This is a genomic window from Geodermatophilus sp. URMC 61, assembly GCF_052931555.1.
The window spans coordinates 3426640-3654472 of the sequence record NZ_JBRFHZ010000002.1 but is presented as its reverse complement, the minus strand read 5'-3'; the positions used below and the strand labels follow the sequence as shown (position 1 = coordinate 3654472).

General features: G+C 73.8%; 227 protein-coding genes, 4 tRNA genes and 1 pseudogene (2 of these 232 running past the window's edge). 173 read left to right on the top strand and 59 right to left on the bottom strand.

All coding sequences use genetic code 11. From position 1 onward, the window contains the following. The 15 genes from ACU610_RS17045 to ACU610_RS16975 form a co-directional block, all read left to right on the top strand. Positions 1-190 carry the 3' portion of a glutaredoxin family protein gene (locus tag ACU610_RS17045; RefSeq protein ID WP_446768881.1) on the top strand. The gene continues 59 nt to the left of window position 1, outside the view, so the window shows 190 of its 249 coding nt (coding positions 60-249); its start codon lies beyond the left edge, outside the window; it ends in the stop codon at positions 188-190. A 452-nt stretch (positions 191-642) separates the two neighbouring features. Then, positions 643-1326 carry a redox-sensing transcriptional repressor Rex gene (locus ACU610_RS17040; protein WP_446768880.1) on the top strand — a complete coding sequence of 228 codons (684 nt, stop codon included), beginning with the start codon at positions 643-645 and terminating at the stop codon, positions 1324-1326. 73 nt (positions 1327-1399) lie between these two features. After that, entirely contained in the window at positions 1400-2761 is a 1362-nt protein-coding gene (locus tag ACU610_RS17035) for a glutamyl-tRNA reductase (protein ID WP_446768879.1), read from the top strand. After that, on the top strand, positions 2758-3696 hold the full coding sequence (hemC, locus tag ACU610_RS17030) for a hydroxymethylbilane synthase (RefSeq protein ID WP_446768878.1): 939 nt from the start codon (positions 2758-2760) through the stop codon (positions 3694-3696). The genes ACU610_RS17035 and hemC overlap by 4 nt, the downstream gene beginning before the upstream one ends. Positions 3697-3805: 109 nt before the next feature. Continuing rightward, a complete protein-coding gene (locus ACU610_RS17025) occupies positions 3806-5347 on the top strand; it encodes a uroporphyrinogen-III synthase (protein ID WP_446768877.1) in 1542 nt (513 codons plus the stop codon). 73 nt (positions 5348-5420) lie between these two features. Next, positions 5421-6413: a porphobilinogen synthase gene (gene hemB / locus ACU610_RS17020; RefSeq protein WP_446768876.1), complete on the top strand. Its 993-nt coding sequence runs from the start codon at positions 5421-5423 to the stop codon at positions 6411-6413. Beyond that, positions 6413-6928, top strand: a complete 516-nt coding sequence (locus ACU610_RS17015; protein WP_446768875.1) for a hypothetical protein — start codon at positions 6413-6415, stop codon at positions 6926-6928. The genes hemB and ACU610_RS17015 overlap by 1 nt, the downstream gene beginning before the upstream one ends. Then, positions 6925-8310: a glutamate-1-semialdehyde 2,1-aminomutase gene (hemL, locus tag ACU610_RS17010; RefSeq protein WP_446768874.1), complete on the top strand. Its 1386-nt coding sequence runs from the start codon at positions 6925-6927 to the stop codon at positions 8308-8310. The genes ACU610_RS17015 and hemL overlap by 4 nt, the downstream gene beginning before the upstream one ends. After that, positions 8310-8960, top strand: coding sequence for a histidine phosphatase family protein (locus ACU610_RS17005; protein WP_446768873.1), 651 nt, complete (start codon positions 8310-8312; stop codon positions 8958-8960). The genes hemL and ACU610_RS17005 overlap by 1 nt, the downstream gene beginning before the upstream one ends. Positions 8961-9016: 56 nt before the next feature. Continuing rightward, on the top strand, positions 9017-9589 hold the full coding sequence (locus ACU610_RS17000) for a TlpA family protein disulfide reductase (RefSeq protein ID WP_446768872.1): 573 nt from the start codon (positions 9017-9019) through the stop codon (positions 9587-9589). Then, on the top strand, positions 9589-10410 hold the full coding sequence (locus tag ACU610_RS16995; RefSeq protein ID WP_446768871.1) for a cytochrome c biogenesis CcdA family protein: 822 nt from the start codon (positions 9589-9591) through the stop codon (positions 10408-10410). Before ACU610_RS17000 ends, ACU610_RS16995 begins: the two co-directional genes overlap by 1 nt. Positions 10411-10546: 136 nt before the next feature. After that, positions 10547-12196, top strand: coding sequence for a cytochrome c biogenesis protein ResB (gene resB / locus ACU610_RS16990; protein WP_446768870.1), 1650 nt, complete (start codon positions 10547-10549; stop codon positions 12194-12196). After that, positions 12186-13121 carry a c-type cytochrome biogenesis protein CcsB gene (ccsB, locus tag ACU610_RS16985; protein ID WP_446768869.1) on the top strand — a complete coding sequence of 312 codons (936 nt, stop codon included), beginning with the start codon at positions 12186-12188 and terminating at the stop codon, positions 13119-13121. Before resB ends, ccsB begins: the two co-directional genes overlap by 11 nt. A gap of 191 nt (positions 13122-13312) precedes the next feature. Beyond that, complete coding sequence (locus tag ACU610_RS16980) at positions 13313-13468, top strand: hypothetical protein (RefSeq protein ID WP_446768868.1); 156 nt, start codon at positions 13313-13315, stop codon at positions 13466-13468. Between the two features lie 325 nt (positions 13469-13793). After that, on the top strand, positions 13794-14030 hold the full coding sequence (locus tag ACU610_RS16975; RefSeq protein WP_446768867.1) for a hypothetical protein: 237 nt from the start codon (positions 13794-13796) through the stop codon (positions 14028-14030). A gap of 128 nt (positions 14031-14158) precedes the next feature. On the opposite strand, the gene ACU610_RS16970 is transcribed toward ACU610_RS16975, so the two are convergent. After that, a complete protein-coding gene (locus ACU610_RS16970) occupies positions 14159-14356 on the bottom strand; it encodes a hypothetical protein (protein ID WP_446768866.1) in 198 nt (65 codons plus the stop codon). A 128-nt stretch (positions 14357-14484) separates the two neighbouring features. Here ACU610_RS16970 and ACU610_RS16965 point away from each other — a divergent pair, with 128 nt between their 5' ends. Then, on the top strand, positions 14485-14910 hold the full coding sequence (locus tag ACU610_RS16965; RefSeq protein ID WP_446768865.1) for an Lrp/AsnC family transcriptional regulator: 426 nt from the start codon (positions 14485-14487) through the stop codon (positions 14908-14910). Continuing rightward, the gene (locus ACU610_RS16960; protein WP_446768864.1) at positions 14894-15208 is read left to right on the top strand and encodes a DUF4229 domain-containing protein; all 315 of its coding nucleotides are present in this window, start codon (positions 14894-14896) and stop codon (positions 15206-15208) included. The genes ACU610_RS16965 and ACU610_RS16960 overlap by 17 nt, the downstream gene beginning before the upstream one ends. Positions 15209-15313: 105 nt before the next feature. Here the strand turns inward: ACU610_RS16960 and ACU610_RS16955 are convergent, their stop codons facing one another. Further along, a complete protein-coding gene (locus tag ACU610_RS16955; protein ID WP_446768863.1) occupies positions 15314-16186 on the bottom strand; it encodes a 1,4-dihydroxy-2-naphthoate polyprenyltransferase in 873 nt (290 codons plus the stop codon). Positions 16187-16189: 3 nt separating this feature from the next. Next, positions 16190-17323, bottom strand: a complete 1134-nt coding sequence (gene menE, locus ACU610_RS16950; RefSeq protein WP_446768862.1) for an o-succinylbenzoate--CoA ligase — start codon at positions 17321-17323, stop codon at positions 16190-16192. 164 nt (positions 17324-17487) lie between these two features. On the opposite strand from menE, the gene ACU610_RS16945 reads away from it, so the two are divergent. The 4 genes from ACU610_RS16945 (at position 17488) to ACU610_RS16930 (ending at position 21210) form a co-directional block, all read left to right on the top strand. Further along, positions 17488-18456 carry an o-succinylbenzoate synthase gene (locus ACU610_RS16945; RefSeq protein WP_446768861.1) on the top strand — a complete coding sequence of 323 codons (969 nt, stop codon included), beginning with the start codon at positions 17488-17490 and terminating at the stop codon, positions 18454-18456. Next, positions 18453-20162, top strand: coding sequence for a 2-succinyl-5-enolpyruvyl-6-hydroxy-3-cyclohexene-1-carboxylic-acid synthase (gene menD, locus ACU610_RS16940; protein WP_446768860.1), 1710 nt, complete (start codon positions 18453-18455; stop codon positions 20160-20162). The genes ACU610_RS16945 and menD overlap by 4 nt, the downstream gene beginning before the upstream one ends. A gap of 33 nt (positions 20163-20195) precedes the next feature. Further along, complete coding sequence (locus ACU610_RS16935) at positions 20196-20396, top strand: hypothetical protein (protein ID WP_446768859.1); 201 nt, start codon at positions 20196-20198, stop codon at positions 20394-20396. 469 nt (positions 20397-20865) lie between these two features. Beyond that, entirely contained in the window at positions 20866-21210 is a 345-nt protein-coding gene (locus ACU610_RS16930) for an iron chaperone (RefSeq protein WP_446768858.1), read from the top strand. 52 nt (positions 21211-21262) lie between these two features. Here ACU610_RS16930 and ACU610_RS16925 read toward each other — a convergent pair whose 3' ends face one another. Then, on the bottom strand, positions 21263-22537 hold the full coding sequence (locus ACU610_RS16925) for an isochorismate synthase (RefSeq protein ID WP_446768857.1): 1275 nt from the start codon (positions 22535-22537) through the stop codon (positions 21263-21265). Positions 22538-22572: 35 nt separating this feature from the next. On the opposite strand from ACU610_RS16925, the gene ACU610_RS16920 reads away from it, so the two are divergent. The 19 genes from ACU610_RS16920 to ACU610_RS16830 all read left to right on the top strand — a co-directional run bounded on the left by ACU610_RS16920 (position 22573) and on the right by ACU610_RS16830 (position 45100). Beyond that, a complete protein-coding gene (locus tag ACU610_RS16920) occupies positions 22573-23298 on the top strand; it encodes a demethylmenaquinone methyltransferase (protein ID WP_446768856.1) in 726 nt (241 codons plus the stop codon). 161 nt (positions 23299-23459) lie between these two features. Continuing rightward, positions 23460-24719 carry a geranylgeranyl reductase family protein gene (locus ACU610_RS16915; RefSeq protein ID WP_446768855.1) on the top strand — a complete coding sequence of 420 codons (1260 nt, stop codon included), beginning with the start codon at positions 23460-23462 and terminating at the stop codon, positions 24717-24719. 46 nt (positions 24720-24765) lie between these two features. Further along, positions 24766-25128: an NADH-quinone oxidoreductase subunit A gene (locus ACU610_RS16910; protein ID WP_446768854.1), complete on the top strand. Its 363-nt coding sequence runs from the start codon at positions 24766-24768 to the stop codon at positions 25126-25128. A 10-nt stretch (positions 25129-25138) separates the two neighbouring features. Then, entirely contained in the window at positions 25139-25819 is a 681-nt protein-coding gene (locus ACU610_RS16905) for a NuoB/complex I 20 kDa subunit family protein (protein WP_446768853.1), read from the top strand. Next, complete coding sequence (locus ACU610_RS16900; protein WP_446768852.1) at positions 25816-26553, top strand: NADH-quinone oxidoreductase subunit C; 738 nt, start codon at positions 25816-25818, stop codon at positions 26551-26553. The genes ACU610_RS16905 and ACU610_RS16900 overlap by 4 nt, the downstream gene beginning before the upstream one ends. 10 nt (positions 26554-26563) lie before the next feature. Continuing rightward, on the top strand, positions 26564-27895 hold the full coding sequence (locus ACU610_RS16895) for an NADH-quinone oxidoreductase subunit D (protein ID WP_446768851.1): 1332 nt from the start codon (positions 26564-26566) through the stop codon (positions 27893-27895). A gap of 79 nt (positions 27896-27974) precedes the next feature. Then, entirely contained in the window at positions 27975-29018 is a 1044-nt protein-coding gene (gene nuoE, locus ACU610_RS16890; RefSeq protein WP_446768850.1) for an NADH-quinone oxidoreductase subunit NuoE, read from the top strand. A gap of 1 nt (position 29019) precedes the next feature. Further along, entirely contained in the window at positions 29020-30348 is a 1329-nt protein-coding gene (gene nuoF, locus ACU610_RS16885) for an NADH-quinone oxidoreductase subunit NuoF (protein ID WP_446768849.1), read from the top strand. 73 nt (positions 30349-30421) lie between these two features. After that, positions 30422-32896, top strand: coding sequence for an NADH-quinone oxidoreductase subunit G (locus tag ACU610_RS16880; RefSeq protein WP_446768848.1), 2475 nt, complete (start codon positions 30422-30424; stop codon positions 32894-32896). Then, positions 32893-34371, top strand: a complete 1479-nt coding sequence (gene nuoH, locus ACU610_RS16875; RefSeq protein WP_446768847.1) for an NADH-quinone oxidoreductase subunit NuoH — start codon at positions 32893-32895, stop codon at positions 34369-34371. Before ACU610_RS16880 ends, nuoH begins: the two co-directional genes overlap by 4 nt. Next, positions 34364-35071: an NADH-quinone oxidoreductase subunit NuoI gene (nuoI, locus tag ACU610_RS16870; protein WP_446768846.1), complete on the top strand. Its 708-nt coding sequence runs from the start codon at positions 34364-34366 to the stop codon at positions 35069-35071. Before nuoH ends, nuoI begins: the two co-directional genes overlap by 8 nt. Continuing rightward, the gene (locus tag ACU610_RS16865) at positions 35068-35892 is read left to right on the top strand and encodes an NADH-quinone oxidoreductase subunit J (protein ID WP_446768845.1); all 825 of its coding nucleotides are present in this window, start codon (positions 35068-35070) and stop codon (positions 35890-35892) included. The genes nuoI and ACU610_RS16865 overlap by 4 nt, the downstream gene beginning before the upstream one ends. Positions 35893-36043: 151 nt before the next feature. Next, entirely contained in the window at positions 36044-36343 is a 300-nt protein-coding gene (gene nuoK, locus ACU610_RS16860) for an NADH-quinone oxidoreductase subunit NuoK (RefSeq protein WP_100500616.1), read from the top strand. 13 nt (positions 36344-36356) lie between these two features. After that, positions 36357-38252 carry an NADH-quinone oxidoreductase subunit L gene (nuoL, locus tag ACU610_RS16855; RefSeq protein ID WP_446768844.1) on the top strand — a complete coding sequence of 632 codons (1896 nt, stop codon included), beginning with the start codon at positions 36357-36359 and terminating at the stop codon, positions 38250-38252. A 31-nt stretch (positions 38253-38283) separates the two neighbouring features. Beyond that, positions 38284-39921, top strand: coding sequence for an NADH-quinone oxidoreductase subunit M (locus tag ACU610_RS16850; RefSeq protein ID WP_446768843.1), 1638 nt, complete (start codon positions 38284-38286; stop codon positions 39919-39921). Beyond that, the gene (nuoN, locus tag ACU610_RS16845; protein WP_446768842.1) at positions 39921-41468 is read left to right on the top strand and encodes an NADH-quinone oxidoreductase subunit NuoN; all 1548 of its coding nucleotides are present in this window, start codon (positions 39921-39923) and stop codon (positions 41466-41468) included. Before ACU610_RS16850 ends, nuoN begins: the two co-directional genes overlap by 1 nt. Continuing rightward, complete coding sequence (locus tag ACU610_RS16840) at positions 41468-42526, top strand: polyprenyl synthetase family protein (protein ID WP_446768841.1); 1059 nt, start codon at positions 41468-41470, stop codon at positions 42524-42526. The genes nuoN and ACU610_RS16840 overlap by 1 nt, the downstream gene beginning before the upstream one ends. A 101-nt stretch (positions 42527-42627) precedes the next feature. Then, the gene (locus ACU610_RS16835) at positions 42628-43833 is read left to right on the top strand and encodes a PQQ-dependent sugar dehydrogenase (RefSeq protein ID WP_446768840.1); all 1206 of its coding nucleotides are present in this window, start codon (positions 42628-42630) and stop codon (positions 43831-43833) included. A gap of 79 nt (positions 43834-43912) precedes the next feature. Then, positions 43913-45100, top strand: coding sequence for a PQQ-dependent sugar dehydrogenase (locus ACU610_RS16830; protein ID WP_446768839.1), 1188 nt, complete (start codon positions 43913-43915; stop codon positions 45098-45100). Here ACU610_RS16830 and ACU610_RS16825 read toward each other — a convergent pair. Beyond that, positions 45087-45764, bottom strand: a complete 678-nt coding sequence (locus tag ACU610_RS16825; protein WP_446768838.1) for a pyridoxamine 5'-phosphate oxidase family protein — start codon at positions 45762-45764, stop codon at positions 45087-45089. The genes ACU610_RS16830 and ACU610_RS16825 overlap by 14 nt on opposite strands. 86 nt (positions 45765-45850) lie before the next feature. On the opposite strand from ACU610_RS16825, the gene pdxR reads away from it, so the two are divergent. Together pdxR and ACU610_RS16815 are read left to right on the top strand one after the other, a co-directional pair. Further along, positions 45851-47254, top strand: a complete 1404-nt coding sequence (gene pdxR / locus ACU610_RS16820) for a MocR-like pyridoxine biosynthesis transcription factor PdxR (protein WP_446768837.1) — start codon at positions 45851-45853, stop codon at positions 47252-47254. Between the two features lie 160 nt (positions 47255-47414). Next, entirely contained in the window at positions 47415-48056 is a 642-nt protein-coding gene (locus tag ACU610_RS16815) for a hypothetical protein (RefSeq protein ID WP_446768836.1), read from the top strand. Between the two features lie 136 nt (positions 48057-48192). On the opposite strand, the gene ACU610_RS16810 is transcribed toward ACU610_RS16815, so the two are convergent. Beyond that, positions 48193-49284 (bottom strand): 2-oxoacid:ferredoxin oxidoreductase subunit beta, encoded by a 1092-nt coding sequence (locus ACU610_RS16810; protein ID WP_446768835.1) that lies wholly within the window; start codon positions 49282-49284, stop codon positions 48193-48195. Next, positions 49281-51209: a 2-oxoacid:acceptor oxidoreductase subunit alpha gene (locus tag ACU610_RS16805; RefSeq protein ID WP_446768834.1), complete on the bottom strand. Its 1929-nt coding sequence runs from the start codon at positions 51207-51209 to the stop codon at positions 49281-49283. Before ACU610_RS16805 ends, ACU610_RS16810 begins: the two co-directional genes overlap by 4 nt. A gap of 203 nt (positions 51210-51412) precedes the next feature. Here ACU610_RS16805 and htpX point away from each other — a divergent pair, with 203 nt between their 5' ends. The 5 genes from htpX to ACU610_RS16780 all read left to right on the top strand — a co-directional run bounded on the left by htpX (position 51413) and on the right by ACU610_RS16780 (position 55969). Further along, a complete protein-coding gene (gene htpX, locus ACU610_RS16800) occupies positions 51413-52291 on the top strand; it encodes a zinc metalloprotease HtpX (RefSeq protein WP_446768833.1) in 879 nt (292 codons plus the stop codon). A gap of 284 nt (positions 52292-52575) precedes the next feature. Next, positions 52576-53364, top strand: coding sequence for an MBL fold metallo-hydrolase (locus tag ACU610_RS16795; protein WP_446768832.1), 789 nt, complete (start codon positions 52576-52578; stop codon positions 53362-53364). Positions 53365-53767: 403 nt separating this feature from the next. Further along, positions 53768-54067: a hypothetical protein gene (locus ACU610_RS16790; protein ID WP_446768831.1), complete on the top strand. Its 300-nt coding sequence runs from the start codon at positions 53768-53770 to the stop codon at positions 54065-54067. Positions 54068-54358: 291 nt separating this feature from the next. Next, on the top strand, positions 54359-55246 hold the full coding sequence (locus ACU610_RS16785; RefSeq protein WP_446768830.1) for a PIG-L family deacetylase: 888 nt from the start codon (positions 54359-54361) through the stop codon (positions 55244-55246). Between the two features lie 198 nt (positions 55247-55444). Beyond that, on the top strand, positions 55445-55969 hold the full coding sequence (locus ACU610_RS16780) for a hypothetical protein (RefSeq protein ID WP_446768829.1): 525 nt from the start codon (positions 55445-55447) through the stop codon (positions 55967-55969). A 231-nt stretch (positions 55970-56200) separates the two neighbouring features. Here ACU610_RS16780 and ACU610_RS16775 read toward each other — a convergent pair whose 3' ends face one another. Then, on the bottom strand, positions 56201-56692 hold the full coding sequence (locus tag ACU610_RS16775; protein ID WP_446768828.1) for a YajQ family cyclic di-GMP-binding protein: 492 nt from the start codon (positions 56690-56692) through the stop codon (positions 56201-56203). A 111-nt stretch (positions 56693-56803) separates the two neighbouring features. Here ACU610_RS16775 and ACU610_RS16770 point away from each other — a divergent pair. Next, positions 56804-56885, top strand: a tRNA-Tyr gene (locus ACU610_RS16770). A gap of 71 nt (positions 56886-56956) precedes the next feature. Here the strand turns inward: ACU610_RS16770 and ACU610_RS16765 are convergent. After that, positions 56957-57388 (bottom strand): pilus assembly protein TadG-related protein, encoded by a 432-nt coding sequence (locus ACU610_RS16765; RefSeq protein ID WP_446768827.1) that lies wholly within the window; start codon positions 57386-57388, stop codon positions 56957-56959. A gap of 729 nt (positions 57389-58117) precedes the next feature. Here ACU610_RS16765 and ACU610_RS16760 point away from each other — a divergent pair. From ACU610_RS16760 to ACU610_RS16730, 7 genes are all read left to right on the top strand, one after another. Further along, on the top strand, positions 58118-60622 hold the full coding sequence (locus ACU610_RS16760; RefSeq protein ID WP_446768826.1) for a putative bifunctional diguanylate cyclase/phosphodiesterase: 2505 nt from the start codon (positions 58118-58120) through the stop codon (positions 60620-60622). Positions 60623-60690: 68 nt separating this feature from the next. Beyond that, positions 60691-60763, top strand: a tRNA-Thr gene (locus ACU610_RS16755). 60 nt (positions 60764-60823) lie between these two features. Continuing rightward, a tRNA-Met gene (locus tag ACU610_RS16750) sits at positions 60824-60897 on the top strand. Between the two features lie 112 nt (positions 60898-61009). Further along, positions 61010-61174 (top strand): 50S ribosomal protein L33, encoded by a 165-nt coding sequence (rpmG, locus tag ACU610_RS16745; protein ID WP_012950506.1) that lies wholly within the window; start codon positions 61010-61012, stop codon positions 61172-61174. 65 nt (positions 61175-61239) lie between these two features. Beyond that, complete coding sequence (locus tag ACU610_RS16740; protein WP_446768825.1) at positions 61240-61686, top strand: FAS1-like dehydratase domain-containing protein; 447 nt, start codon at positions 61240-61242, stop codon at positions 61684-61686. A gap of 52 nt (positions 61687-61738) precedes the next feature. Continuing rightward, a complete protein-coding gene (locus tag ACU610_RS16735; protein WP_446768824.1) occupies positions 61739-62167 on the top strand; it encodes a MaoC family dehydratase in 429 nt (142 codons plus the stop codon). 506 nt (positions 62168-62673) lie between these two features. Beyond that, positions 62674-63081: a hypothetical protein gene (locus ACU610_RS16730; protein WP_446768823.1), complete on the top strand. Its 408-nt coding sequence runs from the start codon at positions 62674-62676 to the stop codon at positions 63079-63081. Positions 63082-63264: 183 nt separating this feature from the next. Here the strand turns inward: ACU610_RS16730 and ACU610_RS16725 are convergent, their stop codons facing one another. Beyond that, entirely contained in the window at positions 63265-64521 is a 1257-nt protein-coding gene (locus ACU610_RS16725) for a pyridoxal phosphate-dependent aminotransferase (RefSeq protein ID WP_446768822.1), read from the bottom strand. Between the two features lie 284 nt (positions 64522-64805). On the opposite strand from ACU610_RS16725, the gene ACU610_RS16720 reads away from it, so the two are divergent. From ACU610_RS16720 to ACU610_RS16680, 9 genes are all read left to right on the top strand, one after another. Further along, positions 64806-64878, top strand: a tRNA-Trp gene (locus ACU610_RS16720). Between the two features lie 109 nt (positions 64879-64987). After that, positions 64988-65536, top strand: a complete 549-nt coding sequence (secE, locus tag ACU610_RS16715) for a preprotein translocase subunit SecE (RefSeq protein WP_446768821.1) — start codon at positions 64988-64990, stop codon at positions 65534-65536. A gap of 39 nt (positions 65537-65575) precedes the next feature. Beyond that, positions 65576-66478: a transcription termination/antitermination protein NusG gene (gene nusG / locus ACU610_RS16710; protein WP_446768820.1), complete on the top strand. Its 903-nt coding sequence runs from the start codon at positions 65576-65578 to the stop codon at positions 66476-66478. An 88-nt stretch (positions 66479-66566) separates the two neighbouring features. Then, complete coding sequence (gene rplK / locus ACU610_RS16705; protein WP_446768819.1) at positions 66567-66995, top strand: 50S ribosomal protein L11; 429 nt, start codon at positions 66567-66569, stop codon at positions 66993-66995. 230 nt (positions 66996-67225) lie between these two features. Beyond that, complete coding sequence (gene rplA, locus ACU610_RS16700; protein ID WP_446768818.1) at positions 67226-67945, top strand: 50S ribosomal protein L1; 720 nt, start codon at positions 67226-67228, stop codon at positions 67943-67945. Positions 67946-68410: 465 nt separating this feature from the next. Then, on the top strand, positions 68411-69001 hold the full coding sequence (gene rplJ, locus ACU610_RS16695; protein WP_446768817.1) for a 50S ribosomal protein L10: 591 nt from the start codon (positions 68411-68413) through the stop codon (positions 68999-69001). A 17-nt stretch (positions 69002-69018) separates the two neighbouring features. Next, a complete protein-coding gene (rplL, locus tag ACU610_RS16690; protein ID WP_446768816.1) occupies positions 69019-69414 on the top strand; it encodes a 50S ribosomal protein L7/L12 in 396 nt (131 codons plus the stop codon). Between the two features lie 625 nt (positions 69415-70039). Next, a complete protein-coding gene (gene rpoB / locus ACU610_RS16685; RefSeq protein WP_446768815.1) occupies positions 70040-73549 on the top strand; it encodes a DNA-directed RNA polymerase subunit beta in 3510 nt (1169 codons plus the stop codon). Between the two features lie 97 nt (positions 73550-73646). Continuing rightward, entirely contained in the window at positions 73647-77552 is a 3906-nt protein-coding gene (locus tag ACU610_RS16680; RefSeq protein WP_446768814.1) for a DNA-directed RNA polymerase subunit beta', read from the top strand. Positions 77553-77768: 216 nt separating this feature from the next. On the opposite strand, the gene ACU610_RS16675 is transcribed toward ACU610_RS16680, so the two are convergent. The 3 genes from ACU610_RS16675 to ACU610_RS16665 form a co-directional block, all read right to left on the bottom strand. Next, positions 77769-78812: an LLM class F420-dependent oxidoreductase gene (locus ACU610_RS16675; RefSeq protein WP_446768813.1), complete on the bottom strand. Its 1044-nt coding sequence runs from the start codon at positions 78810-78812 to the stop codon at positions 77769-77771. A gap of 80 nt (positions 78813-78892) precedes the next feature. After that, positions 78893-79108 carry a hypothetical protein gene (locus tag ACU610_RS16670; RefSeq protein WP_446768812.1) on the bottom strand — a complete coding sequence of 72 codons (216 nt, stop codon included), beginning with the start codon at positions 79106-79108 and terminating at the stop codon, positions 78893-78895. A 125-nt stretch (positions 79109-79233) separates the two neighbouring features. Then, positions 79234-80205: a hypothetical protein gene (locus tag ACU610_RS16665; protein WP_446768811.1), complete on the bottom strand. Its 972-nt coding sequence runs from the start codon at positions 80203-80205 to the stop codon at positions 79234-79236. A gap of 542 nt (positions 80206-80747) precedes the next feature. Here ACU610_RS16665 and rpsL point away from each other — a divergent pair. From rpsL to truA, 37 genes are all read left to right on the top strand, one after another. Next, positions 80748-81122, top strand: a complete 375-nt coding sequence (gene rpsL, locus ACU610_RS16660; RefSeq protein WP_012950487.1) for a 30S ribosomal protein S12 — start codon at positions 80748-80750, stop codon at positions 81120-81122. Between the two features lies 1 nt (position 81123). Further along, positions 81124-81594, top strand: coding sequence for a 30S ribosomal protein S7 (gene rpsG / locus ACU610_RS16655; protein ID WP_091213426.1), 471 nt, complete (start codon positions 81124-81126; stop codon positions 81592-81594). 99 nt (positions 81595-81693) lie between these two features. Continuing rightward, positions 81694-83793 carry an elongation factor G gene (fusA, locus tag ACU610_RS16650; RefSeq protein ID WP_446768810.1) on the top strand — a complete coding sequence of 700 codons (2100 nt, stop codon included), beginning with the start codon at positions 81694-81696 and terminating at the stop codon, positions 83791-83793. A 173-nt stretch (positions 83794-83966) separates the two neighbouring features. Further along, positions 83967-85160, top strand: coding sequence for an elongation factor Tu (gene tuf, locus ACU610_RS16645; protein WP_446768809.1), 1194 nt, complete (start codon positions 83967-83969; stop codon positions 85158-85160). A gap of 167 nt (positions 85161-85327) precedes the next feature. Next, a complete protein-coding gene (gene rpsJ / locus ACU610_RS16640; protein ID WP_014742859.1) occupies positions 85328-85633 on the top strand; it encodes a 30S ribosomal protein S10 in 306 nt (101 codons plus the stop codon). 15 nt (positions 85634-85648) lie between these two features. Next, positions 85649-86314: a 50S ribosomal protein L3 gene (gene rplC / locus ACU610_RS16635; protein ID WP_446768808.1), complete on the top strand. Its 666-nt coding sequence runs from the start codon at positions 85649-85651 to the stop codon at positions 86312-86314. Continuing rightward, positions 86311-87159, top strand: a complete 849-nt coding sequence (gene rplD, locus ACU610_RS16630) for a 50S ribosomal protein L4 (protein ID WP_446768807.1) — start codon at positions 86311-86313, stop codon at positions 87157-87159. The genes rplC and rplD overlap by 4 nt, the downstream gene beginning before the upstream one ends. Beyond that, entirely contained in the window at positions 87156-87458 is a 303-nt protein-coding gene (gene rplW, locus ACU610_RS16625; RefSeq protein WP_446768806.1) for a 50S ribosomal protein L23, read from the top strand. The genes rplD and rplW overlap by 4 nt, the downstream gene beginning before the upstream one ends. A gap of 44 nt (positions 87459-87502) precedes the next feature. Continuing rightward, positions 87503-88336 carry a 50S ribosomal protein L2 gene (rplB, locus tag ACU610_RS16620; protein ID WP_091156717.1) on the top strand — a complete coding sequence of 278 codons (834 nt, stop codon included), beginning with the start codon at positions 87503-87505 and terminating at the stop codon, positions 88334-88336. 23 nt (positions 88337-88359) lie between these two features. Next, on the top strand, positions 88360-88641 hold the full coding sequence (gene rpsS, locus ACU610_RS16615) for a 30S ribosomal protein S19 (protein ID WP_012950478.1): 282 nt from the start codon (positions 88360-88362) through the stop codon (positions 88639-88641). A 20-nt stretch (positions 88642-88661) separates the two neighbouring features. Further along, positions 88662-89126: a 50S ribosomal protein L22 gene (gene rplV, locus ACU610_RS16610; RefSeq protein WP_446768805.1), complete on the top strand. Its 465-nt coding sequence runs from the start codon at positions 88662-88664 to the stop codon at positions 89124-89126. After that, complete coding sequence (gene rpsC / locus ACU610_RS16605) at positions 89126-90040, top strand: 30S ribosomal protein S3 (protein WP_446768804.1); 915 nt, start codon at positions 89126-89128, stop codon at positions 90038-90040. Before rplV ends, rpsC begins: the two co-directional genes overlap by 1 nt. Positions 90041-90043: 3 nt before the next feature. Further along, complete coding sequence (gene rplP, locus ACU610_RS16600; RefSeq protein ID WP_446768803.1) at positions 90044-90460, top strand: 50S ribosomal protein L16; 417 nt, start codon at positions 90044-90046, stop codon at positions 90458-90460. Beyond that, on the top strand, positions 90460-90693 hold the full coding sequence (rpmC, locus tag ACU610_RS16595) for a 50S ribosomal protein L29 (RefSeq protein ID WP_091213403.1): 234 nt from the start codon (positions 90460-90462) through the stop codon (positions 90691-90693). Before rplP ends, rpmC begins: the two co-directional genes overlap by 1 nt. Beyond that, complete coding sequence (gene rpsQ, locus ACU610_RS16590; protein WP_446768802.1) at positions 90690-90989, top strand: 30S ribosomal protein S17; 300 nt, start codon at positions 90690-90692, stop codon at positions 90987-90989. The genes rpmC and rpsQ overlap by 4 nt, the downstream gene beginning before the upstream one ends. Positions 90990-91212: 223 nt before the next feature. Beyond that, the gene (gene rplN, locus ACU610_RS16585; protein ID WP_012950472.1) at positions 91213-91581 is read left to right on the top strand and encodes a 50S ribosomal protein L14; all 369 of its coding nucleotides are present in this window, start codon (positions 91213-91215) and stop codon (positions 91579-91581) included. 2 nt (positions 91582-91583) lie between these two features. Further along, entirely contained in the window at positions 91584-91937 is a 354-nt protein-coding gene (rplX, locus tag ACU610_RS16580; protein WP_425284244.1) for a 50S ribosomal protein L24, read from the top strand. Positions 91938-91941: 4 nt separating this feature from the next. Further along, on the top strand, positions 91942-92526 hold the full coding sequence (gene rplE / locus ACU610_RS16575) for a 50S ribosomal protein L5 (protein WP_446768801.1): 585 nt from the start codon (positions 91942-91944) through the stop codon (positions 92524-92526). 21 nt (positions 92527-92547) lie between these two features. Next, positions 92548-92733, top strand: a complete 186-nt coding sequence (locus ACU610_RS16570; protein WP_012950469.1) for a type Z 30S ribosomal protein S14 — start codon at positions 92548-92550, stop codon at positions 92731-92733. Positions 92734-92899: 166 nt separating this feature from the next. Then, the gene (gene rpsH, locus ACU610_RS16565) at positions 92900-93304 is read left to right on the top strand and encodes a 30S ribosomal protein S8 (RefSeq protein ID WP_446768800.1); all 405 of its coding nucleotides are present in this window, start codon (positions 92900-92902) and stop codon (positions 93302-93304) included. Between the two features lie 13 nt (positions 93305-93317). Continuing rightward, positions 93318-93857, top strand: a complete 540-nt coding sequence (rplF, locus tag ACU610_RS16560) for a 50S ribosomal protein L6 (RefSeq protein ID WP_446768799.1) — start codon at positions 93318-93320, stop codon at positions 93855-93857. After that, entirely contained in the window at positions 93857-94267 is a 411-nt protein-coding gene (gene rplR, locus ACU610_RS16555; RefSeq protein ID WP_091213395.1) for a 50S ribosomal protein L18, read from the top strand. Before rplF ends, rplR begins: the two co-directional genes overlap by 1 nt. A gap of 40 nt (positions 94268-94307) precedes the next feature. Next, positions 94308-94922 carry a 30S ribosomal protein S5 gene (rpsE, locus tag ACU610_RS16550; protein ID WP_012950465.1) on the top strand — a complete coding sequence of 205 codons (615 nt, stop codon included), beginning with the start codon at positions 94308-94310 and terminating at the stop codon, positions 94920-94922. A gap of 1 nt (position 94923) precedes the next feature. Further along, on the top strand, positions 94924-95106 hold the full coding sequence (rpmD, locus tag ACU610_RS16545; protein WP_012950464.1) for a 50S ribosomal protein L30: 183 nt from the start codon (positions 94924-94926) through the stop codon (positions 95104-95106). Positions 95107-95119: 13 nt separating this feature from the next. Continuing rightward, a complete protein-coding gene (rplO, locus tag ACU610_RS16540; protein WP_446768798.1) occupies positions 95120-95563 on the top strand; it encodes a 50S ribosomal protein L15 in 444 nt (147 codons plus the stop codon). 175 nt (positions 95564-95738) lie between these two features. Next, the gene (gene secY / locus ACU610_RS16535) at positions 95739-97049 is read left to right on the top strand and encodes a preprotein translocase subunit SecY (RefSeq protein ID WP_446768797.1); all 1311 of its coding nucleotides are present in this window, start codon (positions 95739-95741) and stop codon (positions 97047-97049) included. An 8-nt stretch (positions 97050-97057) separates the two neighbouring features. Then, the gene (locus tag ACU610_RS16530; RefSeq protein WP_446768796.1) at positions 97058-97663 is read left to right on the top strand and encodes an adenylate kinase; all 606 of its coding nucleotides are present in this window, start codon (positions 97058-97060) and stop codon (positions 97661-97663) included. A gap of 15 nt (positions 97664-97678) precedes the next feature. Further along, positions 97679-98539, top strand: a complete 861-nt coding sequence (gene map, locus ACU610_RS16525; RefSeq protein WP_446768795.1) for a type I methionyl aminopeptidase — start codon at positions 97679-97681, stop codon at positions 98537-98539. A gap of 301 nt (positions 98540-98840) precedes the next feature. Further along, a complete protein-coding gene (gene infA / locus ACU610_RS16520) occupies positions 98841-99062 on the top strand; it encodes a translation initiation factor IF-1 (protein WP_012950459.1) in 222 nt (73 codons plus the stop codon). Positions 99063-99132: 70 nt separating this feature from the next. Further along, the gene (rpmJ, locus tag ACU610_RS16515) at positions 99133-99246 is read left to right on the top strand and encodes a 50S ribosomal protein L36 (protein ID WP_012950458.1); all 114 of its coding nucleotides are present in this window, start codon (positions 99133-99135) and stop codon (positions 99244-99246) included. Between the two features lie 14 nt (positions 99247-99260). Beyond that, positions 99261-99641, top strand: coding sequence for a 30S ribosomal protein S13 (gene rpsM, locus ACU610_RS16510; protein ID WP_072919093.1), 381 nt, complete (start codon positions 99261-99263; stop codon positions 99639-99641). Positions 99642-99737: 96 nt separating this feature from the next. After that, entirely contained in the window at positions 99738-100145 is a 408-nt protein-coding gene (gene rpsK / locus ACU610_RS16505; RefSeq protein ID WP_014377968.1) for a 30S ribosomal protein S11, read from the top strand. 35 nt (positions 100146-100180) lie between these two features. After that, complete coding sequence (rpsD, locus tag ACU610_RS16500) at positions 100181-100807, top strand: 30S ribosomal protein S4 (protein ID WP_446768794.1); 627 nt, start codon at positions 100181-100183, stop codon at positions 100805-100807. 158 nt (positions 100808-100965) lie between these two features. Continuing rightward, entirely contained in the window at positions 100966-102042 is a 1077-nt protein-coding gene (locus ACU610_RS16495; RefSeq protein ID WP_446768793.1) for a DNA-directed RNA polymerase subunit alpha, read from the top strand. Between the two features lie 156 nt (positions 102043-102198). After that, complete coding sequence (gene rplQ / locus ACU610_RS16490) at positions 102199-102882, top strand: 50S ribosomal protein L17 (RefSeq protein ID WP_446768792.1); 684 nt, start codon at positions 102199-102201, stop codon at positions 102880-102882. Continuing rightward, positions 102879-103256: a hypothetical protein gene (locus tag ACU610_RS16485; RefSeq protein ID WP_446768791.1), complete on the top strand. Its 378-nt coding sequence runs from the start codon at positions 102879-102881 to the stop codon at positions 103254-103256. Before rplQ ends, ACU610_RS16485 begins: the two co-directional genes overlap by 4 nt. 7 nt (positions 103257-103263) lie before the next feature. Further along, positions 103264-104112 carry a tRNA pseudouridine(38-40) synthase TruA gene (truA, locus tag ACU610_RS16480; protein WP_446770729.1) on the top strand — a complete coding sequence of 283 codons (849 nt, stop codon included), beginning with the start codon at positions 103264-103266 and terminating at the stop codon, positions 104110-104112. A 23-nt stretch (positions 104113-104135) separates the two neighbouring features. Here truA and ACU610_RS16475 read toward each other — a convergent pair whose 3' ends face one another. Beyond that, positions 104136-104798 (bottom strand): NAD(P)-binding oxidoreductase, encoded by a 663-nt coding sequence (locus ACU610_RS16475; RefSeq protein WP_446768790.1) that lies wholly within the window; start codon positions 104796-104798, stop codon positions 104136-104138. Positions 104799-104807: 9 nt separating this feature from the next. Then, a complete protein-coding gene (gene mobA, locus ACU610_RS16470; RefSeq protein WP_446768789.1) occupies positions 104808-105413 on the bottom strand; it encodes a molybdenum cofactor guanylyltransferase in 606 nt (201 codons plus the stop codon). A 42-nt stretch (positions 105414-105455) separates the two neighbouring features. Between mobA and fdhD the strand changes: the two genes are divergently transcribed. Further along, positions 105456-106301 (top strand): formate dehydrogenase accessory sulfurtransferase FdhD, encoded by an 846-nt coding sequence (gene fdhD, locus ACU610_RS16465; protein ID WP_446768788.1) that lies wholly within the window; start codon positions 105456-105458, stop codon positions 106299-106301. A gap of 253 nt (positions 106302-106554) precedes the next feature. Here the strand turns inward: fdhD and ACU610_RS16460 are convergent, their stop codons facing one another. The 3 genes from ACU610_RS16460 to moeA all read right to left on the bottom strand — a co-directional run bounded on the left by ACU610_RS16460 (position 106555) and on the right by moeA (position 108780). Further along, positions 106555-107046: a MogA/MoaB family molybdenum cofactor biosynthesis protein gene (locus ACU610_RS16460; protein WP_446768787.1), complete on the bottom strand. Its 492-nt coding sequence runs from the start codon at positions 107044-107046 to the stop codon at positions 106555-106557. 73 nt (positions 107047-107119) lie between these two features. After that, positions 107120-107590 (bottom strand): cyclic pyranopterin monophosphate synthase MoaC, encoded by a 471-nt coding sequence (gene moaC / locus ACU610_RS16455; RefSeq protein ID WP_446768786.1) that lies wholly within the window; start codon positions 107588-107590, stop codon positions 107120-107122. After that, the gene (gene moeA, locus ACU610_RS16450) at positions 107587-108780 is read right to left on the bottom strand and encodes a molybdopterin molybdotransferase MoeA (protein WP_446768785.1); all 1194 of its coding nucleotides are present in this window, start codon (positions 108778-108780) and stop codon (positions 107587-107589) included. Before moeA ends, moaC begins: the two co-directional genes overlap by 4 nt. A gap of 274 nt (positions 108781-109054) precedes the next feature. Between moeA and ACU610_RS16445 the strand changes: the two genes are divergently transcribed. From ACU610_RS16445 to ACU610_RS16385, 13 genes and pseudogenes are all read left to right on the top strand, one after another. Further along, entirely contained in the window at positions 109055-109546 is a 492-nt protein-coding gene (locus tag ACU610_RS16445) for a beta-class carbonic anhydrase (protein ID WP_446768784.1), read from the top strand. 190 nt (positions 109547-109736) lie between these two features. After that, positions 109737-110180 carry a 50S ribosomal protein L13 gene (gene rplM, locus ACU610_RS16440; protein ID WP_446768783.1) on the top strand — a complete coding sequence of 148 codons (444 nt, stop codon included), beginning with the start codon at positions 109737-109739 and terminating at the stop codon, positions 110178-110180. After that, positions 110177-110596 carry a 30S ribosomal protein S9 gene (gene rpsI, locus ACU610_RS16435; protein WP_446768782.1) on the top strand — a complete coding sequence of 140 codons (420 nt, stop codon included), beginning with the start codon at positions 110177-110179 and terminating at the stop codon, positions 110594-110596. The genes rplM and rpsI overlap by 4 nt, the downstream gene beginning before the upstream one ends. 11 nt (positions 110597-110607) lie before the next feature. Beyond that, positions 110608-111951 (top strand): phosphoglucosamine mutase, encoded by a 1344-nt coding sequence (gene glmM / locus ACU610_RS16430; protein ID WP_446768781.1) that lies wholly within the window; start codon positions 110608-110610, stop codon positions 111949-111951. Positions 111952-112167: 216 nt separating this feature from the next. After that, entirely contained in the window at positions 112168-114030 is a 1863-nt protein-coding gene (gene glmS / locus ACU610_RS16425; protein ID WP_446768780.1) for a glutamine--fructose-6-phosphate transaminase (isomerizing), read from the top strand. Between the two features lie 223 nt (positions 114031-114253). Beyond that, on the top strand, positions 114254-114646 hold the full coding sequence (locus ACU610_RS16420; protein ID WP_446768779.1) for a holo-ACP synthase: 393 nt from the start codon (positions 114254-114256) through the stop codon (positions 114644-114646). Next, the gene (locus ACU610_RS16415; protein ID WP_446768778.1) at positions 114643-116208 is read left to right on the top strand and encodes an NAD(P)H-hydrate dehydratase; all 1566 of its coding nucleotides are present in this window, start codon (positions 114643-114645) and stop codon (positions 116206-116208) included. Before ACU610_RS16420 ends, ACU610_RS16415 begins: the two co-directional genes overlap by 4 nt. Then, the gene (gene alr / locus ACU610_RS16410; protein ID WP_446768777.1) at positions 116205-117341 is read left to right on the top strand and encodes an alanine racemase; all 1137 of its coding nucleotides are present in this window, start codon (positions 116205-116207) and stop codon (positions 117339-117341) included. Before ACU610_RS16415 ends, alr begins: the two co-directional genes overlap by 4 nt. Then, the gene (locus ACU610_RS16405) at positions 117341-118546 is read left to right on the top strand and encodes an alpha/beta fold hydrolase (RefSeq protein WP_446768776.1); all 1206 of its coding nucleotides are present in this window, start codon (positions 117341-117343) and stop codon (positions 118544-118546) included. The genes alr and ACU610_RS16405 overlap by 1 nt, the downstream gene beginning before the upstream one ends. Then, entirely contained in the window at positions 118543-119166 is a 624-nt protein-coding gene (locus tag ACU610_RS16400) for a uracil-DNA glycosylase (RefSeq protein WP_446768775.1), read from the top strand. Before ACU610_RS16405 ends, ACU610_RS16400 begins: the two co-directional genes overlap by 4 nt. After that, the gene (gene tsaE / locus ACU610_RS16395) at positions 119163-119618 is read left to right on the top strand and encodes a tRNA (adenosine(37)-N6)-threonylcarbamoyltransferase complex ATPase subunit type 1 TsaE (RefSeq protein ID WP_446768774.1); all 456 of its coding nucleotides are present in this window, start codon (positions 119163-119165) and stop codon (positions 119616-119618) included. The genes ACU610_RS16400 and tsaE overlap by 4 nt, the downstream gene beginning before the upstream one ends. Beyond that, a complete protein-coding gene (locus tag ACU610_RS16390) occupies positions 119615-120136 on the top strand; it encodes a GNAT family N-acetyltransferase (protein WP_446768773.1) in 522 nt (173 codons plus the stop codon). The genes tsaE and ACU610_RS16390 overlap by 4 nt, the downstream gene beginning before the upstream one ends. 205 nt (positions 120137-120341) lie before the next feature. Next, positions 120342-120569: pseudogene (locus tag ACU610_RS16385) on the top strand (NUDIX domain-containing protein); the annotation flags it as partial. Between the two features lie 147 nt (positions 120570-120716). Here the strand turns inward: ACU610_RS16385 and ACU610_RS16380 are convergent. Together ACU610_RS16380 and ACU610_RS16375 are read right to left on the bottom strand one after the other, a co-directional pair. Further along, positions 120717-121133 (bottom strand): TA system VapC family ribonuclease toxin, encoded by a 417-nt coding sequence (locus tag ACU610_RS16380; protein WP_446768772.1) that lies wholly within the window; start codon positions 121131-121133, stop codon positions 120717-120719. Positions 121134-121139: 6 nt separating this feature from the next. After that, positions 121140-121361, bottom strand: coding sequence for an antitoxin (locus ACU610_RS16375; protein ID WP_446768771.1), 222 nt, complete (start codon positions 121359-121361; stop codon positions 121140-121142). A 77-nt stretch (positions 121362-121438) separates the two neighbouring features. Between ACU610_RS16375 and tsaB the strand changes: the two genes are divergently transcribed. The 3 genes from tsaB to tsaD all read left to right on the top strand — a co-directional run bounded on the left by tsaB (position 121439) and on the right by tsaD (position 123654). Then, positions 121439-122092 carry a tRNA (adenosine(37)-N6)-threonylcarbamoyltransferase complex dimerization subunit type 1 TsaB gene (gene tsaB / locus ACU610_RS16370; protein WP_446768770.1) on the top strand — a complete coding sequence of 218 codons (654 nt, stop codon included), beginning with the start codon at positions 121439-121441 and terminating at the stop codon, positions 122090-122092. Continuing rightward, positions 122089-122535 carry a ribosomal protein S18-alanine N-acetyltransferase gene (gene rimI / locus ACU610_RS16365; protein ID WP_446768769.1) on the top strand — a complete coding sequence of 149 codons (447 nt, stop codon included), beginning with the start codon at positions 122089-122091 and terminating at the stop codon, positions 122533-122535. Before tsaB ends, rimI begins: the two co-directional genes overlap by 4 nt. Positions 122536-122616: 81 nt before the next feature. Then, positions 122617-123654, top strand: coding sequence for a tRNA (adenosine(37)-N6)-threonylcarbamoyltransferase complex transferase subunit TsaD (gene tsaD / locus ACU610_RS16360; protein ID WP_446768768.1), 1038 nt, complete (start codon positions 122617-122619; stop codon positions 123652-123654). Between the two features lie 63 nt (positions 123655-123717). Here the strand turns inward: tsaD and ACU610_RS16355 are convergent, their stop codons facing one another. Together ACU610_RS16355 and ACU610_RS16350 are read right to left on the bottom strand one after the other, a co-directional pair. Next, complete coding sequence (locus ACU610_RS16355; protein WP_446768767.1) at positions 123718-124092, bottom strand: DUF1761 domain-containing protein; 375 nt, start codon at positions 124090-124092, stop codon at positions 123718-123720. Positions 124093-124147: 55 nt separating this feature from the next. Next, entirely contained in the window at positions 124148-125365 is a 1218-nt protein-coding gene (locus ACU610_RS16350) for a class I SAM-dependent methyltransferase (protein ID WP_446768766.1), read from the bottom strand. A gap of 191 nt (positions 125366-125556) precedes the next feature. Here ACU610_RS16350 and groES point away from each other — a divergent pair, with 191 nt between their 5' ends. The 3 genes from groES (at position 125557) to ACU610_RS16335 (ending at position 128312) form a co-directional block, all read left to right on the top strand. Next, positions 125557-125865, top strand: a complete 309-nt coding sequence (gene groES, locus ACU610_RS16345) for a co-chaperone GroES (protein WP_012950428.1) — start codon at positions 125557-125559, stop codon at positions 125863-125865. Positions 125866-126055: 190 nt separating this feature from the next. Continuing rightward, positions 126056-127693, top strand: coding sequence for a chaperonin GroEL (groL, locus tag ACU610_RS16340; protein WP_446768765.1), 1638 nt, complete (start codon positions 126056-126058; stop codon positions 127691-127693). Between the two features lie 115 nt (positions 127694-127808). Further along, the gene (locus tag ACU610_RS16335; protein WP_446768764.1) at positions 127809-128312 is read left to right on the top strand and encodes a hypothetical protein; all 504 of its coding nucleotides are present in this window, start codon (positions 127809-127811) and stop codon (positions 128310-128312) included. Between the two features lie 175 nt (positions 128313-128487). Here ACU610_RS16335 and ACU610_RS16330 read toward each other — a convergent pair whose 3' ends face one another. Then, the gene (locus tag ACU610_RS16330) at positions 128488-128787 is read right to left on the bottom strand and encodes a WhiB family transcriptional regulator (protein ID WP_446768763.1); all 300 of its coding nucleotides are present in this window, start codon (positions 128785-128787) and stop codon (positions 128488-128490) included. 341 nt (positions 128788-129128) lie between these two features. Between ACU610_RS16330 and ACU610_RS16325 the strand changes: the two genes are divergently transcribed. Then, positions 129129-129890 (top strand): response regulator transcription factor, encoded by a 762-nt coding sequence (locus ACU610_RS16325; RefSeq protein WP_446768762.1) that lies wholly within the window; start codon positions 129129-129131, stop codon positions 129888-129890. 268 nt (positions 129891-130158) lie between these two features. On the opposite strand, the gene ACU610_RS16320 is transcribed toward ACU610_RS16325, so the two are convergent. Next, a complete protein-coding gene (locus ACU610_RS16320; protein ID WP_446768761.1) occupies positions 130159-131142 on the bottom strand; it encodes a trypsin-like serine peptidase in 984 nt (327 codons plus the stop codon). A gap of 221 nt (positions 131143-131363) precedes the next feature. On the opposite strand from ACU610_RS16320, the gene ACU610_RS16315 reads away from it, so the two are divergent. After that, the gene (locus ACU610_RS16315; RefSeq protein WP_446768760.1) at positions 131364-131498 is read left to right on the top strand and encodes a hypothetical protein; all 135 of its coding nucleotides are present in this window, start codon (positions 131364-131366) and stop codon (positions 131496-131498) included. Between the two features lie 411 nt (positions 131499-131909). On the opposite strand, the gene ACU610_RS16310 is transcribed toward ACU610_RS16315, so the two are convergent. Then, complete coding sequence (locus ACU610_RS16310) at positions 131910-132314, bottom strand: DUF5319 family protein (RefSeq protein WP_446768759.1); 405 nt, start codon at positions 132312-132314, stop codon at positions 131910-131912. Positions 132315-132436: 122 nt separating this feature from the next. On the opposite strand from ACU610_RS16310, the gene guaB reads away from it, so the two are divergent. The 4 genes from guaB to ACU610_RS16290 all read left to right on the top strand — a co-directional run bounded on the left by guaB (position 132437) and on the right by ACU610_RS16290 (position 137334). Continuing rightward, positions 132437-133942, top strand: a complete 1506-nt coding sequence (guaB, locus tag ACU610_RS16305) for an IMP dehydrogenase (protein WP_446768758.1) — start codon at positions 132437-132439, stop codon at positions 133940-133942. Between the two features lie 73 nt (positions 133943-134015). After that, the gene (locus tag ACU610_RS16300) at positions 134016-135167 is read left to right on the top strand and encodes a GuaB3 family IMP dehydrogenase-related protein (protein WP_446768757.1); all 1152 of its coding nucleotides are present in this window, start codon (positions 134016-134018) and stop codon (positions 135165-135167) included. Beyond that, complete coding sequence (guaA, locus tag ACU610_RS16295; protein ID WP_446768756.1) at positions 135167-136729, top strand: glutamine-hydrolyzing GMP synthase; 1563 nt, start codon at positions 135167-135169, stop codon at positions 136727-136729. The genes ACU610_RS16300 and guaA overlap by 1 nt, the downstream gene beginning before the upstream one ends. A gap of 155 nt (positions 136730-136884) precedes the next feature. Then, the gene (locus ACU610_RS16290; protein ID WP_446768755.1) at positions 136885-137334 is read left to right on the top strand and encodes a type II toxin-antitoxin system VapC family toxin; all 450 of its coding nucleotides are present in this window, start codon (positions 136885-136887) and stop codon (positions 137332-137334) included. Positions 137335-137397: 63 nt separating this feature from the next. On the opposite strand, the gene ACU610_RS16285 is transcribed toward ACU610_RS16290, so the two are convergent. Together ACU610_RS16285 and ACU610_RS16280 are read right to left on the bottom strand one after the other, a co-directional pair. Further along, the gene (locus tag ACU610_RS16285) at positions 137398-137697 is read right to left on the bottom strand and encodes a hypothetical protein (RefSeq protein ID WP_446768754.1); all 300 of its coding nucleotides are present in this window, start codon (positions 137695-137697) and stop codon (positions 137398-137400) included. After that, the gene (locus ACU610_RS16280; RefSeq protein ID WP_446768753.1) at positions 137690-138607 is read right to left on the bottom strand and encodes a PspC domain-containing protein; all 918 of its coding nucleotides are present in this window, start codon (positions 138605-138607) and stop codon (positions 137690-137692) included. The genes ACU610_RS16285 and ACU610_RS16280 overlap by 8 nt, the downstream gene beginning before the upstream one ends. Before the next feature lie 124 nt (positions 138608-138731). On the opposite strand from ACU610_RS16280, the gene ACU610_RS16275 reads away from it, so the two are divergent. Together ACU610_RS16275 and ACU610_RS16270 are read left to right on the top strand one after the other, a co-directional pair. Then, a complete protein-coding gene (locus tag ACU610_RS16275) occupies positions 138732-139916 on the top strand; it encodes an ATP-binding protein (protein WP_446768752.1) in 1185 nt (394 codons plus the stop codon). After that, positions 139913-140599, top strand: a complete 687-nt coding sequence (locus tag ACU610_RS16270; protein ID WP_446768751.1) for a response regulator — start codon at positions 139913-139915, stop codon at positions 140597-140599. The genes ACU610_RS16275 and ACU610_RS16270 overlap by 4 nt, the downstream gene beginning before the upstream one ends. 75 nt (positions 140600-140674) lie before the next feature. Here the strand turns inward: ACU610_RS16270 and ACU610_RS16265 are convergent, their stop codons facing one another. From ACU610_RS16265 to ACU610_RS16250, 4 genes are all read right to left on the bottom strand, one after another. After that, complete coding sequence (locus ACU610_RS16265; protein ID WP_446768750.1) at positions 140675-142063, bottom strand: acetamidase/formamidase family protein; 1389 nt, start codon at positions 142061-142063, stop codon at positions 140675-140677. 108 nt (positions 142064-142171) lie between these two features. After that, positions 142172-142906 carry a PIG-L deacetylase family protein gene (locus ACU610_RS16260; protein ID WP_446768749.1) on the bottom strand — a complete coding sequence of 245 codons (735 nt, stop codon included), beginning with the start codon at positions 142904-142906 and terminating at the stop codon, positions 142172-142174. Between the two features lie 132 nt (positions 142907-143038). After that, complete coding sequence (sigJ, locus tag ACU610_RS16255; protein WP_446768748.1) at positions 143039-143953, bottom strand: RNA polymerase sigma factor SigJ; 915 nt, start codon at positions 143951-143953, stop codon at positions 143039-143041. Next, on the bottom strand, positions 143950-144504 hold the full coding sequence (locus ACU610_RS16250) for a carboxymuconolactone decarboxylase family protein (RefSeq protein ID WP_446768747.1): 555 nt from the start codon (positions 144502-144504) through the stop codon (positions 143950-143952). The genes sigJ and ACU610_RS16250 overlap by 4 nt, the downstream gene beginning before the upstream one ends. A 181-nt stretch (positions 144505-144685) precedes the next feature. On the opposite strand from ACU610_RS16250, the gene ACU610_RS16245 reads away from it, so the two are divergent. Continuing rightward, on the top strand, positions 144686-145093 hold the full coding sequence (locus ACU610_RS16245; RefSeq protein ID WP_446768746.1) for a YybH family protein: 408 nt from the start codon (positions 144686-144688) through the stop codon (positions 145091-145093). A 6-nt stretch (positions 145094-145099) separates the two neighbouring features. On the opposite strand, the gene ACU610_RS16240 is transcribed toward ACU610_RS16245, so the two are convergent. After that, entirely contained in the window at positions 145100-145372 is a 273-nt protein-coding gene (locus ACU610_RS16240) for a chorismate mutase (RefSeq protein ID WP_446768745.1), read from the bottom strand. Between the two features lie 270 nt (positions 145373-145642). Between ACU610_RS16240 and pcrA the strand changes: the two genes are divergently transcribed. Further along, positions 145643-147940: a DNA helicase PcrA gene (pcrA, locus tag ACU610_RS16235; protein WP_446768744.1), complete on the top strand. Its 2298-nt coding sequence runs from the start codon at positions 145643-145645 to the stop codon at positions 147938-147940. 239 nt (positions 147941-148179) lie between these two features. Here pcrA and ACU610_RS16230 read toward each other — a convergent pair whose 3' ends face one another. Both ACU610_RS16230 and ACU610_RS16225 read right to left on the bottom strand, forming a co-directional pair. Continuing rightward, a complete protein-coding gene (locus ACU610_RS16230; protein WP_446768743.1) occupies positions 148180-149001 on the bottom strand; it encodes a M23 family metallopeptidase in 822 nt (273 codons plus the stop codon). Between the two features lie 483 nt (positions 149002-149484). After that, the gene (locus ACU610_RS16225; RefSeq protein ID WP_446768742.1) at positions 149485-150381 is read right to left on the bottom strand and encodes an esterase/lipase family protein; all 897 of its coding nucleotides are present in this window, start codon (positions 150379-150381) and stop codon (positions 149485-149487) included. A 156-nt stretch (positions 150382-150537) separates the two neighbouring features. Between ACU610_RS16225 and ACU610_RS16220 the strand changes: the two genes are divergently transcribed. The 9 genes from ACU610_RS16220 (at position 150538) to ACU610_RS16180 (ending at position 160041) form a co-directional block, all read left to right on the top strand. Further along, positions 150538-151581, top strand: a complete 1044-nt coding sequence (locus tag ACU610_RS16220; protein ID WP_446768741.1) for a hypothetical protein — start codon at positions 150538-150540, stop codon at positions 151579-151581. Continuing rightward, on the top strand, positions 151578-151973 hold the full coding sequence (locus ACU610_RS16215) for a cobalamin B12-binding domain-containing protein (RefSeq protein ID WP_446768740.1): 396 nt from the start codon (positions 151578-151580) through the stop codon (positions 151971-151973). Before ACU610_RS16220 ends, ACU610_RS16215 begins: the two co-directional genes overlap by 4 nt. A 243-nt stretch (positions 151974-152216) precedes the next feature. After that, the gene (gene sucC, locus ACU610_RS16210; protein WP_446768739.1) at positions 152217-153353 is read left to right on the top strand and encodes an ADP-forming succinate--CoA ligase subunit beta; all 1137 of its coding nucleotides are present in this window, start codon (positions 152217-152219) and stop codon (positions 153351-153353) included. Between the two features lie 102 nt (positions 153354-153455). Beyond that, positions 153456-154334, top strand: a complete 879-nt coding sequence (sucD, locus tag ACU610_RS16205) for a succinate--CoA ligase subunit alpha (RefSeq protein WP_446768738.1) — start codon at positions 153456-153458, stop codon at positions 154332-154334. Positions 154335-154599: 265 nt separating this feature from the next. After that, positions 154600-155691: a hypothetical protein gene (locus ACU610_RS16200; RefSeq protein WP_446768737.1), complete on the top strand. Its 1092-nt coding sequence runs from the start codon at positions 154600-154602 to the stop codon at positions 155689-155691. A 77-nt stretch (positions 155692-155768) separates the two neighbouring features. Continuing rightward, entirely contained in the window at positions 155769-156965 is a 1197-nt protein-coding gene (locus ACU610_RS16195) for a cell division protein PerM (RefSeq protein WP_446768736.1), read from the top strand. A gap of 219 nt (positions 156966-157184) precedes the next feature. Continuing rightward, the gene (purN, locus tag ACU610_RS16190) at positions 157185-157802 is read left to right on the top strand and encodes a phosphoribosylglycinamide formyltransferase (RefSeq protein WP_446768735.1); all 618 of its coding nucleotides are present in this window, start codon (positions 157185-157187) and stop codon (positions 157800-157802) included. Further along, entirely contained in the window at positions 157799-159349 is a 1551-nt protein-coding gene (gene purH / locus ACU610_RS16185) for a bifunctional phosphoribosylaminoimidazolecarboxamide formyltransferase/IMP cyclohydrolase (protein ID WP_446768734.1), read from the top strand. Before purN ends, purH begins: the two co-directional genes overlap by 4 nt. Before the next feature lie 11 nt (positions 159350-159360). Further along, a complete protein-coding gene (locus ACU610_RS16180; protein WP_446768733.1) occupies positions 159361-160041 on the top strand; it encodes a pentapeptide repeat-containing protein in 681 nt (226 codons plus the stop codon). Positions 160042-160275: 234 nt separating this feature from the next. Here ACU610_RS16180 and ACU610_RS16175 read toward each other — a convergent pair whose 3' ends face one another. Beyond that, on the bottom strand, positions 160276-160911 hold the full coding sequence (locus ACU610_RS16175; protein WP_446768732.1) for a hypothetical protein: 636 nt from the start codon (positions 160909-160911) through the stop codon (positions 160276-160278). 98 nt (positions 160912-161009) lie between these two features. Between ACU610_RS16175 and ACU610_RS16170 the strand changes: the two genes are divergently transcribed. From ACU610_RS16170 to ACU610_RS16155, 4 genes are all read left to right on the top strand, one after another. Further along, complete coding sequence (locus tag ACU610_RS16170; protein WP_446768731.1) at positions 161010-161879, top strand: bifunctional methylenetetrahydrofolate dehydrogenase/methenyltetrahydrofolate cyclohydrolase; 870 nt, start codon at positions 161010-161012, stop codon at positions 161877-161879. Continuing rightward, positions 161879-162178, top strand: a complete 300-nt coding sequence (locus ACU610_RS16165; RefSeq protein ID WP_446768730.1) for a DUF3017 domain-containing protein — start codon at positions 161879-161881, stop codon at positions 162176-162178. Before ACU610_RS16170 ends, ACU610_RS16165 begins: the two co-directional genes overlap by 1 nt. 157 nt (positions 162179-162335) lie before the next feature. Beyond that, on the top strand, positions 162336-163289 hold the full coding sequence (gene mdh, locus ACU610_RS16160) for a malate dehydrogenase (protein WP_446768729.1): 954 nt from the start codon (positions 162336-162338) through the stop codon (positions 163287-163289). Between the two features lie 38 nt (positions 163290-163327). Next, positions 163328-164542 carry an NADP-dependent isocitrate dehydrogenase gene (locus ACU610_RS16155; RefSeq protein WP_446768728.1) on the top strand — a complete coding sequence of 405 codons (1215 nt, stop codon included), beginning with the start codon at positions 163328-163330 and terminating at the stop codon, positions 164540-164542. A gap of 171 nt (positions 164543-164713) precedes the next feature. Here ACU610_RS16155 and ACU610_RS16150 read toward each other — a convergent pair whose 3' ends face one another. Both ACU610_RS16150 and ACU610_RS16145 read right to left on the bottom strand, forming a co-directional pair. Beyond that, positions 164714-167104 carry an ATP-binding cassette domain-containing protein gene (locus ACU610_RS16150; protein ID WP_446768727.1) on the bottom strand — a complete coding sequence of 797 codons (2391 nt, stop codon included), beginning with the start codon at positions 167102-167104 and terminating at the stop codon, positions 164714-164716. 214 nt (positions 167105-167318) lie between these two features. After that, complete coding sequence (locus ACU610_RS16145; protein WP_446768726.1) at positions 167319-168221, bottom strand: CAP domain-containing protein; 903 nt, start codon at positions 168219-168221, stop codon at positions 167319-167321. Between the two features lie 197 nt (positions 168222-168418). On the opposite strand from ACU610_RS16145, the gene ACU610_RS16140 reads away from it, so the two are divergent. Further along, positions 168419-169753, top strand: coding sequence for a hemolysin family protein (locus tag ACU610_RS16140; RefSeq protein ID WP_446768725.1), 1335 nt, complete (start codon positions 168419-168421; stop codon positions 169751-169753). Between the two features lie 74 nt (positions 169754-169827). Here ACU610_RS16140 and galE read toward each other — a convergent pair whose 3' ends face one another. Beyond that, positions 169828-170784, bottom strand: coding sequence for a UDP-glucose 4-epimerase GalE (gene galE, locus ACU610_RS16135; protein ID WP_446768724.1), 957 nt, complete (start codon positions 170782-170784; stop codon positions 169828-169830). 69 nt (positions 170785-170853) lie between these two features. On the opposite strand from galE, the gene hisC reads away from it, so the two are divergent. The 4 genes from hisC (at position 170854) to ACU610_RS16115 (ending at position 174804) form a co-directional block, all read left to right on the top strand. Then, on the top strand, positions 170854-171966 hold the full coding sequence (gene hisC, locus ACU610_RS16130) for a histidinol-phosphate transaminase (RefSeq protein WP_446768723.1): 1113 nt from the start codon (positions 170854-170856) through the stop codon (positions 171964-171966). Between the two features lie 63 nt (positions 171967-172029). Then, positions 172030-173052 carry a tryptophan--tRNA ligase gene (trpS, locus tag ACU610_RS16125; protein ID WP_446768722.1) on the top strand — a complete coding sequence of 341 codons (1023 nt, stop codon included), beginning with the start codon at positions 172030-172032 and terminating at the stop codon, positions 173050-173052. Next, on the top strand, positions 173049-173615 hold the full coding sequence (locus tag ACU610_RS16120) for a 2'-5' RNA ligase family protein (RefSeq protein WP_446768721.1): 567 nt from the start codon (positions 173049-173051) through the stop codon (positions 173613-173615). Before trpS ends, ACU610_RS16120 begins: the two co-directional genes overlap by 4 nt. 157 nt (positions 173616-173772) lie before the next feature. After that, positions 173773-174804, top strand: coding sequence for a YihY/virulence factor BrkB family protein (locus tag ACU610_RS16115; RefSeq protein WP_446768720.1), 1032 nt, complete (start codon positions 173773-173775; stop codon positions 174802-174804). On the opposite strand, the gene ACU610_RS16110 is transcribed toward ACU610_RS16115, so the two are convergent. Continuing rightward, positions 174686-176002: a D-alanyl-D-alanine carboxypeptidase family protein gene (locus ACU610_RS16110; protein ID WP_446768719.1), complete on the bottom strand. Its 1317-nt coding sequence runs from the start codon at positions 176000-176002 to the stop codon at positions 174686-174688. The genes ACU610_RS16115 and ACU610_RS16110 overlap by 119 nt on opposite strands. Positions 176003-176249: 247 nt before the next feature. Here ACU610_RS16110 and ACU610_RS16105 point away from each other — a divergent pair, with 247 nt between their 5' ends. From ACU610_RS16105 to ACU610_RS16070, 8 genes are all read left to right on the top strand, one after another. Next, complete coding sequence (locus ACU610_RS16105) at positions 176250-177317, top strand: BMP family lipoprotein (protein WP_446768718.1); 1068 nt, start codon at positions 176250-176252, stop codon at positions 177315-177317. Positions 177318-177552: 235 nt separating this feature from the next. Continuing rightward, positions 177553-179121, top strand: coding sequence for an ABC transporter ATP-binding protein (locus tag ACU610_RS16100; protein WP_446768717.1), 1569 nt, complete (start codon positions 177553-177555; stop codon positions 179119-179121). A 73-nt stretch (positions 179122-179194) separates the two neighbouring features. Continuing rightward, positions 179195-180406 carry an ABC transporter permease gene (locus ACU610_RS16095; RefSeq protein ID WP_446768716.1) on the top strand — a complete coding sequence of 404 codons (1212 nt, stop codon included), beginning with the start codon at positions 179195-179197 and terminating at the stop codon, positions 180404-180406. Positions 180407-180461: 55 nt separating this feature from the next. Beyond that, positions 180462-181739 carry an ABC transporter permease gene (locus tag ACU610_RS16090; protein WP_446768715.1) on the top strand — a complete coding sequence of 426 codons (1278 nt, stop codon included), beginning with the start codon at positions 180462-180464 and terminating at the stop codon, positions 181737-181739. Beyond that, a complete protein-coding gene (locus ACU610_RS16085) occupies positions 181739-182164 on the top strand; it encodes a cytidine deaminase (protein ID WP_446768714.1) in 426 nt (141 codons plus the stop codon). The genes ACU610_RS16090 and ACU610_RS16085 overlap by 1 nt, the downstream gene beginning before the upstream one ends. Further along, on the top strand, positions 182161-183441 hold the full coding sequence (locus ACU610_RS16080) for a thymidine phosphorylase (RefSeq protein ID WP_446768713.1): 1281 nt from the start codon (positions 182161-182163) through the stop codon (positions 183439-183441). The genes ACU610_RS16085 and ACU610_RS16080 overlap by 4 nt, the downstream gene beginning before the upstream one ends. A gap of 140 nt (positions 183442-183581) precedes the next feature. After that, entirely contained in the window at positions 183582-184544 is a 963-nt protein-coding gene (locus ACU610_RS16075) for an ABC transporter ATP-binding protein (RefSeq protein WP_446768712.1), read from the top strand. Continuing rightward, positions 184541-185362 carry an ABC transporter permease gene (locus ACU610_RS16070; RefSeq protein ID WP_446768711.1) on the top strand — a complete coding sequence of 274 codons (822 nt, stop codon included), beginning with the start codon at positions 184541-184543 and terminating at the stop codon, positions 185360-185362. The genes ACU610_RS16075 and ACU610_RS16070 overlap by 4 nt, the downstream gene beginning before the upstream one ends. Here ACU610_RS16070 and ACU610_RS16065 read toward each other — a convergent pair. After that, positions 185359-185895, bottom strand: coding sequence for a CAP domain-containing protein (locus tag ACU610_RS16065; RefSeq protein WP_446768710.1), 537 nt, complete (start codon positions 185893-185895; stop codon positions 185359-185361). The two genes, ACU610_RS16070 and ACU610_RS16065, sit on opposite strands and share 4 nt — an antisense overlap. 260 nt (positions 185896-186155) lie before the next feature. Between ACU610_RS16065 and ACU610_RS16060 the strand changes: the two genes are divergently transcribed. The 3 genes from ACU610_RS16060 (at position 186156) to ACU610_RS16050 (ending at position 189653) form a co-directional block, all read left to right on the top strand. Beyond that, a complete protein-coding gene (locus ACU610_RS16060; protein ID WP_446768709.1) occupies positions 186156-187232 on the top strand; it encodes an adenosine deaminase in 1077 nt (358 codons plus the stop codon). 212 nt (positions 187233-187444) lie between these two features. After that, positions 187445-188956 carry a DEAD/DEAH box helicase gene (locus ACU610_RS16055; RefSeq protein ID WP_446768708.1) on the top strand — a complete coding sequence of 504 codons (1512 nt, stop codon included), beginning with the start codon at positions 187445-187447 and terminating at the stop codon, positions 188954-188956. Between the two features lie 253 nt (positions 188957-189209). Further along, positions 189210-189653 (top strand): MarR family winged helix-turn-helix transcriptional regulator, encoded by a 444-nt coding sequence (locus ACU610_RS16050; RefSeq protein ID WP_446768707.1) that lies wholly within the window; start codon positions 189210-189212, stop codon positions 189651-189653. A 36-nt stretch (positions 189654-189689) separates the two neighbouring features. Here the strand turns inward: ACU610_RS16050 and ACU610_RS16045 are convergent, their stop codons facing one another. From ACU610_RS16045 to ACU610_RS16020, 6 genes are all read right to left on the bottom strand, one after another. Continuing rightward, on the bottom strand, positions 189690-190316 hold the full coding sequence (locus ACU610_RS16045) for an FMN-dependent NADH-azoreductase (protein ID WP_446768706.1): 627 nt from the start codon (positions 190314-190316) through the stop codon (positions 189690-189692). Positions 190317-190524: 208 nt separating this feature from the next. Next, on the bottom strand, positions 190525-191952 hold the full coding sequence (locus ACU610_RS16040; protein ID WP_446768705.1) for a hypothetical protein: 1428 nt from the start codon (positions 191950-191952) through the stop codon (positions 190525-190527). A gap of 44 nt (positions 191953-191996) precedes the next feature. Further along, positions 191997-192866 carry an aldehyde dehydrogenase family protein gene (locus ACU610_RS16035; RefSeq protein ID WP_446768704.1) on the bottom strand — a complete coding sequence of 290 codons (870 nt, stop codon included), beginning with the start codon at positions 192864-192866 and terminating at the stop codon, positions 191997-191999. Then, positions 192863-194308 (bottom strand): aldehyde dehydrogenase family protein, encoded by a 1446-nt coding sequence (locus ACU610_RS16030; RefSeq protein WP_446768703.1) that lies wholly within the window; start codon positions 194306-194308, stop codon positions 192863-192865. The genes ACU610_RS16035 and ACU610_RS16030 overlap by 4 nt, the downstream gene beginning before the upstream one ends. A 2-nt stretch (positions 194309-194310) precedes the next feature. Then, a complete protein-coding gene (gene deoC / locus ACU610_RS16025; RefSeq protein WP_446768702.1) occupies positions 194311-195321 on the bottom strand; it encodes a deoxyribose-phosphate aldolase in 1011 nt (336 codons plus the stop codon). Next, positions 195318-196073: a class I SAM-dependent methyltransferase gene (locus ACU610_RS16020; protein ID WP_446768701.1), complete on the bottom strand. Its 756-nt coding sequence runs from the start codon at positions 196071-196073 to the stop codon at positions 195318-195320. The genes deoC and ACU610_RS16020 overlap by 4 nt, the downstream gene beginning before the upstream one ends. Positions 196074-196242: 169 nt before the next feature. On the opposite strand from ACU610_RS16020, the gene upp reads away from it, so the two are divergent. Both upp and ACU610_RS16010 read left to right on the top strand, forming a co-directional pair. Then, positions 196243-196866: a uracil phosphoribosyltransferase gene (gene upp / locus ACU610_RS16015; RefSeq protein WP_446768700.1), complete on the top strand. Its 624-nt coding sequence runs from the start codon at positions 196243-196245 to the stop codon at positions 196864-196866. 2 nt (positions 196867-196868) lie between these two features. Further along, positions 196869-197759 (top strand): Gfo/Idh/MocA family protein, encoded by an 891-nt coding sequence (locus ACU610_RS16010; protein WP_446768699.1) that lies wholly within the window; start codon positions 196869-196871, stop codon positions 197757-197759. Positions 197760-197933: 174 nt separating this feature from the next. On the opposite strand, the gene ACU610_RS16005 is transcribed toward ACU610_RS16010, so the two are convergent. The 7 genes from ACU610_RS16005 to ACU610_RS15975 all read right to left on the bottom strand — a co-directional run bounded on the left by ACU610_RS16005 (position 197934) and on the right by ACU610_RS15975 (position 205775). Continuing rightward, positions 197934-198425, bottom strand: a complete 492-nt coding sequence (locus tag ACU610_RS16005; protein ID WP_446768698.1) for a hypothetical protein — start codon at positions 198423-198425, stop codon at positions 197934-197936. 416 nt (positions 198426-198841) lie between these two features. Next, positions 198842-199429: a DUF6318 family protein gene (locus ACU610_RS16000; protein ID WP_446768697.1), complete on the bottom strand. Its 588-nt coding sequence runs from the start codon at positions 199427-199429 to the stop codon at positions 198842-198844. 158 nt (positions 199430-199587) lie between these two features. Continuing rightward, positions 199588-200289 carry a haloacid dehalogenase type II gene (locus ACU610_RS15995; protein WP_446768696.1) on the bottom strand — a complete coding sequence of 234 codons (702 nt, stop codon included), beginning with the start codon at positions 200287-200289 and terminating at the stop codon, positions 199588-199590. Then, entirely contained in the window at positions 200286-202349 is a 2064-nt protein-coding gene (locus ACU610_RS15990) for an acyltransferase family protein (RefSeq protein WP_446768695.1), read from the bottom strand. Before ACU610_RS15990 ends, ACU610_RS15995 begins: the two co-directional genes overlap by 4 nt. A gap of 55 nt (positions 202350-202404) precedes the next feature. Continuing rightward, positions 202405-204030, bottom strand: a complete 1626-nt coding sequence (locus ACU610_RS15985) for a phospho-sugar mutase (RefSeq protein ID WP_446768694.1) — start codon at positions 204028-204030, stop codon at positions 202405-202407. A gap of 73 nt (positions 204031-204103) precedes the next feature. Further along, positions 204104-204928: an NAD-dependent epimerase/dehydratase family protein gene (locus tag ACU610_RS15980; RefSeq protein ID WP_446768693.1), complete on the bottom strand. Its 825-nt coding sequence runs from the start codon at positions 204926-204928 to the stop codon at positions 204104-204106. 37 nt (positions 204929-204965) lie between these two features. Beyond that, positions 204966-205775: a purine-nucleoside phosphorylase gene (locus ACU610_RS15975; RefSeq protein WP_446768692.1), complete on the bottom strand. Its 810-nt coding sequence runs from the start codon at positions 205773-205775 to the stop codon at positions 204966-204968. Positions 205776-205905: 130 nt separating this feature from the next. On the opposite strand from ACU610_RS15975, the gene ACU610_RS15970 reads away from it, so the two are divergent. The 7 genes from ACU610_RS15970 to ACU610_RS15940 all read left to right on the top strand — a co-directional run bounded on the left by ACU610_RS15970 (position 205906) and on the right by ACU610_RS15940 (position 216368). After that, positions 205906-207426: a hypothetical protein gene (locus ACU610_RS15970; RefSeq protein ID WP_446768691.1), complete on the top strand. Its 1521-nt coding sequence runs from the start codon at positions 205906-205908 to the stop codon at positions 207424-207426. Between the two features lie 10 nt (positions 207427-207436). Next, positions 207437-208642, top strand: coding sequence for a glutamate--cysteine ligase (locus ACU610_RS15965; RefSeq protein ID WP_446768690.1), 1206 nt, complete (start codon positions 207437-207439; stop codon positions 208640-208642). Beyond that, on the top strand, positions 208639-209886 hold the full coding sequence (locus ACU610_RS15960; RefSeq protein WP_446768689.1) for an amidohydrolase: 1248 nt from the start codon (positions 208639-208641) through the stop codon (positions 209884-209886). The genes ACU610_RS15965 and ACU610_RS15960 overlap by 4 nt, the downstream gene beginning before the upstream one ends. Before the next feature lie 117 nt (positions 209887-210003). Next, the gene (locus ACU610_RS15955; RefSeq protein ID WP_446768688.1) at positions 210004-211875 is read left to right on the top strand and encodes a methylmalonyl-CoA mutase family protein; all 1872 of its coding nucleotides are present in this window, start codon (positions 210004-210006) and stop codon (positions 211873-211875) included. Beyond that, positions 211872-214082 carry a methylmalonyl-CoA mutase gene (gene scpA, locus ACU610_RS15950; RefSeq protein ID WP_446768687.1) on the top strand — a complete coding sequence of 737 codons (2211 nt, stop codon included), beginning with the start codon at positions 211872-211874 and terminating at the stop codon, positions 214080-214082. Before ACU610_RS15955 ends, scpA begins: the two co-directional genes overlap by 4 nt. A gap of 151 nt (positions 214083-214233) precedes the next feature. Continuing rightward, positions 214234-215223 carry a methylmalonyl Co-A mutase-associated GTPase MeaB gene (meaB, locus tag ACU610_RS15945; protein ID WP_446768686.1) on the top strand — a complete coding sequence of 330 codons (990 nt, stop codon included), beginning with the start codon at positions 214234-214236 and terminating at the stop codon, positions 215221-215223. A gap of 89 nt (positions 215224-215312) precedes the next feature. Next, positions 215313-216368, top strand: a complete 1056-nt coding sequence (locus tag ACU610_RS15940; RefSeq protein ID WP_446768685.1) for an alpha/beta fold hydrolase — start codon at positions 215313-215315, stop codon at positions 216366-216368. Between the two features lie 22 nt (positions 216369-216390). On the opposite strand, the gene ACU610_RS15935 is transcribed toward ACU610_RS15940, so the two are convergent. Then, entirely contained in the window at positions 216391-216864 is a 474-nt protein-coding gene (locus ACU610_RS15935) for a gamma-glutamylcyclotransferase family protein (protein ID WP_446768684.1), read from the bottom strand. Between the two features lie 116 nt (positions 216865-216980). Here ACU610_RS15935 and ACU610_RS15930 point away from each other — a divergent pair, with 116 nt between their 5' ends. After that, positions 216981-218384 carry an NAD(P)H-quinone dehydrogenase gene (locus ACU610_RS15930; protein ID WP_446768683.1) on the top strand — a complete coding sequence of 468 codons (1404 nt, stop codon included), beginning with the start codon at positions 216981-216983 and terminating at the stop codon, positions 218382-218384. 296 nt (positions 218385-218680) lie between these two features. Further along, positions 218681-220435 carry a reprolysin-like metallopeptidase gene (locus tag ACU610_RS15925; protein WP_446768682.1) on the top strand — a complete coding sequence of 585 codons (1755 nt, stop codon included), beginning with the start codon at positions 218681-218683 and terminating at the stop codon, positions 220433-220435. 281 nt (positions 220436-220716) lie between these two features. Here ACU610_RS15925 and ACU610_RS15920 read toward each other — a convergent pair whose 3' ends face one another. The 5 genes from ACU610_RS15920 to ACU610_RS15900 form a co-directional block, all read right to left on the bottom strand. Then, a complete protein-coding gene (locus tag ACU610_RS15920) occupies positions 220717-222480 on the bottom strand; it encodes an acetyl/propionyl/methylcrotonyl-CoA carboxylase subunit alpha (protein WP_446768681.1) in 1764 nt (587 codons plus the stop codon). A gap of 86 nt (positions 222481-222566) precedes the next feature. Continuing rightward, complete coding sequence (locus ACU610_RS15915; RefSeq protein ID WP_446768680.1) at positions 222567-223928, bottom strand: hypothetical protein; 1362 nt, start codon at positions 223926-223928, stop codon at positions 222567-222569. Between the two features lie 98 nt (positions 223929-224026). Then, positions 224027-224635 (bottom strand): Maf family protein, encoded by a 609-nt coding sequence (locus ACU610_RS15910; protein ID WP_446768679.1) that lies wholly within the window; start codon positions 224633-224635, stop codon positions 224027-224029. A gap of 73 nt (positions 224636-224708) precedes the next feature. Further along, positions 224709-225035 carry an acyl-CoA carboxylase subunit epsilon gene (locus ACU610_RS15905; RefSeq protein ID WP_446768678.1) on the bottom strand — a complete coding sequence of 109 codons (327 nt, stop codon included), beginning with the start codon at positions 225033-225035 and terminating at the stop codon, positions 224709-224711. Further along, positions 225032-226657: an acyl-CoA carboxylase subunit beta gene (locus tag ACU610_RS15900; protein ID WP_446768677.1), complete on the bottom strand. Its 1626-nt coding sequence runs from the start codon at positions 226655-226657 to the stop codon at positions 225032-225034. The genes ACU610_RS15905 and ACU610_RS15900 overlap by 4 nt, the downstream gene beginning before the upstream one ends. A gap of 168 nt (positions 226658-226825) precedes the next feature. Here ACU610_RS15900 and ACU610_RS15895 point away from each other — a divergent pair, with 168 nt between their 5' ends. After that, entirely contained in the window at positions 226826-227665 is an 840-nt protein-coding gene (locus ACU610_RS15895) for a biotin--[acetyl-CoA-carboxylase] ligase (protein WP_446768676.1), read from the top strand. A 31-nt stretch (positions 227666-227696) separates the two neighbouring features. Next, positions 227697-227833, top strand: partial view of a PH domain-containing protein gene (locus ACU610_RS15890; protein ID WP_446768675.1) — the start only. It continues 454 nt past the right edge of the window; only the first 137 of its 591 coding nucleotides appear in the window; its start codon is at positions 227697-227699; the stop codon falls past the right edge of the window.

Below are 227833 nucleotides of genomic sequence, written 5' to 3'. Positions count from 1 at the left end.
GGTGGCCGCGGAGACCCTCGAGCGGCTCGCGGCCGAGGCCGGGCTGCCGCTCGCGCAGGTCGACGTGGACGCCGACCCGGAGCTGCAGGCCGAGTACGGCGACCGGGTGCCGGTCGTGCTGCTCGACGGGCGGGAGCACTCCTACTTCACCGTGGACGTGCCCCGGCTGCGGCGCGACCTCGGCCTGTGAGAGGACCGGCCAGCGGCACCGCCGGCAGGTCCCCGTGCGCCGGGGACCTGCGGTCGCCGGACGGCGTCGGATCCACCCCTGGAGCGCGGCTCGCACCCCCGCGCCGTTCCTGACGCTCCCGCGCTGCTGCAACGGCGCAGCAGCGGGTGGAACAGCGCGCGAGTGCATGGGCCGGCGGAGGGTGGTCAGGACCCGACCCTCCAGGGCGGCCGACCGGGGGCGGCACGGCTCCCCCCGGCGGGTCGATCGAGGAGACGCCGGGTATGGTCTCCACCACAGCGGGGCGCATCTGCGCTGGGGAGCGGCCTCCTGGCCCCCAGCGACTTTGTTCCTGCGTTCACAAGCGGTTACCGTGGCGTTCGCCGGGCGGCGGACCGCCCGGGTCCCCGATGTCGTTCGACCGCATCCGGCACCCGCCGGAACCCCGGGCGCGACTGTCTGTGGAGTGCCGCGTGTCCTCAACCCGGCCCCGGATCCCGGAGGCCACCGTCGCCCGTCTGGCCGTGTACCTGCGCGTGCTGACCGGGCTGGCCGACGGCGGGCGCAGCAACGTCTCCTCGGGTGAGCTCGCCTCCGCGGCGGGCGTGAACCCGGCCGGGCTGCGCAAGGACCTCTCGCACCTGGGCCCCTGCGGGGTCCGCGGGGTCGGCTACGAGGTGGGCACGCTGCGCGACCGCATCGCCCGGGTCCTCGGCGTCGAGCGGTCCCGCCCCTGCGTGCTGGTGGGGATCGGCAACCTGGGCACCGCCCTGGCCGACTACGCCGGCTTCGGCAGCCGCGGCTTCCGCTTCGTCGGGCTCTTCGACGCCGCTCCGGAGCGCGTCGGCCGGCGGATCGGCGGCCAGCCGGTGCGCCCGGTGGACGAGCTGGACGAGGTGGTGGCCGCCACGGCGGCCACGATCGGGGTCATCGCGACACCGGCCGACGTCGCCCAGTCGGTCTGCGACCGGCTGACCGCGGCCGGGGTGAGGAGCATCTTGAACTTCGCGCCGGTGGCGCTGAACGCGCCCGCTGGGGTCGACGTCCGCCAGGTCGACCTCTCCGTCGAACTGCAGGTGCTCGCGTTCCTCGGCCAGCAGCGCGGTACCACGGCGACTGCGGCACTGGAGGCCCCGAGCGTGGAGGTGACCGCGTGAGCGAGCTCGCGAGCTCACCCATGAGCACGGCAGCCCGGCGAACGCGTCCGACGAGCACCGGCGAGGAGGACTCGTGAGCCTCCTGGCCGTGGGGGTGAGCCACCAGACCGCCCCCGTCGCCCTCCTCGAGCAGTTCGCCATGGGAGCCGACGACACCGTCAAGGCGCTGCACGAGCTGGTCGGCAGCGACCACGTCAGCGAGGCGATCGTGCTGGCGACCTGCAACCGCGTCGAGGTCTTCGCCGAGGTGGACCGCTTCCACGGCGGCGTCGCCGACGTCAGCCGGGTGCTGTCCCGCCAGGCCGGCGCCACGGTGGAGGAGCTCTCCCCGTACGTCACCGTCCACTACGAGGACCAGGCCGTCGCGCACCTGTTCACCGTCGCCGCCGGCCTGGACTCCATGGTCGTCGGGGAGACACAGGTCCTCGGCCAGCTGCGCAACGCCTACGCGCTCGCCCGCGAGCAGGGCACCGTCGGCCGGGCGATGCACCCGGTGGCGCAGCACGCGCTGCGGGTCGGCAAGCGGGTCCACTCCGAGACCGGGATCGACAAGGCCGGCGCCTCGCTGGTGTCGGTCTCCCTCGACCGCGCCGAGGAGCGGATCGGCTCGCTCGCCGGCCGGCCGGTGCTCGTCGTCGGGGCCGGCTCCATGGGCGCCCTGTCCGCCGCCACGCTGGCCCGCCGCGGCGCCGCCGTGACCGTGAGCAGCCGCACGCCCGAGCACGCCGAGCGGCTGGCGACCTCCGTCGAGGGCCGGGCCGCCGACCTCGCCGACCTGCCCGCGGAGATCGCCGCCGCCGACGTGCTGGTCACCTGCACCGGCGCGCGCGGCATCGTCATCGGCACCGAGGTGGTGGCCCGGGCGATGGCCACCCGGCCGGACCGGCCGGTGGTCGTCATCGACCTGGCCCTGCCGCGGGACGTCGACCCGGGCGTGGCCGCTCTGCCGGGCGTGCACGTGGTGGACCTCGCGCTGCTGCAGGGGGAGCGGGGTGCCGACGGGCACGCGTCCGCGAGCCCGGTGGCGGCCGACGACGTCGCCGCGGCGCACGCGCTCATCGAGGCCGAGACCGCGCTGCTGCGGGCCGAGCGGCAGGCCGCCGCGGTCGCGCCCACCGTCTCCGCGCTGCGCAGCCAGGCCGCCGAGGTGGTCGACGCCGAACTGCTGCGGCTCTCGGCCCGGCTGCCCGACCTGGACGCCCGCGCCCGCGCCGAGGTGGCCCGCACCGTCCGCCGCGTCGTCGACAAGCTGCTGCACGAGCCGACCGTGCGGGTCAAGGAGCTGGCCAGTGCCCCCGGCGGCGTCGACTACGCCGACGCCCTGCGGGCGCTGTTCGGCCTGGGCATCGACGCCGAGGTGGTCTCCGAGCGGACCAACCTGGCCGAGGCGGTCACGGTCGACCCCGACGACCTGCGTCCCGGCGGTGCGTCGTGACGGCGACCACCACGGGCACCCTCCGGCTGGGCACCCGCGCCAGCCAGCTGGCGACCACCCAGTCCCAGGCGGTCGCCGACGCGATCACCGCGGCCAGCGGCGTCCCGGTCGAGCTGGTGCACATCAGCACCGAGGGCGACCGTTCCTCGGCGGCGATCGCGCAGCTCGGCGGCACCGGCGTCTTCGTGACGGCGATCCGGCAGGCGCTGCTCGAGGGCACCGTCGACGTCGCCGTCCACAGCTACAAGGACCTGCCCACGCTGCCCGAGCCGGGGCTGACCATCGCCGCCGTCCCGCCCCGGGAGGACCCGCGCGACGCGCTGGTCGCCCGCGACGGCCTGACCCTCGGCGAGCTGCCGCCCGGCGCGAAGGTGGGCACCGGCGCCCCGCGGCGGGTCGCCCAGCTGCGCGCCCTGGGCCTCGGACTCGAGGTGGTGCCGATCCGGGGCAACGTCGACACGCGCGTGGCGCGGGTCGTGCCGGGCGACCTGGACGCCGTCGTGCTGGCCCGCGCCGGGCTCACCCGGCTGGGGCGGCTCTCGGCGGTCACCGAGACCCTCGACCCGCTGCAGGTCCTCCCCGCGCCGGCGCAGGGCGCGCTGGCCGTGGAGTGCCGCAGCGACGACGAGCGGACCGGACAGCTGCTCGCCGCCCTCGACGACGCCGGCACCCGCGCCTGCGTCGTCGCCGAGCGGACGACGCTGGCGGCGTTGGAGGCCGGCTGCAGCGCTCCGGTCGCCGCGTACGCCGAGCTGGCCGAGGGGGAGGACGGCCCCGAGCTGTTCCTCCGCGCCTCGGTCACCGCGCTCGACGGCAGCGACGGCGTCCGCGGCTCGGTCACCGGGCCGCCCATCGAGGCCGAGCGACTCGGCCGCGAGCTCGCCGCGGAGCTCCTCGACCGGGGCGCCGCCGAGCTGATGGCGGCCTCCCGGTGAGCCGCACCCCCCGGGCCGGGCAGCAGGACCCGGCCTCCCGTACCCCCGCACACGAGCCCTCCGGGGCCATGCCACCAGAGCCCTACCGGGCAGAACCTAGGAGCAGGACATGACGCGCAAGAACGGCGCGGCGGCCGGCAGGGTCGTCTTCGTCGGCGCCGGCCCGGGCGACCCCGGGATGCTGACCGCCCGGGCCACCGCGGCACTCGCCGAGGCCCACACCGTCCTCGTCGACCCCGACGTCGCGCCGGCGGTCACCGAGGCCGTGCGCGCCGACCGGCCCGAGCTCGAGCTGACCCCCGCGACCGGCGAGCCGGCCGAGGTGGCCAAGGCCGCCGTGGCCGCCGCCAAGTCCGGCGGCACCGTCGTCCGGCTGGTCGCCGGCGACCCGTTCACCTGCGACGACGTGGTCAAGGAGGTGCTGGCCGTGGGCCGCACCTCGGTCGGCTTCGACGTCGTCCCGGGTGTCGCCTCCGCCACCGCCGTGCCGGCCTTCGCCGGTGTCGCGCTCGGCGGCACCTCGCTGTCGGCCGACCTGCGCGGCGGCGAGGCCGACCTGGCGGCGCTCGCCGCCGCGGCGAAGAGCCTGGACGCCCCGCTGGTGCTGCAGGGCAACGCCGAGGACCTCCCCGACGCCGCCGCCCGGCTGGTCGAGGGCGGACTGTCCGGCTCCACCGCGGTCGTCGTCACCACCGGGGGCTCGGGCACCGCGCAGAAGAGCGTCGTGGCCAAGCTCGCCGCCGTCGCCGAGAAGAACGCCGGGCTGGACAGCGTGACCGGCCCGGTCGTGGCCACCGTCGGGTCGGCCGTCGACAAGCGCGCCCGGCTGTCGTGGTGGGAGAGCCGGCCGCTGTTCGGCTGGCGGGTCCTCGTGCCGCGCACCAAGGACCAGGCCGGCGACATGAGTGACCGGCTGCGGGCCTACGGCGCCGTCCCGGTCGAGGTGCCGACCATCGCCGTCGAGCCGCCGCGCAGCCCCGCGCAGATGGACCGCGCCATCAAGGGCCTGGTCACCGGCCGCTACGGCTGGATCGTCTTCACCTCGGTCAACGCGGTGAAGGCCGTCCGGGAGAAGTTCGTCGAGTTGGGCCTCGACGCGCGGGCGTTCGCCGGTGTCAAGGTCGCCTGCGTCGGCGAGTCCACCGCCGACGCGGTGCGCGCCTTCGGGATCATGCCGGAGCTGCTGCCCACCGGGCAGCAGTCCAGCGAGGGCCTGCTGGCCGACTTCCCGGAGTACGACGACGTGCTCGACCCGATCAACCGGGTGCTGCTGCCGCGCGCCGACATCGCCACCGAGACCCTCGCCGCGGGCCTGCAGGAGCGCGGCTGGGAGATCGACGACGTCACCGCCTACCGCACCGTCCGGGCCGCCCCGCCGCCCGCTCCGGTGCGCGAGGCGATCAAGGGCGGCGGCTTCGACGCGGTGTGCTTCACCTCGTCGAGCACCGTGCGCAACCTGGTCGGCATCGCCGGCAAGCCGCACGCCAAGACGGTCGTCGCGGCGATCGGCCCGCAGACCGCGGCCACGGCGCAGGAGTTCGGCCTGCGGGTCGACGTCCAGCCCGAGACCGCTGCGGTCGGCCCGCTGGTCGACGCCCTGGCCGAGCACGCCCTGTCCCTCCGCCAGGCGGAGGGCGGCGAGGACAGGTGAGCGAGCTCGCGAACTCACCGATGAGCACAGCAGCCCTGCTCGCGTCGACGACGAGCGCCGGCGAGGGGGAGTCGTGAGCGCGGGAGGCGCGACTCCCGGGTTCGCGCGCGGGCGTCGGCTGCGGTCGACGCCCGCGCTGCGGCGGCTCACCGCGCAGACGCGGCTGGCCCCGGCCGATCTCGTGCTGCCGGTCTTCGTCAAGCAGGGCATCGACGAGCCGCAGCCGATCAGCTCCATGCCCGGCGTCGTGCAGCACACGACCGACTCGCTGCGTAAGGCCGCGCACGAGGCGGCCGAGGCCGGCATCGGCGGGCTGATCCTCTTCGGCATCCCGTCGGAGAAGGACGCCGTCGGCTCCCAGGCCGACGCCGCCGACGGCATCGTCAACGTCGCCCTGCAGCAGCTGCGCGCCGACCTCGGCGACGAGCTGGTGCTCATGGCCGACCTGTGCCTGTGCGAGTACACCGACCACGGGCACTGCGGGCTGGTCACCCCGGCCGGCGTGGTCGACAACGACCCGACGCTGGACCGCTACGCCGCGGTCGCGATCGCCCAGGCCCAGGCCGGGGCCCACGTGATCGCCCCCAGCGGGATGATGGACGGCCAGGTCGCAGCGATCCGCCGGGCGCTGGACGGCGAGGCGTTCCAGGAGACGCCGATCCTGGCCTACGCCGCGAAGTACGCCTCGGGCTTCTACGGCCCGTTCCGCGAGGCCGCCGAGGGCGCGCCGCAGTTCGGCGACCGCTCGACGTACCAGATGGACCCGCCCAACGCCGACGAGGCGCTGCGCGAGGTGGCGCAGGACCTCGCCGAGGGCGCCGACGCGGTCATGGTCAAGCCCGCGCTGCCCTACCTCGACATCGTGGCCCGGGTGGCCGACGCCGTCGACGTCCCGGTCAGCGCCTACCAGGTCAGCGGCGAGTACGCGATGCTGGAGGCGGCCGCGGCCAACGGCTGGGTGGACCGGCAGCGGGCCGTCCTGGAGACGCTCACCGCGATCCGCCGCGCCGGGGCCGGCACCGTGCTGACCTACTGGGCGGTGGAAGCGGCCCGCTGGCTGCGCTGATGGGGCGGGCGGGGGACGACTACGACGAGCCCGGGGGCTCCTGGCGGCCGTTCTGGCTGGTCGCCGGGGTCCTCGGGCTCCTCGCCGTCCTGGACCTGGTGCTGCCCGGCCCGGGCGGGCCGCCGCTGCTCGGGGTCCTGGCTGCCGTCGCCGTCCTCGGCGTCGTGGCGGCCGGCGTGGTCTCCGCCCGCCGCGCCTGGACGGTGCGGGTCGACGCCGCCGGTGACGCCCCGGCACTGTCGGTCGGCCCGGAACGGATGCCGCTCGCCGACGTCGACGCCACGCACCTGCGCGCGGTCGGCGCCGGGACGGCGGGGGTGGACGCCGGTGCGCCGGTGCTCGGCGGCGGCTGGTCACTGCCCCGCGGCCGGTCGGGCCTGCCGCTGCGGACGAACGACGGCCGTACCGTGCTGGTGCCCACCCGCGACCCCGCCGCGCTCGCCGCAGCGCTGCTGGCCGCCGTCCCGGACACCGGCGACGGCGTCCCCGGTGGGAGAGGGACACTGGGGACGTGACCTCGCTGGACAGCCCCCCGTACGCCTACGAGGCCCCGACGTCGGCCGACCTGTTCGCCCGCGCGCAGCGGGTCACCCCAGGCGGCGTGAACTCGCCCGTGCGCGCCTTCGGCGCCGTCGGTGGCACCCCGCGCTTCATGGCGCAGGGCCAGGGCGCGTACCTCACCGACGCCGACGGCCGCCGCTACGTCGACCTCGTCGCCTCGTGGGGGCCGCTGATCCTCGGCCACGCCCACCCGGCCGTCGTGGAGGCGGTCACCGCCGCCGCGCGCCGCGGCCTGACCTTCGGCACCCCCACCGAGGGCGAGGTGGAACTGGCCGAGGAGATCGTCCGCCGGGTGCCGCCGGTGGAGGAGGTGCGGCTGGTCAACTCCGGCACCGAGGCCGTGCTCTCGGCGGTGCGCCTGGCGCGCGGCGTCACGGGCCGCCGGGTCGTCGTGAAGTTCGCCGGCTGCTACCACGGCCACGTCGACGCGCTGCTGGCCTCGGCCGGCTCCGGCGTGGCCACCCTCGGCCTGCCCGACACCCCTGGCGTCACCAGCGGCGCCGCCGCCGACACCGTCGTCCTGCCCTACAACGACGCGGCCGCGGTCGAGGCCGTCTTCGCCGAGCGGGGCAGCGAGATCGCCGCGGTCATCACCGAGGCCGCGGTCGGCAACATGGGCGTCGTCCCGCCGTTGCACGGCTTCAACCAGGCGCTGCGCCGCATCACCGCCGCGCACGGCGCGCTGCTGATCGTCGACGAGGTCATGACCGGGTTCCGGGTGTCCCGCTCGGGCTGGTACGGCCTGGACCCGGTGGACGCCGACCTGATGACCTTCGGCAAGGTCATGGGCGGCGGGCTGCCGGCCGCGGCCTTCGGCGGGCGCGCCGACCTCATGCAGCACCTGGCCCCGGCCGGGCCGGTCTACCAAGCGGGCACGCTGTCGGGGAACCCGGTCGCGGTGGCGGCCGGCCTGACCACGCTGCGGCACTGCACCCACGAGGTCTACGCCCGCTGCGACCAGGTCGCCGTCACCCTGCGCGGGGCGACCAGCGCCGCGCTGTTCGCCGCCGGCGTCCCGCACCGGATCCAGCAGGCCGGGTCGATGTTCTCGGTGTTCTTCGTCCCCGACGAGCGCACCGTGCGCAACTACGACGACGCCCGCTCGCAGGACGCCGCCCGCTACACCGCCTTCTTCCACGCGATGCTCGCCCGCGGCGTCTACCTGCCGCCCTCGGCGTTCGAGTCGTGGTTCGTGAGTGCCGCGCTCGACGACGAGGCCGTCGAGCGGGTCCTCGAGGCCCTCCCGGCCGCCGCCCGCGCCGCCGCGGCCGTCGACCCGTCGTCCGCCCCGCCGGCCGAGGAGCCGGCCGACGCCTCCACCGGGATGAGCACCTGATGGCCGAGAAGACCGTCGTCCACCTGCTGCGGCACGGCGAGGTCGACAACCCGCAGAAGGTGCTCTACGGCCGGCTCCCGGGCTACCGGCTCTCGGAGACCGGCGAGGCGATGGCCCTGGCCGCCGCCGAGTGGCTGGCGGACAGCGTCGCCTCCCACCCGCCGATCACGCACGTCCTCAGCAGCCCGCTGGAGCGCGCCCGGCAGACCGCCGCGCCGATCGCCGGCAAGCTCGACCTGCCCGTGGAGATCGACGACCGGCTGCTCGAGGCCGGCAACGCCTTCGAGGGCCTGCGGGTCGGCGTGGGGGACGGTGCGCTGCGCTCGCCCCAGCACTGGTGGAAGCTGCGCAACCCGTTCCGCCCGTCGTGGGGCGAGCCCTACGTGGAGATCGCCGCGCGGATGCTCGCCGCCGTCGAGGCCGCGCGGGACGCCGCCCGCGGCGCCGCGGCGGTGTGCGTCAGCCACCAGCTGCCGATCTGGACGCTGCGGCTGCACCTGGAGGGACGCCGCTACGCGCACGACCCGCGCCGCCGGCAGTGCGGCCTGGCCAGCGTGACCTCGCTGACCTACGACGGCGACCGCTTCGTGGGGCTGTCGTACGCCGAGCCCGCCGGGGCCACCCCCTCCGACGCGGTTCCCGGCGCATGAGGTACTCCCCACGAGGACGCTCCGCCGGCGCGCCACGTCCCCGCGGGGGCCACGGTGTGCGCGGGCTGCTCGGCGCCCTGGTCGGGGCGCTGCTCCTGACCGGCTGCTCCACCGGCACCGACGCGGTCGACGTCAACAACGGCGGGGAGTTCCGCTTCGTCCAGGGGACGCCGGCCGGCGAGGTCATCCCGCCCGGGGAGCGCGCCGCCGCCCCGGGCTTCTCCGGCACCCTGCTCGACGGCCGGGAGTTCGACTCCAGCGAGCTCGACGGCGGCGTCGCGGTGATCAACTTCTGGGGTTCCTGGTGCGCCCCCTGCCGGGTGGAGTCGCCGGAGTTCCAGGAGGTCTACGCCGAGGTGCGGGACCAGGGTGTGCAGTTCCTCGGCGTCAACGTCAAGGACACCGACCAGCTCGCCCGCGCCTTCGAGGAGAGCTTCGGCATCGAGTTCCCCTCGCTGGACGACCCGCGCGGCGAGGTGGCCCTGGCGTTCCGCGACTACCCGGCCAACGCCATCCCGTCCACCATCGTGCTCGACGCGCAGGGCCGGGTGGCCGCGGTCTACACCGGCGCGGTCCAGCAGGACGACCTGCGCGCGGTGCTCGACCTGCTGATGGCCGAGGAGGGCTGATGGGGGAGACGTTCAGCGGTCTGGTGACCGACGGCCCGCTGCTCGTGGCCGCCGCGGTCGCCGCCCTGGTCGGGCTGGTCAGCTTCGCCTCGCCCTGCGTGCTCCCGCTGGTACCCGGCTACCTCTCCTACGTCACCGGCCTGGTCGGGGCCGGTGCCCGTTCCGCACCGGCCGCGGCTGCGCAGAGCGGCGGTGCGACCGCGGTGGCCGTCCGGACCGACGACGAGCGCTCGCCCCGCGGCCGGATGGTGCTCGGCGCGGCGCTGTTCGTGCTCGGTTTCACCGCCGTCTTCGTCACCGTCAGCACCGCGTTCGGCGGCCTGGGCCGGCTGCTGCTGCAGTACAACGACGAGATCACCCGCGTGCTGGGTGTGGTCACCGTCCTGGTCGGGCTGGGCTTCCTCGGGTGGCTGCCGCTGCTGCAGCGCACCAAGCGGGTGGCGTTCCGGCCGGCGACCGGGCTGGCCGGGGCCCCGCTGCTGGGCGTCGTCTTCGGGCTGGGCTGGACGCCGTGCCTGGGCCCGACGCTCGCCGCGGTGCAGAACCTCGCCTTCCAGCAGGCCACCGCCGGCCGCGGCGCCTTCCTCGGGCTGGCCTACTGCCTGGGCCTGGGCCTGCCCTTCGTGCTGGTCGCGCTCGGTGCCCGCTGGGCGATGGGCGCCACGTCGTTCCTGCGCCGGCACGCGCGGGCGGTCACCCGGTTCGGTGGCGTCGTCCTCGTGGTCGTCGGCCTGTTGCTGGTGACCGGCGCCTGGACCGAGATGATGCGCTGGCTGCAGGGCTGGCTGGCCGCCAACGGCCTCGCGGAGAGCGTCCTGTGACCGAGCTCGCGAGGTCACAGCATGGGTGCAGCACCGCCGGGCACGACGCGGACGAGCGCCAGCGGGGAAGCGGAGTGACCGAGCTCGCGAGGTCACCGATGGGCACGGCTGCGACGAGCGCCAGCGAGGAGCTGACGTGACCACCACGGCCCCGCCGCGGCCGGCCGCGGTGCCGCCGCCTCCTGCCCGCCCCTCCCTCGGCGCCCGCGCCCGGGGCCTGTGGCTGCGCTGGTGGCGTCGGCTGACCGCCATGCGGACGGCGATCATCCTGCTGTTCCTGCTGGCGCTGGCGGCGATCCCCGGGTCGCTGCTGCCGCAGCGCTCGCTGAACCAGAACGCCGTCCGGCAGTACTTCGCCGACCACCCGACGCTGGCGCCGGTGCTCGACCGGCTCTACGCCTTCGACGTCTTCGGCTCGCCGTGGTTCGCCGCGGTGTACCTGCTGCTGTTCGTCTCGCTCATCGGCTGCGTCGTCCCCCGGCTGGGCGAGCACGTCCGCGCCCTGCGGGCCACTCCGTCGCCGGCACCGCGCCGGCTGCAGCGGCTGCCCGACTCCGCGGAGCTGGCCACCCCGCTGCCCGGCCCGGCCGCCCTCGACGTGGTCGAGGAGGAGCTGCGGGTGCGCCGCTTCCGCGTCGTCCGCCGGTCCGGCCAGCAGGGGGACGAGCTGTCCGCGGAGAAGGGGCTGTGGAAGGAGACCGGCAACCTCCTGTTCCACCTGTCGCTGGTGGCGCTGCTGCTCGGCCTGGCCGGCGGCAAGCTGTGGGGCTACGAGGGCAGCATCCTGGTCACCGAGGGCCAGGGCTTCTGCAACTCCTTCCAGCAGTACGACACGTACTCCTCCGGGGCGCTGGTCGACGGCGCGGACCTCACCCCGCTCTGCGTCGACCTCGAGGACTTCCGTGCCGACTACGAGGAGGACCTGACCGCGGCCTCCTACACCGCCGACATCCGCTACGGCGGACCCGGCGAGGAGGGGCGGCCGACGACGATCGGCGTCAACGACCCGCTGCGGGTCGACGGCGACCGCGTGTACGTGACCGGGCACGGGTACGCGCCGCGGTTCACCGTGACCCTCCCGGACGGGACGGCGTTCACCGACGTCTCGGCGCCGTTCCTGCCCTCTGACCAGACGACGATGTCGAGCGAGGGAGCGCTCAAGCTGCCCGACCTCGGCGCCGGCGCCCCGGACCAGCTGGCGCTCGAGGGTTTCTTCGCGCCGACCGGGCTCATGCAGGGCGGCGTCCTGACCTCGATCGACCCGCGGCCGCTCAACCCCGAGGTGGCGGTCCTGGCCTACCAGGGCTACCTCGGCCTGGACTCCGGCCTGCCGCAGTCGGTCTACTCCCTCGACCGGAGCCAGATCGAGCGCGGCCGGCTCGCCGAGGTGGGCCGGGCCAACCTGGCGGTCGGCGAGACGCTGACCCTGCCCGACGGGACGGCGATCACCTTCACCGGCGTCGACCAGTTCGCCGCGCTGCAGTTCTCGCACGACCCCGGGCAGGTCTGGGTACTCGGCGCGGCGATCGCCCTGCTGGTCGGCCTGCTCGCGCTGCTCCTGCTGCGCCGCGAGCGCTTCTTCGCCCGCGCCGGCCCCGCCCCCGACGGCGGCGGTACCGTGCTCTCGGTCGGTTCGCTGACGCGCGGCGGCGGCGAGAGTGCCACGTCCTTCGCCGAGCTGACCGGGCGGCTGCGGGCCGCGCTCGACGAGCGCGCCCCGACCCCCTCCGCCCCGCCGTCCGGCGGGGCCGCACCGGAACCGGAGGTCCTCCCGCGTGACCGTTGACCAGTCGCTGGCCGACCTGTCGGACACCCTGTTCTCGATCGCCGTCGCGCTCTACTCGGTCGCGGTCGTGGCGTTCTCGGCACAGCTGGCGTTCGGCCGCCGCCCGGCCCGGCAGCTGGTCCCCGCCGGGACCGGGGCACCGGCCGAGGCGCCCGCCGCACCGGCGCGCACCGACCGCTGGGGTCTGGCCGGGCTCGCGGTCACCGCCGTCGGCGCCGTCGTGCACGCCGGCGTGCTGGTCACCCGGGGGATGGCCGCCGACCGGCTGCCCTGGGGCAACATGTACGAGTTCGCCACCGCCGTCGTCCTCGTCGGCGTGGTGGTCTACCTGCTGCTGGCCCTCCGCGTGCCGGCCGTCCGCGACATCGGCGCCTTCGTCCTCGCGCCGGTCGTCCTCGCGCTGGTCGCCACCGGGCTGTTCCTCTACACCGAGACCGGGCCGCTGGTCGCCGCGCTGCGCTCGAGCTGGCTGGCCGTGCACGTCTCCACGGCCATCCTCGGCTTCGGCATATTCTTCGTCAGCGGGATCGCCAGCGTGCTGTACCTGCTGCGGCTGCGGACCGACGCCCGCGGCGCCGAGGCGGAGGGATCGTTCCTCTCCCGGCTGCCGAACGCGGTCACGCTGGACCGCGTCGCCCACCGCACCGCCGTCTTCGGCTTCCCCATCTGGACCTTCGCCGTCATCGCCGGCGCCATCTGGGCCGAGAGCGCCTGGGGCCGCTACTGGGGCTGGGACCCCAAGGAGACCTGGGCGTTCATCGCCTGGGTCGTCTACGCCGGCTACCTGCACGCGCGGACGACGGCCGGCTGGCGGGGGCGGCCCGCGGCGTGGGTCAACGTCGTCGGCCTGGTCGTGATGGTCTTCAACCTGCTGTACGTCAACATGGTGTCGACCGGCCTGCACAGCTACGGCGGGCTCGACTGACGAAGGACCACCCTCCCCCACGCCTCGTGGAAGGACCCCGTCCCCCTCACGCCTCGCAGGCTCGGCGCGAGCCTCGGGACGGGGCCGGCGGGACCCTGGAGGGTGGCCTTTCAGCCCGTCACCACGCTCGGGGCAGGACCTGGGACGGGCCGCTGGACCGCTCGCGACCTCAGGCTGAGCCCCTGGACGGGGTGGATCGTCCTCCGAGCGGAGCGCCACGGGCGCAGCTCCCGCGCCCCCAGGCACTCCGCCGGGGGTCCCCCAAGCCCTGGTTCATCGACCGGATGGTGCTGCTGTCCGGGACGATGGCCGAGCGGGACCCGCGGTACCCGTCCTGGGAGTACTGACCGGCTTGCCCGCGGGGCGGTGTATGGCCGGTTTCCCATGACGGAGAGCCAGCGCCCCCGTCGCCGCACCTGAGGGGTGAGCGGTGCCCCAGCGCACCGAGCACGAACGAGCTCGGCCGGCCCCGCCGGCATGCGCATCTCTCGAGGCGGCCCACGGGCCGTGGGCTCTGGGAGGAGGCCGTCCCGCGCGCCCCACAGGCGACAGCGGTCACCCGGCCGGGCGGCGTGTCCGTGACACGCCGGGCGCAGCCGTGCTTCCATGCCCGCATGTCGCGTCGGAGGGGGACGCCCTGTGGGTAGGCACTCGGCTCTGGAGGGCGCCGCCGTGCACCCCGTCGTCGCTGCCGCGCTCGCGCAGCGTCCGGCGGACGCACCGGCCGGTCGGCACGGCGACCTGCGCGCCGAGGGCACCGAGAGCGGCCTCGGCTGGCCGGGTGACCCGACGACGCACGAGGGCCTGGGCTGGCCCGGCGGCATCTCGGACCAGGCCCGACCAGACGCGCCGTTCACCGAGGTCGCGCCGAAGCGCCGGAGCTGGCGGCGCTTCTTCCGCGCCGCCTGAGGACCCCGTCCCCCCCCTCCTCGGAGGAGGACCCCCGCCGCTCCGCAGGTTCGCGGCGGGACCCTGCAGGGGCCGGCGGGATCCGGGACCGGACCGCCCGACACGCGAGGCGCCCGGAGACTCCGGTGTTATGCCGGCGAGCCGTCGTCGCGCCGCGTGCGGCGCTCCAGCTCGCGCAGGAACTCGGGGTCGTCGTCGGGCGCGATCGGGCGGACGGCGCGCTGCGGTCGAGGCGCGCGCACCCGGCCGGGACCGCCCTTCTCCGCCGCCCGCAGCACCAGCACCACGACGACGACCGCCACCACCAGCACCACCACGAAGGCCATGGCGGCTCACCCCCCTCGCCGATCCAGCCCGAGTCTCCTCCACAGTACGTGCGCGGGCGATACTCGAACGCACACCCCGTGCGGCCCCGGCAGGGAGGAGAACCGCCATCGACGCCGTCGACCAGCAGTTGATCGACCTGCTGCGCGCCAACGGGCGGGCGAGCTACGCCGAACTGGCCCGGCGGGTCGGCCTCTCCTCACCGGCGGTGCACGAGCGGGTCGGCAAGCTGGAGGCCGCCGGCGTCATCACCGGCTACCGGGCGGTGGTCGACCCGGCGGCGGTGGGGCTGGGCGTCACCGCGCTGGTGAGCGTGATCGAGAGCGACGCGGTCGACGACACCGGCGTCGAGGCGGGCCTGGCCGCGCTGCCCGAGGTGGAGGACTGCTGGCGGGTCGCCGGCAGCGAGGGCTACGTGCTGAAGGTCCGAGTGACCGACATCCCGGCACTCGAGGCCACCATCAGTGCGTTGAACCGGATCAGAGGCGTCGCCCGCACGCGGACGACGGTCGTGTTGAGCACCAAGTGGGAGGGCCGCCATGGCGGAGAGGGCTGAGCCGGCGGTGCCGGGCGCGCCGACGGGGGGTCCGGCGGCGCCGCCGAGGATCGCGCCCTGGCTGGTCGTCTACACGGTGGGCCGGCTGGCCATCGCCGCTGCGCTCGTCCTGCTGCTGTGGGTGCTGGGCCTGGACTTCTGGTCCGGCGCGCTGTTCGGGTTGCTGCTGTCGATGCCGGTCTCGTACCTGCTGCTGCGACCCTCGCGCGACCGGCTCACCGAGGGCCTGGCCGCGCGCAGCGTCGCCCGCCAGCAGGCCAAGGCCGCGCGGGAGGCCCGCCTCACCGGCGACGGCTGAGGCCCCGCTGCCCCCACCACGCGCAGGCTCGTGCCAGGCCCCCTGTGGGCGTGCCCTGAGCCTGCGAAGGGCTCGGGGAGGGGTCCTTCTGCCTGCAGCGGGGCCTCAGCCGCTGAGCGCGAGCCCCGCGCCCAGCAGCACGCCGGTGGCCAGCGTGAGCAGGCCGGTGCCCTGCAGCGCGGCGATCAACGCCGGTCCGCGCCCGCCGGAGAGGACGGTGCGCACCGGCGGCACCGCCAGCGGGACGGCGAGCAGCGCGAGCAGCGCCCAGGGGCGGACCACCCCGATCGCGACGACGACGGCGAACGCCACCGCGGGCAGCAGCGCGAACGCGACCCGGGTGCCGCGGTCGCCCATCAGCACGGCCAGCGTGCGCTTGCCGACGGCGGCGTCGCCCTCGATGTCGCGCAGGTTGTTCACGACCAGCAGCGCCACCGACAGCAGGCCGATCGGCACCGCGGCGGCAACGGCCAGCCCGTCGACCGAGCCGGTCTGGGCGAACGTCGTCCCCACGACGGCGACCAGGCCGAAGAAGACGAAGACGAAGACCTCGCCCAGCGCCCGGTAGCCGTAGGGCAGCGGGCCGCCGGTGTAGGTCCAGGCGGCCGCGATGCAGACCGCGCCGACCGCGACCAGCCACCAGCTCGACAGCGCCGCCAGCGCCAGCCCGGCGACGCCGGCGACGGCGAAGGAGGCCAGCGCCGCGCCCAGCACCTGCCGCGGGGTCGCCGCGCCGGAGCCGACCAGCCGCACCGGCCCCACCCGGACCGCGTCGGTGCCGCGGGTGCCGTCGGAGTAGTCGTTGGCGTAGTTGACCGCGACCTGCAGCGCGAGGGCGACCACCAGGGCCAGCAGCGCCGGCACGAGCCGGAAGCCGTCGAGCGCCGCGGCGGCCCCGGTCCCCACGAGCACCGGGGCGAGGGCTGCGGGCAGCGTGCGGGGGCGGGCACCGGCCAGCCACTGCGCGGGGGTGGCCACGGTCTAGCGCCTCCCGTGGAGGACCGCCGCGGCCACCCCGCGGCGGTCCGGCTTGCCGGTGTGCAGGGTCGGGACGGCGTCGATGCGGTGCAGCTCGCGCGGCGCGGCGGGCCCGCCCAGCCGCTCGGCCACCCACGGGCGCAGCGCCGCCAGGTCCGGTGTCACGCCGCGCGCGGGGACGACGGCGGCGACCACCCGCTGACCCCACTCGTCGTCCGGCCGGCCGAAGACGACGGCGTCGACGACGTCCGGGTGCTGGCGCAGCACGGCCTCCACCGCCTGCGGCGCGACGTTGACCCCGCCGGTGACGACGACGTCGTCCAGCCGGCCGTGCACGGTCAGCCGGCCCCGGTCGTCCAGCGTGCCGGCGTCGCGGGTGCGGAACCAGCCGCCGGCGAAGGCGGTGGCGGTGCCCTCGGGGTCGAGCCGGTAGCCGAGCGCGAGGGTCGGGCCGGCGAGCTCGATCCCGTCGTCGGTCACCCGCACGCGGACGCCGTCCAGCGGCTCGCCGTCGTACACGCAGCCGCCCGCGGTCTCGGTCATCCCGTACGTGGTCACCACGGCGACGCCCGCCTCCCGGGCCCGGGTCAGCAGGGCCGGGTCCGTGGCCGCACCGCCGACCAGGACCGCGTCGAACGCCCGCAGCGCGGCGGACTCCGCGTCGAGGTACCGGCGCAGCTGGGTGGGCACCAGCGCCGTGTAGCGCCGCCCGGCAGGCATGCGGGCGACGGCGGCGGCCAGGGGCTCCCCGGGGCCGAGCACGGTCGGGTCCGTGCCGCCGAGGACCGAGCGGCAGAGCACCTGGAGGCCGGCGACGGCCGAGACCGGGAGCGCGAGCAGCCAGGCATCAGGGCCGCCGAGCCGACGCAGCGTGGCCTCGGCCGAGGCACGCACCGCACCGGCCGACAGCAGCACCCCGCGGCCGCCGCCGGTCGAGCCGGAGGTGACGACGACGAGGTCCACGCCGTCCTCCAGCGGCTGCTCGGGCCGCAACACCGCCCGGGCGGCCTCGACGGCGGCCGGCGGACCCGCGGGCAGCACCGCGATCGGCGCCGTGCCGTCCAGGGCGGCACGCACCTGCGGGAGGAGCGCGAGGGGATCGGCCGGCGCGGCCACGGGGGTCAGGTGCCGGGGCACGAGGTCCGAGGCTACTGCCGGCCCCGTCCAGGGCACCGACCCGAGCCTGCGAGGGGTGGGCGGGACGGGGTCCTCCTAGGCTGGTCACGTGACCGAGCTCCCGAGGTCACGCACGGGCAGAGCATCGACGACACGTGGTCGACGAGCGCCGGCGAGGAGGCCACGTGACCGAGCCCGCGAGGTCGTGCACGGGGAAGAGCATCGACACCGACGGCGCGCGGGTCTGGTCGGTGCCGATGCGGACCCGGTTCCGCGGCCTCGACGTCCGCGACGGCGTGCTGGTGCAGGGCCCCGCCGGCTGGGGCGAGTTCTCCCCGTTCTGGGACTACGACGTCCTGGAGAGCCGCCGCTGGTGGGCCGCGGCGGTCGAGGCGGCCCGCGACGGCTGGCCGGCACCGGTGCGCGACGCGGTGCCGGTGAACGTGACCGTGCCGGCCGTCGGCCCCGAGCGGGCGCACGCGATCGTGACCGCCTCGGGCTGCCGGACGGCGAAGGTGAAGGTCGCCGAGCCCGGCCAGGCGCCCGCCGACGACGTCGCCCGCGTCGAGGCGGTGCGCGACGCCCTCGGCCCGGACGGCGCGATCCGGGTCGACGCGAACGCCGCCTGGGACGTCGACACCGCCGCCGCGCGGATCCGCGAGCTGGACCGGGTGGGCCTGGAGTACGTCGAGCAGCCGTGCGCGTCGCTCGAGGAGCTGGCCGCGCTGCGCCGACGGGTCGACGTGCGGCTCGCCGCCGACGAGGTCGTCCGCCGCTCGGCCGACCCGCTGCGCGTGGACCTGCGCGGGGTGTGCGACGTCGTCGTCCTCAAGGTGCAGCCGCTCGGCGGGGTCCGGGCGGCGCTCGAGGTGGCCGGGGCGCACGGTCTGCCGTGCGTGGTCTCCTCGGCGCTGGAGTCTTCGGTCGGCATCGCCGCCGGGGTGGCGCTGGCCGCCGCGCTGCCCGAGCTGCCGTTCGCCTGCGGGCTGGCCACCGTGGCGCTGCTCGACGGCGACGTCACCAGCGACCCGCTGCTGCCGGTGGACGGCGCGCTGCCGGTGCGGCCCGTGACGCCCGACCGGCTCGCCGAGGTGGTCGCGGACCCGGAGGTCGAGGCCCGCTGGCGGGCCCGGCTGGAGGCGGTGCGCGGGTGAACCCCTCCACCGCCCTCGCCCGGGTGCTGGTCGACGAGCTGGTCCGCGGCGGGGTCACCGACGCCGTGGTGGCGCCCGGTTCCCGCTCGGCGCCGGTCGCGCTCGCCCTCGCCGACGCCGAGCGCGACGGGCGACTCACCCTGCACGTGCGCATCGACGAGCGGACCGCCGCCTTCCTCGCCCTCGGCCTGGCCAAGGCGTCCGGGCGGCCGGTGCCGGTGCTGACCACCTCGGGGACGGCGACCGCGCACCTGCACGCCGCCGTCCTCGAGGCCGACGCCGCCGGGGTGCCGCTGCTCGCGCTGACCGCGGACCGGCCGCCGGAGCTGCGCGACACCGGCGCCAACCAGACCATCGCCCAACCCGGGCTCTACGGGGTCGCCGTGCGGGCGGCGGTCGACGTCGGCGTGCCCGAGGCCGGCCGGGAGGAGGCGCAGAACCGGTACTGGCGCTCGCTGGTGGCCAAGGCGCTGCTGACCGCCCGGGGTGCGCTGTCCGGCGACCCGGGGCCGGTGCACCTCAACCTGCCGTTCCGCGAGCCGCTGCTGCCCGAGGACGCCGACGTGCGGACCGCCGGCCCGTGGTCGGGCCGGCCGGACGGGGCCCCGTGGACCGACGGTTCGGTCGCGGCCGTCGCGCGGCCCCTCGACACCGGGCCCGCCCGCAGCCTGGTGGTCGTCGGTGACGCGCCGCCCGCGCTGGGCCGGGCGGCCGCCGAGCTGGCCGGGGCGCAGGGCTGGCCGGTGGTCGCGGAGCCGTCCAGCGGTGCGTGGGCCTCCTCCGTACGCGGCGGGGCGCTGCTGCTCGGGGTGCCCGACTGGCTGGCCGAGCACCGGCCCGAGCGGGTGCTGGTCGTGGGGCGGCCGACGCTGTCCCGGCCGGTGTCGGCGCTGCTGGCCGACCCCGCTGTCCGGGTGGAGACCGTGTCGGCCGCACCGCGCTGGCCCGACGCCGGCCGCTCGACGACCTGGGTGGGTGAGCTGCCGGCCCCTCGGACGGCCCCGGGCGGTACCGCGCCGACGGCCGACCCGGCGTGGCGGGCGGCGTGGTGCGCGGCCGCGGCCCGGGTGGGGACGGCGGTCGACGGCGTGCTCGACGCGTTGCCCGCGTTGACCGCCGGGCTGCTCGCCCGCGACCTCGTGGGCTGCCTGCCCGACGGCGCGCTGCTGGTCCTCGGCTCGTCGACCCCGGTGCGCGACGTCGACCGGCTGGCCGTCCCGCGGGCGGGGCTCACCGTCCTGGCCAACCGCGGGGTCGCCGGCATCGACGGGACGGTCTCCACCGCGGTGGGCGCGGCCCTCGTGCACTCCCGCGAGGGCGGCCGACGGGGGTTCGCGCTGCTCGGCGACCTCACCCTCCTGCACGACCTCCAGGGCCTGCTGATGGGTGAGGGGGAGCTGCGGCCGGACCTCACCCTCGTCGTCCCGGACAACGACGGCGGCGGCATCTTCGCCCAGCTGGAGCCCGGGCAGCCGCGGTACGAGGCCGGCTACCGGCGGGTGTTCGGCACGCCGCACGGCCGCGACCTGGTCGCCGTGGCCGAGGCGCTGGGCTGGCCGGCGGAGCGGGTGTCGACGTCGACCGGGCTGCGGGACGCCCTCGCCGCAGGTGGGCCGCGGGTGGTCGTCGTCGGCACCGACCAGCGCGCCGAGGCCCAGGTGGCCGCGGCGCTGCGGTCGGCCGCCACCGAGGCGCTCGGCTCCTGACGGCGCCGCGGCAGCGATGAGGAGCAGCGCCCGGTGAGGGCAGCCCTGGTGCGGCGGGCAACCTCGGTGAGGTCAGGGGACAGGTCGCCAAGGGCATCCTCGTGGAGCGGGTACACGCTCACCGCCCACCAGGCCGTCCAGGTGCTCGCCCGGGTGTCGCAGCAGACGAACCGCAAGCTCGTGGGCATCGCCGAGGAGCTCAACCGGACCGGGGTGGTGCCGCAAGCGGATTGACTCCGTGATCCTCCGGGCAGTCGGGGGCCACGGTCCGCGGGGTGGCCGGCCGCCCCGCAGGCCCAGGTCCGGCAGTCGACGAACCGGCTGCCGGGCCGCCCCCACCGCCCGTCGCCCGTACGCCGGGTGCGAGCGGTGCGGCCGGCGTACCGGGCGGCGTCGGTGTCCGGACGGCGGGTCGGCCGGGAGCTCCGTGACAGAGCCGGGGAGGAGCGGGCGCGAGGGCGGTCGGACGTGCCGGAGGTCACGCGCCGGGTTCCTCTGGGTCGCTCCTCCGGCGGCCGGGTCGGAGCGCTGACCTGCGGGTCCGCGGGAGAGCAGCGTCACGCTGGATCGCGCGGAGCCCTTGCTGCAACTCGTTCGTCATCTCGCCGCGCGCGGGTTAGCGTCGCAGCATGACGTCGGGACGGGAGTGGACCTGCGGCTGGTCGTGGTGCGCCTGGGGCTCCCACTCGGAAACCCACGGATGGTGAGGCCGGCGCCGGTCGACGAGTACCTGGCCGGCCTGCCGGGCGGCGTCCGCGAGCGGGTCCAGCAGGTGCGGCAGCTGGTGACGTCGGCCGTGCCGGGCGCCGCGGAGACCCTCCGGTACGGGACGCCGACGTTCACCGTCGATGGCCGGTCACTGGTCCACGTCACGGTCTGGACGCGGCACGTGGCGCTCCACCCGCTGCCGCGACAGCTGGCCGACCCGGAGCTGGAGGCAGCCGTGGCCCCGTACCGCGGCGCCGGGGACGCGATGCACCTGCCGCACCGTGACCCGGTGCCCCGCGAGCTGGTGCGTCGCGTGGTCGAGGAGCTCGCCCGCCGCTGACCCCGTGGCAGCAGCGAGCCACCCGGTGTCGGGGAGCTCCGTGCCCGGAGGGTCAGCTCTCCAGCGCGGCCTGGAAGGCGGCGAACTTCGCCTGGGTCTCGGCCAGCTCGGCGGCCGGGTCCGAGCCGGCGACGATGCCGCAGCCGGCGAACAGCCGCGCCGTGGCCGGGTCGTCGTCGGCCAGCTGGGCGCACCGCAGCGCCAGGCCGAACTCGCCGTCCCCGCGGGCGTCGACCCAGCCGACCGGGCCCGCGTAGCGGCCGCGGTCCATGCCCTCCAGCTCGCCGATCAGCGCGGCGGCGGCGGCGGTCGGGGTGCCGCAGACGGCGGCGGTCGGGTGCACCGCACCGACGAGCTCCAGCAGCCCGGCGCGGCCGCGGGCGCCACCGCGGCGCTGGGCGCCGGTGACGTCGGTGGCCAGGTGGCGCACGTTGGCCAGCGTCAGCAGCTCCGGCTCCTCCGGCGCGGACAGCGTCGTGCAGTACGGCTCCAGCGCCCGGACCAGCGAGTCGACGGCGAGGGCGTGCTCGGCGCGGTCCTTGGCCGAGGCGAGCAGGCCCGCCGCCAGCCGCTCGTCGTCGGCGCCGGCACCGCGCGGCGCCGTCCCCGCCAGCACACGGGAGGACAGCTCGCGGCCGGTCCGGCGCAGCAGCAGCTCCGGCGTGGCGCCGAGCAGGCCGTCGACGGCGAAGGTCCAGCAGTCGGGGAAGCGGGCGGCCAACCGGGCGAGCAGCGCGCGCGGGTCCAGCGGCGCGTCGGCGGTGACCAGCAGGTCGCGCGCCAGCACCACCTTGGCCAGCTGCCCGGCGCCGATCCGCGCCACGGCCGCGGCCACCGTCGCGCACCACGAGGCCGGGTCGAGCGCGCCGTCGGCGTAGCGCAGCCGGCCGAGTGGCCCCGGTTCGGTCGCGGGCGCGGTGGTCAGCACGTCGGCGGGGTCGACGTCCCCGGTCGTGGTCACCCAGGCGACGCCGTCGCGCCGGCCGACGACGACCTCGGGGACGACGAACACCGACGTCCCGGCGGCCGGGTCGAAGGCGATGCTGGCGAACACGACCGGCCCCGAGCCGGGGACCCCGGCCCGGTCGTCCACGTCGAGCCCCGCGCTGAGGGCCTCCCACCACTCGGCCGCCTCGGCCAGGGCCCGCGGGCCCGTGACCTCCAGCCGGGCCGCCTCGCCCCAGCCGACCAGGCCCTCGCCGCGGCGCACCCAGGACACCGCGCCGGCGGCCGGCAGCAGGTCGAGCAGGGCCGGGGGATCGGGCAGCGGGGTCGTGGTGACGACGGGCGTGACCGCATCCGAGGTGGTCACGGCTGCCACTGTCACGGCCCCAGGGTAGGCAGCCGGTAGCGTCGCCCGTCGTGGCAGACCGGCGAGACAGCGCGCACACCCCGGGGCTGCGGGCCGGTCTGGACAAGCGGCCGGCCGACGTCGCCGCCATGTTCGACCGGGTCGCAGAGCGCTACGACCTCACGAACACGGTGCTCTCCGGCGGCCTGGACGCCTCCTGGCGGCGGGCCACCCGCGAGGCGCTGGGCGCCCGCCCGGGGCAGACCGTGCTCGACGTCGCCGCCGGGACGGCGGTGTCGACGGTCGAGCTGGCGGCCGGCGGCGTGCGCGCGATCGCCTGCGACTTCTCCCAGGGCATGCTCCGCGCGGGCGCGGCACGGCAGGTGCCCAAGGTGGCCGGTGACGCCATGGCGCTGCCGCTGGCCGACGGGAGCGTCGACGGCGTCGTCATCTCCTTCGGCCTGCGCAACGTCGCCGATCCCGATGCCGCGCTGCGCGAGTTCGCCCGGGTCACCCGCCCCGGGGGGACGCTGGTGGTCTGCGAGTTCTCCAGCCCCACCTGGGCGCCGTTCCGCACCGTCTACACCGAGTACCTGATGCGCGCGCTGCCGAGGATCGCCCGCGCGGTGAGCAGCAACCCCGAGGCGTACGTCTACCTGGCCGAGTCGATCCGGGCCTGGCCCGACCAGCCGGCGCTCGCCGCCCGGCTGCAGGCCGCCGGCTGGGCCGACGTCGCCTGGCGCGACCTCACCGGCGGCATCGTGGCGCTGCACCGCGGCCGCAGACCGCACGCCTGAGCACGCCTCGTCCCTGGGGCGGACGGGACGAGACGGAACTGTGACGCACCAATCCCTGGTGCCCACTTGTCACCGACGTCACACCCCGGCCTAGAGTGGTGACCGGGCGACTTTGTGAACCAATTCACAAGCGCGCCGGGAACCGAGTGGAGGGGGTCGAGGTGGACGACGGCGACCGGCGGGCCGACGTGGTCGTCGTCGGCGCCGGTCCGGCGGGTTCCTCGACGGCGTGGCACCTCGCCCGCGCCGGTCTCGACGTCGTCGTCCTGGAGAAGGCCCGGCTGCCCCGCGAGAAGGTCTGCGGCGACGGGCTGACCCCGCGCGCCGTCAAGGCGCTCGACGACATGGGCGTCGACACCACCGGCTGGGTCCGGCACCGGGGGCTGCGGGTCACCGGCGGCGGCCAGGTGGTCGAGGTCGACTGGCCGACCCTGCAGCACTGGCCCTCCCACGGCCTCATCCGCAGCCGCCGCGACCTCGACGCGGGCCTCGCCGCGCACGCGGTTGCGGCCGGCGCCCGGCTCGTGCAGGAGGTCACGGTCACCGGCCCGCTCCTCGACGACGCCGGCCGGGTGGCGGGGGTGCTCGCCGAGGAGGGCCCCGACCGGACGCCGGCCACCTGGCGCGCGCCGCTGGTGGTCTCCGCCGAGGGCCTCTCCGGCCGGCTGGCCAAGGCGCTGGGCCTGCTCCGGCGGGAGGACCGGCCGCTCGGCGTCGCCGTCCGCCGGTACGTGGCCTCCCCGCGCACGCACGACGACTACCTCGACATCTCCTTCGACCTCTCGCCCGGCGGCCCGAGCGCGGACTCGATGCCCGGGTACGGCTGGGCCTTCGGCATGGGCGACGGCACCAGCAACGTCGGCTTCGGCCTGCTCGACACCCGCCGCGGCACCGGCGCCGAGCCCCGGGCGGTGCTGCGCGGGTGGCTGACCACCCTGCCGCCGGAGTGGCAGCTCGGCGAGGAGCACGCGGTCACCCCGCTGCGCGGCGCCGGCCTGCCGATGGCCCTGCACCGCGGGCCGGCCTACACCCGCGGGCTGCTCCTGGCCGGCGACACCGCCGGCACGGTCAACCCGTTCAACGGCGAGGGCATCAGCTACGCGCTGGAGACCGGGCGCATGGCCGCGGAGGCCGCCGTCGAGGGCCTGGCCGCACCGGAGGGCCTGGCCCGGGAGGCGGTGCTGCGCCGGTACCCCGACCGGCTGCGCGAGGAGTACGGGCGGCACCACCGGCTGGGCACCGGCTTCCTCGCGCTGTTGGCCCGCCCGGACCTGGTCCGGTTCGCCACCGCGCACGGGCTCAAGCGGCCGCCGCTGGTGGCCCGGGCGCTGCGGCTGATGGGCAACCTCTCCGACGGCCGGGACGGCGACCGGTTCGACCGCGCCGTCGCCGTCCTGACCCGCCTGGCCCCGGCGGTCTGACGTGACCGCCCCCGACCCGACCCGCGACGACGAGAGGTAGGCGCTGGTGCTCTCGCAGTACGTCCCGATGGTCGGCCTGTTCGCCCTGGCCGCGGCCTTCGCGCTGTTCTCCGTGACCGTCGCCCCATTCATGGGCCCCCGCCGGCACAACCGGGCGAAGCTGGCCGCCTACGAGTGCGGCATCGAACCGGTGGACCAGCCGCTGACCGGCGGCCGTTTCCCGGTCAAGTACTACCTGACGGCGATGATGTTCATCGTCTTCGACATCGAGATCGTCTTCCTCTACCCGTGGGCCGTCGCCAACGACGCGCTGGGCGTCTTCGGGCTGGTCGAGATGGTCGTCTTCATCGGCACCGTGTTCATCGCCTACGTCTACGTGTGGCGACGCGGCGGCCTGGACTGGGACTGAGAGGCCTCCCATGGGACTCGAGGAGAAGCTGCCGAGCGGCGTCCTGCTGACCTCGGTGGAGAAGCTGGTCAACTGGACCCGGAAGTCCTCGTTGTGGCCGGCCACCTTCGGGCTGGCCTGCTGCGCGATCGAGATGATGGCCACCGGGGCCGGCCGCTACGACCTGGCGCGCTTCGGCATGGAGGTCTTCCGGGCCTCGCCGCGGCAGGCCGACCTCATGATCGTCGCCGGCCGCGTCAGCCAGAAGATGGCGCCGGTCCTGCGCCAGATCTACGACCAGATGCCCGAGCCGCGCTGGGTGTTGGCGATGGGCGTGTGCGCCAGCTCCGGCGGGATGTTCAACAACTACGCGATCGTGCAGGGCGTCGACCACGTCGTCCCCGTGGACATGTACCTGCCCGGCTGTCCGCCGCGGCCGGAGATGCTCACCGACGCCATCCTCAAGCTGCACCACAAGATCATGAACGAGCCGCTGGGACCCAAGCGGGCGCGCGAGCTCGAGCGGGCGCGGGAGGAGGGCCGGGCGAAGGAGCTCTACGTCGAGATGCCGTCGTCGGTGCGCGTGGACCCGGAGAAGCGCGCGGCCTACGAGCGGGCCGCCGCCGAGCGGCGCACCGGCCAGTTCGCCATCGAGCAGCGTGGCGGCAACGCCGTCCTGCTGCCCGAGCCGTACGTGCGGAGTGACCGGTGACCGGCCCGGGGGACCGCAGCGGCACGGACGCCGGCCAGGGTGCGGCGGCGCCCTCGGGCGGGTTCCGCAAGGGCGCGTTCGGGGTCAGCGGCAGCGGTGACACCTCCGGCTTCGGCGGCCTGGTCCGCGTCGAGCCCGGCGGCGCGGTCGCGCTGCACTCCACCGACCGGCCCTACGGCGGGTACTTCGACGAGGTCACCGACGCGTTGATCGAGGCGGTCGGGCAGGCCACGTACGACGCCGCGGTGCAGCGGGTGCTGGTCGACCGCGGCGAGATCACCTACTTCGTCGCCCGGGAGCACCTGCTGACCCTGGTGCAGGCCCTGCGGGACGACGAGGCGCTGCGCTTCGAGCTGTGCAGCAGCGTCTCCGGCGTCGACTACCTCGACAGCGGCGGCCCCGCGACCGCGCCCGGCCGGCCCCGGTTCCACGTCGTCCACCACCTGACCTCGATGACCTACCGCCGGCGGATCCGGCTGGAGGTCGCGGTTCCCGCCGAGGACCCGCACGTCCCGTCGGTGGTCTCCGTCTACCCGACGGCGGACTGGCACGAGCGGGAGACCTGGGACATGTTCGGCGTCGTCTTCGACGGCCACCCGGCGCTGACCCGGATCCTCATGCCCGACGACTGGGACGGTCACCCGCAGCGCAAGGACTACCCCCTCGGCGGCGTCCCCGTGGAGTACCACGACGCCACGATCCCCCCGCCCGACACGCGGCGGGCCTACCGGTGAGGCGCACGCGATGAGCACCTCCTACAACCCCGCCGACCCCTACGCCGGCTCGCGGGAGACCACCGAGGGCCGGGTCTACACGGTCACCGGCGGTGACTGGGACCAGACGCTGGGCACCGAGGCGTACGGCGAGGAACGCCTCGTCGTGAACATGGGGCCGCAGCACCCGTCGACGCACGGGGTGCTCCGCCTGGTGCTCGACCTCGAGGGCGAGACGGTGACCAAGGCGCGGGTGGTCATCGGCTACCTGCACACCGGGATCGAGAAGAACACCGAGTACCGCAACTGGGTCCAGGGCACGACCTTCGTGACGCGGATGGACTACCTGTCCCCGCTGTTCAACGAGTCCGGCTACTCCATGGCGGTCGAGAAGCTGCTCGGCGTCGAGGCGCCCCCGCGCGCCCGGACCATCCGCGTCCTGGTCATGGAGCTCAACCGGATCGCCTCGCACCTGGTCGCGCTGGCCACCTTCGGCATGGAGATGGGCGCGCTCACCGGGATGACGAACGGCTTCCGCGAGCGCGAGATGGTCCTCGACCTGCTCGAGGAGATCACCGGCCTGCGGATGAACCACGCCTACGTCCGCCCCGGCGGGGTGGCGCAGGACCTCCCGCCCGGCGCCGTCGAGCACATCCGCGAGTTCCTCGAGGTCATGCCGGCCCGGGTGGCCGACTTCCACAAGCTGCTCACCGGCCAGCCCATCTGGCAGGCCCGGCTCAAGGACGCCGGCTACCTCGACGTCACCGGCTGCGTGGCGCTGGGCGTCACCGGGCCGGTGCTGCGCGCCGCCGGGCTGCCGTGGGACCTGCGCAAGGTCGAGCCCTACCTGGGCTACGAGACCTACGACTTCGAGGTGCCGACCGCCGACACCTGCGACGCCTGGGGGCGATACCTGGTGCGCATGGCGGAGATCAACGAGTCGCTGAAGATCGTCGAGCAGGCGCTGGACCGGCTGGAGCCGGGGCCGGTCATGGTCGAGGACAAGAAGATCGCCTGGCCCGCGCAGCTGTCGCTCGGGCCCGACGGCCTGGGCAACTCGCTCGAGCACGTGAAGCACATCATGGGCCAGTCGATGGAGGCCCTGATCCACCACTTCAAGCTGGTCACCGAGGGCTTCCGGGTGCCGGCCGGCCAGGTCTACGTGCCCGTCGAGTCCCCGCGCGGCGAGCTCGGCTACCACGTGGTCAGCGACGGCGGCACCAGACCGTGGCGCGTGCACGTGCGCGACCCCAGCTTCGTCAACCTGCAGGCGACGGCGGCGATGAGCGAGGGCGGCATGATCGCCGACGTCATCGCGGCCATCGCCTCCCTCGACCCGGTCATGGGAGGAGTCGACAGGTGAGTCAGCACCGCAGGGAGCGCCAGCGACCGAGGAGCGGAGCGAACCCGGAGCCCTCCCCGTGTGATCGGGGAGTGGACCGATGAGCGCACTCCCGGGATCGGCGGAGGGGACGGCGGTCACCGGGCTGGACTCCAGCCCGGTGGAGCCACCCGCCGCGGACCTGCCGCCGCTGACCGAGCAGGTGCGGCTCGAGGTGCGGGAGATCATCGCCCGCTACCCGCAGCCACGCTCGGCGCTGCTGCCGATGCTGCACCTGGTCCAGAGCCACCAGGGCTACGTCTCGCCCGAGGGCGTGGCGCTGTGCGCCGAGGAACTGGGCCTGACCAAGGCCGAGGTCGGCGCGGTCGCGACCTTCTACACGATGTACAAGCGCCGTCCCACCGGCCGGCACCTGGTGAGCGTCTGCACCAACACGCTGTGCAGCGTGCTGGGCGGGCAACGGATCTTCGACGCCCTGAGCGCCGACCTCGGCGTCCACCACGACGAGACCGCGGCCGACGGCTCGGTCACCCTCGAGCACGCGGAGTGCCTGGCCGCCTGCGACTACGCGCCGGTGGTCACCGTCGACTACGAGTTCTACGACCAGCAGGACGTCGAGAGCGCTCGCGCGCTGGTCGCCGCGCTGCGCCGTGGGGAGAAGCCGCACCCCACCCGTGGCGCTCCGCTGACCGACTTCCGGGGGGTCTCCCGCCAGCTCGCCGGTTTCGACCAGTACGGCGGCGAGGACGCCCGTGCGGCGGCGGTCGACGCCGAGGGCGCGATCGGCCCGACGCTGGCCGGGCTGCGGCTGGCCGCCGAGCGCGGCGAGTCCGCCCCGCCGATGCCTGGCCCGGAGGAGCCGGCAGCCGACACGGGCGAGCCGGCCGAGACGGTCGCGCCGTCCGGGCGCACCGGCGAGACCCCGGAGGCCGAGGCCGCCGACGCCCGCGTCGCGGCGGCCGACACCCCCGCGGAGCGGGCCGGCGCCGCGCAGGCCCACCCGGACCGGGGCGCCGAGTACGGCCAGCCGCGCGGGCGGCAGCGGGCCGGCACCGAGACCCCGCCCGCGGCCGAGCCGGCCACCGGCACGACTCCTCCCGTGTCGCCCCCCCATCCACCCGGCGCCACAGACGGGAAGGCCTGACATGCCCCTCGCACCCGTGCTGACCTCCCGCTGGGCCGAGCCGCAGTCCTGGCGGCTGGCCACCTACGAGCGGCTCGACGGCTACACCGCGCTGCGCACCGCGCTGTCCATGACCCCCGACGAGCTGGTCGGCCTGGTCAAGGACTCGGGGCTGCGCGGCCGCGGCGGCGCCGGCTTCCCCACCGGCATGAAGTGGAGCTTCATCCCCCAGCCCAAGCCGGGGGAGACGCCCACCGGGCCGGCCGCGATGCCCAAGTACCTCGTGGTCAACGCCGACGAGGGGGAGCCGGGTACCTGCAAGGACCTGCCGCTGATGATGGCCGACCCGCACTCCCTGGTGGAGGGCGTGGTCATCGCCTCCTACGCGATCCGCTCGCACCTGGCGGTCATCTACGTCCGCGGCGAGGCGGTGCACGCCCACCGGCGGCTGGTCAACGCCGTCCGCGAGGCCTACGAGGCCGGCTACCTGGGCCGCGACATCCTGGGCTCGGGCTACGACCTGGAGCTCGTCGTGCACGCGGGCGCCGGCGCCTACATCTGCGGCGAGGAGACCGCGCTGCTCGACTCGCTGGAGGGCTACCGCGGGCAGCCGCGCCTCAAGCCGCCGTTCCCCGCCGTCGCCGGCCTCTACGGCGCCCCGACGGTGATCAACAACGTCGAGACGCTGGCCAGCGTGCCGTTCGTCGTCCGCGGCGGCTCGGACTGGTTCAAGGAGTTCGGCCCGGAGAAGTCGCCCGGGCCGAAGATCTACTCGCTGTCGGGCCGCGTCGTCCGCCCCGGCCAGTACGAGGCCCCCATGGGGACGACGATGCGCGAGCTGCTGGAGATGGCCGGCGGCGTCCGCCCCGGGCACCAGCTCAAGTTCTGGACGCCGGGGGGTTCCTCGACGCCGTACTTCACCTCCGAGCACCTCGACGTCCCGCTGGACTTCGACTCGGTGGCCGCCGCGGGCTCGATGCTCGGCACCACCGCGCTCATGGTCTTCGACGAGACCGACTCGATCGTCGAGGCGACCCTGCGGTTCACCGAGTTCTACGCGCACGAGAGCTGCGGCAAGTGCACCCCGTGCCGCGAGGGGACGTACTGGCTGGTCCAGATCCTGCAGCGACTGGTCGACGGCCGGGGGACGGCGGCCGACCTGGACCTGCTCACCGACACCTGCGACAACATCCTCGGCCGCTCGTTCTGCGCGCTCGGGGACGGCGCGACCAGCTGCATCGCCAGCTCGCTGAAGTACTTCCGCGACGACTACGTCGCCCTGCTGCCCCCGGAGGAACAGGCCCGCCTGGGCCGCAGCCTCCGGCTCGAGCCCATCGGAGTCGCCTCGTGACCGGGATCGCGAGGTCACGCAGAGACACAGCACGCCTCGGCACTGGACCGACGAGCGCCGGCGAGGAGGACCAGTGACGCTCACCAACCCGACCCCTGCGCCCGCGGTCCCGCCCGGTGCGCCGGGCCCGCACACCCCGCCGGACGCCGTCCACTGCACCATCGACGGCTTCGACGTCGCCGTGCCCAAGGGGACGCTGATCATCCGGGCCGCCGAGATGATCGGCGTGCAGATCCCGCGGTTCTGCGACCACCCGCTGCTCGAGCCGGTCGGCGCCTGCCGCCAGTGCCTGGTCGAGGTGGAGGGTCAGCGCAAGCCGGTGGCCTCCTGCACCATGCCGGTGACCGAGGGGATGGTGGTGAAGACCCAGCTCACCAGCCCGGTCGCCGACAAGGCGCAGCAGGGCACGATGGAGCTGCTGCTGATCAACCACCCGCTGGACTGCCCGGTCTGCGACAAGGGCGGCGAGTGCCCGCTGCAGAACCAGGCGATGAGCAACGGCCGCACCGAGAGCCGGTTCGTCGACGTCAAGCGCACCTACCCCAAGCCGGTGCCCATCAGCAGCGAGGTGCTGCTCGACCGCGAGCGCTGCGTGCTCTGCGCGCGGTGCACCCGGTTCTCCCAGCAGGTCGCCGGGGACCCGTTCATCGAGCTGTTCGAGCGCGGCGCCCTGGAGCAGGTCGCCATCTACGAGGACGAGCCGTTCTCCTCCTACTTCTCGGGCAACACCACGCAGATCTGCCCGGTCGGCGCGCTGACCAGCGCCCAGTACCGGTTCCGCGCCCGGCCGTTCGACCTGCGCAGCGAGCCCAGCGTCTGCGAGCACTGCGCCTCGGGCTGCGCGCAGCGCACCGACTACCGCCGCGGCAAGGTCATGCGGCGGCTGGCGGGGGAGGACCCGGCGGTCAACGAGGAGTGGAACTGCGACAAGGGCCGCTGGGCCTTCCGCTACGCCACCGCCAACGACCGGCTCACCACCCCGCTGGTCCGGCGGGACGGCGTGCTGGAGCCGGCGTCCTGGCCGGAGGCGTGGGCAGCGGCGGCCGAGGGCCTGCGCGCCGCGCGCGACGCCGGCGGCGTGGGGGTGCTGCCCGGCGGCCGGCTGACCGTCGAGGACGCGTACGCCTACGCCAAGTTCGCCCGGGTGGCGCTGGGCACCAACGACGTCGACGCCCGCGCCCGCGCCCACTCGGCGGAGGAACTGGCGTTCCTCGTGGCGCACGTCGCGGGCACCGGCCCGTACGGCGGCACGACGGGGGCATCGGTCACCTACGACGACCTGGCCGGCGCCCCCGCGGTGCTGCTCGCCGGTCTGGAGCCGGAGGAGGAGTCGCCGATCCTCTTCCTGCGGCTGCGCCGGGCGGTGCGCAAGAACCGGCTGGCCGTCTACGACCTCGCCCCGTTCGCGACCACCGCCGCGGAGAAGCTGCAGGCCACCGTGCTGACCACCCGTCCCGGCACGGAGGCCCGCTCGCTGGCCGCCCTCGCCGAGGGCACCTGGGGCGGCCCGGCGGTCGAGGCGCTGCGGCAGCCCGGCGCGATCGTCCTCGCCGGCGAGCGCCTGGCCGAGTCCCCGGGCGCGTTCTCCGCCGTGGTCGCGCTCGCCCGCGCCACGGGCGCGCGGGTGGCCTGGGTGCCGCGGCGGGCCGGGGAGCGCGGCGCCGTCGAGGCCGGCGCGCTGCCGGCGCTGCTGCCCGGCGGTCGCCCGGTCACCGACCCCGGAGCCCGGGCGCAGGTGGCCGCCGCGTGGGGCGTCGCCGAGCTGCCGGCCACGCCCGGCCGCGACACGAACGGCATCCTCACCGCCGTCACCCACGGGCAGCTCACGGGTCTGCTCGTGGGCGGCGTCGACCCGGCCGACCTGCCGGACCCGCGGCTGGCCGAGGCGGCGCTGGCCGACGCCCGGTTCGTCGTGAGCCTGGAGATGCTGCCGAGCGCGGTCACCGAGCACGCCGACGTCGTCCTGCCGGTGGCCGCCGCCCCGGAGAAGGCCGGCGCCTACCTGGACTGGGAGGGCCGGCTGCGCCCGTTCGACGCCACGCTGCACGGCACCGGCCGGCTGCCCGACGGCCGCGTGCTGCAGGGGCTGGCCGACGAGATGGACGTGGACCTGGGGCTGCCCGCCCCCGAGGTCGCCCGCGCCGAGCTCGCCGCTCTGGGGGTCGTCGCCGAGCGCCCGCTGGTCACCGGCCTGGACGTCGTCCCGCCCGGCGACCCGGAGCTCGCCGAGGACCAGGCGGTGCTCGCCTCCTGGCGGCAGCTGTTGGACGTCGGGACGCTGCAGCGCGACGAGCCCGAGCTCGCCGGCACCGCCCGCCCACCGGTCGCCCGCCTGGGCAAGGACGCCGCCCGCCGGCTGGGCCTGGCCGACGGCGACCGGGTCACCGTCTGCGGCGCGATGGGGGAGGTCAGCCTGCCGGTGGTGGTCACCGAGATGCCCGACCAGGTGGTCTGGCTGCCGATGCGCTCACCGGGCAGCGAGCTGCGCACCCACCTGGGCACCCCGCTCGGCGGCGTCGTCCGCCTGATCGCCGGAGGTGCCGCATGAGCCCGCTCGCTGCCGCCGCCGACCAGCCGACCCTCGCGGACTTCGGCACCGACGTCTGGTGGATCGTCCTCATCAAGATCGTCGGCGTCTTCGTCGTCCTGGTGCTGCTGACGCTGTTCGCCATCGTCTTCGAGCGCAAGGTCGTCGCGCGGATGCAGCAGCGGATCGGCCCCAACCGGGTCGGCCCGCGCGGCTACCTGCAGAGCCTCGCTGACGGACTGAAGCTGGCGTTCAAGGAAGACATCATGCCGGCGCTCGCGGACAAGCCGGTCTACTTCCTGGCCCCGGTCATCGCCACCATCCCGGCGTTCCTGGCCTTCTCGGTGATTCCGCTGGGCCCGGTGGTCAGCATCTTCGGCCGGCAGACCCCGCTGCAGCTCACCGACGCCCCCATCGGCGTCCTCGTCGTGCTGGCCTGCTCGGCGATGGGCGTCTACGGCATCGTGCTGGCCGGCTGGGCGTCCGGCTCGACCTACCCGCTGCTGGGCGGGCTGCGCAGCGCCGCGCAGATGGTCAGCTACGAGATCGCGATGGGGCTGTCGATCGTCGCGGTGTTCCTCTACGCCGGCTCGATGTCGACCTCGGAGATCGTCGCCGCGCAGGCCGACGGCAACCCGGTCTCCTTCTTCGGCCTGACGTTCACCGGCCCGGGCTGGTTCGCCGTGCTGCTGCCGGTCTCCTTCGTCATCTACGTCATCGCCGTGGTCGGCGAGACCAACCGGGCGCCGTTCGACCTGCCCGAGGCCGAGAGCGAGCTGGTCGGCGGCTTCCACACCGAGTACTCGTCGCTGAAGTTCGCGCTGTTCTTCCTCGCCGAGTACATCAACATGGTCACCGTCTCGGCGCTGGCCGCGACGCTGTTCCTCGGCGGTTGGCGGGCGCCGTGGCCGATCTCGATCTGGGACGGCGCCAACTCCGGCTGGTGGCCGCTGCTGTGGTTCTTCCTCAAGGTCGTCGCCGCGCTGTTCGTCTTCATCTGGCTGCGCGGCACGCTGCCCCGGCTGCGCTACGACCAGTTCATGCGCTTCGGCTGGAAGGTGCTGGTCCCGACCGCGCTGGTCTGGATCCTCGCCGTCGCGACCATGCGCACCATCGCCCGCGAGGCCGACCTCTCCACCGGCCAGGTGGCGCTGTTCGTCGGCGTCCCGATGGCGCTGCTGGTCATCGCCGTGCTGCTCGTCGCCAGCCGGGCCAGCAACCGGGCCACCCGCATCGCGGCGACCAAGGCCGCGGCCGGCTCGATCCACCCGACCGAGGCCGAGCCGGAGGTGCTGCCCCCCGCCGGGCCGCGCCGCCGGCCGGCCGACCGCACCGCTCCCAGCCGCGCCGAGGGCGGCTTCCCGATCCCGCCGATGGACCTCGCCGTCCCGCCGTCGCCGCGGCTGCGCAGCCGCGAGACGGTCGCGCCCGACGGCGCCGTGGTGGGCACCGGACGGCGCAGCGGCGCCGGCACCCAGGAGGATGTCGATGACTGAGCCCCGCGACGTGGACCGCCGCTCGCCGGACCCCCACGAGCCCGGGCACGACATGGTGGCGCAGACCAAGCGCGAACTGGCCCACCGCGGCCGGGACGCCGGACCGGTCAAGCGGGCCAGCTGGCTGCCCGGGCCCGGGCAGGGCTTCGGGGTCACCTTCGCGCAGATCTTCCGCAAGGTGACCACCGAGGAGTACCCCGAGGTGCCCAAGGTGACCAAGCCGCGCTACCACGGGCGGCACGTGCTCAACCGGCACCCCGACGGCCTGGAGAAGTGCGTCGGCTGCGAGCTGTGCGCGTGGGCGTGCCCGGCCGACGCCATCTACGTCGAGGGCGGCGACAACACCGAGGACGAGCGCTACTCGCCGGGTGAGCGGTACGGCCGCGTCTACCAGATCAACTACCTGCGCTGCATCTTCTGCGGCCTGTGCATCGAGGCCTGCCCGACCCGCTCGCTGACGATGAGCAACGACTTCGAGCTGGCCGACGACAACCGGGCCGACCTGATCTACACCAAGGAGCAGCTCATGGCCCCGCTGCTGCCCGGCATGGAGGCCCCACCGCACCCCATGCGGCTGGGCCACGACGAGAAGGACTACTACGTCCGGGAGGCCGCCGGAGCGGCACCGCCGGCCGACCCCGCCGCCGGGGCTCGGGAGGACCAGCCGGTCCCGGCCGAGCACACGGGGGCCCGGTCGTGAACCCCGACGTCGTCATCGGCACCGGCGAGGCCGTCGTCTTCTGGGTGCTCGGCCCGATCGCGCTGATCGGCGCGCTGGGCATGGTGCTCTCGCGCAACGCCGTCCACTCGGCGCTGTGGCTGGTCAACACGATGCTGGCGCTGGGCGTCTTCTACGTCGTCCAGGAGGCGCCGTTCCTCGGCGCGGTGCAGATCATCGTCTACACCGGCGCGATCATGATCCTCTTCCTGTTCGTGCTCATGCTGGTCGGCCGCGACTCCTCGGACTCGGTCGTGGAGACGCTGCGCGGTCAGCGGGTGGCCGCGATCCTGCTCGGCCTCGGCTTCGCCGGGCTGGTCGGCGCCGGCGTCGCCCGGACCACCCAGGACCTCCCCGTCACCGGCCTGGCGGGCGTGCAGGGCGGGGAGACCAGCAACATCGAGGCGATCGCCGCGCTGCTCTTCACCCGCTACCTGCTGGCCTTCGAGGTGACCAGCGCGCTGCTGATCACCGCCGCCGTCGGCGCGATGGTGCTGGCCCACATCGAGCGTGACGCCAGCACCCGACGCTCCCAGAAGGAGCTGTCGCGGGCCCGCTTCCTCACCGACCGGCCGCAGACGCTGCCCGGACCCGGTGTCTTCGCCCGCGGCAACTCGGTCGCCGCACCCGCGCTGCTGCCCGACGGCCGGCTCGCCGAGGACAGCTTCGCCACCGGGATCGAGCCCCAGGAGGTCGAGCAGATGCCGCGTCCCACCGGCCGGGCCGAGCTCGGCACGCCCGACGCGGCGCTGGGCACCCTCGATCCCGCGCCCAGCGACATCCCGGGGGGGCGGGACAGGTGAGGGAGCTCGCGACCTCACCGAACGAGTCCAGCAGCGCCGCGAACGCGGTCGACGAGCGCCGGCGAGGAGGCCTCGTGAGCGAGCGTGCGAGCGGACCCGTGAGCAGAGCAGCCCGGCGCGCGATGACGACGGGCGCCGGCGAGGAGGAGTTGTGAGCCTCACGCACTACCTGGTGCTCGCCGCGATCCTGTTCACCATCGGCGCGGTCGGCGTCCTCGTGCGGCGCAACGCGATCGTCGTGTTCATGTGCGTCGAGCTGATGCTCAACTCGGTGAACCTGACGCTGGTCACCTTCGCCCGCGCCAACGGCACCGTCGACGGCCAGGTCATGGCGTTCTTCGTCATGGTCGTCGCGGCCGCCGAGGTCGTCGTCGGCCTCGCGATCATCATGTCGATCTACCGGACCCGCCGGTCGGCGTCGGTCGACGACGCCAACCTGCTCAAGTACTGACGGGAGCCGGCAGATGGAGACCGTGCCCGCCGACGGGCTGATCGCCGCGTCCTGGCTGCTCATCGCGCTGCCGCTGGCCGGCGCCGCCGTCCTGCTGCTCGGGGGACGGCGCACCGACCGGTGGGGCCACCTGCTGGGCAGCGGCACCGTGATCGCGGCCTTCGTGATCGGCCTGCTCTGCACGCTGCAGCTGGACGGCCGGCGGCTCGACGTCGACCTGTTCACCTTCGTGTCCACCGGGTCGCTGGACGTGCAGGCCGGACTGCTGTTCGACCCGCTGGCGGCGGTGTTCGTGCTGCTGATCACCGGCGTGGGCGCGCTGATCCACGTCTACTCGATCGGCTACATGGCGCACGACCCGCGCCGCCGACTGTTCTTCGCCCAGCTCAACCTCTTCGTCGCGGCGATGCTGCTGCTGGTCCTCGGCGACAACTTCGTGGCCCTCTACGTCGGCTGGGAGGGTGTGGGCCTGACGTCCTACCTGCTCATCGCCTTCTGGTACGAGCGCCCGGCGGCAGCGACCGCCGCGAAGAAGGCGTTCATCATGAACCGGGTCGGTGACGTCGGGCTGGCGCTGGCGATCTTCTTGATGTTCGCCCAGCTGGGCACCGTCTCCTACGACGGCGTCTTCGGTGCGGTCGGCACCCTGGCCGGGGGCACGGTGACCGCGATCGGCCTGCTGCTCCTGCTCGGCGCCTGCGGCAAGTCCGGCCAGTTCCCGCTGCAGGCGTGGCTGCCCGACGCCATGGAGGGTCCGACCCCGGTGTCGGCCCTGATCCACGCGGCCACCATGGTCACCGCCGGCGTCTACCTGATCGCCCGATGCGCGCCGATCTACGACGAGACGCCCACCGCGCGGGCCGTCGTCCTCGCGGTCGGGGCGATCACCCTGGTGATCGGGGCCATCGCCGGGTGCGCGCAGGACGACATCAAGAAGGTGCTGGCCTACTCCACGGTCAGCCAGATCGGCTACATGTTCCTGGCCGTCGGCCTCGGCCCGGTCGGCTACGTCGCGGGGCTGGCGCACCTGCTCACCCACGGCTTCTTCAAGGCCGGCCTGTTCCTCGGCGCCGGCTCGGTGATGCACGCGATGGACGACTCCGTCGACATGCGCCGCTACGGCGGGCTCGCGTCGCGGATGAAGGTCACCTTCGTGACGTTCGGCCTGGGCTACCTTGCGCTGATCGGCTTCCCGTTCCTGTCCGGCTTCTACACCAAGGACGCGATCATCGAGGCCGCGTTCGACCGCGGCGACGGCTGGGGCTACCTCCTCGGCGCGGTCGCGATCCTCGCCGCCGGGCTCACCGCCTTCTACATGACCCGGCTGATGCTCATGACCTTCGCCGGCCGGCCCCGGTGGCAGCCCGGCGTCCACCCGCACGAGTCGCCGACGGTGATGACCGCGCCGATGGTGCTGCTCGCGGTCGGCTCGGTGCTCGCCGGCTTCCTGCTGGTCGTCGCCTTCCCGCTGGAGTCGTGGCTGACACCGGTGTTCGGCGAGCCCGAGGAGGCCGAGCACGTCGTCGCACCGCTCCTGGTCAGCGTGCTGGTCACCGTCGTCATGGCGCTCGGCGTGCTCACCGCCTGGCTGTTCGTCGGCCGCCGCGAGGTGCCGGTGACCGCGCCGGTGCGGGTGTCGCCGGTGACCCGCGCGGCCCGCCGCGCCCTGTACGCCGACGCGGTGAACGAGTCGCTGTTCATGCGACCCGGGCAGTGGCTGACCCGGGCGCTGGTGTTCTTCGACAACCGCGGCGTGGACGGCGCGGTCAACGGCCTGGCCGCGACGCTGGGTGGCTCGTCGTCGCGGCTGGGCCGCACCCAGACCGGCTTCGTCCGCTCCTACGCGCTGTCGATGCTCGGCGGCGCGGTGGTCGTCGCGGGCGCACTGCTGGCGGTGACGGCGGGATGAGCAGGTACCGGACCTCTGGAGGGCCCACGCTGTGAGTGACTTCCCGTACCTGCTCGCCATGATCGCCGTCCCGGCGGTCGGGGCCGCCGCCGTCGCCGCCCTGCCGAAGGGGCGCGAGGGGACCGCTCGGCAGCTCACGCTGGGCGTCAGCCTGGTCGTGCTGCTGCTCGCCGTGCTGGCGACGATCGCGTTCGACGCCGGCGGGGAGCGGTTCCAGCTGACGACGTCGGTCTCCTGGATCCCCGACTTCGGCGTCGACTTCGCCCTCGGTGTCGACGGCATCGCGCTGGTGATGCTGCTGCTCATCGGCGTGCTGGTGCCGGTGGTCGTGGTCGCCTCGTGGCGGGACGAGCCGACCGGACGGCGCTCGATGCGGGCCTTCTGGGCCTGGCTGCTGCTGCTCGAGTCGATGATGGTCGGCGTCTTCGCCGCGACCGACGTCTTCCTCTTCTACGTCTTCTTCGAGGCGATGCTCGTCCCGATGTACTTCCTGATCGGCAGCTTCGGCGGGCCGCGACGGCAGTACGCGGCGGTCAAGTTCTTCCTCTACAGCCTGGTCGGCGGGCTGGTCATGCTGGCCGCCGTCATCGGGCTGTACGTGGTCAGCGCCAACGAGCTGGGCGAGGGGACCTTCGCCTTCGACGCGCTGCGGCAGATCGAGATCGACCCGGGCGTGCAGAAGCTGCTGTTCCTCGGGTTCTTCGTGGCCTTCGCGATCAAGGCGCCGCTGGTGCCGTTCCACACCTGGCTGCCCGACTCCGGTGCCGAGGCGCCGATCGGCGGGGCGGTGCTGCTGGTCGGCGTCCTGGACAAGGTCGGCACCTTCGGGTTCATCCGCTACTGCCTGCCGCTGTTCCCCGACGCCTCGCGTGATCTCGCGCCGTACGTCCTGGTGCTGGCCGTGGCGGGCATCCTCTACGCCGCGCTGCTGGCGATGGGGCAGAGCGACATGAAGCGCCTGGTGTCCTACACCTCGATCGCGCACTTCGGCTTCATCGCGCTGGGGGTCTTCGCCTTTACCACCGAGGCGACCACCGGCGCGGTGCTCTACATGGTCAACCACGGCATCGCGACCGGCCTGCTGTTCCTCGTCGTCGGCATGCTCATCGCCCGCGGCGGCTCCCGGCTGGTCGGGGACTACGGCGGCGTGGCCGCCCAGGCACCCCTCCTGGCCGGCGTCTTCCTCGTCGCGGGGCTGGCCTCGCTCGCGCTGCCGGGCACCAACAGCTTCGTCAGCGAGTTCCTCGTGCTCATCGGCTCCTTCCCGACCCGGCCGGTGTTCACCGTGCTGGCCACGGTCGGCATCGTGCTGGCCGCGCTGTACGTGCTGCTGCTCTACCAACGCACCATGCACGGCCCGCCGCGCGGCGTGCTGCTCGAGCCGGCGCCGGAGACCCCCGCGCCCGCCACCCGGGGAGGCGGCGGGGCCACCGCGGCCACCGCCACCCTGGAGGCCCCGGCGGCCGCGCCGGCCCGGCTGCGGGTGCGCGACCTCTCCCGGCGGGAGCTGGCCGTCGCCGCACCGATGGTGGCGATCGTCATCGCGCTGGGGTTCTACCCGCAGCCGCTGATCGACCTGATCGAGCCGGCGGCCGCCGCCACCATGAGTGACGTCGGGGCCGACCCGGCCGGCGTCTCGCCCGAGGCTCCCGTCGAGGGGACGGACTGATGATCGAGGCCCCGGACCTCTCCCTGGCCGCGCTGGCGCCCCTGCTGTTCGTCTTCGGCGCCGCGTGCGTCGGCGTCCTCGTCGAGGCCTTCGCGCCGCGGGACGTGCGCCACCCGGTGCAGGTCGCCGTCGCCCTGGTCGGCACCCTCGGCGGGCTGGTGACCAGCCTGCTGCTGGCGGGGGAGCGGCAGGTCACCGCGGGTGGCGCGCTGGCCGTCGACGGCGCCGCGGTCTTCCTGCAGGCCACCATCGCCGGGCTCGGGGCACTGTCGCTGCTGCTGTTCGCCGAGCGCTCGCTGGACCCGGCCCGCTCGGCGTTCGTCGCCGCCGCCGCGGTCCCGGCGGGCAGCCCGCGCGACCGCGAGCTGATGACCGCGCCGCTGGTGCAGACCGAGGTCTACCCGCTGACCACCTTCGCCATCGGCGGCATGATGCTGTTCGTCGCGGCCAACGACCTGCTCGTCATGTTCGTGGCGCTCGAGGTGCTCAGCCTGCCGCTGTACCTCATCAGCGGGCTGGCCCGGCGCCGGCGCCTGCTGTCGCAGGAGGCGGCGGTCAAGTACTTCCTGCTGGGCGCCTTCGCCTCCGCCTTCTTCCTCTACGGCCTGGCGCTGGTCTACGGCGCCACCGGCAGCATCCGGCTGTCGGCCATCCGCGAGGCGTCCGCCTCCGAGGCCGGGAGCGGCGTCCTGCTGGTGCTCGGCCTGGCCCTGCTGGTGGTCGGGCTGATGTTCAAGGCCAGCGTTGCGCCGTTCCACGCCTGGACGCCGGACGTCTACCAGGGCGCCCCGACGCCGGTCACCGCGTTCATGGCCGCCTGCACCAAGGTCGCGGCCTTCGGGGCGATCCTGCGGCTGCTCTACGTCGCCTTCGGCACCAACGAGTGGACGTGGCGGCCGCTGGTCTACGGCATCGCGATCGTCTCGATGGTGGTCGGTGCCGTCCTGGGCCTCACCCAGACCGACCTGAAGCGCATGCTCGCCTACTCCTCCATCGCGCACGCCGGCTTCCTGCTCACCGGCGTCCTCGGGTACGGCAGCGGCGGCGACGGCACCGGCTCGGGGCTCGGCGCGACGATGTTCTACCTGCTGGCCTACGGGCTGACCACGATCGGCGCCTTCGCGGTGCTCACGCTGGTGCGTGACGGCGAGGGCGAGGCCACGCACCTGTCCAGGTGGGCCGGCCTGGCCCGCCGCTCGCCGCTCACCGCGGCCGTCATGGCGCTGTTCCTCCTGGCGCTGGCGGGCATCCCGCTCACCAGCGGCTTCACGGGCAAGTTCGCCGTCTTCCGGGCCGCGATCGACGACGGCGCGTGGCCGCTGGTGGTCGTGGCCCTGCTGGCCAGCGCCGTGGCGGCCTTCTTCTACCTGCGGGTCATCGTGCTCATGTACTTCTCGGAGCCGGCTGTCGACGGCCCGACGGTCGGTGTCCCCGGCCTGCCGACGACGCTGGTGCTCGCCGTGACGGTCACCGCGACGGTGGTGCTCGGGGTCGTCCCCGGGGCGGTGCTCGATGTGGCGGAGCGGGCGGCTATCTTCGTCGGTTGATGACCGGAGCCAGCGCCGCCGTCGGCGGGGAGACCACGACCGACTCCTGGCAGCGGATCTCGACCCCCGCCTCGACGATCGGCCCGTGGCTGCCCGAGGGCGCCCTCGGCGCCCGGCTCGCCGAGGGCCTGGGCCGGGTCGAGGAGGCGCTGCGGACCGCCGTCGGCAGCGAGCACGCGTTCGTCCGGGAGGCGGCCGGGCACCTCGTCGCCGCCGGCGGCAAGCGGTTCCGCCCGCTGCTCGCACTGCTCGCCGCCGAGCTCGGGAACCCGCACGCCACGGGTGTCACCGAGGCGGCGGTGGTCTGCGAGCTCACCCACCTGGCCACGCTCTACCACGACGACGTGATGGACGAGGCCGCGGTGCGTCGTGGGGCGCCCAGCGCCAACAGCCGGTGGTCGAACAGCATCGCGATCCTCACCGGCGACCTCCTCTTCGCCCGCGCCTCCGACCTGCTCGCCGACCTCGGCCCCGAGGCGGTGCGCATCCAGGCGCGGACCTTCGAGCGGCTGGTCACCGGGCAGATCCGGGAGACCGTCGGGGCCCAGCCCGGCGACGACCCCGTCGCCCACTACCTGGAGGTGCTGGCCGACAAGACCGGCTCCCTGGTGGCCACGTCGGCGCGCTTCGGCGCCTCCTTCGCGGGGGTGGACGCCGAGCTGGTCGCCGCGCTGACCGCCTTCGGCGAGGAGGTCGGCGTCGCGTTCCAGCTCTCCGACGACCTGCTCGACATCGTCAGCCAGGACGGCGCGTCCGGGAAGTCACCCGGCACGGACCTGCGGGAGGGCATCGCCACGCTGCCCGCCCTCTTCGCCCTCGCCGGCGACGACCCGGCCGAGCGGCGGCTGCGCGAGCTGGTCTCCGGGCCGATCACCGACGACGCCGAGCACGCCGAGGCGCTGGAGCTGCTGCGCTCGTCGGCGGCCCTGCAGCGGGCCACCGAGGTGCTGCGCGAGTACGCCGACCGGGCGCAGGCGCGGCTGTCCGGCGTCCCCGAGGGGCCGGTCCGCGAGGCCCTCTCGGCGTTGTGCGACTACGTGGTCACCCGCACCAGCTGAGAGAGGATCCCGTGCCCCCCACCGCGCGCAGGCTCGCCGGCCCCGTCCTGGGTCCCGCCCTGAGCCTGCGGAGGGTGGGGAGGGCGGGGTCCCTCTGCTGCATGGGGGCCGTCCTGCTGCTCTCCGCGTGCTCCGCGACGGCCGACGAGGAGCCCGGAGCCGCGGCAGCCGCCGAGGAGAGCACGCCGACCGCGACGACGTCCCCGCCGGCGCCGGCGATGTCCGCGCCGGCGACGCCGGAGCCGGCCCCCGCCCTCGACGTGGCCGTCGTCGCCGAGGGGCTGGACCACCCCTGGGACGTCGCCCAGGCCTCCGACGGCACCCTGCTGCTCGACGAGCGCGCCGGTGGCCTGACCGCGGTGCTGCCCGACGGGACGGTGCGCGAGCTGGCGGCCGACTTCGACGACCTGTTCGCCACCGGGGAGACCGGGCTGATGGGCCTGGTCCTCGACCCGGCGTTCGAGGGGAACCGGCGTTTCTACACCTGTCAGGGCATCGAGGAGGGCGGCGGCGCGGAGATCCAGGTGACCGCCTGGACCGTCGATCCGGGCTGGACGACGGCGACTCGCGTCGCCGACCCGTTGCTCGGCGACATCCCCGTCAACGAGCGCATCGGCCGCCACGGTGGCTGCCAACTGCGGTTGGACCCCACCGGGGCGCTGCTCGTGAGCACCGGCGACACCGCGGACCCCGACACCCCCCAGGACCTGGGGAGCCTGGCCGGCAAGGTGTTGCGCATCGACCCGGCCACCGGTGAGCCGGCTGCGGACAACCCGTTCGTCGGGCAGCCGGGAGCCGAGCCCCGGGTGTGGACGTACGGGCACCGGAACGTGCAGGGGCTGGCGGTGCGCCCCGGCTCCGGTCAGGTCTACGCCGCCGAGCACGGCCCCGACCGGGACGACGAGGTGACCCTGCTGCGGCCGGGCGGCAACGGCGGCTTCGCACCCCAGGGTCCCGGCTACGGCGAGTACGTGCCGATGACCGACCCCGCGCTGCCCGACGTCATGCCGCCCAGCTGGGCCTCGGGGGACTCGCGACTCGCCCCCTCCGGCGCGACGTTCGTCCAGGGTGCGCAGTGGCAGGCGTACGAGGGGCTGCTGCTGGCCGGCCTCCTCAGGGGGCAGGGCGTGCTCGCCCTCCGGCTGGCCGACGACGGCACCCTGCTGGAGCAGTTCCGGGTGCCCGAGCTGGAGGGCACGTACGGCCGCATCCGCACGGTGCAGCAGGGTGGGGACGGCGCCCTCTACGTCACGACCGACAACGGCGACGGAGAGGACCAGTTGCTGCGGGTCACGCCACGCGTCTGAGCCGGTGTCCGCCCGACCGAGCGAGTACGTGGTGACGCGAACCAGCTGACTCGGCCGACCGACGGTGCATGCTGTGACCGTGCGCCGCCGTGCACTGATCGGCCTGCTCGCCGTCCTGCCGTTGATGACCTGTTCGGTCGCGCTGCCGGCGGCCGCTGTGGGTCCGGTGACGGTCCCCGGTCCGCACGCGCCGGTGCAGCGAGCCGCACCGGCGCTGGACGTCGAGGTGGTCGTCGACGGCCTGGACCACCCCTGGGACGTCGCCCAGGCCCCGGACGGCACGCTGTTGCTCGACGAGCGGGCCGGTGGCCTGACCGCGGTGCTGCCCGACGGCACCGTTCGGGAGGTCGAGGCCGACTCCGCCGACCTCTTCGTCCTCGCCGAGACCGGGCTGATGGGCCTGGTGCTCGACCCGGCGTTCGAGGGAAACCGGCGCTTCTACACCTGTCAGGGTGCACGCGACGGCGGCGCGGCCGACATCGAGGTGATCGCCTGGACCGTGGATGACCAGTGGCGCACGGCCAGCCGGGTCGCCGATCCGCTGCTCGGCGGCATCCCGGTCAACGAGAGCATCGGCTGGCACAGCGGCTGCCGGCTGCGCTTCGACCCGACCGGCGCCCTGCTGGTCGGTACCGGCGACACCGTGGTGGGCACCACCCCGCAGGACCTGGGTTCCCTCGCGGGCAAGGTGCTGCGGATCGATGCGGCGACCGGGGCGCCGGCTCCCGGCAACCCGTTCACCGGCCGCTCCGGTGCCGACGCCCACCTGTGGACCTACGGGCACCGCAACGTCCAGGGGCTGGCCGTGCGGCCCGGCTCCGAGCAGGTCTACGCCACCGAGCACGGCTCGTTCCGCGACGACGAGGTCACCCTGCTGCGCCCCGGCGGCAACGGTGGCTGGAACCCGGTTGGCAGCGGCGGTTACGACGAGAGCGTGCCGATGACCGACCCGTCGCTGCCCGACGTGATGCTGCCCAGCTGGGCCTCGGGCGACCCCACGATCGCCACCAGCGGATCGACCTTCCTCGTGGGGTCGCACTGGCGCGACTACGAGGGACTGCTCCTCCTCGGCGTCCTCAAGGGCCGGGGCGTGCTCGCCCTCCGGCTGGCCGACGACGGCACCCTGCTCGAGCAGTTCCGGCTGCCCGAGCTGGAGGGCACGTACGGCCGCATCCGCACGGTGCAGCAGGGCGCGGACGGCGCCCTCTACGTCACCACCGACAACGGTGGGGACGCCGACCAGCTGCTGCGGGTCACCCCGCGGTAGCCGTTCCCACCGCCCGGTGCCGGACCCGGGCCGGGACGGGCGTGTCCGCCGGCAACAGCGGGCACGGCTCGGGCTCGCCCACCACGGTGCGCAGCGGGAGGACGCCCGCCCACACCGGCGCGGACAGGTCCCGCTCGTCGTCCCCCGGCGGGCCGGTGCGCACCTTGACGCTGGCCTCGGTCAGGTCCAGGGCGAGCAGCGCGGTGGCGGCGAGCTCCTTGCGGTCGGGCCGTCGGGTGGCGGTCCAGGAGCCCGGGGCCAGGTGCTCGGTGAGGACCTCCAGGCCGAGCAGGTGCTCCTCCGGGTCGGTCACCCGCCGGGCCATGCCGTGGACGACGGCACAGCGGTAGTTGAGGGAGTGGTGGAAGGCCGAGCGGGCGTAGACGACGCCGTCCACGTGGGTGACCGTGAAGCAGACCGGCACGCCCGCGGCCGCTGCCCGCAGGGACGCCGCGCCGGTGGAGCCGTGCAGGTACAGGGTGTCGCCCCGCCGTCCGTAGCCGGTGGGCAGCACGACCGGCGAGCCGTGCAGCACGACGCCGAGGTGCCCCACCAGGCCTGCGTCCAGCACCGCGTACAGCTCCGTGCGGTCGGTCCGCGCCCGCTTCGCTCCTCGGCGGATCGTGCTGCGGGGCGTGGGGGAGAGCGGCGGTGCGGGGTCCATGGCTCCACCGTGCCCGCTCGCGTGGCCTCCTCCCAGGTCCAATACGCTGCCATTCCGGAAGGCCACTGTGCCAGAGGGGGTGCGGCGTGGTCGACGTGCCGCCGGTGGTCCTCGACCGGGCGTCCGGGACGCCGCTGTCGGTCCAGCTGGCCGACGCGCTGCGGACGGCGACGGTGGAGGGCACGCTCCGCCCGGGCGACCGGCTGCCCTCCACGCGTGAGCTCGCCGTCGCCCTCCGGGTCAGCCGCACCGTCACCGCCGCCGCCTACGACCAGCTGCTGGCCGAGGGGTGGGCGGCCGGGCGCCGCGGCGTGGGCACCTTCGTCGTCGGTACGGCGACCGCGGCGCCGGCACGCTCCCCGGTGCCGCCGCCGGCTCCGCGGAGCACGCCGCCGCCGATCGACCTGCGGGCCGGCGCGCCCTGCCTGGAGGTCCTGGACCGCTCGGCCTGGCGGCGGGCGTGGCGCGCGGCCGGGGACGTCCGGCCCGACGTCGGCCCCGAGCCGGCCGCGGACCCGGGCTTCCAGGAGGCCGTGACCGAGCACCTGCTCCGGCACCGCGGCCTCGCCGCTGTGCCCGACGACGTGCTGGCCACGGCGGGCACCTCGGCTGCGGTCGCCGAGCTGGCCCGGCTGCTGCCTGCCGGTAGCCGGGTGGGCGTCGAGGACCCCGGCTACCAGCGCGTGGTCGGCGCGCTCCGGGACGCCGGCGTGACGGTGGTGCCGCTCCCGGTGGACCGCGACGGCCTGGTGGTCGAGGCGGTGCCCTCCGGCCTCGCGGCGGTGTACTGCACGCCCGCGCACCAGTACCCGCTGGGCCGCCGGCTCTCCGCGGCCCGCAGGCAGACCCTCGTCGCCCGCGCCCGCGCCGAGGGCTGGTGGGTGCTGGAGGACGACTACGACGGCGAGCTGCGCTACGACGTCGCGCCGCTGCCGCTGCTGGGCGCGCTCGGGCCGGACGTCACGGTGCACCTCGGCACGAGCAGCAAGATCGTCAGCCCGACGCTGGGGGTGGGCTGGCTGGTCGCCCCGCCGGAGCTGCGCGCCGCGCTCGTCGCACGCCGGACGGCGACCGGCACCCGGCCCGCGCGGGCGGGGCAGCGGGTGTTCGCCGCCCTGGCCGCGAGCGGGGACCTCGCCCGGCACCTGCGCCGGCTCCGGCGCGAGCTCGCGGCCCGGCGCGTGCAGGTGGTGGCGGCGGTGGCCGCCGGCGGGGTACGGGCCGAGGGTGACCCGGCCGGCGCGCACGTCCTCGTGCCGCTGCCCGACCCGGGGGTCGAGGAGGCGGTCGTCGTCGCGGCGGCCGAGCGGGGCGTCGCGGTGGACGGACTCGGGCGCCACCGGACGGGGCCCGGCCCGCACGCGGCCGGACTGGTCCTGGGCTTCGCCGCACCGGCTCGCGCCGATCTCGTGCGGGCCCTGCCGGTGGTGACAGGGGCGCTGCGCGACGCGCGGGCCCGACCGCGTCAGGAGGGGCGCACCGGGCTGTAGGTGGGACGGCCCCCCGGAGTCACGCCTCGCCCGGGATCCGGGATCGATGCGCCTGATTCACCGTGACCTGGTTGTGATCTACCGCCCGTCCCGGAAAGGGTCTCGGCCGTCATTGCACTCGAGGCCGCACGGATGCGGCCCCTGAGAAGGGACGACCCCCATGAACCGTCGACGTCTGCTGCTCGCCCTGCCCGCCGCCACGGCGCTGGTCCTCGCCGGAGGCTCCCCGGCCCTGGCCGGCGGCGACGGGCACTCCGACGACGACACCTGGGCCAAGGTGATCGAGATCGACGACGAGGCCGAGCTCGAAGACGACGGGGACGTGCTCGAGGTCACCTTCGAGTACAAGTGCGAGGAGGAGGACAAGGACTCCGTCACGGCCGACGTGGAGGCCAAGAACGAGGACGAGGACCTCAGCTACTCGAAGGACGAGGAGGACCTCGACTGCGACGGCGACAAGCACGAGATCACCGTCGACCTCGACAGGGACGAGGACTCCGAGAAGGCCGAGGAGGGCGACAAGGTCGACGTGACGGTCACGATCAACGAGAACGGCGACGAGCTCGACTCGAAGACCAGGGAGGACGTCGAGGTCGTCGACGAGGACAACGGCAACGGCAACGGCCACAACGGCAAGGACGACAACGGCAAGGACGACAACGGCAAGGACGACAACGGCAAGGACGACAACGGCAAGGACGACAACGGCAAGGACGACAACGGCAAGGACGACAACGGCAAGGACGACAACGGCAAGGACGACAACGGCGACCACGACGAGCACCACCACGGCGGGCACTGACCCGCGGGACGGCGTGCCGTCCTGATCAGCGGAACGCCGAGGGGCGCCCGGGGACGACGGTCCCCGGACGCCCCTCGTGGCCCCCTGCAGGGTCCCGCCGCGAGCCTGCGAGTGGCGGGGGGCAGGGGGTCCTTTGTCAGGCCGAGACGGTCCAGGTGTCGCCGCCGGCGAGCAGCACGCCCAGGTCCGCCGGCGAGGAGGTGCGGGCCTCCTCGACCTGGTCGGCCATCATCCGGTCGTAGGTCGGCTTCCGCACCGATCGGAAGACGCCCATCGGCGTGTAGCGGAGGTCCTGGCTGGACAGCCGGGACAACGCGAAGGCGTAGGACGGGTCCTCCCGGGTGACGTCGTGCACGACGATGTCGTCGGCGTCCACCTGGTTGGTCTCGGCGATCCGCAGGCCGCCGAACTCGTCGCGGACCACGCACGACCCGCCGTCCTTGCCGAACACCAGCGGCTTGCCGTGCTCCAGCGGGATCGACCACTGCACGCCGGTGGTCGGGTCCTTGAGCAGGTCGAACGCACCGTCGTTGAAGATGTTGCAGTTCTGGTAGATCTCGACCAGCGCGGTCCCCTGGTGCTCCGCGGCCTGCCTCAGCACGTCGGTGAGGCCCTTGCGGTCGGAGTCCATGGCCCGGCCGACGAAGGTGGCCTCCGCGCCCAGCGCCAGCGACACCGGGTTGAACGGGTGGTCCAGCGAGCCCATCGGGGTGGACTTGGTGACCTTGCCGACCTCGCTGGTGGGCGAGTACTGGCCCTTGGTGAGGCCGTAGATCCGGTTGTTGAACAGCAGGATCTTCAGGTTCACGTTCCGGCGCAGCGTGTGGATCAGGTGGTTGCCGCCGATGGACAGCGCATCGCCGTCCCCGGTCACGACCCACACCGACAGGTCCGGGCGGGACGCAGCCAGGCCGGTCGCGATCGCCGGCGCCCGGCCGTGGATCGAGTGCATCCCGTAGGTGTTCATGTAGTACGGGAAGCGCGAGGAGCAGCCGATGCCCGAGACGATGACCATGTCCTCGCGCGCGATGCCGAGGCTGGGCAGGAAGCTCTGGACCGCGTTGAGGATGACGTAGTCACCGCACCCGGGGCACCAGCGCACCTCCTGGTCGGTCTTGAGGTCCTTGGCCTTGAGGTCGGTGCGCTTCTCGCCCTGGGTCTCCAGGGAGCGGGCGATGGCGTCGGCGATCGGACCGTCGGCCGGCATGCCGAGGTCGATGGTGGTCACTGGGTGCCTCCGGTGGAGTCGATGACGTCCTGCACGACCGCGGCGAGCTCGGCGGCCCGGAAGGGCAGCCCGCGCACCTGCGTGTGGCTCTGGACGTCGACGAGGTACTTGGCGCGCAGCAGGAGCGACAGCTGCCCGAGGTTCATCTCCGGGCAGACGACCCGGTCGTAGCGGCGCAGCACCTCGCCGAGGTCGGCCGGGAAGGGGTTGAGGTGGCGCAGGTGGATCTGCGCGACCGAGCGTCCGGAGCTCCGGATCCGCCGGCACGCGGCGCCGATGGGCCCGTAGGTCGAGCCCCAGCCGATGACTGCGACGCGGGCGTTCCCGTCCGGGTCCTCGACGTCGGTGGGCGGGATGCTCGCTGCGATGCCGTCCACCTTGGCCTGGCGCAGCCGGGTCATCAGGTCGTGGTTGGCCGGGTCGTAGGAGATGTTGCCGGTCTTGTCGGCCTTCTCCAGACCGCCGATGCGGTGCTGCATGCCGGCCGTCCCCGGGATGGCCCACGGGCGGGCCAGGGTCTCCGGGTCGCGCAGGTAGGGGAGGAACTCCGGCGTCCCGTCGGCGGTGGTGCCGTTGGGCTCGGTGGCGAACTCCACCGAGAGGTCCGGCAGCTCCTCGACGTCCGGGATCTGCCACGGCTCGGCGCCGTTGGCCAGGTAGCCGTCGGACAGCAGCATGACCGGGGTGCGGTAGGTCAGCGCGATCCGCGCGGCCTCCAACGCGGCGTCGAAGCAGTCGGCGGGGGAGCGCGGTGCGACGACCGGCAGGGGGGCCTCGCCGTTGCGGCCGAACATCGCCTGCAGCAGGTCCGACTGCTCGGTCTTGGTCGGCAGACCCGTCGAGGGGCCGCCGCGCTGCACGTCGACGACGAGCAGCGGCAGCTCGGTCATCACCGCGAGCCCCAGCGCCTCGGACTTCAGCGAGATCCCCGGCCCGGACGTCGTCGTGACGCCGAGCGCGCCGCCGAAGGACGCGCCGATCGCCGAGGCGATGCCGGCGATCTCGTCCTCGGCTTGGAAGGTGCGGACGCCGAAGGCCTTGTGCCGGGACAGCTCGTGGAGGATGTCCGACGCCGGGGTGATCGGGTAGGCGCCGAGGAACACCGGCAGGCCGGAGCGCTGCCCGGCGGCGACGATGCCCAGGGCCAAAGCCTGGTTGCCGGAGATGTTCCGGTAGCGGCCCGGCGCCATCGGGGCGGGCTTGATCTCGTAGGAGACCGCGAAGGCCTCCGTCGTCTCGCCGTAGTTGTAGCCGGCCCGGAAGGCGGCGATGTTGGCCGCGGCGATCTCCGGCTTGCGGCGGAACTGGCGCTCGAGGAAGCGGACGGTGCCCTCGGTGGGCCGGTGGTACATCCAGCTCAGCAGGCCGAGGGTGAACATGTTCTTCGAGCGCTCGGCCTCCTTCTTGCCGAGGCCGGAGTCGGCGAGCGCGTCGAGGGTCATGCTGGTCAGCGGCACGCTGACCAGCTGCCACCCCTTCAGGGAGTCGTCCTCGAGCGGGTTGGTGGCGTAGCCGACCTTGGCCAGGTTCCGCGGGGTGAACTCGTCGGAGTCGACGATCAGCAACCCGCCGCCGGGCAGGTCGGAGAGGTTGGCCTTGAGCGCGGCCGGGTTCATGGCGACCAGCACGTCCGGGGCGTCGCCCGGCGTCATGATGTCGTGGTCGGCGAAGTGCAGCTGGAAGGAGCTGACCCCCGGCAGGGTCCCCGTCGGCGCGCGGATCTCGGCGGGGAAGTTGGGCAGCGTCGACAGGTCGTTGCCGAAGGACGCCGTCTCGCTGGTGAAGCGGTTGCCGGTGAGCTGCATGCCGTCGCCGGAGTCACCGGCGAGTCGGATGACGACGCGGTCGAGCTCGACGACGTCCTTGACGAAGGGCGCCGAGCCCCCCGCAGTGCTGGCGACGACGGACGGGTCTGTCGTGGTCATCAGTGGTGCACCTCCACCGGCCGAGGTTACGTGTCTGCCACACCCAGCGGACCTGTGACGCGGGTGACAGTCGGGACGGCCGGGGACCCCGGCACCTGACAGGCCCAACCCACGCGGGAGTGGGCCCATTCCGTGACCGCGGTCGCACCTCGGAGGGGCGAGCGGCCGGGGAACGGCCTCCCCGGGCGCCGCGTTGGTGGGACGTGCAGCGCTGGAGCAACGGACTCAAGACCGCGGTGCTCCTGGGGCTGATGGGTGGACTCATCCTCGCCGCCGGTGCCCTCGTCGGTGGGCGGGGCGGACTGCTCGTCGCCCTGGTGATCGCCCTGGCGGTCAACGGCTACGCCTACTTCAACTCCGACAAGCTCGCCCTGCGGGCCATGCGGGCGTTCCCGGTGACCGAGACCCAGGCGCCGCAGCTCTACGCCATGGTGCGCGACCTGGCCACCGAGGCCCGGCAGCCGATGCCGCGGCTCTACGTCAGCCCCACCGACCAGCCCAACGCCTTCGCGACCGGTCGCAACCCGCGCAACGCGGCCGTCTGCGTCACCCAGGGGATCCTCGAACTCCTCGACCGCCGGGAGCTGCGCGGCGTCCTCGCCCACGAGCTCTCGCACGTCTACAACCGCGACATCCTGATCAGCTCGGTGGCCGGCGCCATGGCCACGGTGATCACCTACCTGGCGCACATGGCGATGTTCGCCTCGCTGTTCGGCGGGCGGTCGGAGGACGACCGCGGGGGCGGCAACGCCCTCGGCAGCCTGCTGCTGGTGTTCCTGGGTCCGCTGGCCGCGGGCCTGGTGCAGATGGCGGTCAGCCGCAGCCGCGAGTACCAGGCCGACGCCTCCGGCGCGATGCTCTCGCAGGACCCGCTGGCGCTGGCCTCCGCACTGCGCAAGATCGCTTCCGGCGCGGCCGCCCGGCCGCTGCCCCAGGAGGACCGACTGGTGACCCAGAGCCACCTGATGATCGCCAACCCGTTCCGCGGCCAGGGCCTGGCGTCGATGTTCGCCACCCACCCGCCGATGCCCGAGCGCATCGCCCGCCTGGAGCAGATGGCCCGGGAGATCGGCCCCTCCTGACACCGGGGAGGGCTACCGTCCTGTCATGTGCGACGGCGGGAACGCCGGCGGCGTCGCCGCGGCGGTGCCGCGACCCGCGGAGGGCCCGGCGGTCGACCCCATCCGCCTCGAGCCGGTGGACGAGGTGGTCGTCACCACTCTCGTGGACAACAGCTTCGACGCATGGCTGGCCGCCGCGGAGGGGGTCGCGGGCCTCGGGCGCCCTGGGGGACGTCGCGGCGCCCCAGTTCGAGGACGGGCGCACTACCGCGGGCCTGCGGGCCGAGCACGGGTTCTCGGCGCTGGTGACGGTGCGCCGGGGCCCCACCAGGACCACGCTCCTGTTCGACACCGGCGTGTCGCCCGACGGGATGACCGACAACGCCGACCGGCTGGGGATCGACCTCGGGGACGTCCAGGGCGTCGTCCTCAGCCACGGCCACTTCGACCACGCCGGCGGTCTGGCCGGACTGGCCCGGCGGCGCCGCGGAGCCCTGCCCATGACGGCGCACCCGCTCGTCTGGACCCGGCGTCGGGTGGTCGTGCCCGACACCGATGCGTGGTACCTCCCGACGCTGAGCCGACGGGCGCTGGACGCCGAGGGGTTCTCGGTCGTCGAGCGGAGGGAGCCGTCCCTCCTGGTCGACGGATGCGTGCTCGTCACCGGGGAGATCGACCGGGCCACCGAGTACGAGCGCGGCATGCCCCCGCCGCACCAGGCCTGGGACGGCGCGGCCTGGCGGCACGACCCCCTCGTCCTCGACGACCAGGCTCTGGTGGTGCACGTCCGGGGCCGTGGACTGCTCGTGCTGACCGGCTGTGGCCACGCCGGTGCGGTGAACACCGTGCGGCACGCCCTGCGGCTGACCGGCGTCGACCGGCTCGCCGCGCTGATCGGTGGGCTGCACCTGAGCGGCCCGGCCTTCGAGCCGATCATCCCGCCGACGGTCGCTGCCCTCGTCGAGCTGGCCCCCGAGATGCTGGTCCCGGGCCACTGCTCGGGGTGGCGAGCCCAGCACGCGCTCGCGGCCGCGCTGCCGGACGCCTGGGTGTCGAGCAGCTCCGGGTCCCGCTACACGCTGACCGCCGCCTGACCGGCAGCCGCGCGCGGGCGCGGTCCCGGCGTCCCAGCGCGGCCGCCGGTCGACGGTCGGCGTCACGGGCGGCGTGCCGCTCCCCGGCCCGTCGGTCCGCTCACGCGGGGACCGGCATGGCGGGAGCCGGCGGCTGCCGACGACGAGCTGCGCGGCCCTCTGCCGGAGCTCCCCGGGGTGCTTGCTCCGTCGGCCTGATCGGGCACTCCTCCCCGGCTCCCGCCGGATCTGGCGCTCCGCCGACCGGTGTCACGTCGATCGGCGAGGTATCAATGGCAGCCACCCGGCCCTCATGGAGGTGTGGCGGGACTGGCGGCGCCGCTCGTGCGTCCGATCGGCCCACTGCGGGACGCAGCGACGTGTCAGGTCGACGTCGCCATGGACCCGAGTCGGGAGGTGTGGTGTGACCATCATCGCCGAGGGTGTTGCCGCAGAGCAGTCACAGACCGAGTCGGGGGTCGTGCGGCGCTCGATCCAGGTCGAGGAGCCCGCGACCGAGCACTCGGTCATCACCGCAGTGATCTACCTGCTCGGCGCCTGCGCGCTGATCGGGCTGCTCGGCGTCATCGGACTCATCGCCACGAAGGCAGACCCCAGCAACCTGGCGGCGCTGACCGCACTCGTCGGGTCTGCCATCGGTGGGCTGGCGACCACCCGGACCAGTGCGCCCGCGGGCAGCCGGAAGAGTGCGCAGGGCGACTGAAGCGCCGCTCCTCGGCCGGATCGTGGGCCTCGGGCAGCGCAGCGGGTCGTTCGAGGTGGCGGTCGGGTGGGCTGCAGCGCCGATGGCCGCCCACGGACCTGTCGACGATCCGATGCGTCCACGGCCTGCACGCCACCTCCTCGTCCCTCGCCTCGGAGGAGTCGGGGTCATGAAGCCCAGGTGCAGCAGGATCACCGCTCCAGCGGTGGCCGCGCCGGCGCCTTGTCACTCGGCTGCTGCGCTTGCGGCACCAGGGAGCGACGTCGACGGTGCGCGACGCCGGTCCTCACGGTGCTCGGCGCGCTGCTCGCCGTGCTGGTCCCCGTGACCCCCACGGCCGCTGCCACGTGCACGAGCAGTGAGATGTTCGTCGTCGCGCACGAGGACGACGACCTCCTGTTCATCAGCCCGGACCTGCTGCACGCGGCGACGTCCGGGATCTGCGTCACGACGGTGTACGTGACCGCCGGGGACAGGGGTGCCGGCCAGACCTACTGGAGAGGCCGGGAGCAGGGCGAGAACGCCGCCTACGCACAGATGGCCGGCGTCGCCGACACGTGGTCGCAGAGCACCACGAGCGCCAACGGGCACGCGATCACCACGTTCACGCTCACCGGCAACCCGAACGTCCGCCAGGTCTTCCTGCGCCTGCCCGACGGCAACACCGACGGGTCCGGCTTCGGGACCTACGGCAGCCAGAGCCTGCAGAAGCTGTGGAGCGGGTCGATCAGGACCATGCAGCCGGTCGACGAGAGCCCCGGCTACACGCGGCAGGGGCTCATCGACACCCTCGCCGCGCTGATGACGACCCTCCAGCCGTCCGTCGTCCACGCGTTGGACTACGTCGGCGCGCTGGGCGACGGCGACCACAGCGACCATCACGTCAGCGCGTACTTCGCCCGGCAGGCGCACCTCTCGTACACGACGGCCCACACGTTCACCGGCTACGAGGGCTACGGCACCTCGGGGAAGCCCCCGAACGTCTTCGGTGCCGACCTCAGCGCCAAGAAGGCCGCCTTCTACACCTACGGGCGGTACGACTCCGCGGTCTGCGCCTCCGACCAGGACTGCGTGGGTACCGGCTACGCCGCCTGGCTGCCGCGGCAGTACACGGTGGGGTCTGACACCGGGGAGGCAGCCGCGCTCCCGTCGCCGGTACCGGCACGGACCAGGTGGTGACCCGGGCCGGACGGTGCAGATCGACGGGCGGCCGGCTCCGATCCCGAGGGCGCCCGCTGACCTCCCGCTGGATCCAGGCCGAGGCGGCCAGCGACCGCAGGGGCGAGGATCCCCGAGCGCAGCGTCTCCCCCCTCTTCCTCCGTCCGTTGCAGCCCCGCGGCCGGCCCGCGCCGTCGAGCGCGCCCAGGGTGCGCACGATGCTGAGGATCCGGCTCATCGCCGCGGCGGCCTGGACGTCGTGGCCGACGACGCCGCCTCTGACCAGCACCGTGGCGCCGGTCGGCTGCACGAGGACGTCGTCGGCCATCACGATCCCCGCCGCCGAGGAGGTCGGGCGAGCGCTCGACGTCGCTCCGACCTGCTTCCGGCCGTCCATCGCAGCGTGCGCCTCCGCCGGGCTGCGGTCGGGGGAGGCAGCCGGGTTGCGCCTGGAGGACGTCGACTTCCTGCGCCGGACGGTCTCCGCCCGCCACCAGCTGCAGGGTGGGACCAACCCGACCACCGAGCTCGGGGCGACCCAGTTCGGGTCCGAGCGGGTCGTCTACGCCCCCGCCGAGCTGATCGCCGTCCTCGCCGAGCGCGTGCGGCGCACAGGTCTGCTGCGGGGCCACCGGCCGTTCTCCACCGCCGCGCTACCGCTGGACCGGAACTCCGCAGCCCACCAGTGGCGGCAGGTCCGCACGGTCGCCGTGCGGCTCGACGGGTACCCGTGCACGACCTGAGGCACGTCCACGCCAGCGGACTCATCGCGTCCGGCTGCGACGTGGTGACCGTGCAGCGGGCGCTCCTCGGCGACGATCACGCTCGGCGTCTGCTCGCTCCTGTGGCCCACGGCCGAGGAGCGCACGCGCGCCGCAGCCGGCGACCTGATGGCCGCCGCGCTGGGCGCAGGTGCGGACTCCCTGCGGACCGAGACGCTGTGACGACGACCTGACCTGCACCAACAGGTCAGGTCAGCGATAGTTGTCGAACTGCAGGGCGACGTCGAGGTCCTTGCTGCGCAGCAGCTGCTGGACCGCCTGCAGGTCGTCGCGCTTCTTGCCGCTGACCCGCAGCTGGTCGCCCTGGATCTGGGCCTGGATGCCCTTGGGCCCCTCGTCACGGATGATCTTGGCGATCTTCTTGGCCGTGTCGGACTCGATGCCCTGCTTGATGCGGGCCCCGATCTTGTACGACTTCCCGGAGGACTGCGGCTCGCCGGCGTCGAGCGACTTCAGCGAGATGTTCCGCTTGACCAGCTTCTCCTTGAAGACCTCGAGGGCCGCCGAGACCCGCTCCTCGGTGTCGGCCTGCAGCGTGACGCCCTCCTCGCCGGCCCAGGCGATCGTCGCGTTGGTCCCGCGGAAGTCGAAGCGCTGCGAGAGTTCCTTGGCGGCCTGGTTGAGGGCGTTGTCGACCTCCTGGCGGTCGACCTTGCTCACCACGTCGAACGACGAGTCGGCCATGTGTCGCTTGCTCCTTCCGTCCGTCTGCCGGCCACCCGCCACGGGCGGCCCCGCGGGGCCGCTGCCGAGGTCGGTCTCCGGCGTCTTGTACGCTCTCCCGCGTACCACCACGGCGGGTTGCCCGAGTGGCCAATGGGAGCGGACTGTAAATCCGTCGGCTTAGCCTACGAAGGTTCGAATCCTTCACCCGCCACACCCGGTACACGCGGCCCCCGACCCTCCGCAGAGGTCGGGGGCCGCTGCCGTTGGTGGAGAGGGCGCGTCTCAGGGGATGGTCGGGGCGCGGGCGCCGGCGACGGCGGTGCGCTCGAGCGGCTGCCCGCCCAGGAAGAGCCAGCCGAACGCGATCTCGACGTAGCGCGTGCACCGCACGGTGACCTCGACCCCGTCGGTCTCGGTGGACCAGGAGTGCAGCGCCGTCCCGCCGTCGGCCAGCTGGTCGGCCACGGCCGCCTGCGTGCTCGCCCGGGTCAGCGGCAGCGTCGTCCCCACGCCGGTGGCGTAGAGGGCCGCCTCGTCGGTGGCGTTGGCCGCCGCCAGGGCAGCGCCGTCGCAGACCGACTGCACCTGCTGCTGCTCGAGGAACGCGTCGGACGCCGCGATGGCGCCGAAGGCCATGAGGGCGGCGACCAGCCAGCACACCAGGACCAGCGGCAGCGTCGAGCCGCGCTCGGCGTCGTCCCCGTCCCGTCGCACGCGGCGCAGCGTAGGTGGGCCACCCCCCCTGTCCACGAGCTGTGGACAGCGCTGTGGAGGGCTGTGGACCCGATCGGGGGAACCGTGGTCAACCGCATCCGGGGCCTGTGGACCCACCTCGACACGCCGGCAGAGCTCGGTCCCACGCGCCCTTCCTGTCCACCGTCGTCACAGGAGGACGCCCGTGTACCCCCGCCGGGGTACAGACCGTCACAAGGCATAACTCTACGTGACGGCATGACGCCTATTCGTGTCGGGATGATCAACGGTGCTTGCTTCGAACGGGTGACGGGCAGCAATCTCTCAGGCGCGGTCCGTACCCAAACGCTCTGCCCCCGCGCCTGGACGACTGCCCTGAAACGAACAGCAGTCCTTCATGCCTGAGGAGGCGTCATGAGCAACGCTGTGTCTTCCCCCGCCAGCCGCGGTCACAAGTGGAGCCGGGGTCACAAGTGGAGCCGCGGTCACAAGTGGAGCCGGCAGGTGGCCTGACCGCCTGACCCGTCCGCTGCCCGACGCGACGGTCACGTCGTCCCACCTGGCGACCGTCGTGGCGGCGGCGGGGGGACGTGGGGCCTGCGTCGCCTCTCCCTCACCCGTCGGAGGGGGAGGAGTCCTGAGAGCGCCCGGCGGCGTGGTGTCCCGCTGTTAGCCTCGGCCCCGCTCATCTCCCCCCGGCGAATACAGGTGCCAGTGGCTCAACAGGACGCCCCACTGCAGCGCTGGCCAGTGGCCTCGCTGGGACCTGCCGTCATCGGCTGGCTCAGCCTGGTCATCGCTCTGCCGGCGGCGCTGTGGGTCGGGTCGACCGGGTTCTGGTCCGTCAACCCGGTGGTCGTGGTCGTCGTCCTGGCCGGCCTCGTCGTGGCCGAGTGCTACAACCTCCACGTCGAGTTCCGCCGACAGGGTGTGTCCATCTCGGCGACAGAGGTCGTCTTCGTCGTGGCCCTCGTCGAGGTGGGACCGACGTGGACCGCGCTCGCGCGGGCCCTGGCAGTGGGCGTCGTCTGTGTCGCCCAGCGGTTCAGTCCCGCCAAGGTCATCGCCAACACGGCAGTGGCGGTGGTCGAGGTCGCTGTCGCCCTCGCCGTGCTGCAGCTGCTACCGGTCGGAGTCGTGTCCGAGCCCGTCACGTGGCTGTCCTACCTCGTCGCCATCGTCCTCGCGACGCTCGTGGGCGGCGTGCTCATCCGTCTGGCGATCATCGCCACGCAGGGGTACCCCGGCCGGGCGCTGTGGACGAGCCTGCTGCTCGCCACCGCCACGGTCACGCCCATGGCGGTCCTCGTCGGGCTGTCGCTGTTGCTCCTGACGGATGTGACGCCCTGGTCCCTCCTGCTCGTCGCGCCGCTGCTCGTTGGACTGGTCCTCCTGTACCGGAGGTTCGCCGCGGTGGCGCGCGAGGGGGCGGACCTGGAGAAGGTCTACGCGTTCGCCCGCCAGGTGGAGCAGATCGGCCCCGACGAGGACGGCCCCCGACGCCTCGTCGAGGAGATCCGCGAGCTCTTCAACGCCGAGCGGGTCGCCCTCTGGCTGCCGCCTTACCTGGACGAGGAGCCCCGACTGGTCGTGACCTCGGACGACGGCCGGGGCTGGTACGACGGTCCCAGCGACCCGGCTGACCTGTTCCGCCGGCGGGCGACCGAGGGGGCCCACGACGGCCCCGTGCTGGTGTCACTGGGTCGGGCCACGGAGGAGGAGGCCGCAGCGCTCGCGCGCCGCGGCGCCCGCGACCTGCTCGCCGCACCGGTGGCCACCGCGGCCGGGGAACCGGGCTACCTCGAGGTGTGCGACCGGCGCCACGACATCGTCTCCTTCGCCGACGGCGACCGCTCCGCGCTGGACTCGATGCTCACCCACGTCAACGCCGCGATCCGCCAGCAGCAGCTGCTGACCCAGATCCGCTACGACGCCGACCACGACCGGCTCACCGGCCTGCCCAACCGGCAGCGGCTCGCGGCGGAGATCGACCAGCTGCTCGCCGCGGACCCCGTCTCCGGGCGGGCGGGCCTCATCCTCGCCTCGCTGGACAACTACGCCGAGGTCACAGACACGCTCGGCCACGCGGCCAGCGACGAGCTGCTGCTGGTCACCGCCGGCCTGCTCCGCGAGCACGCGCCGCCGCAGGCCCTCCTGGCCCGCATGGAGGGCGAGCAGTTCGCCGTCCTGCTGCCCGGGCTGTCGCTGCCCGCGACCGAGCGGGCCGCGCGCCGGCTGCGCGAGGCGACCTCGACGCGCGCCCGGGTCGCCGGCCTGGACCTCGAGGTGACGCTGACCATCGGCGTCGCCGCCGCCCCCGTGCACGGCGCGGATGCCGGCACGCTCATGCAACGGGCCGACGTCGCCCTGCTCGCCGGCGCCGGCAAGACCGGCGTGGCCAGCTACCACCCGGTGCTCGACCAGCAGAGCCTGCGCCGCCTGCAGCTGGGCACCGAGCTGGAGCAGGCCATGGCCGACGGTGAGATCACCGTCGTCTTCCAGCCGATCATCGACGCCCGCACCTCGGACATCGTCTCGGTCGAGACGCTGGTGCGCTGGGCGCACCCGCGCTACGGGTCGATCGCGCCGGACGAGTTCATCCACCTGGCCGAGCAGATCGGCCGGATCGGCTCACTGACCGACCACGTGCTCGACCTGGCGCTGGCCCGCTGCCGGAGGTGGCTGGACCAGGACATCGCGCTGTCGGTGGCCGTCAACCTCTCGGCCCGCTGCCTGGCCGAGCCGGACCTGGTCGACCGGGTGCGGCGGGCGCTGCGCCGCCACGGCGTCCCCGGCGAGCTGCTGATCCTGGAGCTCACCGAGGGCAGCGTCGTCGACGACTCGGTGCGCAGCGGCACCGTCCTGGCCGACCTGCACGCCCTGGGCCTGCGGCTGTCCATGGACGACTTCGGCACCGGCTACTCCTCGCTGTCCCAGCTGCGCCAGCTGCCCATCGACGAGGTGAAGATCGACAAGTCCTTCGTGCTGGGCATGGCCACCAGCCAGGGGGAGTCGTTCATCGCCCGCTCGATCATCGAGCTGGCGCACAACCTGGGCCTGCGGGTGGTCGCCGAGGGCGTCGAGGACGAGCTGACCCGCAACCTGCTGGCCGAGATGGGCTGCGACAAGCTGCAGGGCTTCCTGGTCAGCCGGCCGCTGCCCGACGAGCGGCTGGAGAGCTGGATCCTGGCCCGCACCGGCGTGCGCTCCGCCGTCCCCGGCACGCCGCACCGGCGCCTGTTCGTGCGCTCCTGAGCGCGCCGGGACCCCCCTGCGACGAACCCCCGGAGGCGTCGGGTACAGTTCTTGACGGCTCGAAGCCCGCCCCTTTAGCTCAGTCGGCAGAGCGTCTCCATGGTAAGGAGAAGGTCTACGGTTCGATTCCGTAAAGGGGCTCTGGAACAACACAGTGGCCGCTCGGCCCGGTCGCCGAGACCGGGCCGCACGGTCACGTCCGGCGGTGTAGCTCAGCCAGGCAGAGCAAGCGGCTCATAATCGCTGTGTCACCGGTTCAAATCCGGTCACCGCTACTCTCGACGGACCCCGCTCACCCGGGGTCCGTCGGCGTGTTGCAGCACCGTGCGGGCACCCGTCCGCGCGTCCCCGGGCCCGGCCCGGTCCCGACAAGGCGAGGAGCGCCCCGTGGCAGCCACCGACATCCGTCCGAAGATCACCCTGGCCTGCCAGGAGTGCAAGAGCCGGAACTACATCACGCGCAAGAACCGGCGGAACGACCCCGACCGGCTCGAGCTGAAGAAGTTCTGCCCCAAGGACCGCAAGCACACGATCCACCGCGAGACCCGCTGACGCGGTCTCCGACCACCGCTGAGACCCGCTGACGCAGCGGTCCACGCGAGAGGGAGGGCGGGAGCATGGCGCTCGATCCGGCACTGGTCGGGCGCAGCTACCCGCCCTCCGCCGTCTACGAGGTCGGCCGGCAGAAGATCGCCGAGTTCGCCGACGCCATCGGTGCGGCCGAGCCGGTGCACCGGGACACCGAGGCCGCCCGCGCGGCCGGGTACCCCGACGTGATCGCCCCGCCCACCTTCGCCATCGCCCTGACGCTCTCGGCCGCCGGCGTCGTCGTCGAGGACCCCGACGTGGCGCTCGACTACAGCCGCGTCGTCCACGGTGAGCAGCGCTTCACCCACCACCGGCCGATCCGCGCCGGTGACCGGCTCGTCGCCACCCCCACCATCGAGGCCGTGCGCAGCGTCGGCGGCAACGACCTGCTCACCACCCGCGTGGACGTCGCCACGGAGGACGGCGAACCGGTCTGCTCGGCCACCTCGATGCTCGTCGCCCGGGGGAGCGCGTGAGCGGCTCCGCAGTCCGGCCGGCTCCGCCCGGCGCGAGCGAACGGAGGGCATGGTGACCGCCACGGTGCGCGCCGCCGACGTCGCCGTCGGCACCGAGCTGCCCGAGCAGACCTACCCCGTCACGCGGGCCGACCTCGTCCGCTACGCGGGCGCCTCCGGGGACTTCAACCCGATCCACTGGAACGAGCGCGTGGCCACCGAGGTCGGCCTCCCCGGCGTGATCGCGCACGGGATGCTGACCATGGCGCTGGCCGCGCGGGCGGTCACCGCCTGGGCCGGCGACCCGGGCGCGCTGGTCGAGTACCACGTGCGGTTCGGCCGGCCGGTCGTCGTCCCCGACGACGGCACCGGCGCGCAGGTGACCGTCCGCGGCAGGGTGGGCGCCCTGGGCCAGGACGGCCGTGCCCGCGTCGACCTGACCGTCACCAGCGGAGGCGAGAAGGTGCTCTCGCTGGCCCGCGCCACCGTCCAGCTGGCGTGAGTGCGCGGCGGCCCCTGCTCGCGCTCGGCGCCGTCCTGCGCCACTGCTGGCGTGGGAGCCCGGTGTCGGCTGGGCTCGCGACCCGTTCGTCGACGTGCCCGGTGAGACCGCGAGGAGCCCCGCCGCCGGCACGACCGTCCGGGTCTCGGCCCCCGAGGCGCTCACCGTGCTGATGACCGGCGACCAGGCCGATCCCTCCGCGCCGCAGGACGGCCGGCGCACCTGGACGTCGGTCGAGCCGGTCGCCCGGGACGTCAGCGTCGCCGTGGGCGGGTTCGACACCGCGAGCACCACCGGCGCGGGCGGGGTCGAGGTGACGACCGGCGTGCTGCCGGGCGCGGACGTCCCGGCCCGCGAGCTCACCGCGTGGACCCTGGCCGCGATCGACGACCTCGAGACCCGCTTCGGTCCGTTCCCGTACGCGACGCTCACCGTGCCGCTGCTGCCGGTCGAGGGCGGCGGCATCGAGTACCCCGCTCGTCCTGCTCGCCGGCGCCGACCGGCGCGTGCTGGTGCACGAGGTCGCGCACATGTGGTCCTACGGGATGGTCGGCGACTCCCACTTCCGCGATCCGCGGCTGGACGAGGCGTTCGCCACCCATGCCGAGTCGGTCGCCTTCCCGGTGTCCGAGGACGCCGTGGCACAGGCGCTGGGCACGCCCGGTGAGGTCGGCGCCGCCATCGACCGGTTCGACAGCGCCGCGGACCACTCCCGCCGCGTGTACCGCACGGGTGGCGCCGCGCTCGTGGCTGCCCGCGAGGCCGCCGGCGCCGAGGCGTTCGACGCCGCGCTGCGCTGCTACGTGAGCGCCAACGCCTGGACGATCGCCACCCCCGACGACGTCTCGCGGGCGCTGGAGGAGCTGCCCGCGGCGCTGGACGTCCTCACCGAGGCGGGCGCCCTCGACGAGTAGGAGGACCCGTCCTCCTCACCGTGGAAGGACCCCGTCCCTCTCACCCCTCGCAGGCTCGGCAGGAGGACCCTCCTACCCCCCGCCACTCGCAGGCTCGCGGCGGGACCCTGCAGGGCCGGCGGTGCCCGGGACGCGGCCGCGGTGAGCCCGATGGAACGAGCCAGCCGGGGACGGGGTCCTCCTTCAGCTCGCCGAGCCGAGGAGTCGCTGCATCCGCGACACGCCCTCGACCAGGTCGTCGTCGCCCAGGGCGTAGGACATCCGCAGGTAGCCCGGCGTGCCGAAGGCCTCACCGGGGACGACGGCGACCTCCGCCTCCTCGAGGACGATCTCGGCCAGCTGCACGCTGTCCTCCGCCGTCCGGCCGGCGATCGGGCGGCCCAGCAGGGCCTTGACCGACGGGTAGACGTAGAACGCGCCGCGCGGCTCGGGGCAGGCCACCCCGGGGATCTCGCGCAGCATCGACACGATCGTGCGCCGCCGTCGGTCGAAGGCCTCCCGCATCGTGGCCGCCGCCGACAGGTCACCGGTCAGCGCGGCGACCGCGGCCGCCTGCGAGACGTTCGCCACGTTCGAGGTGGCGTGCGACTGCAGGTTGGTGGCGGCCTTGACGACGTCGGCCGGTCCGACCACCCAGCCCACCCGCCAGCCGGTCATCGCGTAGGTCTTGGCGACCCCGTTGACGACGACGCAGCGGTCGGCGAGTTCCGGGACGACGACCGGCATCGACGGCGCCGTCGCCCCGTCGTAGGTGAGGTGCTCGTAGATCTCGTCGGTGAGCACCCACAGCCCGTTCTCGTACGCCCAGCGACCGATCTCCTCGACCAGCTCCGGCGGGTACACCGCGCCGGTCGGGTTGGACGGCGAGCAGAACAGCAGCACCTTGGTGCGCGGCGTCCGGGCCGCCTCGAGCTGGGCCACCGACACCAGGTAGCCGCTCTCCTCGTCGGCCACGACCGGCACCGGCACGCCGCCGGCCAGGGCGATCGCCTCGGGGTAGGTGGTCCAGTACGGCGCGGGCAGCAGCACCTCGTCGCCCGGGTCGAGCATCGTGGCGAAGGCCTCGTACACGGCCTGCTTGCCGCCGTTGGTCACCAGCACGTTCGCCGGGGTGACCTGCAGCCCCGAGTCGCGTGCGGTCTTGGCGACGATCGCCTCCTTGAGTGCCGGCAGCCCGCCCGCGGGGGTGTAGCGGTGCATCGCCGGCTGGCGGCAGGCGGCGACGGCGGCCTCCACGATGTAGTCCGGCGTCGGGAAGTCCGGCTCGCCGGCGCCGAAGCCGATCACCGGCTTGCCCGCGGCCTTGAGCGCCTTGGCCTTGGCGTCCACCGCCAGCGTCGCCGACTCGGCGATCGCGGCGATGCGGCGGGAGATGCGCCGGTCGGCGGGCGGCAGCCCGGGGGGCGGTGCAGCGGACTCCGGGGGGGAGACGGCGGTCATGGCCCCATCATGTCGGAGGGCGGTGTGAGTGGCCCCCTCCGATCCCGGCGGCGACCCCGTCGGCGGTCCTCCCCCCGACGCGTCGGCGGTCCTCGCCCGGCACGTTGGTCGGCGTCCTCCGCGGTCCCGTACACTGGCTGTCCTGGGGCTACTGACCCCGCCACCGGCGTGCCCCGGGACCCCTCGCGGGAACGGTGCCGACCGGAGCGGGCCACGCGGTCCCGGGCGGCCCGTCCCGGGTCCCATCCCGAGCGTGCGAAGGGTGGGGCGGGCGGGGTCCTCCAAGGGGTGTAGCTCAATTGGCAGAGCAGCGGTCTCCAAAACCGCAGGCTGCAGGTTCAAGTCCTGTCACCCCTGCCCGTGCCGCCGGCTCCCCGCCGGCGACGTGCACGACCCGTACGACAGCACCACCACCGACCGTCGGCCCCAGGACAACGGCCACCACCAGCGAGGCGAGCGAGGCGCAGTGAGCGACGAGAAGCCGGCACGCGACGGCGACCCCCGCGCCGCCTCCGACGCCGAGCCGACCGACGAGCAGCTCGACCGCGAGGCGCCGGGCGTGGCCGACGCCGCCGAGCTGGCGGCCGCCGAGGCCGAGCTCGCCGCCGAGGCAGAGAGCGACGAGGACAAGGTCGTGGCCGCGCGGCAGACCGGCGCCCGCCGGGGCGGCCGGATCACCGCCGGGGACGACGAGGACGACGAGTCGGCCCCCCGCTCCCGCCGGGCCGCCCGGGAGCGCACGCCGTCGCGCCCCGCCGGCCGGACCGCCGACGGCGGTGCGACCCGGTCGCGGGCCGCCGCCGAGCGCGACCGCGCCGCCGAGGCGCGGCCGCGGCGCAGCATCCGGCGGTTCCTCCGCGAGGTCGTCGCCGAGCTGCGCAAGGTCATCTGGCCGGGTCGTCGCGAGCTGATCACCTACACGACCGTCGTCATCGTCTTCGTGGCCTTCATCGTCGCCCTGGTGGCCGGCCTGGACCTCCTCTTCGCCCAGGGCGTGCTCGCCGTCTTCGGCTGAGCCCACCCGCGCCTGCACCACCGACAAGGAAGAGACACCGTGACCGACCCCCGCCAGCCCTTCGAGACCGACAGCGCCGTCGCGGCCAGCGCCCTCGACGACGCCCGCTTCGACGTGCGCGGCACCGCGGACGTCGAGACCGGCGCCGGCGAGACCGGGGCTGCCGAGGGCTCCGTCGACACCGCCGACCAGGACGCCCTCACCGGCGTGGCCGACGTGGCCCCCGACGTGGAGAGCGGCGACCCCGACAGCCTGACCACCGACCCGCTGGCCGCCCCGGCGGCGTCCTCCGACCTCGACGAGCTCGGCGACCAGACCGAGGACGACGAGGAGGCCGACCCGGCCGAGGCGATGCGCAAGGTGCTGCGCGGCCAGTTCGGCGACTGGTACGTCATCCACTCGTACGCCGGCTACGAGAACAAGGTGAAGACCAACCTGGAGTCGCGCATCCAGTCGCTCGACATGGAGGACTACATCTTCCAGATCGAGGTGCCCACCGAGGAGGTCACCGAGATCAAGAACGGCAAGCGCACCCAGGTCAACCGGAAGAAGCTGCCCGGCTACCTGCTCGTCCGCATGGACCTCAACGACGAGTCCTGGGGCGCGGTGCGCAACACCCCCGGAGTCACCGGCTTCGTCGGGGCGACGTCGCGCCCCTCGCCGCTGAGCATCGACGAGGTCGTGAGCCTGCTCGCCCCCGCGGCCGGCACCCAGACGACGAAGGCGGCCGAGACGACGAGCACCGCCGCCACGGCCGCCCCGACCACCGTCGTCGACTTCGAGGTCGGCGAGTCGGTCACCGTCATGGACGGCCCGTTCGCCACCCTCCCGGCCACGATCAACGAGATCAACGCCGAGCAGCAGAAGCTGCAGGTGCTGGTCTCCATCTTCGGCCGGGAGACGCCGGTCGAGCTGTCGTTCAACCAGGTCCAGAAGTTGTGAGAAGGACCCCGGTGCCCCCCGCCCCTCGCTCCGCTCGGGTCGGGACCCTGCACCGGGGCCGGTTCCATCCCGTCACCAGAAGGAAGTCATGCCCCCCAGGAAGCGGTTGACCGCGGTCATCAAGCTCCAGATCAACGCCGGTGCGGCCACCCCCGCGCCGCCCGTCGGTCCGGCGCTGGGCCAGCACGGCGTCAACATCATGGAGTTCTGCAAGGCCTACAACGCCGCCACGGAGTCGCAGCGCGGCAACGTGATCCCGGTCGAGATCTCGGTCTACGAGGACCGCTCGTTCACCTTCGTCACCAAGACCCCGCCGGCGGCCCGCCTGCTGCTCAAGGCTGCCGGTGTGGAGAAGGGCTCGGGCGAGCCGCACAAGACCAAGGTCGCCACCGTCACGCGTGACCAGGTCCGCGAGATCGCGCAGACCAAGATGCAGGACCTGAACGCCAACTCCCTCGACGAGGCGGAGAAGATCATCGCCGGCACCGCCCGGTCGATGGGCATCACCGTCCAGTAGGAGGACCCCGTCCTCCCCGCCCTCCGCAAGGTCGGGGTGGGACCCGGGACGGGGCCGGAAGCCGCCGGGCCCCGGCGGCGTTGCACCGAGCACCCGCTGCTCCCCGCGCCCGGCAGGTCCGGCTCGGGACCCTGCAACGGGGCCGTTCGAACACAGCGATCGTGGGAGGGCCGCGCCAGGCCCGCGCACCACACGACTCCCGGCCGAGGCGCCGGGGGAGAGGAACCACCATGGCGAAGCACGGCAAGAAGTACCGCGAGGTCGCGGCGAAGGTCGACCGCGAGAACCTCTACACCCCGCTGCAGGCGGCCTCCCTGGCCAAGGAGACGTCGCCCACGGCCTACGACGCCACCGTCGAGGTGGCCATGCGCCTGGGCGTCGACCCGCGCAAGGCCGACCAGATGGTCCGCGGCACGGTGAACCTGCCGCACGGCACCGGCAAGACCGCCCGCGTCATCGTCTTCGCGACCGGTGACAAGGCTGCCGAGGCCGAGGCCGCCGGCGCGGACGTCGTCGGCTCGGACGACCTGATCGAGCGCATCCAGGGCGGCTTCCTGGACTTCGACGCCGCGATCGCCACCCCCGACCAGATGGCCAAGGTCGGCCGGATCGCGCGCATCCTCGGCCCGCGTGGCCTGATGCCGAACCCGAAGACCGGCACGGTGACCCCCGACGTCACCAAGGCGGTCAACGACATCAAGGGCGGGAAGATCAACTTCCGCGTCGACAAGCAGGCCAACCTGCACCTGGTGATCGGCAAGGCCTCGTTCGACGAGACCAAGCTGGTGGAGAACTACGCCGCGGCCCTCGACGAGGTGCTGCGCGCCAAGCCGGCCGCCGCCAAGGGCCGGTACCTGAAGAAGGTCACCATCTCCACCACCATGGGCCCGGGCATCCCGGTCGACCCGAACCGCACCCGCAACCTGACGGTGGACGAGCCCACCGCCTGAAAGAGGACCCCCTCGCCCCCCTCCGCTCGCTGACGCTCGCGGTGGGGCCCTGCGAGGGGCCACCCGCCGAGGTCCCGGGGCCCCGTCGCGCACCGCGCGGCGGGGCCTCCGTCGTCCTCGGGACCCGGCTGGCGGCGACGTCGGCGATGCCGCACGCTCCGGGGACCCGGGCGTGCGAGATCGCCGGTCCCGCCGGGTGAGGACGGCGACAACGGGCAACCCTGCCCTGTGGCGTATGCTTGTCGCGTTCCCCCCACGACCGCTGGTCGTCGCACGTCCGCGTGCGATCGAAGGTCCCGGACTCCGGGCGGCCCGCGCAGGAGGACGGTCCGATCGGCGCGGCACCGTGTGCCCGCGTTCTTCGCCCCGTGCGCCTGCGCCGGGGCGTTCCTCGTCTCCGGGTCCGGTTGATCGCCCGCCATCGTGCACCGGCCGGTGGTCGGCCCGACAGACGAGAGGAGGCCCATGCCCACGCAGGCGAAGGCCGCGGTGATCGACGAGATCACCGAGCGGTTCCAGTCGTCCAGCGCGGCGGTGCTCACCGAGTACCGCGGGCTGACCGTGGCCCAGCTGACCCAGCTGCGCCGTTCCCTCGGTGAGGGCAGCAGCTACGCCGTCGTCAAGAACACCCTGACGAAGCGGGCCGCGGAGCAGGTCGGCCACGCCGACCTGGCGCCGCTGCTCAACGGCCCGACCGCGATCGCCTTCATCGAGGGCGACCCGGTGAACGCGGCCAAGGCCATCCGTGACTTCGCGCGCACCAACCCGCTGCTCGTCGTCAAGGGCGGCGTGGTCGAGGGCCGCACGGTCGGCGCCGCCGAGGTCACCGCCCTCGCCGACGTCGAGCCGCGCGAGGTCCTGCTGGCCAAGCTGGCCGGCGCGATGATGGGCAACCTCAGCAAGGCCGCGGGCCTGTTCCAGGCCCCGCTGTCCCAGGTCGCCCGGCTGGCCGCCGCGCTGCAGGAGAAGAAGCCCGCCGAGGGCACCGACTCCGCTGCTGCTGACACCACCACCGACACCGCTGACGCCGCGGACGCTGCGGCCAGCACCGACTGACCCCAGAAGGAGAGATCATGGCCAAGCTGTCCACCGCGGAGCTGCTCGACGCGTTCAAGGAGATGACGCTGCTCGAGCTGTCCGACTTCGTGAAGCAGTTCGAGGAGACCTTCGAGGTCACCGCCGCTGCTCCGGTCGCCGTCGCGGCCGCCCCGGCAGCCGGCGGGGCCGGCGACGGTGCTGCCCCCGCCGCCGAGGAACAGGACGAGTTCGACGTCATCCTCGAGAGCGCCGGTGACAAGAAGATCCAGGTCATCAAGGAGGTGCGCGGCCTGACCTCGCTCGGCCTCAAGGAGGCCAAGGACCTGGTCGACGGCGCGCCGAAGCCGGTCCTGGAGAAGGTCGACAAGGACGCCGCCGACAAGGCCAGGGCCGCTCTCGAGGGCGCCGGCGCCACCGTCACCGTCAAGTGACCCCCCACCCGGCGGTCCCGACCGCCGGGTGAGGCACCACCTCGCACGACCCGCAGGGGCCGTCCTCCACCCGGAGGGCGGCCCCTGCGTCGTCCGTCCGGGTGGACGACGCGCCCGTGGCCCGGGCGGGCGGGAGCCGCGACCACGCACGACGACAGCGCCGGCGTGGGCCCGCGGCAGGTGGACGCCCGCGTCGGCCAGCAGCGACGCGCCGGCGCGGCCGGAGGCAGCGCAGCTCGCGGGCCGCCGCGGGCTCCGGCGGACCCGGGCCCGCGCGGCGTGGCGGCCCCACAGCCGCCGCGGGACTGGCATCATGGGCGGGCCGTCGACGACGGCCCGACCCGGCCCCGCTGGCCGGCTGCCCTTCCCGGGTGTGGTCCTCCTCGCGTGCGGACCCCCGACGTGGACAGCCGGCGCCAGCGGGGGTAGGGTTCTCTGTTGCGCTGCCCCCTGACTGCCTGCCCGCCGAGACGGGTCGCCTGGGGTGCCCGGGGGGACCGTCCTCCGGACGCCCGTCGACCGTCCGGGCAGGACGAATGCGGACAGCCCCGCCATTACCGACGACGACCCAGGACGAACCAGCACCCACCGCCCGCACGTCGTGAGGTCCTTGGAAGGACGCATCTTGGCAGGCTCTCGCCCCACCAGCATCAACCCTCGCACGACCGACTCCGGGCCCTACGGCCAGCAGTCACAGGCCCCCCAAACCGGCCCCCGCACCGGTGAGGCCGACCAGCAGAAGATCCCGGGCGCGCCGCTGCGCGTCTCGTTCGCCAAGATCTCCGAGCCGCTCGAGGTGCCGGACCTCCTGGCGTTGCAGACCGCCTCGTTCGACTGGCTCATCGGCAGCCCCGAGTGGCGGGCCACCCTCCCCGCGGAGGAGCAGGCCGACGCCGTCGGCGGCCTGGCCGAGATCCTCGAGGAGATCTCCCCGATCGAGGACTTCAGCGGCTCGATGTCGCTGTCCTTCTCCAACCCGCGCTTCGAGGACGTCAAGGCGTCCCTCGAGGAGTGCAAGGACAAGGACATGACCTACGCGGCGCCGCTGTTCGTCACCGCCGAGTTCATGAACAACACCACCGGCGAGATCAAGTCGCAGACGGTGTTCATGGGCGACTTCCCGATCATGACGAACAAGGGCACCTTCGTCATCAACGGGACCGAGCGCGTCGTCGTCTCGCAGCTGGTCCGCTCGCCGGGCGTCTACTTCGACAAGACCCTGGACAAGACCTCCGACAAGGACGTCTTCAGCGCCAAGGTCATCCCCAGCCGTGGTGCGTGGCTGGAGTTCGACGTCGACAAGCGCGACACCGTCGGCGTCCGCATCGACCGCAAGCGCCGGCAGCCGGTCACCGTGCTGCTCAAGGCGCTGGGCTGGACCGAGGAGCGCATCCGCGAGCACTTCCAGTGGTCGCCCACGGTGCTGGCCACCCTGGAGAAGGACCACATCGCCGGCCAGGACGAGGCGCTGCTGGACATCTACCGCAAGCTGCGGCCGGGCGAGCCGCCGACGCGGGAGAGCGCCCAGGCGCTGCTGGAGAACCTGTTCTTCAACGCCAAGCGCTACGACCTGGCCAAGGTCGGCCGCTACAAGGTCAACAAGAAGCTCGGCGTCGACGTCCCCCAGGGCACGCTGACGCTGACCGAGGACGACATCGTCGCCACCATCGAGTACGTGGTGCGCCTGCACGCGGGCGAGTCCGACCACGGCGTCGACGACATCGACCACTTCGGCAACCGGCGGCTGCGCACCGTCGGCGAGCTGATCCAGAACCAGATCCGGGTCGGCCTCTCCCGCATGGAGCGCGTCGTCCGCGAGCGGATGACCACCCAGGACGTCGAGGCGATCACGCCGCAGACCCTGATCAACATCCGGCCGGTCGTCGCCTCCATCAAGGAGTTCTTCGGCACCAGCCAGCTGTCCCAGTTCATGGACCAGACCAACCCCCTCGCGGGCCTGACCCACAAGCGCCGCCTGTCGGCGCTGGGCCCGGGTGGTCTGTCCCGTGAGCGGGCCGGCATGGAGGTCCGCGACGTGCACCCGAGCCACTACGGCCGGATGTGCCCGATCGAGACCCCCGAGGGTCCGAACATCGGCCTGATCGGCTCGCTGTCGGCGTACGGCCGGGTGAACGCCTTCGGCTTCATCGAGACCCCGTACCGCCGCGTCGAGAGCGGCGTGGTCACCGACACGATCGACTACCTGACCGCCGACGAGGAGGACCGCTTCGTCGTCGCCCAGGCCAACTCGCCGCTGGACGCCCAGGGCCGGTTCGCCGAGGACCGCGTCCTGGTCCGCACCAAGGGCGGTGAGGTCGACTACCTGTCGCCCGAGCAGGTCGACTACATGGACGTCTCGCCGCGGCAGATGACCTCGGTCGCGACGGCGATGATCCCGTTCCTCGAGCACGACGACGCCAACCGCGCGCTCATGGGCGCGAACATGCAGCGTCAGGCCGTCCCGCTGCTGCGCAGCGAGGCGCCGCTGGTCGGCACCGGCATGGAGCTGCGTGCCGCCGTCGACGCCGGCGACGTCGTCGTGGCCGAGAAGTCCGGTGTCGTCGAGGACTCCACCGCGGACTACATCACCGTCATGGCCGACGACGGCACCCGGCAGACCTACCGGCTGCTGAAGTTCCGCCGGTCGAACCAGGGCACCTCGATCAACCAGACCCCCGTCGTCGACGAGGGGCAGCGCGTCGAGGCCGGCCAGGTCATCGCCGACGGCCCCTGCACCGACCAGGGTGAGATGGCGCTGGGCAAGAACCTGCTCGTCGCCTTCATGCCGTGGGAGGGCCACAACTACGAGGACGCGATCATCCTGTCGCAGCGCCTCGTGCAGGACGACGTCCTGTCCTCGATCCACATCGAGGAGTTCGAGGTCGACGCGCGTGACACCAAGCTCGGTGCCGAGGAGATCACCCGGGACATCCCGAACGTCTCCGAGGAGGTCCTCGCCGACCTCGACGAGCGCGGCATCATCCGCATCGGCGCCGAGGTCGTCCCCGGCGACATCCTCGTCGGCAAGGTCACGCCCAAGGGCGAGACCGAGCTGACCCCCGAGGAGCGCCTGCTGCGGGCCATCTTCGGCGAGAAGGCCCGCGAGGTCCGCGACACCAGCCTGAAGGTCAAGCACGGGGAGTCTGGCAAGGTCATCGGCGTCCGCGTGTTCTCGCGCGAGGACGGCGACGAGCTGCCCGCCGGCGTCAACGAGCTGATCCGGGTCTACGTCGCCCAGATGCGCAAGATCTCCGACGGTGACAAGCTCGCCGGCCGCCACGGCAACAAGGGCGTCATCGCGAAGATCCTGCCGCAGGAGGACATGCCGTTCCTCGAGGACGGCACCCCGGTGGACATCGTCCTGAACCCGCTGGGCGTCCCGGGCCGGATGAACGTCGGCCAGGTCCTGGAGACCCACCTCGGGTGGGTCGCCAAGTCCGGCTGGCAGGTCGAGGGCACCCCGGAGTGGGCGGCCAACCTGCCGGAGGCCGCGCGGTCGGCCGCGCCGGGCACCCGGACGGCGACGCCGGTGTTCGACGGCGCCCGCGAGGAGGAGATCGTCGGGCTGCTCAGCTCGACGACCCCGAACCGGGACGGGGAGCGCATGGTGGCCCCGACCGGCAAGGCCCGGCTCTTCGACGGCCGCTCCGGCGAGCCGTTCCCCGAGGCGATCTCGGTGGGCTACGTCTACATCCTGAAGCTGCTGCACCTGGTCGACGACAAGATCCACGCCCGGTCGACCGGTCCCTACTCGATGATCACGCAGCAGCCGCTGGGTGGTAAGGCGCAGTTCGGTGGCCAGCGGTTCGGCGAGATGGAGTGCTGGGCGATGCAGGCCTACGGCGCGGCCTACGCGCTGCAGGAGCTGCTCACCATCAAGTCCGACGACATCCTCGGCCGCGTCAAGGTGTACGAGGCGATCGTCAAGGGCGAGAACATCCCCGAGCCGGGCATCCCGGAGTCGTTCAAGGTGTTGCTCAAGGAGCTGCAGTCGCTCTGCCTGAACGTGGAGGTCCTCTCCGGCGACGGCCAGGCGATCGAGCTGCGCGACACCGACGACGAGGTCTTCCGGGCCGCGGAGGAGCTGGGCATCGACCTGTCCCGCCGCGAGCCGTCCAGCGTCGAGGACGTGTGATCGGCCGCCGGCCGGCCCTCTGCGTGACGGGCCGGCCGGCGTCCCCAGCCAAACGACTAGAAGTGCAGTAACGAGCCCCGGGAAAGGGGTCCACTCAGTGCTCGACGTCAACTTCTTCGACGAGCTCCGCATCGGCCTGGCCAGCGGCGACGACATCCGTCAGTGGTCGCACGGTGAGGTGAAGAAGCCCGAGACCATCAACTACCGCACCCTCCGCCCGGAGAAGGACGGTCTCTTCTGCGAGAAGATCTTCGGTCCCACGCGGGACTGGGAGTGCTACTGCGGGAAGTACAAGCGCGTCCGCTTCAAGGGCATCATCTGTGAGCGCTGCGGCGTCGAGGTGACCCGCGCCAAGGTGCGCCGTGAGCGGATGGGCCACATCGAGCTGGCCGCGCCGGTCACCCACATCTGGTTCTTCAAGGGCGTCCCCTCGCGCCTGGGCTACCTGCTCGACCTGGCGCCCAAGGACCTCGAGAAGATCATCTACTTCGCGGCCTACCTGATCACCTCGGTCGACGACGAGGCGCGCCACCGCGACCTCCCGACCATCGAGGCCGAGATCAGCGCGGAGAAGCACAACCTCGAGAGCCGCCGCGACGCCGACGTGGAGGCCCGCCAGCAGAAGCTGGAGGCCGACCTCGCCGAGCTCGAGGCCGAGGGCGCCAAGTCCGACGTCCGCCGCAAGGTGCGTGAGGGCGGCGAGCGCGAGATGCGCCAGCTGCGCGACCGCGCCCAGCGGGAGATCGACCGCCTCGAGGAGGTGCTCGACACCTTCCGCAAGCTCGAGGTCAAGCAGCTCATCGCCGACGAGGGCCTCTACCGCGAGCTGCGCGACCGCTTCGGTGAGTACTTCGAGGGCGGCATGGGTGCCGCGGCGCTGCAGAAGCTGCTCGCCGACTTCGACCTCGACGCCGAGGCCGCCACGCTGCGCGAGACCATCCGCAGCGGCAAGGGCCAGCGCAAGCTGCGGGCCCTCAAGCGGCTCAAGGTCGTCGCGGCGTTCCAGCAGACGCGCAACTCGCCCATGGGCATGGTGCTCGACTGCGTGCCGGTCATCCCGCCGGACCTGCGCCCGATGGTGCAGCTCGACGGTGGCCGCTTCGCCACCAGCGACATGAACGACCTGTACCGCCGGGTCATCAACCGGAACAACCGGCTCAAGCGTCTGCTCGACCTCGGCGCGCCCGAGATCATCGTGAACAACGAGAAGCGGATGCTGCAGGAGTCCGTGGACGCGCTGTTCGACAACGGCCGCCGCGGCCGGCCGGTGACCGGCCCGGGCAACCGCCCGCTGAAGTCGCTGTCCGACCTGCTCAAGGGCAAGCAGGGCCGGTTCCGCCAGAACCTGCTCGGCAAGCGCGTCGACTACTCCGGCCGTTCGGTCATCGTCGTCGGCCCGCAGCTGAAGCTGCACCAGTGCGGCCTGCCCAAGCAGATGGCGCTGGAGCTGTTCAAGCCCTTCGTCATGAAGCGGCTGGTCGACCTCAACCACGCGCAGAACATCAAGTCCGCCAAGCGGATGGTGGAGCGCGCGCGGCCGGTCGTGTGGGACGTGCTCGAGGAGGTCATCACCGAGCACCCGGTGCTGCTGAACCGGGCGCCGACGCTGCACCGCCTGGGCATCCAGGCCTTCGAGCCGCAGCTGGTCGAGGGCAAGGCCATCCAGATCCACCCGCTGGTCTGCACCGCGTTCAACGCGGACTTCGACGGTGACCAGATGGCGGTGCACCTGCCGCTGTCGGCCGAGGCGCAGGCCGAGGCCCGGATCCTGATGCTGTCGTCGAACAACATCCTGTCGCCGGCCGACGGTCGCCCGATCACCGCGCCGACCCAGGACATGGTGCTGGGCCTGTACCACTTGACCACCCTGGTGCCGAGCCGGCACGAGGCCGACGGCGGCACGCCGGCGGCCTACGGCTCCACCGCCGAGGCCATCATGGCCTTCGACAAGGGTGCGCTGGGTCTGCAGGAGCGGGCGCTGATCCGCCTCGACGAGGTGTTCGGCGTCGACAACGGCAAGGTCAACCCCGCGTGGGAGCAGCCCGAGGACTGGACCCCGGGTGCGCCGGCGCTGGTCGAGACCAGCCTGGGGCGGGTGCTGTTCAACGAGGCACTGCCCGAGGACTACCGCTTCGTCAACTACCAGGTGCCGAAGAAGGAGCTCGGGGCGATCGTCAACGACCTCGCCGAGCGCTACCCCAAGGTGCAGGTCGCGGCGACGCTGGACGCCCTCAAGTCGGCCGGCTTCCGCTGGGCCACCCGCTCGGGTGTCACGATCGCCATCGACGACGTCGTCACCCCGCCGGCCAAGCAGGAGATCCTCGACCGGCACGAGAACGAGGCCCGGCAGATCGAGCGCCAGTACGAGCGCGGTGTCATCACCGACGCCGAGCGTCGTGGCGAGCTGATCGAGATTTGGACCCGCGCGCGGGCCGAGGTCAGCCAGGCGATGGTGGACAACTTCCCGACCACCAACCCGGTCTGGGTCATGGTCAACTCGGGCGCCCGAGGCAACATGATGCAGATCAGCCAGATCGCCGGTATGCGCGGTCTGGTGGCGAACCCGAAGGGCGAGATCATCCCGCGGCCGATCAAGGCCAACTTCCGGGAGGGTCTGTCCGTGCTGGAGTACTTCATCTCCACGCACGGTGCCCGCAAGGGTCTGGCCGACACGGCGCTCCGCACCGCGGACTCCGGGTACCTCACCCGCCGGCTGGTGGACGTCTCGCAGGACGTCATCATCCGCGAGGAGGACTGCGGCACCGACCGCGGCGTGGTCATGCCGATCGCGACGGTGGTCGACGGTCAGCTGACCCGGGACCCGCACGTCGAGACCAGCGTCTACGCCCGTGCGCTGGCCGCCGACGTGACGGCCGAGGACGGCACGCTGATCGCCCAGGCCGGCGCCGACCTCGGCGACGTGCTGATCAGCCAGCTGGTCGAGGCCGGCGTCTCGGAGGTCAAGGTCCGCTGCGTCCTGACCTGCGAGTCGCTGCTCGGCACCTGCGCCACCTGCTACGGCCGCTCCCTGGCGACCGGCAAGCTGGTGGACGTCGGCGAGGCGGTCGGCATCATCGCCGCCCAGTCGATCGGTGAGCCCGGCACCCAGCTGACGATGCGCACCTTCCACACCGGTGGTGTCGCGGGTGAGGACATCACCCACGGTCTGCCGCGTGTGGTGGAGCTCTTCGAGGCCCGCGTCCCCAAGGGCAAGGCCCCGATCGCCGAGCTGGCCGGCACCGTCCGCATCGAGGACGGCGAGCAGTTCCGCAAGCTCACGATCACCCCGGACGACGGCTCCGACGAGGTCGTCTACGACAAGCTGTCGCGTCGCTCGCGCCTGCGGGTCGAGGACGGCGGCCACGTCGAGGTCGGCGAGCAGCTCACCGAGGGTGCGGTCGACCCGCACGAGGTGCTGCGGATCATGGGCCCGCGTGAGGTGCAGCTGCACCTGGTCCGGGAGGTCCAGGAGGTCTACCGCAGCCAGGGCGTGTCGATCCACGACAAGCACATCGAGGTGATCATCCGGCAGATGCTGAAGCGGGTGACCATCATCGACTCGGGCGCGACGGAGTTCCTGCCCGGTGCGCTGGTCGAGCGGACGCTGTTCGAGACCGAGAACCGTCGGGTCGTCGCCGAGGGCGGCGAGCCGGCCTCGGCCCGCCCGGTGCTCATGGGCATCACCAAGGCCTCGCTCGCGACCGAGTCGTGGCTGTCGGCCGCCTCCTTCCAGGAGACGACCAAGGTGCTCACCGACGCCGCGATCCAGGGCAAGAGCGACAGCCTGCTCGGCCTCAAGGAGAACGTGATCATCGGCAAGCTGATCCCGGCGGGTACGGGCATCAGCCGCTACCGGAACATCACGGTCGAGCCGACCGAGGAGGCCCGCGCCGCCGTCTACACGATGGCCGGGTACGACGACGGGCAGTACTACAGCCCGGACGTCTTCGGTCAGGGCAGCGGCGAGGCCGTGCGCCTCGAGGAGTACGACTGGCGGGGCTGATCCCCGGTAGTGCACGAGAGGGGCCCGCAGGCGCACCGCCTGCGGGCCCCTCTCGTGTTCGCCACCCGCGGGTGATCAGCTCAGCTGACCATCCGCGGTCCTCGCTCACGACCAGTGCTGAACCAGGACCTGGAACAGTGACTCAGGACGGTGCCGCGGGGATGGCACCACGGCCGGGGATGGCGCCCGCGCCGTCACGTGACGGAACTCGGGTGCTCACCGATCGGCGATCTTGCGCATGGTCTCCACCGTCCGCAGCCGGCCCTCGGGGCTGCCGTCGAGGGGCTGCAGCATCAGCGTGGTGACGCCGGCCTCGCGGAAGGCGGCCACCCGCTCGGCGACGTAGGACTCCGGCCCGACGAGGGAGACCGCCCGCACCAGCTCCTCGGGGACGACGGCGGCCGCCTCGTCCTTCTTGCCGTCGAGGTAGAGGTCCTGGATGGTGCGGGCCTCGTCCTCGTAGCCGTAGCGCCGGGCGAGGTCGTTGTAGAAGTTCTTGCCGCGGGCGCCCATGCCGCCGATGTAGAGGGCCAGCTGGGGGCGCACCTGCTCCAGCATCGGGCCGACGTCGTCCCCGATGGCGACGGAGACGCCGACGACGATCTGCAGGTCGCCCAGGGCCGGGTCCCGCTTGGCCTTCCCCGCGGCCAGCGAGTCGCCCCAGACGGAGCCCGCCTTCTCCGGCATGAAGAAGATCGGCTCCCACGCCTCGGCGATCTCGGCGGCCATCTCGACGTTCTTGGGGCCGAGGGCGGCCAGCATGACCGGGATCCGGTCGCGCACCGGTGTGTTGATGAGCTTCAGCGGCTTGCCCAGGCCGGTGCCCTGATCGGCCGGCAGCGGGATCGTGTACTTGGGGCCCTCGTGCACCAGTCGCTCCCGGCGCCAGACCTGCCGGCAGATCTCCACGACCTCCCGGGTGCGCTGCAGCGGGGCGTCGTAGGGGACGCCGTGCCAGCCCTCGATCACCTGGGGGCCGGAGGCGCCCAGTCCGAGGGTGAAGCGGCCGCCGGACACGAAGTCCAGGCCCGCGGCCGTCATGGCGGTCAGGGCCGGGGTGCGGCTGTAGATGGGGAAGATCCCGCTCATCAGCTCGACGCGCTCGGTCACCGCGGCCAGGTAGCCCAGCTGACTGACGGCGTCGAAGGTGTAGACCTCCGCGACCGTGGCGAGGTCGAGCCCCGCCGACTCGAGCTCGCGGATCTCCGCGGCGGTCTCGCGGAACCCCCCGCTGTAGCTGGCCTGGATGCCGATGCGCACGTCCACTCCTCAGGTCGGCGACGCCACCGTCGGCGCCGCCGCCGACCGTAGCGGGGAGGGCCGGTGCGTCCGGTCCGGCCTCAGAGCGGCCGGACGACCCCGACGACCTCGGTCACCACGCGGACGCCGTCGACGTCCCCGGGCACCCGCTCGGCGGCGTGCGCGTCGGCCAGGTCCACCTTCACGACGTAGCCGCTGTCCCGACGGGCCAACCCGACACCGACGACGCCCGGGTCGGCCGCCAGGCGGTGGCTCAGGGCGCTCTTGGCGGCTCGGGCGGACGCGCGGTCGCTCATGCACCTCATGGTGCCCCTGATCAGGCCGTCGCGACAGTAGGGGACCCCCTGCCCCCGCCATGGGAGGACCCCGCCGTCCTCGCCCCTCGCCGGCTCGGGGCCGTGCCCCGGACGGGGCCGGCAGCTCAGGAGGCGACCCACTGGAGGTCCAGGACCGAGAGCACGGTGGCCAGGGGGTTGGCGAAGGTGACCCCGCCACCGGTGCGCCCACCCGTCTCGCTGCCCGCGAAGAGCAGGCCGAGGGGCGCGCGGTCGGCGCTCCGCCAGATCACCGAGCCGCTGTCGCCGCCGGCGCTGAAGGGGCCCGCGACGCCGTCGATCTCGATCTGGTCGTCGAAGGTGTAGAGGCCCTCGTCGTACTGCACGGCCACGCCGTCGACCTCCACGGCGCTGACCCGCCCGACCGTGTACCCGGTGGTGCGTCCCACCTTCTCCACCTGCTCGTCGGGCTCGACGTCGTCCACCTCGACGGGGTCGGCCCCCAGCGGCCCGCCGGGCAGCCTGCCCGGCTCGACCGGGAGTTCGGCGTCGACGACGGCGACCGCGGCGTCCACCCGGTTCGCCCGGTCGGCGGTGAACCGCTCGAAGGCGGTCAGGGTGGCGACCCGGTCGGTCGTCGGGACACCACCGTCGGCCGGGCCCGGCTGCAGCACCGGGTCACCCACCGCGGCGGCGTCGCCGGCGGCCAGCACGTGGTTGTTGGACAGGATCGCCAGCCGCCCGCCGACCCGGACGAAGCCGCCGAGGGTGCCGGCCGTGACCGCCGGGTGGGCCACGGACAGGCCCGGCGCGAGCGGCCGGGTGCGCCGCCGCAGCTCCTCGGGCGTGGGGGAGGACAGCGACCGGACGGCGCCGATGACGCGGACGTCGATCTCCTCGAGCACCGCGTCGGCCAGGCCGGACACGAGGACGTCGGCGTCCTCCTTCGCCGCCAGCCGGATGGCCAGGTGCGCCTGGTCCCGGCCGACGGGCGCCAGCCCCAGGGCCGGACGCGCCCAGCCCCGCCCGGCGGCGTCCCTGGCCGTCACCCGTCCGCTCCACCGGGCCAGCCGGGCCGACAGGTGGGCCTTCAGCTCGCGGGCGAGGTCGACGTGCACGGGATCCTCCGGTTGCGCTGGGTGGGCGTCCTGGCACCGACCGTAGGGCAGGGGTACGACAGTCCTGCCTGCCCGGGGTGTCGGTCCGGCGACGTGACCCGGGAGCGGGCCGGAACCGTTACAGTCGCGCCACCCCCGGCCCGCGCCGGGTCCGCGGGCCCGGTCCGGGAACACCAGGTCACCGGGCGGCGTTGACCCCCGCGTACCCCGGTGGAGAGGGCTCGACCCCGCCCGCCGAAGCGTGCCGGACCCGACTTTGACCGGTCTCCGGCACGCGGGTATCGTGGTCAGCCGTGCCCAGGGTGTCCTGGGCCTGCTCCCGTTCGCGGTGCGCCTGCCGACAGGTGGTGGCGCCGAGTCGCGGGGGGCGACCGATCCGGTTCGAAGCGCCGGCCGGTCCTGGGGAGGGCGACACGCCCGACCGCGGGGACCGGTGGTGGGTCACGGCCGGAGGCGGGTACGGCCCCGGCAGGACCGGCACCCGGCACGACAGAGCACCGTCCACAGCACGACCCAGCGCAGGTAGGAGATCCAGGCCACCCATGCCCACGATCAACCAGCTGGTCCGCAAGGGCCGCGAGGACAAGGTCGAGAAGACCAAGACCCCGGCGCTGAAGGGCTCCCCTCAGCGTCGTGGCGTGTGCACCCGCGTGTACACGACGACGCCGAAGAAGCCGAACTCGGCGCTGCGCAAGGTCGCTCGCGTCCGCCTCACGAGTGGCATCGAGGTGACCGCCTACATCCCGGGCGTCGGCCACAACCTGCAGGAGCACTCGATGGTGCTCGTGCGCGGCGGTCGCGTGAAGGACCTCCCCGGCGTGCGCTACAAGATCATCCGCGGCTCGCTCGACACCCAGGGTGTCCGCAACCGCAAGCAGGCTCGCAGCCGGTACGGCGCGAAGAAGGAGAAGAGCTGACATGCCGCGCAAGGGCCCCGCACCGCGTCGCCCGCTGGTCGCCGACCCGGTGTACCAGTCGCCGCTGGTGACCCAGCTGGTCAACAAGGTGCTCGTCGACGGCAAGCGCTCGGTCGCCGAGGCGATCGTCTACGGCGCCCTCGAGGGCTGCCGCGCCAAGACCGACACCGACCCGGTGGTCACGCTCAAGCGCGCGCTGGACAACGTCAAGCCGGCCCTCGAGGTCCGCAGCCGCCGCGTCGGTGGTGCGACCTACCAGGTCCCGGTCGAGGTCCGCGCCTCGCGCAGCACCACTCTCGGCCTGCGCTGGCTGATCCAGTACAGCCGCGCCCGTCGCGAGAAGACGATGACCGAGCGCCTGATGAACGAGCTGCTCGACGCGAGCAACGGTCTCGGCGCCGCGGTCAAGCGCCGCGAGGACACCCACAAGATGGCCGAGTCCAACAAGGCCTTCGCGCACTACCGCTGGTAAGTGCCACCCCGGCTGGCTCCGCCAGCCCCCGCGGCCGGCGGGTGAACCGGGCCACCGCCCGGACACCGCACGCGGACCCGATCCAAAGAGGAGAGACAGATGGCCGACAGCCAGGCCACCCTCGCCAGGACCCGCAACATCGGGATCATGGCGCACATCGACGCCGGCAAGACCACGACGACCGAGCGCATCCTCTTCTACACCGGTATCAACTACAAGATCGGTGAGGTCCACGACGGCGCGGCCACGATGGACTGGATGGAGCAGGAGCAGGAGCGCGGCATCACCATCACGTCCGCCGCGACGAAGTGCTCCTGGAACGGCTACGACATCAACATCATCGACACCCCGGGGCACGTCGACTTCACCGTCGAGGTGGAGCGGTCGCTGCGGGTGCTCGACGGTGCCGTCGCGGTCTACGACGGTGTCGCCGGCGTGGAGCCGCAGACCGAGCAGGTGTGGCGGCAGGCCGAGAAGTACGGCGTCCCGCGCATGTGCTTCGTCAACAAGCTCGACCGCACCGGTGCCAACTTCTTCCGCTGCGTCGACATGATGGTCGAGCGGCTCGGCGCCAACCCGCTGGTGCTGCAGCTGCCCATCGGCGCCGAGGCCGACTTCATCGGCGTCGTCGACCTGGTGCAGATGCGGGCACTGACCTGGCGCGGCGAGACCGCCATGGGTGAGGACTACTCGGTCGAGGAGATCCCGGCCGACCTCGCCGACCAGGCCGCCGAGTACCGCGAGAAGCTGCTCGAGAACATCGCCGAGACCGACGACGACCTGATGGAGGCCTACCTCGGCGGCGAGGAGATCTCCGTCGAGCGCCTGAAGGCCGCGATCCGCAAGGCGACCATCGCCGCGCAGGTCAACCCGGTCCTCACCGGCACCGCCTTCAAGAACAAGGGCGTCCAGCCGCTGCTCGACGCGGTCGTCGACTACCTGCCCAGCCCGCTGGACATCGAGGCGATCGTCGGCACCGCGCTGGACGGCGAGACCGAGGTCATCCGGCACGCCGACGAGACCGAGCCGTTCTCGGCGCTGGCCTTCAAGATCCAGACGGACCAGCACCTCGGCAAGCTGACCTACGTCCGCGTGTACTCCGGCAAGCTCTCCTCCGGGTCCCCGGTGCTCAACAGCACCAAGGACCGCAAGGAGCGGATCGGCAAGATCTACCAGATGCACGCCAACAAGCGCGAGGAGCGCGAGGGCGTGGGTGCCGGCCAGATCGTCGCGGTCGTCGGCCTGAAGCAGACCACCACGGGTGACACGCTCTGCGACCCGCAGAACCCGGTCATCCTGGAGTCGATGACCTTCCCGGCGCCCGTCATCTCGGTGGCCATCGAGCCGAAGACCAAGAGCGACCAGGAGAAGCTGGGCACGGCCATCCAGAAGCTGGCCGAGGAGGACCCGACCTTCCAGGTCCGCCTCGACGAGGAGACCGGTCAGACCGTCATCTCCGGCATGGGCGAGCTCCACCTGGAGATCCTCGTCGACCGCATGCGGCGCGAGTTCAAGGTCGAGGCCAACGTCGGCAAGCCGCAGGTCGCCTACCGCGAGACGATCCGCAAGACCGTCGAGAAGTACGACTACACCCACAAGAAGCAGACCGGTGGGTCGGGTCAGTTCGCGAAGGTCCAGGTCACCCTGGCGCCCCTCGAGGTCAGCGGCGACTCGGCGACCTACGAGTTCGAGAACGCCGTGACCGGTGGTCGCATCCCGAAGGAGTACATCCCCTCGGTCGACCAGGGCATCCAGGACGCCATGCAGTACGGCATCCTCGCCGGCTACCCGGTCGTCGGTGTCAAGGCCACCCTGGTGGACGGCCAGTACCACGAGGTCGACTCCTCGGAGATGGCCTTCAAGATCGCCGGCTCGATGGTCTTCAAGGAGGCCGCGCGCAAGGCCAACCCGGCCCTGCTCGAGCCGATGATGGCCGTCGAGGTCGTCACGCCCGAGGACTACATGGGTGACGTCATCGGCGACCTGAACTCCCGGCGCGGGATGATCCAGGCGATGGAGGAGCGCTCCGGCGCCCGCGTCGTCCGGGCCCTGGTCCCGCTCTCGGAGATGTTCGGCTACGTGGGCGACCTGCGCAGCCGCACCCAGGGGCGGGCGAGCTACACCATGGTGTTCGACTCGTACGCCGAGGTCCCGGCCAACGTCGCCAAGGAGATCATCGCTAAGGCGACGGGAGAGTGAGCACCGTAGGGCCGTCCACGGCCCGAGGGGCGCAGCGTTCCCGGAGCCGAGCCATGGGCTTCGCCACGGCGACCGGCGAGTGACCCGCCGGGTGGGGTACGTCCCCGCCCGGCCCCCAGCAAGCCCACCCCAGAGTTCGCGCACGACTGCGAAACCACGAGGAGAGGAACCCAGTGGCCAAGGCCAAGTTCGAGCGGACCAAGCCGCACGTCAACATCGGCACCATCGGGCACATCGACCACGGCAAGACCACGCTGACCGCGGCGATCACCAAGGTGCTGCACGACAAGTACCCGGACCTCAACGAGGCGTCGGCCTTCGACCAGATCGACAAGGCGCCCGAGGAGAAGGCCCGCGGCATCACGATCTCGATCGCCCACGTCGAGTACCAGACGGAGAACCGTCACTACGCGCACGTCGACTGCCCCGGGCACGCCGACTACATCAAGAACATGATCACCGGTGCGGCGCAGATGGACGGCGCCATCCTGGTGGTCGCCGCCACCGACGGCCCGATGCCGCAGACCAAGGAGCACGTCCTCCTGGCCCGCCAGGTCGGCGTCCCCTACATCGTCGTGGCGCTCAACAAGGCCGACATGGTCGACGACGAGGAGATCCTCGAGCTCGTCGAGCTGGAGGTCCGCGAGCTGCTGTCCGAGTACGAGTTCCCGGGCGACGACGTCCCCGTGGTCCGCGTCTCGGCGCTCAAGGCCCTCGAGGGCGACGCCGAGTGGGGCGACAAGCTCATGGAGCTCATGAACGCGGTCGACACCGCGATCCCCGAGCCGCAGCGTGAGATCGACAAGCCGTTCCTCATGCCGGTCGAAGACGTCTTCACCATCACCGGTCGCGGCACCGTCGTGACCGGTCGCGTGGAGCGCGGCATCGTCAAGGTCTCCGAGGAGGTCGAGATCGTCGGCATCCGCCCGAACTCCACCAAGACCACCGTCACCGGCGTCGAGATGTTCCGCAAGCTGCTCGACCAGGGCCAGGCCGGTGACAACGTCGGTCTGCTGCTCCGCGGCATCAAGCGCGAGGACGTCGAGCGCGGTCAGGTCGTCGTGAAGCCGGGTTCGATCACCCCGCACACCAACTTCGAGGGCTCGGTCTACATCCTCTCGAAGGACGAGGGTGGTCGTCACACGCCCTTCTTCAACAACTACCGTCCGCAGTTCTACTTCCGGACCACGGACGTCACGGGCGTCGTGACCCTGCCGGCCGGCACCGAGATGGTCATGCCGGGCGACAACACCGAGATGACGGTCGAGCTCATCCAGCCGATCGCCATGGAGGAGGGCCTGCGGTTCGCCATCCGTGAGGGTGGCCGTACCGTCGGCGCCGGTCGCGTCACCAAGATCCTCAAGTAACACCCCTGACGGGCGGCGGCACACCCCTGTGCCGCCGCCCGTCCTCGGGTGGCCGCGCCGTGTGGGCACGGCCACCCATCCCGCTGGGGCCAGACCGGATGAGGTCCGGACCACCCGGCGTTCCCCAGCTACGAACAGACACCGATCGGCAGGAGCAGAAGACAGCGATGGCGGGACAGAAGATCCGCATCCGGCTGAAGGCCTACGACCACGAGGCGATCGACGCCTCGGCGCGGCGCATCGTCGACACGGTGACCAAGACCGGTGCGCGCGTCGTCGGCCCGGTGCCGCTGCCGACGGAGAAGAACGTGTACTGCGTCATCCGCTCGCCGCACAAGTACAAGGACTCGCGCGAGCACTTCGAGATGCGCACGCACAAGCGGCTCATCGACATCCTCGACCCGACGCCGAAGACGGTCGACGCGCTCATGCGCATCGACCTGCCGGCCTCGGTCGACGTGAACATCCAGTAAGGGCAGTCAGCAGACATGGCGAGCACATTCCGTGGTCTCCTCGGCGAGAAGCTGGGCATGACCCAGGTCTTCGACGAGAACAACCGCATCGTGCCGGTGACCGTCGTCAAGGCGGGCCCGTGTGTGGTGACCCAGGTGCGCACCCCCGAGGTCGACGGCTACTCCGCCGTCCAGCTCGGCTTCGGTGAGATCGACCCGCGCAAGGTGAACAAGCCCGAGGGCGGGCACTTCGCCAAGGCGGGCGTGACGCCGCGTCGTCACCTGGTCGAGCTGCGCACCGAGGACGCCTCGAACTACACGGTCGGCCAGGAGCTGACCGCCGAGGTCTTCGACGGTGTCGCGAAGGTCGACGTCATCGGCACCAGCAAGGGCAAGGGCACGGCCGGTGTCATGAAGCGGCACGGCTTCCGTGGCCTGGGCGCCGCGCACGGCACCCAGCGCAAGCACCGGTCGCCCGGTTCCATCGGCGGGGCCTCGACCCCCGGCCGCGTGTTCAAGGGCCTGCGCATGGCCGGCCGCATGGGTGCGGTCAAGACGACGACCCTCTCGCTCAACGTGCACAAGGTGGACGCCGAGCGTGGGCTGCTGCTGATCAAGGGCGCGATCCCCGGCCCGAAGGGCGGCCTCGTGCTCGTCCGCTCGGCCGTCAAGGGCGGCCCCGTGGGGAGTGACAACCAGTGACCCAGTCGACCCAGACCCGGACCGACCGCCAGGTCGACGTCCGGACCCCGGCGGGGGAGACCTCCGGCAGCGTGACGCTGCCCGGTGAGCTCTTCGACGCGTCGGCCAACGTCTCGCTGATGCACCAGGTCGTGGTGGCCCAGCTGGCCGCCGCGCGCCAGGGCACGCACGCGACCAAGACCCGTGGCCAGGTCAGTGGCGGTGGCATCAAGCCGTACCGCCAGAAGGGCACCGGCCGCGCACGGCAGGGCTCCATCCGGGCACCGCAGTTCACCGGCGGTGGCACCGTCCACGGGCCCCAGCCGCGGGACTACTCGCAGAAGACGCCGAAGAAGATGAAGGCCGCCGCTCTCCGGGGCGCGCTCTCCGACCGGGCCCGCGCCAACCGCGTGCACGTGGTCACCACCTTCGTCGACGGCGACGCCCCGGGGACCAAGGCCGCGCTGGCGACCCTCCAGTCGGTGACCCAGGCCAAGCGGGTGCTCGTGGTCCTCGACCGCGACGACACCCTCAACTGGGTGAGCCTGCGCAACCTGCCGCAGGTGCACCTGCTCGAGGCCGGCCAGCTCAACACCTACGACGTGCTGGTCGCCGACGAGGTCGTCTTCACCGAGGCCGCGCTCGCCGAGTTCGTCGCCGGTCCCGCGAAGGGCCGGGAGGTCGCCAAGCCCGACCTGACGACCCCCGACGTGCCGGGCGCCATCCCGTCGATCCAGCCGGCCGAGGGCACCACCGACCTCGACATCGCCACTGACAGCGACACCGCCGAGGAGCCGGCGAGCTCGCCCGAGGGCACAGCAGCGCCGTTCACGCGGCCGACGAGCACCAGCGAGGAGACCAAGTGAGCGTCCGCGACCCCCGGGACGTCCTGCTGTCCCCGGTCATCTCGGAGAAGAGCTACGGGCTGCTCGACGAGAACCAGTACACGTTCGTCGTCCTGCCCGAGGCCAACAAGACGCAGATCAAGATCGCGGTCGAGCAGATCTTCAACGTCAAGGTGCTCGGCGTGAACACGGTGAACCGTCCGGGCAAGCGCAAGCGCAGCCGGGGCAACAAGCTCGGCAAGCGCAAGGACACCAAGCGCGCCATCGTCTCGCTGGCGCCCGGCGACCGCATCGAGATCTTCGGTGGTCCCGGCGCCTGAGCGCCGCGACCGTCCGGACCAGAGACAGAGGAACTGAGTCAGCAATGGCTATCCGCAAGTACAAGCCGACGACGCCGGGCCGCCGCGGCTCCAGCGTCGCCGACTTCGCCGAGGTCACCCGCGACCATCCCGAGAAGTCGCTGGTCCGGCCGCTGCACGGGCGCGGCGGGCGCAACGTCCACGGGAAGGTCACCGCGCGGCACCAGGGCGGCGGGCACAAGCGCGCCTACCGGGTGATCGACTTCCGCCGGGCCGACAAGGACGGCGTGCCGGCCAAGGTCGCGCACATCGAGTACGACCCCAACCGCACCTCGCGCATCGCGCTGCTGCACTTCGCCGACGGCGAGAAGCGCTACATCATCGCCCCGGCGCGGCTGAAGCAGGGCGACACGGTCGAGTGCGGCCCCGCGGCCGACATCAAGCCGGGCAACAACCTGCCGCTGCGCAACATCCCCGTCGGCACGGTGGTCCACGCCATCGAGCTGCGGCCCGGTGGCGGCGCCAAGATCGCCCGCTCGGCCGGCACCAGCGTCCAGCTGGTGGCCCGCGAGGGCCGCCTGGCGCAGCTGCGCATGCCGTCGGGCGAGATCCGCAACGTCGACGTCCGCTGCCGCGCGACGGTCGGCGAGGTGGGCAACGCCGAGCAGTCGAACATCAACTGGGGCAAGGCCGGCCGCATGCGGTGGAAGGGCAAGCGCCCGACCGTCCGCGGTGTCGCCATGAACCCGGTGGACCACCCGCACGGTGGTGGTGAGGGCAAGACCTCCGGTGGTCGCCACCCGGTGAACCCGAAGGGCAAGCCCGAGGGCCGCACGCGCAAGCGCAAGGCCAGCGACGCCCTGATCGTGCGCCGTCGCCGCACCAACAAGAAGCGCTGAGCGGGTAGAGGAGTCCGACAGACATGCCACGCAGCCTGAAGAAGGGCCCGTTCGTCGACGACCACCTGCTCAAGAAGGTGGACGCGCAGAACGACAAGGGCACCAAGAACGTCATCCGGACCTGGTCGCGCCGCTCGACGATCATCCCCGACATGCTCGGCCACACGATCGCCGTCCACGACGGCCGCAAGCACGTGCCGGTCTTCGTGACCGAGGCGATGGTCGGGCACAAGCTCGGCGAGTTCGCCCCCACCCGCACCTTCCGTGGGCACGTGAAGGACGACCGCCGGTCCCGGCGCGGCTGACCAGGTAGAGAGAGATCCCCATGACATCCCAACTGGGACAGGAGACGCCGGTCGCCCGGGCCACCGCCCGGTTCGTCCGCGTCACCCCCATGAAGGCACGCCGGGTGGTGGACCTCATCCGCTACCTGCCGACCGACGAGGCCCTGGCACTGCTGCGCTACGCGCCGCAGGCCGCCAGCGAGCCGGTCCTCAAGGTGGTCGCCAGCGCGGTCGCCAACGCCGAGCACAACCTGCGGCTCGACCCCGCCGCGCTGGTCGTCAGCGCGGCGTACGTCGACGAGGGCCCGACGCTGAAGCGGATCCGTCCGCGCGCCCAGGGTCGCGCCTACCGCATCAACAAGCGGACCTGCCACATCACCGTCGAGGTCGCGGAGGTCTCCTCCAGCACCGAGCTCGCCGGCAAGTCGCGCACGGCCCGTCGCCGCACCGGCCAGTCCGGCCCGGCTGAGCAGCAGAAGAGCAACACGAGAGGAGGGACCCGCTAGTGGGTCAGAAGGTCAACCCGCACGGGTTCCGTCTGGGCATCACCACCGACTACAAGTCCCGGTGGTACGCCGACAAGCTGTACAAGGACTACGTCAAGGAAGACGTCGCGATCCGCAAGCTCATGTCCAAGGGCATGGAGCGGGCCGGCATCTCCAAGGTCGAGATCGAGCGCACCCGTGACCGGGTCCGCGTCGACATCCACACCGCCCGGCCGGGCATCGTCATCGGCCGCCGCGGCGCGGAGGCCGACCGCATCCGCGGCGAGCTGGAGAAGCTCACCGGCAAGCAGGTGCAGCTGAACATCCTCGAGGTGAAGAACCCCGAGGCCGACGCGCAGCTGGTCGCCCAGGGCGTCGCCGAGCAGCTCTCCAGCCGGGTCAGCTTCCGCCGCGCCATGCGCAAGGCCATGCAGTCGGCCCAGCGCAGCCCGCAGGTCAAGGGCATCCGGGTGCAGTGCTCCGGTCGCCTGGGCGGCACCGAGATGAGCCGGTCGGAGTTCTACCGCGAGGGCCGGGTGCCGCTGCACACCCTCCGGGCGAACATCGACTACGGCATCTACGAGGCCCGGACCACCTTCGGCCGCATCGGCGTGAAGGTCTGGATCTACAAGGGCGACGCCAGCGGGTCGCGTGCCGAGCGGGAGGCCCTCGAGGCGCTCGCCGCCCGTCAGCAGCGCCGTGAGCGCTCGCAGCGTCCGCGCCGGTCGGGCTCCTCGGGCACCACTGCCGGCGGGACCGAGGCCGGCCGCGCCGCTGCCGAGTCCTCGACCGGTCCGGCCGTCGACACCACCGACAGCGCGGTGGCCGCGACCTCCGGCGAGGTCGCCCCCCAGCAGTCCGTCGCCGACGCCGCTGGGCCCGAGGCCACCGCTGCGGCCGAGAACACGGCCGCGCAGAACCCCACGGAGGGCTGACACGTGCTGATCCCACGGCGCGTCAAGCACCGCAAGCAGCACCACCCGAGCCGTTCGGGTCGTGCCAAGGGCGGTACGCAGATCAACTTCGGCGAGTACGCCATCCAGGCCCTGGAGCCGGCGTACGTGACCAACCGGCAGATCGAGTCCGCTCGTATCGCGATGACCCGCCACATCCGCCGTGGTGGGAAGGTCTGGATCTCCATCTACCCGGACCGCCCGCTCACCAAGAAGCCGGCCGAGACCCGCATGGGTTCCGGTAAGGGTTCCCCGGAGTGGTGGGTCGCCAACGTGAAGCCGGGCCGGATCATGTTCGAGCTGTCCGGTGTGCCGGAGTCCGTGGCCCGCGAGGCGATGCGTCGCGCGATCCACAAGCTGCCGATGAAGGCCCGCTTCATCACTCGTGAAGGAGAGGTGTGATGGCCGCCGGTCTGACCGCTCCCGAGCTGCGTGAGCTCTCCGCCGAGGAGCTCGCCACGCGGCTGCGCGAGTCGAAGGAAGAACTGTTCAACCTGCGGTTCCAGGTGGCCACCGGTCAGCTGGACAACAACCGGCGGCTGCAGACCGTCCGCCGCGACATCGCCCGGATCTACACGATCATGCGCGAGCGCGAGCTGGGCCTCTCGGTCGCCCCGAGCGAGGGTGTGGCATGAGCGAGCCCCAGGAGACGCAGACCGCGTCGGGCCCCGGCCTGGCCGGTCGTGGCTACCGCAAGGTCCGCGAGGGCCTCGTGGTGAGCGACAAGATGGACAAGACCATCGTCGTCGAGGTCGAGGACCGCGTGAAGCACGGCCTCTACGGCAAGGTCATCCGTCGCACCAGCAAGCTGAAGGCCCACGACGAGCAGCAGGTCGCCGGCATCGGTGACCGGGTGCAGATCATGGAGACCCGGCCGACGTCGGCCACCAAGCGGTGGCGGCTGGTCGAGATCCTCGAGAAGGCCAAGTAAGCCGGACGGAGGCCCGCGCGGCCCCCGTCGGAGGCGCCCTCCGGGGCGGGTCCAGGAGCGCGTATCCTGGACGACTGGCGCGCCCCACGGGTGCGCGCCCATCCCGGTACCCGTGCTCGGACGCACCGGCGGCTGACGCTGCCGGTGCGTCCGCACGTGGGTACCGGACAGCCGGTTCACCGTTCCGGCCCGGCTGTCACAACTGAGATCAGGGAGTAAGGACGTGATCCAGCAGGAGTCGCGACTACGGGTCGCCGACAACACCGGTGCGAAGGAGATCCTCTGCATCCGGGTGCTCGGCGGGTCGGGGCGACGCTACGCGGGCATCGGTGACGTCATCGTCGCCACCGTCAAGGACGCGCTGCCCGGTGCGGGGGTCAAGCGCGGCGACGTCGTCAAGGCCGTCGTCGTCCGCACGGTGAAGGAGCGTCGTCGTCCGGACGGCTCCTACATCCGCTTCGACGAGAACGCCGCCGTCATCATCCGCGACAGCGGCGACCCGCGCGGTACGCGCATCTTCGGCCCGGTGGGCCGTGAGCTCCGCGACAAGCGCTTCATGCGGATCATCTCGCTCGCTCCGGAGGTGCTGTGACCATGGCTGCGAAGAAGGACACGACGGCCAAGGCGCCGTCGATGAAGGTGAAGAAGGGCGACACCGTCGTGGTGCTGTCCGGCAAGGACAAGGGCGCCAAGGGCCGGGTGATCGCCGCCTACCCGAAGCTGCAGAAGGTCCTCGTGGAGGGCGTCGGCCGGGTCAAGAAGCACACCCGGATCAGCTCCAACCAGCGTGGTGCCCAGTCGGGGGGGATCGTCACGCAGGAGGCTCCCATCCACGTGAGCAACGTGATGGTGATCGACTCCGAGGACAAGCCGACCCGGGTCGGCTACCGCAAGGACGAGGAAGGCCGCAGCATCCGGGTCTCGCGGCGCACCGGTAAGGACCTCTGACGCCATGAGTGCACCCACCCGTGAGCTGCCCCGCATGCTCGCCCGCTACCGCGACGAGATCGTCCCGGCGCTGCAGGACGAGTTCGGCTACGAGAACGTCATGCAGATCCCGCGGCTGACGAAGATCGTCGTCAACATGGGCGTCGGCGAGGCCACCCGTGACGCCAAGCTGATGGACGGCGCGGTCCGCGACCTGACCGCCATCACCGGGCAGAAGCCGGCCGTCGTCCGGGCCCGCAAGTCGATCGCGCAGTTCAAGCTGCGCGAGGGCATGCCGATCGGCGCGAAGGTCACCCTGCGCGGCGACCGCATGTGGGAGTTCCTGGACCGGCTGCTGTCGCTGGCCCTGCCCCGCATCCGTGACTTCCGCGGTCTCAACGCCAAGCAGTTCGACGGTCACGGCAACTACACGTTCGGCCTGACCGAGCAGTCGATGTTCCGCGAGATCGACGTCGACAAGATCGACCGTCCGCGCGGCATGGACATCACGCTGGTCACCACCGCCACGAACGACGAGGAGGGTCGCGAGCTCCTCCGCCTGCTGGGCTTCCCGTTCGCCGGCCAGCCCGTCGTCACCACCACCCGCTGAGCCGGGGGAGGAGACACCCACATGGCCAAGAAGGCCTTGATCAACAAGGCGGCCCGCAAGCCGAAGTTCGCGGTCCGCGGCTACACCCGGTGCCAGCGGTGCGGTCGCCCGCACTCGGTCTTCCGCAAGTTCGGCCTGTGCCGGATCTGCCTGCGGGAGATGGCGCACGCCGGCGAGCTCCCGGGCGTCAGCAAGTCCAGCTGGTAAAGGACCCGGCTGCCCCCCACGACGCGCTTCGCGCGCCGCGGGGCCCTGCAGCCGGGCCGTTCCATCCACTCACCAGGCACCACCGATCGCCGAGAGGCCCGGCGCCAAGTCCCCGAGACCCAGCGCCAGAGGAACCGCGGCGAGAGAGGCACCACCTGACATGACGATGACCGACCCGATCGCGGACATGCTGACGCGGATCCGGAACGCCAACCAGGCGTACCAGGACTCCACGACCATGCCGTCGTCCAAGCTGAAGACGCACATCGCCGAGATCCTCCAGCAGGAGGGGTACATCGCCGGCTGGACCGTCAACGAGGTCGAGAAGGACGGCACCACCCGCAAGGAGCTGGTGGTGGACCTCAAGTACGGCCCCAACCGTGAGCGGAGCATCGCCGGCGTCCGGCGCGTCTCCAAGCCCGGTCTGCGGGTGTACGCCAAGTCCAACGCGCTGCCGAAGGTCCTCGGCGGCCTCGGGGTGGCCATCATCTCCACCTCGACCGGGCTGCTGACCGACCGGCAGGCGAACAAGAAGGGCGTGGGCGGGGAAGTCCTCGCCTACGTCTGGTAAGGGAGCGAGTGAGATGTCACGGATCGGACGACTCCCGATTCCCGTGCCGGGTGGCGTGGACGTCGCCATCGACGGTCAGACGGTCAGCGTGAAGGGCCCCAAGGGGACCCTGTCCCACACCGTCGCCTCGCCGATCACCGTCGAGCGCGGCGAGGACGGCACGCTGCAGGTGCAGCGCCCTGACGACGAGCGGGAGAGCCGGGCCCTGCACGGGCTGTCGCGCACGCTCATCGCCAACATGATCACCGGCGTCACCGAGGGCTACGCCAAGACCCTCGAGATCGTCGGCGTCGGGTACCGCGTGCAGGCCCGCGGGTCGGACCTCGAGTTCGCCCTGGGCTACAGCCACCCGGTGCCGGTGAGAGCCCCCGAGGGCATCACCTTCACGGTCGAGTCCCCGACCCGCCTGCGGGTGGACGGGATCGACAAGCAGCTGGTGGGCCAGGTCGCGGCCAACATCCGTGGACTGCGCCGTCCGGACCCGTACAAGGGCAAGGGCGTGCGCTACCAGGGCGAGGTCGTCAAGCGCAAGGTCGGGAAGACGGGTAAGTGATGGCACAGACCGAGAAGAGCGGTGCTCGGGTGCACAAGCCCGTGGGCACCGACGTCAGCACCGCGCGGCGGGTCTCCCGGCTGCGCCGGCACACCCGGCTGCGCAAGCGCGTGGCGGGCACCCCGGAGCGCCCGCGTCTGGTGGTCAACCGCAGCTCGCGGCACATCCACGTCCAGGTCGTCGACGACACCGTCGGCCGTACCCTGGTCAGTGCCTCGACGCTGGACGCCAGCCTGCGCAGCGCCGAGGGCGACAAGTCCACGCTGGCCCGCCGGGTCGGCGCCCTGGTGGCCGAGCGCGCCAAGGCCGCCGGCATCACCGCGGTCGTGTTCGACCGGGGCGGTAACCGCTACCAGGGCCGCATCGCGGCGCTGGCGGACGGCGCCCGCGAGGGTGGGCTGGACTTCTGATGAGCTACACCGCGAACCAGCAGATCGAGAGGGACGTCTGATGCCAGGACCACAGCGACGCGGCGGCGGCGCCGGCGGCGGCAACGACCGCCGCGACCGTCGTGACGGCGGGCGGGGGCCCGGCGGCGCGCCTGCCGAGAAGAGCAACTTCATCGAGCGCGTGGTGGCCATCAACCGCGTGTCCAAGGTCGTCAAGGGTGGTCGGCGCTTCAGCTTCACCGCTCTGGTGATCGTGGGCGACGGCGACGGCACCGTGGGCGTCGGCTACGGCAAGGCCAAGGAGGTGCCCGCGGCGATCGCCAAGGGCGTCGAGGAGGCCAAGAAGCACTTCTACAAGGTGCCGCGCATCGCCAGCACCATCCCGCACCCCGTGCAGGGTGAGGCGGCGGCCGGCGTGGTGCTGCTCAAGCCGGCCAGCCCCGGTACCGGTGTCATCGCCGGTGGCCCGGTGCGTGCCGTGCTGGAGTGCGCCGGCATCCACGACGTGCTCTCCAAGAGCCTCGGGTCGTCGAACCCGATCAACATCGTGCACGCGACCATGCAGGCGCTGAAGGAGCTCGTCCGTCCCGAGGAGATCGCGGCACGCCGCGGTCTGCCGCTCGAGGACGTCGCGCCTGCCGCCATGCTGCGGGCGCGGGCGGGCCAGGGGGTCTGAGATGGCGCAGCTGAAGGTCACCCAGATCCGGTCGGCGATCGGCACCAAGCCCAACCAGCGCCAGACGCTGCGTTCGCTGGGCCTCAAGCGGGTCAACGACTCGGTCGTCCAGGAGGACCGTCCCGAGATCCGCGGGATGGTCGCGACGGTGCCGCACCTGGTCACCGTCGAAGAGATCAGCTGAGCAGGGACATCACATGACTCTCAAGGTCCACCACCTGCGTCCGGCCCCCGGCGCCCACACCCCCAAGACCCGCGTGGGTCGCGGTGAGGGCTCCAAGGGCAAGACCGCCGGTCGCGGCACCAAGGGCACCGGCGCGCGCGGGAACACCTCCGCGCGCTTCGAGGGCGGGCAGACGCCGCTGCACATGCGGCTGCCCAAGCTCTCGGGCTTCAAGAACCCGAACAAGGTCGTCTTCCAGGTCGTCAACCTCGACCGGATCGCGGCCCTGTTCCCCCAGGGTGGCTCGGTGAACCCCGACTCCCTCGCCGAGGCCGGCGCGGTGCGCCGTGGCCAGCCGGTGAAGGTCCTCGGCACCGGCGACCTGGGCGGTGTCCAGGTGCACGTGCACGCGCACGCCTTCTCCGCGTCCGCCGCCGAGAAGATCAGCGCGGCCGGGGGCAGCACCACCCGCATCTGATCGCTGACGACCCCCGGGACGCACGAGCGCCCCGGGGGTCGTCTGCTGCCCGGCCCGCTGCACCAGCGCCGGCCGGCCGGCGGACGACGACACCGCGCCGTGCCCGTACCGACGGGTGCTGCGGACCGTCGGGCCCGCCGTTGCTAACCTCATCCGACCGAGCAGGGGAGGGCACGTGCTGCAGGCGTTCGCCGCGGCGTTCCGGACGCCAGACCTCCGGCGCAAGCTGCTGTTCTCCCTGGCGATCATCGCCGTGTACCGCCTGGGGGCCGCCATCCCGGGGCCGGGCGTCTCGGTGGAGGCGATCAACAGCTGTCTCGAGCAGGCCCAGGCCTCCGACCAGCGGGACCTCTACTCGTTGGTGAACCTCTTCTCCGGCGGTGCACTCCTGCGGCTGTCGGTCTTCGCGCTCGGCATCATGCCGTACATCACCGCGAGCATCATCGTGCAGCTGCTGGTCGTGGTCATCCCGCGCTTCGAGCAGCTGAAGAAGGAAGGGCAGTCCGGCCAGCAGAAGCTGACCCAGTACACCCGCTACCTGACGATCGCCCTCGCGGTCCTGCAGAGCACCGGCATCATCGCCCTGGCCCGCAGCGGCCAGCTCTTCCCGGGGTGCTCGCAGGACATCATCCCGTCGGACTCCATCTGGACGACGATCGTCCTGGTGGTCGCCCTGACGGCCGGCACCGCCGTGATCATGTGGCTGGGCGAGCTCCTGACCGAGAAGGGGATCGGCAACGGCATGTCCGTGCTGATCTTCACCTCGATCGCCGCCCGGATCCCCGCCGAGGGCGGCGCGATCCTGCAGACCCGCGGCGGCGTCGTCTTCACGCTGGTCTGCCTCCTCGCCCTGGTGGTCATCGGCTCGGTGGTCTACGTCGAGCAGGCCCAGCGGCGCATCCCGGTGCAGTACGCCAAGCGCATGGTGGGCCGCCGCATGTACGGCGGGACGTCGACCTACCTGCCGCTGAAGGTCAACCAGGCCGGTGTCATCCCGGTCATCTTCGCCTCGTCGCTGCTCTACCTGCCCCAGCTGATCACCCAGCTGCAGGGCGACGAGACCGGGCCGGTGCGCCAGTTCTTCGAGAACTACGTCATCGACCAGAGCAGCCCGGTGCACATCGCGATCTACTTCGGCCTGATCGTCTTCTTCACGTACTTCTACGTGTCGATCACGTTCAACCCGGAGGAACGGGCCGAGGACATGAAGCGCTACGGCGGCTTCATCCCGGGCATCCGCCCCGGCCGGCCCACCGCCGAGTACCTGCAGTACGTGCTGTCCAGGATCACCCTGCCGGGGTCGATCTACCTCGGGCTGGTGGCAGTGTTGCCCAACCTGTTCCTCTCCATCACGCAGGAGGGACAGAACCAGAACTTCCCGTTCGGTGGCACCGCGGTGCTGATCATGGTCGGAGTGGGGTTGGAGACGGTGAAGCAGATCGAGACGCAACTCAACCAGCGCAACTACGAAGGGTTCCTGAAGTAGTGCGCGTCGTGCTGCTGGGCCCTCCCGGAGCGGGCAAGGGGACCCAGGCGCAGATCATCGCCGACCGGCTCGGGGTCCCGGCCATCTCGACCGGTGACATCTTCCGCGCCAACGTGAGCGGCAAGACCGAACTCGGGCTGCGGGCCAAGGGCTACATGGACGCCGGCGACCTCGTCCCCGACGAGATCACCGTGGCCATGGTCAAGGACCGGCTGGCCGAGCCCGACGCCAAGGGCGGGTTCCTGCTCGACGGCTTCCCCCGGACGATCGCCCAGGCCGAGCAGCTGCGCGACTCCCTGCGGGAGCTGGGTCAGACCCTCGACTGCGTGCTCGAGATGGTCGTGGAGGAGGACGAGCTGGTGCGCCGGCTCTCCGGCCGCCGGGTGCTCGTCGACGGCGAGTGGGTGCAGCGGGACGACGACAAGCCGGAGACCGTGCGGCACCGGCTGCAGGTCTACCGGGAACAGACCGCCCCGCTGTCGGGTTGGTACGAGTCCGAGAGGCTGCTGACCCGCATCGACGCCATCGGGGCGATCGAGGAGATCACCGAGCGGGCGATGGGTGCGCTGGAGGCCTGTGGGGACAGGCGTCCCGACGGGCCGGTCGCGGGCTGAGAGCAGGCGGCGCAGATGACGGCCGCGGGGATCCTCGACCGGATCCCGCTGCTGGCGAAGTGGAGTGGACGGATGATCCAGATCAAGACGCCGCACGAGATCGAGCTCATGCGCGGTGCGGGCCTCGTCGTGGCGGGGGCCATCGCCGCCGTCCGCGCCGCCGTCCGGCCCGGTGTCACCACTGGTGAGCTGGACGCCATCGCCGAGGACCACATCCGCAGCGCCGGCGCCGTGCCGTCCTTCCTGGGCTACCACGGCTTCACCGGCAGCATCTGCGCGTCGATCAACGACGAGATCGTGCACGGCATCCCGGACCCGGGCCGCACCCTGGCCGAGGGCGACAACATCTCCATCGACTGCGGCGCCATCCTGAAGGGCTGGCACGGTGACTCGGCGGTCACCGTGACCGTGGGGCCGCCGTCGGCCGAGGACGCGGCGCTGATCGCCGTGACCGAGCGGTCGATGTGGGCAGGTCTGGCCCGGGCGCTGGCCGGCGGCCGGCTGACCGACATCAGCCACGCCGTCGAGCAGACGATCACCGCCGAGTCGCACCCGTACGGGATCGTCGACCACTACGGCGGCCACGGCATCGGCACCGAGATGCACCAGGACCCGCACGTCCTCAACTACGGCCGGGCCGGGCGCGGTCCGCGCCTGGTGCCGGGGCTGGCGCTGGCCATCGAGCCGATGGTCACCGTGGGCGACCCGGCCACGGTCGAGCTCGAGGACGGCTGGACCGTGGTCACCAAGGACGGGTCGCGCGCGGCCCACTTCGAGCACACCGTCGCCATCACGCCCGAGGGCCCGTGGGTCCTCACCGCGGAGGACGGCGGCGTCGCCGGCCTCGCGCCGTTCGGCATCACGCCGCGCACCTGAGGCCCCCCGGAGACCCGGCCCGCGCGGGCGAGGGCTGAGGGGGAGGGGTCCTCTCGCGAGTGGCGGGGAGCACGGGGTCCTCCCCGGAGGCCGGGTTGGAGAGGCGCGCCGGGGCGGGGTACAGTGGCCGATGGCGCTCGCGCCGCCCTGCTGTCGTGCTGTGGCCGTACGACCCGGGGCGCCCTCGCGGGAGCGTCTGCACCACCCGTTCTGTACACCTCCGAGTGCGCCCGCCGGGTCCCGGCGCGAGTGCACGAGGGACACCCATCAGCACCACCGAGTCAGGGAGGCCGTGTCGGGCATGGCGAAGAAGGACGGGGCCATCGAGGTCGAGGGTCGCGTCGTCGAGCCGCTGCCCAACGCGATGTTCCGGGTCGAGCTGCAGAACGGGCACCGGGTGCTCGCCCACATCAGCGGCAAGATGCGCCAGCACTACATCCGCATCCTGCCCGAGGACCGCGTGGTCGTGGAGCTCTCGCCCTACGACCTGACCCGCGGTCGCATCGTCTACCGGTACAAGTAACCGCCGCTGCGCGCGCGCCCCAGGGCTGGCGCGCTCGGCGCACGATCGACAGGAATGAGGGGCGGCACCGGTGAAGGTCCAGCCGTCGGTGAAGAAGATCTGCGACAAGTGCAAGGTGATCCGCCGGCACGGCCGGGTCATGGTCATCTGTGACAACGCCCGCCACAAGCAGCGGCAGGGCTGAGGGAGTACCTGGACATGGCACGACTGGCCGGCGTCGACCTCCCCCGCGACAAGCGGATGGAGATCGCGCTCACCTACATCTACGGCATCGGCAAGACCCACGCCAAGGAGACCCTGGCCGCGACGGGCGTCAGCCCCGACCTGCGCGTCCGGGACCTCGGTGACGAGGACCTGCTGAAGCTGCGCGACTACATCGACGAGCACTTCCGCGTCGAGGGTGACCTGCGCCGCGAGGTGGCCGCCGACATCCGCCGCAAGGTGGAGATCGGCTGCTACCAGGGCCTGCGTCACCGCCGCGGCCTGCCCGTGCACGGGCAGCGCACCCGCACCAACGCGCGCTCGAGCAAGGGCCCGCGCAAGACCATCGCCGGCAAGAAGAAGGCCGGCAAGAAGTAAGCCGTGAGGCGCGTCGTCGCACGACCCGTGAGGGCGGGAGGGACGACGCGCCGCTCGTGCTCATCTGGCCACTGATCAGAAGGAAACCGGAGAGAGATGCCTCCCAGGGCTCGCGCCGCGGCTGGTGCCAAGAAGGTCCGCCGCAAGGAGAAGAAGAACGTCGCCCACGGCGCCGCGCACATCAAGAGCACCTTCAACAACACGATCGTGTCGATCACCGACCCCAACGGGAACGTGATCAGCTGGGCCTCCGCCGGCCACGTCGGCTTCAAGGGCTCGCGCAAGTCCACGCCGTTCGCCGCGCAGATGGCCGCCGAGAACGCCGCGCGCAAGGCGCAGGAGCACGGCATGCGCAAGGTCGACGTCTTCGTCAAGGGCCCCGGTTCGGGTCGTGAGACGGCCATCCGGTCCCTGCAGGCCACCGGTCTCGAGGTCGGCCAGATCCAGGACGTCACCCCGCAGCCGCACAACGGCTGCCGCCCGAAGAAGCGCCGCCGGGTCTGACCGGCCACTGACGAGAAGAACGAGGAGTACCTGACGTGGCCCGTTACGCCGGAGCCGACTGCCGGATGTGCCGGCGCGAGAAGATGAAGCTGTTCCTCAAGGGCAGCAAGTGCGAGTCCCCGAAGTGCCCGATCGAGATCCGGCCCTACCCGCCGGGCGAGCACGGCCGGGGTCGCAGCAAGGACAGCGAGTACCTGCTGCAGCTGCGCGAGAAGCAGAAGGCGCGCCGCATCTACGGCGTCCTGGAGAAGCAGTTCCGCGGCTACTACGAAGAGGCCAACCGCAAGACCGGCAAGACCGGTGAGGTCCTGCTCCAGATCCTGGAGTCGCGGCTGGACAACGTGGTCTACCGGGCCGGCTTCGCCGAGTCCCGCGACATGGCCCGCCAGCTGGTGCGCCACGGCCACATCCGCGTGAACGGCCGCAAGGTGGACATCCCGTCCTACCGCGTGAGCGAGAACGACATCATCGAGGTCGCCGAGAAGTCCAAGGCGATGGTGCCGTTCCAGATCGCCCAGGCCCGCGCCGGTGAGCGGCCCGTGCCGCCGTGGCTGGAGGTCATCAGCAGCCAGCTGCGCGTGTTGGTCCACAGCGTCCCGGCCCGCCAGGTGATCGACACCCCGGTCCAGGAGCAGCTGATCGTCGAGCTCTACTCCAAGTAGTAGAAGGACCCCCTGCCGCCCGCCGCTCGCAAGCTCGCGGCGGGACCCTGCAGGGGGCCACCCGGCTCCGGCGGACGGACGGATGTCCGCCGGAGCCAGCACCACCCCCTCACGGCGTCATATGGCGGGCGCCGGAGGACCTCGAGGAGAACACCACCATGCTCATCGCACAGCGTCCGACGCTGACCGAGGAGACCATCTCCGAGCAGCGCTCGCGGTTCGTCATCGAGCCGCTGGAGCCCGGCTTCGGCTACACCCTCGGCAACTCGCTGCGCCGCACCCTCCTGTCCTCGATCCCCGGCGCTGCGGTCACCAGCATCCGGATCGAGGGCACCCTGCACGAGTTCACCACCGTGCCGGGTGTCAAGGAGGACGTCACCGAGATCATCCTCAACCTCAAGGGCCTGGTCGTCAGCTCCGACTCCGACGAGCCGGTGACCATGTACCTGCGCAAGCAGGGCCCCGGTGAGGTCACCGCCGCCGACATCGCGCCGCCGGCCGGTGTCGAGGTGCACAACCCCGACCTGCACATCGCCACGCTGAACGGCAAGGGCCGGCTGGAGATCGAGCTGGTCGTCGAGCGAGGCCGCGGCTACGTGCCGGCGCCGCAGAACAAGCAGCCCGGCCAGGAGATCGGCCGCATCCCGGTCGACTCGATCTACTCGCCGGTCCTCAAGGTCACCTACGCCGTCGAGGCGACCCGCGTCGAGCAGCGGACGGACTTCGACCGGCTGGTCGTCGACGTCGAGACCAAGCCCTCGATCGCGCCGCGTGACGCGATCGCCAGCGCCGGCTCCACCCTGGTCGAGCTGTTCGGCCTGCTGCGCGAGCTGAACATCGACGCCGAGGGCATCGAGGTCGGGCCGAGCCCGGCCGAGGCCGCCGACATCGCGAACTTCTCGATGCCGATCGAGGACATGGACCTCACCGTCCGGTCCTACAACTGCCTCAAGCGCGAGGGCGTGCACACCGTCGGTGAGCTCGTGACCCGCTCCGAGGCGGACCTGCTGGACATCCGGAACTTCGGGGCCAAGTCCATCGACGAGGTCAAGATGAAGCTGGCGGCCATGGGCCTGGCGCTCAAGGACAGCCCGCCCGGGTTCATCCCCACCTCGGTCGAGAGCTACGACGAGGGCTACGAGACCGATGCCTACCAGGGCCACGGCGAGTTCGCCGCCGGCTACGACCAGGCGCAGTACGACGACGGCTCCTACCAGGAGACCGAGCAGCTCTGACAGCGCGTGCCGGACGGCGGGTCACCCGCCGTCCGGCACCGCTGCCGGGCCCGCCACACTGGCCCGGAGGCACCACCCGCGCGCAGCGCACGAGACGTCAGCACCACCATGGAACGCAGCCGGCACCGCGGCCCGGCAGCCTGAGGAAGGACCGACATGCCCACCCCCACCAAGGGCCCCCGTCTCGGCGGTTCCCCTTCGCACGAGCGGCTGATGCTGGCCAACCTGGCCACGTCGCTGTTCGAGCACGGGCGGATCACGACCACCGAGGCGAAGGCCAAGCGGCTGCGTCCCCTGGCCGAGAAGCTGGTGACCTTCGCCAAGCGCGGTGACCTGCACGCCCGTCGTCAGGTGATGACGACGATCCGGGACAAGGACGTCGTCCACACGCTGTTCGCCGAGATCGGGCCGCGCTTCGCGGACCGTCCGGGCGGCTACACCCGCATCACCAAGGTGGGCCCGCGCAAGGGCGACAACGCCCCCATGGCGGTCATCGAACTGGTCGAGGGCCAGACCGTGGCCCAGCAGGCCGTCGGCGAGGCCGAGCGCGCCCGCGGCACCCGGTTCGCCGGTGCCGCCTCGGGTGCCGGTGCCGCGTCCGCCGCCGGTGAGGTCACCGCCGACGCCCTCGAGGCCGCCGACACCACAGCCGCCGACAGCGGCACCACCGACAGCGACACCACCGACACCACCGACGCCGTGGCCACCGACGCCGAGGCCGTCGACACGGACGCCGCCGCGGACGCGACCGTCGCGGGCGACGCGGACGCCACCACCGGGACCGTCGCGGCCGACGCCGAGAGCCCGGGCGACGCCGAGGAGACGGGCGGCACGCGATGAGCGAGCAGCCGGGCCAGGGCGGCGACGCCGGCGCGGCCGGGGTCTCCGCCGGCGGCGGTGACCAGGGCGCGACCTTCGTGGGCGAGACCACCGGCCCCGGTGGCGACACCTCGCCGGCCGTGACCTCCGGCGAGGTGGACGCGGAGGCGCAGGAGATCGTCACCGACGTCTACAACCCCGACGGTGAGCGGCAGGACGACAACGACGTGACGCCGGAGCCGAGGGCCGAGAACGTCGCCGTCGTCGACGACCCGGCGCTGTCCCCGGACGTGGCCGCTGCCGCCGCTGCCGAGATCGAGGCCGCCGAGCTGGGCGACGCCGCCACCGCCGGTACGCACGCGCCCGGGGGCGAGTCCGCTCCCGACCCCCGGTGAGCGGTCGCTGACCACCCACCGCACTGCTGACGAGCCCGCCACCGCACCCGGTGGCGGGCTCGTCCGTCTCCGCCTCGGGATCGCCTACGACGGCACCGCGCTGCACGGCTGGGCCCGGCAGCCCGACCAGCGCACCGTGCAGGGCGACCTCGAGGAGGCCCTGACCAGGGTGCTGCGCCGACCGGTCGCGCTGACCGTCGCGGGCCGCACCGACGCCGGGGTGCACGCCACCGGTCAGGTCGCGCACGCCGACGTCCCCCGCACGGTGTGGGAGGAGCAGCGGTCGCGGTTGCTGCGCCGACTGCGTGGCGTGCTGCCGCCCGACATCGTCGTCCACTCGGTGGAGGAGGCGCCGCCGGGGTTCGACGCCCGGTTCGGGGCGTTGCGGCGGCACTACGTCTACCGGCTCACCGACGCCGACAGCGGGCCGCCGCCGCTGCGCCGGGCGGACACGGCGGCCTGGCCCCGCAGGCTGGACGCCGACGCGATGGCGACCGCCGCCGAGCTGCTGCTCGGCCTGCACGACTTCGCGGCCTTCTGCCGCCACCGCGAGGGTGCGACGACGATCCGCACCCTGCTCGCCCTCGACGTGGCCCGCGAGGGCGACCTGGTGACCGTGCGGGCGTCGGCGGACGCCTTCTGCCACTCGATGGTGCGCAGCCTCGTCGGCGCCCTCACCGCGGTGGGCGAGGGCCGGCGCCCACCGGACTGGCCGGCCGCGCTGCTGGGCCGCACCGAGCGCTCCGGCGAGGTGCCGGTCGTCCCGGCCGGGGGGCTGACGCTGGTCGCCGTCGACTACCCGCCGGACGAGGAGCTCGCTGCCCGGGCAGAGGTCACCCGCGCCCTGCGCTGCTGAAGGACGGCGGGGTCCTCTCTGCTTCAGGGGAGGGCTGCGACCGCCTCCTCGATCGGGGTGTCGCCGCTGACCAGCTCCACGACCTCGTTGACCTTGCGGGCGTACAGCAGCGCGACCAGCACCGCGGCGACGTCGTCCCGCGGCACCTCGCCGTGCTCGACGCCGTGGGCGAGCGTCACCCGGCCGGTGCCGGGCTCGTCGGTGAGCCGACCCGGTCGGAGGATCACCGTTTCCAGGCCGGGCCGCGGCAGGATCGCGTCCTCGGCTGCCAGCTTGGCCTGCAGGTAGACGGCGAACACCGGGTCCATGCCCTTCGGCGTGCCCTGGCGCGCCTGCTCGACGCCCATCGACGACACCAGCAGGTAGGGCCGCACGCCGGCCCGCTCGGCGGCGTCGGCGAGTAGCAGCGCCGCCCCCTTGTCGACGGTGTGCTTGCGGGCCTCGCCGCTGCCCGGACCGGCGCCCGCCGCGAAGACGACCGCGTCCGCCCCCGAGACCACCTCGGCGACCTGGTCGACACCGGCCTGCTCGAGGTCGAGGACCACCGGTTCCACGCCGTCAGCGCGCAGGTCGTCCTCGTGCGCGGGGTTTCGGACGATGCCGACGACCGTGTCGCCGCGACCGGACAGCAGGCGGCCGAGGCGTCGGGCGACCTGCCCGTGGGCCCCGGCGATGACGATGCGCATGGGAAGCCCCTACCCCTGGGGGCGGCGTGGAACCCGGCGGGCGGCGGCTGCCCGGGCACGGGCGAGATCGGCCGGGGTGTCGCAGTCGGTCCACGGCGGCGGCTGCCCGGGCCCGACCTCCGGGTGCAGCCGGCGCACGGCGAGCGGGGCGAACACCCGGCGCACCGAGGTGGGCCCGTGGACGTCGGCGACCGCCGCACGCAGCACCGCAGTCCGCCACACCCCGAGCAGCAGCTGGTCGCGGTCGGTGTCGTCGACGACCAGCACGCCGTCCCCGGTCAGCCGCTCCCGCAGCGCCCGGACCAGTCCGCCGGTGAGGAACGGCAGGTCGCCGGCGAGCAGGGCCACCACGTCGGTGGGGACGTGCGCCAGTCCGGCCCGCATCGCCGCGACCGGCCCACCGCGCGGCGGCTGCTCGCGGACGACCAGCACGTCCGGCGGCACCGGCTGCGGCGGGCCGACGACGATCCGCGGGGCGGCGTCGGGGACGGCGGCGAGGACCGCGTCGAGGATGGTGCGGCCGCCGACCTCGAGCTGCGGCTTGGCCTGCCCGCCCATCCGCGCCGCGCGGCCACCGGCGAGGACGACGGCGGCGTAGGGCGGCAGCGCGGGCACAGCTGCGACCGTAGGACCCGGACGTGGGTACCGTCGCCCTCCGTGGGACGAGTGACGAGCCGCACCCCGGTGCTGCGGATCCGCGGCGCGGCGCACAGCACCCGCCCGGACACGGTGGCCGCCGAGGAGCCGCTGGAGATCCGCCTGGCCGGGACTCCGCTGGCGGTCACGATGCGCACGCCGGGCGACGACTTCGACCTGGTGCACGGCTTCCTCGCCACCGAGGCGGTGATCGGGTCGGCGGACGACGTCGCCGGCCTGCGCTACTGCAACTCCGTCGACGAGGACGGCCGCAACACCTACAACGTCGTCGACGTCGACCTCGCGCCCGGTGTGCAGCCCCCCGACACCGCGCTCGACCGGAACTTCTACACGTCCAGCTCCTGCGGCGTGTGCGGCAAGGCGAGCATCGACGCGATCCGGACGAAGACGCGCCACGACGTCGCCGGGGACGACCTCCGGCTGCCCCTGCAGACGCTGCTCGCCCTGCCCGACCGGTTGCGTGCCGCCCAGCAGGTGTTCGACAAGACCGGTGGGCTGCACGCGGCGGGTCTCTTCACCGCGGACGGCGAGCTGGTGGCCCTGCGCGAGGACGTCGGCCGGCACAACGCCGTCGACAAGGTCATCGGCGACGCCGTGCGCCAGGGGCGGCTGCCGCTGGCCGGGCACGTGCTCATGGTCAGCGGGCGGGCGAGCTTCGAGCTGACCCAGAAGGCGGCGATGGCCGGCATCCCGGTGCTGGCCGCGGTGTCGGCGCCGTCGTCCCTCGCGGTGGAGCTGGCCGCCGACGTCGGCATCACCCTGGTCGGCTTCCTCCGCGGCGACGGCTGCAACGTCTACACCCGCACCGAGCGCATCGTGGTGGAGGACCGGCCGGATCCGCGTTGATCATGGGTTTGTCGCCGCGCTCGGCGGCGTGTCGGCGCGTGTCCGCGGCAAGGACCCCATGACCAACCGCGCGGCGCGTCGAGGGCCAGCCGGACCGTCGGTCACCCGTCTCCGGGAGGGTGCGGACGCCGGCTCACCTCCGTGCTGCCAGGTCCCAGCGGGTCGTCGACCCAGACGAGCGGCCAGCCGACGCGGCCCGGCTGCCGGGTCCCGCCGCGAGCCTGCGAGCGGTGGGGGGCAGCGGGGTCCTTCTTCAGTGGTCGCCGCCGCGGAGCTGCGAGACCACGTGGGGGAGCAGGGGGCCGAGGACGGCCAACCCGTCCCGCACACCGCCGGTGGAGCCGGGCAGGTTGACGACGAGCGTGCGCCCGGCGGTCCCGGCGATCCCGCGGGAGAGCACCGAGGTGGGCACCTTCGACTCCCCGTACCGCCGCACCGCCTCGGCGATGCCCGGCGCCTCGCGCTCGAGCACCCGCCGGGTGGCCTCGGGGGTGACGTCGGTGGGGGAGAGTCCCGTGCCGCCGGTGGTGAGGACGACGTCGGCGCCGGACCCGATGGCCTCCAGCAGCACCATCTCCAGCTCCGCGACGTCGTCGGGGCGCACGTGCGGGCCCTCGACGGTGAACCCGAGCGCACGCAGCCCCTCGGCGAGGGCCTGCCCGCTGCGGTCCTCGTAGACCCCGACGGAGGCGCGGTTGGACGCGGTGACGACGACGGCGCGGGCGTCGTCCGGCAGGCCGCTCACGTGGTCCTCCCCGCTGCGCTCGTCGGACACGCTCGCGCGGTCGCTGTGTCCCTGGACGAGCTCGCGAGCTCGCTCATCTGCGCCACTCGCCGCTCTTGCCGCCGGACTTGGCGAGCAGCCGGACGTCGGTGACGGCCGCCCGCGGGTCGACGGCCTTGACCATGTCGATGACGGTCAGCCCGGCGACGGCGACCGAGGTGAGCGCCTCCATCTCCACACCGGTGCGGTCCGCGGTGCGGGCGGTGGCGACGATCTCGACGGCGTCGTCGGCGACGGTCACGTCCACGGTGACGCCGTGCAGGGCGATCGGGTGGCAGAGCGGGACGAGGTCCGGCGTCCGCTTGGCCCCGGCGATGCCCGCGATCCGGGCGACGGCGACGGCGTCCCCCTTGGGCACCCCCTCGCCGCGCAGCAGGGCGACCACCTCGGGGCTGACCAGCACCCGGCCGGCCGCGGTGGCCTCGCGGGCGGTGACCGGCTTGGCGGAGACGTCGACCATCCGGGCGGCGCCGGTCTCGTCGACGTGCGTGAGCCTGTCGCTCATTGCAGCGCTCCTTCGATCAGGACGACGTCCACCGGGGCGCCGGCGGGCAGTTCGGTGACGTCCTCGGGGACGACGACCAGGCAGTTGGCGCGGGCCAGGTGCGCGACCAGGTGCGAGCCGGGCCCGCCGACCTGCGACACCGTGCCCGCGTCGTAGCGGCCGCGCAGGAACTGGCGGCGCCCGGCGGGGGAGCGCAGCGCGGCGGTGAGCGTCGCCGGGGCGCGCAGCCGGCCAGGGTCGGCGTGGCCGAGGGCCCGGCGCAGCGCGGGGCGGACGAAGACCTCGAAGGAGACGAACGAGCTCACCGGGTTGCCCGGCAGGGTGACGACCGGGACGCCGTCTACCGTGCCGGCCCCCTGTGGACCGCCGGGCTGCATCGCGACCTTGACGAACTCGACGGTGCCCAGGGCCCGGAAGGCGTCCTTCACCACCTCGTACGCGCCGGCGCTGACCCCGCCGCTGGTGATCAGCAGGTCGGCGCTCGCGAGCTCGGCGCGGACGGTGGCGAGGAACTGGTCGACGTCATCGGGCACGAAGTGCAGCCGCCGCGCCGTCCCCCCGGCGTCCTCGACGGCGGCGACCAGCAGCGCGGAGTTCGACTCGTAGATCTGCCCGGGCAGCAGCGGCTCCCCGGGCTCGACCAGCTCGCTGCCGGTGGAGAGCACCAGCACCCGCGGCCTGCGCCGCACCCACAGCGTCCGCGCGCCGACGGCGGCGGCCAGACCGAGCTGCGCGGCGCCGAGCGGGGTGCCGGCGGTGAGGGCGACCGTGCCGGCGGCGATGTCCTCGCCGGCCCGCCGCACGTGGGTGCCGGGGAGAGGGGCGTCGCGGATCTCCACGACATCGGTGGCGCCGTCGGTCAGCTCGACCGGGACGACGACGTCCGCGCCCTCGGGGAGCGGCGCGCCGGTCATGATCCGCTGCACCGTGCCGGGCTCGAGCGGGCGGACGTCGGTGCGCCCGGCGGGGACGTCGTCGGCGACGGGCAGCCGCACGGGCAGGTCGCCGACCTCGGCCGCCCGCGCGGCGTAGCCGTCCATCGCGGAGTTGTCGAAGCCGGGCAGCGACACCTGCGCGCTCAGGTCACGGGTGAGCACCCGGTTGTGCGCGGCCGCCAGCGGCACCTCCTCCTCGCCCAGAGGGGCGAGCAGCGCCGCGACGACCGCCTGGTGTTCCTCGACCGTGCGCACGGGCACATCCTGACCGATCCGCGCCGGGCGCACGGACGGCAGGCACACCGGGGAGGGTGAGCAGCCGGTCGACCCGACCGGAGGCGGCGACGCCCACGTCGCGACGCTGCTCGGCGGCGCCACCCCGGAGGACGCGGCCGGCCTGACCGTGGCGCACGCCGGCGGCCGCCCGCGGTGGACCCCGCGGACCTGGGTGCGGTCCTCCGCCGGGCCCGGAGCCACTGAGCTCCCAGCTAGGGTCCGTGCGGACCGACGGGTCGACCGAGGGGTGGACATGAACGAGATCGACCGGATGCTGGCGGCCAACGCCGAGTGGGCGGAGCGGTTCCCCGGCTCGAAGGACGTGCGACCGGCCCGCCACGTCGCCGTGGTGGCGTGCATGGACTCCCGGATGCCCCTGTTCCAGATGCTCGGCCTCGAGGTCGGCGACGCGCACGTCATCCGCAATGCCGGCGGCGTCATCACCGAGGACGTCATCCGCTCGCTCACCGTCTCCCAGCACGTGCTGGGCACCCGCGAGATCCTGCTCGTGCACCACACCCAGTGCGGGCTGCAGGCCACCGACGACATCTCCTTCGCCGACCTGGTGGAGCAGGCCACCGGGCGCCGGCCACCGTGGGCGGTGCGCGCCTTCCGCGACGCCGAGGACGACGTGCGCGAGTCGATCCGGCTGATCCACGAGAGCCCCTACCTGCTCTCCCGCGAGGTCAGGGGCACCGTCTACGACGTCGACACCGGGTTGCTCCGCGAGGTCGTCGAGGGGTGACCTCCCCTGTGCGGCCCCGTCCCGAGGCTCGCCCCCGAGCTCGTGAGGGGTGAGGAGGGCGGGGTCCTCCAACTGGTATCGTGGTCGGCTGGCGCGCGTGACCGGCTGGTGTCCGCGTGCCGCACCGTCTCCCGTGCTCGGTGAGGCGATCCCACCAGCCGATCCGACGACGACGGAGGACACGAGCGCCGTGCGCACGTACACCCCGAAGCCCGGCGATGTCAGCCGGGCCTGGCACGTCATCGACGCCACCGACGTGGTGCTCGGTCGACTGGCCAGCCAGACCGCGCAGCTGCTGCGCGGCAAGCACAAGCCCCAGTACGCCCCGCACGTGGACGTCGGCGACTTCGTCGTCATCGTCAACGCCGGCAAGGTGGCCCTGACCGGGTCCAAGCGGGACGAGAAGATCGCCTACCGCCACTCCGGCTACCCGGGTGGCCTCAAGCGGATCCCCGTCGGAGACCAGCTGCGCACGCACCCCGACCGCGTCATCGAGCGCGCCGTCAAGGGCATGCTGCCGCACAACAGCCTGGGCCGTCAGATGCTCAAGAAGCTGAAGGTGTACGCCGGGCCCGAGCACCCGCACGCCGCTCAGCAGCCCCAGCCCTTCGAGATCAAGCAGGTGGCCCAGTGACGACCGCCCTCTCCGTGACCGACGCCGAGGGGCGTCCGGTCCAGACCGTCGGCCGCCGCAAGGAGGCCGTCGTCCGCGTGCGACTGCTGCCGGGCACCGGCCAGTTCCGGCTCAACGGCCGCACCATCGAGGAGTACTTCCCGAACAAGGTGCACCAGCAGCTCATCCGTGAGCCGCTCGTCACCGTCGAGCGGGCCGAGCAGTACGACGTCGTCGGCATCCTCAGGGGTGGCGGCGTCAGCGGTCAGGCCGGCGCGCTGCGCCTGGCGATCGCCCGCGCTCTGGTCGAGGTCGACGCCGAGGACCGCCCGGCCCTGAAGAAGGCCGGCTTCCTCACTCGTGACGCCCGCGTCACCGAGCGCAAGAAGTACGGACTCAAGAAGGCCCGCAAGGCGCCTCAGTACTCCAAGCGCTGACCGGTACGCCCGTGGGTCGCCTCTTCGGGACCGACGGCGTCCGGGGTCGGGCCAACGCCGACCTCACGCCGGAGTTGGCCCTCTCGGTGGCACGTGCTGCCGCCGGCGTGCTCGCCGACCGCGACGGGACCCAGCGTCCCGTCGCGGTCGTCGGCCGTGACCCCCGCGCCAGCGGGGAGATGCTCGAGGCCGCCGTCGTGGCGGGCCTTGCCAGTGCCGGTGCGCAGGTGCTGCGGGCCGGGGTGCTGCCCACCCCGGCGATCGCGCACCTCACCGCGCACACCGGCGCGGACCTCGGCGTGATGATCTCCGCCAGTCACAACCCGATGCCCGACAACGGCATCAAGCTTTTCAGCCGGGGCGGCCACAAGCTGCCCGACGCGGTCGAGGCCGCCATCGAGCAGGCCGTGACCGCCGGCGAGTCCGACGGCCCGCGCCTGACCGGTGCCGAGATCGGCCGGGTCTCCGACCTCACCGATGCCGGCGAGGTCTACGTCGAGCACCTGCTCTCGACCGTCGAGCGGCCGCTGTCCGGCCTCACCCTCGTCGTCGACTGCGCCCACGGCGCCGCCGCGGTGTGCGCGCCCGAGGTCTACCGGCGCGCCGGGGCCACCGTGCACGTCATCGGTGGTGAGCCGGACGGCTGGAACATCAACGACGGCGTCGGCTCCACCCACCTCGGCCCGCTGACCGAGGCCGTGCGCGCGCACGGCGCCGACCTCGGCATCGCGCACGACGGCGACGCCGACCGCTGCCTGGCCGTCAGCGCCGAGGGCGACGTCGTCGACGGCGATGCGATCCTCGCCGTCTGCGCGCTCGCGCTGCACCAGCACGGCCGGCTCACCGGCGACACCGTCGTCGCCACGGTCATGAGCAACCTCGGCTTCCACCACACCATGCGCGACGCCGGCATCGCCGTGCACACCACCGCCGTCGGCGACCGCTACGTGCTCGAGGCGCTGCGCGAGCGGGGCCTGAGCCTGGGCGGTGAGCAGAGCGGCCACCTGGTGTTCCTCGACCACGCCACGACCGGCGACGGCCTGCTCACCGGCCTGTCGTTGCTGTCCCGGATGGCCGAGACCGGCTCGTCGCTGGCGGAGCTGGCCTCGGTGGTGCAGCGGCTGCCGCAGACCCTGCTCAACGTGCCGGTGCGCGACCGGCTGGCGGTCGTGGAGAGCGACGAGGTCGCCGCCGCGGTCAACCAGTGCGAGGCCGAGCTGGGGGACGACGGCCGGGTGCTGCTGCGCCCCTCGGGCACCGAGCAGCTCGTCCGCGTGATGGTCGAGGCGCCCACCCAGGAGCGCGCCGATGCCATCGCCAGGCGCCTCGCCGACATCGTGGCCGCCGTCGACTGATCGGGGACCCCCCGTCTCCCACCGTGGAGGGACCCCGTCTCACCCACCCTCCGCAGGCTCGGGGCGGGGCCCGGGACGGGGCCGTGGCGGGGGTCGGCACCTGGCCACGGTGTCCTCCGGCAGGACGACGGTGTCGTCCGGTAGGGCGACAGTGACATTGCCCTCCCACTCTTGTGAGGGAAGGGTCCGAGCGGTCCCGCCGGTAGCCTCGGTGGAATGTGCGGCATCGTGGGATACGTCGGCCCGCAGAACGCTCTGGACGTCGTCCTGGAGGGTCTGCGCCGGCTGGAGTACCGGGGGTACGACTCGGCGGGCGTCGCCGTCCTCGCTGACGGCGGGCAGGCGACGGCGAAGAAGGCCGGGAAGCTGGCGAACCTGGAGAAGGTCCTCGCCGACCAGCCGCTGCCGGAGACGACCACCGGCATCGGGCACACCCGCTGGGCGACCCACGGCGGACCGACCGACCGCAACGCCCACCCGCACCTCTCTGCGGATGGCAAGGTCGCGGTGATCCACAACGGGATCATCGAGAACTTCGCCGCGCTGCGCGCCGAGTGCCAGGCCGCCGGCGTCGAGTTCTCCTCCGAGACCGACACCGAGGTCGCCGCCCACCTGCTGGCGCGGGCCTACGCCGAGCTGCCGGCGGGCCCGGGCCGCCTGGCCGAGGCGATGCGCGCGGTCAGCCGCCGCCTCGAGGGCGCCTTCACGCTGGTCGCCTCGCACGCCGACGAGCCCGACACCCTCGTCGCCTCCCGCCGCAACAGCCCCCTGGTCGTCGGTGTGGGCGACGGCGAGTACTTCCTCGGCTCGGACGTCGCCGCGTTCATCGCACACACCCGGGAGGCGCGCGAGCTGGGCCAGGACCAGGTCGTGGAGATCGACCGGAACCGCGGGGTCACCGTCACCACGTTCGACGGCGCCCCGGCGGAACCGAAGGCCTTCACCGTCGACTGGGACGCAGAGGCCGCCGAGAAGGGCGGTCACGAGTGGTTCATGCTCAAGGAGATCGCCGAGCAGCCGCAGGCGGTCGCCGACACCCTGCTCGGTCGACTGAGTGACGACGGCGACCTGGTGCTCGACGAGGTGCGCCTGTCCGACCAGGACCTGCGCGACATCGACAAGGTCTTCGTCGTCTCGTGCGGCACCTCGTACCACGCCGGGCTGATCGCCAAGTACGCGATCGAGCACTGGACCCGCATCCCGGTCGAGGTGGAGGTCGCCAGCGAGTTCCGCTACCGCGACCCGGTGCTCGACCGCTCGACGCTGGTCGTCGTCATCAGCCAGTCCGGCGAGACGATGGACACGCTCATGGCGCTGCGGCACGCGAAGGACCAGAAGGCCCGCGTGCTGGCCATCTGCAACGTCAACGGCTCGACGATCCCGCGGGAGTCCGACGCCGTCCTCTACACCCACGCCGGGCCCGAGATCGCGGTCGCCTCGACCAAGAGCTTCCTGGCGCAGATCGTCGCCTGCTACCTCGTCGGGCTCTTCCTGGCCCAGGTGCGCGGGATCAAGTACGCCGACGAGGTCGCCGCGATCGTGCAGGAGATGCAGAAGCTGCCGGACGCGGTGGCGAAGGTGCTGACCCAGATGGAGCCGGTGCGCGAGCTGGGCCGGTCGATGGCCGACGCCGACACGATCCTGTTCCTCGGCCGGCACGTGGGCTTCCCGGTGGCGCTGGAGGGCGCGCTGAAGCTCAAGGAGCTGGCCTACATCCACGCCGAGGGCTTCGCCGCCGGTGAGCTCAAGCACGGGCCGATCGCGGTGATCGACCAGGGCACCCCGGTCGTGGTCGTCGTCCCGTCGCCCCGCGGCCGCAGCGTGCTGCACGGCAAGGTCGTCTCCAACATCCAGGAGGTCCGGGCCCGCGGCGCACGCACGATCGTGGTCGCCGAGGAGGGCGACGACGACGTCGTCCCCTACGCCGACCACCTCATCCGGGTACCGCGCACGCCCACGCTGCTCGCTCCGGTCGTGACCACCGTCCCGCTGCAGATCCTCGCCTGCGAGATCGCCGACACCCGCGGGTTCGACGTCGACCAGCCGCGCAACCTGGCCAAGAGCGTTACCGTCGAGTGACGCTCCCGTGAGCATCGCAGCAGCGAGCGCCGGCGAGCGAGGAGCGCAGCGGGAGCGGAACCGACGCAGGGGCGCCGTCGAGTGACGCTCCCGACGATCAGCTGACCTGATCGTCCCGGGTTCGGGCTCACCACCGGTCGTGGGCCCGGACCCGGGACGGCGAGCCAGGACGGCGGGCCGGGCACGGACGGCGAGGCGGGCGCTGGCACGGCAGACTGACGCCGTGATCATCGGGGTCGGGATCGACGTCGTGCCCGTCGACCGCTTCGCCGAGTCGCTGATCCGCACCCCGGGCCTGCGCGATCGGCTGTTCACGGCCGCGGAGCAGCAGACACCGCGCGGCGCGCCGCGCACCGGCGAGTCGCTGGCCGCACGGTTCGCCGCCAAGGAAGCCGTCGCCAAGGCCCTCGGTGCACCCGGCGACCTGCGCTGGCACGACGCCGAGGTCACCGTCGGCGAGCACGGCCAGCCGTGCCTGACGGTCCGCGGAACGGTGGCCGGCCGGGCGGCGCAGCTCGGCGTGACGTCCTGGCACGTCTCGCTCAGCCACGACGGCGGCATCGCCTCGGCGGTGGTGATCGCCGAGGGCGTGCTGCGCGGTGAGGGGGCGCCGTGATCGGGCTGTACACGGCTGCCGAGGTGCGCGCGGCCGAGGAGCCGCTGCTGGCCGCCACCCCGGAGGGCACGCTGATGCAGCGGGCCGCGACCGGCCTGGCCACCGTCTGCCTGGGGCTGCTCGGCCGCGGGCACGGCACCCGCGTCACCGTCCTCGCCGGCGCCGGCAACAACGGCGGGGACGCGCTGTTCGCCGGCGCCCACCTGGCCCGCCGCGGCGCCCGGGTGACCGCCGTCGTGCTCGACCCGGACCGGGTGCACGCCGCGGGCCTGGCCGCGCTGCGCGCCGCGGGCGGGTGGGTCAGCGGCCCCGACGGGTCGACGGGCCTCGAGCGCGCGGACCTCGTCCTCGACGGGATCGTCGGCATCGGCGGCCGTGGGGGCCTGCGTCCACCGGCCGCCGCGCTGGTCGAGCGGGCTGCCACCGGGCCGGGGCTGATGGTCGCCGTCGACGTCCCCAGCGGGGTGGACGCCGACACCGGCGCGGTACCCGGGGCGGCGTTCCCGGCGCAGCACACGGTGACGTTCGGCGCGCTCAAGACCGGGTTGGTGGTGGGGGAGGGCCGCGGGTACGCCGGCCGGGTCCACCTGGTCGACATCGGGCTGGCGCTGCCGCGGGCCGGGGTGCACCAGATGACCGACGCCGACGTCGCTGCCCGCATCCGCCCGCCGCACGCCGGGGACGACAAGTACACGCAGGGCGTGGTCGGGCTCGTCGCCGGCTCCTCGACCTACCCCGGCGCCGCCGTGCTGTGCACGGGCGCGGCGCTGCGCGCCCGCCCGGGGCTGGTCCGCTACGCGGGGACGGCGGCCGCGGGGGTCCGGGCCGCCTGGCCGGAGGCGATCGTCAGCGAGGGCCGGCCCTCCGACGCCGGGCGGGTGCAGGCGTGGGTCGTCGGCCCGGGGATGGGGACCGACGACGACGCCCGCAGCGTGCTGGCCGAGGTGCTGACCACCGACCTGCCGGTCCTGGTGGACGCCGACGCCCTGACGATGGCCGCGCAGGAGCCCGCGCTGGTCAGGCGGCGGGAGGCGCCGACGGTGCTCACGCCGCACGACCGCGAGTACGCCCGTTTCGGCAGCGAGGTCGGCGACGACCGGGTCGGGGCGGCCCGCCGGCTGGCCGCCGACCTGGGCGCCGTCGTCCTGCTCAAGGGCGACGCGACCGTCGTGGCCGCGCCGGACGGCACCGCGTACGTCAACGGCACCGGCACGCCGTGGCTGGCCACGGCCGGCACCGGCGACGTCCTCTCCGGGCTCACCGGCGCCTTCCTGGCCACCGGCCTGCCGGCCGCCGAGGCCGCGGCGGCCGGCGCGCACGTGCACGGGCGGGCCGGGCAGCTGGCGGCGGAGGAGGGGCCGCTGATCGCGAGCGACCTGGTCCGCCACCTGCCGGCCACGCTGGCCCGCCTGACGACAGCCGCGGGAGCACCGCAGCGAGCGCCGGCGCGCGAGGAGCGGACCGAGACGCGGATGGGGGCACCTCCCGCTCGCGGGGGACAGGCCCGAGGGCACCGCCTGCGGCGAGCGCCCGCGGACCGGCTGGGAGACTCGGGCGCGTGAACGATCGAGCCCGGGCCGAGGTGGTCGTCGACCTCGACGCCATCGCGGCCAACACCGCGGCGCTGCGCGAGCGCGTCGGCCGCCCGCTGATGGCGGTGGTGAAGGCCGACGGCTACGGCCACGGCCTGGTCCCGGCCGCCCGCGCGGCGCTGGCCGGGGGAGCCGACGCGCTGGGCGTCGCGGTGCTGGAGGAGGCGTTGGCGCTGCGCGCGGCCGGCGTCGCCGCTCCGCTGCTGGCCTGGCTGCACACCCCCGGCACGGACTACGCCGCGGCGCTCACCGCCGACATCGAGGTGTCGGTCAACGCCGAGTGGGCCCTGACCGAGGTCGTCACCGCCGCCCGCGCCACCGGGCGCACCGCTCGCGTGCACCTGTTCGCCGACACCGGGCTCTCCCGCGAGGGCGCCACCGAGGCCGAGTGGCCCGGCCTGGTCGCGGCCGCGGCGCGGGCGCAGGCCGACGGTGAGGTGGCCGTGGTGGGCCTGTGGAGCCACATGGCCTACGCCGACGCGCCCACCCACCCGACGATCGGCGCGCAGGTACGGGTGTTCGAGGAAGCGGTGGCGCTCGCCCGGGCGGCGGGGCTGACGGAGGCGCGGCTGCACCTGGCCAACTCCGCGGCGACGGTCGCGCTGCCCGACACCTGGTACGACATGGTCCGCCCCGGGATCGCCGTCTACGGGCTCGACCCGCTCGGCGGGGACCCGGCCGCCCACGGGCTGCGGCCGGCGATGACCGTGCGAGCCCGCGCCGCGCTGACCAAGCGGGTGCCCGCCGGCGTCGGCGTCTCCTACGGCCACACCTACTTCCCCGAGGCCGAGACCACGCTGCTGCTGGTGCCGGTCGGCTACGCCGACGGCGTGCCGCGGGCGGCGGGCAACCGGGCGCCGGTCCTGGCCGCCGGAGCGCGCCGGACGATCGCCGGTCGCGTCTGCATGGACCAGTTCGTGCTGGACGTCGGCGACGCCGAGGTGCACGCGGGCGACGAGGTCGTGCTCTGGGGGCCGGGGGACGGCGGTGAGCCGACGGCGCAGGACTGGGCCGACGCGGTCGACACCATCCACTACGAGCTGGTCACCCGGATCGGGGGCCGCTTCACCCGCCGCTACGTCGGCTCGGCGGGGGCGGTCTGATGGCGGCGAAGCGGCACCCGAGGCCGGGCCGGCAGTCCCCGGCGCTGTCGCACCCCCGCGCGGGGGTCCTCGGCGCCGTCCTCGGCCTGGCGGCGGCCGGCACGGCCGTCGGCGTCGCGGTCAAGCGGGCCGCCGCCCGGCGGGTGAGCGCCGAGCGGCTGGGCTCGGCGGCCGGGCTGCCACAGGGGGCGACGGACGCGGAGCTGCGCGAGGACGACCCGCTCGGCCCGGCGTCCCGGCGCGCCGACCGCACCGCGCTGGTCACCGCCGACGACGGCGTGCTGCTGGCCGTGGAGGAGGTCGGGCCGACCGACGCCCCGCTGACCGTCGTCTTCTGCCACGGCTACTCGCTGTCGATGGCGTCGTGGACCTTCCAGCGCCGGGCGCTGGGAGCGGCGCTGGCCACCGCCAACGGCTCGCGGCCGACGGCGCGGCTGGTGTTCTACGACCAGCGCGGGCACGGTGCCTCCGGCCGCGGGCCGGCCGAGAACTCGACCATGGAGCAGCTGGGCCGCGACCTCGACGCGGTGCTGCGGGCACGGGTGCCGCACGGGCCGGTGGTGCTCGTCGGGCACTCCATGGGCGGGATGACCGTGATGGCGCTGGCCGAGGTGCGGCCGGAGCTGTTCGGGACGCGTGTGGTCGGGGCGGCGCTGATGAGCACCTCCAGCGGCAACCTCGCCGACCTCGACTTCGGCATGCCCGAGCTGCTCACCCGCCTGCGGGCGGCGGTCCTGCCGATCGCGGCGTTCACCATGCGCCGCCGTCCCGGCTTCGCCGAGCGCACCCGCCGGCTGGCCGCCGACCTCATCTCGCACGTCACCTGGTCGCTGTCGTTCGCCTCCCAGGACGTCGACCCGGCGCTCGGCCGCTACGTCGACTCGATGATCGCGGGCACCCCGGTGGAGGTGATCGCGGAGTTCTACCCGGCGCTGGCCGGCCTGGACGAGACCGCGGCCCTGGAGCCGCTGCGCGCCGTCCCGGTGCTGGTGCTGACCGGCGACAAGGACACGCTGATCCCGCCGGGGCACAGCGACACGATCGTGGAGCTGCTCGGTGGGCCCGGTGCGCCGGCCCTCGAGTACGTGGTGGTCCACGAGGCGGGCCACATGGTGCCGCTGGAGAAGCCCGACGAGGTGACCGCCGCGCTGTCGGCGCTGCTGCGCCGGGTGGTCGCCGACCTCCCGACGGGAGCGGGGCGGTGACCCGGCCGCCCCGCTTCGACGCCGCTGTCGAGGAGGTCGCCCGCGTCGCCGCGGCCGCGCCCGACTGGGACGCGCTGGCCGCGGCCGCCCGGCCCTGCGTGGCCTGCCCCGAGCTGGCCGCCACCCGGCAGCACGTGGTGGTGGGCGACGTCCCGGCCGGCGGGCGCCCGCGGTTCGTGCTCGTCGGTGAGGCGCCGGGGGCGAACGAGGACGAGACCGGCCGGCCGTTCGTGGGGAGGTCGGGTCAGCTGCTCGACCAGCTGCTGGCCGAGGCCGGGCTGGACCGCGCCGAGGCCGCCGTGCTCAACATCGTGAAGTGCCGCCCACCGGGAAACCGGACACCGAAGGCCTCGGAGGTGGCCCGCTGCAGCGGTTGGCTGCGGCGCCAGCTGGAGCTGCTGGACCCACCGGTCGTCGTCGCGCTCGGGCTCTCGTCGGCCAAGTGGTTCCTCGGCCCGCGCACCGTGCTGGCGCAGGTCCGCGGCCGCGCGCACGACGTCGACGGCCGGGCCGTCTGGGCGACCTACCACCCGTCGGCGGCGATCCGGTTCGGTCCCAGCGGAGCGCCGCGGGCCGGGCTGCTCGCCGACCTCACCGCGGTCGCGGGGAGCCTGGCGTGAGGCGCGAGCACGTGCTGCCGACCCCGGACGACACCCGCGCGCTCGGCGCCGCGCTGGCCGGGCTGGTGCGTGCCGGCGACCTCGTGGTGCTGGTCGGCCCGCTGGGTGCGGGCAAGACGGCGCTGACCCAGGGCATGGGCGAGGCGCTCGGTGTGCGGGAGCCGGTCACCTCCCCGACGTTCGTCATCTCCCGCGTGCACCGCGGCGGCCGGCTGCCGCTGGTGCACGTCGACGCCTACCGCCTCGGCGGGGTCGCCGACGTCGACGACCTCGACCTCGACGCCTCCACCGAGGAGTCGGTGACCGTCGTCGAGTGGGGGCAGGGGCTGGTCGAGCAGCTGGCCGACGAGCACCTCGAGGTGCGGCTGGACCGCCGCGACGACGACGTCCGGACGGCGCTGCTCGTGCCGCACGGCCCCGGCTGGGAGCAGCGCCTGGACGGCGAGCGGTGACCTCCGGCGGACCGCGGGTCGAGCTCGTCCCGCTGAGCGGCCCCGTGCTCGCCGCGCTGGCCGGTGGGGACCTGGCCGCGGTGGACGCCCTCTCGCCGGTCCCGCTGCCGCCCTCCTTCGCCTGTCCCGAGTGGGCGCCGGTCTGGCGGATGCGGGCGGCCCAGGTGGCGGCCGACCCCGGCGTCGCCACCTGGGTGACCGGCGTGGTGTGGGACCCCGACCGACGGGTCGCCGTCGGCCGTGCCGGGTTCCACGGCCCTCCGGACGCCCGCGGCATGGTGGAGGTCGGCTACGCCACCGTCCCGGAGCACCGTCGCCTCGGGTACGCGCGGGCCGCGGTGGCCGCCCTGCTCGACCGGGCCCGCGGCGAGCCGGACGTCCGGGTGGTGCGGCTGTCCATCACCCCGGACAACGTGGCGTCGCAGCGGGTGGCGCGGCCCTTCGACTTCCGGGAGGTCGGGGAGCAGGTCGACCCCGAGGACGGCCTCGAGGTCGTCCTCGAGCTCGACGTGCGATGAGTCCACCGCGCCCGGGCGGTCGGACCTCTCGAGCGGACCACCGGACGGGAGCCGGCACGGGTTCGTCCGCGCGCAAGGCCGTGGTGGAGGCCTCCGCCGGCGACCGCACCCGTCACCTGGCCAGCCACCAGGTGGACCCCAGCGGATCGGTCTGACGGTGCACCACGTCGTCGCCGGGGTCCTGGTCCGCGGACCCACGGTGCTGATGGGGCACCGGTCGCCGGACCGGCGCTGGTACCCCGACGTCTGGGACCTCCCGGGCGGCCACGTCGAGCCGGGGGAGGACGAGCCGGCCGCGCTGGCCCGGGAGCTGCGCGAGGAGGTCGGCGTCGTCCCCCGGCAGGTCGATCCCGCCCCCGTGGCCCGACTGGAGGACGGGGACGTGCGGCTGGCGCTGTGGGTGGTCCGGTCGTGGGACGGCGAGCCGCGCAACCTGCAGCCGCACGAGCACGACGAGCTGCGCTGGGTGACCGCCGCGGACCTGTCCGGGCTGGCCTGGCGCACCCCGCCTACGCCGACGTGGTCAGCCGGCTGGTCGAGCCCGGGAGCACCGCACTGTCCGGGAGTGAGCCCTTCCCGACTACAGGGCCGTGAGCAGTTCGACGTCCCGGTGGCCGGCCAGTGCCGCCAGCCCCGCGTCGAAGGTCACCACGCCGACACCGTGCCGGCGGGCGAGCGTGACCAGGTGGGCGTCGGTGACCTGGCGGTGCCCGGAGACCGGCGGCACGTCGCTGTCGACCATGGAGACGTCGTCGCCGAGGAACCGGTGGCCCGGTGCCCGGCGCAGGGCTGCGAGGACCTGGCGGGCGGTCGGCGTGGGGATGGCGTTCGGCAGCACCTTCGGGTTGGACGACACCCGGACGAGACCGCTCTCGGTGGTCGGGGACGTCGCCCACCCGGACGCAGCGTGGGCGGCGAAACAGGAGCGGATGGCGACGTGGTGCACGTGTGAGTCCCACGCCAGTGCGACGAGGGCGTCCACGTCGAGCAGGGCCACGGCGTCTCAGTCCTCGTCGAGCGCCCGGCGGACCATCGCGGCGGTGATGGGGGGACTGCCGGAGGGGACGCGGATGACCGGGAGGCCGTCCTCGGTCTCCACCCGCGCCGGTGTGAGCCCCCGCCGGACGAGCTCGGACACCACCGAGCCCAGCGAGCGACGCTGCTCCGTGGCCAGTTCGCGAGCGGCCGAGAGGACGTCGTCGTCCAGGTCCAGGGTGGTGCGCACGTAACTGATGCTGACGCATCACCGCATCACGTGACGGGCGTCGAGACGAGGCGCTCGGGCCACTACCCTGGGCGGTCGTGCTCGTCCTCGCCCTCGACACCGCCACGCCGACGCTGGTCGCCGGCCTCGCCCGGTGGTCGCCGGACGGCGCGACCGCGGTGCTCGCCGAGCGCACGGTGCCCTCGGGCAACCGGCACGCCGAGCTGCTCACCGTCGCCGTGACCGACGTGCTGAGCGAGGCCGGGCTGTCGCTGGGGGACGTCGGGGCGGTGGTGACCGGCCTGGGCCCGGGGCCGTTCACCGGGCTGCGCGTCGGGGTGGTCACCGCCGCGGCGATCGGGGACGCCCGCGCGCTCCCCGTGGTGGGCGTCTGCTCGCTGGACGCGATCGGCTCCGGCGCCCGCACCGTGGTCACCGACGCCCGCCGCAAGGAGGTCTACTGGGCCGCCTACGACTCCGACGGTGCGCGCACCGACGGCCCGGGTGTGGTGCGCCCGGAGGAGCTGACCGTCGTCGGCCCCGTCGTCGGTGACGCCCGGTTCGCCGAGCGGCTCGGCGTCCAGGTCACCCCGGCCGAGGTCACGACGGCGGGCCTCGTCCGGGCGGCCGCGCCGCAGCTGGCCGACCCCTCGGCTCTGTCGTCCCCCACCCGTCCGACGCTCGCGCCGCTCTACCTGCGCCGCCCCGACGCCGTCCCGCCGACGTCCTTCAAGCCGGTGACCACCGCATGAGCGCGCGGTTGCGGCCGATGCGGCTGGCCGACCTGGACACCGTCCTCGAGCTCGAGGAGCAGCTGTTCGCCCCGGACACCTGGACCCGGGCGATGTACCGCGACGAGCTCTCGCGCACCGACACCCGCTCCTACCTGGTGGCCGAGGACGGCGACCGGGTCGTCGGCTACGCCGGGCTGATCGCCTACGACGACGAGGCGCACGTGGCCACCATCGGTGTCGCCCCGGACCGCCAGGGCGAGGGCATCGGCGCCGCGCTGCTCGACGCGTTGCTGGCCGAGGCCGATCGGCGCAGCCCCGTGGTGCTGCTCGAGGTGCGCGCCGACAACGAGGTCGCGCAGGGTCTGTACCGGCGGCGCGGGTTCACCGAGATCGGGCGGCGGCCGCGCTACTACCAGCCGAGCGGCACGGACGCCGTCGTGATGAAGCGGGAGAGACTGTGAGCGGACAGGGGTGTGGGCCTCGCAGCGAGCGCCAGCGGGCGAGGAGCGGAGCGCCCCGCGGAGGCGGACCGGGGGCGTTGCGTGGCTGACCAGCCGCTGGTCCTGGGGTTCGAGACCTCGTGCGACGAGACCGGGGTCGGCCTCGTCCGCGGGCGGACGCTGCTGTCCGACGCCCTGGCCACGTCGATGGAAGAGCACGAGCGCTTCGGCGGCGTCGTGCCGGAGATCGCCTCGCGGGCGCACCTGGAGGCGATGGTGCCGACCGTGCACCGCGCGCTGGCCGAGGCCGGGGTGCGCGCCTCGGACGTCGACGCGGTGGCGGTCACCGCCGGGCCGGGGCTGACCGGCGCGCTGCTGGTCGGGCTGGCCGCGGCCAAGGCCTACGCGCTGGCGCTGGACAAGCCGCTCTACGGCGTCAACCACCTGGCCGCGCACGTCGCCGTCGACGAGCTGCAGCACGGGAAGCTGGCCGAGCCCTCCCTGGCACTGCTGGTCTCCGGCGGGCACAGCTCGCTGCTGTTGGTGCCCGACCTCGCCCGCGAGGTGCAGTCGCTGGGCCGCACCATCGACGACGCCGCGGGGGAGGCCTTCGACAAGGTGGCCCGCGTGCTCGGCCTGCCGTTCCCCGGCGGCCCGCCCATCGACAAGGCCGCGCGCGAAGGCGACCCGACGGCCATCGGCTTCCCGCGCGGGCTCACCGGCCCCCGCGACGCGCCCTACGACTTCTCGTTCTCCGGCCTGAAGACCGCCGTCGCCCGGTGGGTCGAGGCCCGGCAGCGGGCGGGGGAGCCGGTGCCAGTGGCCGACGTCGCGGCGTCGTTCCAGGAGGCCGTCGCCGACGTGCTGACCGCCAAGGCCGTGCGCGCGTGCCGCGACCAGGGCGTCGACCACCTGGTGCTCGGTGGCGGGGTGGCGGCCAACTCGCGGCTGCGCGCGCTGGCCGAGGAGCGCTGCGCCGCGGCCGGGATCGTGCTGCGGGTGCCCAGCCCCCGGTTGTGCACCGACAACGGCGCGATGGTCGCGGCGCTGGGGTCGCGGCTGGTCGAGGCGGGAGTGGCGCCGTCCGCGCCGGACGTCGGCGCCGACAGCTCCCTGCCGATCGACGTCGTCACCCGTTGAGCGGCGCTGCTGCGCGCGAGGGGGGTCGTCGCCGCCTCGGCCCGCGGCCGACCGTGACGGAGATCAGCAGGAGCTTGACCAGCCAGTCGCCGGCGTGGATCGCGGCCTGTTGCCAGGGCACCTCTCGTGCACCACCGAGCCGGTCAGCAGGACGACGGGGAACGCTGCCCAGAGGCCCAGCCCCAGGCGTGCCGTGCTGCCCGGGTCCCGCGACCCGGTGGACTCGGAGAGGACGGCCACGGCGGTGGCCACCGCCGCGCTGCGTGCGAGCTCCACCGGCAGCACCCAGGCCGCGGGTGGTCCGCCGCCGGCGTAGGCCTCGTCCAGCTCCGCGAGCCGGGTGCCCCAGGCGGTGTACCAGGCGGCGCTGGCCAGGACGGATCCGCCGGCCGCGAGGCCGATCCTCCGGAGGTCGACGTGCGTGTCCCGTCCGTCCATGCGTCCTCCCCCGATCCGGGTCCTCGGACGTGTCGACCCGGGCGGCCGTGCGGACTCATCGGTCGGAGAGGTCGCACACGAGGGCGGTGGGGGCGCCGGCGACCCGGGTGACGACGACGGTCGCCGTCCCCGCGCCCTCGCCGCGCAGCCGGCGGGCGAGGGTCTCGGGCTCGATCGCCGAGCCGCGCTTCTTCACCACCACCCGGCCGACGCCGCGCGTCCGCAGCAGGGCCTTGAGCTTCTTGAGGTTGAACGGCAGCACCTCGTCGACCCGGTACGAGGACACCCACGGGGAGTCGGTCGGCCCGTCGGAGGTCAGGTAGGCGATCGTCGGGTCGACCAGCGTCGCGCCCAGGTCGGTGCCGACCAGCGACACCAGACCCGAGCGGATCACCGCCGGGTCCGGCTCGTGCAGCCAGCCCCGCACCGGTCCGGACGGCGCGGGCCCGGGATCGGCGTCGGTGGTCAGCTCCAGGACGGCGTCGCCGCGGACGAGCGACGCGCGCCGCCGGACCGTCGACACCGCCCGGCCCCACAGCAGCGCCTCGACGATCGAGCCGCCGGCCGACACCCATTCCGCCTCGACGCCGGCCGGCACCCGCTCGTGGTCCAGGCCGGGAGCCACCTTGACCACCGCACGCGGCACCCGGTCCAGCAGCGTGGCCACCGTCGACCAGGGCGGGGACCAGCGGTCGGGGTCCAGCTGACGTCGTCCGCCGGCCCGCCGTGCCGGGTCCAGGACGGCGGCGCCGCAGCCGGCCACCTCGCCGCTGCGCGCCGCGTCGACGAGCTCGACGGCGTCCCCGGCGACCACCCGCACCCGGTCGGCCACCCCGAGGGCCTCGGCGTTGGCGGCGGTCAGCTCGCGGGCGAACGGGTCGAGGTCGACGGCGAGCACGCTGGCGCCGGCCCGCGCGAGCGCGATCGTGTCGGTGCCCGACGCGCAGCCGAGGTCGGCGGCCGAGTCGACGTCGCCGGCGAGCAGGCGCGCCGCCCGCCGGGCGGCCAGGGCCGGACGGCCCGCCTGCTCGAGGGTGTCGGCGGTGAGGAAGAGGACGTCGGCGTCGGCGCCGAACACCGGTCGCGCCCGCGCCCGCAGCCGCGCCAGCTCCCAGGCCGGGCCGGCGTGTTCCGCCCCGACCTGCGCCCGCAGCCGGGCCAGGGCGGGGAGCACGTCGAGGCCCCGGTCCACCAGCTCGGCGGCGAGCGCGGTGGCCGCCGCGCCCTCGGGCGTGCGCAGCCGGCGGAGTTGCTCGAGCGCGTCGTCGGGCACGCAGGACAGCGTGTCGCACGGCTGCGTCGACACCTCCGGGGACCCGGTTGAGTGGCTGGCACTCTCATGGGTAGAGTGCCAATCGACACGGGCACGGGCGCCTGATCCCCGCGACGGCAGGCACCGGCACCGTGCCACAGCATCAGAGCAGAACCCACCAGCCGTCCGACACCGAAGGGGGCGTCGCTGACGTGACGACCGCTACCAAGGTCAACATCAAGCCGCTGGAGGACCGCGTCGTGGTCCAGGCCAACGAGGCCGAGACCACCACCGCCTCCGGTCTGGTCATCCCGGACACCGCCAAGGAGAAGCCGCAGGAGGGCACGGTCGTGGCCGTGGGCCCCGGTCGCGTCGACGACAACGGCAACCGCGTCCCGCTCGACGTCAACGTCGGTGACGTGGTCATCTACTCGAAGTACGGCGGCACCGAGGTCAAGTACGCCGGCGAGGAGTACCTGGTGCTCTCCGCCCGCGACCTGCTCGCCGTCGTGGAGAAGTAGAAGGACCCCGTCGTCCTCATCCCTCGCGAGCTCGGGACGAGCCTCGGGACGGGGCCAGCGTCTGGTTCCGTCCCGAGGACGACCCGCCTCTGCACCGACCGCCCCGGCGACCCGAACTGACCGGGTCCCGGGGCGGTCGTCGTCTGAGCTCGCACCCGCCCGTCCCACCCGCACCTGATCGGAAGGGCTCATGGCCAAGATCATCAAGTTCAACGAGGACGCCCGCCGCGCGCTCGAGCGCGGGGTGGACAAGCTCGCCGACGCCGTCAAGGTGACCCTCGGCCCGCGCGGGCGCAACGTCGTCCTCGACAAGAAGTTCGGCGCCCCGACCATCACCAACGACGGCGTGACGATCGCCCGTGAGGTCGAGCTCGAGGACCCGTACGAGAACCTCGGCGCCCAGCTGGCCAAGAACGTCGCCACCAAGACCAACGACGTCGCCGGCGACGGCACCACCACCGCCACCGTGCTGGCCCAGGCCCTGGTGCACGAGGGCATGCGCAACGTCGCCGCGGGCGCCGGCCCGACGGCGCTCGGCGTCGGCATGCGCGCCGCCGCCGACGCGGTCGCCAAGGCCCTCGACGAGGTCGCCATCCCGGTCTCCGACCAGCAGGCCATCGCCGGCGTCGCGACGGTCTCCGCGCAGGACGCCGAGGTCGGCGAGCTCATCGGCCAGGCCATGGAGAAGGTCGGCAAGGACGGCGTCATCACCGTCGAGGAGAGCAACACGCTCTCCACCGAGCTCGACGTCACCGAGGGCGTGCAGTTCGACAAGGGCTACCTCTCGCCCTACTTCGTCACCGACCAGGAGGCGATGGAGGCCGTCCTCGAGGACGCCCTCGTGCTGCTGGTCAGCGGCAAGATCAGCGCACTGGCCGACCTGCTCCCGCTGCTGGAGAAGGTGCTGTCCACCGGCGGCCGCCCGCTGCTGATCGTCGCCGAGGACGTCGAGGGCGAGGCGCTGTCCACCCTCGTCGTCAACTCGATCCGCAAGACCATCAAGGTCGTGGCGGTGAAGTCGCCGTACTTCGGCGACCGCCGCAAGGCGTTCATGACCGACCTCGCCGTCGTCACCGGCGGCCAGGTGGTCAGCGAGGACGTCGGCCTCAAGCTCGACCAGGTCGGCCTCGAGGTGCTCGGCACCGCCAGGCGGGTCGTCGTCGACAAGGACAACACCACGATCGTCGACGGCGGCGGGACCGGCGAGGCCATCGGCGACCGGGTCGCGCAGATCCGCCGTGAGATCGAGGCGACCGACTCCGACTGGGACCGGGAGAAGCTGCAGGAGCGGCTGGCCAAGCTCGCCGGCGGCATCGGCGTCATCCGCGTCGGCGCGGCCACCGAGGTCGAGATGAAGGAGAAGAAGCACCGGATCGAGGACGCCATCGCCGCCACCCGCGCCGCGGTGGAGGAGGGCGTCGTCCCCGGTGGTGGCTCGGCGCTGGTCCACGCGGCCGCGGCGGTCGACGCCCTCGACCTCTCCGGTGACGAGCTGACCGGTGCCCGCGTGGTCCGGCGGGCTCTGGACGCCCCGCTCGTCCGGATCGCCGGCAACGCCGGGTTCGAGGGCCAGGTCGTGGTGGCCAAGGTCCGCGAGGCCGGTGTCGGTCAGGGCTTCAACGCCGCGACCGGCGAGTACGGCGACCTGGCCGCCCAGGGCGTCATCGACCCGGTCAAGGTCACCAAGGCCGCGCTCTCCAACGCCGTCTCGATCGCCGCGATGGTGCTGACCACCGACTCCGCCGTCGTCGAGGCGCCGGAGGAGGAGCCGGCCGGAGCCGGGCACCACACCCACGGCCACTCGCACGGCCACGGGCACAGCCACTGAGCTGACGCCTGAGCCCCACGCGGAGGGCCCGGTCCGGATCGCCCGGACCGGGCCCTCCGTCGTCTGCGCTCAGCGAGGGGTGGGCGCTCGGGTGGTCCTCGACCACCATGGCGGGATGCTGGCCGACGCGTTGCACGCCCCGGGCCCGGCGCACCCCGGGGCCCTCGACGACTTCGGCCGGCTCGTCGGGGCCTGGCGGCTGCACTGGCGCGGCCTGACACCCGACGGCACGTGGCACCGCGCGACCGGCGAGCTGCACGTCGGCTGGGTCCTCGGCGGGCGCGCCGTCCAGGACGTGTGGATCGTGCCCGGCCGGGGTGAGCCCGGTGCCGGGGTGCCGCCGCTGGCCTTCCACGGGACCACGGTGCGCTTCCTGCACCCGGACGGGGACCGGTGGCTGTCGACCTGGATGGACCCGGTGAACGGCCGGGTCCGGCGCTTCACCGGGCGGGCGCACGGTGCGGACGTGGAGCTGCTCAGCGACGACGAGGAACCGTGGCTGCGGTGGCGGTTCACCGACGTCACCCCGGACTCCTTCACCTGGTCGGCGGAGACGTCCCGGGACCGCGGCCGGACGTGGGTGCACGACGAGCTGATGCGGGCCGAGCGCCTGGCGTAGCCCCGCGGAGACGCCGAGAGGGCCGGTCCAGCAGCTGCTGGACCGGCCCTGTCGGCGTCTCGACGGTCGCCCCGTCCCGAGGCTCGCCGCGAGCCTGCGAGCGGCGAGGAGGACGGCGACCTCTCTCCAGGGCCCCACCGCGAGCCTGCGAGCGGTGGGGCAGGGAGGCCCCTCTTCAGACCCCCGCGGCGACGGCGGCGGGCTCCGCGGCGATCAGCCGGGCCCGCTCCTCCTCACTCATGCCGCCCCAGACCCCGTAGGGCTCGCGGACCGACAGCGCGTGCTTCAGGCAGGACTCGATGACCGGGCAGCGGGCACAGACCGCCTTGGCGGCCGCCTGGCGACGGGCCCGAGCCGGGCCACGCTCGCCGTCCGGGTGGAAGAAGAGAGCCGTGCTCTCCCCGCGGCAGGCGCCGTGCAGCTGCCAGTCCCAGACCTCGGCGACGGGGGTGGGCAGGCGGCGGATGTCGGCCATTCGTCCTCCTCGGCTCGGTGCGAGCCGGAGGGGGCGGTCCGGCTGCAAGGGGGCCGGTGCCCGAGCCCTCCGCGGGTCAAACCCGCGGCGACCCTGCATTTTCTCTGTTCCGCTCTCCCCCCGCTGGGTGAGAGCGGGTGTTGCCGCTCCCCGGAGTCGATCAAGGTGGCTGCAGGCCGTGCCGACCACCGCCACGGGACACCCGTCGGCGGTGCCGGTTCCGGCCGCAGCGACGACGGCGGGTCCCCGGACGGGACCGCACGTCCGAGCGACACCCGGCCGGGGGATCCGGGCGGTGGGACCCGGCCAAGGGACGTGTGGCCGGCGAGCGAGGAGCAGGCGTGATCGACGACAGGATGCGCGGCCCTGGGCACGGCACGACGTGCGTGTGGGTCTACGACGAGCGCCGGCGGGTCCGCGACGACGTCGCGGGGCGGCTGGTGGCGCTGCCGTTCGTGGGACGGGTGGAGGTCGTCGGCGACGCCGCCGCCCTCATGGCCCGGCTGGCCACGCGCCAGCCCGACGTCCTGCTGATCGGCACGCAGCGCGCCATGGACTCCGGGTTGACCGTCGCCACCCAGGCGCTGCGGGCCCACCCGCGGCTGCCGGTGCTGGTCCTCGGCGCCCCCGACGACGCCGAGACCGTCCGGGCGGCGGTCGCGGCCGGCGCCCGCGGCTACCTGCGCTGGGACGCGACCGCGCTGGAGATGGGCCTGGGCCTGTCGCGGGTCGGCCTGCGGGTCGACGGCCGCGGCCCTGTGCCGTCCGTCCCGTCGCAGCCGGTGCCGCTGGCCTCGGTCGGCGCGCACACCGGGCACGGCAACGGGACGCCGGCCTGGAACGGTGTCACCCCGCTGGCCGGTACCGCGCCCACGACGGTGCGCTCGACCGTCCGCGAGCCCGCGCCGGTCAGCCTCTCGATGCGCGAGATGCAGGTGCTCACCGGCATGAGCCAGGGCAAGAGCAACGCCCAGATCGGCCGCGAGCTCTACCTGTCCGAGGACACCATCAAGACCCACGCCCGACGGCTGTTCCGCAAGCTGGGCGCCAAGGACCGCGCCGAGGCGGTGGCCACGGGGTTCCGCCGCGGCATGATGAGCTGAGCCGCTCCGGGGATCCGGGCTCCGGTCGTGCACGGTCAGCCGGAGCCGGAGCCGGAGCCCGCGATCGTCCCAGGGGCGCTGATCACCGAGGTGATCAGCGCCCCTGGGACGTCGCGAGGGGACATCCCGCCGGCCGAGACGGTCGACAGCGGGGGCCGCGCAGCAACGCTCGGCTCCTGACGTGCACGTGTGCGCGGTCGGGCACCTCTCGGCCCGCCCCGGTCTCGCTGAGCGGCCCAGCGGTGTAGGTGGGGCAGCGACGCGCCGGTCAGGGCTCGACGGAGAGCGCGTAGTTGATCAACTCGGGCAGTGCCCGGCCGCCCCCGCCCGCGTTGGGGCCACCCGCCGCCCCCCAGTTCTCCGCGCTCTGGGTCACCACCACCCGCGGGCCGGTGTCGCCCGACCACCAACCGAAGTACGGCCCGCCGGACTGACCGGGCACGAGGTCGTTGCGGTGCATCACCCGGAACGAGTTCCGTCCCCCGCTGGTCTCGGCGACGGTGCTGTCCATGACGCCGTTGGTCGTGTACACCGGCCGGACGCCGGAGCCGATGTCCTGGGGGTATCCGATGTGCGCCCAGCGGACGAGCCCGTTCCAGTCCGACGAGTACTCCCGCGAACCCATCCAGCCGGTGGAGTCGCCCAGGTTCGCGCTGAGCACGCAGACCACGTAGTCGAAGGCCGCCTCGTTGGACTGGATGCCGTCGCCGCCGTTGACCCGTTGCCACCAGTAGATGCGGGTGACGTGGGCGGAGCCGAACGGGGTGCTGGTGTCGTACTGCATCGGGGTGAACGTCAGCCAGTCAGAGCCGCCGTTCGGCAGCCAGGGGACGACGTGGCTGGCCGTCATCATGTGCCGGCGGCCGACCATGACACCCGACCCCCAGCCCCCGGGCACCGCCACCCGGCCGCAGGTGCGCCACGGGTAGGTGGTGTCCTGGATGACCGACCGGGTGTCCGGCGCGAACACCGTGGCCGGCTCTCCGACGTCGTCCTGCTGCCCGGGTGGGCGCCGCCACAGAGGACGCCGCTGCAGTTCGGGTCGGAGCAGTCGCGGCGTGGGGCGGAGGGGTGCGTCGTCCGGACGGTGAGCTTCGTGCTCGGCCGCCGCCACTGCGCGCTCGGCGAGATCGGCTCCGGTCACCTCCACGACCTCCGGCCGGGGCGGGAACGTGTGCACGGTGTCGTCGGCCCGCCGCTCGGAGCCGCCGGCCGGCGTGTCCCACTCGGAGGGCGGGAGCGGAGCAGTCATCGCCGGGCCTCCTCGGTGCGCGGGGTGGGCGGACCCGTCTCGGGCGTGGATCGCCGTACCGGTGAGGCGGCGTCATCGGAGCCGGTGGGCTCGCCCCGGTCGTCCTCCTGCCCCGGGGGCCGGCGCCAGCGCGCCGGCCGGTCCTGTGCGTGAGGGGTCGGGTCCGGTGGGGCGAGGTCGGGCATCAGGTGGACGGGCGCACCAGCCGGAGGGGAGGGGGCGTGCTCCGACGGGAGTTCCGCCTGCGTTTCGAGGTCGGCCTCGGTGACCTGCACGACGTCCGGGCGCGGGGGTGGGGGGCCACCCACGGGCCGTCCGGCGCGCTGCTCCCACTGGTCAGGCGGGACGGGATCTGACATCTCGCAGCCTCCTGAGCGGTCACCACGACGACGAACCGCACCGCGGATCCTGCGGCTGGATCGTCACGACCGCGTCACCGCCGCATCACGGACGCCCTGGACCGGCGACCTCGTGGACGCGAGGTCGCCCGCGACGGGCCGGGGCCTGGCAGGAGGACGATGCGAGCGGTCGGCGCCGGCAGGGTCACGGACCCCTGTGCACCGCAGGAGACGCCGTGAGGACGGTGTCCTCACGGGCTCCCCGGGGGCCTACGGCACCAGGGGTGGCACGCACCGTCAGTGGGTGAGCACAGGGGTCGGAGGTGGACCCGGCGAGAGCGTCATGACGTCCACGAGGCGTCGTCCGCCAGGGACTGCCTCGGTGATCCAGCCGGATCCGTCACCCCCCGTCAGCCGTGCTGAGGTCGCTCAGTCATCGCGGGCGTGCTTCCCGGCGCGGCCGCCGTCGCTGCCGGGCTCCTCGCGCTCGGCCATCGCGGCGACCCCGTCGGCGTAGCCGCTGGCGTAGTCCCAGCTGACGTAGTCGTCGGGATCGGGGTCGAACGGCGGCTCGTGCCGGCCGGTCTGGCCCTCCTCGAGCAGCTGGCGGAGGTTGGCCTGCATCAGGGCCCAGTCGACGTGGTGCTCCTCGTCGCAGTCCGGGCAGTCGACGACGATGCCCTTGATGCCGGTCGGCTCGAGCAGCGTCCGGAACACCTCCAGTTCGGCGAGGTCGTCCAGGACGCCGGCCCGTTCCTCCATGGTCAGCGGGGGCGGACCTGGCTGGTCGGCGGACCCGAAGTCGGGCCCGGAAGCGTCGTCCCAAGAACTCACGGGTGCCACGGTAGTGGCCGGACGGACATCACACAGAGCCCCACGGGGCGCCGCCTACGATCGGAAGCGGCTCCCCGCGCGCCCAGGAGGGTGCCGGCCGACCGGAGGGGTGGCGGCAACCGATGCAGCCCGATGAGTTCGTCCCCGAGCTGCCGGCGAAGTTCGCGCCGCTCGGCCTGACCTACGACGACGTCCTGCTCATCCCCGGCGCGTCCGACGTGGTGCCGGCCGAGGTGGACACCAGCAGCCGGCTGACCCGTGACCTCCGCCTGGCGGTCCCGCTGCTCTCCAGCGCGATGGACACCGTCACCGAGGCCCGCATGGCCATCGCGATGGCGCGGGTCGGCGGCATGGGCGTGCTGCACCGCAACCTCGCCGCCGAGGAGCAGGCCGGCCAGGTCGACCTGGTGAAGCGCTCCGAGGCCGGCATGGTCACCAACCCCGTGACCGCCTCCCCGGACAACACCCTGGCCGAGCTCGATGCGCTGTCCGGCCGCTACCGCATCTCCGGCGCCCCGGTGGTCGACGCCGACGGCGTGCTCGTGGGCATCTGCACCAACCGGGACATGCGGTTCGAGACCGACAAGAACCGCCTCGTCCGCGACGTCATGACGCCGATGCCGCTGGTCACCGCCCCGGTCGGGGTGGACGCCGACACGGCCCTGCAGCTGCTGAGCAAGCACAAGATCGAGAAGCTGCCGCTGGTGGACGACGCCGGGCGGCTGCGCGGCCTGATCACCGTCAAGGACTTCGTCAAGCGCGACCAGTACCCCGACGCCACCAAGGACGCCGACGGCCGCCTGGTGGTGGGCGCCGCCCTCGGCGTCGGCGAGGACGCCTACAAGCGCGCCGGGCTGCTGGTCGACGCCGGTGTGGACGTGCTCGTCGTCGACACCGCGCACGGCCACCAGCGGGCGGTGCTGGAGATGGTGGCGCAGGTCAAGGGCGACTTCGGCGTGCAGGTCGTCGGCGGCAACATCGCCACCCGCGCCGGCGCCCAGGCGCTCGTCGACGCCGGGGCGGACGCCGTGAAGGTCGGCGTCGGCCCGGGCTCCATCTGCACCACCCGCGTCGTGGCCGGCGTCGGCGTCCCGCAGGTCACCGCGATCTACGAGGCGGCGCTGGCGGCCAGGCCGGCCGGCGTCCCGGTGATCGCCGACGGCGGGCTGCAGTACTCCGGCGACATCGCCAAGGCGCTGGTCGCCGGCGCCGACACGGTGATGATCGGCGGGCTGTTCGCCGGCGTCGAGGAGGCGCCGGGCGAGCTGGTCTTCGTCAACGGCAAGCAGTACAAGACCTACCGCGGCATGGGCTCGCTGAGCGCGATGCAGAAGCGCGGCAACCAGTCCTACAGCCGCGACCGCTACTTCGCCGACGACGTCCTCTCCGACGACAAGCTCGTCCCCGAGGGCATCGAGGGCCAGGTGCCCTACCGCGGCCCGCTCGCGGGCGTGGCGCACCAGCTCGTCGGCGGCCTGCGCGCCTCGATGGGCTACGCCGGGGCGCAGACCATCGCCGACCTGCAGGAGCGCGGGCAGCTGACCCGGATCACCTCGGCGGGCCTGGTCGAGAGCCACCCGCACGACATCCAGATGACGGTCGAAGCCCCGAACTACCGCGGCCGGTGAGCGACGTGTCCCACGAGGGTCCTGGCGCGAACGAGATGGTCCAAGCACCCAACTACCGGGGTCGGTGACAGGCATGCCCACGCGCGACACCGTCGAGATCGGTCTCAACCGCTTCGCCCGCCGGGGGTACGACCTCGACGAGGTCTCGATCGTCCCGTCCCGGCGCACCCGGGACATGGACGACGTCTCGACCGCCTGGCAGATCGACGCCTTCCGGTTCGACATCCCGCTGGTGACCAGCCCGTCGGACGCGGTGGTCAGCCCGGCCACGGCGATCGCCGTCGGCCAGGCCGGGGGCCTCGGCGTGCTCAACGCCGAGGGGCTGTGGACCCGCTACGACGACCCGGCGCCGGTCTACCGGCGGCTGCGGGACGCGGCCGGGGACGGACCGCCCCCGGTCCCCCTGCTGCAGGAGGTGTACGCCCGTCCGGTCGAGTCCGACCTGATCACCGCCCGCATCAAGGAGATGCGCGACGCCGGGGTGACCACCGCCGTGCGCGTCTCGCCGCAGCACACCCTGCAGCTGGCGCCGGCCGTGCTGGCCGCGGGCGTGGACCTGCTGGTCATCCAGGGCACGATCGTCTCGGCCGAGCACGTCACCACCCAGGGCGACGCGCTCAACCTCAAGGACTTCATCGCCGACCTCGACGTCCCGGTGATCGTGGGCGGCGCGGCCAACTACCAGACCGCGCTGCACCTGATGCGCACCGGCGCGGCCGGCGTGATCGTCGGCGTGGGCGCCGACAGCTTCTCGACCACCGACGCCGTCATGGGCATCCGGGTGCCGCTCGCCAGCGCGATCGCCGACGCCGCGGCTGCCCGTCGCGACTACCTCGACGAGACCGGTGGCCGCTACGTGCACGTCATCGCCAACGGCCGGATCGAGACCAGCGGCGCCATCGCCCGCGCACTGGCCTGCGGCGCCGACGCCGTCCAACTGGGCGAGCCGCTGCGCGCCGCGGCCGAGGCCCCGGGCGGCGGCGTCTGGTGGGACTCCGTGGCCGCCCACCCCCGGCTGCCCCGCGGCGGGACGTCGGCTCCCATCGCCCCCGCCGGTTCGCTGCACGACGTCCTCCTGGGCGAGGCGCACGCCGCCGACGGCCGCACCAACCTCTTCGGGGCGCTGCGCCGGACGATGGCCAAGACCGGCTACCGCGACCTCAAGGAGTTCCAGCGGGTCGACCTGGTCATCGGCGGCTACCAGCCGGCGACCGAGGACGACTGATGGACTTCCCGACCGTCCTCGTCGTCGACTTCGGCGCGCAGTACGCCCAGCTCATCGCGCGGCGGATCCGCGAGGCCGGGGTCTACTCCGAGATCGTCCCCTCCGACGTCCCGGCCGAGGAGATCGTCGCGCGCAAGCCCGCGGCGATCGTCCTCTCCGGCGGCCCGTCCAGCGTCTACGCCGAGGGCGCCCCGCAGATCGACCCGACGCTGTTCGAGGCCGGCGTCCCGGCGTTCGGCATCTGCTACGGCTTCCAGGCGATGGCCGCCTCGCTCGGCGGCACGGTGGCGCATACCGGCGACCGCGAGTACGGCGGCACGCCGCTGACGGTCACCACGCAGGGCCGGCTGTTCGGCTCGCTGCCGGTCGAGCAGTCGGTGTGGATGAGCCACGGGGACGCCGTCAGCGCCGCCCCGCCCGGTTTCACCGTCACCGCCACCTCCACCGGGGCGCCGGTCGCCGCCTTCGAGGACGTCGACCGCAAGCTCGCCGGCGTGCAGTTCCACCCCGAGGTGCGGCACACCGCGCACGGGCAGACGGTGCTCGAGCACTTCCTGTTCGACATCGCCGGCCTCGAGCCGACCTGGACGATGGCCAACGTCGTCGAGGAGCAGGTCGAGCGGATCCGGGCGCAGGTCGGCGACCGGCGGGCGCTGTGCGCGCTGTCCGGCGGGGTCGACTCCGCGGTCGCGGCCGCGCTGGTGCAGCGGGCCATCGGCGACCGGCTGACCTGCGTCTACGTCGACCACGGGCTCATGCGCGAGGGCGAGACCGAGCAGATCGAGCGGGACTTCGTCGCCGTCACCGGCGCCGACCTGCGGGTGGTCGACGCCCGCGAGCAGTTCCTCGGCGCGCTGGCCGGGGTCAGCGACCCGGAGCAGAAGCGCAAGACCATCGGCCGGGAGTTCATCCGCGTCTTCGAGCAGGCGGCCCTCGACGTCGTCTCCGACGCCCAGGCGCACGGCGAGACCGTCGACTTCCTCGTGCAGGGCACGCTCTACCCGGACGTCGTCGAGTCCGGGGGCGGTACCGGGACGGCGAACATCAAGAGCCACCACAACGTCGGCGGGCTGCCCGAGGACCTCACCTTCACCCTCGTCGAGCCGCTGCGGACGCTGTTCAAGGACGAGGTGCGCGAGGTCGGTCTCCAGCTGGGCCTGCCCGAGTCGCTGGTGTGGCGGCAGCCGTTCCCGGGTCCGGGGCTGGGCATCCGGATCATCGGCGAGGTCACCCAGGAGCGACTCGACGTCCTGCGCAGGGCCGACGCGATCGCCCGTGCCGAGCTCAGCGCCGCCGGCCTGGACCGCGAGATCTGGCAGTGCCCCGTGGTGCTGCTGGCCGACGTCCGCTCGGTCGGCGTCCAGGGCGACGGGCGCACCTACGGCCACCCGGTCGTGCTGCGCCCGGTGTCCAGCGAGGACGCGATGACCGCCGACTGGACCCGGCTGCCCTACGACGTCCTGGCCCGCATCTCCACCCGGATCACCAACGAGGTGCCCCAGGTCAACCGCGTGGTGCTCGACGTGACGAGCAAGCCGCCCGGCACCATCGAGTGGGAGTGAGCGGTGCCTAATTTCAGGGAGCGACTGGTCAGGGCGGGGCTCCTCGTGCCCTCTGGGCCACCGCGGCGCCGCCCGAACGCCCAGGAGGTCGCCGAGGCGCGAGCTGCAGCCGGCCGGGGGACCACTCTCTCCGGCATCGTCACGGCCGACCGGTCGTGACCGTCTTCGCCGACTCCAGCGCACTCGTCAAGCTGTATGCCGACGAACCGGGCCACGAGCGGATCCGGGAGGTGTCCCACCTGGTCGTTGCGCAGCTCGCCCGGGTGGAGGTCGCGTCGGCCATCTGGCGCAAGCAGCGCCTCGGCGAACTGGACGCCGGCGCTGCTCGGATCCTCACCGCCGCCTTGGAGGCCGACTGGTTCGGCACCGACGACGAGCCTCCCCGGTTCAGCCCCGTCGCCACGACCGTGGCCCTCCTCGAGGAGGCGGCCCAGATGTGTGCTGTCCACGGACTGCGCGCCTACGACGCCGTCCAGCTGGCCAGCGCCGCCGGGGCCCGGGCCGCGCTCCCGGGGTGCGACACGGTCGCGGCCTTCGACCGACAGCTCAGGAGTGCTGCCGCAGCGGAGGGCTTCGACCTGGTGCCGGCGAGCCTCGAGGGCTGAGTCGCCCCGACACGCACGAGGGTCCGGGGAGCGAGTGCTCCCCGGACCCTCCGGTGCGATGGGTCAGCGCCTGCGGCGCGCCCGGCGCAGTTCGCTCACCAGCAGGGCGACGCCGCCGGCGATCAGGACCAGCCACAGCAGACCGCCCTCGGTGACCAGGCCGATCGGCAGCACCGCGCCGGCCATCAGCACGATCGCCAGGACGACGAAGAAGAGTCCCGGGACCAGGGCGGTGAGGTCGACGCCGCGGCGCTCGGGCCGGGGCGGGTCCTCGGTCGACAGCGGGGTGACGATCTGCCAGTCCCGCAGCTGCTGTTCCTGCCAGGCGGTCGGGGTCGTCGGGAACTCGCTGTAGTCAGGCACGGCGCACCTCCACGTCACCGACACCGGCGTTGATGGTCAGTTCGATCTCGGCCCGGTCGTCCCCGCTCCAGGCGGCACCGGTGCCCCGGACGAGGCCCTCGGCGTTCCCCTGGCCCAGCACGTCGACCTCACCGAGGCCGCTGTTGACCCGCACCCGGACGTCGGCCGAGCGGGGGACCAGCACGTCGACGTCCCCGACGCCGGCGTGCAGCTCCGTGGTCACCGGGCCGTCGAGGCCGGCGAGGTCCAGGTCGGTGAGGTCCAGCGTCGCGTCACCGACCCCGAGGCTGTACTCCGGGCGGACGTCGTCGACGGTGAGCGGCCGGTAGGTGACGTCGTCGATGCCGCCCTCGACGGCCCGCCACGGCTCGGCGGCGACCGCGACCAGCGCGACCGACAGCAGCACGCCGAGGGTGAGCAGCCCGCCCCTCGCCGTCCGTCCGCCGGAGAAGGCGGCGGCGACCAGACCCAGCCCGACGACGAGCAGTGCGGTGCCCAGCACGATCCGCGGGCCGACGTCCCAGTCGGTGAGCCGGCTGAGCAGGACCAGCGAGCCGATGACGATGAGCAGCCCGGCCAGCGTCAGCCCGGGCACCGGCGACCGCGGCCCGGTGACGCGCGGGGCGCGGGCGACGGCGGAGGAGTCCCCGACCGGGCCGGCCGGCATGAGCAGCCACAGCAGCAGGTAGACGGGGATGCCGGGGCCGGCGAGCGCCAGGGCGACGAGACCGACCCGCCACAGCAGCGCGTCGATGCCGCTGTAGTCGGCCAGGCCGCCGGCGACGCCGCCGATGACCTTGTCGCTGCGGCTGCGCCGCAGCGGCGGCCGCGCCGGGGGCCCGGGCGGCGGGGTGTACGCGGCCGCCGGGGGGTCCGGCGACGGCGGAGCGGGAGGCGGTGCGGATGTCATGGCACAGACCCTGCTCGCGGACGGCGGTGCGGTCCATCAGGGAACGCCCCCATCCGACCCGGGTCCCCCTCCCCGGGTGGTTCCTGGTGTCGGGGCGGGCTCCCGCGGTGCGACGATCGACGGCGTGACGACGACCCTGCCCGTGCCCGCGCGGCCGCCGCTGGTGCGTCCGCGCTCGGGCCGCCTGCTGGCCGGCGTGGCCGCGGGGACGGCGGTGCACCTGCGCGCCGACCCGCTGGTCGTCCGAGTGGCCTTCGTCGTGCTCGCCGCGACGGGCATCGGCGTCGTGGCCTACGCGCTGCTGTGGTTCTTCATGCCGGTCGCCGACGCCGACACCGCCCCGGTCGTGGACGAGGCGACCGAGGAGCCCAGTAGCCGGCAGACCCTGGGCCTCGGGCTGCTCGGGCTCGGCGCGCTGATCCTGGTCACCCAGCTCGGCAGCTGGGGCGGCGGCAACCTGGTCCTGCCGCTCGTGCTGGTCGTGGTCGGACTGACCGTCATCTGGCGGCAGCTCGACACCGACCGCACGCTCAGCCGTCCCGGCCTGCCCTGGCTGCTCGCCGGCGGCGTGCTCCTCGGCGTCGCCGGCGTGGTGCTCCTGCTGGCCACCACCGGCCAGCTGGCCAACGCCCGCAACGGCTTCGCCGCGACCCTGGTCATCCTGGTGGGCGTCGCCCTGGCCACGGCCCCGCTGTGGCGCCGGCTGCTGGCCTCACGCGAGGCCGAGCGCACCGCTCGCATCCGCTCCGAGGAGCGGGCCGCCGTGGCCGCCCACCTGCACGACTCGGTGCTGCAGACCCTCGCCCTCATCCAGCGGAACGCCGACGACGCCACCGCGGTCTCCCGGCTGGCCCGCAGCCAGGAGCGCGAGCTGCGCACCTGGCTCTACGAGCCGGCGGCAGTCGCGGGCAGCGGGACCTGGGCGGCGCTGGTGTCCGGGATGGTCGCGGACGTGGAGGCCGACCACGCGCTCACCGTCGAGTCGGTCGTCGTCGGCGACGCCCCGCTGGACGACGCGCTGACCGCCCTCGGCGCGGCCACCCGTGAGGCGCTGGTCAACGCCGCCAAGCACTCCGGGGCCTCCGTCGCCGACCTGTACACAGAGGTGTCGCCGCAGCGGGTCGCCGTCTTCGTCCGCGACCGCGGTGCGGGGTTCGACCCCGCCGACGTGCCCGGCGACCGGCGCGGGCTGCGCGACTCGGTCACCGGCCGGCTGACCCGCCTCGGCGGGACGGCGACGGTGCGCTCGGCACCGGGCGAGGGCACCGAGGTGGAGCTGTGCCTGCCCCGCCAGGAGGCGGCCGCGTGAGCACTCGCCTGTCCCCGGGCGCGTCCGGTCGCCCGACCGTCTTCCTGGTCGACGACCACGCGATGGTGCGCTCGGGCGTGCGCGCGGAGCTCGGCGGCGCGGTGGACGTCGTCGGCGAGGCCGCCGACGTCGAGGGTGCCGTGCAGGGCATCCGGGCCACCGTGCCCGACGTCGTCCTCCTCGACGTGCACCTGCCGGGCGGCGGCGGTCGGGCCGTGCTCGAGACGCTGCGGGCCGAGCTGCCGTCGGTGCGCTGGCTGGCGCTGTCGGTGTCCGACGCGGCCGAGGACGTGATCGCCGTCATCCGCGCCGGCGCCCGCGGGTACGTCACCAAGACCATCTCCGGGCCGGACCTGCGGGACGCCGTCGCCCGCGTCGCCGACGGGGACGTCGTGTTCAGCCCGCGGCTGGCCGGGTTCGTGCTCGACGCGTTCGCCGCGACGACGCCGTCCGCACCGGAGCCCGAGGACCCGGCCACCGACCCCGGTCTGGACCTGCTCAGTGCCCGCGAGCGGGAGGTCATGCAGCTGCTCGCCCGCGGCTACACCTACCGGGAGATCGGTTCGCGGCTGTTCATCTCGGTGAAGACGGTCGAGTCCCACGCGTCGAACGTGCTGCGCAAGCTGCAGCTGTCCAACCGCAACGAGCTCACCCGCTGGGCGGCGACGAACCGCTTGTTGTGAGCCCCGCGAGATCTGCACACTCGCGCTCACCAGGCGTCTGATGGCGACGAGTGTGCAGATCTCGCGGAACAGTCATCAGCGGAAGTGGCTCTTCGGGATGCTCCCGTGCACGCCGACGGTCCGGTCGACCACCTGCGAGACGGTGAAGTCCACGGCCGCGGAGAGGTAGGCGTAGGCCACGGAGCGGTCCATGCCGAGGTCCGTCTGGAGGAAGTCCAGCGCGTTGAGCGTCGCCCGCCGGTTGGCGACGTCGAGGTCGCTGCCCTGGCCGTCCCGGGAGCCGTCGGGGTCCGACAGGCCGATCGGCACCCAGAGGTCCGGGGTCTCGCCGAACGGGTAGTGGAACGCGACCGACGGCACGTCCTCCGATCCCTTCCTGCAGACGGTGAGCCGGAAGGTCAGCCGCAGCGACCCCTCCAGCGCCGTGAGCGCGGCCTCGCCGCTGCCCATCGACATGTGCGGGTCGCCGACCGAGAACAGCGCACCCTCGGTCACGACCGGCACGTAGAACGCCGAGCCGACGGTCAGCAGGTTCACGTCGATGTTGCCGCCACCCAGGGTGGGCGGGATCGAGTTGACGAGCGGGTCGTTCAGCGTCCCGGCGTCCGTGACGGTGGCGACCGCCATGAGACCGGCGAACGGGGAGACCGGCCACGACACCTTGCCGTTCCTCCCCACGGGCAGCGTGGCGACCGGCGTCCCGCCCCGGCCGTTGCTGAGCGGGGTGAAGTGCGAGACGTTGCCGTACCTCATCGGGTCCTTGGTGGAGCGGCCGTCGGTCGCGATGGGCGGCATGACCTCCTCGGGGGCGAGCTCACCGGCGGGCGACAGGAAGGCGGCCGACAGCGCACCCTTGCCGTGCCGGCTGGAGATGACGCCGTAGGGAACCCTGGGGAGTGCGGTCAGTGGCTCGATCTTGAGGACATCGCCCGGCTGGGCGCCCTCGACGTACACCGGCCCGGTGACCACGTGCGGGCCGTCGGCGTCGAAGCTCCGGGTGTGCCGGCTGTAGCCCCTGGCCACGGCGACCGCGTCGTCGAGGACCTGCGTGCGGGGGACCCCCTTGCTGCCGAACCAGGCCACCGGGTCACGGCCCTGGTCCTCGAGCAGCCCCTCGTGGCTGACCGTGTCGACGGTGATCGTCCGGCCGGAGCGGACCCGCACGACCGGGGTGTCGCCGACGCGCGGCAGGTAACCCCAGTAGACCTCCTCCGGACGGGACGGCAGGTAGACGTCGCCGTCGATGGGGCCCCTGCCGGGCTGCAGGATCTCCCCGGGCAGCCTGGTCCGGCCGGTCGGGGCCGCGGACGCCGGCGCAGCGGTGGCGACGCCTGCGGCGGTGGCCGCCCCCACCGCGAGTGCGGCCCGGACGAACGCGCGCCGGCCGAGTCCGCGCTCCAGCAGCTCGGCGGCGGCGGCCGGGTCGGGCCGGTCGGTGGGCGGGTGGTGCGGGCTGCGGGTCACGTGCTCTCCCGGTGCTCGGAGTCGGCAGACGGGGGAGTTGTACGTGGCCTGTGTTACGGCTGGTGATCGGCTGGGAGCCGGGTGTTGCGTTCCGGTTTCCGGCTGCGCTCAGGCGGTGTGCACGACGTGGAACGCCTCGCCGAGACGGCCCGGGGGCAGGCCCAGGCGGCGGCCGGTCTGGCGCATCCAGTCGGTGACGAAGCCCTCGAGGTCGTCGAGGTGGCGGACCTGGGTCACGTGGCTCGTGAGCGCGGCGAACTTCAGCTCGACGACGTCGGTCACGTCCATGACGTGGTCGGCGCGCGGGCTGCTGGTCAGCCACACCTCGGACACCGTCCAGGCCTCGAGGCCCTCGTCGGCGAGCAGCTCGGGGAAGGCGAAGGGATTGCGCGCGTCGGGGTAGACGGCTCGCAGTGTGGACTCGCCGACCGTCATGTGGTCGGGGTGACTGGCTCCGATCCGGTCCCACATCCGCTCGGGGGAGCTGGTCAGCACCCGCTGCGGACGGACCTGGCGGATCACCCGGCTGATGTCGCGGCGCAGGTCGAGGGTGAGCTCCAGCCGGCCGTCGGGGTAGCCGAGGAAGCGGACGTCCGTGACACCGACCGCCTTGGCGGCCGCCTCCTGCTCGGCCCGGCGCAGCGGCCCCATCCGGTCACGGGGGGTCTCGTCGAACCCGCCGGCGTCGCCGTCGGTGACGATCAGGTAGGTGACCTCGGTGCCGGCCGCCGTCCAGGTCGCCACCGTGCCCGCGCTGCCGAAGTCGACGTCGTCGGGGTGGGCGAGCACGCACAGCGCGCGCTCCACGTGGTCGGCGGGCCTGCGGGGCTGCGGGGAGGTCACCGCCGCGAGCCTAGTTGGAGGACCACCCTTCCCCCCACGCCTCGCAGGCTCGGCGCGGGCTCTGAAGAGTGGCCGCTCCTGCCCGCCTCCCGCAGGCTCGCGGCGGGACCCCGCAGGAGGGCCGCCCAGCCATCACCTCCGCAGGCCGGCCAGCTTCTCCGGGTTGCGCACGACCAGCACCTGCTCGACGAGCCCGTCCACCAGGACCAGCGAGATCGTCATGAACGGCGCACCCGCGACCCACGCGACGACGCCGGGAGCTCCGTTGACGTCGGTGACCTCGACGTGCAAGTCGGGGGTCGCCAGTCCCTGGGCGGTGGTCGCCAGCAGGAAGCGGGCCACCTTCTCGGCGCCGTGGATCGGCCGCAGCGCCGCCTTCGCCCTGCCCCCGCCGTCGGTCACCAGGACGACGTCGGGCGCCAGCGCGGCCAGGAGCGCCTCCACGTCACCACCGGTGCAGGCGGCGAGGAAACGCTCGGTGGCCAGCCGCTGCGTGAACCGGTCGGTGTCGAATCGTGGTTGCCGGGCCCGCACGTGCTCCCGCGCACGGTGCGCCGTCTGCCGGACGGCGGCTTCGCTGCGGCCCAGGATCGCGGCCACCTCCGCCGCCGGCAGCCCGAAGACCTCGCGGAGGACGAAGACGGCCCGCTCGGCCGGGGACAGCGTCTCGAGGACCACCAGCAGCGCGAGCGAGACCTGCTCCCCGAGCACGGCGGCGTCGTCCGGATCCGGTGGCGGGGCGGCACCTGCGACGGGGGAGGAGGCGGTGAGCAGCGGCTCGGGCAGCCACGGCCCGACGTAGCTCTCCCGGCGGCTGCGGGCCGAGCCCAGTCGGTCGAGGGCCAGCCGGGACGTGATCCGCACCAGGTAGGCCCGCGGATCGGCGACGTCGGCCCGGTCGGTCGCCGACCACCGCAGCCAGGCGTCCTGGACGACGTCCTCGGCGTCGGCAACGCTCCCGAGCATCTGGTAGGCGACCGTGAACAGCAGCCGCCGGTGCTGCTCGAAGGCCGCCAGCGGGTCGGTGCCGGCGTCCGCGGCGGTCATGCCGTGGCCGGGAGCTCGCAGCGGTCCCGGAAGCCCTGGCTGGTCAGCCCGAGCGCGCTGTTGAACCGCGACCGGACGTTCTCCACGGCCACCATCATGGTGAGCTCGACCAGCTGGGCGTCGTCCAGGTCGCGCCGCAGGTCGGCCACCATCTCGTCGGTCACGGCGGGTGGGGTCGCCGTCACCGCCTCGGCGTAGGCCATCACCCGCCGCTCCAGGTCGGTGAAGACGTCGCTGTCCCGCCAGCGCGGGACGGCGCGCAGCTTGGCGGGGTCCACGCCCTCCTGGGTGCTGATCCAGTACCCGAAGTCGACGCACCAGGAGCAGCCGATCGTGACGGCCGAGGCCATGACGGCGAGGGCCTTGAGCGTGCGGTCGAGCCGGTCCCAGCGGGCGAGCGAGGTCTCGAAGCGGACGTCGGTCAGGAGGACCCGCGGGTGGTGCGCCATGGCGACGAGCGGTTCGGGCACCACGCCGTAGGTCCGGCGTGCGTACCACTCGGCGAGGCGGTTCAGGCGGGTGCGGGGCGGGTCGAGCGGGATGCGGGCCATGGTCGTCGTCCTCTCCGTGGGGGTGACGACATGGAGACGGGACGGCGGCGGCGGGCGTGACACGCCTGCCGGCGTCGGGTCGGTGGGACCTTCCGCGGCCGGGCCTGCGGTCGCATCCTGGCCCCGCTCGGTGCCGCGCGGTGGGTTCGTCGGCGGCACACCCGAGTGGGGGGAGAAGAGCATGGATGCTGCGCTGTCCCGGGCCCTGGAGCGCGTCGCCGACGGGCTGGCGGCGATCGGAGCCGGGAACCCCGGCCCGTACGCGGCCTGCTGGGCGGACTCCGCGGACGTGACCTTGTTCGGGGCCTGGGGTCCGATCGAGAAGGGACACCACGCCGTCACACGGACCTTCGAGTGGGTCGGCAGCCGGTTCAGCGACGGTGAGTTCGTGCCGCGTTACGACGTGGTGGAGGTCAGCGGCGACCTCGCCTACACGGTCGGTCTCGAGCACGGCACGGTGCGCGTCGACGGCGGCGAACCTCAGCCGATCACCATCCGGGTCACGCACGTCTTCAAGCGGATCGAGGACGACTGGTGGCTGGTCCACCGCCACGGCGACTACCCGCCGGCCGACCCGCGACGGCAGTAGCCCGCCTCAGAGACGACCCCGGCCCTGGCGCAGCAGCATCATGCCGAGCGCGGCGCCGTCCGGGCCGAGCGCGGCCTGGAAGCGGGCGAGCACCTGCTGCTCCCGGGACAGCGAGAGCCGGGTGCCGCCTGCGGCGCGGCGCAGCTCGCCGATCTCCCGGGACACGGCCAGCCGGCGCTGGACCAGCGCGATGATCTGGGCGTCGCAGTCGTCGATCTGCCCGCGCAGCTCGGCGATGCGCTCGTCGGCGGCGGGGGTGGTGGGGAGAGTCGCGGTCATCGGGGTCCTCCGGGGCGGGGCGGTGGCCGTCGGACCCCGAGAACGAGAAACGCCCCGGGCTCCTCGGGCCCGGGGCGTCTGTTGCGGCGGTTGCTCAGCCAGCGGTGACGGACACCGGATCCCGGTGGCCGTAGTAAAAGCTGACGGTGGCGAGCAGCACGTCGGCGAGTGTGCCACAGCGCCGACGGCGGTGGCCAGCGTGCCCCCTGGGGACACCGGTCCACGACGGGGGGGGGCCGTGTCACCCGACCGAACTACAGTGGTGTGGTCATGAGCAGCGTCCAGCAGGCCCTCCCCGGCACCGCGTCCCTCCAGCGTTCCGCGTCCGGCTCGGTGGGGCGGGAGTTGGACCGCATGCTCGCCGGCCTCAACGGTCCGCAGCGGCAGGCCGTCGTCCACGAGGGCAGCCCGCTGCTCATCGTCGCCGGCGCCGGCTCGGGCAAGACCCGGGTGCTCACCCACCGGATCGCCTACCTGCTCGGGGCCCGCGGCGTGCAGCCCGGCGAGGTGCTGGCGATCACCTTCACCAACAAGGCCGCCGGGGAGATGAAGGAGCGCGTCGCCGCGCTCGTCGGCCCGCGTGCCCGGGCGATGTGGGTGTCGACGTTCCACTCGATGTGCGTGCGCATCCTGCGCGCCGAGGCGGCCAAGATCGGCCTGAAGTCGTCGTTCACGATCTACGACCAGGGCGACTCGGTCCGGCTCATGACGATGGTGGCCCGCGACCTGGACCTCGACGCCAAGCGCTACCCCGGCCGCAGCCTGGCCGCCCAGGTGTCGAACCTGAAGAACGAGCTCATCGACGAGGAGAGCTACGTCCCGGGGACGGCGCCGGAGAAGGTGCTCGCCGAGGCCTACACGCTCTACCAGCAGCGGCTGCGCCAGGCGCACGCGCTGGACTTCGACGACCTGATCATGACGACGGTGAACCTGCTGCAGGCGTTCCCCGACGTCGCCGAGCACTACCGCCGCCGCTTCCGGCACGTCCTGGTCGACGAGTACCAGGACACCAACCACGCGCAGTACGTGCTGGTCCGCGAACTCGTCGGCACCGGCGAGGGTCCCGTGCCGCCGGCCGAGCTGTGCGTGGTGGGGGACGCCGACCAGTCGATCTATGCCTTCCGCGGCGCCACGATCCGCAACATCGACGAGTTCGAGCGCGACTACCCCGACGCGACGACGATCCTGCTGGAGCAGAACTACCGCTCCACGCAGCGCATCCTCAGGGCGGCCAACCAGGTCATCGCCAAGAACACCGGCCGCCGTCCGAAGAACCTGTGGACCGACGCCGGCGACGGCGAGCTGATCGAGGGCTACGTCGCCGAGAACGAGCACGACGAGGCCGCCTGGGTCGCCGAGCAGATCGACGCGCTGGTCGATGAGGGCAAGGCCAAGCCGAAGGACATCGCGGTCTTCTACCGGACCAACAACGCCTCGCGTGTGTTCGAGGAGGTGTTCATCCGCGTCGGCATGCCCTACAAGGTGGTCGGCGGGGTGCGCTTCTACGAGCGCAAGGAGGTCCGCGACGCGCTGGCCTACCTCAAGCTGGTCGCCAACCCGGCCGACGTCGTGAGCCTGCGCCGCATCATCAACGTGCCCAAGCGGGGGATCGGCGAGAAGGCCGAGTCCTGCATCGAGTCCTTCGCCGACCGGGAGCGGATCGCGTTCGGGTCGGCGCTGCGCCGGTGCTCGGAGGTCACCACCCTGGCCCCGCGGTCGCTCAAGGCGATCCAGGAGTTCGTCGCGCTGCTGGAGGAGTTCGAGCAGCTGGCCGAGACCGGCTCCGGCCCGGCCGCGCTGCTGGAGAGCATCCTCGACCGCACCGGCTACCTCGCCGAGCTGGAGGCCAGCACCGACCCGCAGGACGAGGGCCGCGTCGACAACCTCAACGAGCTCATCTCGGTGGCCGCGGAGTTCGAGGCGGCCAGCCCGGGCGGCTCGGTGACCGACTTCCTGGAGCAGGTCTCGCTGGTCGCCGACGCCGACCAGATCCCCGTCGCCGGGGACGAGGCCGGCGTCGTCACGATGATGACCCTGCACACGGCCAAGGGCCTGGAGTTCCCGGTCGTCTTCCTCACCGGCATGGAGGACGGCGTCTTCCCACACCTGCGCGCCCTCGGGGACCCGCGCGAGCTGGAGGAGGAGCGCCGGCTCGCCTACGTCGGCATCACGCGGGCGCAGCAGCGGCTGTTCATCTCCCGGGCCACGGTGCGCACGAGCTGGGGGCAGCCGGCCTACAACCCGCCGTCCCGCTTCCTCGACGAGCTGCCGCCGGACACCGTGCAGTGGGCGGGCAAGGAGCCGACACCCGCGCCGAGCACCGGTTACCGGTCCGCGCAGCAGCGGGTGGCGGCCACGGGGCTGTCCACCGGCGGGCTGCGCGGCGGCGCGGGCAACCGCCCGGTCATCTCCGTCGACGTCGGCGACCGGGTCAGCCACGACGCCTTCGGGCTGGGCACCGTCGTCGAGGTCAACGGCGTCGGGGACAAGGCCCAGGCCACGGTCGACTTCGGCTCGGGCGGGACCAAGCGCCTCGTCCTGCGCTACGCGCCGCTCGTCAAGCTCTGAAGGACACCGCCGAGCTCGCGCCGGTCGTGCTCCGGTACGGCTCGTCGAGCGGGCCGTCGTCCCGCCGGTCCAGGTGACGGGCGGCGTCCCGTCCACGTCGGGGGGCCAGATCCACGAGCCGGTCCACCAGGCCGGAGCTGGACCCCGGCGGTGGGCTCTGCGGGCGTTCCTCGTGGGTTGGCGGTCCTGCAGGACCGGCAACCCACGAGGAACACCGGCAATGAGCGCGGGACCGGGCCTCAGATGACCACGCCGTGCTCGGCGAGCCACTCCTGCGGGTCGATCGGGCGGCCGCTCATGCCGCCGCGGTGGATCTGGTAGTGCAGGTGCGGGCCGGTGGACTGGCCCTCGTTGCCGATCTTGGCGATCTGGTCGCCCGCGTGCACGATGTCGCCGGCCTGGACGTCGTAGTAGCGCATGTGGCCGTAGACGTGGACGTTCCCGTCGGGGTCCTGGATGTAGACGGCGTTGCCGTAGCCGGAGGCGCGGCCGGCGCGGATGACGACGCCGTCGGTGGCGGAGTGGATCGGCGTGCCGAGGGGCCCGGCGAGGTCGATGCCGTAGTGCATCGTGCCCCAGCGCATGCAGAAGCAGGTGGTGAGCCGACCCTGCGTGGGCAGCACGGTCTTCGGCTCGCGGGCGGCGCGGGAGGCGGCCAGCTCGCCGAGCCGGGCCTGCGCCTCGGCCTCGGTGATGCCGCGGCGCACGCCGGCGTCCTCGAGGTCGCCGCTGAAGCCGATGTCGGAGGCGACGCCCAGGCCGTAGTCGGCGGCGCTGACCGAGAGCCCGGCCGTGTCGCTGTCCAGGATGCTGGGCAGGGCGGCGACGACGGCGCCGGCGACGAGCGCGGCGAGCCACACGGGGCCGCGCCGGCCGGGCGGGCGGGGCAGGCGGCGACGCCGGCCGCCGGCGGGCTCCTCGGGGGTGTCGGGACCAGGGGTCTCGGCGGTCGGCGCCGCGGTCGTCTCGACGACGGCGGGGACGGCGGGGATGGCGCCGGTGGCCGCTCCGTCGTCGGTGCTCGGTCGCTCCAGCAGCGCGGGGCCGGTCGAGCGGGTCACGGGGCACCTTCTTCGGGAGCGCTTCCCGAGCGGGTGCCACGGGGCGACCCGTCGGAGGAGCGACGGCGGCGGGGACGTCCGGGGACGCCTGCCGGTGGGTACCGGCACCGTGATCGGACCGTAACGATCAGTCAGCTCCGCGACGGGTCACCGACATCCGGAGTGTCGACACGTCTGCGCCGGGTGGGGCGGGTGTGACGAGGGTGATGGCCCCCCTGCAGAGTTCCGCCCGCCACACGTGACGCGTGTGGCGGGCGGGGGACACGGGGCGGGGCTCGCCCGCCCCGTCCCCGGCGGCCCCGTCTCGGGTCCCGCTGGCCCCGTCCCGGGTCCCGCCCCGAGCGTGCGAGGGGTGGGGAGGACGGGGTCCTTCGACGAGCGGTGGGGAGGACGGGGTCCTCCCACGAGTGCCGGGGCGTGGAGCGGCCCTCCTGCAGGGCCCCGCCGCGAGCCTGCGAGAGGCTGGGGGCAGGAGGGCCGCTCTCAGGCGACGGCGGCCCGCACGGGGGCCTGGGTGCGCGGCCGGCGGTGGCCGGCCAGGGTGGCGGCGACCTCGTCGAGGACGGCGCGGTGGAAGGGCAGCGACATGTGGCCGATCCCGCGCACCAGCACGTTGCGGGCCTGCAGGTCCGGGTGGTCGCACCGACCGGCGCTGGTGGGGAGGACCACCTGGTCGAGGTCGCTGTAGATCGCGGTCACCGGCGTGCGGATGCCCGGCGCGGGCTGCGTGAGCTCCTGGAGCACCGCCGAGCCCGGCCGCAGCTGGCGTACCAGCGGCGTGGGCAGCAGGTGCGCGAGCACCGACCCCTGGTGCGGCGTCCCCAGCGTCACCAGCGACTCGACGTGCCGGTCGCCGCCCTGGCGCTGCACGTGGTAGCGGGCGAGCAGGCCGCCGAGGCTGTGCCCGACGACGTGCACCCGCTCGTGGCCGGTCTGCGCGCAGATGCGCTGCAGGTGCTCGCCGAGGTCCGCGGCGCCCCGCGCGACGTCGGCCAGCAGGGGGCTGTAGTTCCAGGAGCAGACGGACGTGAACCCGCGGCGACGCAGGCTGCGCCGCATGACCGCGAACACCGAGTGGTTGTCGATCAGGCCGTGCACCAGGACGACGGGGACGCGCGCGGCCAGCGGGTCGGCGGCGAACAGGGCCCGCACCCCGGGCGGCTGCTCGCCGGGGCGACACCGCGGGTCGGGGCGCAGCCGCTCGGTGCGGGTGCCGAGCGGGTAGATGAGCGCGTGGGCCCCGACGAGGGCCAGTTCGGTCAGTCCCCCGGTCAGCGTGGTGAGGCTCATCAGCGAGCGCACCGGGTGCCGTGGCGCTCCCGGTCCGCCGGGGTCGGTGTGCGACGCTGGATCGGACTCCGGGTCGCTGAGTGGGTGCATCGTTCCTCCCCGTCCGGGACCGCTGACCGGGCTGGCCCCCCGGGCTTGGAGGCCCCTCTGGGATGCCCAGTTCACCTGACGGTAAAGCGGCCGTGTGGTGATCGTCACATCGACACCGCGCCGAGTCCGGTTCGTGACCGAGACGAAGGGGGAACCGTGGTCGCCCGCGATGGCTCGACCCGCGACCGCTCGACCCGCCCCGAGGGGAGGACGGCCCGCCCGTCCGCCCGCCGCGCCGGACCGCGCCGCCCGCCGGAGCCCGCTCCCGCGGTGCCGGCCGACGGGCTGGTCGTCGGCGACCCGCCGCTGCTCGCCCGCCTGACGGGGGTGCTGCTCGTCCTGGCCGGCCTCGCGGGGGCGACGGGCCTCTTCCCGACCTACCTCGTCGTCGGTGGCACCGAGGTGTCCCAGTCCGCCGGGGCGCTCAGCCTGCTCGCCGGCCTGCTGGTGCCCCTGACCGCCGCAGCGGTCGGAGGCGGCCTCGTCGCCGGCCGGGTGCCCCGTCTCGGCCTGGCCTACGCCGGGATCGGCGGTGCGCTGGCCCTGGGACTGCTGCTGATCGAGCTCTACCGGGCCAGCACGTCCACCGTCCGGCCGGGCATCGAGGTGATCGCCGGTCAGCGGGTGCTCACCAGCTCGGTCGACGCCGGGCCCGGCTGGGTGCTCGGCGTCGTGGCCCTCGGGCTCACCGTGCTGGCCGGCGTCCTGGGGGTGGCCGCCTGGGGGCGCACCGTCATGGACGACGCCGGCACCCTCGACCCCGTCCGCCCCGCGCTCGCCGGCGCCGCGGCCGTGCTGGGGGTGGGCGCCGTGCTCTGCCTGGTGCTGCCGGCCGCCGACCTCCCCGACCGCATCGTCACCGACCCGACCACCGGGCTGCAGGTGGTCGTCGAGCAGGAGGGCCCGCAGGGACTGCTCGAGCGTCCCGGCCTGGCGCTGCTCGGGGGCCTGCTGCTCGCCGGGACCGTCGTCCTGTGCTCGGTGCTGGCCCCCTCGCTGCGGCCGCGGCTGGCTGCGGTCGGCGGCCTGCTGGCCATCGCCGTCGTCGTCCTCGCCGCCGGGCTGGGCGGCCTGCGCGACGCCGTGGCGTCCGACGAGCTCGAGTGGACGTTGCCCGGTGTCGGGTTGCTGCTGGCCGGCGTGGGCTACGTCGTGCTCACGGTGCTGGCCTGGCGGCTGCGCCGGACGCCGGCCCGGTGACCTCTCCCGACGCGGCCGGCGGGGAGCGCGTCCGCGTCGTCGTCGCCACCTGGGGGGACGACGACGACGCGGACCGCGCCACCGTGAGCCTCGCCCGCGGCCTGCGCGACGCCGGGATGGAGGTCGTGCACGCCGGCCGGGTTCCGCCGGAAGCGCTCGTCGACACCGTCGTCCAGGAGGACGCCGACGCCGTCGGCCTGCCGGCGCTCCCCGCCGACGCGCCGGCGCTGCTCGCCCGGCTGACCGCGCTGCTCGCCGACCGCGGCGTCGACGACGTCGCCGTCTTCGCCTGCGGCCCGGACGCCGACCTGCCCGGCCGCACCCGGCTCTTCCCGCCGGGCAGCCCTCCCGCGGAGATCGCGGACTGGCTGCACGGACAGATCAGCGGGTGACCGGGAGGGTCCGCTCCTGCACCCCGGTGGCCGCCGCGGGGAGCCGCGACGGTGGTCACCCCGCGGGGAACAGGGCGGTCGTCAGGGCGGGAGCGGATCGGCGCACGGCCGCGGCTCCTCGTCGCCGAGGGGCTCCCGGAGCCGGGGTCGTGTGATGCCGCCCACCCTCCCAACGCCGGTGCGCGGCCCGGTCCGGGCGGGGGATACGGTGCCTGTTCGTGGATCTCTTCGAGTACCAGGCCCGTGACCTGTTGGCCTCGCACGGCGTCCCCGTGCTCCCCGGGGGGCGTCGCCGAGACCCCCGAGCAGGCGGAGGCGATCGCCCGCGAGATCGGCACCACCGTCGTCGTCAAGGCGCAGGTGAAGACCGGTGGGCGCGGCAAGGCCGGCGGTGTCAAGCTGGCCGAGGACGCCGAGGACGCCCGGGCGCGCGCCCAGGACATCCTCGGCCTGGACATCAAGGGCCACATCACCCACCGCGTGATGGTCGCCCAGGCCAGTGACATCGCCGAGGAGTACTACTTCTCCTACCTGCTCGACCGCGCCAACCGCACCTTCCTGGCGATGGCCAGCGTCGAGGGCGGCATGGAGATCGAGCAGCTCGCCGTGGAGCGCCCGGAGGCCCTGGCCCGCATCCCCGTGGACGCCACCACCGGCGTCGACACCGCCAAGGCCACCGAGATCGTCGACGCCGCCGGCTTCCCCGCCGAGGTGCGCGACCAGGTGATCGCCATCGCCGTCCAGCTGTGGGACACGTTCGCCAAGGAGGACGCCACCCTGGTCGAGGTCAACCCGCTGGCCAAGGCGCCCGACGGCACCGTCCTCGCGCTCGACGCGAAGGTGAGCCTCGACGACAACGCCCGCTTCCGGCACCCGCAGCACGAGGAGCTGGAGGACTCCGCCTCGGCCGACCCGCTGGAGGCCGCGGCCAAGGAGAAGGACCTCAACTACGTCAAGCTCGACGGCGAGGTCGGCATCATCGGCAACGGTGCCGGGCTCGTGATGAGCACGCTGGACGTCGTCGCCTACGCCGGTGAGGAGTTCGGCGGCGTCAAGCCGGCCAACTTCCTCGACATCGGGGGCGGCGCCTCGGCCGAGGTCATGGCCAACGGCCTGCACATCATCCTGTCCGACCCCGCCGTCAAGAGCGTCTTCGTCAACGTCTTCGGCGGGATCACCGCCTGCGACGCGGTCGCCAACGGCATCGTGCACGCGCTGCAGATCCTCGGCGACGAGGCGACCAAACCGCTGGTCGTCCGGCTCGACGGCAACAACGTGGAGGAGGGCCGGCGGATCCTCGCCGAGGCCAACCACCCGCTGGTGACCCTGGTGGACACGATGGACGGCGCCGCCCGCCGGGCCGCCGAGCTCGCCGCCTAGAAGGCGAGGGGACCCCGTCCTCCTCAGCCCTCGCAGGCTCGGGCCGAGCCTCTGGACGGGGCCGACCCGTCGCCGCCTACACTTCGAGACAGGACTTCCAAGATGTCGATCTTCCTCAACGAGAACAGCAAGGTCATCGTCCAGGGCATGACCGGCTCCGAGGGGCGCAAGCACACCCAGCGCATGCTGGCCTCGGGGACGGCGATCGTCGGTGGTGTGAACCCGAAGAAGGCCGGCCAGAGCGTCGACTTCGACGGCGCCAGCGTGCCGGTGTTCGGCGGGGTCGCCGAGGCCATGAAGGAGACCGGCGCCGACGTCAGCGTCATCTTCGTGCCGCCGGCCGGCGCGAAGAACGCCGTCATCGAGGCCGTCGACGCCCAGATCGGGCTCGCCGTCGTCATCACCGAGGGCATCCCGGTGCACGACTCGACCTACTTCTGGGCCCACGCCCAGGGCGGCTCGACGCGCATCATCGGCCCGAACTGCCCGGGGCTGATCAGCCCCGAGCGCTCCAACGCCGGCATCATCCCGGCCAACATCGCCAAGCAGGGCAGGATCGGGCTGGTCAGCAAGTCCGGCACGCTGACCTACCAGATGATGTACGAGCTCCGGGACATCGGCTTCTCCACCTGTGTGGGCATCGGTGGCGACCCGGTCATCGGCACCACCCACATCGACTGCCTGCAGGCCTTCCAAGACGACCCGGAGACCGAGGCCATCGTCATGATCGGTGAGATCGGTGGCGACGCCGAGGAGCGGGCCGCGGACTTCATCAAGGCCAACGTCAGCAAGCCCGTCGTCGGGTACGTCGCCGGCTTCACCGCGCCCGAGGGCAAGACGATGGGCCACGCCGGCGCGATCGTCTCGGGCTCGGCCGGTACCGCGCAGGCCAAGAAGGAGGCCCTCGAGGCCGCCGGCGTCCGCGTGGGCAAGACCCCGTCCGAGACCGCCCGCCTGATGCGTGAGGTCGTCGGCGCCTGAGGGAGGGCCCTGCTGCCCCACCCCTCGCACGCTCGGGGCGGGACCCGGGACGGGGCCAGCGGGGCCTGGGACGGGGCCAGCGGGGCCCGGGACGGGGCCGAGCGGTTCGTGCTGCCCGGCGGCCCCTCGGGGTCGCCGGGCAGCGGCGTCCCCGCGTCTCGCCGGCACCCGGACGGGGGATGATGGGCACGCCGCGGTCGCACGTGCTGCGAGCGGTGTCCCCGACCCGCGCAGTTCCCAGGCCACGACCGAGGAGTGCCCCGCGATGACCAGTCAGCCCCCGCAGCCGCCGGGCGGGTACGGGCACCAGCCGGGCGAGGACGCGCGCCGCCCGGACGGCGGGCAGACCGCGCCGGGGCAGCCGCAGCCGGGGTACGAGCCGCAGCCGGGGTACGGGCAGCCGCCGTCCTACGGCCAGCCGGTGTACGGACAGCAACCCGGATACGGCACGCTCTACGGACAGCCGCCCTACGGACAGCCCGGTCACGGGCAGCAGCACGGGTACGGCTACGGGCAGCCGGGCTACGGCGCGCCCTACGGCCAGCCCGGACACGGTGTGCAGCACCCGCAGCCCTACGGCCAGCCGCCGTACGGACAGGGCCCATGGGGCCAGCCGGGTCAGGGTGGACCCGCGTACGGCCAGCAGCCGCCCTGGGCGCAGCCGTACGGCCACCAACCCCCGGCTCATCAGCCGTGGGCGCCGCCGGCCCGCAGGGGCGCGCAGGTCGGCCTCGACCTCAAGCGGGTGTACCGGGGGGACTGGCTGGTGGTCCTCTGTGCTGCGGCGTTCCTGCTCTTCGCGGGGCTGCCGTGGTTCACCTTCGACTTCGGGTTCGGGTTCTCCGAGTCGATCAACGGCTTCGACTTCAGCCTGGTCACCACCGCGGCCGTGCTGCTCGTCCTGGCCGCGCTGTGGTCCCTGCTGCCCGCCGTCGTGGACCTCGACCTGCCCTTCCCGCGTGGCTCCGTGACCGTGGGCCTGACCTCGCTGGCGCTCCTGCTGACCCTCGCCGAGTGGCTCAGCACGTTCGAGGGCGGCTTCAGCCCCGTCGCGCTGCTGGCGTTCCTCGCCGCGGCCGCCGCCGTCGTGGTCGCCGTCCTGACGCTGCTGCGCCAGCCACGCACCCGCCCGGCTACGCCCCCCGGCGGCACGCCGTGGCCCACCCAGCAGCCCGGTCAGCCGTGGCAGCCCGCCACGTACGGCCAGCAGCAGCCGCCGTACGCCGCGCCGTCCGCCCCGGAGCAGTCCCCGTCGACCCTCCCGCGCCCCGCGACGCCGCCGTCCGAAGGCGACCGGGATCCCCGCCGGCCGGGCGGATCGAGCGCCTCGGGCGCCGGGACCGACCCGTCCGCGTAGTCCTCCTCACGCTGATCCTCGGATCCGCCGGGCGCGTGGTCCGCCGATCCCGGCCCGGCCTTGGGACAGTGGGGGTCGTGGTCTCCCTGCTCGCCCGACTGAGCCTGCCCGGGCAGCGGGACCCGGGCGCCCGCACCGCGCGGCACGCTCCCGTCCTCGCCGCCGTGGCGACCGCCGCCGTCACCGTGCTCGGTCTGCTCGGCGTCGGCCTCGCGTCGGTGGTCGTGCAGACGCTCGACCCGGCCGGCGGGATGCCGGTCGAGGCCTCGGCGCGCCTGGCCGGCCGGCTGTGGCTGCTGGCCCAGGGCGGCGGTCTGACGCTCGGCTCCGGGCCGCTGGTGCTGGCGCCGCTGTTGCTCACCCTGGCCGTCGCGTGGGGCCTGTCCAGCGCCGGCCGCGGCGTCGTCCGCGCCTGCGACCTCACCGGTGGGCGGTCGCTGGCCGCCGTCGCGGCCGCGGCGGTCGGCACGCACACGCTGCTCGCCGTGCTCGTCGGGCTGCTCGTCACCACCCCGGGCGCGGAGGTCGACCTGCTGCGGTCGGCGGTGGGCAGTGCCGTGGTCGCGGTGCTCGCCGTCGGCTGGGGGACGGCCCGCGACCCCGGCCTGCTCGACGACGTCCTCGACTCCGCGCCGGGGCCGGTGCGGCCCCTGCTGCGCGCGGTCGCGGCCGGGTGGCTGGCCGCCGTGGCCCTCGGTCTGGCGATGGTGGCGGTGGCCCTGGCCGCCGACACCGGGGGCTACGCCGCGGTGTCCGGGTCCCTCGGCGGGTCCGGCGCCGGCGCGCTCGGCCTCCTGCTGCTCGGCGTGCTGCTCCTGCCCAACGCCGCGGCCGCCGCGATCGGCGTGGCCGCCGGTCCCGGCTTCGCCGTCGGCAGCGGCACGCTCGTCTCCGTGCACGGCGTCACCCTGGGGACGGTGCCGGCGCTGCCGCTGCTGGCCGCGCTGCCCGACACCCAGGCCGTGCCGCTGCTGGCCTTCGCCTCCCAGGCGGTGCCGGCGCTCGCCGGTCTGGTCGCCGGCGCGACGCTCGGCCGGCGGCTGCACGACGACGACGGCGGCTCCGTCGTGGCTGCGCTGTGGGGCGTGCTGGCGGGCGTGCTGCTCGGTCTGGCCTGCGGCGTGCTCGCCTGGGTCGCCGGCGGCTCGCTCGGGGACGGCGCGCTGGCCGACGTCGGGGCGCCGCCGATCGCGACCGGGCTGGCGGTGGCGCTGCAGGCCGGTGTCGCCGCTGCGGTCGCGGCCGCGGTCACCCGCTGGCGGTCGCTGGGCTGAACGCGGACCCCCTCGCCCCTCGGCCTCCCTGCGTGTTCCGCCGCGGCCCCGTCCCGGTCACCGCCGGCACCCTGCAGGGGCCCTTCCACGAGTGGCGGGGAGCAGGGGGTCCTTCTCCGAAGGTGGGGAGGACGGGGTCCTCCCACGGTGGAGGGCAGGGATGTCCTCTGCTCCGAGGGGGCCGGGGAGTGGCGGGCAGCCCCGGCTAGGGTCGCTGCCGTGCCCGCTCCCGAGACCTCCGCGCGGGCGCGGGTCGTCGTCCTGCTCTCGGGGACCGGCTCACTGTGCGAGGCCCTGCTGACCGCCGCGGAGGACCCCGGCTACCCGGCCGGGGTGGTCGCCGTCGGCAGCGACCGCGACGCCCCGGGGCTCGAGCACGCGCGGCGTCGGGGCATCCCGACCTTCACCTGCGCGCTCCGGGACCACCCCGACCGCGCCGCCTGGGACCGCGCGCTGGCCACCGCCATCGCCGCGCACCGGCCCGACCTCGTGGTGTCCGCGGGGTTCATGAAGCTCGTCGGTCCGGCCGTGCTCGGCGCCTTCGGTGGCCGGCTGCTCAACACCCACCCCGCGCTGCTGCCGGCCTTCCCCGGCGCGCACGCCGTCCGAGACGCACTCGCCGCCGGCGTCGACGTCACCGGCAGCACCGTGCACTGGGTGGACGCCGGCGTCGACACCGGACCGGTGATCGCCCAGCGGGAGGTGCCCGTCCTCCCCGGGGACGACGAGGCCCGGCTGCACGAACGGATCAAGGACGTGGAGCGCGAGCTCCTGGTGGAGACGGTGGCGCGCGTGGTCACCGGCCTCGGCACCGAGACCACGGAGGACCCCCGATGAGCGACCGCACCCCGATCCGCCGCGCCCTGCTCGGCGTCTACGACAAGACCGGCATCGAGGAGCTGGCCCGCGGCCTGGTCGACGCCGGCGTCGAGCTGGTCAGCACCGGCGCGACCGCCCGCCGGATCGCCGACGCCGGGGTGCCGGTCACCCCGGTGGAGCAGGTCACCGGCTTCCCCGAGTGCCTGGACGGGCGGGTCAAGACGCTGCACCCGGCCGTGCACGCCGGCATCCTGGCCGACCGCCGGAAGCCCGCGCACGTGCAGCAGCTCGAGGAGCTCGGCATCGCGCCGTTCGACCTCGTCGTCGTCAACCTCTACCCGTTCACCGAGACGGTGGCGTCCGGCGCCACCCCGGACGAGTGCGTGGAGCAGATCGACATCGGCGGCCCGGCGATGGTCCGCGCCTCGGCCAAGAACCACCCGTCGGTGGCCGTCGTCGTCGACCCGGCCCGCTACGGCGACGTCCTCGCCGCCGTCGCCGCCGGGGGCTTCACCCTGGCCGAGCGGCAGTCGCTGGCCGCTGCGGCCTTCCGGCACACCGCCGACTACGACATCGCCGTCGCCTCGTGGCTGGGCAACGTCGTCGCCCCCGACGACGACTCCGGCTTCCCGGCCTGGGTCGCCGCAGGCTGGCAGCGGGCCGACGTGCTGCGCTACGGCGAGAACCCGCACCAGCGGGCGGCGCTCTACCGCAGCGAGCGGCCCGGGCTGGCGCACGCCGAGCAGCTGCACGGCAAGCAGATGTCCTACAACAACTACGTCGACACCGACGCCGCCTGGCGGGCCGCGCACGACCACGCCGACCCCTGCGTGGCGATCATCAAGCACGCCAACCCCTGCGGCATCGCCGTCGGCACCGACATCGCCTCGGCACACCGCAAGGCGCACGCGTGCGACCCGGTCTCGGCCTTCGGTGGCGTGATCGCGGCCAACCGCGAGGTCGACCTCACGATGGCCGAGCAGGTGGCCGAGGTGTTCACCGAGGTCGTCGTCGCGCCGTCCTTCACCGAGGACGCGCTGCAGGTGCTGACCGCGAAGAAGAACATCCGGCTGCTGCGGCTGAGCGAGGCGGCCCGGCCGGTGACCGAGATGCGCCCGATCAGTGGCGGGCTGCTGGTGCAGAGCGTCGACCGCATCGACGCCCCCGGCGACGACCCCACCACCTGGACCCTCGCCACCGGCGAGCCGCTGGACGCCGCCGGCCTCGACGACCTGGTGTTCGCCTGGCGGTCGGTCCGCGCGGTGAAGAGCAATGCCATCCTGCTGGCCCACGACAGGGCCACCGTCGGCGTCGGCATGGGCCAGGTGAACCGGGTGGACTCCGCGCGGCTGGCCGTCGCCCGGGCGGGGGAGCGGGCCGCCGGCTCGGTCGCCGCCTCGGACGCGTTCTTCCCCTTCGCCGACGGCCTGCAGGTGCTGCTCGACGCCGGGGTGCGGGCGGTCGTGCAGCCCGGCGGGTCGGTGCGCGACGAGGAGGTCGTCGCGGCCGCGGCCGCCGCCGGCATCCCGGTCTACCTGACCGGCACCCGCCACTTCGCCCACTGAGAAAGGACCCCGTGCCCCCCACACCTCGCAAGCTCGGTGCGGGTCCCTGCACGGGGCCACGTCACACGTCCCGCCCGCACCTGACGCCTCCCGAGGCCGGCGCGGTCGTCGAGGGCGCGGACCTCGCGCGGGTGGACTGGTGGGGCACCGAGCTCGACGGCGTCACCTTCACCCGCTGCCGGTTCGAGGACGCCGGGCTGGAGGAGCTGGTCACCCGTCGGTGCGTCTTCGACTCGTGCGTGCTCACCGGGGTGCGGATGGGCGGCGCCAAGCACCTGGGGACGGCGTTCCTCTCCTGCCGCTTCGACCGCGCACGGCTGTTCGACGTCACCTGGGACGGCTGCAAGCTCACCGGCTCGCAGTTCCCCGGCGCGCAGCTGCGGCCGATGACCACGACCGACAGCGACTGGAGCTGGACGTCGCTGCGCGGTGCCGACCTCTCCGGGCTGGTGCTGGCCGGTCAGCGGTTCCGGGAGGCCGACCTGACCGATGCCGACCTGCGTGAGTGCGACCTCACCGGGGCCGATCTGGACCGCGCTCGGCTGCAGGGCGCGAAGCTGCGCGGGGCCGACCTGCGCGGCGCCTCGACCGACGCGGTCAACTGGCGGGCGTTCGAGCTGACCGGCGTCCGGCTCGACCTGGTGCAGGCCGTCCAGGTGGCCCGCGCCCACGGCGCCCTGGTGGTGGATTGAGGGTCTGCCGGAGTCGGGGACGGCACCTGGCCGCGGTGGCCGTGAGGAGTGGGGCCCGGAGGGTCCCCGACGAGTGGCCGGGTGGGCTCAGCTCAGCAGGGGGACGGCACCTGGCCGCGGTGGCCGTGAGGAGTGGGGCCCGGAGGGTCCCCGACGAGTGGCCGGGTGGGCTCAGCTCAGCAGGGGGACGGCACCTGGCCGCGGTGCGGTCCGGAGGACCGCGATGTCATCGCCTCACCTCCAGCGGGGGCCGGTGAGCATCGCCTTCAGCGCGCCGAGCAGGCCCAGCACCGGGACGGCGACGGCGAACCAGAAGCCGGTGTCGATGGTGTCGGCGTCCCAGCCCTCCGCGGCCAGTGGCACCAGGATCCCGGCTCCGGCCACCAGGCTGACCAGCAGCGCCAGCACCCCGAGGAAGCGGTGGGAGTGGGCCGGCAGGACGACGAGCAGGCCCAGCAGGAACAGCACCGCGCCACCCAGGACGACGGCCATCGGCTGCCAGAACCCGTTCTCGAACACCGCCGCGACACCTCCGTCGGCGGCGTCGTCGAACCCGCGGCGGACCAGGTCCCAGCCGGTCAGCTCGCTCCCGGGCAGCCAGCGCATCAGCAGGCTGACGGCTGCGGCGATGCCGGCCAGGAGCAGCAGTAGGCTGGCCAGGCTGTCCGGGCGTCGCACCCGCACCGGCGTGGTCGAGTACCCGGGGGCCGGGCGCGGGGCGTACCCCGGTGCGGGCGGAGGCGGGCCGGGGGAGTAGCCGGGACCAGCGCCGATCGGGGCGGTGACGGGCTGGATGCCGGGGATCGTCTGTTCGCGCCAGTCGTCGGTGCCTCGCGTCCCGGCGGCTGGGGACTGCTCGCGCTCGCTCATCTGAACTCCTCGCGCAACAGCGGGCGGGGAGGCGCCCGCACCTGCGAGGGTAGGACGGGGTGGCTCGCGCCGGACCCCTCTCCGGCAGACTGGCGGCCGTGCAGGCGACGACCCTCGACGGCAAGGCCACCGCGGCCGCCATCCGCGCCGAGCTGACCGAGCGCGTGGCGGCCCTGACCGCGGCCGGCCACCGGCCCGGCCTGGGCACGCTGCTGGTCGGCGACGACCCCGGCAGCCGCTGGTACGTCGACGCCAAGCACAAGGACTGCGCCCAGGTCGGTATCGCGAGCATCCAGCGCGAGCTGCCCGCGACCGCGACGCAGGCCGACGTCCTCGCCGTCGTCGACGAGCTGAACGCCGACCCCGCCTGCACCGGTTACATCGTCCAGCTGCCGCTGCCGCGGGGCATCGAGGAGAGTGTCGTCCTCGAGCGGATGGACCCGGCCAAGGACGCCGACGGCCTGCACCCGGTCAACCTCGGCCGGCTGGTGCTCAACGTCCCGGGGCCGCTGCCGTGCACGCCGGTCGGCATCGTGGAGCTGCTGCGCCGCCACGACGTCCCGATCGCCGGCGCCGAGGTCGTCGTCGTCGGCCGGGGCATCACCGTCGGCCGGCCGCTGGGTCTGCTGCTCACCCGCCGCTCGGAGAACGCCACCGTGACGCTCTGCCACACCGGCACCCGCGACCTGGCCGCGCACCTGCGCGCCGCCGACATCGTGGTCGCCGCCGCCGGCGTCCCCGGCCTGGTCACGAAGGACGTCGTCAAGCCGGGTGCCGCCGTCCTCGACGTGGGCGTCAGCCGGGTCGACGGCAAGATCGCCGGGGACGTCGCCCCGGACGTCGTCGAGGTCGCGGGGCACGTCGCCCCGAACCCCGGCGGGGTGGGCCCGATGACCCGGGCGATGCTGCTGCAGAACGTCGTCCTGGCCGCCGAGCAGGCCGCCGCCGCGGACGTCCTCTCGGCCTGATGAACCGCCCGCCGCTCTACACCCGCCGGCCGTTCCTGGCCGGTCTACTGCGGCAGCTGCCGCTGCTGGTGGTGCTGCTCGCGGTGGGCGTCGGGCTGCTCATGGTCACCTTCGAGCACTGGCGGCGGGGGCTGGTCGTCGTCGGGCTGGCGCTGGTCGGCGCCGGCGTGCTGCGGCTGCTGCTCCCGCTGCGCCGGCTCGGCTTCCTCGCCGTCCGCAGCCGCCCGGTGGACGTCGTCCTGCTGCTCGGCGTCGGGGTCACGCTGACCGCCTTCACGCTGGCGATCCCGGGCGCCTGAAGAGAAGGACCCCCTTGCTCCCCGCCACGCGCAGGCTCGCGGCGGGCCCCTGCAAGGGGGCCGCACCCTCCCCACCCCTCGCGAGTTCGGGGTGGTTCCCCTGAGGGGGCCGCACCCGACCGGGCGCGGGGCCCCGCCCAGCGATAGGTTGGCCGCCATGGCAGAGCAGCCCAGGAACGGCAAGGTGACCGTCGTCGGTGCCGGGTTCTACGGCTCGACCACCGCCCTCCGCCTCGCGGAGTACGACCTCTTCGAGACCGTCGTGCTCACCGACATCGTCGAGGGCAAGCCCGAGGGCCTGGCCCTCGACATGAACCAGTCCCGCCCCATCGAGGGCTTCGAGACGAAGGTCGTCGGCGTCGGCGGCGGGTCCTACGAGGGCACCGAGGGCTCCGACGTCGTCGTCGTCACCGCCGGCCTGCCGCGCAAACCCGGCATGAGCCGGATGGACCTCATCGAGACCAACGCCAAGATCGTGCGCGAGGTCTCGGAGAACATCGCGCGGACCTCGCCCGACGCCGTGGTCATCGTGGTCTCCAACCCGCTGGACGAGATGACCGCGCTGGCCCAGCTGGCCACCGGCTTCCCCAAGAACCGGGTGATGGGCCAGGCCGGCATGCTCGACACCGCCCGGTTCACCAACAACGTCGCCGAGGAGCTCGGCGTCCCGGTGAGCTCGGTGCGCACCCTGACCCTCGGCTCGCACGGCGACACGATGGTGCCGGTGCCCTCGCGCTGCACCGTCGACGGCAAGCCGCTGTCCGACGTCCTGCCCGCCGACCGCATCGAGCACCTCGTCGACCGGACCCGCAACGGCGGGGCCGAGGTCGTGGCGCTGCTCAAGACCGGCTCGGCCTACTACGCCCCGTCCGCGGCCGCCGCGCGCATGGCGCGCGCGGTCATGGAGGACTCCGGTGCGGTCATGCCGGTGTGTGCCTGGGTCGACGGCGAGTACGGCATCTCCGGGGTCTACCTCGGGGTCGAGGCCGAGATCGGCCGCGACGGCGTGCGCCGGGTGGTCGAGGGTGACCTGTCCGAGAGCGAACTGGCCGGGCTGCGCGGGGCGGCCGAGGCCGTGCGCGCCAAGCAGGCCGACGTAGCCGACCTCTGAGCCGAACCGGCTCGGAGCATGTAGAGAGGGACCCGCACGTGGCAAAGATCAAGGTCGAGGGCACCGTCGTCGAGCTCGACGGCGACGAGATGACCCGGATCATCTGGCAGTTCATCAAGGACCAGCTGATCCTCCCGTACCTCGACGTCAACCTCGAGTACTACGACCTGGGCATCGAGAAGCGCGACGAGACCGACGACCAGATCACCGTCGACGCCGCGAACGCGATCAAGAAGCACGGCGTCGGCGTCAAGTGCGCGACGATCACCCCGGACGAGGCCCGCGTCGAGGAGTTCGGCCTCAAGAAGATGTGGCGGTCCCCGAACGGGACGATCCGCAACATCCTCGGCGGCGTCATCTTCCGCGAGCCGATCATCATGCAGAACGTGCCGCGGCTGGTGCCGGGCTGGACCAAGCCGATCGTCGTCGGCCGTCACGCCTTCGGTGACCAGTACCGGGCCACGGACTTCCGGTTCCCGGGCGAGGGCACGCTGACGATCACCTTCCAGCCGAAGGACGGCGGCGAGCCGATCCAGCACGAGGTCTTCCAGTCGCCGGGCGCCGGCGTCGCGCTGGCGATGTACAACCTCGACGAGTCGATCCGCGACTTCGCCCGGGCCTCGATGAACTACGGCCTGCAGCGCGGCTACCCGGTCTACCTGTCCACGAAGAACACGATCCTCAAGGCCTACGACGGCCGGTTCAAGGACCTGTTCGCCGAGGTGTTCGAGACCGAGTTCAAGGACCAGTTCGAGCAGGCCGGCATCACCTACGAGCACCGGCTCATCGACGACATGGTCGCCGCGTCCCTCAAGTGGGAGGGCGGCTACGTCTGGGCCTGCAAGAACTACGACGGCGACGTCCAGTCCGACACCGTCGCGCAGGGCTTCGGCTCGCTGGGCCTGATGACCTCGGTGCTGATGAGCCCCGACGGCCGCACCGTCGAGGCCGAGGCCGCCCACGGCACGGTGACCCGCCACTTCCGGCAGCACCAGCGCGGTGAGGCGACCTCGACCAACCCGATCGCGTCGATCTTCGCCTGGACCCGGGGCCTGGCCCACCGCGGCAAGCTCGACAACACCCCCGAGGTGACCCGTTTCGCGGAGACGCTGGAGAAGGTCTGCATCGACACGGTCGAGGGCGGCCAGATGACCAAGGACCTCGCGCTGCTGATCTCCAAGGACCAGCCGTGGCTGAACACCCAGGACTTCCTGGCGGCCATCGACAGCAACCTGCAGAAGGCCATGGCGTAGAGGGAGGACCACCCTTCCCCCGCGCCTCGTGGGAGGACCCCGTCCCCCTCACGCCTCGCAGGCTCGGCGCGAGCCTCGGGACGGGGTCGGCGGGACCCTGACGGGTGGCCGTTCCAGTAGGTCACCAGGCGCAGCGGCCCCCTCACCTCGCGGTGAGGGGGCCGCTGCGCGTCACGGGCCGGCGACGTAGGCCGCGAGGTGCTCGCCGGTGAGGGTGGAGCGGGCGGCGACGAGGTCGGCGGGGGTGCCCTCGAAGACGACCCGGCCGCCGTCGTGGCCCGCCCCGGGGCCGAGGTCGATGATCCAGTCCGCGTGCGCCATGACCGCCTGGTGGTGCTCGATGACGAGGACCGACTTGCCGGCGTCGACGAGCCGGTCGAGCAGTCCGAGCAGGTTCTCCACGTCGGCGAGGTGGAGGCCGGTGGTCGGCTCGTCGAGGACGTAGACACCGCCCTTCTCCGCCATGCGGGTGGCCAGCTTGAGCCGCTGCCGCTCGCCGCCGGAGAGCGTGGTGAGCGGCTGGCCGATGCTGAGGTAGCCGAGCCCGACGTCGGCGAGCCGGTCGAGGATGGCGTGCGCGGCCGGCGTGCGCGCCTCACCGGCGCCGAAGAACTCCTCGGCCTCGCTCACCGACATCGCGAGCACCTCGGCGATGTCGCGGCCACCGAGCGTGTACTCGAGCACCGAGGCCTGGAAGCGCTTCCCCTCGCACTCCTCGCAGGTGGACTCGACGGTGGCCATGACGCCCAGGTCGGTGTAGATGACGCCGGCGCCGTTGCAGGTGGGGCAGGCACCCTCGGAGTTGGCGCTGAACAGGGCCGGCTTGACGCCGTTGGCCTTCGCGAACGCCTTGCGGATCGGCTCGAGGAGCCCGGTGTACGTCGCCGGGTTGCTCCGCCGCGAGCCGCGGATGGCGCCCTGGTCGACCACCACCACGCCGTCGCGGTCGGCGACCGAGCCGTTGATCAGGGAACTCTTCCCCGAACCGGCCACGCCGGTGAGCACCACCAGCACGCCGAGCGGGATGTCGACGTCGACGTCCTGCAGGTTGTGGGTGCTGGCCCCGCGCACCTCCAGTGCCCCCGACGGCGTCCGGACCGACGGCTTCAGGGTCGCCCGGTCGTCCAGGTGCCGCCCGGTCAGCGTGCCGCTCGTCCGCAGCCGCTCGACGGTGCCCTCGAACACCACCTCGCCACCGGCGGTGCCGGCCCCGGGGCCGAGGTCCACGACGTGGTCGGCGATCACGATGGTCTCGGGCTTGTGCTCCACGACCAGCACGGTGTTGCCCTTGTCCCGCAGCTGCAGCAGGAGGTCGTTCATCCGCTCGATGTCGTGGGGGTGCAACCCGATCGTCGGCTCGTCGAAGACGTAGGTGACGTCGGTGAGCGACGACCCGAGGTGACGGATCATCTTGGTGCGCTGCGCCTCGCCGCCGGACAGGGTGCCCGCCGGCCGGTCGAGCGAGAGGTAGCCGAGCCCGATCCTCGTGAACGAGTCGAGGAGGTGCTGCAGCCCGGCGAGCAGGGGGGTCACCGACGGCGCGTCGAGGTCCCGGACCCAGTCGGCGAGGTCGCTGATCTGCATCGCGCAGACGTCGGCGATGCTCCTGCCCCGGATCTTCGACGACCGGGCCTCCGGACCGAGCCGGGTGCCGTCGCACTCGGGGCAGGTGGTGAAGGTCACCGCCCGCTCCACGAAGGCGCGGACGTGCGGCTGCATCGCGTCGACGTCCTTGGCGAGCATCGACTTCTGGATCTTGGGGATCACGCCCTCGTACGTGAGGTTGACCCCCTCCACCTTGATCTTGGCCGGCTCTCCATAGAGGAGCGTGTGCAGCTCCTTCTTCGTGAAACTCCTGATCGGCTTGTCCATGGGCAACCCGGCGCCGCTGAAGATGCGGCCGTACCAGCCGTCCATGCTGTAGCCGGGGACCGTCAGGGCGCCCTCGTTGAGCGACCGGCTGTCGTCGTACAGCGCGGTCAGGTCGAAGTCGGTGACCGAGCCCATGCCCTCGCAGCGCGGGCACATGCCGCCGAGGCGGGTGAAGGTCGCCTTCTCGGCCTTGGTCCTGGCTCCGCGCTCGACGGTGATCGCACCGCTGGCCCGCACCGTGGGGATGTTGAACGAGTAGGCGTTGGGCGGGCCGATGTGCGGCCGCCCCAGCCGGCTGAAGAGGATCCGCAGCATCGCGTTGGCGTCGGTGGCGGTGCCGACGGTGGAGCGGGGGTTGGCGCCCATCCGCTCCTGGTCGACGATGATCGCGGTCGTCAGCCCCTCGAGCAGGTCGACCTCCGGCCGCGACAGCGTCGGCATGAAGCCCTGCACGAAGGCGCTGTAGGTCTCGTTGATCAGCCGCTGCGACTCCGCGGCGATCGTGTCGAACACCAGTGAGCTCTTGCCCGAACCGGAGACGCCGGTGAACACCGTGAGCCGGCGCTTCGGGATCTCGACGCTGACGTCCTTGAGGTTGTTCTGGCGGGCGCCGATCACGCGGATCAGGTCGTGGCTGTCGGCTGCGTGCAGCGGAGGTGCCTGCGGATCCGTCTCCGTGGCCGAGCTCATCGTGTCTCCATTCGTCGGGCTGGGCCGCCTCCGTGGTCGCGGCGACGGTCTGCTGTCTACCGGATCGACGGAGTCGGCCGGGCCGGTGTGACACCCGTTCGGCTGACACCCGCCTCCGGCCCACTGCAGGGTCCTCGGCCGCGTCCCGGGCTTGCGAGGGCTGGGGAGGACGGGGTCCTTCCACTGCGAGCGGCGGGGGGCAGGGGGTCCTCGTTCAGACGCCGAAGAGCTGGGTCCACCAGGGTCCGCCGGGGCCCTCGGCGACGCCCACCCCGAGCTTCGTCAGCTCGCAGTCGAGGATGTTCGCGCGGTGGCCCGGGCTCTTCAGCCAGGCCTCCATCACCGCGGTCGCGTCGGACTGACCGAAGGCGATGTTCTCCGCCCGCGAGTAGTCGACGCCGGCCTGCTCGGCCCGGTCGAAGGGGGACAGGCCCTCGGGACTGGTGTGCGAGAAGTAGTCGCGGTCGCGCATGTCCGCGCTGTGTGCCCGGGCCACCGCGGCCAGCGCCGGGTCGGTGGTCAGGGCACCGCAGCCGGCGTCGACCCGGGCCTCGTTCACCAGCGCGAGCACGGCGGCCTCCGCGGTGGGGTCGGCGGGGACGGCGGCCCCGGGCGCCGGCGCCGCCTCGGCCTCCGCCTCGGCGGCGGGCGCCTCGGCCCCGGCCCCGGACTCGGCCGCCGGCTCCTCGACGGAGGCGGCGTCCGACACCTCGGCCTCCGCGGACTCGGCCGCGGGCGCCGACGGGCTCGCCGGGGACGGTGCCCCGACCGACGACGGAGCAGCGGGGACCGTGGCCGGGGTCTGCGGCGCCGGGTCGCCGTCGACACCCATCCGCACGAGCGGGGCGTCCACCGACCCGCCGGAGGTCGACGACCCGCTCGGGTCCGGCACACCGGGGGCGGTGTCGGCGGGAGTGGGGGTCGACTCGAGCGCCACCGGTGCGGTGAAGCTGGTCACGGCGCCGGACACCATGGGCGCCCCGACCGTCACGACGGCGACGGCGCCGACCACGAGGAGCAGGGGCACCAGGCGCGGGAGCCGGAGGAGGTGGGCCCACCGGGAGAGCGCTGCGGCGATGCGGGAGGAGAGCGGCGGACGCGCCGGTATGTGGTGCACGAGTGGTGGTCCTCACCAGGTGCTAGATCACGAATCGTTACTCTGGCAAGAGTAGCCGTAAGCGGAGCGTGATCGGCAGTGGATCGTGGCCGAGGTCACTGTGGGCCGGCCGACCCCGGTCGGGTGGTGCCCGGCGGGGGACGAGCGGGCAGCATGGACGTCGTCCCACTGCCCCGTTCGACAGGAGCACGCCGCCGGTGAGCGACGTCTGGCTCAACATCGTGATGGTCGTCGTCTTCGTCCTGATCGGCGGCGCCTTCTCGGGGGCGGAGATCGCACTCGTCTCGCTCCGCGAGTCCCAGGTGCGGGCGATGGGCGAGAACGGCGGGCGGCGCGGCAAGGCCGTGCAGCGCCTGCTCAGCGACCCCAACCGCTTCCTCGCCGCCGTCCAGGTCGGCGTCACCCTGGCGGGCTTCTTCTCCGCCGCGTTCGGTGCCAGCACCCTCTCCGAGCCCTTCGCCGACTGGCTCGTCGGCCTGGGCATGCGGGAGGGCCTCGCCGGCACGCTGGCCTTCGTGCTGGTCACCATCGCGATCAGCTACCTGTCCCTGGTGGTCGGCGAGCTGACCCCCAAGCGCCTGGCGCTGCAGCGGGCCGAGGGCTTCTCCCTGCTGGTCGCCGCACCCCTCAACGCGATCGCCAAGCTCTCTCGCCCGGTCATCTGGCTGCTGTCGAAGTCGACGAACCTGCTGGTCCGGCTGCTGGGCGGCGATCCGGCGGCCAGCGGCGAGTCGATCAGCCAGGAGGAACTGCGCGACCTCGTGACCGCGCACGAGTCGCTGAGCTCCGACGAGCGCCGGCTCATCGGCGAGGTCTTCCGGGCCGGCGACCGCGAGGTCCGCGAGGTCATGACGCCGCGCACGGAGGTCGACTTCCTCGAGGCGTCGATGACCGCCAGCCGCGCGGCCAAGCAGGTCTCCGACTCCAGCCACTCGCGCTACCCGGTCGTCGGCCGGGACGAGGACGACGTCCTGGGCTTCGTGCACGTGCGCGACCTGTTCCTGCCCAACCACCCGGCCGGCCGCGCGGCCACCGTCGGCGACCTGGTCCGCGAGGTCAAGCGGCTGCCGGGCACCGCCGGCGTCCTCACCGCCCTGTCGGAGATGCGGCGGGAGAACCACCACCTGGCGATCGTCGTCGACGAGTACGGCGGCACCGACGGCATCGTCACCCTCGAAGACCTCATCGAGGAGGTCATCGGGGAGATCTACGACGAGTACGACGAGGACGTCGCCGACGAGGGGGAGGACCGCCCGGACGGCCCGCACGAGGTCGACGGGCTGCTCAACCTCGATGACTTCCGCGAGGTGACCGGGCTGCAGCTGCCCGAGGGCCCCTACGAGACCGTGGCCGGCTACGTGCTGGCCGAGCTGGGTCGGCTGCCCGTCGTCGGCGACAGCGTCGAGATCGAGGGGCGCACGCTGACGGTCCTCGAGCTCGACGGACGGCGGATCGCGCGGATCTCGGTCAGCCGCGCGCCGCAGCCCGAGGTCGACCCGGCGCAGGTGCCGACCACCACGATCGGCACCTGAAACCGAGGCATAGGAGGCAATGCATACGTCGGGACCACCCGAAACGTATGCATTGCCTCCTATGCCTGGGGGCGTCAGGCCCGTTTTTGGGCGGTCTCCCAGGCGTCGCGGACGATGCCGGCCAGGTCGGTGTGCTTGGGCGTCCAGCCCAGGTCGGCGCGGATCCGGTCGCTGGAGGCGACCAGCTGCGCGGGGTCCCCGGCCCGCCGCGGCCCGACCTCGACCGGCACCGGGTGGCCGGTGACCTCGCGGACGGCGTCGATCACCTGCTGCACCGAGAAGCCCGTGCCGTTGCCCAGGTTGTAGATGCGGTGCTCGCCGGGGGACGGCGCGGTCAGCGCCAGCAGGTGGGCGTCGCTGAGGTCCTCGACGTGGATGTAGTCGCGGATGCAGGTGCCGTCGGGCGTGGGGTAGTCCTCGCCGTAGACGGTCAGGTGGTCCCGCTGGCCGGCCACCACCTGCAGCGCGATCGGGATGAGGTGGGTCTCGGTGGTGTGCCGCTCGCCGAGGCCGTAGGCGGCACCGGCCACGTTGAAGTAGCGCAGGCTCACCGCCGCGAAGTCGTACGCGGCCGCGTACGAGGTCAGCATCGCGTCGACGGCGAGCTTGGTGGCGCCGTAGGTGTTGGTCGGCCGGGTGGGGGCGTCCTCGCGGATCGGCACCTGCTCGGGCTCGCCGTAGGTGGCCGCGGTGGAGGAGAAGACGATCCGGCGGCAGTCGGCCGCGCGCATGGCCTCCAGCAGCGCCAGCGTGCCCGACACGTTGGTGTCCCAGTAGATCTCCGGGCGGACCTGCGACTCACCGACCAGGCTCTTGGCCGCGAAGTGCAGCACCGCCTCGGGGCGCACGTCGGCCAGCACCGGCGCGGAGTCGTGCAGCGAGGCCTGCACGAACGTCGCACCCGAGGGGACGGCGTCGGCGTGGCCGGTGGAGAGGTCGTCGAGGACGGTCACCTCGTGCCCACCCTCGAGGAGGGCCGTCGTGACTACGCTGCCGATGTAGCCGGCTCCACCGGCGACGAGAACGCGCATGCGCCCACCCTAGATCCGCGCGCGGCCACCCACCGTCGCGACGCGGGCACGCGATCAGGAGGTCCCGACGTGGTCAGCGCACGACCGGCGGTGCAGCAGCTGCCCGCCTACCGGCCCGGGCGCAACCCCGCCGACCTCGCGCGGGAGATCGGCGTCGAGCGGGCGGTGAAGCTGGCCAGCAACGAGGTGGCGTTCCCGCCGCTGCCCGCCGTGGTCGAGGCGCTCGCCACCGCGGCGGCGGAGACCAACCGCTACCCCGACAACGGCGCCGTCGTCCTCACCGCCGCCCTGGCCGAGCGCTACGGCGTCGACCCCGCGCAGGTGGTGACCGGCTGCGGGGCCGTGATGCTCTGCCAGCAGCTGGCGCAGTCGTTCAACGACCCGGGCACGAGCATCGCCTTCGCCTGGCGGTCGTTCGAGATGTACCCGCTGCTCGCGCAGGTGGCCGGCGCCCGGTCGGTCCAGGTGCCCCTCGTACCCGGCCGCCCGGGCGGCCCGGCCGACACCCACGACCTGGAGGCGCTGGCCGCCGCGGTCGACGAGACCACCCGCCTCGTCTTCGTCTGCAACCCGAACAACCCCACCGGGACGGCGGTCCGCATGCCTGCGCTCGAGCGCTTCCTCGACGCCGTCCCAGCCGACACCCTCGTCGTCCTCGACGAGGCCTACCGCGAGTTCGTCACCGACCCCGACGTCCCCGACGGGCTGGAGCTGATGCGCGGCCGGCCCAACGTCGCCGTGCTGCGCACCTTCTCCAAGGCGTGGGGGCTGGCCGGGCTGCGGGTCGGTTACCTCGTCGCCGAGGACCCTGCGGTCGCCGACGCGGTGCGCAGGACGCACGTGCCGTTCAGCGTCAACACGCTCGCCCAGGCCGCCGCGGTCGCCGCGCTCGCCAGCGAGGACGAGGTCCGCCGGCGCTGTGCCGCGGTCACCGCCGAGCGGGAGCGGCTCACCGCGGCGCTGCGCGACCGCGGGTTCGACGTCTCCGACAGCCAGGCCAACTTCGTCTGGCTGCCGGTGGGGGAGGAGGCCGCGGAGCTCGCGGCCGCGCTGGAGTCCCGGGCGGTCATCACCCGGCCGTTCGCCGGGCAGGGGATCCGGGTGACCGTCGGCACGCCCGAGGAGGACGACGCCCTGCTCGCCGCGCTGGACCGGGTCCGGTCGGCCGCTCCGGTCGCATGACCCGCCGCCGGTGACGAGGACGTTCGGGACGTGCGGCGCCACGCCCCGCGATCGGCTGGTTTGATGGCCGACGTGCCTCTTCCCCGTGTGCTCTCCGGCATCCAGCCGACGGCGGGCTCGTTCCACCTCGGCAACCACCTGGGCGCACTGCGCCAGTGGGTCCGGCTGCAGGAGAGCACCGAGGCCTTCTACTGCGTCGTCGACCTGCACGCGATCACCGTCGCCCAGGACCCGGCGGAGCTGCGGCGCAACACGCTCGTCTCGGCGGCCCAGCTGCTGGCCCTCGGCGTCGACCCGGAGCGCAGCACGCTCTTCCTGCAGAGCCACGTGCCCGAGCACCTGCGGCTGTCCTGGGTGCTGGAGTGCCTGACCGGCTTCGGCGAGGCCAGCCGGATGACGCAGTTCAAGGACAAGAGCCAGCGCGAGGGCACCTCCGGCACCACGGTCGGGCTGTTCACCTACCCGGTGCTCATGGCCGCCGACATCCTCGTCTACCGGGCCGACCAGGTGCCGGTCGGTGACGACCAGCGCCAGCACCTCGAGCTCACCCGCGACCTCGCGACCCGGTTCAACGGCCGCTTCGGCGACACCTTTCCGCTGCCCGAGGGGATCATCCCGGAGGGTGCGGCGCGGGTCATGGACCTGCAGTCCCCGGACAAGAAGATGAGCAAGAGCCTCCCGCCGGCCGGCTGCGTGTTCCTCCTCGACGACCCCAAGGTGACCGCCAAGAAGATCCGCTCGGCGGTCACCGACACCGGCCGCGAGATCGTGGCCGACCCGGTGGCGAAGCCGGGGATCACCAACCTGCTGACCATCCACAGCGCGCTGTCGGGGACGCCGGTCCCCGAGCTGGAGGACCGGTTCGCCGGGCGCGGTTACGGCGACCTGAAGAAGGAGCTGGCCGAGGTCGTCGTCGACTTCGTGACGCCGGTCCGCGAGCGGACCCAGGAGCTGCTGGACGACCCCGCGGAGCTGCAGCGCATCCTGGCGCAGGGCGCGGCCCGGGCCCGCGAGGTCGCCGTCCGCACGGTCGCCGACGTCTACGACAAGGTCGGCTTCCTGCCACCCGCAGGAGCGCCCGCGTGAACGACGACACCTTCGTCCCGCGCAGCCGCAGCGCCGCGCAGACCGCCGTCCTCGGCGTCGTCGTCCCCATCCCGGAGCCGTGGTCGCAGCTGTTCGTCGACTGGCGGGCCAAGGTCGGTGACCCGCAGGCCAACTCGGTGCCGCCACACGTCACGCTGCTCCCGCCGACCGAGGTGCCGCTGGCCGACCGGCCTGCCATCGGCGACCACCTGGCCGAGGTCGCGGCCAACCACCCGCCCTTCGACATGCACCTGTCGGGCACCGGGACGTTCGCGCCGGTCTCGGCGGTGGTGTTCGTGGCCGTGGCCCGCGGCATAGGCAACTGCGAGCTGATCGCCAACGACGTCCGCCGGGGGCCGCTGGCGCGGTCGCTGTCCTACCCGTACCACCCGCACGTGACCGTGGCCCACGACGTCCCTCCGGACATGCTCGACCTGGCCTACTGCGGCCTGGCCGACCTCTCGGCGGAGTTCCGCGTCGAGCACTTCACCGAGTTCGAGCAGACGCCCGACGGCGCCTGGGTGATCGCCCGGGAGTACCCCCTCACCGGTCCACCGCACTGAAGAAGGGCCCCCGCCGCTCACAGGCTCGCGGCGGGCCCTGCAGGGGCCGGTTCCAGTACGTCACCCAGCTCACGCCGGGTCCCTGCAGGAGGGCCGTTCCAGCACGTCGCCAGGGCCGCCGGGGCGCGGGGCGCGGGCTGCCCGCAGACTGGGGCGGGTGAGTGCCACCCGGACCGAGCGGTCCGCACCCGCGCCCGCCGGGGACCAGCCTCCCGGCGGCCGCTGGTCGCGGGTCACCCAGCTGCCCGCACGCTGGCAGGACCGGGTCGCCCGGCTCCGCCGCCGCCTCCCGTGGTTCGACCACCTGGCCCGAGCCGGCGGCCGCTACCAGCGCACCCAGGGCGACCTGATGGCCGCGGGCGTCACCTACTTCGTATTCCTCGGCCTGGTGCCCGTGCTGCTGCTCGTCGCGTCGGTCATCGGGCTGGTCCTCGCCGGCAACGAGCTGCTGCAGCAGGAGCTCTACGCCACCATCCGCGAGAGCTTCCCCGGCCCGACCGGCTCGGAGATCGTGGGCGAGCTGCGCGGCGCGGTGGGGTCGGCCGGGGTCGTCGGCGCCATCGGGCTCGGCGGCTTCGTCTACGCCGGGCTGCGCGCCATGGACAAGCTGCGCCTGGGCATGGAACGCATCTGGAAGGGCCGCGTCGACGACCCGGAGTTCCTCCGCGACAACCTGCAGGACCTGCTGGCGCTGGCCGCCCTCGGCCTCGCCGGGCTGCTCAGCCTCGGCCTCACCGGCGGGGTCACCCGGGCCACGTCCTGGGCGCTCGAGGTGCTGGGCCTCCAGCGCGCACCCGGCCTGTTCCTGCTCACCGCCGTGCTGGGGCTGGGCCTGGCCGTCCTCACCGACGTCGTCGTCTTCCTGTGGCTGCTGCGGGTCGTGCCCTCGGTCTCGTACCCGGTGCGCCGGCTGCTGCCCGGGGCGCTGTTCGGGGCGGCCGGCCTCGAGGCGCTCAAGCTGGTCGGCAGCCTCTACCTCTCGCTGATCTCGGGCAGCGTGACCGCGTCGGCCTTCGGCGGCGCCGTCGGCATCCTGATCTGGATCAACGTGGTCTGCCGGTTCGCCTTCTTCACCGCCGCGTGGACGGCGACCCTGCCCCAGGTGCAGGGGGGCGCGCGCGTGGTGGCCGAGGGCCGCGAGCCGGTGGTCCCGGCCGCGGACGGCCGGGGCGCTCCGGCGCCCGGCTGACCGGCACGGGCACCACCTCGATCGCCCGGCGGACGCCGACCGCCGTGGCGACGACGATGCCCGTGGCGGTCACGGCCAGCGCCACCGGCACCAGCACGGACCGCCCGTCGTCCGCGACCGCGGGCGCCGGCGCGGCCACCCCGGCCGGTCCGGGGAACAGGGCGGGGAGCAGCGGCGAGACGTCGGCGGCGGAGTCGACCAGTCGGCCCACGCCCGCGGTCCCCGCCGGGACGGCGAAGCCCCAGTCCAGCAGCAGCGCGGCCTGGTCGGCGGCGCGCAGCGGCACGCTCTCGGTGCCCATCACGCTGACCACCAGCCGCCGGCCGTCGCGCTCGGCGGCGGTGACGAAGGTGTGCCGGGCGGCGTCGGTGAAGCCGGTCTTGCCGCCGAGGTTGCCGGGTGTGTCGGCCAGCGGGTTCTGGTTCTGGAACTGGTAGCCGGGGGCGCGGCCCTCGACCGCGGGCATCTCCGCCAGCGGCGTCTGCAGCAGCGCCACCGTGTCCGGGTCCTCGACCAGCCGGCGGAAGACCAGCGCGAGGTCGTAGGGCGAGGAGGACTGGCCGGCCACGTCCAGCCCGGACGGCGTCCCCGCGACGGTGTCGTAGGCGCCGATCGACTCCGCCATCTCGTTCATGGCGCGCACGGTGACCTCGGTGCCGCCGGCAGCGCGGGCCAGGGCCCCGGCCGCGTCGTTGCCCGACTGCATCATCAACGCCTGGTAGAGCAGTGACACCGGGTAGCGCCCACCGGCGACCATGCCGACCCGGCTGCCCTCGACCGACTCGTCCTCGACCGTGCCCTCGACGACTGCGGCGGGGTCCAGCATCGGCAGCAGGGTCAGCAGGGTCAGGGTCTTGAGCGTGCTGGCGGGGTAGTAGCGGCCGTGCGGGTCGCGGGCGGCCAGCACCGCCCCGCTGCCGGCGTCGGCCACCAGCCAGCCGGGGGCGGCCACCTCGTCCGGCAGCGGGGGAGCCTCGTCGACCACGACGGTGCCGCGGGTGTCGAGCCCATCTCCGCCGACGGTCACCCCGCCGGGCCCGCTGCCCTGGGGTGGTCCGCCGGGCGGTGGTGCGGTGGGTGTGGGCGCGGACGGGTCGGCGGTGGGCCGGGGCTCCTCGGCCAGCGCCGGCCCGGCACTGCCGAGCAGCAAGCCTGCGGTCAGCACCGCGGCGGCCAGCCGCGCCACCGGTCGTCGCATGGCGGGCACGCTAGCCCCCGACCCGGCGTCGGTGGCGCCCGCGTGGCACGGACCACTGCGCCCGCCGCGTTGGCAACGATCCCGTCTCGGTCTCCCCTGCGGGGTTCGGCGCAGTTGCGGGGCGCGGTTAGCGTGCCGTCGTCGCGTGCTGTGGGGACCGGCGCCCGCCGGCAGTCACGCACGGACCCGACCCACCGGGACCGGCCGCCTCGTCCGTGCGGCCCGTCCCCCCAGAGAGGAGATCGTCTTGCGCCGAGCGCGGAGGATGAAGGCCGCGGCTCTGCTGCTGGCCGGCAGCATGGCCCTGGCGGCCTGTGCCAGCGACGAGACCACCAGCGGCAGCGGCGGCGGCGAGGGCGGTGGCGGCACCGCCACCGAGGAGCTGCGCGTCGGCCTGGCCTACGACACCGGCGGCCGTGGTGACCGCTCGTTCAACGACTCGGCCTACGCCGGGGCCTCGGCGGCCGTCGAGGCCCTCGGCGGCGAACTCCAGGAGTTCAGCCCCAACGAGGACGCCTCCAACCGCGCCGAGGGCCTGGCCGGCCTGGCCGAGCAGGGCTTCAACCCGGTCATCGCCGTGGGCTTCAACTACGACGACGTCATCGCCGAGGTCGCCCCGCAGTTCCCCGACACCACGTTCGCGCAGGTCGACGGCTCGAACGCGGACGGCGCCAAGGGCGGCAACGTCACCGGCCTGATCTTCGCGGAGGAGCAGGGCTCCTTCCTGGCGGGCGTCGCTGCCGCGCTGAAGAGCGAGAGCGGCCACATCGGCTTCGTGGGCGGCGTGCAGAGCCCGCTGATCCAGAAGTTCGAGGCCGGCTACGTGGCCGGCGCCCAGGCCGTGAACCCGCAGATCGTCATCGACCGGCAGTACATCTCCCCGGCCGGTGACTTCTCCGGGTTCAGCGACCCGGCCCGCGGCCAGATCGTCGCCCAGGGCATGTACGACGCGGGGGCGGACATCGTCTACCACGCCGCGGGTGGCTCGGGCGTCGGCGTCTTCCAGGCCGCTGCCGCCTCCGGCAAGCGGGCGATCGGCGTCGACAGCGACCAGTACCTGACCGTCGGCGCGGACCTGCAGCCGGTGGTCATGACCTCGATGCTCAAGCGCGTCGACAACGCGGTGGAGCAGTTCATCAACGACTACTCCGAGGGCAACGTGCAGGGCGCGACCGACGTGTCCAACGACCTGTCCACCGAGGGCATCGACCTGGCCACGTCCGGCGGCTTCATCGACGACATCCAGGACGACATCGAGCAGTACAAGCAGCAGATCATCGACGGCACCATCACGGTCCCGACCACCGTCGAGTGACACCCGTGCGGGTGTTCCTGCACGACTGATCCACCCTGCGACGCGGGCCCGGGCGGCAGACGCCCGGGCCCGCGGTGCTCCGGGCCGCCCCGGGCTCGGACGCAGCCCGGGGGGTGGGGCACCATACGCACGGCCCCCGGGCCCAGACCCCCCGGCGGAGCGGCTGATCCCGCACGCCGGTGCGTCCGTAGTGACCTCCCGCCCACCAGCGGGTCCACAGCGAGGAGATGCCGGCATGCCCCCAGCAGACTCGCCAGCAGACGGCTCCGCGGCGGGCGACGTCCCCCTCGCCGTCGAGCTGCGCGGGATCACCAAACGCTTCCCGGGCGTGGTGGCGAACAAGGACATCGAGCTGCGGGTCCGCCGCGGCGAGGTGCACGCCATCGTGGGCGAGAACGGCGCCGGCAAGTCGACGCTGATGAAGACCCTCTACGGCGAGCACCGCCCGGACGAGGGCGAGATCCTGGTCGACGGCCGCCCGGTCCACTTCCGCAGCCCGTCGGACGCCATCGCCGCCGGCATCGGCATGGTCCACCAGCACTTCATGCTGGCCGACAACTTCACCGTCCTGGAGAACGTCATCCTGGGCAGCGAGCCCACGAAGCGCGGCCGGCTGGACCGCGCCGGAGCCCGCCGCCGCATCGAGGAGATCTCCGAGCGCTACAACCTGGGCCTGCGGCCCGACGCGCTGGTCGAGGACCTCGGCGTCGGCGACCGGCAGCGCGTGGAGATCGCCAAGGTGCTCTACCGCGACGCCCGCATCCTGATCCTCGACGAGCCGACCGCCGTCCTCGTGCCGCAGGAGGTCGACGAGCTCTTCGGCAACCTCGCCGAGCTCAAGCGCGAGGGCCTGACGGTCATCTTCATCTCGCACAAGCTCGACGAGGTGCGCCGCGTCGCCGACTCGATCACCGTCATCCGGCGCGGCACCACCGTCGGAACGGCCGACCCGCGGACGACGACGGCCAAGCAGCTGGCCGAGCTGATGGTCGGTGCCGAGCTGCCCACGCCGGAGACGCGCGAGTCGACCGTGCGCGAGACGCCGGTGCTGCAGATGGTCGGCGTGACGGTCACCGACAGTGGCCAGCGCCCCGTGGTGGACGACGTCACGCTCACCGTGCGCGAGGGCGAGGTCGTCGGCATCGCCGGCGTCGAGGGCAACGGCCAGGCCGAGCTCGTCGACGCGATCATGGGCCTGCGCCCGCTGGCCGCCGGGTCGGTGCTGCTCGGTGGGGAGGACGTCACCGCCTGGAGCACCCGCGCCCGCCGGGAGAGCGGCGTGGGCTTCATCCCCGAGGACCGGCACCGCCAGGGCATGCTGCTGGACGCGCCGCTGTGGGAGAACCGCATCCTCGGCCACCAGACCCGCCCGCCCGCGGTGAAGGGCCCGTTCATCGACCGCCGCGGCGCCCGCGCCGACACCGCCCGCATCATGCGCGAGTACGACGTCCGCGCCCCCGGACCGGACACCCTCGCGGTCGCCCTCTCCGGCGGCAACCAGCAGAAGCTGATCGTCGGGCGCGAGATGAGCGCCCGACCCCGGCTGCTCGTCGCCGCCCACCCGACCCGCGGGGTCGACGTCGGTGCCCAGTCGGTGATCTGGGAGCTGCTCAAGGACGCCCGCGCCGAGGGGCTCGGCATCGTGCTGATCTCGGCCGACCTCGACGAGCTGATCGGCCTGTCGGACACGCTGCACGTGATGCTGCGTGGCCGGCTGGTGGCCACCCTCGACCCGCGGCGGGTGACCCCCGAGGAGCTCGGCGGGCACATGACCGGCGCGCGGACGACGGCGGGTGCGGCGTGAGGGAGCTCGCGAGCTCACCGGCCGGCACGGCAGCGCCGCGAACGCGGCCGACGAGCGCCGGCGAGGAGGACTCGTGACCGGGTTCCTCCGCCGGGCGGGGCTCTCCCTGCTCGGCCCGGTGCTCGCCGTCCTCGTCGCCCTGGTGATCTCGGCGGTGGTCATCGCCCTCATCGGCGAGGACCCGCTCGCGGCGTTCCGGGTGATGGTCGACCTCGGCGACAGCCCCTCGCAGCAGGTGCAGTCGATCGTCGTGATCCTGAACCGGGCGGTGCCGCTGTTCCTCGCCGGCCTGGCCGTGGCGGTCGCGTTCCGGATGGGCCTGTTCAACATCGGCGTCGAGGGCCAGTACCGGCTGGCCACCATCCTGGCCGCCGCGGTCGGTGCGGCCGTCGTCCTGCCCGGCCCGCTGCACGTGCTGCTCGTCGTCGTCGTGGCGATGGTGGTCGGCGCGCTGTGGGCCGGCATCGTCGGCGTGCTCAAGGTGACCCGCGGTGTCAGCGAGGTCATCAGCTCGATCATGCTGAACTTCATCGCGCTGGGCCTGGCGTCGTTCCTGCTCACCGGCCCGCTGCGCGGCAGCCCGCCGGGTGCCTCGATCGTCACCACCGCCGAGATCCCCGAGTCCGGCCGGATGCCGAGCCTCAACGGACTGCTCACCGCGCTGGGCCTGGCCACGCCGCGCAGCAGCCTGCACGGCTTCCTGGTGGTGGCGCTCGTGGTGGGCGTCGTCGTGGCCGTGCTGCTCACGCGCACCCGCTTCGGGTTCGACCTGCGCGCCACCGGCCTCTCGCCCTCGGCGGCCACGGCGAGCGGCGTCGACGCCCGCGGCATGGTCGTGAAGACGATGCTCATCTCCGGCGGCATCGCCGGGCTGATCGGCCTGCCCGACCTGCTCGGCTCGCAGTACGACTACGGCACCGAGTTCACCGCCGGGCTGGGCTTCCTCGGCATCGCCGTCGCGCTGCTGGGCCGCAGCACCCCGGTCGGCATCGCGCTGGCCGCGCTGCTGTTCGCCTTCCTCGACCGGGCGGCCCTGCCGCTGCAGTTCGCCGACATCCCGTCCTCGGTCGTGACGATCATCCAGGGCACGATCGTGCTCGCCGTCGTCATCGCCAACGAGATCGCCCGCCGGCTGGCGCTGCGCTCGGCGGAGCGGGCCGGTGCGGCGGCCGGCCCCGGCCCGCAGACGGACAGGGACGACGGCGCCCCCCCGCCCACCGCTCCGGACGGCGGACAGCGGGTCCGCACCGGTGTCCCCGGCACCCCTGAGGACGTGCAGGCATGAACGCACCCCACGAAGGCGCTCCGCCGGCGCTCCACGTCTCCGCGGGGACCCCGGCATGAGCACCACGGCAGCGACCCGCACCGACCGGCCCAGCCGCGGCCCCCTGACCGACCTGCTCACCGGCGGCGGCCGCGCCCGGCGGGTGCTCTGGCTGCTCGTCGGCCTGTGGGTGCTGTTCTCGCTGGTCCGGGTCATCTCGGGCGAGCAGGAGCTCACCTCGTCGTCGACCCTCTCGGCGGCGCTGCTGCTCGCCGTCCCCATCGGCCTGGCCGCCCTCGGCGGGCTGTGGTCCGAGCGCGCGGGCGTGGTGAACATCGGCCTCGAGGGCATGATGATCCTCGGGACCTGGGGCGCCGGGTGGGCCGGCTACCAGTGGGGCTGGGTCGGCGCGGTCGTCGGCGGCATGGTCTTCGGCGCAGCCGGCGGCCTGCTGCACGCGATCGCCACGGTCACGTTCGGCGTCGACCACGTGGTCTCCGGCGTGGCGATCAACATCCTCGCCGAGGGCGTCGTCCGCTTCCTCTCCGAGCTGCTGTTCACCGAGGACACCGGTGGCGGCCCCACCCAGTCGCCGCCCCTGGCCAGCGACCCGCCGTCCTTCTCGCTGCCGGTGCTGTCCTCCGGGCCGGACCTGCTCGGCGGCCTCGAGCGCCAGCACTGGTTCCTGGTCAGCGACCTGGCCGGCCTGCTGCACGGGCTCACCAGCGGCGTCGGCCTGCTGACCCTGCTGGCCGTGCTGCTGGTCCCGGTGTCCTACCTGCTGCTGTGGCGCACCGCCTTCGGCCTGCGGCTGCGCTCCTGCGGCGAGAACCCGGCCGCGGCGGACTCCCTCGGCGTCCCGGTCTACCGGCTCAAGTACCTCGCCGTGGTCGTCTCCGGCGCGCTGGCCGGCCTCGGTGGCGTCTTCCTGGTGTTCGTCGCGGGCATCTACCGCGAGGGCCAGACCGGTGGCCGCGGTTTCATCGGCCTGGCGGCGCTGATCTTCGGCAACTGGCGGCCCGGCGGGCTGGCTGCCGGGGCGGGTCTGTTCGGGTTCGCCGACGCGCTGCAGCTGCGCAGCCAGACGGCGGTGGTGGCCCTGCTGCTGCTCATCGCCATCCTGCTGGCCGGCGTCGCGGTGTACCAGGCGGTGCGCCGCAAGCTGACCCAGGCGGTGCTGGCCGGCGTCTCCGCCGTGGCCGCGCTGGTCGGCTTCCTGACCATCGACCGGCTGCCCGAGGGCATCGTCTTCTTCACCCCGCACCTGACCACGCTGCTCGTGCTGTCGCTGGCCTCCCAACGCCTGCGGATGCCGAAGGCCGACGGGTTGGTCTACCGACGAGGAGAGCACTAGTGGGGACGCCGGACGCCGACTGGGACGCGCTGCGCGCGGCCGCCCGGGAGGCGATGACGCACGCCTACGCGCCGTACTCGAACTTCCCGGTGGGCGTGGCCGGGCTGGTGGACGACGGCCGCGTCGTGACCGGCTGCAACGTCGAGAACGCCTCCTACGGGCTGGGCCTGTGCGCGGAGTGCGGGATGGTCAGCGACCTCGCCCGCACCGGCGGCGGCCGGCTGGTCGCGGTGGCCTGCGTCGGCGGCGACGGGCGGCCGCTCATGCCCTGTGGCCGGTGCCGGCAGCTGCTGTGGGAGCACGGCGGCCCGGAGATGCTCATCGAGACCGTCTCGCTGGGCATCGTGCCGATGCGCGAGGTGCTGCCCGACGCGTTCGGCCCGGACGACCTGGACCAGGCGGCGGGGCGGGCGGGCAGGTCGTGAGCGCCTTCGACGCGATCGACGTCATCCGCACCAAGCGGGACGGCGGGCAGCTCAGCGCCGAGCAGATCCGCTGGGTGATCGACGCCTACACCCGCGGTGTGGTGCCCGACGAGCAGGTCAGCGCGCTGCTCATGGCGGTGTTCTTCCGCGGGATGGCGCCCGGGGAGCTCGCCGCGTGGACGCAGGCGATGATCGACTCGGGCGAGCGCAAGGACCTCTCCTCGCTGGGCCGCCCGACCGCCGACAAGCACTCCACCGGCGGGGTCGGCGACAAGACCACGCTGCCGCTCGCGCCGCTGGTCGCCGCCTGCGGGGTGGCGGTGCCGCAGCTGTCCGGCCGTGGCCTCGGGCACACGGGCGGGACGCTGGACAAGCTCGAGTCCATCCCGGGCTGGCGGGCCGACGTCCACGAGGAGGCCTACCTGGCGCAGCTGCGCGAGGTGGGCGCGGTCATCTGCGCGGCCGGCCACGACCTCGCCCCGGCGGACAAGAAGCTCTACGCGTTGCGCGACGTCACCGGCACCGTCGAGTCGATCCCGCTGATCGCCAGCTCGATCATGAGCAAGAAGATCGCCGAGGGCGCCGACGCGCTGGTGCTGGACGTCAAGACCGGCTCGGGTGCGTTCATGAAGGACCCCGAGGCCTCCCGTGAGCTGGCCCGCACGATGGTCGGCCTCGGCGAGGCCGCCGGCGTGCACACCGTGGCCCTGGTGACCGCGATGGACCGCCCGCTGGGCCGCGCCGCGGGCAACGCCGTCGAGGTGGCCGAGTCGGTGGAGGTGCTCGCCGGCGGCGGTCCGGCCGACGTCGTCGAGCTGACCCTGGCGCTGGCGCGGGAGATGCTCGCCGGCGTCGGGCGCGCGGACGTCGACCCGGCCGACGCCCTCCGCGACGGGCGGGCCATGGACGTCTGGCGGCGGATGATCACCGCCCAGGACGGCGACCCCGACGCGCCGCTGCCGCAGCCGGCCGAGAAGCACGTGGTGCCCGCGCCGGCCACCGGCACGCTGACCCGCCTCGACGCCTACGCCCTCGGCGTGGCGGCCTGGCGGCTGGGCGCCGGCCGGGCGCGCAAGGAGGACCGGGTGTCCGCCGCTGCGGGCGTCACCTGGACCGCCGGCGTGGGGGAGCAGGTGGTGGCCGGTCAGCCGTTGCTGGAGCTGCACACCGACGAGGCCGCGCGCATCCCGCGGGCGCTGGAGGCGCTGGAGGGCGCGGTCGGCGTCGACACCGGCGAGCAGCCGCTGCCCCTGGTGCTGGACCGCATCACCGCCTGAGCCGTACCCGCCCCCCGCGAGATCTGCACAGTGGTGGCCTTCCGGCTCCCGATGGCCGCCACTGTGCAGATCTCACCACGACGGGCAGGGGTCGGGGGTGCGGACCGCCCCCGGCGCCGGCAGGGGGAGACTGTGTCCCCGTGCAGAAGGACTCCCTCGTCCCCACCACTCGTGGCGGGACCCCGTCCTCCCCACCCGTCGCAGGCTCAGGGCTGCGGCCCGGGACGGGGGCCGCGGGCCCCGAGCGGGAGCCGCTGGACCCCGACGCCGCCATCTCGGTCCGCGGCCTGGTGAAGCGGTACGGCGACCGCGCCGCCGTCGACGGTCTGGACCTCGACATCCGCCGCGGCGAGATCTTCGCGCTGCTGGGCCCCAACGGCGCCGGCAAGACCACCACCGTCGAGGTGCTGGAGGGCTACCGGAGACGGGACGGCGGCGACGTGCGCGTCCTGGGCACCGACCCGGAGCGGGGCGGACGGCGCTGGAAGGCCCAGCTGGGCATCGTGCTGCAGTCCGGCGCGGGGGACAGCCAGCTGTCGGTCCGCGAGCTGCTGGTGGCGCGGGCGTCCTACTACGCCGAGCCGCGTGACCCGGACGAGGTGCTCGAGCTGGTCGGCCTCACCGAGAAGGCGGGCGCCCGCGGCCGCACCCTGTCCGGGGGGCAGCGCCGGCGGCTGGACGTCGCGCTGGGCATCGTCGGCCGCCCCCGGCTGCTCTTCCTCGACGAGCCGACCACCGGGTTCGACCCCGAGGCGCGGCGGCAGTTCTGGGCGCTGATCCGCTCGCTGCGCGACCTCGGCACCACAATGCTGCTGACCACCCACTACCTCGACGAGGCCGAGGCGCTGGCCGACCGGGTCGGCGTCCTCGCCCACGGCCAGCTCGCCGAGGTCGCCGTCCCGGCCGCGCTGGGTGGGCGGGGCACGGCACCCGCCGTCGTCCACTGGACCGAGGACGGCGTCCGGCGCACCGCCGAGACGGCCACGCCGACCGCGTTCGTGCGAGAGCTGGCCGCCCGCTTCCCCGGCGAGGTGCCCGACCTGACGGTCGCCCGGCCCACGCTCGAGGACGTCTACCTGAAGATGATCGGGGACCACTCGTGACCACCGCTGCCCCGGAGCGCACCGCGCTGCCCCCGCTCGGCCGGGTCTACCTCGCCCGCGCCGGTGTCGAGCTCAAGGAGTTCTTCCGCCAGCGCGAGTCGGTCGTCTTCACCCTCGTCTTCCCGGTGATCCTGCTGCTGGGTCTGGGCGCGGTGCTCGACTACGACCTCGGCGCCGGCGTCGACTTCCCGCAGTACTTCATGGCCGGGGTCATCACCGCCGGCATCGTCGGCGCGAGTCTGCAGAACATGGCGATCCACATCGCCGCAGAGCGCTCGGACGGCACGCTCAAGAGCCTCCGCGGCACGCCGATGCCGGCGAGCGCCTACTTCGTCGGCAAGGTCGTGCAGGTGCTCGCGGTGGCGGTCGCGACGATCGTGCTGCTGCTCCTGGTCGGCGTCCTCGTGTACGGCATCGACCTGCCCTCGGGCGCCGACTGGCTGACCTTCGCCTGGGTGTCGGTGCTGGGTGCGGCGGCCTGCACGCTGCTGGGCATCGTCGTCTCCACGCTGGCCCGCAACGGCCGGTCGGCGTCGGCGACGGTCACGCCGATCGCGCTGGTGCTCGAGTTCGTCTCGGGCGTCTTCATGCCCTTCGACCAGGTGCCCGCCTGGCTGCAGGACGTCGCCGCGGTGTTCCCGGTGAAGTGGCTGGCCCAGGGCCTGCGCTCGGTGTTCCTCCCCGACGCGCTGGCCGCCCGGGAGCCGGGCGGGTCCTGGGAGCTCGGCACCGTCGCGCTGGTGCTGGGCCTGTGGTGCGTCGCCGGCCTGGTGCTGTGCGCGCTGACCTTCCGCTGGCAGGACCGCGGGACCGGCTAGTACGGCAGGTTCCCCCAGACGTTCCCGGCCGGGGCGTACCGGCAGACGATCACGATGTTGGTCGGCCAGTACCTGGGTGAGGGAGCCTTCCCGCAACCGACCTGGACGGTGTCCCGCCACACCATCTGGGTGTAGTGCAGGTAGGGAGCCCCCGGGCCGACCGGCGTCGGGTACGTGTAGGTGGCCTTCTCGTCGTACCAGAACTGCACGCCGTCCTCGACCGTGCCGAAGTCGGCGATGTTCTCGCCCTGCCCGGAGTCCCAGGACGCGCTGTGGCACCCGGACTGCCCGGACGGCCCGGTGATGTCCGCCCAGCCCTGCGCCTGGTCGGCCAGGGTGGTGTCCCAGGTCAGCGGAGCCAGGGGCGGCGAAGCGCCGGTCGCGGCCCGGGCCTCGTCGTGGATCCGCAGGATGGTCTCCCGCTCGGCGTCACTGATCTGCGAGGGGGCCGTCGCGTCGGGGTCGGGAGGAGGGCACAGGGGCGCCGCTGCGGCCGGGCTCGTGGCGGCGGGCAGCGCCATCGTCGCCGCCACGGCGACTCCCGCACAGGCTCCGGAGAGGAGACGTCTCCTCCGGCGTCCAGCGGTCGTGCTGTGGTCCATGGTGGTCACCCGCTCTCCTCGAGACCGTCAGGCAACAGCGGTGCGGCGCCGTCGGGTCGACCCGAGGACGCGACCGACATGCTGCTCCGGGGTCGGGATGAGCCCCAGAGACCTTCGGCACCGGACGTCCCTCGGTGGCCGCTCCGGGACCTGGGTGCGGGGTCGTCCGGACGGACGACGAGGATGGGTCCGTGCCCGCTCCGCTCGACGCCGACTCGATCCGCCGCGCTCCCAAGGTGCTGCTGCACGACCACCTGGACGGCGGGCTGCGACCGCAGACGGTGCTCGAGCTCGCCGACGAGGTCGGCTACCGGGACCTCCCTGCCGAGGACCCCGTGGCGCTGGGCCGCTGGTTCCGGCAGGCCGCCGACTCCGGCTCGCTGGTGCGTTACCTGGAGACCTTCGCGCACACCGTCGCGGTGATGCAGCGTCCCGAGGCGGTCAGCCGGGTGGCCCGCGAGTGCGCGCTCGACCTCGCCGCCGACGGCGTCGTGTACGCCGAGGTGCGCATGGCCCCCGAGCTGCTGACGGCGCAGGGCACCCCGATCGAGGAGGCGGTCGAGGCGATCCTCGACGGATTCGCGAAGGGCAGCGCCGAGGCCGCCGGGGCGGGGACGCCGATCAGGGTCGGCACGCTGCTGTGCGCCATGCGGCAGGACGACCGGTGGGACGAGGTGGCCGACCTGGTGGTCCGCCACCGGGACGACGGCGTCGTCGGCTTCGACCTGGCCGGCCCGGAGATCGGCTTCCCGCCCGACCGGCACCCCTCGGCCATCGCACTGCTGGACCGCGCCGGGGCGCACCGCACCGTGCACGCCGGCGAGGCGGCCGGCATCGACAGCATCGTGGCCGCGCTGGACGGCGCCCACGCCGAGCGGCTCGGGCACGGCGTGCGCATCGCCGACGAGGTCGCCGAGGACGGCACCCTCGGCCCGGTGGCGCAGCGGGTCCTCGACGCGCAGGTCCCGCTGGAGGTCGCACCGTCGTCCAACGTGCAGACCGGCGCCTACCCGTCGCTGGCCGCGCACCCCGTCGGCCGGCTGCACCGGCTCGGCTTCGCGGTCACCGTCAACACCGACAACCGGCTGATGAGCGGCGTCTCGGTCACCAGCGAGCTCACCGACGTGGCCGCCGCCCACGGCTGGGACTGGGACGACGTCCGGACGGTGACCGAGCGGGCGCTGGCCGCCGCGTTCCTGCCCGAGGAGGAGCGCGCCCGGCTGCTGGCCGACGTGGTCCGGCCGGGGTACGCGGCGCTGCGAGCCTGATCACTGCCGGAATGCCACGGTGGCCTGCGCTGCTACGGTGGGTGTACCGGCAGTCGCCGGTCATCCTCCCGGACGGTCCGTCCGGGCATGAGCGCATCCGTGCAGATCCGCAGCGTCCCCTGACGCAGTGATCGCCAGTGAGGACGCCGGTCGACGGTGTCCGCGCACCACCACGGGACGCGCGCCGAGAAGCATCGGAGTCCCACACCCGCATGACCACGTTCGACACTGTCGACGTCCAGACCACCTCTGAGATGACCCCGGAGATCGCGGCCCCGACCGGCCCGACCTTCGCCCAGCTGGGCCTGCCCCAGCAGCTGGTGACCGCGCTCGAGCGGCGCGGCATCCGCACCCCCTTCGCCATCCAGGCCTCCGCGCTGCCCGACGCCCTCGCCGGGCGCGACGTGCTCGGCAAGGCCGCCACCGGCTCGGGCAAGACGCTGGCCTTCGGCCTGCCGATGCTCGCCCGCCTCGGTGCCGACGTCCGCCGGGGCCCCCGGGCCCCGCGCGGGCTCATCCTCGTGCCGACCCGCGAGCTGGCCCAGCAGGTCTTCGACAACCTCGCGCCCCTCGGGCAGTCGATCGGCGTCCAGCTGACCACCGTGTACGGCGGCGCCTCGATGTACCGGCAGATCCAGCAGTTGCGCCGCGGCGTGGACGCGATCATCGCCACCCCCGGCCGGCTGCAGGACCTGATCGGCCAGGGTGAGGCGACCCTCGACGAGGTCGAGGTCAGCGTGATCGACGAGGCCGACTTCATGTCCGACCTCGGCTTCCTGCCGGTCGTGCAGGAGCTGCTCGACCAGACCCGCCCCGACGCCCAGCGGCTGCTCTTCTCGGCCACGCTGGACGGCGAGGTCGACACGCTGGTCCGCCGCTACCTGAAGGACCCGGCGCGGCACGAGGTCAAGCGCCCTGGGGACGACGCCCCGCCGGCCGAGCACCTCGCCTACAGCGTCGCCTTCCGCGACAAGGTCCCGGTGACCGAGCAGCTGGCCGCCCGGCCGGGCCGCACGATCGTCTTCGTGCGTACCCAGCTCGGCGCCGACCGGCTGGCCGGCAACCTGCAGGCCGCCGGCATCAAGGCCGAGGCCATCCACGGCGGGCTGCCGCAGGGTGCCCGCCGCCGGGCCCTGGAGGCCTTCACCGACGCCCGCAGCCCGGTGCTGGTCGCCACGGACGTCGCGGCCCGGGGCATCCACGTCGACGACGTCTCGCTGGTGCTGCACTACGACCCGCCGGCCGACCACAAGACCTACCTGCACCGCTCGGGCCGCACCGCCCGCGCCGGCGCCGGTGGTGTCGTGGTCTCGCTGCTGCTCCCCGACCAGGTGGGCCAGGCCAAGCGCCGGTTCCGCCAGGCCAAGGTCGAGCCGCCGGTCACCCGGATCCGTCCGGGCGACGCCCCCATCGCCGAGCTCGTCGCCAGCGGCGTGCACGTCAAGCCGGTGGAGCGCCCGGTGCGCGAGCCGCGCCGCCCCTCCGGTGGCCACGGCGGCCGGCGTCCCCGCCGGGACGGCGAGCGGCCCCGCCGCGACGGCGACCGGCCGCGTCGTCCCCACGGGGAGCGGCCGCGCCGGGACGGTGACCGCCCGGCCTACGGCGAGCGGCCGTACGGCGAGCGTTCCCGCGGGAACGGCGAGCGCTCCTACGGCGAGCGCGGGGAGCGGCGGTCCAGCCCGTACCGCGGCCAGGGCCGGCGTCCCGAGCGGTCGGCGGACTGAGGGAGGGCCACCCCTCCCCCCACGCCTCGTCGAAGGACCCCGTCCTCCTCACCGCTCGCAGGCTCGCGTCGAGCCTCTGGACGAGGCCGGCGGGCCCTGCTGAAGGGTGGCCGTTCCAGCACGTCACCAGGCTCGCGGCGGGCCTGGGAGCCACACGGCAGCGGCCGGTCCCGGTTCTCCGGGGCCGGCCGCTGGCGTCTGCGCCGTCGTCGTGAGTGTGCGTGTGCACGTTCTCGGCCAGTAGTCTCGCCCCGTGGACCAGCTCGACCGGGTGGCGCCGTGGGCGGCCCTGCTGCGGGTCCACGCCGCCGTCCTGCCGAAGCTGGAGCGGGCCCTGGCCGCTCAGCAGATGCCCCTGGCCTGGTACGACGTCCTCCTCGAGCTCAACGCCGCCCCCGACCGCCGGCTGCGGATGTCCGAGCTGGGCGCCCGGGTGGTCCTCAGTCGGGAACGGGTCAGTCGCGTCGTCGACGAACTCGAGCGTGCCGGCCTCGTGCTCCGCGAGCGCAACTCCGACGACAGGAGGTCGCTGTTCGCGGTGCTCACACCCGAGGGCCGTGACCGGCTCCGGGCGGCCGCCCCGGTCTACCTGGAGAGCATCGAGCGGCACTACACCGGCCACCTCGAGGACGAGGAGATCCGGGTGATCAGCATCGCCCTCGGACGCGTGCTGCAGGCCGAGGAGGCCTCGGGCTGATCCGCGCCGGGCGTCCGCCCGGCCGGTGACCGCGGGTCAGAACAGCTTGCCGGCGTCCCGGGCCTGGGCGTGCGCCAACTCGCGGTGGGCCTCCACGTCCGGCGCGGCCAGGTCGGGCCGGAGGTGGATCTCGGTGACGTCGTTGATGCCGGCCCAGCGCAGCCAGTCGGTGAAGAACGTGGCCTGGAAGTCCTGGCCGAAGGCCGGTCCCCGACCGGGGCCGTACACCGCGCTGGTGTAGACGACGGCGGCCTTCTTGCCGGTCAGCAGCCCGGTGTAGCCCTTCTCCGGGTCGAACGAGAAGAGCATCCCGGGCTGACTGATCACGTCGATCAGCTGCTTGAGGACGTACGGGACTCCGGCGTTCCACATCGGGACGCTGAACAGGTAGCGGTCGGCGGCGTCCACCCGGCGGAAGGTGGCCTCGGCCGAGCGCCAGGCGACCGCCGACTCACCGGTCGGTTCCTCTCCGGCGAAGACGGCCATCTTGCCTGCGACGGCGGCTGCGCCGAACTGCGGCAACGACCCGTCCCACAGGTCGAACGTGGTCACCGGCACGTCCGGGTGGGTCTCCTCGAAGGCCTCGAGGAACGTCCGGGCCAGAGCCAGCGACTCGGAGGCGGCGCCACGCGGCGAGGCGGAGATGTGCAACAGAGCGGACATGGTTCCCTCCATCGGGTCCGTGCGTACGCACATACTGCCCCATATGCGTGCACACGCACAAGAACTCGGTGCTCGACCCCTCGCCGGTGGGGGAGCCGGTGGCCCCCGCCTGCTCGCGCCGTGGCCCCGTCCAGAGGCTCGCCGCGAACCTGCGAGCGGTGAGGAGGACGGGGTCCTTCTACTGCGCGTGGAGGGCAGGGGTCCGTCTTCAGTCGCGGAAGACCAGCGCGCTGCTGACCTCGGTGACGAGCTGGTCCCAGACCGGACGCAGCGCGGCGGCGTCCTCGGCGCGCAGCGGGGTGTCCGGGACCCGCTCGCTCCGGGCGACGGCGCGCCCGAGCGGCGCGTCGGGGCGCAGCAGCTCCTCGACGCGGGTCAGCCCGGCGTACTCGGCGATGTCGCGCACGCCCTCGATCTGCTGGGCGAGCACCCGGTGGTCGACCAGCCCGGCTGCGCCGCCGGCGACCTCGGCCAGCACCTCGCTGGTCTCGGTGAGGTCGTAGCGGTCCTGGTCGGCGGGCAACGGCGGGGTGGTCGTGTCGGCGACCTCGGGCCAGGAGGCGATCTCGGTGAGGTCGTGGGCCTCGCTGCCGCGGCAGAAGCGGGTGAGGGCCTCGGGGGAGCCGAAGAGGAAGACCTCGCCGTCGCGGCCGAGGAAGCGCGCCCGGTCCTCGACGTAGCAGCGCAGCGTGAGGCCGGCGCCCCCGGGCACGACGACCTCCACGGGCAGGATGCCGACGGCCTCCCAGAACTCGGCCGCCTTCGCCACCTCCGCGGGCGGCGCGGAGATCCGGCCGGGGCGGGCGATGGTGCTCACGCCGGCAGCTGCTGCCGTGGCCGCGGTCGCACCACCCGCCGGGCTCGGTGCCGCCGCGGTGTCGTCCTCCAGGTCGGCCTCGTCCTCGTCGGCCTCCGCCGCGGAGGGGTAGTCGTCGAGGGAGACGGTGCCGCCGCCGGTCCAGTCCAGGTGCGCGCCGAGCTCGTCGAGGACGTCCTCCCACAGGTCGTCGAGAGCGTTGCCGACGCCGACCCAGGCGTCCTCGCCGGAGCGCCCGATGAAGGCCTCGACGCCCAGCCCCAGCGAGCCGATCTCCGGGCGGGAGACGAGCTCGGCGAGCGCGCCGAACTCCCCGCCGCGGGTGACCGCGCCCTCCTCCCGGCGCTCGAGCTCGATGTCGTCCTCGACGTCCGGCTCGTCGTCGGTGTTGGTCAGCTCGTCCTCGGCGTCGTCGTCCTCCACGTCGAGGCACTCGGCCAGCCGGGTGACGATGTCGATGGTCGCGGCCAGCTCCTCCACCGCCCACCGGTCGGGGTTCTCGGCGGCGATGTCGTAGACGCCGTCGAGGTCGTAGCGGTGGTCGTCGTCGGGCGTGAGGTCCGCCGCGCCCAGCCCGACCACGACCGGCCAGACCGGGTGGTCGGCGAGGTCGTGGTCGGTGCGGGTGCGGCAGAACGCGGCCAGCGCCCCCGGGGTCGGGAAGAGGTGCACGCGGGCCCGGTCGTCCTCGGAGGTGCCGAGGAAGGCCTGCCACTCCTCGCCGTCCTCCTCCCACGGCGGGGCCCACAGGGTGAAGCCGGTGCGGTCGTCGACGGTGAGGGCGATGGGGACGATGCTGGGCCGGGCCACGCGCCCCATCCTGCCCGGTCTCCCGGGGACCGCACCCCCGGGTTCGGCGACCCTCAGAGGCCCATCGGGTGCCAGACGGTCTTGGTCTCCAGGAACGGCGTCAGCCGGGTCAGGCCCGGGTCGGCCGACCAGTCCGGCTCCTCGGCCGGCGGCCGCACGACCCGCTTGATGCTGCCCGCGGCGAGGCGCTCGAGCTCCATCGCCTGCTCGGCGGGGGCCCCGGTGAGGTCGATGGCGTCGACGTCGTCGTGCTCGGCCAGCCACGGGCCGATCTCCCCGGCGTCCCCGGTGAGCAGGTTGACGACCCCGGCCGGGACGTCACTGGTCGCCAGCACCTCCCCGAGGGTGACGGCGGGCAGCGGCCGGGCCCGTGACGTGACGACGACGGCGGTGTTGCCGCCGGCCAGCACGGGCGCGAGCACGCTGACCAGGCCCAGCAGCGAGGAGCGCTGTGGTGCGAGCACGGCGACGACACCGGTGGGCTCGGGCACCGAGAAGTCGAAGTACGGCCCGGCGACCGGGTTGGCCCCACCGAGGACGGCGCCGAGCTTGTCGGTCCACCCGGCGTACCAGACCCAGCGGTCGATGGCGGCGTCGACGGCGGCCCGCGCCCTGGACGACGACAGGCCCTCGCCGGCCGCGACCTCGTCGCAGAACTGGGCGTGCCGGCCCTCCATCACCTCGGCCACCCGGTACAGCACCTGGCCGCGGTTGTAGGCCGTGGCGCCCGACCACTTCGCGAACGCGGCCCGGGCGGCGACGACGGCGTCCCGGGCGTCCTTGCGGGAGGCCCACGCGGCGTTGACGAGGAACGCCCCCTTGGCGTCGGTGACCTCGTAGGTGCGGCCGGACTCCGAGCGCGGGAAGGCACCGTTCACGTAGAGCTTGTACGTCTTGCGGACGGCGAGTCGCTCGGTGCTCACTTGTCGGCCTCCCGGAGGTACGCGGCCAGCCCGTGCCGGCCGCCCTCACGGCCGTAGCCGGACTGCTTGTAGCCGCCGAAGGGCGACGTCGGGTCGAACTCGTTGAACGAGTTGGCCCACACCACGCCGGCGCGCAGCCGGTCGGCGACGGCGAGGATCCGCGAGCCCTTCTCGGTCCAGATCCCGGCCGAGAGCCCGTAGGTGGTGTTGTTCGCCTTGGCGACGGCCTCGTCGGGGGTGCGGAAGGTCAGCACCGACAGCACCGGGCCGAAGACCTCGTCGCGGGCGATGCGGTGAGCGGGGGAGACGTCGGTGAAGACCGTCGGCGGATACCAGTAGCCGCGCTCGGGCAGCTCGCAGGCCGGCTGCCACTTCGACGCGCCCTCGGCCTCTCCGGTGTCCACGAGCTCCCGGATGCGGGCCAGTTGCGCGTGCGAGTTGATCGCGCCGATGTCGGTGTTCTTGTCCAGCGGGTCGCCCAGGCGCAGCGTGCCGATCCGCCGCTGCAGCGAGGCGAGGACCTCGTCGTGGACCGACTCCTGCACCAGCAGCCGGCTGCCGGCGCAGCACACGTGGCCCTGGTTGAAGAAGATTCCCTGCACGATGCCCTCGACGGCCTGGTCGATGGGGGCGTCGTCGAAGACGATGTTGGCCGCCTTGCCGCCGAGCTCGAGGGTGAGCAACTTGGCTGTGCCGGCGACGGCGCGGGCGATGGCGCGGCCCACCTCGGTCGAGCCGGTGAACGCGACCTTGTCGACGTCCTCGTGCTCGACGACGGCCCGGCCGGTGTCGCCGGCGCCGGTCACGATGTTGACCACGCCGGGCGGCAGGTCGGCCTGCCGGCACACCTCGGCGAACAGCAGCGCGGTCAGCGGGGTCGTCTCGGCCGGCTTGAGGACCACGGTGTTGCCGGTGGCCAGCGCCGGGGCGATCTTCCAGGCCAGCATGAGCAGCGGGAAGTTCCACGGGATGACCTGGCCGGCCACGCCGAGCGGCTTCGGGCCCGGGCCCAGGCCCGCCCAGTCCAGCTTGTCGGCCCAGCCCGCGTGGTAGAAGAAGTGCGCCGCGGCCAGGGGGACGTCGACGTCGCGGGACTCCCGGATCGGCTTGCCGTTGTCCAGCGACTCCAGGACGGCGAACTCCCGCGCCCGCTCCTGCAGCAGCCGGGCGATGCGGAACAGGTACTTGCCGCGGTCGGCCGGGCGCATCGGCCCCCACACGCGGGTGAACGCGCGGCGGGCGGCGCGGACGGCGCGGTCCACGTCGGCGTCGGTGGCGGTCGCGACCTCGGAGAGCACCTCCTCGGTCGCCGGGTTGACGGTCTTCAAGGGGGTCCCGGAGCCGTCAACGAACTCGCCGTCTACGAACAGGCCGTACGACGGCGCGACGTCGACGATCGAGCGCGACTCGGGGGCGGGGGCGTACTCGAACAGGCTGGTCATGGTCAGTCGACGCTCACGTGGTCGGGGCCGGAGTAGTGGCCGGTGCGCAGCTTCTGCCGCTGCAGGAGCAGGTCGTTGAGCAGGCTGGAGGCGCCGAAGCGGAACCGGTCGGGGGAGAGCCAGTCGGGCCCGGCGACCTCGTTGACGAGGACGAGGTGCTTGATCGCGTCCTTGGTCGTCCGGATGCCGCCGGCGGGCTTGACGCCGACCTGGCGACCGGTGGCGGCGCGGAAGTCGCGCACCGCCTGCAGCATCACCAGGCAGACCGGCAGGGTGGCCGCGGGGGAGACCTTGCCGGTGGACGTCTTGATGAAGTCGCCGCCGGCGAGCATCGCCAGCCAGGAGGCGCGGCGGACGTTGTCGAGGGTGACCAGCTCGCCGGTCTCGAGGATGACCTTGAGGTGCGCCGGGTCCCCGCCCGGGCGCGCACACGCCTCCTTGACCGCCACGATCTCGTCGTAGACGTCGAGGTAGCGGCCGGCGAGGAAGGCGCCCCGGTCGATGACCATGTCGATCTCGTCGGCCCCGTTGGCCACGGCGTCCCGCACGTCGGCGAGCTTGACCGCGCGGCTGGCGCGCCCGCTGGGGAACGCGGTCGCGACGGCGGCGACGTGGATGCCGGTGCCCGTGAGGGCCTCCCTGGCGACGCCGGCCAGGTCGCCGTAGACGCAGACCGCGGCGACCTGCGGCGTCGTCGGGTCGCTCGGGTCGGGGCGGCGGGCCTTGGCGGCCAGGCTGCGGACCTTGCCCGGGGTGTCGGCGCCCTCGAGGGTCGTCAGGTCGACCATCGAGATGGCGGTGTCCAGGGCCCAGGCCTTGGCGGTCGTCTTGATGGACCGGGTGCCGAGGACGGCGACCCGTGACTCGGCGCCCACCTGGTCGACTCCCGGCAGGCCGTGCAGGAAGGCCCGGAAGGCGGCGTCGGAGCGGGTCACGTCGCGGTACGGCGCCGGGGGCTCGCGCCGCGGCGGGATCGCCGCCGCCGGCGCATCGGGGTCGAGGACGTGGGTCATGTGCGCATTCTCCCTCCCGCGCCCGGCGCTCCCGCGCCCCGCACACCCGTGCGGGTGGCGGCCGGCCGGAGGCACAGCATGCTGCGCGCGCCGCGCTGGAACTCGTAGGGGACGTCCTGGACCCGCGCCTGCACGCCGGGGGCGCCGAGCTCCGCCACCACGGAGGCGAGCAGGTCGGGCCGGGGCCGGCCGGCCTGGTCGACCAGTGGGTACACGCGCACCTCGGTGCCCACGCGGGCCATCTCGCGCAGGGCGGCGACGTGGAACCGGGCGTCGAGCCGGTCGGCGTACGTGAACAGCAGGTGCGAGGAGAGGACCAGGTCGAAGGCGCCGTCCGCGAACGGCAGGTGCGGCAGGGCGGCCGCCACGTGGTGCCCCGGGCGTCCGGCCAGGTCGCGCGCGAAGACCGCCGCCGACTCCGCCCGGAGGCGGGCGTGGGCGGCCGGGTCGCCGTGGTGGTCCCAGACGTAGCGGTCGGCGTTGGCCGTGGTCCAGGCGCTGCCCCGGGTCAGCTCGGCGTCCAGGCGGGCGGTGAGTTCCCGGGGTGAGGTCGCGTACACCGGGTCGACCGCGATCGCCTCGGTGCCGCGGGCCCGGGCCGCCGCGGTGAAGGAGGCGCCGCCACCGGGACAGTCGAGGACCCGGCCGCGCAGGTCGGCGTCGGTCAGGGCGAACATCGCGCGGTACTCGTCGAACGACCGGGCGCTGACCAGGAAGTCCCCGATGTCGGTCGCGCCGCGCAGCTCGCTCACCACAGCTCCTCGGTCGGGTGCACCCGCTCCGGCCCCGGGTGTACCGGCTCCCGCGTGGTCTCGACGAGTGCAGCCGCCTAACGGCGACGCTCCTGCGGCGTCGCCGTTCCGGCGTGGGATGGTGCCAGCGCCGGCGGCCGGGGTCCACCGGGCCGCTACCGTGTCGCGCGTGCAGCTCACCGTCGTCGACCACCCGCTGGCCCGTGCCCGCCTGACCCGCATGCGGGACGAGCGGACCGACAACGCGGCGTTCCGCGCCGCCCTGGCGGAGCTGACGCAGATGCTGGTCTACGAGGCCACCCGGGACCTGCCCGTGGCCGAGGAGCCGATCACCACGCCGGTCACCGACACCACCGGCTACCGGCTGGCCGCGCCGCCACTGATCGTGCCGGTGCTGCGGGCCGGGCTCGGGATGGCCGACACCGCGCACGGGATGCTGCCGGAGTCGCAGATGGGCTTCGTCGGCCTCGCCCGCAACGAGGTGACCTTCCAGCCCGAGGCGTACATGGCCTCGCTGCCGGAGTCGCTGGTCGACCGGGAGGTCTTCGTCCTCGACCCGATGCTGGCCACCGGCGGGTCGCTGGTGCACTGCTGCGGGCTGCTGACCGAGCGCGGCGCCACCTCGATCACCGTGCTGTGCGCGCTGGCCGCCCCGGAGGGCCTGCGCCGGCTCGAGGGGAGCGGGCTGCCGCTGCGGGTCTTCACCGCCTCGGTCGACGAGGGGCTCAACGACAAGGCCTACATCGTCCCGGGCCTCGGGGACGCCGGCGACCGTCAGTTCGGGGCGGTCTGACCATGCGCTTCGGGGTGCTCGGCACCGGTCACTGGGCGCGGACGGTCCACGCGGCCGCCCTGGCGGAGCACCCGACCGCCGAGCTGGTGGGCGTCTGGGGGCGCGACCTGTCCAAGGCCGAGGCGGTCGGCGCGGAGTTCGACGTCCCCGGGTTCTCGGACCTGGCGGCGCTGCTCGACCAGGTCGACGCCGTGGCGGTCGCCGTCCCGCCGTCGGTGCAGGTCGGGCTGGTCGAGCAGGCCGCGGCGGCCGGGAAGCACCTGCTGCTGGAGAAGCCCATCGGGCTCTCGCTGGACGAGGCCGACCGGGTGGTCGCCGCGGTGCGCTCCGCAGGGGTCGCGTCCGTCGTGTTCTTCACCTTCCGCTTCCAGGCCGGGACGTCGTCCTGGATGGCCCAGGCCGCCCGCACGCGGCTCGCCGGTGGTGCCGGCTCGTGGCTGAGCGCGCTGGCCGGCAGCCCCTTCGACTCGGCCTGGCGCCGCGAGCACGGCGCGCTGTGGGACATCGGCCCGCACGCGCTCTCCCTGCTGCTGCCCACGCTGGGACCCGTGGTGTCCGTGCAGGCCGGGGCCGGGGCGGGGGACACCGTGCACCTGGTGCTGCAGCACGCCACGCCCGGCGTCGCCTCGACGCTGACGCTCTCGCACACCGTGGCTCCGATGTCGACGGGCGTCGAGTTCTTCGTGCACGGGGACGCCGGCCGGCTGGTGCTGCTGCCGGACACCGAGAGCCCGGTCGAGTCGTTCTCCGTGGCGGTCGACGAGCTGGCGGCGACCGTGCTGACCGGCGGGACGCACCCGTGCGACGTCGGCTTCGCGCGCGACGTCGTCGCGGTGCTGGCGACCGCCGCCCGCGCGCTGCGGTCCGGGTGCCGGGAGTCGGTCCCGGCCTGACCCCCTGGGCGGGGCACTGCCGGGGGCGCATTGCCGGCGTTCCTCGCGGGTTGCCGCCGTTGCAGCACCGGCAGTGCACGAGCAACCCCGGCAATGGCCGCACTGTCGCGCCGTTCCTCACGCCTCCGCGCTGCTGCAACGGCGCGGGAGCGGGCGGAACAGCGCGACAGTGGCTCAGTCGAACGGGTTGGTCAGCACGGGGCTGGCCTGCAGGACGGTGAAGGTGGCCGGCGGGCCGTCGGTGGTCGTGGTGCCGGGGACGTCGGCCGTCGCCCCGCCGTCGACGCTGAAGGTGCCGCTCCAGGTGGTGGTCAGCGAGGCGGTGTAGGTGCCGCTGCGGTAGTCGTGGCTGATCGTGTGGTCGGGGTAGGGGGCACCGGGGTCGGTGGTCTGCAGGACGGTGCCGTCGCCGGTGTCCCAGGTGAAGGCGCTCGCGGTGGCGACGATGTCGACGGTGAAGCCGCGGATGTCGACGGTGAAGGTCTGGGTGGTCGGGCCGTCGGTGTAGAAGACGACCGGCAGGCCGGCCAGAGCGTTGCCCGGCGGCTGCTGCTGGGTGGGCAGGTCGGGCAGCGGCAGGGTCTGGAAGTAGCGGTAGACCTCGCCCGGGGACGGCGGCGGGTTCAGCGCCGTGATGTCGACGCAACCGCGACCGAGTGGAATCAAAGGACCCACTGGAGTACCAGGTGTCGCTCCGACGGGATCAAAGCCGTCGACGGTGGTGCCATTAACGAGTACAAGTCGCTGTCTCTGAATAACCATTACCTGTGCCACACGGTCCGGAGCCGTGGCGCAGACTGCGTCGTCATCCGGTCGACATTGGCCGCCGGCAGCTGTGTCTAACTGGCATGGAGTTGAGAGGTGATAGGTCCACGGATGATCAACCGGTGCGCTGTTGGTCGCGATCCACTCCGCACTGGGACCTTCGGCAACGTAGCTAGCGGTCAAGGCCCCTGGTGCAAGACCGACCTCAGGTTCATCGCAAGAGATGCGGCACGGCTCGCCATGGGCAACCTCGGGGAGTGAACTTGCACCGAAGAAAATACCAGTGGCCACAGCCAAGACCGTCACGCGCGCCCACATTAAAGATCCAGTTGTGTCGCGCGCCAGCAACTGCTTAGTTCAATCCATTGTAGGGCGGCACTGCCTAGGCCGTCCTCCGAACCTGCGAAGGTCAGACCAGGGACTGGGGCGCCATCTGCATCGACGAGGGTGAGGGGTTCCAGGTTGAACCTGAACGCCACCTCGGCAGTTGAGTTGCTGATTAGAGGTTTACCAACCTGGTGAAGCGTCAATTTACCGCCGTCGTAGCGGTATCCCGATGCTGCATCGCTCTCGTAATCGCTAGCAATGCGATCACACTCCGCGCAGCCATTGCTGAACTCGCGCAGAGGAGCGGCGTCCATGACGGTGGATGTCCGGTTGATGAGGTCGATGTAGTACCGGACGAAGGCCTCGGCGCCGGCAGCGTCCTGGGTGCGGGCTTCGGCGGGCATCGGGAGGTCGGGCGGGCCGAGGGGTGGTAGCTCGGGCTCCGACGTGCTGGGTGAGGCGTCCGCCTCGGGCAGGGTGTCGTTGGCCTCCCGCTCCGAGCAACCGCTCAGTGCCACCGCGCCGGCCGCGAGGCCCGCCACGAGTCGCAGGGTCCAGCGCCGTGTCACGTCGTCCACCCCCGTGTCGATCACCGATCGGCCGGGAGACTACGGACCGCCGCAGCCCCGGGCACGCGCCACTGTGGACAACCACCCGAACGCATTGCCGGGGTTCCTCGCGGGTTGCCGGCGCTGGAGCACCGGCAACCCGCGAGGAACGCCGGCAACGGCCGGTCTCAGGCGCCCAGCGCCTCGGCCAGCTCCTCGAACGAGGCCACCGACAGATCCGCCTCGGGGTCCGAACCAGGCGGCACGACGCGCCCGCCGAACTCGTCGGGCCGGTGCACGTACGCCGTCCGCAGCCCGCGCGCTCGCGCCGCGGTCAGGTCGTCGAGGTGCGCGGCCACCATGACCACCGACGACGGCGGTACCGCGAGCAGCTGCGGCGCGGAGTCGTAGACCTCCGGGTCGGGCTTGTAGTGGCGCACGATCTCGGCCCCGAGCACGCAGTCCCACGGCAGCCCGGACCGCCGGGCGAGGTCCACCTGCAGCGCCACGTTGCCGTTGGACAGCGGCGCCAGCACGAACTCCCGCCGCAGCCGCCCCAACCCCGGCAGCACGTCCGGCCACGGGTCCAGCCGGTGCCAGGCGAGCACCAGCTCGTCCCGCGCCTCCGCTGGGACGTCGCCCAGCCCGGAGGAGGCCAGGACGTCGTCCAACGAGGAGCGGTGCAGCGCGTCGAGCGGCGTCCACGGCAGGTCGCCGGAGCGCACCCGCTCCATCGACGGCGCGTACCGCTCGCGCCAGTCGTCGGCCAGGGCGGTCGCGTCCACCCCCGGGCCCAGGAGCCGGGACACCTCGCGGGCGACGCCGCCGCGCCAGTCGACCACCGTCCCGAAGACGTCGAAGACCAGCGCCCGGACCTCCACGGCGGTCACCAGCCCGTCCGCGCCAGGAACTCGTCCTCCATCAGCGACCGCACCGTGTGCATGTAGGTCCCGGTGACGTGCCCGTCGTCCCGGTACACCCAGACGTTGCCGACAAGCGGCGGGCACAGGTCGTCGGTGCAGAAGTAGGAGCTGGTGTCCATCAGGCTCACCCCCGGTGGCAGCACGTCCTCCGCCGTCTCGAGCAACCCGTCTGCGTACACCCACGAGCGTGGCGTGCCGCACCGGTCGGCGTCAGCCCACTGGGCCACGCAGTCGGGCACGTCCTGCAGGTGCCGGGGGCTGTCCCGCATCGCGATCACCGGCAGCCCGGCATCCGAGAGCTGCTGCCACGCCTCGAGGAACCCCTGGGGCAGAATCTCCGCCTCGGTCCCGTAGGCCGTCCGGGTCCCCACCGTGACCACGAGGTCGGGCTCCAGGGAGGTGATGCGCTCGATCAGCCGCGACTGCCAGGCCACGCACCCCTCGTACCCGGGCGTGCCCTCCTCGAAGAACTCTGACTGCGTCGAGAGGCTGCAGCCGGCGCGGATGAGCGAGACCAGCTGCCAGGAGTGCCGTTCCGCGAGGTCGCCGAGCGGGGCCAGCCAGTGGGCGGCGTGGGAGTCCCCCACGACGACGATCCTCCGTTCGCGGTCGTCCGACCCGAGGACGCAGATCTCCGTCTGCGTCGGCACGGCGTCGGGCGGGTCGTCCTCCACGGTGCACCGGCCACCGGTCATGAAGGGGTGGTCGTCCCGGATCACCGACAGGGACGGCAGCGGCTCCACCGCCGGGATCCCACCGGTGGCCGGGATGTGGGAGGAGAGGGCCACAGCGCCCGGGTACGCCGGGTCGTCGGCCGCCGCCGCGACGCGGGCGGCCTCGCGGTCGAGCCAGACGGTGGTCACCGTGCCCAGGACCAGCAGCGGCGCCATCCCGGCCGCCACCAGGCCCAGCGCGCGGGCGGGCCGCCGGCTCCGGAGCAGCTGGGACGCGGGCTGTTCGACCAGGCGGTGCGTGGCCTCGGCCAGGACGAGGGAGAGCAGGACGACCGCGGTCGCGCCCTCGACCGAGGGCGACTCCCGCCCGGTGTGCACGAGGTACAGCACCAGGACCGGCCAGTGCCACAGGTAGAGGGCGTAGGACCGGGCTCCCAGCCACCGCAGCGGCTGCAGCCCCAGCAGCCGGTGCACGCCGTGGCGCCCGCCGGAGTCGGCCACGACCAGCAGGACGAGCGCGCACGCCACCGGCCAGGCGGCCTGCCAGCCGGGGAACGTCTGCGCGCCGTCGAGCACCGCCCCGCAGGCGACGAGCGCGACGACCGCGCCCCAACCCAGCAGCACGCCGGTCCGCCGTCCGGGCCGGACCCCGGCGAGCACGAGGGCCACCAGGGCGCCGGCGCCGAGCTCCCACAGCCGGGGCAGCGTGGAGAAGTACGCCACCTGCTGGTCGGCCCGCGTCATTCCCACCGACCACGCGAAGGACGCCGCGGTGACCGCCGCGACGGCCAGGACGACGGCGGGACGGGCGAGCCGGCGCCGCGGACCGCGCAGGAGCAGCGCCCCCGCGGCCACCACCACGGGTGCCGCCAGCAACACCTGGACCTGGATCGACAGCGACCAGAACTGCTGCATCGGGCTGGCGATGGCGTGGTTCGCCGCGTAGTCGACCGACTCGGCCACCAGGTGGTGGTTCTCGGTGAACGTCGCCGAGGCGAACAGGTGCCCGGCGAGCTCCCGCCACCGCGTCTCCGGCAGGACGAGAGCGCTGGCGACCACCGTGCCGGCCAGGACGAGCACGGCCGGGGGGACCAGGCGGGACAGGGTCCGCGTGACCGACGTCAGGGGGCGGACGCGGCCGCTCCGCGCGATCTGGCCCAGGAGGCTGTGGACGAGGAAGAACCCGCTGAGGGCCAGGAAGACGTCGACGCCGCCGGACACCCGGCCGGTCCCGACGTGGTAGCCCACGACCAGGGCGACGGCCAGGGCGCGCAGCCCGTCGATCTCCGGACGGCGCGCGGCACGCGGGCGGTGAGGGGCGGACGTCGTGGTGTGGTCAAGCAGGAGGGACATGACCGTCACTCATCGTAGAGGGCAGTTCATCCCAGGGTAGGGGCGTCGGGCGGTCTCAGAGCCCGAGAGTGGTGGACATCTCCGCGCGCAGCCGGTCGAGTTCCTCGGCCCCCCGGACGCGGGCGGCGGTGATCCCGGCGTCTCCGTGCACCGGCATGACCGTCTCCAGGTACGCCTTGAGCTTGGGCTCCGTGCCGCTGGGCCGCACGATGACCCGCACCCCGTCGCCGAGCAGCCGGACGGCGTCCACCGCGGGCGTCTCGTCGAGCAGGTCGGAGGCGGTCACCTCGCGGCCCAGCAGCCGGGACGGCGGTGCCGACCGCAGCCGCGCCATCATCGCGCCGATCCGGGAGAGGTCCTCGACCCGCACCGACAGCTGGCCGGTCGCGAACAGCCCGTGCTCGAGGGCCAGCTCGTCCAGCCGGTCGGTCAGCGTGCGGCCTGACGCCTTCAGCTCGGCGGCCAGCAGCGCGACGGCGGCTGCTGCGGACATGCCGTCCTTGTCGCGCACCACCTCCGGCGCGACCGCGTAGCCCAGCGCCTCCTCGTAGCCGAAGACCAGCGGCTCGTCGTCCGATCCGGCGCGGACGATCCACTTGAACCCGGTCGGCGTCTCGGCGAACCGGACGCCGTGCGCCTCGGCCAGCGTGTGCAGCAGCGAGCCGCTGACCAGCGACGCCGCGTACGTGCCGCGCACGCCGCGGCGCAGCAGCCAGTCGCCCAGCAGCCCGCCCACCTCGTCGCCGGTCAGCTGGCGCCCGCCGCAGACCACCGAGCAGCGGTCGGCGTCGGGGTCCTCGGCGATCGCCACATCGGCGCCCACCCGGTCCGCCAGCGCGGTCAGCAGGTCGACCGCGCCCGGCTCCTCGGGGTTGGGGAAGGTGACGGTCGGGAACGCCGGATCGGGCTCCTCCTGCTCGGGCACGCTCACCGGCGGGGCGAACCCGGCGGCGGCGAAGACCGACCGCGTCGTGGCGGCACCGACGCCGTGCATCGCGGTGTAGGCCACGGTGAGCGCCGCCCGGTCGGCGGCCGGCACCCGGTCGGGCTCGAGCGCGCGCACGACCGCGGCCACGTAGTCGGCCTCGACGTCGTCCCCGAGGGTCAGCCAGTCGTCGGACGTCGGCACCTCGCGCGCCGGGCCGACGGCGGCGATCGCGGCCTCGATCTCCCGGTCGGCCGGCGGCACCAGCTGCGCGCCGTCGCCGAGGTAGACCTTGTAGCCGTTGTCGTCGGGCGGGTTGTGGCTGGCGGTGACCATCACCCCGGCCACGCACCCCAGGTGCCGGACGGCGAAGGAGAGCACCGGCGTCGGCAGCGGCCGTGGCAGCACCTGCACGGCGAACCCCGCGCCGGCCAGCACCGCGGCGGAGACCCGGGCGAACTCGTCGGACCGCCGCCGCGCGTCGAAGCCGATCACCACGCTGCCGCCCGCGTGCCCGGCATCGGCCAGCCAGCGGCCCAGGCCCGCGGCCGCACGGGTGACCACCGCGGCGTTCATCCCGGCCGGCCCGGCGCGCAGCGGGCCGCGCAACCCGGCGGTGCCGAAGGTCAGCGGCCCGGCGAAGCGGCGCTCCAGCTCCGTCCGGTTCTCCGCCTCGATGAGCGCCTCGATCTCCTCGCGGTCGCCGTCGTGCGGGTCGGCGTCGGCCCACGCACGGGCGGTCTCGAGCAAGCTCACAGATGCTCCTCGCTGGCGCTCGTCGGAGCCGTGGCCCCGGCTGCTGCACCCTCGCGTGACCTCGCACGCTCGGTCACGTGTGCTCCTCGAAGTGCTCGGCGTCGAAGTCCGCCGTCGTGTACTCGCCGCCGACGCGGCCGTGCACCGGGTCCGCGAGATCGGGCTCGCCGTGCACCGCGATCAGTGCCTCCGCGTACGGCTCGGCGTCGTCGGCCGGCTCGTAGCCCAGCGCCCGGGCGGCGGTGAGGTCCCACCAGTTGCGGGTGTTGGCCGAGACGCCCCACACCACGGCGAACCCGGGGGAGGGCGCCCGCAGCGCGGCGTCGACCAGGCCGACCTGGTCGCGGGGGGACAGCCAGGTGGACAGCTGGCGGGTCGTCGTCGGCTCGGGGTAGGCGCTGCCGATCCGCAGGCACACGACGTCCAGGCCGTACCGGTCGGCGTACAGCGAGCCGAGCGCCTCCATGGCGACCTTGGACACCCCGTAGAAGGTGTCCGGCCGCGCGAGGCCGTCGTCCTCCCGGAGGAGACCGGACTCCGGCCGCGGGGTGAAGCCGGTGGCGTGGTTGCTGGACGCCAGCACCACCCGGGGGACGCCGGCCCGCCGCGCCGCCTCCAGCACGCACTGGGTGCCCGCGATGTTGGCGTGCGAGACCGCCGCCCACGTCGACTCGCCGGGGATCCCGGCCAGGTGGACGACGGCGGAGGTGCCGGAGACGGCCTCGGCCATCGCGGCCGGGTCGGTGACGTCGGCGACGACGTGCTCCTCGCCGGGCCGGGGCTCGTCGATCGGCACGACGTCCAGCGAGCGCAGCGCCCAGCCGCGCTCGGGCAGCCCGCCGCGCAGCACCGTGCCGATCCGCCCGGCCGCGCCGGTGAGCAGCACCGTCCCGCTCACCGGCGCCACCCCGCGGCCATCCCCGCGGAGACGGCCGTCACGGCAGCCGACCGATGAACTGCACCAGGAGCTCGCCCAGCCGGCCGGCCGCCGCCTTGCCCGCGGCGAGCACCTCCTCGTGGTCGAGCTTCTCGCCGGTGATGCCGGCCGCGGCGTTGGTGACCATCGACAGCCCCAGCACCTCGAGCCCCGCGGCCCGGGCCGCGATCGCCTCGAGCGCCGTCGACATGCCCACCAGGTCCGCGCCGAGCGTGCGCAGCATCCGGATCTCGGCCGGCGTCTCGTAGTGCGGCCCCGGCAGCGCCGCGTAGACGCCCTCGGTCAGCGACGGGTCCAGCTCCCGGGCCAGCGACCGCAGCCGCGCCGAGTACAGGTCGGTGAGGTCGACGAAGGTGGCGCCGACCAGCGGGGAGCGGGCGGTGAGGTTGAGGTGGTCGCTGATGAGCACCGCCTGGCCGACCCGGTGCTCGGGGGCCAGCCCGCCGGCGGCGTTGGTGAGGACGACGGTGCGCACACCCGCGGCGGCCGCGGTCCGGACGCCGTGCACGACCGGCTCGACGCCCCGGCCCTCGTACAGGTGGGTGCGGCCGAGGAAGAGCAGCACCCTGCGGTCGCCCACGCGCACCGAGCGGACCTCACCGCCGTGACCCACCGCGGTCGGGGCGGCGAAGCCGGGCAGCTCGCCGATGGCGACGCTGCCCTCGACGGTGCCGAAGGCGTCGGCGGCCGGCGCCCAGCCCGACCCCATGACGACGGCCACCTCGTGACCGCTGCCGAGCGCGCTGGTCAGGTCGTCGGCCGCGCGGGCGGCCAGGGCGGCGGGGGCGGTGGCGGGGGGTGCACTCACGCGGGAACGCTAGCCCAGCGCTCGGACGCCGACCCAGCGCTCGTGGCGGTGACGGGGCACACGTGCCCCAGCTGTCCCGCTGCGGGCGTGTCCGCTGGAGGCGGGCGGGCGGCAGGCCGAGTGTGTCGGGGTGCAGCGCATCGACATCGACGGCGTCCCCGTCTTCACCGGCGACGGCCCGGCACGGACCACCGCCGCCCTCGTCTTCGGGGTCGGGCTCCGCGACGAGACGTTCGCGACCATCGAGGTCACCCACCTCGTCGAGCACCTCGCGATGGGGGCGCTGCCCAAGTCGCACCTGCGGTGCAACGCGGTGACCGACGTCGACACGACGACCTTCCACGCGACCGGCCGTCCGGAGGCCGTGGGCGCGTTCCTCGAGGGCATCTGCCGGGCGCTGGCCGACCTGCCGACCGAGCGGATGGACCTCGAGGTCGGCGTCCTGCAGGCGGAGAACTGCTCCACGGCGCACTCCACCCTCGGCGCGCTGTGGGCCGCCCGCTTCGGTCTGACCGGCCCCGGACTGGCCGTCGCCGACGGACCGGGCCCGGAGTACCTCACCGAGGAGACCGTGCGGGCGCACGCCCGCCGCTGGTTCGTCCGCGGCAACGCGGCGCTGTGGTGCGCCGGGCCGCTGCCCGCCGGACTGCGGCTGCCGTTGCCGGCCGGCCCCCGTCCCCAGCGCCCCGCCCCGGCGCCGCGGCCGCAGACCGGGCCGGTGTGGACCAAGGGCCACGGCGCCGGCGTCGGCCTGCTGCTGTCCGCGGGCGGCGCGGGCGACCCCGCACTGACCATCGGCGTCGAGGTGCTCAAGGAGCGCCTGCGGGACACCGCCCGCCTCGCCCGCGGCCTGAGCTACTCCGTCGACTCGCTGGCCCTCGACATCACGGCGGACCGGCGCGAGGTCGCCGTCGTCCTGGACGCCCGGGACGGGCAGGAGGCGGCCGTCGCCGGCCTGCTCTGGCAGGCCTACACGGAGCTGTGCGCGTCCGGCCCGACCGCCGCGGAGCTCGCGCACGCGGTGGCCGGTTTCGAGGAGGAGCTGGACGCCGACGAGCGCGCCGTCGTGGAGTCCGAGCTCGCCGACGCCGCCTACTGCGCGGTGAGCGGCCTGCCGTTCCGCCCGGTGCAGGACGTGCTGGCGGCCTGGCGGACGACGTCCGGCGAGCGGGTGGCGGCGGCGCTGCAGGGCACCCGGCCGACGGCGATCCTGTACGTGCCCGAGGCGGTCGACTACGCCGGTCCGGGCGCGCCCGTCGAGCGCCGCTCCGTGTGCAACCTGCAGACCGAGCTGCCGGTGGGGGAGACCTTCCGGCCCTCGCCGCTGGCCCGGCTGTTCTCCCGGGAGAGCCGGGTCGCCCTCGTCGTCGGCGAGCGCGAGCTGGCCCACCGCGACAGCGACGGCGACGTCCACAGCATCCCGTGGGAGCTGGTCGAGGCCGCGCTGCCGACCCAGGACGGCCGGGCCGTCTTCGTCGTCGGGCGCAACCTGTGCAGCGCCGTCGTGGACGAGGAGCGGTTCGGACGGCGCGCGCTCGCGGCGGTGCAGGCGCGGGTGCCCGCCGCCCGCTGGCTCCCGCGCCCCGCGCCGCCGGGAGACGACCTGGTGGGAGCCGCTGCCCCGGCAGCCGGGACGGCCGCTCGTCCCTAGACTCCCGAGGATGGAGATCCCGTTCCGGTCCTCCGAGCGAGCCAGCCTCGGCGTCGAGTGGGAGCTGCAGCTCGTCGACCTGCAGACGCGGCAGCTGACCGCCGGAGCCGTCGAGATCCTCCACGAGATCCGCCCCGAGGGCGCCGAGGAGCACCCCAAGGCCAAGCACGAGCTGCTGCAGTCGACCATCGAGATCATCACCGGCGTCTGCAGCACGGTCGCCCAGGCCAAGGCCGACCTCGCCGGCACCCTCGCCGAGGTGCAGGCCGCCGCCGAGCGCCGGGGGCTGGGGGTGATGTGCGCCGGCACCCACCCGATCACCGACTGGCAGACGCAGGAGATCTCGCCCAAGGAGCGCTACCTGCAGCTGGTCGAGAAGATGCAGTGGCTGGCCCGCCGGCTGCAGATCTTCGGGGTCCACGTGCACGTCGGCGTCCGTGCTCCGGAGAAGGCGATCCCCATCGTCAACGCGCTCACCCAGTACGTGCCGCACTTCCTGGCGCTCTCGGCGTCCTCCCCGTTCTGGGTCGGCTGCGACACCGGGCTGGCCTCGGCCCGCTCGAAGGTCTTCGAGGGCATGCCGACCGCCGGCCTGCCCTACCAGCTGTCGGGCTGGGACCGTTTCGAGGAGTACATGGAGACGCTGATCTCCACGCACGCCATCGAGAGCGTCCGCGAGGTGTGGTGGGACATCCGCCCGCACCCGGACTTCGGCACCGTCGAGCTGCGCATCTGCGACGGGCTGCCCACCCTCGACGAGGTCGGCGCGGTCGCGGCGCTCTCGCAGTGCCTGGTCGAGCAGTTCGACACCCAGCTCGACCGCGGCTACACCCTGCCGGTGCCGGCCTCCTGGGTGCTGCAGGAGAACAAGTGGCGGGCCGCCCGCTACGGGCTGGACGCCGACATCGTCGTCGACGAGAAGGGCACCGTGCAGCCGGTCCGCCAGGCGATCACCGACCTGGTCGAGGAGCTCGAGCCCACCGCCCGCCGGCTGGGCTGCGAGGCCGAGCTGGCCGACGTCGAGCGCGTCCTGGCCGTCGGCGCGTCCTACCAGCGGCAGCGCGCGGTCGCCGCGGCGCACGACGGCGACCTGACCGCCGTCGTCGACAGCCTGCTGGCCGAGCTGCGGGACGGCCTGCCCACGAGTGGACCCGCCGGCCTCCCACCCGGGCCGGTGCCCGGCCCGGCCCAGTGCGCCGGGGGCCACACCGCATGACCCAGTTCCCGGAGGAGCTGGGGAAGGCGGTCGACGACTGGGTGGCCGAACGACACCAGCAACTCGTCTCCGTGCGGCGGCACCTGCACGCCCACCCCGAGCTGTCCTACGCCGAGTTCCAGACGACGTCCTTCCTCGAGCAGCGGCTGCGCAACGCCGCCCTGGATCCCAAGACGCTGCCGTCGGGCACCGGGCTGGTCGTCGAGGTGGGGTCCGGGGACCCGACCGTGGTGCTGCGCGCCGACATCGACGCGCTGCCGCTGGCCGACCTCAAGGACGTCCCCTACGCCTCCACCCGCGAGAACGCCTGCCACGCCTGCGGCCACGACGTGCACACCACCGTCCTGCTCGGCGCCGCACTGGCCCTGCACTCCCTCGACGGCCTGCCCGGGACCGTGCGCTGCGTCTTCCAGCCGGCCGAGGAGACGGTGCCCGGCGGGGCGACGGGAGTGGTGGCCGCGGGCGTGCTGGACGGCGCCTCGCGCGCCTTCGCCCTGCACTGCGACCCCTCCCTCCCGGCCGGCACCATCGGCCTGCGCACCGGCGCCATCACCGCCGCCTGCGACCGGATGGACGTCACCCTCACCGGTCCCGGCGGGCACACCGCGCGCCCGCAGCTGACCGTCGACCTGGTGGACGCGCTCGGCCGGCTGATCACCGACCTGCCGGCGCTGCTGTCCCGGCAGGTCGACCCGCGCGCGGGCATGTCCCTGGTGTGGGGCTCGGTCAACGCCGGGGTCGCGGCGAACGCCATCCCGCAGCGCGGCCACCTTCGCGGCACGGTGCGCGTGCTGGACCGGGACACCTGGCAGGACGCGGAGATGCTGCTGCGCTCGCTGGTGGAGCGGGTCGCCGCCACCACCGGCGCCGACGTGGAGGTGGACTACGTGCGGGGGGTGCCGCCGGTGGTCAACGACCCGCGGGCGGTGGCGCTGCTGCGTTCGGCGGCGCTGGAGACGGTCGGCAACGACGGGCTGCGGCTGTCCCCGCAGAGCATGGGTGGTGAGGACTTCGGCTGGTTCGCCGACGTCCTGCCCATCGCCCTGGCGCGGCTGGGCACCCACGGTGGCGGCGCGCCGCTGGACCTGCACCGAGGCACCTTCGACGTCGACGAGAGCGCGATATCCGTCGGCGTGCGGCTGATGGCCCGTACCGCCCTGCACGCGCTGGCCGCCGACGCAGGGGCCCCGCCGCCCGGGCCGAAACCGCACCCCAGCGGTTCCGGTCCGGGTGGGCGACGGTAGACACTGACGCGGATCGACCGACGATGCCGGGAGCCCGAGCGTGAGCGAGCGTGCGAGCGGACCCAGAACGCAGCCGTTCGAACGAAGGCGGGCGACGAGCGCCACCGAGGAGGCCTCGTGAGTTCCAGCGATCAGCAGACGACAGCACCAGCCGACGCCGAGGTGCCGGCCGAGCACGAGGTCCCCGACGAGCTGCGGCTCGCCGCCGGGTTCTCGGCCGCGACCCGGGAGGCCTGGCGGGAGCTGGTCGCCGGGGTGCTGCGCAAGGCCGGGCGCGAGGACCTGCCCGACCCGGTCGAGGACGCGCTGCGGGTGCCGGTGGCCATTGGGGTCAGCGTGGCCCCGCTCTACACCGCCGAGGACGCCGGCGACCTGCCCACCGCGGTCGGCGTCCCGGGCCTCGCCCCCTTCGTGCGGGGCGCCCGCCCCGGCTCGCCCGGCGACGTGCCCGGCGGCTGGGACGTCCGCCAGCGGCACGCCCACCCCGACGTGGCGCTGACGAAGGAGGCGATCGCCGCCGACCTGGAGAACGGTGTCACCTCCCTGTGGCTGGAGCTCGGCGAGGGGGCGGTCCCGGTCGACGCGCTCGGCGACGTCCTGGCCGACGTCTACCTCGACCTCGCGCCGGTGTCGGTCTCCGGTGGGCTCCCGGCCGCCGAGGCCCTGCTCGCCCACGTCGCCGGCCGCACCGACCTCGCGCCCGGCGGCTCGCTGGGCCTGGACCCGCTCGGCGTGCAGGCGGCCTCGGGGGAGGAGCAGGACCTCACCGGGCTGGCCGACGTCGCCCGCCGGGCGCCCGCCGGCTGGCGCGCCGTCGTCGTCGACGCCACGGTCTTCCACGACGCCGGCGCCTCCGCCGTCGAGGAGCTGGGCTGCTCGCTGGCCGCCGGCGTGGCCTACCTGCGGGCGCTGACCGGCGGCGGGCTCTCGACCGACGAGGCCTTCGCCGCGATCGAGTTCCGCTACGCGGCCAGCGCCGACCAGTTCACGACGATCGCCGGGCTGCGCGCCGCCCGCCGGCTGTGGGACCGGGTCGGTGAGGTCAGCGGCGCCTCGCCCGACGTCCGCGGCCAGCGGCAGCACGCCGTCACCTCCTCGGTGATGACCACCAAGCGCGACCCGTGGGTCAACATGCTGCGGACGACGGTCGCCTGCTTCGCCGCCGGCGTGGGCGGGGCCGACGTCGTCACGGTGCAGCCCTTCGACGCCGCGCTCGGCCTGCCGGACGCCTTCTCGCGACGGATCGCCCGCAACACCCAGAACCTGCTGGTCGAGGAGGGGCACCTCGCTCGCGTGCTCGACCCGGCCGGTGGCTCCTGGTACGTCGAGGCGCTCACCGACGCCCTGGCCGAGGCCGCCTGGAGCTGGTTCACCGAGATCGAGCGGGCCGGCGGGCTGGCCGCCGCCCTCGGCTCGGGCCTGGTCCGCGACCGGATCGCCGCCGCGTGGGACACCCGCGCCGAGCGGCTGGCGCACCGCACCGACGCCATCACCGGCGTCAGCGTGTTCCCCAACCTCGCCGAGAAGCTCCCCGAGCGGCAGCCCGCCGCGGACCTGCACCCGACCGGGGGGCTGCGGCGGGTGCGGGCGGCGCAGGCGTTCGAGGAGCTGCGCGACCGCGCCGACGCCGCCGGACAGCGTCCGCAGGTCTACCTCGCCACCATCGGCTCCATCGCCCGGCACACCGCGCGGGCCACCTTCGCCGGCAACCTGTTCCAGGCCGGGGGGGTGGCGACGCCGTCCGGCGACGGGGTCTCCGGCTTCGCCGACGCGGGCACGACGGTCGCCTGCATCTGCGGTACCGACAAGGACTACGCGGAGTCCGCGGCGCCACTCGCCGCGGAGCTGCGCGCCGCCGGGGCCACCGCGGTGTGGCTGGCCGGCAAGCCGTCGCTCGCCGTCGAGGGCGTCGACGGGTACGTGTACGCCGGGTGCGACGCGCTCGACGTCCTGCACCGAGTCCACGAGCAGCTGGGAGTGCCGGCATGAGCGCGATCCCCGACTTCAGCGGCGTCGACCTGGGCCGTCCGTCCGCGGGTGGATCGGTCGACGACTGGGCCAAGCGGTTCGAGGAGTCGACCGGCCGCAGTGTGGCCGACGCGAGCTGGGAGACGCCGGAGAGCATCGCCGTCGCGCCGCTGTACACCCCGGCCGACCTCGCCGGGCTGGACTTCCTGGAGACCTACCCCGGGCTCCCGCCGTACCTCCGCGGGCCCTACCCGACGATGTACACCACCCAGCCGTGGACCGTCCGGCAGTACGCCGGCTTCTCCACCGCGGCGGAGTCCAACGCCTTCTACCGGCGCAACCTCGCCGCCGGGCAGAAGGGGCTGTCGATCGCCTTCGACCTCGCCACCCACCGCGGCTACGACTCCGACCACCCGCGGGTGGTCGGCGACGTGGGCATGGCCGGCGTGGCGGTCGACTCGATCCTGGACATGCGGCAGCTGTTCGACGGCATCCCGCTGGACCGGATGACGGTCTCGATGACCATGAACGGCGCGGTGCTGCCGGTGCTGGCGCTCTACATCCTCGCCGCCGAGGAGCAGGGGGTCGCTCCGCAGCAGCTGGCCGGGACCATCCAGAACGACATCCTCAAGGAGTTCATGGTCCGCAACACCTACATCTACCCACCGAAGCCGTCGATGCAGATCGTCAGCGACATCTTCGCCTACACCTCCCAGGAGATGCCGCGGTTCAACTCGATCTCCATCTCCGGCTACCACATCCAGGAGGCCGGGGCGACCGCCGACCTGGAGCTGGCCTACACGCTGGCCGACGGGGTGGAGTACGTGAACGCCGGCAAGGACGCCGGGCTGGACGTCGACGCGTTCGCGCCCCGGCTGTCGTTCTTCTGGGCGATCGGCATGAACTTCTTCATGGAGGTCGCCAAGCTGAGGGCCGGCCGCCTGCTGTGGGCCCGGCTGATGAAGGAGGCCGGCGCGCAGAAGGACAAGTCGCTGTCCCTGCGCACCCACTCCCAGACCTCGGGCTGGTCGCTGACCGCGCAGGACGTCTTCAACAACGTCGTCCGCACCTGCCTGGAGGCGATGGCCGCCACCCAGGGGCACACCCAGTCGCTGCACACCAACGCCCTCGACGAGGCGCTGGCCCTGCCCAGCGACTTCTCCGCGCGGATCGCCCGCAACACCCAGCTGCTGCTGCAGCAGGAGTCGGGGACCACGCGGGTCATCGACCCGTGGGGCGGCTCGGCGTACGTGGAGCGGCTGACCTACGACCTGGCCCGCCGCGCGTGGGCGCACATCCAGGAGGTCGCCGAGCACGGCGGCATGGCCCAGGCCATCGACGACGGCATCCCCAAGCTGCGCATCGAGGAGGCCGCCGCGCGCACCCAGGCGCGCATCGACTCCGGCCGGCAGCCGGTCATCGGCGTGAACAAGTACCGGGTGGACGCCGACGAGGCGATCGAGGTGCTGCGGGTCGACAACGCCCAGGTGCTCGCTGAGCAGAAGGCCAAGCTCGAGGAGCTGCGCGCGTCCCGGGACGACGGCGCGGTGCGCGAGGCGCTGTCCCGGCTCACCGACGCCGCCCGCGCGGCCGCCGAGGGGCGGCGCGGGCGCGAGCTGGACGCCAACCTGCTCAAGCTCGCCGTCGACGCCGCGCGCGCCAAGGCCACCGTCGGGGAGATCTCCGACGCGCTGGAGGAGGTCTACGGGCGGCACGCGGGCCAGGTGCGCACCATCTCCGGTGTGTACCGAGACGAGGCCGGCGAGTCCGGCCCCCTGGAGGAGTGCCGCCGCCTGGCCGAGGCGTTCGAGGAGGCGGAGGGACGCCGTCCCCGCATCCTGGTCGCCAAGATGGGCCAGGACGGCCACGACCGCGGTCAGAAGGTCATCGCGACCGCGTTCGCCGACCTCGGCTTCGACGTCGACGTCGGCCCGCTGTTCCAGACCCCCGAGGAGGTCGCCCGGCAGGCGGTCGAGGCCGACGTGCACGTCGTCGGCGTCTCGTCGCTGGCTGCCGGGCACCTGACGCTGGTGCCGGCGCTCAAGCAGGCGCTGACCGACCTCGGGGCCGAGGACGTCGTCATCGTGGTCGGCGGGGTCATCCCGCCCGACGACGTGCCGACGCTCAAGGAGATGGGCGCGGCCGAGGTGTTCCTGCCCGGGACGGTGGTCGCCGAGGCGGCGCAGGGGCTGCTGCGGACGCTGTCCGAGCGTCTCGGGCACGGCTGAGCGGACAGGCGTGTGAGCATCGCAGCGAGCGACGGAGCCGACGGGGAGTGAGCATCGCAGCGAGCCCTGCGAGCGAGGAGCGGAGCGACCGCGGAGGCGACGTGGGTCAGAGCGGGCGAGGAGCGGGGCGCGCCGCGGGAGCGAACGAGTAATGGGCCGTCCCATCGACGTCCCGGCGCTGGTCGAGGGCGTGCTGGAGGGCGACCGGCGGGCGGTGGCGCGGGCGATCACGCTGGTGGAGTCGCACCGCGCCGACCACCGGGAACGCGCGCAGGAGCTGCTGGTCGAGCTGCTGCCGCACGCCGGGGCAGCGCGGCGGGTCGGCATCAGCGGCGTCCCCGGGGTGGGGAAGTCGACGTTCATCGACACCCTCGGCGTGACCCTCACGGCGGCCGGGTCGAGGGTGGCGGTGCTGGCCGTCGACCCGTCGTCCGCACGGTCCGGCGGGTCGATCCTCGGGGACAAGACCCGGATGGCGCGGCTGTCGGTGGACCCGCACGCGTTCATCCGGCCCTCGCCGACCTCTGGCACCCTCGGCGGGGTCGCGCAGGCCACGCGGGAGTCGATGGTCGTCGTCGAGGCGGCCGGCTACGACGTCGTCCTGGTGGAGACCGTCGGCGTGGGGCAGTCGGAGATCACCGTCGCCGAGATGGTCGACTCGTTCCTCTTCCTGACGCTGGCCCGCACCGGTGACCAGCTGCAGGGGATCAAGCGGGGCATCCTCGAGATCGCCGACGTGATCGCGGTGAACAAGGCCGACGGGCCCGGTGCGGCCGACGCGCGCAAGGCCGCCCGCGAGCTGGCCGGGGCGATCCGGATGCTGCGGGGCCGCGGGCAGGACTGGGACGTCCCGGTGCTCACCTGCGCCGGGCTGACCGGCGAGGGCCTCGACGAGGTGTGGGCCAAGCTGGTCGAGCACCAGGACCGGCGGAAGGCCTCCGGCGCGTTCGACGAGCGCCGGCGCACCCAGCAGGTGCGCTGGACCCGGCAGCTGGTGCGCGACGGCCTGGAGCACCGGCTGCGCGCGCACCCCGGGGTCCGGGCGGCCGCGCCGGAGCTGGAGAAGGCGGTGCTGGCCGGCGAGCTCACCCCGGCGCTGGCCGCGCAGCAGCTCCTGGAGACCTTCCTCCGCGACTCTTGAGCCCGGGGTGTGAGCCGAGTCACGAGACGCTAGCGTCCCGGAAGGGTCCGCGCCTGCGGCCCCAGCCCCGCTGCGAGACGAGGCCGGCCATGTCGATCGACAACCCGTACTACTCCGCTGCGGTCCACGGGGAGTTCGAGCTCGCCGACATCGGCGACCTCGTGCTGGAGGAGGGGCCCACCCTCCGCGGCTGTCAGCTCGCCTACCAGACCCTGGGCACGCTCAACGCGGCCAAGGACAACGCGGTGCTCATCCCCACCTGGTACTCGGGCAACCACTCGGTCATGCGGGACACCTACGTCGGGTCGGGCCGGGCGATCGACCCCGCGGAGCACTTCGTCGTCCTCGTCAACCAGATCGGCAGCGGGCTGGGCACCTCGCCGCACAACCTGGCGGGCCCCTACGGCCGGGGCCGCTTCCCGCGGGTGCGCATCGGGGACGACGTGGTCGCCCAGGAACGGCTGCTGCGCGAGGTGCTCGGCGTCGAGGAGCTGGCGCTGGTCTTCGGCGGGTCGATGGGCGCCCAGCAGACCTACGAGTGGGCGGTCCGGTTCCCCGACCGGGTCAAGCGGGCCGCGCCCCTGGCCGGCACCGCACGGATGTACCAGCACTGCGTCGTCTGGGCGCAGACGCTGGTCGACGCCCTCACCTCCGACCCCGGGTACGCCGGGGGCTGGTACCGCGAGCCCGCCGACGTCCGCGGCGGGCTGCAGCGGCACGCCGGGCTGTTCGCGCTGCACGTGCTGTCCAACGAGTTCTGGACCGGCGAGCACTGGCGGGCGCTGGGCTTCAGCTCGCCGGAGGACTTCGTGGTCGGCTTCCTGGAGGCCTACTTCCAGCCGATGGACGCCGGCGACCTGCTGGCCCAGGCGTGGAAGTGGCAGCACGGCGACGTCAGCCGGCACACGGACGGGGACCTCGCCGCCGCGCTGGGCCGGATCACCGCGAGGACGGTCGTCATGCCGATCAGCAGCGACAAGTTCTTCCTGCCCGAGGACTGCGCCCCGGAGCAGCAGCTCGTCCCCGACAGCGAGTTCCGGGTGATCGAGGACGTGCACGGCCACGCCTCGCTGTTCGGGCTGACGCCGACCTACCTCGAGCAGGTGGACGACGCGCTGCGCAAGCTGCTGGAGACGCCCGCCTGACGGCTCCCGCGGGGCCCCGCGGTCAGACGCCGGTGGAGCGGCACTCCCGGGACCGCAGCTCGGCGAGGTAGTCGTCCGGGGCGCCGGCGGCCTCGGCGGCGTCGGCGAGCGCGCCCAGGTACCGCGCGGAGGGCAGCCCGCCCTCGAAGGCGTCGAGCACGTAGACCCAGGCCACCTGGTCGCCGGTGAGCGTGTGCACCCGCAGGTGCAGCTTCCGGTAGAGGCCCTGGTCGGCGCCCTCCCAGGCGTCGAGCGCCCGCTCGTCGGCCTCGGTGAGGTCGTAGAGGGCGACGAAGACGCCCGGGGCGAGCGACTCGCCCGGCGTGGTGTCGTCGGGGACGAGGGTGGCCAGGGCTCCCTCCCAGCCGTACTCCTCGGCCCCGAAGGTCAGCCGCCAGCCCTTGATCCAGCCGGTGCCGGTGTGCGGGGAGGAGGGACAGCGCCGGAGCATCTGTGCGGGGTCCATGTTCGACCCGTAGGCGGCGTAGAGGCCCATCACAGGGCAGCCTACGACCGTGTGGCACGCCCCTCCGTGCGAGATGGACCACCTCGTCACCCGGAGCGGGGAGAATGGCGGGAGGACGTGTCCGCACCGCACCCCGAAGGACTCCCATGACCCGCATCGTGATCATCGGCGGTGGCCCCGCCGGCTACGAGGCCGCGCTGGTCGCCGCATCCCTCGGTGCGCAGGTCACCGTGGTGGAGCGCGACGGCGTCGGCGGGGCGAGCGTGCTCACCGACTGCGTCCCCTCCAAGACCTTCATCGCCTCGGCCGGCGCGATGACCAACGTGCGCGACTCGGCCGCGCTCGGTGTGCAGGGGTCCGAGCTGACCACCGTCGGCATCGACCTCCCCGCGGTCAACCAGCGGGTCAAGGGCCTGGCCGTGGCGCAGTCCGCCGACATCAGGGCCCGGCTGGTCGCCGAGGGCGTGCGCGTCGTCGCCGGGCAGGGCCGGCTCTGCGACGAGGTCCGCGGCCTGGTGGAGCACCGGGTCCAGGTGCTCGACGGCGAGGGGGAGGTCACCGAGACGTTCGAGTGCGACGTCGTCCTCATCGCCACCGGTGCCGACCCCCGCGTGCTGCCCGGCGCCGAGCCCGACCACGAGCGGATCCTCGACTGGCGCGACGTCTACGACATCCAGGAGATGCCCGAGCACCTGGTCGTCGTCGGCTCCGGCGTGACCGGTGCCGAGTTCGCCTCCGGCTACCTCGAGGCCGGCGTCCCCGTGACGCTGGTGTCCTCGCGCGACCGGGTGCTGCCCGGCGAGGACTCCGACGCCGCCGAGGTGCTCGAGGAGGTCTTCCAGTCCCGCGGCGGCCGGCTGGAGCGCGGCCGGGCCGCGGCGGTGCGGCGGACCGAGAAGGGGGTCGTCGTCGAGCTCACCGACGGGCGCACCGTCGACGGCTCGCACGCGCTGATGACCGTCGGCACCGTGCCCAACACCGCCGGGCTCAACCTGGAGCAGTGCGGGGTCGAGCTCGCGTCGTCCGGGCACGTCGTCGTCGACCGTGTCTCGCGCACGAGCGTGCCGGGCATCTACGCCGCGGGTGACGTCACCGGCGTGTTCCAGCTGGCGTCGGTCGCGGCGATGCAGGGCCGGATCGCCATGTGGCACGCCCTCGGCGAGGCGGTCACCCCGATCCGGCTCAAGACGGTCTCGGCGAACGTCTTCACCCACCCCGAGATCGCCACGGTGGGCGTGCAGGAGAAGACGCTGCCCGAGGGCGCCGACATCGACGTGGTCCGGCTGCCGCTGGCCACCAACGCGCGGGCCAAGATGGCCGACCTGCGCGACGGGTTCGTGAAGCTGTTCGCCCGGCAGGCGACCGGTGTCGTCGTCGGCGGTGTCGTCGTCGCCCCCGGGGCGTCGGAGCTCGTCCTGCCGATCGCCCTGGCGGTCACCAAGGGGCTGACGGTGAGCGACCTGGCGCACACCTTCGCGATCTACCCGTCGCTGTCCGGCTCGATCACCGAGGCCGGTCGGCGGCTGATGCGCGCCGACGCCCTCGCCTGAGAGAGGACCCCGTCCTCCCACCCTCCGGATCAGGCCCCCTGCTCCCCGTCGCTCGTCGAAGGAGCCCGTCCCTCTCACCACTCGCAGGCTCGGCAGAAGGGCCCCCTGCCCCCGCCACTCGCAGGCTCCGGCGGGTCCCTGCAGGAGGGCCTCCGGACCGGGCCGGCTGGGCGGGTGGGACCCGGCTGGCGGGACGCCGGGGTGCGGGGGAGTGCTGAGGCGGATGTGACGGCGGGTTCGGCTGGACCTCCGCCGTCCGGTGCCGACGCGCGCGCGGGCTGCCGAGGACAGGGGGGATGCGCCCCCACCGGAACACCCCCGTCCCTCGCCGCCGCCCGCTCCGGGCGCTGGCCGGTGCGGCGACCGCGCTGGCCCTCTCCCTGACGCTGCCGGCGACGGTGGCCCGGGCGGAGGAGGCCGCGCCGCTGGACACCGTCGTCGGCGAGATCGTGCAGGCCTGGCCCGAGGTCGAGCTGTCCGGGTCCGCCGCGGGGACCGAGCACGCCGAGGCCCCGCTGACCTGGGTCGAGAGCAGCACCGGGGAGGCCGTCCGCGTGCCGACCGAGGCGGTGGCCGGCCTGGCGGTCGGCTCCACCGTCGAGGTCACGGTGGGCGCCCACGTCCCCGACGCCGCCGGCCAGGAGGGCTTCGAGCCCGCCCGCGACGTGCTCGGCGCCCAGCTGCTGCAGGAGGCGCCCGAGGCGCGCGCCGCGCGGGTGGCCGGGCTGACCAACCAGGTCACCGTGGCGATGGTGGTCCCGGCCGGCGGGCAGCGGGACGGCGCGACGCTGGCCCAGCTCGTCGCCGCCGTCGACGGGCCGGTCGCGGACTTCTGGGCGGGCGAGACCGACGGCGCCGTCCGGCTGGGCGTGACCGACGCGCACGACTGGTTGCAGACCACGGCCGGGTGCGCCGACCCGACCGCCCTGTGGAACGAGGTGGCCGACCGCACCGGTTTCGTGCCCGGCCCCGGCCGGCACCTGGTCGTCCACGTCAGCAGCCGGCCGCGGGACCTGCCCGGCTGCGCCTACGCGCTGGGCCAGGTCGGGACCGGCACCGGCGCGGGCGGGCGCGTCTACGTCCGGGACGTGCTGCCCTCGGTCATCGCCCACGAGCTGGGCCACAACTTCGGCCTCGGGCACTCCTCGGGGCACCAGTGCGACGCCGCGATGGAGACCGGCACCTGCCGTACCGCTCCCTACCGCGACTACTACGACGTCATGGGTGCCTCCTGGGCCTCGGTCGGGTCGCTCAACGCGCCCCAGGCCGCGCAGCTGGGCGTGCTGCCCGCCTCGGCCCAGCTGCCGGTCGAGGCGGCCGGCCCGGCCACGACGGTCACCCTCGCCGCGCTGGGGTCGCGCGCCGGCACCCGCGCGGTGCGGCTGACCGATGCCGCGGGCAGCACCTACTGGCTGGAGCTGCGGGCCGCGGTCGGTCGCGACGCCTGGCTCGGCGCGGCCGGCAACCGCTTCGGCCTCGACGCCGGCGTCCTGCTGCACCGCACCGGCCGGATGCCCGACACCGCGCTGCTGCTCGACGGCAGCCCGTCGCCGGCCGCCGGGTGGGACGACGACCTGCGCGCCGCGCTGCCCGTCGGCGTGCCGGTGCCGGTCGCCGGTGGCGCCTTCACCGTCACCGTCGACGCCGTCACCGCCGCGGGGGCCACGCTGACCGTCGTCCCCGCCGCCGGTGCCGTCGTCCCGGTGGCCCCGCTGCCCGAGACCACCGCGCCGGAGGTGCTGGCCGCGGCGCCGGCCGCCGCCGCGCCGCCCGCCTCCATCCCGGGCGCCTCCACCCCGGCCACTGCCTCAGCCGCCGTCCCGGCCGAGGCGGTCGCGCCGGTGCCCGCCGCCCCGGTGCCCGCCGCCCCGGAGGCCCCGGCCGCTCCGGTCGTCGCCGGCGTGCAGCTGATCGAGCCGGTGCCGGCGGCGGTCCGGACCGCCGCGGGGGCGGACTGGGCGCCGCCGGTCGCGGCGGCCGCGGGCCTGGGGGTCCTGGTGCTCGCCGGCTGGGGTGTCACCCGCAAGCGGGGCGTGCGCGGCCGGGGCTGAACCCGGCCTCCGCGCCAGGCACGGCACGGTCGGGACGAGCGCCGGCCGAGGGGGGACCCCCTCCTCCCCACCGCTCGGAGGAGGACCCCGTCCCTCTCACCCCTCGCGAGCTCGGCAGGAGGACCCTCCTGCCCCCGCCACTCGCAGGCTCGCGGCGGGACCCTGCAGGAGGGGCCGCCGGACGGGGCCCCGGGGACCCGGGGGGCCTGAGCCACGGAACGGGGCCGACGAGGGGCCGCCACCGGTCCCCGGTGACGGGCCCTCGTCACGTGCAGGGCGGACTACCCCGCGTCGGAGATCGTGCAGATGACCGCACCGCTGGTCACCGTGGCGCCCACCTCGGCGGACAGGCCGCTGACCGTCCCGCTCTTGTGCGCGGTGATCGGCTGCTCCATCTTCATCGCCTCGAGGACGACGACCAGGTCGCCCTCGGCCACGGTGTCCCCGTCGGAGACGGCGACCTTGACGATGGTGCCCTGCATCGGGCTGGTCAGGGAGTCGCCGGAGGCGGCCGACCCGCCGTGCCCGCCGCCGCGCTTGCGGGGCTTGGGCCCGCCGGCCGCGGCCGGTGCGCCCGCGCCCCCGGCCGTGAGGCCCGCGGGCAGGGACACCTCGAGCCGGCGCCCGCCGACCTCGACGACGACGGTCTGCCGCTCCTCGGGCTCGTCGTGCTCGGCCGGGGCGGCGGAGTAGGGCGGGACCTGGTTGTCCCACTCGGTCTCGATCCACCGGGTGTGCACGCTGAACGGCTCGCTGGTGAACGCCTCGTCGCGCACCACGGCGCGGTGGAACGGGACGACCGTCGGCATGCCCTCGACGACCAGCTCGTCCAGCGCCCGGCGGGCCCGCTGCAGGGCCTCCTCGCGGGTGGCGCCGGTGACGATGAGCTTGGCCAGCATCGAGTCGAACGCGCCGGCCACCTCACCACCGGTCTCGACGCCGGAGTCCCAGCGCACGCCCGGGCCCTGCGGGATCTCCAGCCGGGTCACGGGGCCGGGAGCCGGCATGAAGTTGCGGCCGGCGTCCTCGGCGTTGATGCGGAACTCGATGCTGTGCCCGCGCGGGGTCGGGTCCTCGGTGATCGTCAGCGGCAGGCCGTCGGCGATGCGGAACTGCTGGCGGACCAGGTCGATGCCGCTGGTCTCCTCCGAGACCGGGTGCTCGACCTGCAGCCGGGTGTTGACCTCGAGGAAGGAGATGGAGCCGTCGACGCCGACGAGGTACTCCACGGTGCCGGCGCCGTGGTACCCGGCCTCCCGGCAGATCGCCTTGGCCGACTCGTGGATGCGTGCCCGCTGGTCGTCGGTCAGGAACGGCGCGGGGGCCTCCTCGACCAGCTTCTGGTTGCGCCGCTGCAGCGAGCAGTCGCGGGTGCCGACGACGACCACGTTGCCGTGGGTGTCGGCGAGGACCTGGGCCTCGACGTGCCGGGGCCGGTCGAGGAAGCGCTCGACGAAGCACTCCCCGCGGCCGAACGCCGACACGGCCTCGCGGACGGCGGAGTCGAACAGGTGGGGGATCTCCTCCACGGTGCGGGCCACCTTGAGCCCGCGCCCGCCGCCGCCGAACGCCGCCTTGATCGCGACCGGCAGGCCGTGCTCCTCGGCGAAGGCCACGACCTCGTCGGCGCCGCCGACCGGGTCCTTGGTGCCGGGCACCAGCGGCGCGCCGGCCTTCATGGCGATGTGCCGGGCCTGCACCTTGTCGCCGAGGGCGATGATCGACTCGGGGGAGGGGCCGATCCAGGTGAGCCCGGCGTCGAGCACCGCCTGGGCGAAGTCGGCGTTCTCCGAGAGGAAGCCGTAGCCGGGGTGGACCGCGTCCGCACCGGACCGCTTGGCGGCGTCCAGGACCTTGTCGATGACCAGGTAGGAGTCGCCGGGCGTCGTCCCCCCGAGGGCGAAGGCCTCGTCGGCCACGCGCACGTGCAGCGCGTCCCGGTCGGGCTCGGCGTAGACGGCCACGCTGGTCAGGCCGGCGTCCTTGCACGCGCGGGCGACGCGCACCGCGATCTCGCCGCGGTTGGCGATCAGGACCTTCTGCACCGGAGTCCTCCTTCGGACGACGACCGTTCGGACTCTAGCCAGCGTCGTCGGCCGTCGTCGGCGGGGGCCGCAGGACCCCCCGTACGTCAGGCGTCCACGGTGGCGCGGCGGCGCGAGGGTCTCGGGGGCGCCGGGACGACCGTACGCGCGGCGGCGGCACGCAGGGGTCGACGAGCCAACGACCGGAGGACGCGGGCCGTGCGCGGCAGCACCGCACCGGGGAGGGCGGCGGAGAGCGGCGTCCGGGGCACGGGCGGGACGGCCGTGTCGGCCGGGGTGTCGAGGGTGGGGTCGGACGGCGCGGCGTCGGCGACCGGACCGGTTCCGTCGCCGGCGACCACGTCGTCCGCGGGCGCCTCCGCCGCGGTCGTCTCCCCAGGAGCCGGCTCGACCGGTGGCAGGCCGACCGGGATGAGGGCCGCGATGGCGTCGAGGGCGGCGTCGAGCAGGTCGTCGGGCCGGGCGCTCCCGTCCGGGTCCGTGCCCCGGGCCGTGCCGACCCGCAGGTCGTCCAGGTCGCCCACCAGCTGGAACGCCATCCCGGCCAGCTCGCCGAGCATGCACTCCGAGCGGGCGGCGGCCCAGTCCCGGACGTCGTCCGGCAGGCTCAGGGCCACCGCCTGCGGTCGCGCGGGCAACGTCACCCGGCCCAGCAGGTGGGTGACCCGTGCCTCGTGGACCGGCCACTCCAGGCTGGTCCCCAGCCGCTCGTTCAGGCGGCGCAGCAGCTCGCTCTCCGCCCGGCCGAGCGACTGGTTCCGGCGGCCCTCGGGGAACGTCGCGACGGCCGGGTCGACGCCGAGGACCTCCGCGAAGCGCTGCCAGAGGACCGCGGGCGAGGCGCCACTGGGCGGCACGGTCACCAGGTGCAGCCGGGACGCCGGCAGCGTGGCCCCCCAGCGGCGCAGGAGGGCGGCCAGGTCCTGCCGTAGCCAGAACTCCGTGGCGTAGCCCTCCTCACACTCGGCGGGGTGGTACGGGGTCCCACGGCGCCGAGAACGGGGGCAGACGATGTCGAGGTAGTGCTGGAACGGCAGCGGGCTGCGGTTCTTGACGTTCTCCTGCCACACGGCGGGCAGCTGCCGAGCGAGGTCGCGGGCGGTGACGACGACGTCCACCTCGGCGAAGTCCAGGTCGGCCAGCAGTCGGGCGGCCTGCTCCGCGCTCAGGTCCCCGAAGAGCTCGTGGGAGATCACGGTGGTGCCGGCGTGCTCGCGGGCCGCGCTGACCAGCCGGTCCCAGGCGCCCTCCACGGCCGGGTCGACCCAGCCGTGGAAACCCTCCCGGCGCACGTCGAGGACCGCGTGGAAGTGCGCGCCCGGGTGCTCACCCGGGTAGCGGACGCCCACCTCGCCCAACGCGGACCGCGAGTCCCACAGCAGGTCCTGGAGGTACGTGGTGCCGGACTTCGGGGTCCCGATGTGCAGGACGACGCGCTGCGAGGTCACGTGACGAGCATCGTCGTCCGGGCCCTCGGGAGGCCCCACCGGTGTGGTGTCCGTGCCCGGAGTGACGGATGTGGCGACTGAGGGTGGACCGGTTCGTCTCAGCGCCGCCAGAGGTCGGTGATCGCCAGCCCGCGCTTGGCGAGCTGGGTGCGCAGTGTGGCCAGCGACAGGCCGACGACCGCGGCCGGGTCGCCGTCCACCCGCCGGACGAACGGCGCGCCCAGCCCGTCGAGGGTGAAGGCGCCGGCCACTGCCACCGGCTCGCCGGTGGCCAGGTAGGCCTCGATCTCCTGCGGCGTGGGGCTGGCGAAGTGCACCACGGTGGAGACGACGGCGACGTCCCGGCTGACCACCTGGCCGTCCCGGACGTCGAAGAGCGCCTGGCCGGTGTGCAGCACGCCGCTCCTGCCGCTCATCCGCTGCCACCGGTCGCGGGCGTCGTGCGTGTCGGCGGGCTTGCCCAGCGCCTGGCCGCGGAACTCCAGCAGCGAGTCCGCGCCCACGACCAGCGCGTCGGTCTCCTGCTCGGCGACGGCCTTGGCCTTGGCCGCGGCCAGCAGGGCGACCAGCTCGCCGACCCGCGCGGCCCGCACGGACGACTCGTCGACCTGGCTCACGACGACCTCGGGCGTCAGCCCGGCCTGGCGCATCAGGGCCAGCCGGGCGGGGGACGCCGAGGCCAGCACCAGCCTGCGGTCCACGCTCATGCTTCCTCCTCGCTGGCGCTCGTCGTCGGCATCGGCGGCTCCGCCCGTCTGCCGCATGAACTCGCACGCTCGGTCATGCGAACCGCCCGGAGGCGCGCCACCCGCCCGGGCCCGGGCGCAGCGGACGCCGGTGGGCGTCCTCGAACGAGGCCCAGGTCCCCATCGGGGTGGACCGACGACGGGTGCGCCGCTGTGACAGGGCGGCGACGACGACGGTGAGTGCGGCGAGCTCCTCGGCCGAGGGCTCGCCCGTGACGACCCGCAGCAGCGGACGGACACCGTCCTCCCCACCCTCCGCAGGCCGAGCAGAAGGACCCCCCTGCCCCCCGCCACTCGCAGGCTCGCGGCGGGACCCTGCAGGGGGGCCGCCGGGACGGGGCCGAGTCGGCTCGGCGGTCACAGCGGGATGTTCCCGTGCTTCTTCGGAGGCAGGGTCTGGCGCTTGTTGGCGAGCAGGCGCAGTCCCTTGGTGATCTCGATGCGGGTCTCCGACGGGCGGATCACCTGGTCGACGTACCCACGATCGGCCGCGATGTACGGCGAGAGCAGCGCGTCCTCGTACTCGGTGATGAGCTCGGCGCGGCGCGCGTCGGCGTCGTCGGCGTCGGCCAGCTCCCGGCGGTAGAGGATGTTGACCGCGCCCTGGGCGCCCATGACGGCGATCTGCGAGGTCGGCCAGGCGAGGTTGAGGTCGGCCCCGAGGTGCTTGGAGCCCATGACGTCGTAGGCGCCGCCGTAGGCCTTGCGGGTGATCACGGTGATCTTCGGGACCGTCGCCTCGGCGTACGCGTAGATCAGCTTGGCGCCGCGGCGGATGATCCCCTCCCACTCCTGGGAGGTGCCGGGCAGGAAGCCGGGGACGTCGACGAAGGTCAGCACCGGGATGTTGAAGGCGTCGCAGGTGCGCACGAACCGCGCCGCCTTCTCGCTGGCGTCGATGTCCAGCGTGCCGGCGAACTGGGTGGGCTGGTTGGCCACGATGCCGACCGGCCGGCCCTCGACCCGGCCGAAACCGACGACGATGTTCGGCGCGAACAGCGGCTGCACCTCGAGGAACTCGCCGTCGTCGAGCACGTGCCCGACGACGGTGTGCATGTCGTAGGGCGTGTTGGCCGAGTCCGGGATGAAGGTGTCGAGCTCACGGTCGGAGTCGGTGACGCCGTCGTGCGTGGTGTCGGCCGGGGCGACCTCGATCGCCGGGAGCGGGTCGAGGTTGTTGCTCGGCAGGTAGGACAGCAGCGCCTTGACGTAGTCCAGCGCGTCGGCCTCGTCCTCGGCCAGGTAGTGCGCGACGCCGGACTTGGTGTTGTGCGTGCGGGCGCCGCCGAGCTCCTCGAGGGTGACGTCCTCGCCGGTCACGGTCTTCACGACGTCGGGGCCGGTGATGAACATCTGGCTGGTCTGGTCGACCATGACGATGAAGTCGGTCAGCGCGGGGGAGTAGACGTGCCCGCCGGCCGCGGCGCCCATCACCAGGGAGATCTGCGGGATGACGCCGGAGGCGTGCACGTTGCGCCGGAAGATCTCGCCGTAGAGGCCGAGGGAGACCACGCCCTCCTGGATGCGCGCGCCGCCGCCCTCGTTGATGCCGATGATCGGGCAGCCGTTGCGGATGGCCAGGTCGAGGACCTTGACGATCTTCTCGCCGTAGACCTCCCCGAGGCTGCCGCCGAACACCGTGACGTCCTGGGAGAAGACGCAGACCGGCCGGCCGTCGACGGTGCCGTAGCCGGTGACGACGCCGTCCCCGAAGGGCCGCTTGGCCTCCATGCCGAAGGTGGTGGAGCGGTGGCGGGCGAACTCGTCGAGCTCGGTGAACGAGCCCGGGTCCAGCAGCGCCTCGATGCGCTCGCGGGCGGTCATCTTCCCCGCGGCGTGCTGCTTCTCCACGGCGCGCTCGGAGCCCGCGTGGGTGGCCTCCTGCACGCGTCGCTCGAAGTCCGCCAGCTTCCCGGCGGTCGTGTGGATGTCGACCTGCTCGGGGACCGGGTCCCCGGCGCTCTCCAGTTCAGCCGCGCGCACGTGCTCTCCTCGCTGCGCTCGTCGGCGCGTTCGCGCCGCGCTGCTGCGTCCATCCGTGAGTTCGCAGGCTCACTCACGTGCTCTCCTCGCTGGCGCCCACCGGCCGCGTCGGGCGCTGCCGTGCCCGGGCGTGAGCTCCCTCGCTCTCGGGTTCCGTAGCGTAGAAGAGTGCCCGAGCGCCCGCCGTCCGCCTCTGCCGACCCCTCCCGGGCCCCGCTCGACGGCCCGGCGCTGGCAGCCGCCCTCACCTCCGACAGCGCGCTGTGGCGGTCACTCGAGGTGGTCGGCGAGATCGGCTCGACCAACGCCGCACTCCTCGCCGCCGCGGCCGACGACGCCCCCGAGGGGACGGTCCTCGCGGCGGAGCACCAGGTCACCGGCAGGGGGCGGTTGGACCGGGTCTGGACCTCCCCGCCGGGCGCGGGCATCACCGTCTCGTTCCTGCTGCGCCCCGACGTCCCGAGCGCCCGCCGCGGGTGGCTGCCGCTGCTCACCGGTGTCGCCCTGGCCGAGGCGGTGGGCGAGGTGCCGGGCGTGCGCGCCTCGCTGAAGTGGCCCAACGACCTGCTCGCGGCCGGCGGCGCGAAGCTGGCCGGCATCCTCGCCGAGGTCGGCAGCGGGGCGATCGTCGTGGGCGTCGGCCTCAACGTCTCCACCCGGGCCGACGAGCTGCCGGAGACCGGCTCCTCCCTGGCACTCGAGGCCGGGCGGCCGGTCGACCGGGCGGCGGTGCTGCTGCAGTTCCTGCGCACCTTCGAACGCCGCTACCTCGCCTGGGCGCGGAGCCTCGGCGACCCGGTGGCGAGCGGGCTGGCCCGTGACTACCTGGCGTGGTGCTCGACGGTGGGCGCGCAGGTCGTCGTCACCCTGCCCGACGGCTCCACCCTCGAGGGGGTCGCCGAGTCGGTGGACTGGGACGGCCGGCTCGTCGTCCGGACGGGGCAGGGCGCGGTGGAGCTCGCGAGCGGCGACGTGCGACACGTGCGCGCACCGGCGCGGGAGCCGTGATCTAACACTCACCCTCCGTCATCCTGTCCGGGTGCCCTACCCGGACAAGCTGCTCGCCGAGGACGAAGAGGTCGTCCGGCACCTGCACCCGCACTGGCTGACCCTCGTCCGTCCGGTCCTCGTCCTCCTGCTCGTGGTGGGCGGCACCTCGTTCGGCGCGGCGCTGGT

What these genes read in the sequence shown, in the direction of transcription:
- ACU610_RS17025 (WP_446768877.1), top strand. Translation starts at nt 3,806, where the DNA reads ATGACGCGCAAGAACGGCGCGGCGGCCGGCAGGGTCGTCTTCGTCGGC.
- ACU610_RS17015 (WP_446768875.1), top strand. Translation starts at nt 6,413, where the DNA reads ATGGGGCGGGCGGGGGACGACTACGACGAGCCCGGGGGCTCCTGGCGG.
- ACU610_RS17005 (WP_446768873.1), top strand. Translation starts at nt 8,310, where the DNA reads ATGGCCGAGAAGACCGTCGTCCACCTGCTGCGGCACGGCGAGGTCGAC.
- ACU610_RS16995 (WP_446768871.1), top strand. Translation starts at nt 9,589, where the DNA reads ATGGGGGAGACGTTCAGCGGTCTGGTGACCGACGGCCCGCTGCTCGTG.
- ACU610_RS16970 (WP_446768866.1), bottom strand. Translation starts at nt 14,356, where the DNA reads ATGGCCTTCGTGGTGGTGCTGGTGGTGGCGGTCGTCGTCGTGGTGCTG.
- ACU610_RS16960 (WP_446768864.1), top strand. Translation starts at nt 14,894, where the DNA reads ATGGCGGAGAGGGCTGAGCCGGCGGTGCCGGGCGCGCCGACGGGGGGT.
- ACU610_RS16905 (WP_446768853.1), top strand. Translation starts at nt 25,139, where the DNA reads ATGGGACTCGAGGAGAAGCTGCCGAGCGGCGTCCTGCTGACCTCGGTG.
- ACU610_RS16895 (WP_446768851.1), top strand. Translation starts at nt 26,564, where the DNA reads ATGAGCACCTCCTACAACCCCGCCGACCCCTACGCCGGCTCGCGGGAG.
- nuoE (WP_446768850.1), top strand. Translation starts at nt 27,975, where the DNA reads ATGAGCGCACTCCCGGGATCGGCGGAGGGGACGGCGGTCACCGGGCTG.
- nuoF (WP_446768849.1), top strand. Translation starts at nt 29,020, where the DNA reads ATGCCCCTCGCACCCGTGCTGACCTCCCGCTGGGCCGAGCCGCAGTCC.
- nuoH (WP_446768847.1), top strand. Translation starts at nt 32,893, where the DNA reads ATGAGCCCGCTCGCTGCCGCCGCCGACCAGCCGACCCTCGCGGACTTC.
- nuoI (WP_446768846.1), top strand. Translation starts at nt 34,364, where the DNA reads ATGACTGAGCCCCGCGACGTGGACCGCCGCTCGCCGGACCCCCACGAG.
- nuoL (WP_446768844.1), top strand. Translation starts at nt 36,357, where the DNA reads ATGGAGACCGTGCCCGCCGACGGGCTGATCGCCGCGTCCTGGCTGCTC.
- nuoN (WP_446768842.1), top strand. Translation starts at nt 39,921, where the DNA reads ATGATCGAGGCCCCGGACCTCTCCCTGGCCGCGCTGGCGCCCCTGCTG.
- ACU610_RS16840 (WP_446768841.1), top strand. Translation starts at nt 41,468, where the DNA reads ATGACCGGAGCCAGCGCCGCCGTCGGCGGGGAGACCACGACCGACTCC.
- ACU610_RS16835 (WP_446768840.1), top strand. Translation starts at nt 42,628, where the DNA reads ATGGGGGCCGTCCTGCTGCTCTCCGCGTGCTCCGCGACGGCCGACGAG.
- ACU610_RS16825 (WP_446768838.1), bottom strand. Translation starts at nt 45,764, where the DNA reads ATGGACCCCGCACCGCCGCTCTCCCCCACGCCCCGCAGCACGATCCGC.
- ACU610_RS16815 (WP_446768836.1), top strand. Translation starts at nt 47,415, where the DNA reads ATGAACCGTCGACGTCTGCTGCTCGCCCTGCCCGCCGCCACGGCGCTG.
- ACU610_RS16805 (WP_446768834.1), bottom strand. Translation starts at nt 51,209, where the DNA reads ATGACCACGACAGACCCGTCCGTCGTCGCCAGCACTGCGGGGGGCTCG.
- ACU610_RS16780 (WP_446768829.1), top strand. Translation starts at nt 55,445, where the DNA reads ATGCTGAGGATCCGGCTCATCGCCGCGGCGGCCTGGACGTCGTGGCCG.
- ACU610_RS16775 (WP_446768828.1), bottom strand. Translation starts at nt 56,692, where the DNA reads ATGGCCGACTCGTCGTTCGACGTGGTGAGCAAGGTCGACCGCCAGGAG.
- ACU610_RS16740 (WP_446768825.1), top strand. Translation starts at nt 61,240, where the DNA reads ATGGCGCTCGATCCGGCACTGGTCGGGCGCAGCTACCCGCCCTCCGCC.
- ACU610_RS16725 (WP_446768822.1), bottom strand. Translation starts at nt 64,521, where the DNA reads ATGACCGCCGTCTCCCCCCCGGAGTCCGCTGCACCGCCCCCCGGGCTG.
- rplK (WP_446768819.1), top strand. Translation starts at nt 66,567, where the DNA reads ATGCCCCCCAGGAAGCGGTTGACCGCGGTCATCAAGCTCCAGATCAAC.
- rplA (WP_446768818.1), top strand. Translation starts at nt 67,226, where the DNA reads ATGGCGAAGCACGGCAAGAAGTACCGCGAGGTCGCGGCGAAGGTCGAC.
- rplJ (WP_446768817.1), top strand. Translation starts at nt 68,411, where the DNA reads ATGCCCACGCAGGCGAAGGCCGCGGTGATCGACGAGATCACCGAGCGG.
- rplL (WP_446768816.1), top strand. Translation starts at nt 69,019, where the DNA reads ATGGCCAAGCTGTCCACCGCGGAGCTGCTCGACGCGTTCAAGGAGATG.
- ACU610_RS16670 (WP_446768812.1), bottom strand. Translation starts at nt 79,108, where the DNA reads ATGAGCGACCGCGCGTCCGCCCGAGCCGCCAAGAGCGCCCTGAGCCAC.
- rpsL (WP_012950487.1), top strand. Translation starts at nt 80,748, where the DNA reads ATGCCCACGATCAACCAGCTGGTCCGCAAGGGCCGCGAGGACAAGGTC.
- rpsG (WP_091213426.1), top strand. Translation starts at nt 81,124, where the DNA reads ATGCCGCGCAAGGGCCCCGCACCGCGTCGCCCGCTGGTCGCCGACCCG.
- fusA (WP_446768810.1), top strand. Translation starts at nt 81,694, where the DNA reads ATGGCCGACAGCCAGGCCACCCTCGCCAGGACCCGCAACATCGGGATC.
- rpsJ (WP_014742859.1), top strand. Translation starts at nt 85,328, where the DNA reads ATGGCGGGACAGAAGATCCGCATCCGGCTGAAGGCCTACGACCACGAG.
- rplC (WP_446768808.1), top strand. Translation starts at nt 85,649, where the DNA reads ATGGCGAGCACATTCCGTGGTCTCCTCGGCGAGAAGCTGGGCATGACC.
- rplB (WP_091156717.1), top strand. Translation starts at nt 87,503, where the DNA reads ATGGCTATCCGCAAGTACAAGCCGACGACGCCGGGCCGCCGCGGCTCC.
- rpsS (WP_012950478.1), top strand. Translation starts at nt 88,360, where the DNA reads ATGCCACGCAGCCTGAAGAAGGGCCCGTTCGTCGACGACCACCTGCTC.
- rplV (WP_446768805.1), top strand. Translation starts at nt 88,662, where the DNA reads ATGACATCCCAACTGGGACAGGAGACGCCGGTCGCCCGGGCCACCGCC.
- rpmC (WP_091213403.1), top strand. Translation starts at nt 90,460, where the DNA reads ATGGCCGCCGGTCTGACCGCTCCCGAGCTGCGTGAGCTCTCCGCCGAG.
- rpsQ (WP_446768802.1), top strand. Translation starts at nt 90,690, where the DNA reads ATGAGCGAGCCCCAGGAGACGCAGACCGCGTCGGGCCCCGGCCTGGCC.
- rplX (WP_425284244.1), top strand. Translation starts at nt 91,584, where the DNA reads ATGGCTGCGAAGAAGGACACGACGGCCAAGGCGCCGTCGATGAAGGTG.
- rplE (WP_446768801.1), top strand. Translation starts at nt 91,942, where the DNA reads ATGAGTGCACCCACCCGTGAGCTGCCCCGCATGCTCGCCCGCTACCGC.
- ACU610_RS16570 (WP_012950469.1), top strand. Translation starts at nt 92,548, where the DNA reads ATGGCCAAGAAGGCCTTGATCAACAAGGCGGCCCGCAAGCCGAAGTTC.
- rpsH (WP_446768800.1), top strand. Translation starts at nt 92,900, where the DNA reads ATGACCGACCCGATCGCGGACATGCTGACGCGGATCCGGAACGCCAAC.
- rplF (WP_446768799.1), top strand. Translation starts at nt 93,318, where the DNA reads ATGTCACGGATCGGACGACTCCCGATTCCCGTGCCGGGTGGCGTGGAC.
- rplR (WP_091213395.1), top strand. Translation starts at nt 93,857, where the DNA reads ATGGCACAGACCGAGAAGAGCGGTGCTCGGGTGCACAAGCCCGTGGGC.
- rpsE (WP_012950465.1), top strand. Translation starts at nt 94,308, where the DNA reads ATGCCAGGACCACAGCGACGCGGCGGCGGCGCCGGCGGCGGCAACGAC.
- rpmD (WP_012950464.1), top strand. Translation starts at nt 94,924, where the DNA reads ATGGCGCAGCTGAAGGTCACCCAGATCCGGTCGGCGATCGGCACCAAG.
- rplO (WP_446768798.1), top strand. Translation starts at nt 95,120, where the DNA reads ATGACTCTCAAGGTCCACCACCTGCGTCCGGCCCCCGGCGCCCACACC.
- map (WP_446768795.1), top strand. Translation starts at nt 97,679, where the DNA reads ATGACGGCCGCGGGGATCCTCGACCGGATCCCGCTGCTGGCGAAGTGG.
- infA (WP_012950459.1), top strand. Translation starts at nt 98,841, where the DNA reads ATGGCGAAGAAGGACGGGGCCATCGAGGTCGAGGGTCGCGTCGTCGAG.
- rpsM (WP_072919093.1), top strand. Translation starts at nt 99,261, where the DNA reads ATGGCACGACTGGCCGGCGTCGACCTCCCCCGCGACAAGCGGATGGAG.
- rpsK (WP_014377968.1), top strand. Translation starts at nt 99,738, where the DNA reads ATGCCTCCCAGGGCTCGCGCCGCGGCTGGTGCCAAGAAGGTCCGCCGC.
- ACU610_RS16495 (WP_446768793.1), top strand. Translation starts at nt 100,966, where the DNA reads ATGCTCATCGCACAGCGTCCGACGCTGACCGAGGAGACCATCTCCGAG.
- rplQ (WP_446768792.1), top strand. Translation starts at nt 102,199, where the DNA reads ATGCCCACCCCCACCAAGGGCCCCCGTCTCGGCGGTTCCCCTTCGCAC.
- ACU610_RS16485 (WP_446768791.1), top strand. Translation starts at nt 102,879, where the DNA reads ATGAGCGAGCAGCCGGGCCAGGGCGGCGACGCCGGCGCGGCCGGGGTC.
- ACU610_RS16475 (WP_446768790.1), bottom strand. Translation starts at nt 104,798, where the DNA reads ATGCGCATCGTCATCGCCGGGGCCCACGGGCAGGTCGCCCGACGCCTC.
- moaC (WP_446768786.1), bottom strand. Translation starts at nt 107,590, where the DNA reads ATGAGCGACAGGCTCACGCACGTCGACGAGACCGGCGCCGCCCGGATG.
- ACU610_RS16445 (WP_446768784.1), top strand. Translation starts at nt 109,055, where the DNA reads ATGAACGAGATCGACCGGATGCTGGCGGCCAACGCCGAGTGGGCGGAG.
- glmS (WP_446768780.1), top strand. Translation starts at nt 112,168, where the DNA reads ATGTGCGGCATCGTGGGATACGTCGGCCCGCAGAACGCTCTGGACGTC.
- ACU610_RS16405 (WP_446768776.1), top strand. Translation starts at nt 117,341, where the DNA reads ATGGCGGCGAAGCGGCACCCGAGGCCGGGCCGGCAGTCCCCGGCGCTG.
- rimI (WP_446768769.1), top strand. Translation starts at nt 122,089, where the DNA reads ATGAGCGCGCGGTTGCGGCCGATGCGGCTGGCCGACCTGGACACCGTC.
- ACU610_RS16355 (WP_446768767.1), bottom strand. Translation starts at nt 124,092, where the DNA reads ATGGACGGACGGGACACGCACGTCGACCTCCGGAGGATCGGCCTCGCG.
- groL (WP_446768765.1), top strand. Translation starts at nt 126,056, where the DNA reads ATGGCCAAGATCATCAAGTTCAACGAGGACGCCCGCCGCGCGCTCGAG.
- ACU610_RS16335 (WP_446768764.1), top strand. Translation starts at nt 127,809, where the DNA reads ATGCTGGCCGACGCGTTGCACGCCCCGGGCCCGGCGCACCCCGGGGCC.
- ACU610_RS16330 (WP_446768763.1), bottom strand. Translation starts at nt 128,787, where the DNA reads ATGGCCGACATCCGCCGCCTGCCCACCCCCGTCGCCGAGGTCTGGGAC.
- ACU610_RS16320 (WP_446768761.1), bottom strand. Translation starts at nt 131,142, where the DNA reads ATGACTGCTCCGCTCCCGCCCTCCGAGTGGGACACGCCGGCCGGCGGC.
- guaB (WP_446768758.1), top strand. Translation starts at nt 132,437, where the DNA reads ATGCAGCCCGATGAGTTCGTCCCCGAGCTGCCGGCGAAGTTCGCGCCG.
- ACU610_RS16300 (WP_446768757.1), top strand. Translation starts at nt 134,016, where the DNA reads ATGCCCACGCGCGACACCGTCGAGATCGGTCTCAACCGCTTCGCCCGC.
- guaA (WP_446768756.1), top strand. Translation starts at nt 135,167, where the DNA reads ATGGACTTCCCGACCGTCCTCGTCGTCGACTTCGGCGCGCAGTACGCC.
- ACU610_RS16280 (WP_446768753.1), bottom strand. Translation starts at nt 138,607, where the DNA reads ATGACATCCGCACCGCCTCCCGCTCCGCCGTCGCCGGACCCCCCGGCG.
- sigJ (WP_446768748.1), bottom strand. Translation starts at nt 143,953, where the DNA reads ATGACCGCCGCGGACGCCGGCACCGACCCGCTGGCGGCCTTCGAGCAG.
- ACU610_RS16250 (WP_446768747.1), bottom strand. Translation starts at nt 144,504, where the DNA reads ATGGCCCGCATCCCGCTCGACCCGCCCCGCACCCGCCTGAACCGCCTC.
- ACU610_RS16245 (WP_446768746.1), top strand. Translation starts at nt 144,686, where the DNA reads ATGGATGCTGCGCTGTCCCGGGCCCTGGAGCGCGTCGCCGACGGGCTG.
- ACU610_RS16240 (WP_446768745.1), bottom strand. Translation starts at nt 145,372, where the DNA reads ATGACCGCGACTCTCCCCACCACCCCCGCCGCCGACGAGCGCATCGCC.
- pcrA (WP_446768744.1), top strand. Translation starts at nt 145,643, where the DNA reads ATGAGCAGCGTCCAGCAGGCCCTCCCCGGCACCGCGTCCCTCCAGCGT.
- ACU610_RS16225 (WP_446768742.1), bottom strand. Translation starts at nt 150,381, where the DNA reads ATGCACCCACTCAGCGACCCGGAGTCCGATCCAGCGTCGCACACCGAC.
- sucD (WP_446768738.1), top strand. Translation starts at nt 153,456, where the DNA reads ATGTCGATCTTCCTCAACGAGAACAGCAAGGTCATCGTCCAGGGCATG.
- ACU610_RS16200 (WP_446768737.1), top strand. Translation starts at nt 154,600, where the DNA reads ATGACCAGTCAGCCCCCGCAGCCGCCGGGCGGGTACGGGCACCAGCCG.
- purH (WP_446768734.1), top strand. Translation starts at nt 157,799, where the DNA reads ATGAGCGACCGCACCCCGATCCGCCGCGCCCTGCTCGGCGTCTACGAC.
- ACU610_RS16175 (WP_446768732.1), bottom strand. Translation starts at nt 160,911, where the DNA reads ATGAGCGAGCGCGAGCAGTCCCCAGCCGCCGGGACGCGAGGCACCGAC.
- ACU610_RS16165 (WP_446768730.1), top strand. Translation starts at nt 161,879, where the DNA reads ATGAACCGCCCGCCGCTCTACACCCGCCGGCCGTTCCTGGCCGGTCTA.
- mdh (WP_446768729.1), top strand. Translation starts at nt 162,336, where the DNA reads ATGGCAGAGCAGCCCAGGAACGGCAAGGTGACCGTCGTCGGTGCCGGG.
- ACU610_RS16150 (WP_446768727.1), bottom strand. Translation starts at nt 167,104, where the DNA reads ATGAGCTCGGCCACGGAGACGGATCCGCAGGCACCTCCGCTGCACGCA.
- galE (WP_446768724.1), bottom strand. Translation starts at nt 170,784, where the DNA reads ATGCGCGTTCTCGTCGCCGGTGGAGCCGGCTACATCGGCAGCGTAGTC.
- trpS (WP_446768722.1), top strand. Translation starts at nt 172,030, where the DNA reads ATGGCCGACGTGCCTCTTCCCCGTGTGCTCTCCGGCATCCAGCCGACG.
- ACU610_RS16110 (WP_446768719.1), bottom strand. Translation starts at nt 176,002, where the DNA reads ATGCGACGACCGGTGGCGCGGCTGGCCGCCGCGGTGCTGACCGCAGGC.
- ACU610_RS16100 (WP_446768717.1), top strand. Translation starts at nt 177,553, where the DNA reads ATGCCCCCAGCAGACTCGCCAGCAGACGGCTCCGCGGCGGGCGACGTC.
- ACU610_RS16090 (WP_446768715.1), top strand. Translation starts at nt 180,462, where the DNA reads ATGAGCACCACGGCAGCGACCCGCACCGACCGGCCCAGCCGCGGCCCC.
- ACU610_RS16055 (WP_446768708.1), top strand. Translation starts at nt 187,445, where the DNA reads ATGACCACGTTCGACACTGTCGACGTCCAGACCACCTCTGAGATGACC.
- ACU610_RS16045 (WP_446768706.1), bottom strand. Translation starts at nt 190,316, where the DNA reads ATGTCCGCTCTGTTGCACATCTCCGCCTCGCCGCGTGGCGCCGCCTCC.
- ACU610_RS16040 (WP_446768705.1), bottom strand. Translation starts at nt 191,952, where the DNA reads ATGGGGCGCGTGGCCCGGCCCAGCATCGTCCCCATCGCCCTCACCGTC.
- ACU610_RS16030 (WP_446768703.1), bottom strand. Translation starts at nt 194,308, where the DNA reads ATGACCAGCCTGTTCGAGTACGCCCCCGCCCCCGAGTCGCGCTCGATC.
- deoC (WP_446768702.1), bottom strand. Translation starts at nt 195,321, where the DNA reads ATGACCCACGTCCTCGACCCCGATGCGCCGGCGGCGGCGATCCCGCCG.
- ACU610_RS16010 (WP_446768699.1), top strand. Translation starts at nt 196,869, where the DNA reads ATGCGCTTCGGGGTGCTCGGCACCGGTCACTGGGCGCGGACGGTCCAC.
- ACU610_RS15990 (WP_446768695.1), bottom strand. Translation starts at nt 202,349, where the DNA reads ATGTCCCTCCTGCTTGACCACACCACGACGTCCGCCCCTCACCGCCCG.
- ACU610_RS15965 (WP_446768690.1), top strand. Translation starts at nt 207,437, where the DNA reads ATGGAGATCCCGTTCCGGTCCTCCGAGCGAGCCAGCCTCGGCGTCGAG.
- ACU610_RS15960 (WP_446768689.1), top strand. Translation starts at nt 208,639, where the DNA reads ATGACCCAGTTCCCGGAGGAGCTGGGGAAGGCGGTCGACGACTGGGTG.
- scpA (WP_446768687.1), top strand. Translation starts at nt 211,872, where the DNA reads ATGAGCGCGATCCCCGACTTCAGCGGCGTCGACCTGGGCCGTCCGTCC.
- meaB (WP_446768686.1), top strand. Translation starts at nt 214,234, where the DNA reads ATGGGCCGTCCCATCGACGTCCCGGCGCTGGTCGAGGGCGTGCTGGAG.
- ACU610_RS15940 (WP_446768685.1), top strand. Translation starts at nt 215,313, where the DNA reads ATGTCGATCGACAACCCGTACTACTCCGCTGCGGTCCACGGGGAGTTC.
- ACU610_RS15935 (WP_446768684.1), bottom strand. Translation starts at nt 216,864, where the DNA reads ATGGGCCTCTACGCCGCCTACGGGTCGAACATGGACCCCGCACAGATG.
- ACU610_RS15930 (WP_446768683.1), top strand. Translation starts at nt 216,981, where the DNA reads ATGACCCGCATCGTGATCATCGGCGGTGGCCCCGCCGGCTACGAGGCC.
- ACU610_RS15925 (WP_446768682.1), top strand. Translation starts at nt 218,681, where the DNA reads ATGCGCCCCCACCGGAACACCCCCGTCCCTCGCCGCCGCCCGCTCCGG.
- ACU610_RS15910 (WP_446768679.1), bottom strand. Translation starts at nt 224,635, where the DNA reads ATGAGCGTGGACCGCAGGCTGGTGCTGGCCTCGGCGTCCCCCGCCCGG.